The 227211-nt window shown below is 56.7% G+C and carries 226 protein-coding genes, 3 tRNA genes and 5 pseudogenes (2 of these 234 cut by a window edge); 124 read left to right on the plus strand and 110 right to left on the minus strand.

From position 1 onward, the window contains the following. From ACR3EQ_RS11105 to ACR3EQ_RS11115, 3 genes are all read left to right on the plus strand, one after another. Nucleotides 1-1500: the 3' portion of a phosphoenolpyruvate carboxykinase gene (locus ACR3EQ_RS11105; protein WP_480490637.1), read on the plus strand. Its footprint begins 99 nt before the window's first position; the window shows 1500 of its 1599 coding nt (coding positions 100-1599); its start codon lies beyond the left edge, outside the window; its stop codon occupies nucleotides 1498-1500. Between the two features lie 372 nt (nucleotides 1501-1872). After that, nucleotides 1873-2163, plus strand: a complete 291-nt coding sequence (locus tag ACR3EQ_RS11110) for a hypothetical protein (RefSeq protein ID WP_170611898.1) — start codon at nucleotides 1873-1875, stop codon at nucleotides 2161-2163. A gap of 33 nt (nucleotides 2164-2196) precedes the next feature. Beyond that, the gene (locus tag ACR3EQ_RS11115; protein WP_480440602.1) at nucleotides 2197-2739 is read left to right on the plus strand and encodes a hypothetical protein; all 543 of its coding nucleotides are present in this window, start codon (nucleotides 2197-2199) and stop codon (nucleotides 2737-2739) included. Nucleotides 2740-2743: 4 nt separating this feature from the next. Here ACR3EQ_RS11115 and ACR3EQ_RS11120 read toward each other — a convergent pair whose 3' ends face one another. Further along, nucleotides 2744-3508 (minus strand): sulfite exporter TauE/SafE family protein, encoded by a 765-nt coding sequence (locus tag ACR3EQ_RS11120; RefSeq protein WP_170611899.1) that lies wholly within the window; start codon nucleotides 3506-3508, stop codon nucleotides 2744-2746. 144 nt (nucleotides 3509-3652) lie between these two features. Here ACR3EQ_RS11120 and ACR3EQ_RS11125 point away from each other — a divergent pair, with 144 nt between their 5' ends. The 3 genes from ACR3EQ_RS11125 to ACR3EQ_RS11135 all read left to right on the plus strand — a co-directional run bounded on the left by ACR3EQ_RS11125 (nucleotide 3653) and on the right by ACR3EQ_RS11135 (nucleotide 6597). Further along, on the plus strand, nucleotides 3653-5344 hold the full coding sequence (locus ACR3EQ_RS11125) for an acyl-CoA dehydrogenase family protein (protein WP_170611901.1): 1692 nt from the start codon (nucleotides 3653-3655) through the stop codon (nucleotides 5342-5344). A gap of 255 nt (nucleotides 5345-5599) precedes the next feature. Continuing rightward, nucleotides 5600-6154 (plus strand): hypothetical protein, encoded by a 555-nt coding sequence (locus ACR3EQ_RS11130; RefSeq protein WP_480490640.1) that lies wholly within the window; start codon nucleotides 5600-5602, stop codon nucleotides 6152-6154. 50 nt (nucleotides 6155-6204) lie between these two features. Beyond that, on the plus strand, nucleotides 6205-6597 hold the full coding sequence (locus ACR3EQ_RS11135) for an META domain-containing protein (RefSeq protein ID WP_480490642.1): 393 nt from the start codon (nucleotides 6205-6207) through the stop codon (nucleotides 6595-6597). On the opposite strand, the gene recO is transcribed toward ACR3EQ_RS11135, so the two are convergent. Continuing rightward, nucleotides 6581-7306, minus strand: a complete 726-nt coding sequence (gene recO / locus ACR3EQ_RS11140; RefSeq protein ID WP_170681791.1) for a DNA repair protein RecO — start codon at nucleotides 7304-7306, stop codon at nucleotides 6581-6583. The genes ACR3EQ_RS11135 and recO overlap by 17 nt on opposite strands. 126 nt (nucleotides 7307-7432) lie before the next feature. Here recO and ACR3EQ_RS11145 point away from each other — a divergent pair, with 126 nt between their 5' ends. Continuing rightward, nucleotides 7433-7738 carry a hypothetical protein gene (locus ACR3EQ_RS11145; protein ID WP_480490643.1) on the plus strand — a complete coding sequence of 102 codons (306 nt, stop codon included), beginning with the start codon at nucleotides 7433-7435 and terminating at the stop codon, nucleotides 7736-7738. 28 nt (nucleotides 7739-7766) lie between these two features. On the opposite strand, the gene ACR3EQ_RS11150 is transcribed toward ACR3EQ_RS11145, so the two are convergent. From ACR3EQ_RS11150 to era, 3 genes are all read right to left on the minus strand, one after another. Further along, nucleotides 7767-8090: a SemiSWEET transporter gene (locus tag ACR3EQ_RS11150; RefSeq protein WP_170611911.1), complete on the minus strand. Its 324-nt coding sequence runs from the start codon at nucleotides 8088-8090 to the stop codon at nucleotides 7767-7769. A gap of 113 nt (nucleotides 8091-8203) precedes the next feature. Next, on the minus strand, nucleotides 8204-8533 hold the full coding sequence (locus ACR3EQ_RS11155; RefSeq protein ID WP_170611913.1) for a DUF1491 family protein: 330 nt from the start codon (nucleotides 8531-8533) through the stop codon (nucleotides 8204-8206). Next, entirely contained in the window at nucleotides 8530-9438 is a 909-nt protein-coding gene (gene era / locus ACR3EQ_RS11160) for a GTPase Era (RefSeq protein ID WP_170611915.1), read from the minus strand. The genes ACR3EQ_RS11155 and era overlap by 4 nt, the downstream gene beginning before the upstream one ends. A gap of 158 nt (nucleotides 9439-9596) precedes the next feature. Between era and ACR3EQ_RS11165 the strand changes: the two genes are divergently transcribed. After that, nucleotides 9597-10973, plus strand: coding sequence for a multicopper oxidase family protein (locus tag ACR3EQ_RS11165; RefSeq protein WP_480490645.1), 1377 nt, complete (start codon nucleotides 9597-9599; stop codon nucleotides 10971-10973). A 114-nt stretch (nucleotides 10974-11087) separates the two neighbouring features. Here ACR3EQ_RS11165 and rnc read toward each other — a convergent pair whose 3' ends face one another. The 10 genes from rnc to folK form a co-directional block, all read right to left on the minus strand. Further along, nucleotides 11088-11768 carry a ribonuclease III gene (gene rnc, locus ACR3EQ_RS11170; RefSeq protein ID WP_170611919.1) on the minus strand — a complete coding sequence of 227 codons (681 nt, stop codon included), beginning with the start codon at nucleotides 11766-11768 and terminating at the stop codon, nucleotides 11088-11090. Further along, the gene (lepB, locus tag ACR3EQ_RS11175; protein ID WP_170611921.1) at nucleotides 11765-12604 is read right to left on the minus strand and encodes a signal peptidase I; all 840 of its coding nucleotides are present in this window, start codon (nucleotides 12602-12604) and stop codon (nucleotides 11765-11767) included. Before lepB ends, rnc begins: the two co-directional genes overlap by 4 nt. A gap of 57 nt (nucleotides 12605-12661) precedes the next feature. Further along, nucleotides 12662-13081, minus strand: coding sequence for a holo-ACP synthase (gene acpS, locus ACR3EQ_RS11180; RefSeq protein WP_480490647.1), 420 nt, complete (start codon nucleotides 13079-13081; stop codon nucleotides 12662-12664). Nucleotides 13082-13084: 3 nt separating this feature from the next. After that, entirely contained in the window at nucleotides 13085-13549 is a 465-nt protein-coding gene (locus tag ACR3EQ_RS11185; RefSeq protein WP_480490649.1) for an ABZJ_00895 family protein, read from the minus strand. Between the two features lie 105 nt (nucleotides 13550-13654). Continuing rightward, nucleotides 13655-14278 carry a LysE family translocator gene (locus ACR3EQ_RS11190; protein WP_480490651.1) on the minus strand — a complete coding sequence of 208 codons (624 nt, stop codon included), beginning with the start codon at nucleotides 14276-14278 and terminating at the stop codon, nucleotides 13655-13657. Then, nucleotides 14275-15021 carry a pyridoxine 5'-phosphate synthase gene (locus ACR3EQ_RS11195; RefSeq protein ID WP_170611929.1) on the minus strand — a complete coding sequence of 249 codons (747 nt, stop codon included), beginning with the start codon at nucleotides 15019-15021 and terminating at the stop codon, nucleotides 14275-14277. The genes ACR3EQ_RS11190 and ACR3EQ_RS11195 overlap by 4 nt, the downstream gene beginning before the upstream one ends. Further along, a complete protein-coding gene (locus ACR3EQ_RS11200; RefSeq protein WP_170611931.1) occupies nucleotides 15014-15712 on the minus strand; it encodes a DUF2062 domain-containing protein in 699 nt (232 codons plus the stop codon). The genes ACR3EQ_RS11195 and ACR3EQ_RS11200 overlap by 8 nt, the downstream gene beginning before the upstream one ends. A 16-nt stretch (nucleotides 15713-15728) precedes the next feature. Continuing rightward, nucleotides 15729-17861 (minus strand): RelA/SpoT family protein, encoded by a 2133-nt coding sequence (locus ACR3EQ_RS11205; protein ID WP_480490653.1) that lies wholly within the window; start codon nucleotides 17859-17861, stop codon nucleotides 15729-15731. A gap of 26 nt (nucleotides 17862-17887) precedes the next feature. Then, nucleotides 17888-18241 (minus strand): DNA-directed RNA polymerase subunit omega, encoded by a 354-nt coding sequence (gene rpoZ / locus ACR3EQ_RS11210; RefSeq protein ID WP_170611935.1) that lies wholly within the window; start codon nucleotides 18239-18241, stop codon nucleotides 17888-17890. A 94-nt stretch (nucleotides 18242-18335) separates the two neighbouring features. Beyond that, nucleotides 18336-18905, minus strand: coding sequence for a 2-amino-4-hydroxy-6-hydroxymethyldihydropteridine diphosphokinase (gene folK / locus ACR3EQ_RS11215; RefSeq protein ID WP_480490654.1), 570 nt, complete (start codon nucleotides 18903-18905; stop codon nucleotides 18336-18338). Nucleotides 18906-19049: 144 nt separating this feature from the next. Here folK and ACR3EQ_RS11220 point away from each other — a divergent pair, with 144 nt between their 5' ends. The 5 genes from ACR3EQ_RS11220 to ACR3EQ_RS11240 all read left to right on the plus strand — a co-directional run bounded on the left by ACR3EQ_RS11220 (nucleotide 19050) and on the right by ACR3EQ_RS11240 (nucleotide 22494). Beyond that, entirely contained in the window at nucleotides 19050-19625 is a 576-nt protein-coding gene (locus ACR3EQ_RS11220) for a LabA-like NYN domain-containing protein (RefSeq protein WP_170611939.1), read from the plus strand. 191 nt (nucleotides 19626-19816) lie between these two features. Continuing rightward, on the plus strand, nucleotides 19817-20767 hold the full coding sequence (ispH, locus tag ACR3EQ_RS11225) for a 4-hydroxy-3-methylbut-2-enyl diphosphate reductase (RefSeq protein WP_170611941.1): 951 nt from the start codon (nucleotides 19817-19819) through the stop codon (nucleotides 20765-20767). Continuing rightward, nucleotides 20767-21354 (plus strand): class I SAM-dependent methyltransferase, encoded by a 588-nt coding sequence (locus ACR3EQ_RS11230; RefSeq protein ID WP_480490656.1) that lies wholly within the window; start codon nucleotides 20767-20769, stop codon nucleotides 21352-21354. The genes ispH and ACR3EQ_RS11230 overlap by 1 nt, the downstream gene beginning before the upstream one ends. Beyond that, nucleotides 21347-21814, plus strand: a complete 468-nt coding sequence (gene rnhA / locus ACR3EQ_RS11235; protein WP_170611945.1) for a ribonuclease HI — start codon at nucleotides 21347-21349, stop codon at nucleotides 21812-21814. Before ACR3EQ_RS11230 ends, rnhA begins: the two co-directional genes overlap by 8 nt. Before the next feature lie 77 nt (nucleotides 21815-21891). Further along, nucleotides 21892-22494, plus strand: a complete 603-nt coding sequence (locus ACR3EQ_RS11240) for a COG3904 family protein (protein ID WP_480490657.1) — start codon at nucleotides 21892-21894, stop codon at nucleotides 22492-22494. On the opposite strand, the gene speB is transcribed toward ACR3EQ_RS11240, so the two are convergent. The 6 genes from speB to def (ACR3EQ_RS11270) all read right to left on the minus strand — a co-directional run bounded on the left by speB (nucleotide 22491) and on the right by def (ACR3EQ_RS11270) (nucleotide 25822). After that, complete coding sequence (gene speB, locus ACR3EQ_RS11245) at nucleotides 22491-23312, minus strand: agmatinase (RefSeq protein WP_480490659.1); 822 nt, start codon at nucleotides 23310-23312, stop codon at nucleotides 22491-22493. The genes ACR3EQ_RS11240 and speB overlap by 4 nt on opposite strands. Nucleotides 23313-23375: 63 nt before the next feature. Continuing rightward, a complete protein-coding gene (locus ACR3EQ_RS11250) occupies nucleotides 23376-23612 on the minus strand; it encodes a GlsB/YeaQ/YmgE family stress response membrane protein (protein WP_170611951.1) in 237 nt (78 codons plus the stop codon). A gap of 1 nt (nucleotide 23613) precedes the next feature. Beyond that, nucleotides 23614-23850, minus strand: a complete 237-nt coding sequence (locus tag ACR3EQ_RS11255) for a hypothetical protein (RefSeq protein WP_170611953.1) — start codon at nucleotides 23848-23850, stop codon at nucleotides 23614-23616. A 5-nt stretch (nucleotides 23851-23855) separates the two neighbouring features. After that, a complete protein-coding gene (gene fmt, locus ACR3EQ_RS11260) occupies nucleotides 23856-24770 on the minus strand; it encodes a methionyl-tRNA formyltransferase (protein ID WP_480490661.1) in 915 nt (304 codons plus the stop codon). Between the two features lie 42 nt (nucleotides 24771-24812). Then, nucleotides 24813-25307 carry a peptide deformylase gene (gene def, locus ACR3EQ_RS11265; protein ID WP_480490662.1) on the minus strand — a complete coding sequence of 165 codons (495 nt, stop codon included), beginning with the start codon at nucleotides 25305-25307 and terminating at the stop codon, nucleotides 24813-24815. Further along, nucleotides 25304-25822, minus strand: a complete 519-nt coding sequence (gene def, locus ACR3EQ_RS11270) for a peptide deformylase (protein ID WP_480490663.1) — start codon at nucleotides 25820-25822, stop codon at nucleotides 25304-25306. Before def (ACR3EQ_RS11270) ends, def (ACR3EQ_RS11265) begins: the two co-directional genes overlap by 4 nt. Nucleotides 25823-25916: 94 nt before the next feature. Here def (ACR3EQ_RS11270) and ACR3EQ_RS11275 point away from each other — a divergent pair, with 94 nt between their 5' ends. Genes ACR3EQ_RS11275 through ACR3EQ_RS11285 form a run of 3 tightly spaced genes read left to right on the plus strand, consistent with a single transcriptional unit; the run spans nucleotide 25917 to nucleotide 27505 of the window. Continuing rightward, nucleotides 25917-27089, plus strand: a complete 1173-nt coding sequence (locus ACR3EQ_RS11275) for a PatB family C-S lyase (protein WP_170611962.1) — start codon at nucleotides 25917-25919, stop codon at nucleotides 27087-27089. A gap of 3 nt (nucleotides 27090-27092) precedes the next feature. Continuing rightward, complete coding sequence (locus ACR3EQ_RS11280) at nucleotides 27093-27452, plus strand: L,D-transpeptidase family protein (RefSeq protein ID WP_170611963.1); 360 nt, start codon at nucleotides 27093-27095, stop codon at nucleotides 27450-27452. Further along, on the plus strand, nucleotides 27401-27505 hold the full coding sequence (locus tag ACR3EQ_RS11285) for a hypothetical protein (RefSeq protein ID WP_480490665.1): 105 nt from the start codon (nucleotides 27401-27403) through the stop codon (nucleotides 27503-27505). The genes ACR3EQ_RS11280 and ACR3EQ_RS11285 overlap by 52 nt, the downstream gene beginning before the upstream one ends. Here the strand turns inward: ACR3EQ_RS11285 and ACR3EQ_RS11290 are convergent. Then, nucleotides 27502-27855, minus strand: a complete 354-nt coding sequence (locus tag ACR3EQ_RS11290) for a hypothetical protein (protein ID WP_170611966.1) — start codon at nucleotides 27853-27855, stop codon at nucleotides 27502-27504. The two genes, ACR3EQ_RS11285 and ACR3EQ_RS11290, sit on opposite strands and share 4 nt — an antisense overlap. Nucleotides 27856-28065: 210 nt before the next feature. Between ACR3EQ_RS11290 and ACR3EQ_RS11295 the strand changes: the two genes are divergently transcribed. Then, a complete protein-coding gene (locus tag ACR3EQ_RS11295; RefSeq protein ID WP_170611968.1) occupies nucleotides 28066-29055 on the plus strand; it encodes a glutathione S-transferase family protein in 990 nt (329 codons plus the stop codon). Here ACR3EQ_RS11295 and ACR3EQ_RS11300 read toward each other — a convergent pair. Further along, on the minus strand, nucleotides 29037-29399 hold the full coding sequence (locus tag ACR3EQ_RS11300; protein WP_170611970.1) for a response regulator transcription factor: 363 nt from the start codon (nucleotides 29397-29399) through the stop codon (nucleotides 29037-29039). The two genes, ACR3EQ_RS11295 and ACR3EQ_RS11300, sit on opposite strands and share 19 nt — an antisense overlap. Before the next feature lie 183 nt (nucleotides 29400-29582). Here ACR3EQ_RS11300 and ACR3EQ_RS11305 point away from each other — a divergent pair, with 183 nt between their 5' ends. From ACR3EQ_RS11305 to ACR3EQ_RS11320, 4 genes are all read left to right on the plus strand, one after another. Then, on the plus strand, nucleotides 29583-30548 hold the full coding sequence (locus ACR3EQ_RS11305) for a threonine-phosphate decarboxylase (protein WP_480490666.1): 966 nt from the start codon (nucleotides 29583-29585) through the stop codon (nucleotides 30546-30548). Next, a complete protein-coding gene (gene cbiB / locus ACR3EQ_RS11310; RefSeq protein ID WP_480490668.1) occupies nucleotides 30545-31465 on the plus strand; it encodes an adenosylcobinamide-phosphate synthase CbiB in 921 nt (306 codons plus the stop codon). Before ACR3EQ_RS11305 ends, cbiB begins: the two co-directional genes overlap by 4 nt. An 11-nt stretch (nucleotides 31466-31476) precedes the next feature. After that, complete coding sequence (locus tag ACR3EQ_RS11315) at nucleotides 31477-32640, plus strand: lytic murein transglycosylase (RefSeq protein WP_480490670.1); 1164 nt, start codon at nucleotides 31477-31479, stop codon at nucleotides 32638-32640. A 146-nt stretch (nucleotides 32641-32786) separates the two neighbouring features. After that, nucleotides 32787-33470 carry a DUF1194 domain-containing protein gene (locus tag ACR3EQ_RS11320; RefSeq protein WP_170611978.1) on the plus strand — a complete coding sequence of 228 codons (684 nt, stop codon included), beginning with the start codon at nucleotides 32787-32789 and terminating at the stop codon, nucleotides 33468-33470. Nucleotides 33471-33543: 73 nt separating this feature from the next. Here ACR3EQ_RS11320 and ACR3EQ_RS11325 read toward each other — a convergent pair whose 3' ends face one another. From ACR3EQ_RS11325 to ACR3EQ_RS11340, 4 genes are all read right to left on the minus strand, one after another. Beyond that, nucleotides 33544-33894: a hypothetical protein gene (locus ACR3EQ_RS11325; RefSeq protein WP_170611980.1), complete on the minus strand. Its 351-nt coding sequence runs from the start codon at nucleotides 33892-33894 to the stop codon at nucleotides 33544-33546. A gap of 53 nt (nucleotides 33895-33947) precedes the next feature. Beyond that, the gene (locus ACR3EQ_RS11330) at nucleotides 33948-37403 is read right to left on the minus strand and encodes an AAA family ATPase (protein WP_170611982.1); all 3456 of its coding nucleotides are present in this window, start codon (nucleotides 37401-37403) and stop codon (nucleotides 33948-33950) included. 141 nt (nucleotides 37404-37544) lie between these two features. Then, nucleotides 37545-37931, minus strand: a complete 387-nt coding sequence (locus ACR3EQ_RS11335; protein ID WP_480490672.1) for a hypothetical protein — start codon at nucleotides 37929-37931, stop codon at nucleotides 37545-37547. A 42-nt stretch (nucleotides 37932-37973) separates the two neighbouring features. Then, nucleotides 37974-39167 carry an aminotransferase-like domain-containing protein gene (locus ACR3EQ_RS11340; protein ID WP_480490673.1) on the minus strand — a complete coding sequence of 398 codons (1194 nt, stop codon included), beginning with the start codon at nucleotides 39165-39167 and terminating at the stop codon, nucleotides 37974-37976. A 157-nt stretch (nucleotides 39168-39324) separates the two neighbouring features. Here ACR3EQ_RS11340 and ACR3EQ_RS11345 point away from each other — a divergent pair, with 157 nt between their 5' ends. Next, nucleotides 39325-40095: an FCD domain-containing protein gene (locus ACR3EQ_RS11345; RefSeq protein ID WP_170611988.1), complete on the plus strand. Its 771-nt coding sequence runs from the start codon at nucleotides 39325-39327 to the stop codon at nucleotides 40093-40095. A gap of 83 nt (nucleotides 40096-40178) precedes the next feature. Here ACR3EQ_RS11345 and ACR3EQ_RS11350 read toward each other — a convergent pair whose 3' ends face one another. The 6 genes from ACR3EQ_RS11350 to ACR3EQ_RS11375 form a co-directional block, all read right to left on the minus strand. After that, nucleotides 40179-40739 carry a F0F1 ATP synthase subunit B gene (locus ACR3EQ_RS11350; RefSeq protein WP_480490675.1) on the minus strand — a complete coding sequence of 187 codons (561 nt, stop codon included), beginning with the start codon at nucleotides 40737-40739 and terminating at the stop codon, nucleotides 40179-40181. A gap of 5 nt (nucleotides 40740-40744) precedes the next feature. Then, the gene (locus tag ACR3EQ_RS11355; protein WP_170611991.1) at nucleotides 40745-41296 is read right to left on the minus strand and encodes a F0F1 ATP synthase subunit B'; all 552 of its coding nucleotides are present in this window, start codon (nucleotides 41294-41296) and stop codon (nucleotides 40745-40747) included. Nucleotides 41297-41382: 86 nt separating this feature from the next. Next, the gene (locus ACR3EQ_RS11360) at nucleotides 41383-41607 is read right to left on the minus strand and encodes a F0F1 ATP synthase subunit C (protein WP_005981269.1); all 225 of its coding nucleotides are present in this window, start codon (nucleotides 41605-41607) and stop codon (nucleotides 41383-41385) included. Nucleotides 41608-41655: 48 nt separating this feature from the next. Then, the gene (locus ACR3EQ_RS11365; RefSeq protein ID WP_170611993.1) at nucleotides 41656-42414 is read right to left on the minus strand and encodes a F0F1 ATP synthase subunit A; all 759 of its coding nucleotides are present in this window, start codon (nucleotides 42412-42414) and stop codon (nucleotides 41656-41658) included. A gap of 2 nt (nucleotides 42415-42416) precedes the next feature. Beyond that, a complete protein-coding gene (locus ACR3EQ_RS11370; protein WP_170611995.1) occupies nucleotides 42417-42749 on the minus strand; it encodes an AtpZ/AtpI family protein in 333 nt (110 codons plus the stop codon). Between the two features lie 184 nt (nucleotides 42750-42933). Then, a complete protein-coding gene (locus ACR3EQ_RS11375) occupies nucleotides 42934-43845 on the minus strand; it encodes a DMT family transporter (RefSeq protein WP_480490677.1) in 912 nt (303 codons plus the stop codon). Between the two features lie 83 nt (nucleotides 43846-43928). On the opposite strand from ACR3EQ_RS11375, the gene ACR3EQ_RS11380 reads away from it, so the two are divergent. Beyond that, nucleotides 43929-44261 carry an ArsR/SmtB family transcription factor gene (locus ACR3EQ_RS11380; RefSeq protein ID WP_170619201.1) on the plus strand — a complete coding sequence of 111 codons (333 nt, stop codon included), beginning with the start codon at nucleotides 43929-43931 and terminating at the stop codon, nucleotides 44259-44261. Nucleotides 44262-44267: 6 nt separating this feature from the next. On the opposite strand, the gene ACR3EQ_RS11385 is transcribed toward ACR3EQ_RS11380, so the two are convergent. From ACR3EQ_RS11385 to ACR3EQ_RS11395, 3 genes are read right to left on the minus strand one after another with little or no spacing between them, the layout of a single operon-like run. Further along, entirely contained in the window at nucleotides 44268-44681 is a 414-nt protein-coding gene (locus ACR3EQ_RS11385; RefSeq protein ID WP_480490679.1) for a universal stress protein, read from the minus strand. Between the two features lie 60 nt (nucleotides 44682-44741). Then, nucleotides 44742-45680, minus strand: coding sequence for a DMT family transporter (locus ACR3EQ_RS11390; RefSeq protein ID WP_480440581.1), 939 nt, complete (start codon nucleotides 45678-45680; stop codon nucleotides 44742-44744). Next, on the minus strand, nucleotides 45677-46555 hold the full coding sequence (locus ACR3EQ_RS11395; protein WP_170612003.1) for a LysR family transcriptional regulator: 879 nt from the start codon (nucleotides 46553-46555) through the stop codon (nucleotides 45677-45679). The genes ACR3EQ_RS11390 and ACR3EQ_RS11395 overlap by 4 nt, the downstream gene beginning before the upstream one ends. A gap of 119 nt (nucleotides 46556-46674) precedes the next feature. On the opposite strand from ACR3EQ_RS11395, the gene ACR3EQ_RS11400 reads away from it, so the two are divergent. Further along, nucleotides 46675-47256, plus strand: a complete 582-nt coding sequence (locus tag ACR3EQ_RS11400) for an FMN-dependent NADH-azoreductase (RefSeq protein ID WP_170825217.1) — start codon at nucleotides 46675-46677, stop codon at nucleotides 47254-47256. A gap of 160 nt (nucleotides 47257-47416) precedes the next feature. Here the strand turns inward: ACR3EQ_RS11400 and ACR3EQ_RS11405 are convergent, their stop codons facing one another. Then, a complete protein-coding gene (locus ACR3EQ_RS11405) occupies nucleotides 47417-47947 on the minus strand; it encodes a prolyl-tRNA synthetase associated domain-containing protein (protein ID WP_480490681.1) in 531 nt (176 codons plus the stop codon). An 86-nt stretch (nucleotides 47948-48033) separates the two neighbouring features. On the opposite strand from ACR3EQ_RS11405, the gene ACR3EQ_RS11410 reads away from it, so the two are divergent. The 13 genes from ACR3EQ_RS11410 (at nucleotide 48034) to trmD (ending at nucleotide 56064) form a co-directional block, all read left to right on the plus strand. After that, nucleotides 48034-48552 (plus strand): hypothetical protein, encoded by a 519-nt coding sequence (locus ACR3EQ_RS11410; RefSeq protein ID WP_480490683.1) that lies wholly within the window; start codon nucleotides 48034-48036, stop codon nucleotides 48550-48552. Between the two features lie 160 nt (nucleotides 48553-48712). Beyond that, entirely contained in the window at nucleotides 48713-50218 is a 1506-nt protein-coding gene (gene ffh, locus ACR3EQ_RS11415) for a signal recognition particle protein (protein ID WP_480490685.1), read from the plus strand. Then, on the plus strand, nucleotides 50215-50772 hold the full coding sequence (locus ACR3EQ_RS11420) for a GNAT family N-acetyltransferase (RefSeq protein WP_170612013.1): 558 nt from the start codon (nucleotides 50215-50217) through the stop codon (nucleotides 50770-50772). Before ffh ends, ACR3EQ_RS11420 begins: the two co-directional genes overlap by 4 nt. After that, the gene (locus ACR3EQ_RS11425) at nucleotides 50769-51320 is read left to right on the plus strand and encodes a GNAT family N-acetyltransferase (protein WP_170612015.1); all 552 of its coding nucleotides are present in this window, start codon (nucleotides 50769-50771) and stop codon (nucleotides 51318-51320) included. Before ACR3EQ_RS11420 ends, ACR3EQ_RS11425 begins: the two co-directional genes overlap by 4 nt. Next, nucleotides 51317-51853, plus strand: a complete 537-nt coding sequence (locus tag ACR3EQ_RS11430; RefSeq protein WP_170612016.1) for a GNAT family N-acetyltransferase — start codon at nucleotides 51317-51319, stop codon at nucleotides 51851-51853. The genes ACR3EQ_RS11425 and ACR3EQ_RS11430 overlap by 4 nt, the downstream gene beginning before the upstream one ends. Then, the gene (locus ACR3EQ_RS11435; RefSeq protein WP_170612019.1) at nucleotides 51850-52389 is read left to right on the plus strand and encodes a GNAT family N-acetyltransferase; all 540 of its coding nucleotides are present in this window, start codon (nucleotides 51850-51852) and stop codon (nucleotides 52387-52389) included. The genes ACR3EQ_RS11430 and ACR3EQ_RS11435 overlap by 4 nt, the downstream gene beginning before the upstream one ends. Next, complete coding sequence (locus ACR3EQ_RS11440; protein WP_039541590.1) at nucleotides 52386-52682, plus strand: chorismate mutase; 297 nt, start codon at nucleotides 52386-52388, stop codon at nucleotides 52680-52682. The genes ACR3EQ_RS11435 and ACR3EQ_RS11440 overlap by 4 nt, the downstream gene beginning before the upstream one ends. Nucleotides 52683-52748: 66 nt before the next feature. After that, nucleotides 52749-53138 (plus strand): 30S ribosomal protein S16, encoded by a 390-nt coding sequence (rpsP, locus tag ACR3EQ_RS11445; RefSeq protein WP_170612020.1) that lies wholly within the window; start codon nucleotides 52749-52751, stop codon nucleotides 53136-53138. 13 nt (nucleotides 53139-53151) lie between these two features. After that, on the plus strand, nucleotides 53152-53787 hold the full coding sequence (gene bluB, locus ACR3EQ_RS11450) for a 5,6-dimethylbenzimidazole synthase (protein ID WP_480490687.1): 636 nt from the start codon (nucleotides 53152-53154) through the stop codon (nucleotides 53785-53787). A gap of 4 nt (nucleotides 53788-53791) precedes the next feature. Next, complete coding sequence (locus ACR3EQ_RS11455) at nucleotides 53792-53941, plus strand: hypothetical protein (RefSeq protein ID WP_170612024.1); 150 nt, start codon at nucleotides 53792-53794, stop codon at nucleotides 53939-53941. After that, the gene (gene rimM, locus ACR3EQ_RS11460; protein WP_170612026.1) at nucleotides 53934-54437 is read left to right on the plus strand and encodes a ribosome maturation factor RimM; all 504 of its coding nucleotides are present in this window, start codon (nucleotides 53934-53936) and stop codon (nucleotides 54435-54437) included. The genes ACR3EQ_RS11455 and rimM overlap by 8 nt, the downstream gene beginning before the upstream one ends. Continuing rightward, nucleotides 54437-55252 carry a hypothetical protein gene (locus ACR3EQ_RS11465; RefSeq protein WP_170612028.1) on the plus strand — a complete coding sequence of 272 codons (816 nt, stop codon included), beginning with the start codon at nucleotides 54437-54439 and terminating at the stop codon, nucleotides 55250-55252. Before rimM ends, ACR3EQ_RS11465 begins: the two co-directional genes overlap by 1 nt. Continuing rightward, on the plus strand, nucleotides 55249-56064 hold the full coding sequence (gene trmD, locus ACR3EQ_RS11470) for a tRNA (guanosine(37)-N1)-methyltransferase TrmD (RefSeq protein ID WP_170612030.1): 816 nt from the start codon (nucleotides 55249-55251) through the stop codon (nucleotides 56062-56064). The genes ACR3EQ_RS11465 and trmD overlap by 4 nt, the downstream gene beginning before the upstream one ends. 322 nt (nucleotides 56065-56386) lie before the next feature. Here trmD and ACR3EQ_RS11475 read toward each other — a convergent pair whose 3' ends face one another. Continuing rightward, nucleotides 56387-57337, minus strand: a complete 951-nt coding sequence (locus ACR3EQ_RS11475; protein WP_480490690.1) for a GlxA family transcriptional regulator — start codon at nucleotides 57335-57337, stop codon at nucleotides 56387-56389. 172 nt (nucleotides 57338-57509) lie between these two features. Between ACR3EQ_RS11475 and ACR3EQ_RS11480 the strand changes: the two genes are divergently transcribed. Genes ACR3EQ_RS11480 through ACR3EQ_RS11495 form a run of 4 tightly spaced genes read left to right on the plus strand, consistent with a single transcriptional unit; the run spans nucleotide 57510 to nucleotide 61982 of the window. After that, complete coding sequence (locus ACR3EQ_RS11480; protein WP_170612034.1) at nucleotides 57510-58220, plus strand: GntR family transcriptional regulator; 711 nt, start codon at nucleotides 57510-57512, stop codon at nucleotides 58218-58220. 7 nt (nucleotides 58221-58227) lie between these two features. Then, complete coding sequence (locus ACR3EQ_RS11485) at nucleotides 58228-59145, plus strand: dihydrodipicolinate synthase family protein (RefSeq protein WP_170612036.1); 918 nt, start codon at nucleotides 58228-58230, stop codon at nucleotides 59143-59145. Between the two features lie 3 nt (nucleotides 59146-59148). Further along, entirely contained in the window at nucleotides 59149-60645 is a 1497-nt protein-coding gene (locus ACR3EQ_RS11490) for an aldehyde dehydrogenase (RefSeq protein ID WP_170612037.1), read from the plus strand. Beyond that, nucleotides 60642-61982 carry an NAD(P)/FAD-dependent oxidoreductase gene (locus ACR3EQ_RS11495; protein WP_480490692.1) on the plus strand — a complete coding sequence of 447 codons (1341 nt, stop codon included), beginning with the start codon at nucleotides 60642-60644 and terminating at the stop codon, nucleotides 61980-61982. Before ACR3EQ_RS11490 ends, ACR3EQ_RS11495 begins: the two co-directional genes overlap by 4 nt. A gap of 6 nt (nucleotides 61983-61988) precedes the next feature. On the opposite strand, the gene ACR3EQ_RS11500 is transcribed toward ACR3EQ_RS11495, so the two are convergent. From ACR3EQ_RS11500 to ACR3EQ_RS11515, 4 genes are all read right to left on the minus strand, one after another. Then, nucleotides 61989-62726: an SDR family oxidoreductase gene (locus ACR3EQ_RS11500; protein WP_170619202.1), complete on the minus strand. Its 738-nt coding sequence runs from the start codon at nucleotides 62724-62726 to the stop codon at nucleotides 61989-61991. After that, a complete protein-coding gene (locus ACR3EQ_RS11505; protein ID WP_170612043.1) occupies nucleotides 62723-63454 on the minus strand; it encodes an SDR family oxidoreductase in 732 nt (243 codons plus the stop codon). The genes ACR3EQ_RS11500 and ACR3EQ_RS11505 overlap by 4 nt, the downstream gene beginning before the upstream one ends. A 62-nt stretch (nucleotides 63455-63516) precedes the next feature. After that, complete coding sequence (locus ACR3EQ_RS11510; RefSeq protein ID WP_170612045.1) at nucleotides 63517-65064, minus strand: trimethylamine methyltransferase family protein; 1548 nt, start codon at nucleotides 65062-65064, stop codon at nucleotides 63517-63519. A 154-nt stretch (nucleotides 65065-65218) separates the two neighbouring features. Beyond that, nucleotides 65219-67042: a BCCT family transporter gene (locus ACR3EQ_RS11515; protein ID WP_170612047.1), complete on the minus strand. Its 1824-nt coding sequence runs from the start codon at nucleotides 67040-67042 to the stop codon at nucleotides 65219-65221. Nucleotides 67043-67542: 500 nt separating this feature from the next. Here ACR3EQ_RS11515 and ACR3EQ_RS11520 point away from each other — a divergent pair, with 500 nt between their 5' ends. The 6 genes from ACR3EQ_RS11520 to ACR3EQ_RS11545 all read left to right on the plus strand — a co-directional run bounded on the left by ACR3EQ_RS11520 (nucleotide 67543) and on the right by ACR3EQ_RS11545 (nucleotide 72698). Further along, nucleotides 67543-68448: a LysR substrate-binding domain-containing protein gene (locus ACR3EQ_RS11520; RefSeq protein ID WP_170612048.1), complete on the plus strand. Its 906-nt coding sequence runs from the start codon at nucleotides 67543-67545 to the stop codon at nucleotides 68446-68448. Between the two features lie 99 nt (nucleotides 68449-68547). Then, entirely contained in the window at nucleotides 68548-69702 is a 1155-nt protein-coding gene (locus ACR3EQ_RS11525) for an aromatic ring-hydroxylating oxygenase subunit alpha (protein ID WP_480490694.1), read from the plus strand. A gap of 11 nt (nucleotides 69703-69713) precedes the next feature. After that, nucleotides 69714-69974: a hypothetical protein gene (locus ACR3EQ_RS11530; RefSeq protein ID WP_480490696.1), complete on the plus strand. Its 261-nt coding sequence runs from the start codon at nucleotides 69714-69716 to the stop codon at nucleotides 69972-69974. 130 nt (nucleotides 69975-70104) lie between these two features. Beyond that, nucleotides 70105-71568, plus strand: coding sequence for a flavin-containing monooxygenase (locus ACR3EQ_RS11535; RefSeq protein WP_480491767.1), 1464 nt, complete (start codon nucleotides 70105-70107; stop codon nucleotides 71566-71568). Beyond that, a complete protein-coding gene (locus ACR3EQ_RS11540) occupies nucleotides 71569-72549 on the plus strand; it encodes an alpha/beta fold hydrolase (RefSeq protein ID WP_480490698.1) in 981 nt (326 codons plus the stop codon). It abuts the gene before it with no gap. A 72-nt stretch (nucleotides 72550-72621) separates the two neighbouring features. Beyond that, nucleotides 72622-72698: transfer RNA gene (locus tag ACR3EQ_RS11545), tRNA-Met, on the plus strand. Here ACR3EQ_RS11545 and ACR3EQ_RS11550 read toward each other — a convergent pair. The 4 genes from ACR3EQ_RS11550 to ACR3EQ_RS11565 form a co-directional block, all read right to left on the minus strand. Further along, nucleotides 72655-74268, minus strand: coding sequence for a recombinase family protein (locus tag ACR3EQ_RS11550; protein ID WP_480491769.1), 1614 nt, complete (start codon nucleotides 74266-74268; stop codon nucleotides 72655-72657). The two genes, ACR3EQ_RS11545 and ACR3EQ_RS11550, sit on opposite strands and share 44 nt — an antisense overlap. 274 nt (nucleotides 74269-74542) lie before the next feature. Further along, a complete protein-coding gene (locus ACR3EQ_RS11555; RefSeq protein WP_170817240.1) occupies nucleotides 74543-74977 on the minus strand; it encodes a hypothetical protein in 435 nt (144 codons plus the stop codon). Continuing rightward, nucleotides 74970-77123 carry a hypothetical protein gene (locus tag ACR3EQ_RS11560; protein WP_480490699.1) on the minus strand — a complete coding sequence of 718 codons (2154 nt, stop codon included), beginning with the start codon at nucleotides 77121-77123 and terminating at the stop codon, nucleotides 74970-74972. The genes ACR3EQ_RS11555 and ACR3EQ_RS11560 overlap by 8 nt, the downstream gene beginning before the upstream one ends. Before the next feature lie 157 nt (nucleotides 77124-77280). Continuing rightward, nucleotides 77281-78504, minus strand: coding sequence for a MobA/MobL family protein (locus ACR3EQ_RS11565; protein WP_480490701.1), 1224 nt, complete (start codon nucleotides 78502-78504; stop codon nucleotides 77281-77283). A gap of 218 nt (nucleotides 78505-78722) precedes the next feature. Between ACR3EQ_RS11565 and ACR3EQ_RS11570 the strand changes: the two genes are divergently transcribed. Next, nucleotides 78723-78950, plus strand: a complete 228-nt coding sequence (locus tag ACR3EQ_RS11570; RefSeq protein ID WP_170612081.1) for a hypothetical protein — start codon at nucleotides 78723-78725, stop codon at nucleotides 78948-78950. Nucleotides 78951-79053: 103 nt separating this feature from the next. Here ACR3EQ_RS11570 and ACR3EQ_RS11575 read toward each other — a convergent pair whose 3' ends face one another. The 13 genes from ACR3EQ_RS11575 to ACR3EQ_RS11635 form a co-directional block, all read right to left on the minus strand. Beyond that, nucleotides 79054-80835, minus strand: a complete 1782-nt coding sequence (locus ACR3EQ_RS11575) for a thiamine pyrophosphate-binding protein (protein WP_170612083.1) — start codon at nucleotides 80833-80835, stop codon at nucleotides 79054-79056. Next, nucleotides 80835-82244 (minus strand): aldehyde dehydrogenase family protein, encoded by a 1410-nt coding sequence (locus ACR3EQ_RS11580; protein ID WP_170612084.1) that lies wholly within the window; start codon nucleotides 82242-82244, stop codon nucleotides 80835-80837. Before ACR3EQ_RS11580 ends, ACR3EQ_RS11575 begins: the two co-directional genes overlap by 1 nt. Beyond that, nucleotides 82225-83139 carry a sugar phosphate isomerase/epimerase family protein gene (locus ACR3EQ_RS11585; RefSeq protein WP_170460332.1) on the minus strand — a complete coding sequence of 305 codons (915 nt, stop codon included), beginning with the start codon at nucleotides 83137-83139 and terminating at the stop codon, nucleotides 82225-82227. Before ACR3EQ_RS11585 ends, ACR3EQ_RS11580 begins: the two co-directional genes overlap by 20 nt. Nucleotides 83140-83293: 154 nt before the next feature. Then, a complete protein-coding gene (locus ACR3EQ_RS11590; RefSeq protein ID WP_170619226.1) occupies nucleotides 83294-84484 on the minus strand; it encodes a Gfo/Idh/MocA family protein in 1191 nt (396 codons plus the stop codon). Further along, nucleotides 84477-85151 (minus strand): hypothetical protein, encoded by a 675-nt coding sequence (locus tag ACR3EQ_RS11595; RefSeq protein WP_170612089.1) that lies wholly within the window; start codon nucleotides 85149-85151, stop codon nucleotides 84477-84479. The genes ACR3EQ_RS11590 and ACR3EQ_RS11595 overlap by 8 nt, the downstream gene beginning before the upstream one ends. Continuing rightward, nucleotides 85141-86331, minus strand: a complete 1191-nt coding sequence (locus tag ACR3EQ_RS11600) for a Gfo/Idh/MocA family protein (RefSeq protein WP_480490704.1) — start codon at nucleotides 86329-86331, stop codon at nucleotides 85141-85143. Before ACR3EQ_RS11600 ends, ACR3EQ_RS11595 begins: the two co-directional genes overlap by 11 nt. Next, entirely contained in the window at nucleotides 86318-87133 is an 816-nt protein-coding gene (locus ACR3EQ_RS11605) for a citryl-CoA lyase (RefSeq protein ID WP_480490706.1), read from the minus strand. The genes ACR3EQ_RS11600 and ACR3EQ_RS11605 overlap by 14 nt, the downstream gene beginning before the upstream one ends. Then, on the minus strand, nucleotides 87130-88002 hold the full coding sequence (locus ACR3EQ_RS11610; protein ID WP_170602879.1) for a shikimate dehydrogenase: 873 nt from the start codon (nucleotides 88000-88002) through the stop codon (nucleotides 87130-87132). Before ACR3EQ_RS11610 ends, ACR3EQ_RS11605 begins: the two co-directional genes overlap by 4 nt. Before the next feature lies 1 nt (nucleotide 88003). Continuing rightward, nucleotides 88004-89890 (minus strand): bifunctional sugar phosphate isomerase/epimerase/4-hydroxyphenylpyruvate dioxygenase family protein, encoded by a 1887-nt coding sequence (locus ACR3EQ_RS11615; protein ID WP_480490707.1) that lies wholly within the window; start codon nucleotides 89888-89890, stop codon nucleotides 88004-88006. Then, nucleotides 89890-91185 (minus strand): TRAP transporter large permease, encoded by a 1296-nt coding sequence (locus tag ACR3EQ_RS11620; RefSeq protein WP_170612097.1) that lies wholly within the window; start codon nucleotides 91183-91185, stop codon nucleotides 89890-89892. Before ACR3EQ_RS11620 ends, ACR3EQ_RS11615 begins: the two co-directional genes overlap by 1 nt. Continuing rightward, entirely contained in the window at nucleotides 91182-91757 is a 576-nt protein-coding gene (locus ACR3EQ_RS11625; protein WP_170429693.1) for a TRAP transporter small permease, read from the minus strand. The genes ACR3EQ_RS11620 and ACR3EQ_RS11625 overlap by 4 nt, the downstream gene beginning before the upstream one ends. 30 nt (nucleotides 91758-91787) lie before the next feature. Continuing rightward, a complete protein-coding gene (locus ACR3EQ_RS11630) occupies nucleotides 91788-92798 on the minus strand; it encodes a sialic acid TRAP transporter substrate-binding protein SiaP (protein ID WP_170612099.1) in 1011 nt (336 codons plus the stop codon). A 100-nt stretch (nucleotides 92799-92898) separates the two neighbouring features. Then, nucleotides 92899-93981, minus strand: coding sequence for a Gfo/Idh/MocA family protein (locus tag ACR3EQ_RS11635; RefSeq protein WP_170612101.1), 1083 nt, complete (start codon nucleotides 93979-93981; stop codon nucleotides 92899-92901). 208 nt (nucleotides 93982-94189) lie between these two features. Between ACR3EQ_RS11635 and ACR3EQ_RS11640 the strand changes: the two genes are divergently transcribed. The 8 genes and pseudogenes from ACR3EQ_RS11640 to ACR3EQ_RS11675 all read left to right on the plus strand — a co-directional run bounded on the left by ACR3EQ_RS11640 (nucleotide 94190) and on the right by ACR3EQ_RS11675 (nucleotide 104867). After that, a complete protein-coding gene (locus ACR3EQ_RS11640; protein ID WP_170612103.1) occupies nucleotides 94190-94843 on the plus strand; it encodes a GntR family transcriptional regulator in 654 nt (217 codons plus the stop codon). 909 nt (nucleotides 94844-95752) lie between these two features. Then, nucleotides 95753-95920: pseudogene (locus ACR3EQ_RS11645) on the plus strand (DeoR family transcriptional regulator); the annotation flags it as partial. 27 nt (nucleotides 95921-95947) lie between these two features. Further along, on the plus strand, nucleotides 95948-96508 hold the full coding sequence (locus tag ACR3EQ_RS11650; protein ID WP_480491771.1) for a DeoR/GlpR family DNA-binding transcription regulator: 561 nt from the start codon (nucleotides 95948-95950) through the stop codon (nucleotides 96506-96508). 86 nt (nucleotides 96509-96594) lie between these two features. Further along, on the plus strand, nucleotides 96595-99057 hold the full coding sequence (locus tag ACR3EQ_RS11655; RefSeq protein WP_170612107.1) for a GcvT family protein: 2463 nt from the start codon (nucleotides 96595-96597) through the stop codon (nucleotides 99055-99057). A gap of 267 nt (nucleotides 99058-99324) precedes the next feature. Beyond that, nucleotides 99325-100164: a DMT family transporter gene (locus ACR3EQ_RS11660; protein WP_170612109.1), complete on the plus strand. Its 840-nt coding sequence runs from the start codon at nucleotides 99325-99327 to the stop codon at nucleotides 100162-100164. Nucleotides 100165-100563: 399 nt separating this feature from the next. Next, on the plus strand, nucleotides 100564-101583 hold the full coding sequence (locus tag ACR3EQ_RS11665; protein ID WP_170612111.1) for a putative 2-aminoethylphosphonate ABC transporter substrate-binding protein: 1020 nt from the start codon (nucleotides 100564-100566) through the stop codon (nucleotides 101581-101583). 132 nt (nucleotides 101584-101715) lie between these two features. Beyond that, the gene (locus ACR3EQ_RS11670) at nucleotides 101716-102849 is read left to right on the plus strand and encodes a putative 2-aminoethylphosphonate ABC transporter ATP-binding protein (RefSeq protein ID WP_480490710.1); all 1134 of its coding nucleotides are present in this window, start codon (nucleotides 101716-101718) and stop codon (nucleotides 102847-102849) included. After that, on the plus strand, nucleotides 102846-104867 hold the full coding sequence (locus ACR3EQ_RS11675; protein WP_170612112.1) for a putative 2-aminoethylphosphonate ABC transporter permease subunit: 2022 nt from the start codon (nucleotides 102846-102848) through the stop codon (nucleotides 104865-104867). Before ACR3EQ_RS11670 ends, ACR3EQ_RS11675 begins: the two co-directional genes overlap by 4 nt. Nucleotides 104868-104895: 28 nt before the next feature. On the opposite strand, the gene ACR3EQ_RS11680 is transcribed toward ACR3EQ_RS11675, so the two are convergent. Then, nucleotides 104896-105780 (minus strand): LysR substrate-binding domain-containing protein, encoded by an 885-nt coding sequence (locus ACR3EQ_RS11680; RefSeq protein WP_480490712.1) that lies wholly within the window; start codon nucleotides 105778-105780, stop codon nucleotides 104896-104898. Between the two features lie 120 nt (nucleotides 105781-105900). Between ACR3EQ_RS11680 and ACR3EQ_RS11685 the strand changes: the two genes are divergently transcribed. The 5 genes from ACR3EQ_RS11685 to ACR3EQ_RS11705 all read left to right on the plus strand — a co-directional run bounded on the left by ACR3EQ_RS11685 (nucleotide 105901) and on the right by ACR3EQ_RS11705 (nucleotide 113153). Continuing rightward, nucleotides 105901-107088, plus strand: coding sequence for a 2-aminoethylphosphonate--pyruvate transaminase (locus ACR3EQ_RS11685; protein WP_170612116.1), 1188 nt, complete (start codon nucleotides 105901-105903; stop codon nucleotides 107086-107088). Nucleotides 107089-107108: 20 nt separating this feature from the next. Then, nucleotides 107109-108353: a phosphonoacetate hydrolase gene (phnA, locus tag ACR3EQ_RS11690; RefSeq protein WP_170612118.1), complete on the plus strand. Its 1245-nt coding sequence runs from the start codon at nucleotides 107109-107111 to the stop codon at nucleotides 108351-108353. Between the two features lie 3 nt (nucleotides 108354-108356). Then, nucleotides 108357-109820 carry a phosphonoacetaldehyde dehydrogenase gene (phnY, locus tag ACR3EQ_RS11695; protein ID WP_480490714.1) on the plus strand — a complete coding sequence of 488 codons (1464 nt, stop codon included), beginning with the start codon at nucleotides 108357-108359 and terminating at the stop codon, nucleotides 109818-109820. Between the two features lie 106 nt (nucleotides 109821-109926). Further along, the gene (pbfA, locus tag ACR3EQ_RS11700) at nucleotides 109927-111279 is read left to right on the plus strand and encodes a (R)-1-hydroxy-2-aminoethylphosphonate ammonia-lyase (RefSeq protein ID WP_170612120.1); all 1353 of its coding nucleotides are present in this window, start codon (nucleotides 109927-109929) and stop codon (nucleotides 111277-111279) included. Nucleotides 111280-111473: 194 nt separating this feature from the next. Continuing rightward, nucleotides 111474-113153: a Na/Pi cotransporter family protein gene (locus tag ACR3EQ_RS11705; RefSeq protein ID WP_170612122.1), complete on the plus strand. Its 1680-nt coding sequence runs from the start codon at nucleotides 111474-111476 to the stop codon at nucleotides 113151-113153. Nucleotides 113154-113379: 226 nt separating this feature from the next. Here ACR3EQ_RS11705 and ACR3EQ_RS11710 read toward each other — a convergent pair whose 3' ends face one another. Genes ACR3EQ_RS11710 through ACR3EQ_RS11720 form a run of 3 tightly spaced genes read right to left on the minus strand, consistent with a single transcriptional unit; the run spans nucleotide 113380 to nucleotide 119443 of the window. Further along, complete coding sequence (locus ACR3EQ_RS11710) at nucleotides 113380-114705, minus strand: aspartate aminotransferase family protein (RefSeq protein WP_480490715.1); 1326 nt, start codon at nucleotides 114703-114705, stop codon at nucleotides 113380-113382. Beyond that, a complete protein-coding gene (locus tag ACR3EQ_RS11715) occupies nucleotides 114702-117080 on the minus strand; it encodes a GcvT family protein (protein ID WP_480490717.1) in 2379 nt (792 codons plus the stop codon). Before ACR3EQ_RS11715 ends, ACR3EQ_RS11710 begins: the two co-directional genes overlap by 4 nt. After that, nucleotides 117077-119443 carry a GcvT family protein gene (locus tag ACR3EQ_RS11720; protein ID WP_480490718.1) on the minus strand — a complete coding sequence of 789 codons (2367 nt, stop codon included), beginning with the start codon at nucleotides 119441-119443 and terminating at the stop codon, nucleotides 117077-117079. Before ACR3EQ_RS11720 ends, ACR3EQ_RS11715 begins: the two co-directional genes overlap by 4 nt. Nucleotides 119444-119490: 47 nt before the next feature. Between ACR3EQ_RS11720 and ACR3EQ_RS11725 the strand changes: the two genes are divergently transcribed. Continuing rightward, nucleotides 119491-120237 carry a sulfotransferase-like domain-containing protein gene (locus tag ACR3EQ_RS11725; RefSeq protein ID WP_480490720.1) on the plus strand — a complete coding sequence of 249 codons (747 nt, stop codon included), beginning with the start codon at nucleotides 119491-119493 and terminating at the stop codon, nucleotides 120235-120237. Here the strand turns inward: ACR3EQ_RS11725 and ACR3EQ_RS11730 are convergent. Continuing rightward, nucleotides 120228-121757, minus strand: a complete 1530-nt coding sequence (locus tag ACR3EQ_RS11730) for a trimethylamine methyltransferase family protein (RefSeq protein WP_170612132.1) — start codon at nucleotides 121755-121757, stop codon at nucleotides 120228-120230. The genes ACR3EQ_RS11725 and ACR3EQ_RS11730 overlap by 10 nt on opposite strands. 80 nt (nucleotides 121758-121837) lie before the next feature. Here ACR3EQ_RS11730 and ACR3EQ_RS11735 point away from each other — a divergent pair, with 80 nt between their 5' ends. The 3 genes from ACR3EQ_RS11735 to ACR3EQ_RS11745 all read left to right on the plus strand — a co-directional run bounded on the left by ACR3EQ_RS11735 (nucleotide 121838) and on the right by ACR3EQ_RS11745 (nucleotide 125300). Then, nucleotides 121838-122824: a LysR family transcriptional regulator gene (locus ACR3EQ_RS11735; RefSeq protein ID WP_480440550.1), complete on the plus strand. Its 987-nt coding sequence runs from the start codon at nucleotides 121838-121840 to the stop codon at nucleotides 122822-122824. Nucleotides 122825-123162: 338 nt separating this feature from the next. Then, complete coding sequence (locus ACR3EQ_RS11740; RefSeq protein WP_480490723.1) at nucleotides 123163-124836, plus strand: peroxidase family protein; 1674 nt, start codon at nucleotides 123163-123165, stop codon at nucleotides 124834-124836. Between the two features lie 20 nt (nucleotides 124837-124856). Next, complete coding sequence (locus ACR3EQ_RS11745) at nucleotides 124857-125300, plus strand: hypothetical protein (protein ID WP_170612136.1); 444 nt, start codon at nucleotides 124857-124859, stop codon at nucleotides 125298-125300. Here the strand turns inward: ACR3EQ_RS11745 and ACR3EQ_RS11750 are convergent. Then, a complete protein-coding gene (locus ACR3EQ_RS11750) occupies nucleotides 125294-127795 on the minus strand; it encodes an adenylate/guanylate cyclase domain-containing protein (RefSeq protein WP_480490725.1) in 2502 nt (833 codons plus the stop codon). The genes ACR3EQ_RS11745 and ACR3EQ_RS11750 overlap by 7 nt on opposite strands. 38 nt (nucleotides 127796-127833) lie before the next feature. Here ACR3EQ_RS11750 and ACR3EQ_RS11755 point away from each other — a divergent pair, with 38 nt between their 5' ends. From ACR3EQ_RS11755 to ACR3EQ_RS11765, 3 genes are all read left to right on the plus strand, one after another. Further along, complete coding sequence (locus tag ACR3EQ_RS11755) at nucleotides 127834-129021, plus strand: YcaO-like family protein (RefSeq protein WP_170612140.1); 1188 nt, start codon at nucleotides 127834-127836, stop codon at nucleotides 129019-129021. Nucleotides 129022-129216: 195 nt separating this feature from the next. Then, the gene (locus tag ACR3EQ_RS11760; RefSeq protein ID WP_170612142.1) at nucleotides 129217-130140 is read left to right on the plus strand and encodes an SMP-30/gluconolactonase/LRE family protein; all 924 of its coding nucleotides are present in this window, start codon (nucleotides 129217-129219) and stop codon (nucleotides 130138-130140) included. Nucleotides 130141-130292: 152 nt separating this feature from the next. After that, nucleotides 130293-133478, plus strand: a complete 3186-nt coding sequence (locus tag ACR3EQ_RS11765; RefSeq protein ID WP_480490726.1) for an ATP-binding protein — start codon at nucleotides 130293-130295, stop codon at nucleotides 133476-133478. Nucleotides 133479-133484: 6 nt separating this feature from the next. On the opposite strand, the gene ACR3EQ_RS11770 is transcribed toward ACR3EQ_RS11765, so the two are convergent. The 6 genes from ACR3EQ_RS11770 to ACR3EQ_RS11795 all read right to left on the minus strand — a co-directional run bounded on the left by ACR3EQ_RS11770 (nucleotide 133485) and on the right by ACR3EQ_RS11795 (nucleotide 141068). Then, the gene (locus ACR3EQ_RS11770) at nucleotides 133485-134882 is read right to left on the minus strand and encodes a Dyp-type peroxidase (protein WP_480490728.1); all 1398 of its coding nucleotides are present in this window, start codon (nucleotides 134880-134882) and stop codon (nucleotides 133485-133487) included. Continuing rightward, a complete protein-coding gene (locus ACR3EQ_RS11775) occupies nucleotides 134879-135595 on the minus strand; it encodes a hypothetical protein (protein WP_170612148.1) in 717 nt (238 codons plus the stop codon). Before ACR3EQ_RS11775 ends, ACR3EQ_RS11770 begins: the two co-directional genes overlap by 4 nt. Further along, a complete protein-coding gene (locus ACR3EQ_RS11780) occupies nucleotides 135585-136613 on the minus strand; it encodes a catalase (RefSeq protein ID WP_170619234.1) in 1029 nt (342 codons plus the stop codon). The genes ACR3EQ_RS11775 and ACR3EQ_RS11780 overlap by 11 nt, the downstream gene beginning before the upstream one ends. A gap of 138 nt (nucleotides 136614-136751) precedes the next feature. Continuing rightward, nucleotides 136752-137801 carry a patatin-like phospholipase family protein gene (locus ACR3EQ_RS11785; RefSeq protein WP_170612152.1) on the minus strand — a complete coding sequence of 350 codons (1050 nt, stop codon included), beginning with the start codon at nucleotides 137799-137801 and terminating at the stop codon, nucleotides 136752-136754. 162 nt (nucleotides 137802-137963) lie between these two features. Continuing rightward, a complete protein-coding gene (locus tag ACR3EQ_RS11790) occupies nucleotides 137964-140210 on the minus strand; it encodes a CHASE2 domain-containing protein (protein ID WP_480490731.1) in 2247 nt (748 codons plus the stop codon). 42 nt (nucleotides 140211-140252) lie between these two features. Next, a complete protein-coding gene (locus ACR3EQ_RS11795; RefSeq protein WP_480490732.1) occupies nucleotides 140253-141068 on the minus strand; it encodes a FecR family protein in 816 nt (271 codons plus the stop codon). 465 nt (nucleotides 141069-141533) lie between these two features. Here ACR3EQ_RS11795 and ACR3EQ_RS11800 point away from each other — a divergent pair. The 7 genes from ACR3EQ_RS11800 (at nucleotide 141534) to ACR3EQ_RS11830 (ending at nucleotide 145691) form a co-directional block, all read left to right on the plus strand. Next, nucleotides 141534-141623, plus strand: a tRNA-Ser gene (locus ACR3EQ_RS11800). Nucleotides 141624-141770: 147 nt separating this feature from the next. Continuing rightward, on the plus strand, nucleotides 141771-142952 hold the full coding sequence (locus tag ACR3EQ_RS11805) for a tyrosine-type recombinase/integrase (RefSeq protein ID WP_480490734.1): 1182 nt from the start codon (nucleotides 141771-141773) through the stop codon (nucleotides 142950-142952). A gap of 17 nt (nucleotides 142953-142969) precedes the next feature. After that, a complete protein-coding gene (locus ACR3EQ_RS11810; protein WP_480490736.1) occupies nucleotides 142970-143644 on the plus strand; it encodes a hypothetical protein in 675 nt (224 codons plus the stop codon). A 125-nt stretch (nucleotides 143645-143769) separates the two neighbouring features. Continuing rightward, nucleotides 143770-143979 carry a MerR family transcriptional regulator gene (locus tag ACR3EQ_RS11815; RefSeq protein WP_170612157.1) on the plus strand — a complete coding sequence of 70 codons (210 nt, stop codon included), beginning with the start codon at nucleotides 143770-143772 and terminating at the stop codon, nucleotides 143977-143979. A 183-nt stretch (nucleotides 143980-144162) separates the two neighbouring features. Further along, nucleotides 144163-144504 (plus strand): hypothetical protein, encoded by a 342-nt coding sequence (locus ACR3EQ_RS11820; RefSeq protein WP_170612159.1) that lies wholly within the window; start codon nucleotides 144163-144165, stop codon nucleotides 144502-144504. After that, nucleotides 144497-145024: a MarR family transcriptional regulator gene (locus ACR3EQ_RS11825; protein ID WP_480490737.1), complete on the plus strand. Its 528-nt coding sequence runs from the start codon at nucleotides 144497-144499 to the stop codon at nucleotides 145022-145024. Before ACR3EQ_RS11820 ends, ACR3EQ_RS11825 begins: the two co-directional genes overlap by 8 nt. A gap of 31 nt (nucleotides 145025-145055) precedes the next feature. After that, nucleotides 145056-145691 (plus strand): hypothetical protein, encoded by a 636-nt coding sequence (locus ACR3EQ_RS11830; RefSeq protein WP_480490739.1) that lies wholly within the window; start codon nucleotides 145056-145058, stop codon nucleotides 145689-145691. A gap of 433 nt (nucleotides 145692-146124) precedes the next feature. Here the strand turns inward: ACR3EQ_RS11830 and ACR3EQ_RS11835 are convergent, their stop codons facing one another. The 4 genes and pseudogenes from ACR3EQ_RS11835 to ACR3EQ_RS11850 all read right to left on the minus strand — a co-directional run. After that, on the minus strand, nucleotides 146125-146646 hold the full coding sequence (locus tag ACR3EQ_RS11835; RefSeq protein ID WP_480490741.1) for a class I SAM-dependent methyltransferase: 522 nt from the start codon (nucleotides 146644-146646) through the stop codon (nucleotides 146125-146127). Between the two features lie 56 nt (nucleotides 146647-146702). Continuing rightward, nucleotides 146703-146912 carry a class I SAM-dependent methyltransferase gene (locus ACR3EQ_RS11840; RefSeq protein WP_170612167.1) on the minus strand — a complete coding sequence of 70 codons (210 nt, stop codon included), beginning with the start codon at nucleotides 146910-146912 and terminating at the stop codon, nucleotides 146703-146705. 64 nt (nucleotides 146913-146976) lie between these two features. Then, on the minus strand, nucleotides 146977-147528 hold the full coding sequence (locus tag ACR3EQ_RS11845) for a sulfurtransferase (RefSeq protein ID WP_480491773.1): 552 nt from the start codon (nucleotides 147526-147528) through the stop codon (nucleotides 146977-146979). Then, nucleotides 147502-147897 (minus strand): annotated as a pseudogene (locus tag ACR3EQ_RS11850) (sulfurtransferase); the annotation flags it as partial. The pseudogene ACR3EQ_RS11850 and the gene ACR3EQ_RS11845, both read right to left, overlap by 27 nt. Before the next feature lie 266 nt (nucleotides 147898-148163). Here ACR3EQ_RS11850 and ACR3EQ_RS11855 point away from each other — a divergent pair. Continuing rightward, nucleotides 148164-149444 carry a tetratricopeptide repeat protein gene (locus tag ACR3EQ_RS11855; RefSeq protein ID WP_170612171.1) on the plus strand — a complete coding sequence of 427 codons (1281 nt, stop codon included), beginning with the start codon at nucleotides 148164-148166 and terminating at the stop codon, nucleotides 149442-149444. An 87-nt stretch (nucleotides 149445-149531) separates the two neighbouring features. Beyond that, on the plus strand, nucleotides 149532-149729 hold the full coding sequence (locus ACR3EQ_RS11860) for a hypothetical protein (RefSeq protein ID WP_170612172.1): 198 nt from the start codon (nucleotides 149532-149534) through the stop codon (nucleotides 149727-149729). 395 nt (nucleotides 149730-150124) lie between these two features. On the opposite strand, the gene ACR3EQ_RS11865 is transcribed toward ACR3EQ_RS11860, so the two are convergent. Beyond that, on the minus strand, nucleotides 150125-151849 hold the full coding sequence (locus tag ACR3EQ_RS11865) for an adenylate/guanylate cyclase domain-containing protein (protein WP_170612174.1): 1725 nt from the start codon (nucleotides 151847-151849) through the stop codon (nucleotides 150125-150127). 332 nt (nucleotides 151850-152181) lie between these two features. Here ACR3EQ_RS11865 and ACR3EQ_RS11870 point away from each other — a divergent pair, with 332 nt between their 5' ends. Then, complete coding sequence (locus tag ACR3EQ_RS11870; protein ID WP_480490743.1) at nucleotides 152182-152475, plus strand: YybH family protein; 294 nt, start codon at nucleotides 152182-152184, stop codon at nucleotides 152473-152475. A 241-nt stretch (nucleotides 152476-152716) separates the two neighbouring features. On the opposite strand, the gene ACR3EQ_RS11875 is transcribed toward ACR3EQ_RS11870, so the two are convergent. Beyond that, the gene (locus ACR3EQ_RS11875; RefSeq protein WP_170619824.1) at nucleotides 152717-153892 is read right to left on the minus strand and encodes a S41 family peptidase; all 1176 of its coding nucleotides are present in this window, start codon (nucleotides 153890-153892) and stop codon (nucleotides 152717-152719) included. A gap of 388 nt (nucleotides 153893-154280) precedes the next feature. On the opposite strand from ACR3EQ_RS11875, the gene ACR3EQ_RS11880 reads away from it, so the two are divergent. The 6 genes from ACR3EQ_RS11880 to urtE all read left to right on the plus strand — a co-directional run bounded on the left by ACR3EQ_RS11880 (nucleotide 154281) and on the right by urtE (nucleotide 161006). Then, nucleotides 154281-154721 (plus strand): hypothetical protein, encoded by a 441-nt coding sequence (locus ACR3EQ_RS11880; RefSeq protein ID WP_170612196.1) that lies wholly within the window; start codon nucleotides 154281-154283, stop codon nucleotides 154719-154721. A gap of 289 nt (nucleotides 154722-155010) precedes the next feature. Next, nucleotides 155011-156285 carry an urea ABC transporter substrate-binding protein gene (gene urtA, locus ACR3EQ_RS11885; protein WP_170612198.1) on the plus strand — a complete coding sequence of 425 codons (1275 nt, stop codon included), beginning with the start codon at nucleotides 155011-155013 and terminating at the stop codon, nucleotides 156283-156285. Nucleotides 156286-156352: 67 nt separating this feature from the next. Beyond that, nucleotides 156353-158308, plus strand: coding sequence for an urea ABC transporter permease subunit UrtB (urtB, locus tag ACR3EQ_RS11890; RefSeq protein ID WP_480490745.1), 1956 nt, complete (start codon nucleotides 156353-156355; stop codon nucleotides 158306-158308). A gap of 10 nt (nucleotides 158309-158318) precedes the next feature. Next, complete coding sequence (gene urtC / locus ACR3EQ_RS11895; RefSeq protein ID WP_480491775.1) at nucleotides 158319-159572, plus strand: urea ABC transporter permease subunit UrtC; 1254 nt, start codon at nucleotides 158319-158321, stop codon at nucleotides 159570-159572. Then, the gene (urtD, locus tag ACR3EQ_RS11900; RefSeq protein ID WP_170612202.1) at nucleotides 159569-160309 is read left to right on the plus strand and encodes an urea ABC transporter ATP-binding protein UrtD; all 741 of its coding nucleotides are present in this window, start codon (nucleotides 159569-159571) and stop codon (nucleotides 160307-160309) included. The genes urtC and urtD overlap by 4 nt, the downstream gene beginning before the upstream one ends. Continuing rightward, on the plus strand, nucleotides 160299-161006 hold the full coding sequence (urtE, locus tag ACR3EQ_RS11905) for an urea ABC transporter ATP-binding subunit UrtE (protein WP_170612204.1): 708 nt from the start codon (nucleotides 160299-160301) through the stop codon (nucleotides 161004-161006). The genes urtD and urtE overlap by 11 nt, the downstream gene beginning before the upstream one ends. 807 nt (nucleotides 161007-161813) lie before the next feature. On the opposite strand, the gene ACR3EQ_RS11910 is transcribed toward urtE, so the two are convergent. The 5 genes from ACR3EQ_RS11910 to ACR3EQ_RS11930 all read right to left on the minus strand — a co-directional run bounded on the left by ACR3EQ_RS11910 (nucleotide 161814) and on the right by ACR3EQ_RS11930 (nucleotide 166830). Next, nucleotides 161814-162707, minus strand: coding sequence for an NAD(P)-dependent oxidoreductase (locus ACR3EQ_RS11910; protein WP_170612206.1), 894 nt, complete (start codon nucleotides 162705-162707; stop codon nucleotides 161814-161816). A gap of 398 nt (nucleotides 162708-163105) precedes the next feature. Continuing rightward, on the minus strand, nucleotides 163106-163774 hold the full coding sequence (locus ACR3EQ_RS11915) for a hypothetical protein (RefSeq protein WP_170613868.1): 669 nt from the start codon (nucleotides 163772-163774) through the stop codon (nucleotides 163106-163108). Nucleotides 163775-164128: 354 nt separating this feature from the next. After that, nucleotides 164129-165109 (minus strand): CobW family GTP-binding protein, encoded by a 981-nt coding sequence (locus ACR3EQ_RS11920; protein WP_170613867.1) that lies wholly within the window; start codon nucleotides 165107-165109, stop codon nucleotides 164129-164131. A gap of 4 nt (nucleotides 165110-165113) precedes the next feature. After that, nucleotides 165114-166586 (minus strand): guanitoxin biosynthesis MBL fold metallo-hydrolase GntH, encoded by a 1473-nt coding sequence (gene gntH, locus ACR3EQ_RS11925; protein WP_170613866.1) that lies wholly within the window; start codon nucleotides 166584-166586, stop codon nucleotides 165114-165116. A 10-nt stretch (nucleotides 166587-166596) separates the two neighbouring features. Further along, complete coding sequence (locus ACR3EQ_RS11930) at nucleotides 166597-166830, minus strand: hypothetical protein (protein WP_170613865.1); 234 nt, start codon at nucleotides 166828-166830, stop codon at nucleotides 166597-166599. Nucleotides 166831-166929: 99 nt separating this feature from the next. Here ACR3EQ_RS11930 and ACR3EQ_RS11935 point away from each other — a divergent pair, with 99 nt between their 5' ends. Together ACR3EQ_RS11935 and ACR3EQ_RS11940 are read left to right on the plus strand one after the other, a co-directional pair. Then, the gene (locus ACR3EQ_RS11935) at nucleotides 166930-168264 is read left to right on the plus strand and encodes a hypothetical protein (protein WP_170613864.1); all 1335 of its coding nucleotides are present in this window, start codon (nucleotides 166930-166932) and stop codon (nucleotides 168262-168264) included. 302 nt (nucleotides 168265-168566) lie between these two features. Then, the gene (locus ACR3EQ_RS11940; protein WP_170613831.1) at nucleotides 168567-169199 is read left to right on the plus strand and encodes a tyrosine-type recombinase/integrase; all 633 of its coding nucleotides are present in this window, start codon (nucleotides 168567-168569) and stop codon (nucleotides 169197-169199) included. A 507-nt stretch (nucleotides 169200-169706) separates the two neighbouring features. On the opposite strand, the gene ureG is transcribed toward ACR3EQ_RS11940, so the two are convergent. The 9 genes from ureG to ACR3EQ_RS11985 form a co-directional block, all read right to left on the minus strand. Further along, nucleotides 169707-170336, minus strand: coding sequence for an urease accessory protein UreG (gene ureG, locus ACR3EQ_RS11945; protein WP_170613833.1), 630 nt, complete (start codon nucleotides 170334-170336; stop codon nucleotides 169707-169709). Beyond that, the gene (locus ACR3EQ_RS11950) at nucleotides 170333-170986 is read right to left on the minus strand and encodes an urease accessory UreF family protein (RefSeq protein ID WP_170613835.1); all 654 of its coding nucleotides are present in this window, start codon (nucleotides 170984-170986) and stop codon (nucleotides 170333-170335) included. Before ACR3EQ_RS11950 ends, ureG begins: the two co-directional genes overlap by 4 nt. Then, nucleotides 170970-171422 (minus strand): urease accessory protein UreE, encoded by a 453-nt coding sequence (ureE, locus tag ACR3EQ_RS11955; protein WP_170613837.1) that lies wholly within the window; start codon nucleotides 171420-171422, stop codon nucleotides 170970-170972. The genes ACR3EQ_RS11950 and ureE overlap by 17 nt, the downstream gene beginning before the upstream one ends. Before the next feature lie 28 nt (nucleotides 171423-171450). Further along, nucleotides 171451-171675 (minus strand): DUF1127 domain-containing protein, encoded by a 225-nt coding sequence (locus ACR3EQ_RS11960; protein WP_170613839.1) that lies wholly within the window; start codon nucleotides 171673-171675, stop codon nucleotides 171451-171453. A 120-nt stretch (nucleotides 171676-171795) separates the two neighbouring features. After that, entirely contained in the window at nucleotides 171796-173556 is a 1761-nt protein-coding gene (gene ureC, locus ACR3EQ_RS11965) for an urease subunit alpha (protein WP_170613840.1), read from the minus strand. Then, nucleotides 173531-173863: an urease subunit beta gene (locus ACR3EQ_RS11970; protein ID WP_170613842.1), complete on the minus strand. Its 333-nt coding sequence runs from the start codon at nucleotides 173861-173863 to the stop codon at nucleotides 173531-173533. The genes ureC and ACR3EQ_RS11970 overlap by 26 nt, the downstream gene beginning before the upstream one ends. Then, nucleotides 173860-174021: a hypothetical protein gene (locus tag ACR3EQ_RS11975; protein WP_170613844.1), complete on the minus strand. Its 162-nt coding sequence runs from the start codon at nucleotides 174019-174021 to the stop codon at nucleotides 173860-173862. The genes ACR3EQ_RS11970 and ACR3EQ_RS11975 overlap by 4 nt, the downstream gene beginning before the upstream one ends. A 17-nt stretch (nucleotides 174022-174038) precedes the next feature. Next, complete coding sequence (locus ACR3EQ_RS11980; RefSeq protein ID WP_170613846.1) at nucleotides 174039-174341, minus strand: urease subunit gamma; 303 nt, start codon at nucleotides 174339-174341, stop codon at nucleotides 174039-174041. A gap of 1 nt (nucleotide 174342) precedes the next feature. Further along, the gene (locus ACR3EQ_RS11985; RefSeq protein WP_480442320.1) at nucleotides 174343-175080 is read right to left on the minus strand and encodes an urease accessory protein UreD; all 738 of its coding nucleotides are present in this window, start codon (nucleotides 175078-175080) and stop codon (nucleotides 174343-174345) included. 299 nt (nucleotides 175081-175379) lie between these two features. Between ACR3EQ_RS11985 and ACR3EQ_RS11990 the strand changes: the two genes are divergently transcribed. Beyond that, nucleotides 175380-175625 (plus strand): hypothetical protein, encoded by a 246-nt coding sequence (locus ACR3EQ_RS11990; RefSeq protein ID WP_480490749.1) that lies wholly within the window; start codon nucleotides 175380-175382, stop codon nucleotides 175623-175625. Between the two features lie 268 nt (nucleotides 175626-175893). Beyond that, nucleotides 175894-177675 (plus strand): GMC family oxidoreductase N-terminal domain-containing protein, encoded by a 1782-nt coding sequence (locus tag ACR3EQ_RS11995; protein WP_170817370.1) that lies wholly within the window; start codon nucleotides 175894-175896, stop codon nucleotides 177673-177675. A 58-nt stretch (nucleotides 177676-177733) separates the two neighbouring features. Here the strand turns inward: ACR3EQ_RS11995 and ACR3EQ_RS12000 are convergent, their stop codons facing one another. The 5 genes and pseudogenes from ACR3EQ_RS12000 to ACR3EQ_RS12020 form a co-directional block, all read right to left on the minus strand. Continuing rightward, nucleotides 177734-178663 carry a hypothetical protein gene (locus ACR3EQ_RS12000; RefSeq protein WP_170619879.1) on the minus strand — a complete coding sequence of 310 codons (930 nt, stop codon included), beginning with the start codon at nucleotides 178661-178663 and terminating at the stop codon, nucleotides 177734-177736. Between the two features lie 437 nt (nucleotides 178664-179100). Continuing rightward, entirely contained in the window at nucleotides 179101-180726 is a 1626-nt protein-coding gene (locus tag ACR3EQ_RS12005; protein WP_170615129.1) for a tetratricopeptide repeat protein, read from the minus strand. 185 nt (nucleotides 180727-180911) lie between these two features. After that, nucleotides 180912-181124, minus strand: a pseudogene (locus tag ACR3EQ_RS12010) (IS3 family transposase); the annotation flags it as partial. A gap of 195 nt (nucleotides 181125-181319) precedes the next feature. Next, a pseudogene (locus ACR3EQ_RS12015) lies at nucleotides 181320-181676 on the minus strand (IS5 family transposase); the annotation flags it as partial. A gap of 299 nt (nucleotides 181677-181975) precedes the next feature. Further along, nucleotides 181976-182917 (minus strand): pirin family protein, encoded by a 942-nt coding sequence (locus ACR3EQ_RS12020; RefSeq protein WP_170613859.1) that lies wholly within the window; start codon nucleotides 182915-182917, stop codon nucleotides 181976-181978. Between the two features lie 792 nt (nucleotides 182918-183709). Between ACR3EQ_RS12020 and ACR3EQ_RS12025 the strand changes: the two genes are divergently transcribed. The 11 genes from ACR3EQ_RS12025 (at nucleotide 183710) to ACR3EQ_RS12075 (ending at nucleotide 197735) form a co-directional block, all read left to right on the plus strand. Next, a complete protein-coding gene (locus ACR3EQ_RS12025) occupies nucleotides 183710-185128 on the plus strand; it encodes a circularly permuted type 2 ATP-grasp protein (protein ID WP_170613860.1) in 1419 nt (472 codons plus the stop codon). 2 nt (nucleotides 185129-185130) lie between these two features. Next, nucleotides 185131-186072: an alpha-E domain-containing protein gene (locus ACR3EQ_RS12030; RefSeq protein ID WP_480490752.1), complete on the plus strand. Its 942-nt coding sequence runs from the start codon at nucleotides 185131-185133 to the stop codon at nucleotides 186070-186072. Between the two features lie 3 nt (nucleotides 186073-186075). Next, nucleotides 186076-186873 carry a transglutaminase-like domain-containing protein gene (locus ACR3EQ_RS12035; RefSeq protein ID WP_170613862.1) on the plus strand — a complete coding sequence of 266 codons (798 nt, stop codon included), beginning with the start codon at nucleotides 186076-186078 and terminating at the stop codon, nucleotides 186871-186873. Nucleotides 186874-186884: 11 nt separating this feature from the next. Beyond that, nucleotides 186885-187634, plus strand: coding sequence for an Ntn hydrolase family protein (locus ACR3EQ_RS12040; protein ID WP_170613863.1), 750 nt, complete (start codon nucleotides 186885-186887; stop codon nucleotides 187632-187634). A 176-nt stretch (nucleotides 187635-187810) separates the two neighbouring features. Beyond that, a complete protein-coding gene (locus ACR3EQ_RS12045; protein WP_480442433.1) occupies nucleotides 187811-188464 on the plus strand; it encodes a hypothetical protein in 654 nt (217 codons plus the stop codon). 536 nt (nucleotides 188465-189000) lie between these two features. Continuing rightward, nucleotides 189001-190578 (plus strand): ABC transporter substrate-binding protein, encoded by a 1578-nt coding sequence (locus ACR3EQ_RS12050; protein ID WP_480442278.1) that lies wholly within the window; start codon nucleotides 189001-189003, stop codon nucleotides 190576-190578. Between the two features lie 55 nt (nucleotides 190579-190633). Next, a complete protein-coding gene (locus ACR3EQ_RS12055) occupies nucleotides 190634-192187 on the plus strand; it encodes an ABC transporter substrate-binding protein (RefSeq protein ID WP_480490754.1) in 1554 nt (517 codons plus the stop codon). Beyond that, complete coding sequence (locus tag ACR3EQ_RS12060) at nucleotides 192188-193156, plus strand: ABC transporter permease (RefSeq protein WP_170612361.1); 969 nt, start codon at nucleotides 192188-192190, stop codon at nucleotides 193154-193156. Beyond that, nucleotides 193153-194067: an ABC transporter permease gene (locus ACR3EQ_RS12065; protein WP_170612359.1), complete on the plus strand. Its 915-nt coding sequence runs from the start codon at nucleotides 193153-193155 to the stop codon at nucleotides 194065-194067. The genes ACR3EQ_RS12060 and ACR3EQ_RS12065 overlap by 4 nt, the downstream gene beginning before the upstream one ends. Then, a complete protein-coding gene (locus ACR3EQ_RS12070; RefSeq protein WP_170612357.1) occupies nucleotides 194064-195752 on the plus strand; it encodes an ABC transporter ATP-binding protein in 1689 nt (562 codons plus the stop codon). Before ACR3EQ_RS12065 ends, ACR3EQ_RS12070 begins: the two co-directional genes overlap by 4 nt. Before the next feature lie 708 nt (nucleotides 195753-196460). Beyond that, a complete protein-coding gene (locus tag ACR3EQ_RS12075; protein ID WP_170612371.1) occupies nucleotides 196461-197735 on the plus strand; it encodes an adenylate/guanylate cyclase domain-containing protein in 1275 nt (424 codons plus the stop codon). Nucleotides 197736-198356: 621 nt separating this feature from the next. Here the strand turns inward: ACR3EQ_RS12075 and ACR3EQ_RS12080 are convergent. Beyond that, nucleotides 198357-198899, minus strand: coding sequence for an alpha/beta fold hydrolase (locus tag ACR3EQ_RS12080; protein ID WP_170612373.1), 543 nt, complete (start codon nucleotides 198897-198899; stop codon nucleotides 198357-198359). A gap of 749 nt (nucleotides 198900-199648) precedes the next feature. After that, entirely contained in the window at nucleotides 199649-200005 is a 357-nt protein-coding gene (locus ACR3EQ_RS12085; RefSeq protein WP_480490756.1) for an alpha/beta hydrolase, read from the minus strand. 28 nt (nucleotides 200006-200033) lie between these two features. On the opposite strand from ACR3EQ_RS12085, the gene ACR3EQ_RS12090 reads away from it, so the two are divergent. Both ACR3EQ_RS12090 and ACR3EQ_RS12095 read left to right on the plus strand, forming a co-directional pair. Next, nucleotides 200034-200321, plus strand: coding sequence for a transposase (locus tag ACR3EQ_RS12090; protein ID WP_170548140.1), 288 nt, complete (start codon nucleotides 200034-200036; stop codon nucleotides 200319-200321). Nucleotides 200322-200344: 23 nt separating this feature from the next. Further along, complete coding sequence (locus tag ACR3EQ_RS12095) at nucleotides 200345-201175, plus strand: IS3 family transposase (RefSeq protein WP_170612379.1); 831 nt, start codon at nucleotides 200345-200347, stop codon at nucleotides 201173-201175. A 365-nt stretch (nucleotides 201176-201540) separates the two neighbouring features. Here ACR3EQ_RS12095 and ACR3EQ_RS12100 read toward each other — a convergent pair whose 3' ends face one another. Further along, on the minus strand, nucleotides 201541-202026 hold the full coding sequence (locus ACR3EQ_RS12100; protein ID WP_170619826.1) for a GNAT family N-acetyltransferase: 486 nt from the start codon (nucleotides 202024-202026) through the stop codon (nucleotides 201541-201543). Nucleotides 202027-202311: 285 nt separating this feature from the next. Here ACR3EQ_RS12100 and ACR3EQ_RS12105 point away from each other — a divergent pair, with 285 nt between their 5' ends. From ACR3EQ_RS12105 to ACR3EQ_RS12115, 3 genes are all read left to right on the plus strand, one after another. Continuing rightward, a complete protein-coding gene (locus tag ACR3EQ_RS12105; RefSeq protein WP_480490758.1) occupies nucleotides 202312-202932 on the plus strand; it encodes a cysteine hydrolase family protein in 621 nt (206 codons plus the stop codon). Nucleotides 202933-203141: 209 nt separating this feature from the next. Beyond that, nucleotides 203142-203918: a 2-keto-4-pentenoate hydratase gene (locus ACR3EQ_RS12110; RefSeq protein WP_480490760.1), complete on the plus strand. Its 777-nt coding sequence runs from the start codon at nucleotides 203142-203144 to the stop codon at nucleotides 203916-203918. Nucleotides 203919-204143: 225 nt separating this feature from the next. Continuing rightward, nucleotides 204144-204284, plus strand: a complete 141-nt coding sequence (locus ACR3EQ_RS12115; protein ID WP_170619987.1) for an HNH endonuclease — start codon at nucleotides 204144-204146, stop codon at nucleotides 204282-204284. Between the two features lie 186 nt (nucleotides 204285-204470). Here the strand turns inward: ACR3EQ_RS12115 and ACR3EQ_RS12120 are convergent, their stop codons facing one another. The 3 genes from ACR3EQ_RS12120 to ACR3EQ_RS12130 form a co-directional block, all read right to left on the minus strand. Continuing rightward, a complete protein-coding gene (locus ACR3EQ_RS12120) occupies nucleotides 204471-205007 on the minus strand; it encodes a hypothetical protein (RefSeq protein ID WP_170617475.1) in 537 nt (178 codons plus the stop codon). Beyond that, on the minus strand, nucleotides 204991-205761 hold the full coding sequence (locus ACR3EQ_RS12125; protein ID WP_170621300.1) for a hypothetical protein: 771 nt from the start codon (nucleotides 205759-205761) through the stop codon (nucleotides 204991-204993). Before ACR3EQ_RS12125 ends, ACR3EQ_RS12120 begins: the two co-directional genes overlap by 17 nt. 72 nt (nucleotides 205762-205833) lie before the next feature. Next, nucleotides 205834-206349: a DUF805 domain-containing protein gene (locus ACR3EQ_RS12130; protein ID WP_170408624.1), complete on the minus strand. Its 516-nt coding sequence runs from the start codon at nucleotides 206347-206349 to the stop codon at nucleotides 205834-205836. Between the two features lie 565 nt (nucleotides 206350-206914). On the opposite strand from ACR3EQ_RS12130, the gene ACR3EQ_RS12135 reads away from it, so the two are divergent. The 8 genes from ACR3EQ_RS12135 to ACR3EQ_RS12170 all read left to right on the plus strand — a co-directional run bounded on the left by ACR3EQ_RS12135 (nucleotide 206915) and on the right by ACR3EQ_RS12170 (nucleotide 212270). Then, nucleotides 206915-207214, plus strand: a complete 300-nt coding sequence (locus tag ACR3EQ_RS12135) for a hypothetical protein (RefSeq protein ID WP_170756245.1) — start codon at nucleotides 206915-206917, stop codon at nucleotides 207212-207214. 300 nt (nucleotides 207215-207514) lie between these two features. Further along, nucleotides 207515-207877, plus strand: a complete 363-nt coding sequence (locus ACR3EQ_RS12140; protein WP_170470484.1) for a hypothetical protein — start codon at nucleotides 207515-207517, stop codon at nucleotides 207875-207877. A 55-nt stretch (nucleotides 207878-207932) separates the two neighbouring features. Beyond that, a complete protein-coding gene (locus tag ACR3EQ_RS12145) occupies nucleotides 207933-208547 on the plus strand; it encodes a hypothetical protein (RefSeq protein ID WP_170408626.1) in 615 nt (204 codons plus the stop codon). A 52-nt stretch (nucleotides 208548-208599) separates the two neighbouring features. Beyond that, a complete protein-coding gene (locus ACR3EQ_RS12150; protein WP_170418736.1) occupies nucleotides 208600-208905 on the plus strand; it encodes a hypothetical protein in 306 nt (101 codons plus the stop codon). Nucleotides 208906-208947: 42 nt separating this feature from the next. Next, nucleotides 208948-209121, plus strand: coding sequence for a hypothetical protein (locus ACR3EQ_RS12155; protein ID WP_157054209.1), 174 nt, complete (start codon nucleotides 208948-208950; stop codon nucleotides 209119-209121). 120 nt (nucleotides 209122-209241) lie between these two features. Further along, on the plus strand, nucleotides 209242-209886 hold the full coding sequence (locus ACR3EQ_RS12160; protein ID WP_170786509.1) for a protein-tyrosine phosphatase family protein: 645 nt from the start codon (nucleotides 209242-209244) through the stop codon (nucleotides 209884-209886). A gap of 19 nt (nucleotides 209887-209905) precedes the next feature. Beyond that, nucleotides 209906-211339: a hypothetical protein gene (locus ACR3EQ_RS12165; RefSeq protein WP_170520106.1), complete on the plus strand. Its 1434-nt coding sequence runs from the start codon at nucleotides 209906-209908 to the stop codon at nucleotides 211337-211339. Then, nucleotides 211329-212270, plus strand: a complete 942-nt coding sequence (locus tag ACR3EQ_RS12170) for a metallophosphoesterase family protein (RefSeq protein ID WP_480490764.1) — start codon at nucleotides 211329-211331, stop codon at nucleotides 212268-212270. The genes ACR3EQ_RS12165 and ACR3EQ_RS12170 overlap by 11 nt, the downstream gene beginning before the upstream one ends. On the opposite strand, the gene ACR3EQ_RS12175 is transcribed toward ACR3EQ_RS12170, so the two are convergent. Beyond that, nucleotides 212271-213050: a DUF4956 domain-containing protein gene (locus ACR3EQ_RS12175; protein WP_480490766.1), complete on the minus strand. Its 780-nt coding sequence runs from the start codon at nucleotides 213048-213050 to the stop codon at nucleotides 212271-212273. 160 nt (nucleotides 213051-213210) lie between these two features. Here ACR3EQ_RS12175 and ACR3EQ_RS12180 point away from each other — a divergent pair, with 160 nt between their 5' ends. Further along, nucleotides 213211-214143: an SdiA-regulated domain-containing protein gene (locus tag ACR3EQ_RS12180; RefSeq protein ID WP_480490767.1), complete on the plus strand. Its 933-nt coding sequence runs from the start codon at nucleotides 213211-213213 to the stop codon at nucleotides 214141-214143. Nucleotides 214144-214231: 88 nt separating this feature from the next. Here the strand turns inward: ACR3EQ_RS12180 and ACR3EQ_RS12185 are convergent, their stop codons facing one another. Further along, nucleotides 214232-216268 carry an autotransporter family protein gene (locus ACR3EQ_RS12185; RefSeq protein ID WP_480490769.1) on the minus strand — a complete coding sequence of 679 codons (2037 nt, stop codon included), beginning with the start codon at nucleotides 216266-216268 and terminating at the stop codon, nucleotides 214232-214234. 1049 nt (nucleotides 216269-217317) lie between these two features. Beyond that, on the minus strand, nucleotides 217318-217515 hold the full coding sequence (locus ACR3EQ_RS12190) for a DUF3955 domain-containing protein (RefSeq protein WP_170657922.1): 198 nt from the start codon (nucleotides 217513-217515) through the stop codon (nucleotides 217318-217320). Nucleotides 217516-217638: 123 nt separating this feature from the next. Between ACR3EQ_RS12190 and ACR3EQ_RS12195 the strand changes: the two genes are divergently transcribed. Next, nucleotides 217639-218415 (plus strand): 2-keto-4-pentenoate hydratase, encoded by a 777-nt coding sequence (locus tag ACR3EQ_RS12195; protein ID WP_480490771.1) that lies wholly within the window; start codon nucleotides 217639-217641, stop codon nucleotides 218413-218415. Nucleotides 218416-218544: 129 nt separating this feature from the next. Next, nucleotides 218545-219996 (plus strand): DUF2779 domain-containing protein, encoded by a 1452-nt coding sequence (locus tag ACR3EQ_RS12200; RefSeq protein ID WP_480490772.1) that lies wholly within the window; start codon nucleotides 218545-218547, stop codon nucleotides 219994-219996. Nucleotides 219997-220081: 85 nt separating this feature from the next. Here ACR3EQ_RS12200 and ACR3EQ_RS12205 read toward each other — a convergent pair whose 3' ends face one another. After that, complete coding sequence (locus tag ACR3EQ_RS12205) at nucleotides 220082-221056, minus strand: adenylate/guanylate cyclase domain-containing protein (RefSeq protein ID WP_170808406.1); 975 nt, start codon at nucleotides 221054-221056, stop codon at nucleotides 220082-220084. A 22-nt stretch (nucleotides 221057-221078) separates the two neighbouring features. Between ACR3EQ_RS12205 and ACR3EQ_RS12210 the strand changes: the two genes are divergently transcribed. From ACR3EQ_RS12210 to ACR3EQ_RS12250, 9 genes are all read left to right on the plus strand, one after another. Continuing rightward, a complete protein-coding gene (locus ACR3EQ_RS12210) occupies nucleotides 221079-221273 on the plus strand; it encodes a hypothetical protein (RefSeq protein ID WP_170808407.1) in 195 nt (64 codons plus the stop codon). Nucleotides 221274-221521: 248 nt separating this feature from the next. Then, nucleotides 221522-221615, plus strand: a tRNA-OTHER gene (locus ACR3EQ_RS12215). Between the two features lie 19 nt (nucleotides 221616-221634). Continuing rightward, complete coding sequence (locus tag ACR3EQ_RS12220) at nucleotides 221635-221796, plus strand: hypothetical protein (protein WP_480490773.1); 162 nt, start codon at nucleotides 221635-221637, stop codon at nucleotides 221794-221796. Beyond that, nucleotides 221789-222847: a hypothetical protein gene (locus tag ACR3EQ_RS12225; RefSeq protein ID WP_480490774.1), complete on the plus strand. Its 1059-nt coding sequence runs from the start codon at nucleotides 221789-221791 to the stop codon at nucleotides 222845-222847. Before ACR3EQ_RS12220 ends, ACR3EQ_RS12225 begins: the two co-directional genes overlap by 8 nt. Then, nucleotides 222840-223001 (plus strand): hypothetical protein, encoded by a 162-nt coding sequence (locus ACR3EQ_RS12230; protein ID WP_480490775.1) that lies wholly within the window; start codon nucleotides 222840-222842, stop codon nucleotides 222999-223001. The genes ACR3EQ_RS12225 and ACR3EQ_RS12230 overlap by 8 nt, the downstream gene beginning before the upstream one ends. Beyond that, a complete protein-coding gene (locus ACR3EQ_RS12235; protein ID WP_480490776.1) occupies nucleotides 222994-223146 on the plus strand; it encodes a hypothetical protein in 153 nt (50 codons plus the stop codon). The genes ACR3EQ_RS12230 and ACR3EQ_RS12235 overlap by 8 nt, the downstream gene beginning before the upstream one ends. Continuing rightward, the gene (locus tag ACR3EQ_RS12240; protein ID WP_480490777.1) at nucleotides 223146-223460 is read left to right on the plus strand and encodes a hypothetical protein; all 315 of its coding nucleotides are present in this window, start codon (nucleotides 223146-223148) and stop codon (nucleotides 223458-223460) included. The genes ACR3EQ_RS12235 and ACR3EQ_RS12240 overlap by 1 nt, the downstream gene beginning before the upstream one ends. Beyond that, nucleotides 223457-223648 (plus strand): hypothetical protein, encoded by a 192-nt coding sequence (locus tag ACR3EQ_RS12245; RefSeq protein ID WP_480490779.1) that lies wholly within the window; start codon nucleotides 223457-223459, stop codon nucleotides 223646-223648. Before ACR3EQ_RS12240 ends, ACR3EQ_RS12245 begins: the two co-directional genes overlap by 4 nt. A gap of 4 nt (nucleotides 223649-223652) precedes the next feature. Further along, nucleotides 223653-224249: a hypothetical protein gene (locus ACR3EQ_RS12250; protein WP_480490781.1), complete on the plus strand. Its 597-nt coding sequence runs from the start codon at nucleotides 223653-223655 to the stop codon at nucleotides 224247-224249. A gap of 418 nt (nucleotides 224250-224667) precedes the next feature. Here ACR3EQ_RS12250 and ACR3EQ_RS12255 read toward each other — a convergent pair. The 4 genes and pseudogenes from ACR3EQ_RS12255 to ACR3EQ_RS12270 all read right to left on the minus strand — a co-directional run. Further along, nucleotides 224668-225537, minus strand: a pseudogene (locus ACR3EQ_RS12255) (ABC transporter substrate-binding protein); the annotation flags it as partial. 2 nt (nucleotides 225538-225539) lie between these two features. After that, nucleotides 225540-226370, minus strand: a complete 831-nt coding sequence (locus tag ACR3EQ_RS12260; RefSeq protein WP_170612379.1) for an IS3 family transposase — start codon at nucleotides 226368-226370, stop codon at nucleotides 225540-225542. A gap of 23 nt (nucleotides 226371-226393) precedes the next feature. Next, nucleotides 226394-226681 (minus strand): transposase, encoded by a 288-nt coding sequence (locus tag ACR3EQ_RS12265; RefSeq protein WP_170548140.1) that lies wholly within the window; start codon nucleotides 226679-226681, stop codon nucleotides 226394-226396. A 68-nt stretch (nucleotides 226682-226749) separates the two neighbouring features. Beyond that, on the minus strand, nucleotides 226750-227211 hold the 3' portion of the coding sequence (locus ACR3EQ_RS12270) for a hypothetical protein (protein WP_170613978.1). 228 nt of this gene lie beyond the right edge of the window; 462 of the gene's 690 nt are visible here — the last part of the coding sequence; the start codon falls outside the window, past its right edge; the stop codon is at nucleotides 226750-226752.

Genomic DNA, 227211 nt, shown 5'->3' on the forward strand with positions numbered 1-227211 from the left:
GAAGAGGCGCTGAAGCGCGGCGAGGGCACGCTGGGCAATGGCGGCGCGTTTCTGGTTACGACTGGCAAATTCACAGGCCGGTCTCCGAAAGACAAGCATGTTGTCAAAACCGACAGCGTCGCCGACACCATCTGGTGGGAAAACAACGCCGCAATGACCGCCAAGGGCTTTGACGCGCTATATGAAGATATGCTGGCCCATATGAAGGGTCGCGACTATTTCGTGCAGGACCTGGTCGGTGGGGCCGATCCGGCCTATTCGATCAACGTGCGCATGGTCACCGAATTGGCCTGGCACAACCTTTTTATCCGCCACCTGCTGCGACGGCCGGACCGCGCTGACCTGGACGAGTTCACCGCGGATTTCACCGTCATCAACTGCCCCAGTTTCAGCGCGGACCCGAAAAAGCACGGCTGCCGCAGCGAGACCGTGATTGCGCTGAACTTCGACCGCAAGCTGATCCTGATCGGCGGCACAGAATATGCAGGTGAGAACAAAAAGTCTGTCTTTACCCTGCTGAACTACATGCTGCCCGAAAAGGGCGTGATGCCGATGCACTGCTCGGCCAACCATGCTGTGGGCAACCCGGTTGATACCGCCGTGTTCTTCGGCCTGTCCGGCACCGGCAAAACCACCTTGTCCGCCGACCCGTCCCGCGTGCTGATCGGCGATGACGAGCACGGCTGGTCCGACCGCGGCACTTTCAACTTCGAAGGTGGCTGCTATGCCAAGACCATCAACCTGAATGCCGAGGCAGAACCCGAGATTTACGCCACCACCACGAAATTCGGCACGGTGATCGAGAACATGGTCTTCGATCCCGAGACCAAAAAACTGGATTTCGACGACGATTCCCTGACAGCGAACATGCGTTGCGCCTATCCGCTGGAATATATCTCGAACGCATCGAAATCGGCGTTGGGCGGCCATCCAAAGAATATCATCATGCTGACCTGCGACGCATTTGGTGTTCTGCCCCCGATTGCGCGGCTGACACCGGCGCAGGCGATGTATCACTTCCTGTCAGGCTTCACGTCGAAAGTCGCCGGTACCGAGCGTGGCATTACCGAGCCTCAGCCCACATTCTCGACCTGCTTTGGCGCACCTTTCATGCCGCGCCGCCCCGAGGCCTACGGCAACCTGCTGCGGGACAAGATTGCCCAGCACGGCGCGACCTGCTGGCTGGTGAACACCGGCTGGACCGGAGGCGCTTACGGCGTTGGCAGCCGGATGCCCATCAAGGCAACCCGCGCGCTGCTGACTGCGGCGCTGGAAGGGTCGCTGGCGGATGCGGAGTTCCGCAAGGATGCCAGCTTTGGCTTTGACGTTCCGGTCTCGGTTCCCGGTGTGCCCGAAGTCCTGCTGGACCCGCGCCGCACATGGGACGATCAGGCAGCCTTCGACAAACAGGCTGAAAAACTGGTGCAGATGTTTGCCGAAAACTTTGAGCAATATCTGCCCTTTATCGACGAAGACATCAAAGCCGTCGCAATCGGATAAGGCAATTTCAGGGGCCACCGCGCCCCTGATTTCATCCGGACCCGGGTGAAAGGCGCAGCACTGCTCGCCATATAGATGTATTCACCCATATGTGTTGGCAATTGCATTGCCTGATGCGGTAAATTGCGCTACCCACGTTTTCATTTAGGTCAAAAAAGTGCCCGGCACGAAACGCACCGGGCCGCAACTGAAAGAACTTTTGGGCAGCTCTCAAGAACTCACTCACCTTGGAAATTGAGCAGCCTAATCAGGAAACCAGTTTAGTCCCAGAGGGATGAGTGTCAATATGAGACATGCCAAATACAGCACCACACTGCATGTTTCTCATCACCACGGGTGACTGAAACCTGACTAAGGGGAAAACGGAAAATCATGACGGAAATTTCGAAACTCACTGAATTGCGCAAACTCATGCAGAGCATGGAACGAACGCTGGGCCTCGAGAAGCTCTCTCCGGTTGAGCGCGATATCTACTATGCCGCCGAGGAACTGTCCAAATCCGACGAGGAAGTGCGCACTTTCGGTTTGATCGAACACACCCTTGTCAAAAGCGTTTCGCGCCCGACATTCTTCCGCGCGCTGAAATCGCTGGTCAAGAAAGGGTATCTGTCACAAAGCGGCAGCGCCAACCGGGGGCGGTATATCGTTCATGCACCCAGATGAAGCCGCCGCGTTTCGTGACGACGGCTGATTGTCGTGCGAAAATGGGCTACCGAAACCTTCTACGCCTCTTTGGCCTATGTGGTGGTATCGTTCCTCACGTTTGAGGTTTTGATGCCCCTTCAGAACGTGTTTTTTCCTGAATACCCCAGCCGGGCCAGCCTGTTGTTTCTGCCGCATGGCGTACGGGTTCTGGCCGCCTGGCTGTTGGGATGGCGCGCCGTTTTTGCACTGCTGCCGGGTGTTTTCATCGTCTTCGCTTATGTCGGCGGATGGGACGTGTTCCTGCCCAGCCGCCTGATGGCGATGGTCATCGCCGTCGCGACCGCACCTGCGGTGTTTTATCTGTGTAAGGGGCTTGGTTGGGACCTATTTCCCCGGCCCGGCAAACGGCCATGCTGGGCCTGTGTCATGGGTGTGGGGATTGTCACGTCGTTTCTGGTGTCGATCCTGACCAACATGGCCTTTGGCAGCGCCACGGCGGAATACATCGCCTTCTTGATTGGCGATATCTCTGGTTTGTTTTTCCTGATGCTGATCCTCTACTTCTCGTTCCGCTACGCGGACAGCCGGGCCTGATCCTTCAACCCGTCAGCCCCCGGCGAAGCAGATTCAGACCGCCGATCAGCAACACGATCAACGTCACCTTGCGGAACCGAGCCTGATCAATCCGTGCCTGGAGCTTCAGCCCTGCCCACAACCCAATGACCGCCGGTGCGATCAGAAAACCGGAAAATGCGGCCGTTTCCATGCGCAGGATGCCTGATCCCAGATGGGCAAAAACCAGCGCCACCGCACCCAGCCCGTAAACGACGCCCTGAACCCGCATCTGATCTGCCTTCGGCGTGTTGAGGGCCGTCAGGTACATCACGGTCGGCGGCCCCCAGATTCCTGACATACCGCCCACGAAACCGGCAACCGAACCCATCGCCGCCTCAATCCAGGCTGAAGGTTTCGACAATGTCAGCTTTGATCCCAAGACCTGAATCAGCGCAAAGAACGTCACCGGTGCGCCGATCATCAGCAACAACGTTCGCGGCGGAACCAGGCTGACCAGTTGGGCACCCGCCAACAAAAACAGCAGCCCCACGATCAGAAACACACGGAACCGTCGGATGGACGACACCGCTGCGGGGACACCTTCGCGCAACGCCTGAACTCCGTTTGTGACCAAAGTTGGCAGGATCAGCCCGGCCACGGCCCATTCGGGCGGCAGGAAGATGCTCAGCCCCGAAACCAGAACCATGGGCATGGCAAATCCGACCATTCCCTTGATGCAGCCGGCAAGAAAGGCAATCGAAACGGCCAGCGCCAGATCCTGTGTCGAGAGTATTGAAAGCCATGTCATGCCTCGTTGATACCACTCCCAGATTTCTCTGCACTGCAAAACTCATCGGGTAATTTTTGAACTTTTTACCTGCCAATTTCGTATTTTTGTTGCGCTGCACGTGCAGCATGATATGACCAGACGACCCAGAGAAGGACGTGATTCATGGCCCATGACGGACAGGATATGACCCAGATGACGACACCTGCGATTTTGCCCGATCTGCTGACCCTGACCCGAGCTGCCGTTCCGGCGGTCGAGGCGGTTTTTGAACGGGCGCGGGAATCCGTCCGCGATATGGTCAGCGCTGACGGTAAGATTTCTGGGGCACTGATCGAAGCCAACCAGACCGCCGCGCACGGCCTTGCATGGCTGGCTACCTATAATCAATCCCTGCAACAGATGCAGCGTTGGGCCGAAACGCTGGAGGCCGACGGCAAGTTCGGTGAAATCGAACAGCTGCTACACCAGATCGCCTTTGGCGAATACTTGCATCAGGTCGCGGGCGGCATTCCGATGAACCAAGGCGAGGTTGTGCGCCTGCAGGATCTGGGGCTGGGCTGGGACGCGTTGTCCGGGTTCCAGTGTTCCGAAGTTCAAACCCTGATGGCACAGGCCAATTCACAGGCCGCACGCAGCCGTCTGGTCGCGCTGATGCAGGATCAGTCCGGCGCCACCATGTTCGGCGCCTCGGGTCTGGACGAAGAGCTTGAAATGATCCGCGACCAGTTCCGCCGCTATGCGCAGGAAAAGGTCGAACCGAACGCGCATGACTGGCACCTCAAGGATGAACTGATCCCGATCGAGATCATTGAAGAACTGGCGGAAATGGGCGTCTTCGGCCTGACCATTCCCGAAGAATTCGGTGGGTTCGGTCTATCCAAAGCCTCGATGTGTGTGGTGTCCGAGGAACTGTCACGCGGCTATATCGGCGTTGGTTCTCTGGGAACCCGGTCCGAGATCGCGGCTGAACTGATCATTGCGGGCGGCACGGATGAGCAAAAAGCGCAATGGTTGCCCAAGATAGCCAGCGCCGAGATTCTGCCGACTGCCGTGTTCACCGAACCCAACACCGGCTCGGACCTTGGCAGCCTGCGCACCCGTGCGGTCAAGGACGAGAACGGTGATTTCAAGATCACCGGCAACAAAACCTGGATCACGCATGCGGCGCGCACCCATGTGATGACCCTGCTGGCGCGCACCAATCCCGACACCACCGATCACCGCGGATTGTCCATGTTCCTGGCGGAAAAGACGCCCGGTACGGATGAAAACCCCTTCCCCACCCCCGGCATGACCGGCGGTGAGATCGAGGTGCTGGGCTATCGCGGTATGAAAGAATACGAACTTGGTTTTGACGGGTTCAAAGTCAAAGGTGAGAACCTGTTGGGCGGCGAAGAAGGCAAAGGCTTTAAACAGCTGATGGAAACCTTCGAAAGCGCACGCATCCAAACCGCTGCGCGCGCCATTGGTGTCGCCCAAAGCGCGCTGGATATTGCAATGCAATACGCGCAGGACCGCAAACAGTTTGGCAAATCTCTGATCAACTTCCCGCGTGTGTCGGGCAAGCTGGCCATGATGGCGGTCGAGATCATGATCGCGCGGCAGCTGACCTACTTCAGCGCCTGGGAAAAAGACCATGGCCAGCGCTGCGACCTTGAGGCCGGAATGGCCAAGCTGCTGGGCGCGCGTGTCGCATGGGCGGCAGCGGATAACGGGCTGCAAATTCATGGCGGCAACGGCTTTGCGCTGGAATACAAGATCAGCCGCGTGCTGTGTGATGCGCGCATTCTGAACATTTTCGAAGGAGCTGCCGAAATTCAGGCTCAGGTTATCGCGCGACGTCTGCTCGGCTGACCGGTTTTCGGCATCTCTGTTTCCCCAACTGGACCCGGTCTTGCACCGGGTCTTTTCTTGTTTTGTCGGATTTGCACGCGCCTGGACCTTCCGGTCGTTCGTATTTCACATGCGCAAACCCTGGCGAACTCGGTTGCCTACCAGGATGTGCCTCTGAATCGGGGCATGAAAATTTCCCCCTCTGATTCCGCGCGAAACTGGGGTAGAGCATCCCGTGGAACAGACGGAACCACACGGGCAGTTGGTAAACAAAGAATGACCAGAATATTTCTTGCACTTTGGGTGACCCTAACCGCGATCGCCCTGAGCGGCTGCGCGACCACGCAGCCGACAGCGGGCCAAAGCGACATCGACGCGCTGGCGCAAGCGATCGGAGGCCTCGGCCCCGACGTTGACCCGGCCGAGGCGCAAAGGGCCGCCACAATCGCTTACACCTATTCGCAGCGTCTGGCGCGGGAATGGCAGGTCGAGGATCCGGCCATCATCCACAACGCCAAGGTCATCAACGGTTTTCGCGAATATGGGTTGTGCAATGACTGGGCCGAGGCCATGACGAAGCGGCTGCGACAGGAGGATTTCCGCACGCTTGACCTGAACTGGGCCACATCTCCGCCGACGGCGTTCCGGATCATCCACCATTCGGCGTCGATCAGCGCCACTGGGGCGTCGTTGTATGACGGCATTATCCTAGACCCGTGGCGCAACAGCGGCGCCTTGCACTGGGCACCGGTGCGCAAGGATACCAAGTATAACTGGCGGCCCCGAAGCGAGGTGCGCGCTGAATTGCTGAGCGGCGAGATACCTTATTGATCTGGACCACACAGGTTTCGCCAACATGCGCAAAAGGATAAGATACCGTCATGATACGCCTGATCCTGACTCTGCCCCTGCTGGCGTTGCTGCAATGCAACAAGGACGAATCCGTGGCCGCCTATGGCGCGGCGGACCGCACATGGACCTTGCAGGAAATCGACGGGCAGTCATTTGAAGCCAGCGCCCTGCTGCGGTTCCCCGAAGAGGGCAGGATCGAAGGCAACGCACCTTGCAACAGCTACAGCGGCACCTTGAACGCGCCTTATCCGTGGTTCGAGGTCACCGACCTGAACGCAACCCGCGCGGCCTGTGCGGGGCTTGAGGCCGAAGGGTTCTATTTCGCGGCCCTGCTGGCGATGACCCAGTCCGAAGTGTCGGGCGACGTGCTGATCCTGCGCAATGAGGACGGGCACGAGATGGTGTTCAAAGCCGCCGAGTGAGCTGATCCAGAAACCGCGCCCGGGCCGCCGGCAAGGGGTGGTGGCCCAGTGCAGGCGCTACCCGGTGTTCCAGAAAATAGCCCGTTGTTTTCAACCCTTCGACGATCTCGGCATCCGGTGCCTGCCCTTCGCCTCGCAGGCAGGGGGGCAGCGGCAACAACCGGTCGGCCCATTCTCCGGCGCCAGCGGCACTGACGGCCCGGCCCGATTTAGGCGAGACATAGATCAACCCTTCGGTTGCGCCGGTCGCCGCACAGGCCGACAGGTCGAGGCCAAAACCCAGTTCTTCCAGCAGGGCCAGCTCCCAGCGCAGATAGGCCAGTGGCCAGATGTCATCCTGCCCCAGCAGATCCATCAGTTGTTCGGTCTGCTTGTAGATGCCCGGATGCGGTTCCCGCTCGGGCAGGCAGAAGGACAGAAGCGACAACACCGTGTTCAGCCCGGCCAGCGCCAGACGTCCGGAAAAGGCCGCCGCCGCGCGCGATCGCAGGGGTTCGACCTGAAAAGTTCCGATATGTTCTTCAAGCCGCGCCCGCCACAGCACATCCAGCTGCGCGCCGGGCTGCAGGATCGGCGCAATCTTGCGGCTGGCCCCGCCACGTACGACACCGGCATGACGTCCATGGGTCTGGGTAAAGACCTCGATAATCGCCGCCGTTTCGCCGTGGCGGCGAGAGGTCAGAAGTATTCCGTGATCGCGCCAGTCCAAATGGGCCCCGTGCCGTTTGCTGTGCCCATTTGACCTGTGGCGGGTCTGGACCGCAACCATGAAAGCTTGACGTGCAGGCGATATCACTCTCTAATTAACACTAGAGTTAAATAATGATGAGATCCGATGCGCGGAATTACAATCACATATCGCTACGATGGCGACGAGACTGAATGGCTGGAAGCCGTAAACACGTTCATCGCGGCGATCGACGCCGACCCCGAGGCTGTGGGGAAGTTCACCTATCAGGTCGCGGTGGCCGATGATGGTGTGTCCCGGTTTCACTGGGGACGCTGGGACAGTGCCGAGACATTGGCCCATGTGCAATCGCAGCCTTATTTTCAGGCGTTTGCGCCCAAGGTGAAACCGTTTGCCGGTGACACGCTCAGCGCCACCGGGCACGATGTCACGCAGAAAAGCGGCGGGTGGTAAGGCCAGAGTGGTTCCACAGAATGCGGGGTCAGAACGTCACGCCCGCGTGGATCAGGATGCCGATGACCATGAGCAGATTCAGCACCATCGAGATTCCGTTGCCCACGTAAATCGGCAGTTTGCCGACCACCAGCCCGTAGGCGAACCACAGAAACGACAGACCGGCATAGAGCGACCACGAAAGCAGTGACTGACCGGTGGCGTGCTGGGAGTGAGTAAAGTAGAGCTTGATCAATTGCGGAAGGGTGGCGAACGGGCCGAAGACTCCGACGAAAACCATGAAGCCCTCGAACCGCTGCATCCAGTGGCCAAGCTCGGATTTTTCCAGTTTCTCAGCGAGTGTTTCAGCCACGCAAACACCTCATCGTCTTGTGTTGTTTCCCGGATAGGCCAGTCCGTTCTGGCCAGGAGCAGGTTCAAAATAGACGCTTTGATCCGCGCGTCAAAGACCCTTCGAAGCAGGAATCATTCCAACCCCTCTTCCCCCAACAGGTGCCGACCCTGCCGGTCCTCGACCTCGATCACCCAGAGATCGGGGTCAAAGCTGCGTTGGCGCTGGATGGCGGCGTCCACGTCCGGCTCGGGGCCGCCGGACAGTTCGACCCATTTGCGTTCGCCGCTCATCAGATCAAAGCTGCGCTGGAAGGCCGTGGCCTGCCCGTCAAGCGTGTTCAGCTTGATCAGCACCGCGCCTGCCGTGTCGTCGCCATGGGCCACGACGAAGGCAGGAATTTCCTGAAAGCGAAGCCGCGCCAGATAGGCATGGACCCAGAATTCCGCCGTCAGGCGGGTCATGCGTTGCCGTCTTTGAAATCCAGACCCATTTCCGAATAGCGTTCGGATTCCTCAAGCCAGTTGGGCCGGACTTTCACCTGCAGGAACAGGTGGATTTTGCGGTCGAGGAACTCTTCCAACTCTGCCCGCGCGGCCTGGCTGACGGCCTTGATCGTCTCGCCCCGCTTGCCCAGCACGATGCCCTTGTGGCCATCGCGCATGACATAGATGACCTGATCGATTTTGGCGGAACCGTCCTTGCGTTCTTCCCAGTTCTCGGTCTCGACGGTCAGCTGGTACGGCAGTTCCTGATGCAGGCGCAGGGTCAGTTTCTCGCGCGTCATCTCGGCGGCGATCATGCGCAGGGGCAGATCGGCGATCTGATCCTCGGGGTAAAGCCACGGGCCTTCGGGCAATTCCGAGGCCAGCCATTTGCGCAGGTCATCGACGCCATGGCCCTTTTCCGCCGAAATCATGAAGGTTTCGGCAAACGGATAGCGTGCGTTCAGATCTTTTGTCAGGGTCAGAAGTTTCTCGGACGGCACCTTGTCGATCTTGTTGATGGCCAGCGCGACTGCGCGGCCCTGTCCGATCTCCTCGAGACCTTCGAGTATACGCTCGACCCCTTCGGTGATGCCGCGATGGGCCTCCACCATCAGCACGACGACATCGGCATCCGCCGCCCCGCCCCAAGCGGCGGCGACCATGGCGCGGTCCAGGCGGCGGCGGGGCTTGAACAGGCCCGGCGTGTCGACAAAGACCAGTTGCGCGTCGCCTTCCATCGCCACGCCGCGAATTCGGGTACGGGTGGTCTGCACCTTGTGTGTCACGATGGAAACCTTCGCCCCGACCATGCGGTTCAGCAGGGTGGATTTGCCTGCGTTGGGCTCTCCGATCAGGGCGATAAATCCGGCGCGTGTGGTCATGTTCAATGCGATCCTGTTTGCAACTGCGCATCCCTATAGCAGATTGGCCATGCGGGCCAGAGGGATTTGTCGCATTGCCGCCATGCGTCCGGGATGGCACGAATACCGTGCGCTCAGCCGAACCCAGCCAGGCGATCAAATCCGAAAATGAGGCACATATGAAACGCCGTGAGTTTCTTTTGGGCAGCGGGGCTACCGCAGGCGCATTGAGTCTGGGTGGATTGGGACTGGCAGCAGACGGGCAGGAACTGGTCATTCAACCGGCCAGCTTTGCGCTTAAGGATCAGGTGACCACGGGCATGGTCAGCCTGTCACCCGACGCACCGCCGCCGGTTCTGTATGGCACGCAGGGTGAGGTGATGCGCCTGCCGGTGCGCAACACTCTGCCAGATTACACCGCCATGCACTGGCACGGTATGCGGATTGCCAACCAGATGGACGGGGTGCCTTATCTGACCCAGATGCCGATCGGAACGGATGAGGTCTTTACCTATGAATTCACGCCACCGGATGCCGGAACCTATTGGTATCACCCGCATTGCATGACGATGGAGCAGATGGCCCATGGGCTGACCGGGGTGATGGTCATCGCCGAGGCCGAAGACACCGGCTTTGACAGTGAGCAGGTGATCAACCTGCGGGATTTCCGTCTGGGCGAGGATGGGCAGTTTCTGCCTGCCTTTACCGCGCGCGGGGCCGCGCGGGCGGGTACGATCGGAAATATTCAGACGGCGAACTGGCTGACGGGGCCGGCCTATGATCATCCGGCGGGCAGCCTGGTGCGGCTGCGGGTTCTCAATTCGGATACGACCCGCATCTACAAGCTGCATCTGGCCGGGGCCGAGGCGCGGATTATCGCCTGGGACGGTCATCCGGTCGAAATCGCGCTGCCGATGCCCGGCGTGGAAGACCCCTTGCTTGTCGGTCCCGGCCAACGGGTCGATTTTGCCGTTGTGATGCCTGCCGGTGAGGGGCGGACCGTCGATCTGATGGCGAAACTGCCAGGAAGTGCACCGGTTGCCATGGCGCGACTGCGGTCTGTTGGAGCCACGCTTTCGCGGGACTTGCGGGACCTGCGCCCCCTGCCCATCAACCCGGTCGCCAGGCCGGATCTGGCGCGGGCCGAGGTGCACGAATTCGTCTTTGGCTGGACACCCGAGGGTGGCGCTCCCAATAACGGGTTCTGCGGTTCGCTGGGTTACAATTTCTGGTCGGTCAACAGGACTCCATGGCCCGGCGATGCGGCCCAGGGTGTCGGTCCGCTGGCCACATTGGAGATGGGCAAAACCTATGTGCTTCGGCTGCGCAACGAATCGCCTAATCTGCATCCGATCCACCTGCACGGGCTGGCCTTTGTGCCGCTGAAATCGAACCTGCGCCAACTTCCACCCCTGATGACCGACACGATGCTGTTGCTGAAGGACGAAGTGGCCGAGATCGCGCTGGTCGCGGACAATCCCGGCGACTGGGCGTTTCATTGCCATGTAATCGAGCATCAGAAAACCGGGCTGACCGCGTATATCCGGGTGGTCTAAGCGTCGGATCGGCCGCGCCAATCCGACCGGTAGGGGGCCAGCCCCCTCGCCCGGATGTCATCCGGGCTCACCCCCGGGATATTTTCGGCCAGATGAAGACGGATCCCTGTCGGGTTATTTCGCGAGATTTTCCAGCAGCGCCTTGGCTGCCGCCTGTTCCGCCTGCCGCTTTGACCCGGCGGTGGCCTGCGCTTCGGTTCCGTCCTGCAGACGGGCGGCAATGGTGAAGACCGGGGCGTGATCCGGACCGCTGCGCTTGACTTCGACGTAAGCGGGCGGCTTTTGACCGCGGGCCTGCGCCCATTCCTGCAGCGCGGTTTTCGCGTCGCGGGCGTCCGCCTCGACCTTGTGAATACGATCGCCCCAGAGCGCGAGGATGACATCGCGGGCCGCCTCAAACCCCGCATCGCGGTAGACGGCGGCGATCACCGCCTCCATCGCGTCACCCAGCAAGGCCTGTTTGCGGCGCCCGCCGGACAGCATCTCGGACCGGCCCAGTTTCAGGACCGCGCCCAGATCGATTTGGCGGGCCACGTCGGCGCAGGCCTCTTTGCGAACAAGTGCGTTGAATCGCGGGGCCAGTTGGCCTTCGGAGGCATTCTTGTCCGCCTCAAGCAAGGCGGTGGCCATCACCAGGCCCAGGACCCGGTCGCCCAGAAACTCGAGCCGTTGATTGTCGGGCCGTGTCGTCGAGGACACCGATCCGTGGGTCAGCGCGCGCAGCAGCAGTTCGGGGCTTTTGAACTCGTACCCCAAACGCTGCTGGAAGGCTCTTATTTCGGCTGATAGCTTCAATTGACAGCCTTGAAGAAGCGGTCGCCCCGCCAGGTCCAGAAGAACAGCATCGAACGGCCCGCGGACGAGAACATGATCCGGTCGGCGCGGCCGATCAGGTTTTCATAAGGAACATAGCCGACACCGCCTGCGGACTGTGGCACGCGGCTGTCGCTGGAATTGTCGCGGTTGTCGCCCATGAAGAAATATTGGCCTTCGGGCACGGTGTAGATGCCGGTGTTGTCGGACCCCTGATTGCGGATGTTCAGCACCTCGTAGGAAGCACCGTTCGGCAGGGTTTCGATCAGGCGGCTTTTTTCGCAGGCACCACCAATGCCGACAGGGCCGTTTTCGCAGCGCGGGCGCAGACCCTGCGGGCCTTGCGGTTCGGCGATTTCGGTGAACACGCCGTCGGGGGTTTGCTGCACGGGAGTGCCGTTCAGAATGATTACCCCGTCTCGGACCTGAATGCGGTCGCCGGGCAGGCCGATCAACCGTTTGATGAAGTCGCGACCGGTGACCGGATGGCGGAAGACGATGACATCGCCGCGATCGGGCTCGCCGCCCCAGATGCGCGTATTGTCATCCCCCTGCATCCAGCCGCAGATATCCTCGGCATCGATGTTCAGACCGACGCTGGGAATGATCACGCTGGGGCAGGACGCGTAGGAGTAGCCGTAGGCCATCTTGTTCACGAACAGGAAGTCGCCGATCAGCAAGGTGGGCTTCATCGAGCCGGACGGGATCCAGAAGGGCTGAAAGAACAGGGTACGGAAAATGCCCGCGATCAGCAGGGCATAGACGATGGTTTTGATCGTCTCCCAGACGGCGTTACCTGATTTGGCTTCCTCGGCCATACTGCTCTCCGGTCCTTGGCTTATTGGGTTGCTACATGCGGGTCGGCCGGGGGCAAGTCAAGGCTGCGCGAGGCGATCTTGAACGGGGCGCGCCTCGATCACAACAAAGGCCTGCGCCCAAGGGTGGTCGTCCGTCAGGGTGACGTGGATGATGGCCTCATAACCTTCGGGCGTTATTTCCTTCAGCCGTTCAGCGGCCCAGCCGGTGACGTGCATAACGGGCTGGCCGGTGCGCAGATTGGTCACGGCCATGTCCTTCCACGCAATGCCCATGCGCAGACCAGTGCCCAGCGCCTTGGAACACGCCTCTTTCGCGGCCCAGCGTTTGGCGTAGGTTCCGGCGGTGTCGCGGCGGCGCTCGGCCTTGCGCTGTTCGGTGTCGGTGAAAACACGGTTGCGGAACCGGTCGCCGAACCGGTCGAGCGTGCCCTGAATGCGGTCGATATTTGCGAGGTCTGTGCCGATGCCCAGGATCAAACGTTACATTCCCTTTTGAGCGTTCTTTTCCAGTGCTTTAAGTTCTCTTTTTGCCGCCATGGAAAAGAAAATTCGGACCGAAATGAAGACAATAACGATATAGAAAAGCATCACGCCAATGAATACCCCACTACTGCCGCTGGAGAGTACAGAGGTAAAAACGTAGTAAAAGGTTGGCCCGACTAAGATCAGACCGAGAGTAGATGTCACAACGGCTTCTACACAAATGAAAACCAGAGTCGCCAGCACCGCAAATCGCCATGCCTGGCTAGCTGCCAACAATCGCCCGTTCTCGCGGACATACTTTTGCCCCGAGGCCACCGCCGCTCCGAATACCGGTGCGATCGAAACTGCAAATGACGAAATCTCAAAGTTAAAAAACGCTAAAGATAGCAAATCAATGAATACCATAGCTACGCGTAATGCAATCAACCATAGAGCAAAATTCTGGAGACTCGGTTTTTTCATTTTTCTATTTTCTATTTTCTATTTTCTATTTTCTATTTTCCAAGAGGTTACGCGTCAAACGAGAGGCGTTTCAAACGAGAAGCGTTAGAGTGAAATTTTCTCGCATCACGACACCCGCACCGTCAGTATCTTGTAACTCGCCACGCCAAAGAAACCGGCAAAGGCGAAATCGAACCAGCGGCGGGCGCGGCGGTAGGAGCGAACCATGCGCTCGGACGAGAACAGGAAAGCGTAGCCGATGAAGATCAGCAGTGAGCCTGCGTAGAGCATTGCAAAATAACCCAGCAGCATCGCAAGGCTGGCATCGTTCGGGGCGACGATGGCGTAGATCGAGCCCCAGCTGAGGATCGCCTTGGGGTTGGTCAGGTGGATGGCGGCACCTTTGGCGAAGATCGTGCGGAGCGAGCCAGTGACCGGGTTGCCCAGCGCGACCTCATCCGCGGACAAGGCGCAGCGCAGGGCCTTGAGGGCCAGCCAGCCCAGATAAGCCACGCCGATATAACGGATCACCTCGAACACCCAGACATTGGCCAGCATGATCGCCGACAGCCCGAACGCCGCCGCGACGCCCCATGCAGCGGAACCGGCGCAGATTCCCAGTGCAAACACCAGGCCCGCGCGACGGCCTTCGTTCATGGCGGTGCCCGCGATGCCCATCGTCGCCGGACCCGGAGAGCCCCCGGCCATCAGCCAGGCAAACCAGATCGCGACAAAGGCGGGCGTGATCATGCGCGCGCCTCATCCATCAGGCGGCGCATCTCGGCAATCGCTGGTGTTAGGCCCCGGAAAATCGCCTCGCCGATCAGGAAATGGCCGATATTGAGTTCGCGCACCTCGGGGAAAGCGGCAACGGGTTTGACCGATTCATAGGTCAGGCCATGGCCCGCGTGAACTTCGAGCCCCAGCGAATGGGCGTATGTGGACATCTCGCGCAGCGCTTCCAGCTCGCGCGCGGCGTCTTCCATGCGGCCTTCGGCGTGGAAATCGCAATAGGCGCCGGTATGCAGTTCGATCACCTCGGCACCGATACGGTGGGCGGCGTCGATCTGGCGCTTGTCGGCGGCGATGAAGATCGACACGCGGCAGCCGACATCGCGCAGGGGGGCGATGAAATGGGCCAGCTTGTTTTCCTCGCGCGCGACTTCGAGCCCGCCTTCGGTGGTGCGTTCCTCACGCTTTTCCGGAACGATGCACACTGCGTGCGGTTTGTGGCGCAGGGCAATTTTTTGCATCTCGTCGGTCGCGGCCATTTCGAAATTCAGGGGCACGGTCAGAACCTCCATCAGCCCGTCGATATCGGCGTCCGAGATATGGCGGCGATCTTCGCGCAAATGCGCGGTGATGCCGTCCGCGCCCGCCTCTTCCGCGAACCTTGCGGCGCGTAGAGGGTCGGGATAGTCCCCGCCACGGGCGTTGCGCACGGTGGCCACGTGGTCGATATTCACGCCCAGACGCAGATAGTTGTCAGACATCACGCGATTCCTTTTTCTGGTTTTGGCCCGAGCCTAGAGGCTTTGTTTCGGGAACGGCAGTCTTTGCACCGGCCAGCCGTTTGATTTCTTCAAACTTCGCCTTGATCTTCGCCCGGCGGCGCTGCTGGTATTTGCGGATCAGCGGCAGGCTGAGATACCCGCAGATTATCCCGGCCAGAAGGCCCGGGAGGACGCCGCCGATCATGTAGGGATAAAATACCTCGCTATAGAAGATACTCAGTCCGTCCCAGTCTGCGACCCGGTCCGTGAACATCGCGAAGAAATTGTCCTTCAGATCGCCCATGGCATCGGCGAACTTGCCCATCAGACCCCGGGTTTCGCTTTTTTCGAACTCGGTTCCCAGCAGGAAATGCCCGGTTTGCAGGCAGATCACACCGATGGGGACATAAGTAAGAGGATTGCCAAAAAACGTGCCGCTGAGGGAGGCCAGGATATTGCCGTTGATCAGCCGCGCGCCGACCGCCGCGACCAGAAAGTGCAGACCATAGAAAGGGGTGAACGCGGCAAAGACCCCTGCCCCGATACCGCGCGCAATGCGTTCGGGCGTGTCAGGCAGGCGACGGACGCGGTGTTTGACATAGTGAAAGGCACGGGTCCAGCCCCCACGGGGATAGACAAATTCCGAAGCGATCCGGGCAGGCGAGCGTCGGTCTCGGCGCTTGAAAACCACTCGTGATCACCCTCTCTCAACCAGCCGCCACTGCGGTTTTAGTCCGATCCCTGAAACGCTCCACCGCGGCAACGTCGCTTTCCGCTTCGAGCATCAGCATCAGCGAATGCAACTGCTCCAGATCACGCAGTTCGACATTGATCAGCAGGCGGTAAAAATCCGGTTTTCGGTCGACAAATTCCAGGTTCGAGATATTGGCCTTTTTCTCGCCGATCAATGTGCAGATTCGCCCCAGCACACCGGCATCATTGCCGATGGTCAGATCAAGTGTCGCGCCATAAACCGCCTGATGGGTGCCGTGATGCCAGTGCAGATCAACCCAACGCTCGGGCTCATCCTCGAATTCGGACAGGCGGTCGCAGTCGATGGCATGGACCACCACGCCCTTGCCGCGATAGGTGATGCCAACGATGCGTTCACCCGGCAGCGGCTGGCAACAGGGCGCGCGGTCGAATTTCTGCCCCGCCTCAAGCCCGATGACCGCGCGGCGCTGCGGGATGGCATCGCCGTCGTCCTGGGTCAGTTCGGGATAGACGGCGCTGACCACCTCGTGCGCGGTCAGTTCGGCGCTGCCGAGACGGGCCAGCAATTCATGACGATCCTTCAGGCGCAGGTGCTTGGCGGCGGTGTCCAGCGCCTTGTCGGTGGCCTTGCGGCCCACATGTTCGAACCCGGCGCGGGCCAGTTCCTTGCCCAGTTTGATGAACCGCTCGCGGTCAACCTCGCGCAGGGCGCGCCGTATCGAAGTGCGCGCCTTGCCGGTGACGGCAATCTCCAGCCATGTGACCTGCGGCGTCTGGCCATCGGCGGTGATGATGTCCACCGACTGTCCGTTCTTGAGCCGGGTCCACAGCGGCACCCGGATACCATCGACCTTTGCCCCCACGCAGGCATGCCCGATGCGGGTATGAATGGCATAGGCAAAGTCGATCGGTGTCGCCCCGCGCGGCAGTTTCACCACGTCACCCTTGGGGGTGAAGCAGAACACCTGGTCGGAATACATCTCCAACTTGACCGCTTCGAGGAAGTCTTCGTGATCATCCTCGTTGTCGAACTGTTCGGTCAGATTGGCGATCCATTTGGCCGGGTCGACGGCAAACGGGTTTTCCGAGCGCACGCCATCGCGATAGGACCAGTGCGCGGCGACACCGGTTTCGGCAACGTCATGCATCTGGCGGGTGCGAATCTGAACTTCGACCCGTTTGCCGTCACGCCCCGAAACCGTGGTGTGGATCGAGCGGTAGCCGTTCGATTTCGGCTGGCTGATATAATCCTTGAACCGACCGGGCACCGCGCGCCAGCGCTGGTGAATGGCCCCGAGGGTGCGATAGCAATCTTCCTCGCTGGGCGTGATGATGCGGAATCCGTAGATGTCCGAGAGGCGCGAGAAGCCCTGATCCTTTTCCTGCATCTTGCGCCAGATCGAATAGGGTTTCTTGGCGCGGCCAAAGACCTCGGCCTCGATGCCCGCCTTTTCCAGCTCATGCCGCATGTCGCCGGTGATGCGGTGGATCACGTCGCCGGTTTCGCGTTGCAGGGTGATGAAGCGGCGAATGATCGACTGGCGGCCTTCGGGGTTCAGGACGCGGAAGGCGAGGTCTTCGAGTTCCTCGCGCATCCACTGCATCCCCATGCGGCCTGCGAGCGGCGCATAGATATCCATCGTCTCGCGCGCTTTTTGCACCTGCTTTTCCGGGCGCATCGCCTTGATGGTGCGCATGTTGTGCAGTCGGTCAGCCAGCTTGACCAGAATGACCCGCAGGTCCTTGGACATGGCCATGAAAAGCTTGCGGAAGTTTTCCGCCTGCTTGGTTTCGCGGCTGGAGAGTTGCAGGTTGGTCAGCTTGGTGACGCCGTCGACCAGTTTGGCGACCTCATCGCCGAACAGTTCCGAGACCTTGCCATAGCTGGCTTTGGTGTCTTCGATCGTGTCGTGCAGCAGCGCCGTGATGATCGTTGCATCATCCAGACGCTGTTCGGTCAGGATGGCGGCAACGGCAACCGGATGGGAAAAATAGGGCTCGCCGGAATGGCGGAACTGCCCTTCGTGCATCTGCATCCCGAACTCATAGGCGCGGGCGATGCGATCAGCATTTGTCTTTGGGTTGTAGTTGCGGACCAGCGCAATCAGGTCGTCAGCAGAAATCATCCGGTCCGCACCCTCATTCTTTGGGCTTACCCCTGACCCTGTGCCTCCATCAGAGCGCGCAGGAGCTTTTCTTCCGACATGTCGTCATCGGCAGGCTTGTCCGATTCCGCACCCATCAGCAGCGCCATCTGATCTTCTTCCGGCTCATCAACCTCGATCTGGGTCTGGTTGGCTTCGATCAGACGCTCGCGCAGGTCATCCGCGCTTTGGGTTTCGTCCGCAATCTCGCGCAGCGACACGACGGGGTTCTTGTCGTTGTCACGGTCCACGGTGATCGACGCACCGGCAGAAATCTCGCGCGCACGATGGGCGGCGAGCATCACCAGTTCGAACCGGTTCGGTACCTTGTCTACGCAGTCTTCAACCGTCACGCGGGCCATTGAGCGCTCTCCGTTACTGAATCCATGTCAGGAAGGGGATTATCTAAGCGCGAATCCCGGCATTGACAAGCGGGAAATACCGAAAATGCGCGGATCACAGCGGCGTAACCTGCGCAACATCTTCAGGCGGCAGAGCTGCGACCATCTCGGTCACCGTCCGGTCCAGTACGGGATGCTGCCAGTCGGGTACCACGTCCGCCATCGGAACCAGCACGAAAGCCCGGTCCTGAAGGCGTGGGTGCGGCAGAATCAATTGGTCGGGGGCCTGACGGGCCTGGTCCTGCGTCGGCAGGGTGCGCCAGCGGTCATGTTCCGCCCGGTCCGGATGCACCTGGTCGCCGTAACAGACCAGATCCAGATCCAGCGTCCGCATCCCCCAGCGCTGCGCGCGTTCGCGCCCGAACTCATGCTCGACCTCGTGTAGGATCTGAAGCAGGTCTTCCGGTGCCAGATCCGTTTCGATCAAAGCCGCGGCATTGACGTAATCCGGACCCGCACCGGCGGGAAAACAGGGGGTCGCAAAAAAGCGGCTGACAGAGCGAATCACCACACCCCGGTGCGCCAGCGCATCCAGAGATTGACGTAGGGTCATTTCCGGCGCGGCTCCTCTCAGACTGAGATTGGCGCCCAGCGCTACAACCGCGATTAACGAAGAATTAACCATTACACCCCCTATATTCGGCGAATTGCATACTTGCGATACACATTAAAAGCACTAAATTATGGAGTATCGGGGTGCCCATAATTTTTCTCACTCGCTCACTCACGTAACAAGCGGCGCTCTGGATTATACCGGAAGGACCTATTTATGTTTTACAAGGACGAACGGCTGGCGCTGTTCATCGACGGCTCGAATCTTTATGCGGCCGCGAAAGCACTCGGCTTTGATATCGACTACAAGTTGCTGCGTCAGGAATTCATGCGCAGAGGCAAACTGCTTAGAGCTTTTTATTACACGGCGCTACTGGAAAACGACGAATACTCACCCATCCGCCCGCTGGTCGACTGGCTGCACTATAACGGCTTCACCATGGTGACAAAGCCGGCCAAGGAATACACCGACAGCATGGGGCGTCGGAAAGTCAAAGGGAACATGGATATCGAGCTTACTGTCGATGCCATGGAACTGGCACCGCGCGTGGATCATATCGTGCTGTTCTCGGGCGATGGGGATTTCCGCCCGCTGATTGCCAGCCTGCAACGCCAAGGCGTGCGCGTTTCGGTCGTCTCGACCATCCGTAGCCAGCCGCCGATGATCTCGGACGAGCTGCGCCGCCAGGCCGACAACTTTATCGAACTCGAGGACCTGCGCGACGTGATCGGCCGCCCTCCGCGCGAGATGCCCGCTGAGACGCGCAGTGTCGCGGTCGCTGGCGGGCACTGACCCGGCCAACGTTTTCTTGATGGGGAAAAAATATGCGCGGTCAGGATCTGGATCCTCGCCGCGCTTTCTTTAACTAGGAACAGGTGCTGAAACACCATCTTGGTAACACCGATTCATGTCAGATCGATGACGCGGTTCTGTCTGGACCAAGGCCAGGAAAAGAAATACCTGTGCCGTAAGGAGACCGCCCAATGACCAAGCCGCCCCTGACACTCTACCTTGCTGCCCCGCGGGGCTTCTGCGCCGGTGTGGACCGTGCCATCAAGATCGTGGAAATGGCGCTGCAGAAATGGGGCGCGCCTGTCTATGTGCGCCACGAGATCGTGCACAACAAATTCGTGGTCGACGGGCTGCGCGACAAGGGCGCGGTCTTTGTCGAGGAGCTGGACGAATGCCCCGACGACCGACCGGTGATCTTCTCCGCCCATGGTGTGCCAAAATCGGTTCCCGCAACAGCCGCCCAACGCGAGATGATCTATGTCGACGCCACCTGCCCGCTGGTGTCCAAGGTCCATGTCGAGGCACAGCGCCACGCGGATGCCGGGCTGCAGATGATCATGATCGGCCACAAAGGCCATCCCGAGACTGTCGGCACCATGGGGCAACTGCCCGATGGCGAGGTGCTGCTGGTGGAAACCGTCGACGATGTGGCGCAGGTACAGGTGCGCGACCCGGGCAAGCTGGCCTTTGTCACGCAGACCACCCTGTCGGTGGATGACACGCGGGATATCGTAGCGGCCCTTGAGGCGCGGTTCCCCGCCATTGTCGGTCCGCACAAGGAAGACATCTGTTACGCCACCACCAACCGGCAGGAAGCGGTCAAGTCGGTAGCACCGAAATCCGATGCCCTGCTGGTGGTGGGCGCACCGAACTCGTCCAACTCGCGCCGTCTGGTCGAGGTCGCGTCCCGCGCGGGGTGCAATTACGCACAGCTGGTGCAGCGCGCGACCGAGATCGACTGGCGTGCGCTTGAGGGGATTTCCAGCATCGCTATCACCGCCGGAGCCTCGGCCCCCGAAGTGCTGGTCAACGAGGTGATCGACGCCTTCCGCGATCATTACGACGTGACCGTCGAACTGGTCGAGACCGCCGTGGAAAACGTGGAGTTCAAAGTGCCGCGCGTACTGAGGGAACCTGCGTGATGCCGGACCGGAAAACGATCGACGCCTATACCAGCCGGGTATCGGATTATCTGCAGATGCCGCTGCCTGCCGAACAGCTTGAGGCACGACAGGCTTTTGCCGACGCGGTCGGCGCAGGCGGATACGTGCTGGATCTGGGCTCGGGCCCCGGATCGGACAGTGCGTTTCTGATGCGGCAGGGCCTGAAGGTCAGGGCGCTGGATGCCACGCCAGCCTTTGTGGACCATGCCGGCGAGAACGGGGTGGATGCGCATCTGGGTACGTTCGAGGACGTCACCGAAGAGGCCGAATACGACGGCATCTATGCCAGCTTTTCCCTGCTGCACGCCCCACGCGCCGATTTCCCCCGACACCTGAGCGCGATCCACCGGGCGCTGAAACCCGGCGGCCAGTTGTTTCTGGGCATGAAACTGGGTACGGGCGAACATCGCGACGATCTGGATCGGTACTACACCTATTATTCACAACCCGAGATCGAAGCGGCGCTGGCCGATGCCGGTTTCACGCTGGATCGTTGCGTGACCGGGATGGGAAAAGGGCTGGCCGGGTCCTATGACGGGTTCGTTCTGGTTTTCGCCCATGCCTGATCTGTTTGCCTACACCGATGGTGCGTGTTCGGGAAATCCCGGCCCCGGCGGATGGGGTGTTCTTTTGCGCGCGGTGGATGGCGAACGCATTCTGAAAGAGCGTGAACTGAACGGCGGAGAGGCCGAAACCACCAACAACCGGATGGAATTGTTGGCCGCGATCAGTGCGCTGGAAACACTGGAGCGTTCGTCCGCGATTACCATCGTGACCGACAGCGCCTATGTCAAAAACGGCGTCACCGGCTGGATATTCGGCTGGAAGAAAAACGGCTGGAAGACCTCGAACAAGAAACCGGTCAAGAATGTCGATCTGTGGCAGCGGCTGGACGAAGCACAGTCGCACCATGACGTGACCTGGGAATGGGTCAAGGGCCATGCCGGACACCCCGAGAACGAGCGTGCCGATGAACTGGCCCGTGCCGGAATGGCCCCGTTCAAACCCAAGAAGGCGCAGGCCTGAGCCGCAGTGTCGCCCTGACCGGTGGACGGGCCATCTTCGCGCTGATACCTCATGGCCATCACAGTGCGAGTTTCCGGATGAAAACCAGGCCAGTCATTATTTGCACCTGCCTGAGCCTGCTGGCGTCATGCGGCACGTTTTACCAGCCTGTGCAGTTTGTCGCCCGGGATGATCAGATCATCGCAACCGGCACAATCGATGACACCACGCTTGCCGCCTTTGAAAAGGTCGTCGCGCGCAACCCAGACATCCGGACGCTGGTGTTGTTGAATATCGAAGGGTCGGCGGACGATGACGCCAATGTGGTGTTCAGCCGCGCAGTGCATGATGCAGGGTTCGACATCATCGTTCCGTCAAACGGGCTGATTGCGTCTGGCGGAACGGATCTGTTCCTGGCCGGCAAGCGGCGCATTTTGCAGCCGGGCGCCTGCGTCGGCGTTCACAGCTGGAGCGGGGCAGGCATCGTTGCGACCGAAATTCCAACCACCGACCCCGAACACGACCGCTATCTGGACTATTTCCGCGATATCGGCGCGCCCGAGGAGTTCTATTGGTTCACGCTGGCCGCAGCCCCGGCCGAGGGCATGCATTGGATGACCGCGGCCGAGACCGAACTGTTTGGCATGACGACCGGCACCGCCCCGCGGCTTGGATCAGCCGAGGTTTGTGACGACCGCTAACGGCGCAGCAGGCGCGCGCCGATTTCCTTGACAAACTTGGCCGCGACCATGGCCGTCATGCCATAAGGGTCGCGATGCGGGTTCAGTTCCACGATATCCGCACCGACCAGCTGGCCCTGAAACCGGTTAATCAGGTCAATGACCTCGCGCGTGCTGAGTCCACCGGGTTCGTGATGCGAGACACCGGGCGCAAAGGCCGGGTCCAGCGCGTCCAGATCCAGCGACAGGTAGACCGGACCTTCGAAAGAAATCTGCAGGTCGGATCGCCAGTTGCGCATGTCGATGACCTCGACCCCGAACTTTTCGGCCTGCTCTCGCTGATGGGTGTTCATCGTCCGGATGCCAACTTGCACCAGACGGTTGATCCGGCAGCTTTCCATCACGCGGGCAAAGGGGCATCCATGGCCAAGCGGGCCGATATCCTGTTCGTCATACAGATCGGGGTGTGAATCGATATGCAGGACGTTCAGCCCTTCGTACCGTTCGGAATGCGCCTTGATCAGTGGAAAGGCGACCGAATGATCGCCGCCCAGCGACAACAACCGCGCGCCTGTGGCGATGCGCTCGGCTGCCCCTGTTTCGATCCGGTCAATGGGTTCCTGGCCGCGCATCTCGAACACGTCCAGATCGCCCGTGTCCCTGAACCGGTCGGTCGCGCCCAGATCGGTGCCGTCTTCGGCGGTCAGATTGGCGGCACCGGAATGCAACGCCTCGCGGATGCGGCCCGGGGCAAAGGCCGGACCTTGCAGGAATGAGGAATGCAGGTCCAGCGGGACACCCATCAGGGCGACGTCACCCGGTTTCAGATCATGCGGCATTGGACTTCCTTACGTTGCGGATCGGCCGTGATCTGGCCCTTAACGCACCGAAAGGTCAAGACATCAGCGCCGCAGGTAATTCTGCCACAGCCAGATCACCAGAAGCGCGCCCAAAACAGCGCCGACGAAGCCGGAAAGCCAGCCCATCACAGTCACCAGCATCCGCAACACAAAGCCGCCAATCAGAGCGCCAACGATGCCAATCAGCATGGTGGTGGGAATATCGGCCTCGATCCGCATCAATCGCGTGGCGAGGAAACCTGCGGCGGCTCCGATCACGATCAAGGCGACAACCGGCATGTCATTTCCTCCAATGCGTCGGCACGATGATCAGGGCCCCGATGGAGGACAGCATTGCGTCCAGACCGGGCGGGCCAAAGCTGATGCCGAACATGATACGGACGAAATAGAACAGAAAAGCCCCGCCAACGCAGATGATGATCGAGGGCAGATATCCGTTATGCGTAAAGCCCGTCTTTTCAGCCAGATACCCCACAATTCCGGCGATCACGACGGTGCCCATCAGGATCATGAACATTCAGCTTACTCCGCAGACATCCGGGTGCCGGTTGGGATCGGCCAGCCCCGCAGAAAGGTTTCCCTATCCTGCGCGCCTTTGCCCGCCCTTTGCAAGCGCAGCAGTTCGACCGCCCCGTCACCGCAGGCCACGCGCAGGGTTGCATCCAGAACTTCGCCCGGTGCGCCCTGCCCTTCGGCCAGACGCGACCCCAGCAGCTTGATGCGCTCGCCGCTGATATCCGTCCATGCGCCGGGAAACGGTGACAGGCCGCGGATCTGGCGATCAACCTCGACGGCGGGCCGTGCCCAGTCGATGCGCGCCTCGGCCTTGTCAATCTTGGTGGCATAGGTCACGCCATCATCGGGCTGCGGCTCGGGTGTCAGATCAGGCAGTTTGGCAAGCGCTTCGACAATCAGCCCGGCACCCATGTCAGACAGCCGGTCGTGCAATTGGACCGTCGTCTCCTCGGGCCCGATATCAGTTGCCTGACGCAGCAGGACCGGGCCTGTATCCAGTCCGGCCTCCATCTGCATGATGCAGATACCAGTCTGCGCGTCCCCCGACATGATCGCCCGGTGGATCGGGGCGGCGCCGCGCCATCGCGGCAGCAGGCTGGCATGGATGTTCAGACACCCCCGCGCGGGCGCATCCAGAACGGGTTGCGGCAGGAGCAGCCCATAGGCGACAACAACGGCTACATCTGCCTTCAGTGCCGCGAATTTGGCCTGTTCTTCGGTTGATTTCAGCGAAACGGGATGGCGGACGGTCAGGCCCAGCGCCTCGGCGCGGGCATGTACGGGGGTCGGACGGTCTTTTTTTCCACGTCCGGCCGGGCGCGGCGGCTGGCAATAGACGGCGGCGATCTCGTGCCCGGCCTCGACCAGCGCATCCAGCACCGGGACCGAGAAATCAGGGGTTCCCATGAAGATTATGCGCATCGTCGGCTCCGGGGGTTGGGGGGTGCCGGGCTGAAGCCCGGCCTACGTGAGTTTCTTGGCCTTGCGCAGCAGCATGTCGCGTTTGACCTTGCTGAGGCGGTCGAAATACATCCGTCCGTTCAGGTGGTCGATCTGATGCTGAACGCTTGTCGCCTCGATCCCGACAAAGTCGCGGCGGTCGACGACGCCCTGTTCATTGATGTATTTCACCGTCACCGCGCGCGGACGCTTCACGTTGGCCGACACACCGGGCAGGTTCGGGCTGGCCTCATCATGCTCGCGCAGCTCAATGGAACTGTGCAGGATTTCCGGGTTTGCCAGCCGGATCGCCCGGCCCCGCTCGGTCGAGCCATCGACTACGGCCAGCCGCAGCATGACGCCGATCTGAGGCGCAGCGAGGCCAACGCCCGGCATCGCCTCCATCGTGTCGATCATGTCGTTCCAGATGGCGCGAATTTCGTCGGTGATCTCGGTGACGTCATCTGCCTTTGTGCGCAGGCGCTTGTCCGGCCAGGGCAGGCAGGTGCGGACGGTCATGTCCGGGCCCGTTCGCGTTTGAGCTTCTGCATCTTGCGGGTGATCATCTGGCGTTTGAGCGGTTTGAGATAGTCGATGAACAACTTTCCGTTCAGGTGGTCGATCTCATGCTGAACGCAGGTTGCCCACAAACCGTCAAATGTTTCGGTGCGTGCATTGCCGTTCTCGTCCATCCAGGCCACGACCACCACCTTGGGCCGGGTCACTTCGGCATACTGTTCAGGGATCGACAGGCAGCCTTCCTCATAGACATTGTTTTCTTCCGAGGCGGCGATGACTTCCGGGTTGAACATGATCAGCGGGCGCGGCGCTTCGCCCTCTTCCTTGACGCAATCCAGCACGATCAGCCGCTCGAGCACGCCGATCTGCGGCGCGGCAAGGCCAATGCCGGGCGCATCATACATCGTCTCCAGCATGTCGTCGGCCAGCGTGCGCAGCGCGTCCGTCAGGTCGGCCACAGGCGCGCAGACCTTTTTCAGGCGGGGATCGGGATGGATCAGAATATCACGTTTCATGAGGCTGATTTAGGGCAACGCGAGCCCAGCCGCAACGCCCCCCTTGCGCTTGTGTCAATAGTGGCTAGCTTTCGGCGTGACAAATGGAGCAGACATGACTTTCAACGACCCGATCGACCGCCGCGAAACCAACTGTACCAAGTGGGACAAGATGGAACAATTGTACGGAGTTTCACCCCGGGACGGTTTGGCGATGTGGACGGCGGATTCCGATTATGCCACCGCGCCTTGCGTGATCGAAGCGGTGCGCGCGGCGGCCGATCAAGGGACTTTCGGGTATTCCTGGCAGCACCCGCAATACCTTGAGGCCATCGCCTGGTGGATGAAAACCCGGCACAACTGGCAAATCGACACTGACTGGGTGTTGTCCGCGCAAGGCCTGGGTAATGCCATTGCACTGTGTCTGGATGTCTGGAGCGAACCGGGTGATGGCGTGGTCATTTTCCCGCCGGTTTACCACGAGTTTGCCCATAAGGTGAACAAGACCGGGCGGCGCGTCGTGGAATGCCCGTTGGTGCGCGACGGTGATACTTACGCGCTGGATCTGGAAGATGCGCAGTCGCGGCTGGACGGGTCCGAGAAGTTGCTGCTGTGGTGTTCGCCGCAGAACCCGTCGGGCCGGGTCTGGACGCCGGATGAACTGCGGGCTGTAGCTGCCTTTGCCGAACGCAACGGACTGCTTCTGGTTTCAGACGAGGTTCACCACGATCTGGTCTATCCTGGAAACACCTTCGTGCCGATGGATGTCGCCGCCCCCGAGGCGCGGCCCCGGACGGTGACGCTGACGGCGGCGTCCAAGACGTTCAACATCGCGGGTCAACGCACCGGCAACCTGATCATCCCCGACGACAAGCTGCGCGCCACGATGCGGCACCGGCTTTACACGCTGGACTATGATCCATCCGCTCTGGGCGTTGCCATGGTTACCGCCGCCTATTCCCCTGCGGGGGCGGAATGGGTCGATGCGCAGATCGCGCATCTGATCGACAACCGGAAACTGTTCGATGCCGCCATCGCCGAAATTCCCGGACTGTGGTCGATGCCGTTGCAGGCGACCTATCTGGCCTGGGTCGATTTCTCGGGCACCGGGATGGATCACGCCGAATTTGTCCGCCGCCTGCGCGAGGATGCAAAGATCGCGACCTCATCGGGCCCCGGTTTCGGCACGGGCGGCGAGACGTTTGAGCGGTTCAATCTGGCGACCCAGAAATCACGGGTCGAAGACGCCTGCGCCCGGCTGAAACGGGCGTTTGGCGACTTGCAGTAACAGGTGCGCCGGGCCTTTTTGATCGAGAAATCTGCCCGGCGCCTGACCGCTACTCTGAAGGGCGCGGTGGTGATGCAGCCCGATATCGCGCTGGGGTTTGCAGCAGATGGCAATAAGGTACGGGGAGGCGACGGCAATACGCCCGAGGGTATTTTCGCCGTCAATCGCGACAATCCGCAAAGCGCGTTTCACCTGTCCATTGGGATTGATTATCCGCAACCGAAGGGCATCGCCCTGGCGCGGCAGCAGGGGTTGATCCCCGTGGCGATATTTTCATCCACTGGCAACCCATCGGCGTTGTCGGGCCGACCTTGCCCGACGATTGGACAGCAGGCTGCATTGCAATTTCCAATATCGAGATAGCGCAGTTTTTGAGCCTTACGGAACACGGTAGGACGGTGGAAGTCCGCCCCTAGTCCTCATGCCCCAGAAGTGCGATCGGCGCATCGGGGGATCGGTAGAAATCCAGCGGAGCGCTGTCGGCGGCAACGGTGTTGCGCTTGAATTCATAGCGCATTTCGCCCGCTTCCTCTTCATCGGCGATGATCAGGCATTGGTACAGGTGGGTTGCTCCGTCATAGATGTCGACCAGCCCGCGCAAGCGCGGGGTCGTCGCGGCCTCGACCGAGAAACCGTCTTTCCACAATTTGAGGATCTTGAAGTAATTGTCGCCCATCTCCACCCGCAAACGGCTGGCTTTCTTCAATGTGGCGATTCGCGCAGCGTCCAACTCGGCGCGCATTTCCTTTGAAACATACGTACTCATACAAAAATTCCCCTTCGGTGCCCTTTATTGTGAGGGCATGGATGTAAAAATCCAGTGAACCGGGTCACATGGCGCGGCTTGCCAATGATCTGTTGCACGAAAATCCCAGCGCCGGATGTGCACGGGCGCAGACCGGTTGCGCGCTTGGTGACGTAGGAAGGTCCGGCGCGGCATCATATGTTTTGGGGAACTGCAAACGGAGGAGCCGATATGGGCCTGTTGATCGACGGCACGTGGCATGACACCTGGTATGACACCAAATCAACCGGCGGAGCTTTCAAACGCTCGGCCGCGCAGTTTCGCAACTGGCTGACCGCCGATGGCAGCCCCGGCCCGTCGGGCAAGGGCGGGTTTGCGGCGGAAAGCGGGCGCTATCACCTGTATGTCAGTTTTGCCTGCCCCTGGGCGCACCGCACGCTGATCTTTCGGGAACTGAAGGGTCTTCGCGATCATATCTCCGTGTCTGTGGTCAACCCGGACATGCTGGATCAGGGGTGGACATTCGAACCGGACGCGCAAGGTGCCACGGGCGACACGCTTTATGGTCTGACCCATGCGCATCAAATCTACACCAAAGCCGATCCTGCCTATTCGGGTCGTGTGACGGTGCCGATCCTTTGGGACAAGGCGCAGGAGACGATCGTGTCGAACGAAAGCTCGGAAATCATCCGGATGTTTAACAGCGCCTTCAACGGGATCACCGGCAATACCGATGACTATTGGCCCGAGGCGATGCGGGATGAGATCGAAGCGGTCAACGCCCGCATCTATTCCGACTTCAACAACGGTGTCTACAAATCAGGCTTTGCCACCACACAGGAAGCTTACGACGCGGCCGTGCATCCGTTGTTCGACACGCTGGACTGGCTGGAGGAGAGGCTGGCCCGGAACCGCTACCTAATGGGGGACCGCGTGACCGAGGCCGACTGGCGGCTGTTCACCACCCTGATCCGGTTCGATCCAGTCTATCATCTGCATTTCAAGTGCAACAAACGGCGGCTGATCGATTACCCGAACCTCTGGGCCTATACGCGCGAACTGTATCAGTGGCCGGGCGTCGCGCAGACGGTGAACATGAACCACATCGTGCGCCACTATCACTATAGCCACGACAGCATAAACCCGCATCGCATCATTCCCGTGAACCCGGTGCTGGATTATTCAGAACCGCACCGGCGCGATCAGCGACCCGCCGCGTAATGCTCGATCATCGCCGCCAGATCCTCTGGCGGCGTTTCGCTTTGCACATAAGCGCAGGCATTGGGACTGTGGGCAAAGATCGAACCGTCCGAGAAGAACGTTGTGTTGGTGACAAAGATCACCCGCGCCTCGGGGCGGCGATAGCTGGCAAAATCCGCGACCGCCAGCGCGCTGCCGGTTTCCAGAACCAAGTCAAGAACGATGACGTCAAAGGCCGTTCCGTAAAGCGCAAGGATCGCAGCCTCCTGACCGGCGACGAGCGTAACGATCGCGCCTTGTCTTTCCAGATGCCTTTTCCAGACCCGACCAAGGTCGGGGTTACTCTCAACAATCAGAACATTCATTTGCAACAACCTCGGCACTTGATAAGGTGAACGGTGCCGACCCCCGTAATTCGTGATCACGCGATTTCCTTAACAAAGTGTTAATGACGGCCTTGAGGGACCCCGATCACGCGGATTTGCTTGTCAAAATGGCAAAAATCCGCTTGAAGCGGGCTGAATCGGGCGTTTTGGGGCAGAATTCACATGATCGGCGGCGATAACAACCTGAACGCGCGCAGCACCCGGGATCACGGCGGCGGGCTGGACGGGGCCATCCGGTGCTATGGTGGCACGCGCAGCGACTGGATTGATCTGTCGACCGGGATCAACCCTCATCCCTACGATGTTTCCGGGCTGGTGCCATCTGACTGGACGGAATTGCCCGATCACGGCGCGTTCGAGCGTCTGACCCAGGCTGCGCGCCAGTTCTGGTCGGTTCCCGATGAGGCCGCGATTCTGCCCGCGCCCGGCGCGTCGGCCCTGATCGCGCGCATTCCCGCGCTTGCAGCGACGGGGCGGGTCCAGATCACGATGCCCACCTATAATGAACACTCGGCGGCGTTTGCCGCACAGGGCTGGACGGTCACCGGGGACGGCGCGGCCGAGGCTCGGGTGATTGTGCACCCCAACAACCCGGATGGCCGGATCTGGGCCGAACGCGACGCCGATTCTCCGCTGACTGTGATTGACGAGAGCTTTTGCGACGTCACACCCGGCGCCTCACTGATCCGTCTGTCGGACCGTCCCGGCACAATCGTTCTGAAAAGCTTTGGCAAGTTCTGGGGGCTGGCGGGGTTGCGGCTGGGCTTTGCCGTCGGTCCGAAGGACATGATCGCCCGACTGAACGATCTGACCGGGCCATGGGCGGTATCGGGTCCGGCCCTGCGTATCGGAACCCGGGCGCTGCAGGACACCGGCTGGGCCGAGGCCACCCGTGCAAGGTTGAGTGACGAAGCCGCACAGCTGGACAGGCTGGTCACGCACAAGGGCGCAAGGCTGGTCGGGGGAACGACCCTGTTCCGCCTCTACGAGGTGGACAATGCCGCCGCCTGGCAGGACCGTCTGGCCCAGGCCCATATCTGGAGCCGCATCTTTCCCTATTCCGAAACCTACCTGCGTCTTGGTCTGCCGCCCGCCAACGGCTGGGGCAGGCTTGAGGCCGCGCTGTGACTGGCGCGTTCGTGCTGATCTGCGCCATGTCCCTAGACGCTGCGCTGGGTGAACCGGATTGGCTGTGGTCGCGGTTGCGTCACCCTGCAGTGGTAATCGGCAATGCAATCGGCTGGCTGGACAAGCGCCTGAACCATGGGGCCAGACGACGGCTCAAGGGTGTCGGGGTTGTCGCCCTGCTGGTTGTTGCGTCGGTCCTGATTGGCTGGGCGCTCTCGCTTCTGGGATGGATGGCCGAGGTCGTGATCTGCGCCATCCTGCTGGCGCAGAAATCGCTTGTGTCGCATGTAAAGGACGTGGCGGACGGGTTGCGAGCATCCCTGCCCGAAGGGCGCGCGAAGGTCGCGATGATCGTGTCGCGTGATACGCGCGACATGAGCGAGGCGCAGGTTGCACGCTCGGCCATCGAAAGCGCCGCCGAGAACCTGAGCGACGGGGTGATCGCGCCGGCCTTCTGGTTTCTGGTCGCGGGGCTTCCGGGCCTGCTGATCTACAAGACCGTGAACACCGCCGACAGCATGATCGGCTATCGCAACGACAAATATCGGGAATTCGGCTGGGCCGCGGCCCGGTTCGACGATCTGCTGAACCTGATCCCGGCCCGGCTGACCGGTCTGATGATCGTGGCGTTGTCGGGACAATGGAACCGCTGGCCTGAAATTACAGGGGATGCGCGCCAGCATATCTCGCCCAATGCAGGCTGGCCCGAAGCCGCTATGGCGCGGGCGCTGAACGTGGCACTGGCCGGCCCGCGCAGCTACGACGGGCAGGTGCGCGATCTGGCATGGGTCAATGGCGAAGCCCCGCGCGAGATCGGCGCGACAGAGGTTTTCCGCGCATGTGACATGCTTTGGCGGGTTTGGGGGCTTGCACTGGGCCTCGTGTCGGTGTGGGTTGGGCTTAACTTTATTTTCTGACGGGCACACTCATGCGTTTTCTTTCCGGCCTGGTCGCCGCCACCCTGTTTGCCGCCCCTGCCTTTGCCCAATGCGGCGGCGGGTTCAATTCCTTTGTAAAGGGCCTGAAAGACGAAGCCATTGAGCAGGGATTCGACACATCCACCGTGGACGGCTTTTTCAATGGTGTTCAGCAGGATGGCGCAGTGCTGAAAGCCGACCGGGCGCAGGGCGTGTTCCAGAAACCCTTCATCGAGTTTTCCCGTCGCCTGATCTCGCAGAACCGGATCGACCGGGGCAAGGCCATGTCAGGAAAATACGATGCGGTGTTCGACCGGATCGAACGGGAATACGGCGTCTCACGCGGCGTGTTGTTAGCGTTCTGGGCGTTCGAGACCGATTACGGCGCGTTTCAGGGCAATTTCAACACCCGCAACGCGCTAGTGACGCTGGCCCATGACTGCCGCCGCCCCGAACTGTTCCGGCCGCAAATCTTCGTGGCAATCGAGCTGTACCAACAAGGCAATTTCGACCCGGCCCGCACCACCGGGGCATGGGCGGGCGAGATCGGAATGGTGCAGATGCTGCCGCGTGACATTCTGGAAAACGGTGTCGATGGGGACGGCGACGGCAAGGTCTCATTGAAGACATCCGCGCCCGATGCGCTGATGTCGGGGGCAAAGATGCTGTCGCATCTGGGCTGGCAACCGGGTCAGCCGTGGCTGCAGGAAGTCACGGTACCAGCGCAGATGGATTGGTCGCTGTCCGGCCCCGGCAAACCGCGGCCTGTGTCAGAATGGCAGGCGATGGGCGTTCAGGCGCGCGATGGGACGTTGGCGGATTTGCCCGCCTCGCTGATCCTGCCGCAGGGTCACAAGGGCCCGGCCTTTCTGGCCTATCCGAATTTCGACGTTTATTTCGAATGGAACCAGAGCTTTGTCTATGTTCTGACCGCCGCCTATTTCGGAACACGCCTTGAAGGCGCGCAGATCTACAATGCGGGCAATCCGGCGCAGGGCCTGTCCGGTGCGCAAATGAAGCAGTTGCAGGGCAAGCTGCAGGCGCGCGGGCATGACGTGGGCAAGATCGATGGCATTCTGGGCGCTGGGACACGCGCTGCGGTGCAAGCCGAACAGGTCCGGTTGGGGCTGCCTGCGGATGCGTGGCCCACGGCGGAGTTGCTGGGGCGGTTGTGATCAAATCTCTGCTTTGAGCCCAGACCGGAACATATCACAGAAGGATGTTCCGAAGCTTCAAGTGTTCTGGCAACGCCGATTCTGACGAATCCCGGGCGATATGCTATCGTTCTTTCATCAAACACGTTGCAAAGGAGCGCTTCACGATGATCCCTTTGGCACGCATTGCCCTATTGGCGCTGCTGCCGACCTGCCCGGCAACAGCAGAAGAACCAGAATGCTCGACTGCCCTTGCTTTTGCACTCGATGTTTCGGTCAGCGTGGACGATGCCGAACACAAAATGCAGCGTGAAGGCCTCGCTGCCGCACTGTCCGACCCATCAGTACGAAGCGTGATCCTGTCCAGACCTGATGCTGTTGCGCTGATGGCCTACGAATGGAGTGGTTACCACCAGCAAACGATCATCTCTCCTTGGAAATTTATCCACAACGAACAGGATTTGTCCGGGTTCATTGAGCGCTTGTTCGTCCATCAGCGCGGAGCGGCCGAATATCCGACCGCAATAGGCGCTGCGCTTAGTTTCGGAGCGACTAAACTTAGCGAGGTGTCTTGGTGTGACCGGCTTGTTCTCGATGTTTCCGGTGATGGTATCCACAACCACCGCTACCCGCCAGAAAGCGCTTACAGACACTTTCCTTTCGAGCGCGTGACTGTCAACGGGCTAGTGATCGAAGGGGCCGAGACAGAGGTTCAAGCTTACTATGCGAACCATGTAATTTCTGGGCCCGGCGCATTTGTAGAAATCGCGAACGGCTATGCGGACTACGCGCGAGCCATGAAGAGAAAGCTACTACGGGAACTCCAAGATCAGCTGCTTGCAGCGCGATAGCAAATAAAGCGCATGGCAGCTTAGCCCGCCTAGCAGCCAGTGGATGAAATGATCGACGGTGCACGCCTCGCTCTCACTCCGGCCGCACCGGATAGCGGTTCCCCTTCTGATCAATCATGATCAGCCGTTCACCACTGCGGACATACAGATCACAGCGGCTGAAGCCGTTGCGATAGGCGATGCAAACGCTGCCGTCCTCGGCGATGGAATAGGTGCCGAACGCGGATTCGCCGCTGGCGTAGGTGTAGGAATAGGCCCCTCCCACCGAGTATTTCGATTTTCCGTCGTCGTAGAATGTCAGCGTGCGGCCCGCCAATGCGTCCAATTCCTGCGCGCTCAGGGGGACGTCTCCGGGTTTGGTGGGCCATTCTGCAGCCGCAAGCGGGCTGGCTGTCAGCAGGGCAATGATCAGAAAACGGGTCATGCCCCACCCTACCCTGCGCGGGTCTGAATTGGGCATGACATTGCAGTGATGGATCAGGCGACCATCTGCTCGGCCTTCTTGAGGTCGACCGAGACCAGTTGGCTGACGCCCTGCTCCTGCATGGTCACGCCAAACAGCCGGTCCATCCGCGCCATGGTCACGGCGTGGTGGGTGATGATCAGGAAGCGCGTGTCGGTCTGGCGGCACATCTCGTCCAGCAGATCGCAGAAGCGCGTGACGTTGGCGTCATCCAGCGGCGCGTCAACTTCGTCCAGCACACAGATCGGTGCGGGGTTGGCGAGGAAGACGCCGAAGATCAGCGCCGTCGCCGTCAGCGTCTGCTCACCGCCCGACAGCAGGCTGAGGGTCGAGAGTTTCTTGCCCGGCGGCTGGCACATGATCTCAAGCCCCGCGTCCAGCGGATCGTCGCTTTCGACCATGACCAGATTGGCCTCACCGCCGCCAAACAGGTGTTTGAACAGCATGGCGAAGTTCGCGTTCACCTGTTCGAATGCGGTCAGCAGCCGTTCGCGCCCTTCGCGGTTGAGGCTGGCGATGCCGCTGCGCAGGGCCTTGATCGCTTCTTCCAGGTCGGCCTTTTCGCTGTTCAGGGTGTCGAACTCCTCCTGAACCTCCTTGGCATCCTCTTCGGCGCGCAGGTTCACCGCGCCCATCGCGTCGCGCTGACGCTTGTGGCGGTTCACTTCGGCCTCCAGCGCATCTGCGGCGGGCATCTGGTCGGGGTTCGTGTCCAACCGGTTCAGCAGCTGGTTCGGGGTCAGTTGCTGATCCTCGGCAATGCGTTCGGCTGCGGCAACGACGCTTTCTTTCGCCGCATCACAGCGCGCTTCGGCGGCGGCGCGGGATTCGCGGGCTTCCGAGGCATGGCGTTCCGCCTCGCGCTCGGCCAGGACCACCTCGCGCTGCTGGGTCTCGGCCTCAGCCAGTTTGTCGGCGGCCTCGGCCCGGCGGGCCTCCGCCGCTTCGATCAGTTCGTTTAACTCCTCGCGGGCCTCGGCAATCTCGCCGGGGGCGGCCATAGCATCGGACAGTTCCTCTTCCGAGCTTTCCTTGCGTTCAGCCAGTTCTGAGATACGCTTTTCCGCCGTCTCCAGACGGTGCTTCCAACCGCTGAGGTCTTTCGTCACTTCTTGCGAGCGTCGGGTCCGCGCCTCGCCCTCTCGGCGCAATTCGTCATGGGTCGAGCGGTGGGTCAGCATTGTGATCCGCGCCGCCTCGACCGTCTGCTTGATGTCCTCGACCTGCGCCCGGGCACTGTCGAGGTCGCCCAGACCGCTCAATGCGCCTTCGGCCTCGCGCAGCTGGACCCGGGCGGACATGGCGTCCTCTTTATGGCGATCCACTGCAAGGGACAGGGTTTCCAGCTTGCCCTGCGCCAGGTTGCGGTCGGCCTCCGCCCGGCTCAGCAGGCGGGCGGTTTCGGCCATGCGCTGATCGGCGGCACGGCGGGCTTCGCGCGCGCGGCGATCGGCTTCGGTCACGTCCGCCAGTTGCCGAGACAGCGCCTCGTGCGCGGCGCGGGCACCATCGGCCTGCGCTTCGGTACGGGTCAGTTCCTGCTTCAACTCTTCCAGCTTGTTGAGCTGTTCAAGCCGTAGGGCCGCCGCGCTTGGCGCATCCTCGGCCCAGGCCCGGAACCCGTCCCAGCGCCACAAATCGCCCGACCGCGACACCAACCGCTGACCGGGCTTCAGAGAAGCTTGCAGTCGCGCGCCCAGATCGGCATCCACCAACCCGATCTGTGCGATCCGCCGGCTTAAGCGATCCGGCCCCGAGACATGCAGCGCCAGCGGTTCCGCACCGTCGGGCAAGGGCTGATCATTGTCATATCCCGCAACCTGAACCCAGCCGGAAGGACCGTCGCCTTCGACCAGGGGCGCGCGCAGATCGTCGGCCAACGCAGCCCCCAGCGCCTTTTCATAGCCCGGCGCCACACGCAGCAGATCAAGCACCTGCCCGCCTTCGGCCGTATCCCGTTCGACCAGTTTGGCCAGCGCCATGGTTTCCGCGCGAATGGCCCCCAACTCCCCTTCGGCTTCGGACCTTTGCGCGCGGGCTTCCGCTTCGCGGGCCTGCGTGTCGTTGCGCAGCTCGTCAGCGGAGGCCAGAGCTTCCTCGGCGGCTTCGGCGGCTTCGCGGGCTTCTTCCTCACCGTCCTGCGCGGCCTCAAAGGCTTCGCTGGCACGGGTCAGGGCAGCTTTGGCCTCATCCACGGCGGCGCGCGCCTTGTCTTCTTCGACCTCAGAGCGGGACAGGGTCTTGCGGCTGTCCTCGACCAGCCGCTGCGCCGACTGGTGGCGGGCGACGAGGCGGGCCATGTCCTCGGTTTCCTGCGACAGGTGATCTTCGCGGTTCTGCAGCACGGATGCGGCTTCGCGCGCGATTTCGGCAGCCTCGGAGACTTTGTCGTCATGACCTTCGGCCGCTTTGGCCAGCTCACGGGCTTCCCATTCCAGACGCTCGATCATCTCGCCTGCGTCGCGGTTCAGCCCGGCTTCGCGCTCGATATCGTTGCCGAGTTGCTTGATGCGGTTGGTCAGGGTTTCGATGGTTTGGCGTGCGCGGGATTCCTGATCGGAAAGCTGGTCGCGCTGAACCTGCTGGCGCTGCAGGACGGCGGCGGCGATGGCTTCTTCCTCGCGCAGCGGTGGCAGGGTTTCTTCGATCTCGGCGCGTTTGGCGGCAGCCGCGCGGGCTTCGGCCTCGGCGCGCGAGGCTTCGGTGATGCGCTCGCGCAGTTTTTCCTCGGCCTGCTGGCGGGCCATGTCGGCCTCTTTCCAACGACGATACAGCAACATCCCTTCAGCCTGCCGCAGTTGTTCGCCGATCTCGCGATAGCGGGCGGCCTGGCGGGCCTGACGGGCGAGTTGCGCCAGTTGGGTGCCCAATTGTTCCAGCACATCATCGACCCGGGTCAGGTTGGCTTCGGTTCCTTTCAATTTCAGCTCGGCCTCGTGCCGGCGCTGATACAGGCCCGAGATACCCGCCGCCTCTTCAAGAATGCGGCGGCGCGCGCGGGGTTTGGCGTTGATCAGTTCGGCGATGCGGTTTTGGCCGACCAGCGCCGGTGAATGTGCACCGGTCGAGGCATCGGCGAACAGCATCTGCACGTCACGGGCGCGCACGTCCTTGCCGTTGGTCTTGTAGGCGCTGCCCACATCGCGGGTGATGCGGCGGACGATCTCAAGCTGGTCGCTCTCGTTGAACCCGGATGGCGCCAGACGTTCCGAGTTGTCCATGGTCAGGACCACTTCGGCGAAATTGCGGGCGGGGCGCGTGGCAGCGCCGGCAAAAATCACATCCTCCATAGCGCCGCCGCGCATGGATTTCGGGCGGTTTTCCCCCATGACCCAGCGCAGTGCCTCGAGCAGATTGGACTTGCCGCATCCATTCGGACCCACAACACCGGTCAACCCGTCCGCGATGATCAGATCGGTCGGATCAACAAAGCTTTTGAAGCCGGTCAGTTTGAGTTTGCTAAAGCGCAATGGCCGCTGGGTCCCGTGATTCCTATGAGTAGGAAGTCTGCGCAACCGAAGGGGGAGGTGTCAACGGAGATACGCAGTATATGGACCAATGATCCGAGTTATCCACAATATCTTGCCAAATCTCGCAACAATCCGCGCGTTTCAATAAGGGGTGCATTCATACACCGCATAGTCGAATCCCCCATAGCTGATACACTCATAGTTCGGACGCGAGATCGCCGTCAGCAATAGCCGCTCGCCCATTTCCCGGTCGCAGCCCAGAACGCCGACCGTCACTGCGGCATCGCCCAGCACGTCCAGGATCGGGCAGCCCGATACCTGCGCCATGGCCAGCGCCGCGCGATCGCGGATCGGTCCCAGACGCGGGGCGTATTGCGTGTTCACCCGCACCGCTTCGACCAGTTCGTTGCGCACACGCACATCGAACACGCTGCCATTGACGGCAACACGGGTGGCCGGGAGGTTGCGAAAATAGGGCGTGCCAGCCGAACAGGCCGCCAGCAGCAACAGGGCAAGCAAACGGATCATGCCGCAGTCTTGCGGCAATCTGGTTAACGTTTCCTTTCCGGATCAGGCGCGCAGGGCCTCGCCCAACCGGCGTACGCCTTCACGGATGGTCTCTTCGTCCGAGTTCGAGAAGCTGAGGCGGATGGTGTTTGTGCCAGAGCCGTCGGGGAAAAACGCGTGCCCCGGCACAAAGGCAACCTTCACCGTCTCCAATGCCCGCGCCAGCAGGTCGGCGCCGTTGATCTCTTTCGGCAGGGTCAGCCAGATGAACATGCCGCCTTCGGGGCGGGTCCATGCGACACCCTCAGGCATGTGCTCCTTCAGCGCCGCCAGCATCGCATCGCGACGCGCGCCATAGACGCGGCGCAGCAAGGGGATATGCGTGTCGAAACAGGCTTGTGCCACCTGGTGCACCGCCATCTGGTTGATCGTGGCCGAATGCAGATCTGCGGCCTGTTTCATCAGCACCAGCCGTGAAATCACCGGTTTGGCCGCCACCACCCAACCCATGCGCAGGCCCGGCGACAGGGTTTTCGAGAAGCTTCCGCAATAGATGGTGCGGCACGCTTCGATCGACCTTTTGCGGGCCAGTTCCAGCGCCAGAACGGGCGGGATCGGATCGCCGTCATAGCGCAGGGCCTGATAGGCGCCGTCCTCGATTATCGCGCAGTCCAGATCCTCGGCCAGATCCAGCAGGGTTTCGCGCCCACGCAGGTCGACCGTTTCGCCGGTGGGGTTGGCAAAATCCGGGGACAGGTAGGCAAACTTGACCGCGCCCTGACCTGCTGCCGCTGCATATTCGTCGGCCCCGCGGTTGCCATTGATGCTGAGTTTGTCAAAACGCGGCTCGTAGGCATTGAAAGCCGCCAGCGCGCCCAGATAGGTGGGCCACCCGACGAGGGCCGTATCCCCGGGCGACAGGAACAGCTTACCCAGATAATCCAGCGCCTGCTGCGACCCCGAGGTGATCAGGATGTTGTCGATGCCGCATTCGACCCCGATCGCACGCATATGATCCCCCAGCCACTGGCGCAGCGGCACGTAACCTTCGCTGACCGAATACTGCAGGGCCTGCGCCCTTTGTTCGGGGGACAACGCGGCCTGAAAGGCTTGTGCAAAGGCGTCCGCCGGGAACAGCGCCGGGTCCGGTATGCCGCCTGCAAAGGAAATGATGTCCGGCTGATCCAGCAGTTTCAGCAATTCGCGGATCTCGGATGCCTTCATCCGGGATGCGCGGGTGGCATAAAGCTTGTCCATGGCAATCGACCTCCTCAGCCTGTTACGGCGGCACGCTATTCACGTTTGCATTAAAGTCAATATTGCTGACCTATTATTTCAATCATCGTGATGGCGCATTCTTGCACATGGGCCGAATACGTGGTCATGTTAGTTGACCAATTTCACGTGATGACCGATGCCCTTTCACAAAGTTCAAAGCGAAAAGCTGTCTCTGGCCGTGGTCCGGCAGATCGAATTGCTGATATTGCGCGGGATTCTGCGCCCCGGAGAGCGCCTGCCGGCGGAAAGGGAACTGGCCGACCGGATGGGTGTCTCGCGCCCGTCTTTGCGTGACGCGATATCGGAATTGCAGGATCAGGGGTTGCTGACGGCCAAAGCGGGATCTGGCATTTATGTTGCCGATGTTCTGGGCTCGGCCTTCTCGCCGGGTCTGATCCGTCTGTTCGGCAGCCATGACGAGGCCGTGTTCGACTATCTGTCGTTTCGGCGGGATATGGAGGGGCTGGCGGCCGAGCGCGCGGCCCGGCTGGGATCAGAAAGCGATCTGAAGGTGGTGCAGGCGATCATCGACAAGATGGAAGCCGCCCATGCCCGCAACGCCGCCGAGGAAGAGGCAAATCTGGACGCGCAGTTCCACATGGCGATCATCGAAGCCAGCCACAACGTGGTCATGCTGCACATGATGCGGTCGATGTACGATCTGCTGCGTCAGGGCGTCTTCTACAACCGACAGGTGATGTTCCAGCAACGCACCAACCGAGAGGCCATTCTGGAACAGCACCGCGCCATCAATACCGCCCTGCAGGACCGCGATCCGCAGGGGGCGCGGCAGGCGGTCGAGCAGCATCTGAGCTTTGTTGAACAATGTCTGGCGGATCAGCAGAAAGCGCTGCGGAACGAGGCGATTGCCCAACAGCGACTGGAGCATGAAACCGGCAAGCCCTGACGGCTTAACTCGGGACTGTACGGAAACAAAAAAACCCGAAGGCCAGCGGCTTTCGGGTTTTCCTTGATCACGATGTGATACGGTTAGTGAAGCTTTTCACCAACGTCGGCAATGGATGCGTCGATCAGCTTGTTGGCCTGCGTCGCAGTCATCTGCTTGGCCAGAACGGCGTTCGCGGCGGAAACCGCAATCGTAATGGCCTGATCACGGACTTCCTTTACGGCCGAAGCTTCGGCCGATGCGATCTGATCCTGTGCGGCCGCCAGACGACGGGCAATGGATTTCTCCAGATCGACCTTGGCCTGTTCCACCGCCAGTGCCGCATCGTCTTTCGCCGCCGCCACAATCGCGTCTGCCTGAGTCTGCACCTCGCGCTGCTTGCGCTCGTACGAGGCCAGCAGGCTGCGGGCTTCTTCGTGCAGGGCGCGGGCTTCGTCGAGTTCCGACTTGATGCCTTCGGCCCGTTTGTCCAGGGCACCGCCGATCAGGCCGGGAACCTTGAAGTAGAACAGGACCGCAATGAAGACGATAAAGCCCAGAAGGACGACAAAGTCGGTATTGCCAAGCGAGAAGAACGGGCCGCTCGCGGCCAGAGCCGGGCTGGCGGCACCGAGGGTCAGGATAAGAGCAAGAGTGTTGCGCATGTCACTTATCCTTTCATCTGTGCGTCAACTGCACCGTCGATGGCTTTGGCATCCGCCTCGCCGCCCAGTGCGGTAACCAGTTCAGCTGCCGTATCCTTGGCAACCACTTGAATGCTTTCCAGCGCACCGGCACGGATGTCGGCAATTGCCTTTTCCGATTCAGCCGCCTTTGCAGCGATTTCCGCGTCCGCCTTGGCAATCGCGTCATCCAGATCGGCCTGGATTTCCGCGCGTGCTTCGGCAGCGATACGCTGCGCTTCGGCACGGGCATCGGCCAGTGCCTTGTTATAGGCCTCTTCAGCCTCGACCGCTTTGGCCTTCAGATCTTCGGCCGCAGCCAGGTCATTTGTAATGGTCCCCTGGCGTTCAGCCAGGATTGCCGCGATGCGCGGCAAGGCCACGCGGGACAGGACCAGAAAGATGACGACCAGCGTAATGACCAGCCAGAAAATCTGGTTGGGGAACCAATCGAAGCAGAGCTGCGGCATCCCGATGGCTGAGCCATAGGAGTCGACGCACGAGCCAACTACTTCTTCGCTAATGGGTTCAGTCGCCATGATGTCCTCCGTCGGAACGTTGTCTTTACAACAGGTGGGCCGCTATGGCTTGGACCCACCTGCGCGTAAGGATCAGGTTCCGCAGATTAGACGGCGAACATCAGCAGCAGCGAGACCAGGAATGCGAAGATCCCCAGGGCTTCTGCGAATGCGATACCGATGAACAGGGTTGCGGTCTGCGATGCAGCCGCCGAAGGGTTGCGCAGGGCGCCGGCCAGGAAGTTGCCTGCAACATTGCCCACCCCGATTGCGGCTGCGCCGGAACCGATTGCTGCCAGGCCTGCGCCGATGTGTGCGAGATCGCCTTCCATGATGTATCTCCTTACGAATTGGAAGTTTCGATGTTGGGGTATCGGACCTTAGTGGGAAGGATGCAGTGCATCTTTCAGATAAACACAGGTCAGAATGGTGAATACGTAGGCCTGGATGAAGGCCACCAGGACCTCGAGGCCGTACATTGCGGTGATCGCCAGAACGGACACGGGCGAGATCACGGCAACCGCGGCAAAGCCCGCGAACACCTTGATAACCGCGTGGCCTGCCATGACGTTACCGGCAAGACGAATGGAGTGGCTGACGGGGCGCACGAAGTACGAAATCAGCTCGATGATCGCCAGAATGGGGCGCAGTGCCAGTGGCGCGCTCGAGACCCAGAACAGGCCCAGGAACCCGGCACCGTTCTTGACGAAACCCAGAATGGTCACGGTCAGGAACACGGCCAGCGCCAGCGGGATGGTGACCGCGAAGTGTGACGTGGTTGTAAACGAGGTCGGGATCAGGCCCAGGAAGTTCGCGGAGACGATGAACATGAACAAGGTCATGACATAGGGGAAGAACTTGACGCCTTCCTTGCCGCAGATGTCTTCCAGCATCTTGTAGATGAAGCCGTAGGTCAGCTCGGCGATCGACTGCATCCGGCTGGGCACAATCGCGCGTTTCGATGTAGGCAGAACCAGCAGAGCCGCAACAGCAAGCACCGCGAAGAACAGCCACAGGGTCACGTTGGTGACTGTGAACATGCCCACCGCACCGTCGCCGAACAACGGCTTGACGATGAACTGGTCCATCGGGTGGAATACCAGGCTGCTGCCTTCTGCTGCGGTGGTCTCAGTCGCCACGTTCAGTCCCTCTCGTCCTTCTCGGCAGCCGTCGCCGCCGCTTGTTTCTCTTGAGCCTCTTTCGCGCTGCGGAGCATAACCTTCACGCCCGCGACAAGGCCCAGCAATGTGAACAGCACCAGAAAGATCGGGATCGTCCCGAGCAGGCTGTCCAGCCCGTATCCGATGCCAAATCCGATCCCCAGACCGGATACCATTTCGATGACCATCCTCCAGGCAAGCTCGCCCCCGGATATGTCAGCATCTGCGCGGGCCTTTGGCTGTTTGGCCTTTTTCGCCGCATCGATCTTGGCCTCCAGCTGCGCCATACGCTGCTTTTGGTCGTCATCGGTCACGGGCGTTTTCCTCGCACAGTCTTGGGCATGGTGCTAAGGCGCACGGGGCGCAGAGTCAACGATCTTGAAGGGTCAGCATTTTGCCAATCAAGCTGCTGTTATTATTAATAATATTTTCAAATTAGAATCCCGCATGATCGTCGCGAATTGCTCAATCCCGGGCAAAATGCCGGATTCCGCATATTCAACCTGTTGGTTGATCTTTGTCCTGCACCCCGGACCGCCAGCGCCGAACAATACGCCCGTCGATCAGCAACAGGCCCAGCAGGATCGCCACCATGCCCATCAGATGCTCAGGGAGCAGCACCTCTCCCAGCACCCATGTTCCCAGCACCAGCGCCGAGACCGGTGCAACCAGTGTCACGGTCGACATGTTGGTAGGCCCGACCTTGGGCAACAGCCAGTAGAAGGTAATAAAGGCGGCCGAGGTCAGAACAAATCCGATCATCATCAGCGACAGCCATGTCTCGGTCCGCGTCACATGTGACAGCCCTTCCTGCCACAGCGCAAGCGGTGTGATGGCCAGCGTCGCACCTGTCAGGGCCAGCGCAACCAGCACCACGGGTTGCATGTCGCGGAAAGCCCGCGCGAGATTGAAGGAGAACGCATAACAGATCGGGGCGCAAACGGTCAGCAGGATGGCCCAGAACTCGGACGTCGCCCCGGCGCGCAGTACAGGCAATGACAGCAGCACAATGCCAGAAAAGCCGCAGACGACCCCGAGAGATTTCAGCCATGTCGCGCGTTCACCACCCGGCCAGTAATGCGAGACGATGACCGCAAAGGCAGGTGTCGTCGCGTTGACGATCCCGGCAACGCCTGAGGCGATATGCTGTTGCGCCAGTGCGTAAAACGCGAATGGTCCGGCATAGCTGAGCGCACCAAAGCCCAACAGCCCAAGCGCCCTCCTTGCGGTCAGATGCACCGGCAGGCGGGCGCCCGCGACGTAAACCCAGCACCCCAGCGCACCGAAGGCGACCCGGCCCATCGACACCGAAAGCGGCCCCAGTTCCCGCAGCAATATGGCGTTGAACATGAAGGACATGCCCCAGCCGATGCCAAGGATGCTGATCACCAGCCAGTATCTGAGTGCCATTGCATTCCCCCGTCCGGTCGCTGGGGCACAGTGACGGTTTGGCGGAAATTGTCAAACCGGATGCGGCGTATTAGGAAAGACAAATGTCCGACCAACTCGACACCGTATTTGCTGCCCTCGCCGACCCGACCAGGCGCGCCATTCTGGCGATGCTGCTGGAGGATGATATGGCGGTCACAGACGTGGCTGAGCCGTTCGAGATGTCGCTGGCCGCGATCTCGAAGCATCTGGTCATCCTGACCAGGGCCGGGCTGATCTCGCAGGAAAAACGGGGCCGCGTGAAATGGTGCAAGCTGGAACCCGATGCGCTGCGGGCGGCATCCGTCTGGATGCAGGGCTTCGGGCAGTTCGAACCGGTCAACCTGGATGCGTTCGAACGATTTCTGGAGATTGAACTGCCCACGCCCGAGGACTAAACCAGCTTACCGGACGACAAACACCGACACGCTGGCATGTTTTGCCAGATAGCCGGCGTGGCTTGAAAAGATATAGTCCATGATCCGGGGGGCATGGGTACCCACCACAATCAGGTCCGCGCCGATCTCGTCGGCTGCACGGGTCAGATCACCGTCAAGTTCAGCGCCGACATCAACGGAATGAATATTGCGGAACGCCACTTCGGCACCGCTTTTCTCGGCCAGTTCACTGGCGAAATCCTGCAGGTCCTGATTGATGGCCGCCTCGAACTGACCGGGTTCGCCCGGTTGGGTTCCGGTCACGCTGACGATGGTGATCCTGGCCCCTTGCCACTGGGCGACCTGCGCGGCGACGTCAGCCGCCTTGCGGACCTCGGGCGGCAGATGCAGATCGACGGGGAACATGATGTGGTTGTACATGATGATTTCCTCCTTGCCCAAAAGCATGGAGAAATTCGAATATATGTACCTTGATCTACCTCAAGGGCCGGTTTTGCCCGGATTTGCGTCCGTGTCCGTCGCAGGCACCGCGCCAGCGGGTTCTTCCGGCCTCAGCAACATCAAAAGCGCAACACATGTCATAACCACGCCCACAAGGATCAGTGCCACCGGGGCGCCGTTGCCCAGCGCGATCTCCCACAGGATGACCCAGCTGGGTGTCAGATAAGTATAGGCCATTACCTTGGCCGAGGGCAGATGCAGCGTGGCAAACTGCACCAGCACAAAACTGGCGGCAGTGGCAAAAAGCGAGACATAGAGCAACCCGATCCACACAATGGCAGGCAGGTTTGCCCAGTCGGTCGCCCGTATGTCGGACCAGCCGTAGACCGTCAGGATCAGGCAACCCGCAACAAGGGTGCCAAAGGTGAAGACCACGGCGGGTTCACCCCTGTTGAGGCGGCGTATCATCGGGGTGTAAACCGCATGTGCGACGCAGCCCCAGAAATAGATGATCTCTCCGCCGCCGATCTCGAAGGCCCGGAACGCCTGCCAGTCAGCCCGGAAAATCACCCAAAGCGCCCCGACGGCCCCAACCGCCAGGGCCAGCGCCATGCGGGGCGTGGTGATCTGGCGCAACAGAAACCAGCCCGCGATCGCGGACAATACCGGTGTCAGGGTGAACACCGCAGCAGCACTGACCGGCGGTGCGGTTTTCAGGCCGTAAAACATCAGCACGAAATAGGTGGCGAACAGCCCGCCCAGCACGAAATACCGCCAGGGTGCCCGCGCGGCGCTGCGTGGCAGGCCGGTTGTCGCCATCGCCACGGCACCGATCACCAGTGCCGCAATAGCGAACCTGGCCGCCGTGATCGCCGAAGGCGCAATCTGGTTGGCTATGAGTGAGCCCAGCGAGAAACTGCCGGCCACCAGCATGGAAAACACAAGCATCGCCAGATGGCCGCGGGCCTGAAACGTCACGGCTGCCAGCCTTTGGCCTGCTCCTTGAGGAAGGACAAAAACGCCTGCACCTTCGTTGTGCGATGCAGGTCGACATGCGTGACCAGCCACAGCTTGCCCGACCATTCGGGCAGCGGTTCCATAACTTCGACCAGTTCCGAATCGCGCGAAGCTTCCCACCGGGCCATAAAGCCGATACCGGCACCGGACAGAACCGCCTCGCGCATGCAGAAGTTGTTGGTGCAGCGAAAGGTGATCGCTTGCGCCGGAGCTGTCGCGCGCAACCATTTCGAAAACGGAGCACGGCTGTTTTCATCGTCGGTGCTGACAAAAAAGTGGTCAGCGAAATCCTCGATACCTGCCGGTTTGCCATGCCGCTCTACGTAAGAGTTGCTGGCATAAAGCCCCACCTCCTGTGTTATGAAGGGCTGCACCACATTGTCCGGCTGATCCGGGGCGGCGCCGGCACGAATGGCCACATGCGCTTCGCCATATTCCAGCCGAAACAGCCGGTCGCCGGTGAGGTAACGCACGATCAGGCCCGGATGGGCAGTCTGAAACTCGGTCAAGGCGGGAACGACCAGCGGCGCCAGCGAGGCCAGCGACGTTACCACCAGCTCTCCCGATACGTCGTCGCCACGCCCCTTCATCCGCCCGACCAGCTGATTGAACTGATCTTCGGTCGCCTGTGCGACGCGCAGAAGATCCTCGCCCGCATCCGTTGCCGTATAGCCGCGCGCGTGACGCTGGAACAGTTTTACCCCCAGCCGTGCCTCGATCGCGTCGATGTGACGGATGACGGTCGCGTGATGCACACCCAAAACTTCTGCCGCGCCACTGACGGTGCCCATGCGCGCCACCTGATAGGCGGTTCTGACTTCGTCCCAATTGTCCACTGCATCAAATCCACTGTGCAAATTCCAACAATGACTGTTGGCTTATCAGAGTTTTGTTCACCCACGCAACGCTCATATTGGCGGCAGACGCGAATTCCACATCAATAGGACACCCTGACATGACCAAGACCATCCTGCATATCGACGCCTCGGCCCGCCGCGAAGGATCCGCCACCCGCGACCTGTCAAACCGGATCGTCAACCACCTGAAGGCCGGCCGCATCATCCGCCGCGACCTGGCCTCGCCGCTGCCGCTGCTGACCGAAGACTGGATCAATGCCAACTTCACCCCCGCCGATCAGCGTGACGCGGTCCAGCGTGACCAACTGGCCCTGTCGGACGAACTGGTGAACGAACTTCAGCAGTCCGACATCATCGTGATTGGCCTGCCGATCTACAACTTTTCGGTTCCGGCCGCTTTCAAAGCCTGGATCGATCTGGTTGCCAGAGCCGGGCTTACTTTCTCGTACTCCGAAAACGGTCCAAAAGGCCTGCTGGACGGTAAGCGCGCCATTCTGGCCATTGCTTCGGGCGGTACTGCCGTCGGCTCCGAGATCGACTTTGCCACCGACTATGCCAAGCATGTGCTGGGCTTTGTCGGCATCCATGACGTCGATGTCGTTGCTGCCGACCAACTGGCTCTGGACGCCGAAACATCGCTTAGCAACGCCCACAAGGCGGTTCAGGAACTGGCAGCCTGACCGGCCGTCGCCCGCCGCAAACGAGACGTCCGGCCTTCGTCCAAAAAGCGTAGGCCGGACATTTTTTGATGGGCAGAAACCGCGAGCCCGCCGCAAGAAGCCCTTAGCTTTTTCTGTTCCCTAGTTCCTTTGCCGGAAGCCCGCACCGTCGGGCCTGCGCTCAGGGCAGCCAGGTGACCTGGCAGCCGATCCTGTCGAAGAACGCCATCAGGTCGGCGCGCGCCATTGCCACAGTCCGGTCGTTCACCAGCGGGTGCAGGTAGATCACATCGGCCTGCCGCGCGGCGCCATCCATGAAAAACCGAACGTTGTTCTGAACGCCATTGATCATCGCCAGCGGGCTGACCGCGCCGGGGCGGATGCCAAGGCTCTGCATCAGGCGATCCGCCGAGCCAAAGGACAGGTTCCCGATACCAAGCTCGGCGCCCAGCGCCTTGAGATCAATCTCGCGGTTTTGCTCCAGCGTCACCAGATAGTTCCGCTTTTTCTTGTCGCGCAGATAGAGGTTTTTGAGCCGCAGTGCATTTTCCCCCGGCATCATGAACTGGTCCTCGACCGCCTGAGACTCCTCGACCGTGCGCAGTGGCACGTGGGTATGCAGGCGATAGGACAGCCCCCAATCATCCAACTGCGCCAGCAACGCGTCAGAGCTGAGCGGTAGCGTGTCCTGATAGGCGGATGATGCGTCCATGGGAACCTCCTGTTTGGCGCTCATCGCGCAACACGAGGGCAAATTCAAGCCACGACAGTGCCAGAATTCGGTGTTAGCGTGCCGCCATGAAGGTGACGCGCAATACCCCGGACCAATTGATCCTGTCCAACACGCCCTGGTTTATTGGTGTTATGCTGGTCTTCTTCATCCTCGCCTTTATCGGTGCCGGCCTGTTCATGGTCAGCGAAGGCGGCGAGGGCATTTTGTTCGGCCTGTTCTTTGCCCTGTTCGGTGGCGGGATGGGGATCGGCGCATTCTGTGTCTTTGTGCGCCGCGTTCAGGTTATATTGGACCGCAATAGCAATAGCATCTTGATCCGTCGCCAATCGATCTTTGGGTATGACGCAGTAGAACATGAGTTGTCGAACCTGTCCCATGCTGAGGTGGAAACGACCACCTCGACCCGCGACACGACCACGTCCAAGATGCATCGCCCCGTTCTGATCCTTGAAAAAGGAATGAGCGCTGGACGCCACCCGATTGTCGAAGCCTATGTCAGCGGGCGCGGATCACACCGAATGGTTGACGCCGTCAACGATTGGTTGCCGACCCGCAAGGTTGACTCTGCCAGCCAATCGGCCTAAATCGCCACAAACATCCGGAAGCGTCTGATCTTCCGGTCCCTTGAGTCGTTCAGGGATCGCCCCCCACCAGCGTGTTACGCCCGTGGGGGCAATTGTGCATTTAACCGGTGCTTCCTACTTTGGAGGTGCCACCAGATAAACGGCATAGGAGGCCGAAGGCATGTTTGAAAATCTATCCGAACGCCTTTCCGGCGTCTTTGACCGGCTGACCAAACAGGGTGCCCTGTCCGAAGAAGACGTCAAGACCGCCCTGCGTGAGGTCCGAGTTGCGCTGCTTGAGGCCGACGTCTCGCTGCCGGTGGCGCGTGAATTCGTCAAGAAGGTTCAGGAGCAGGCGACCGGTCAGGCTGTTACCAAGTCGATCACCCCCGGTCAGCAGGTCGTCAAGATCGTGCATGACGCACTGGTCGATACCCTGCGTGGCGAAGAAGACCCCGGCAAGCTGAAGATCGACAACCCACCTGCCCCGATCCTGATGGTCGGTCTGCAGGGCTCGGGTAAAACGACCACCACCGGTAAGCTCGCCAAACGCCTGAAAGAGAAAGAGGGCAAGAAGGTCTTGATGGCCTCGCTCGACGTCTATCGCCCGGCGGCGATGGATCAGCTTGCGGTTCTGGGCACTCAGGTCGGCGTCGATACCCTGCCGATCGTTCCCGGTCAGAAGCCGGTCGACATCGCCAAGCGCGCCAAACAGCAGGCAACGCTGGGCGGCTATGACGTCTACATGCTCGACACCGCTGGCCGTCTGCACATCGACGAAGTGCTGATGGACGAGGTCGAGCAGGTGCGTAACGTGGTCGACCCGCGCGAAACCCTGCTGGTGGTCGATGGCCTGACCGGTCAGGTCGCCGTTGAAGTCGCCGAGGAATTCGACGCGAAGGTCGGCATTTCGGGCGTGGTCCTGACCCGGATGGACGGCGACGGCCGCGGCGGTGCGGCGCTGTCGATGCGCGCAGTCACCGGCAAGCCGATCCGTTTCGTCGGTCTGGGCGAGAAGATGGACGCGCTCGAAACCTTCGAGCCGGACCGGATCGCCGGTCGTATTCTGGGCATGGGCGACATCGTGGCTCTGGTCGAAAAGGCCCAGGAAACGATGGAGATGGAACAGACCGAGCGCATGATGAAGCGCATGGTCAAAGGTCAGTTCAACATGAACGACTTGAAAATGCAGCTGGAACAGATGATCCAGATGGGCGGCATGCAGGGCATGATGGGCATGATGCCGGGCATGGGCAAAATGGCCAAGCAGATGGATCAGGCCGGTCTGGACGACAAGATCCTGCGCCAGCAGATAGCCATGATCCAATCCATGACCAAACGCGAACGCGCCAACCCGCAATTGCTGCAGGCCAGCCGCAAAAAGCGCATCGCCGCCGGTTCGGGGATGGAGGTCAGCGACCTCAACAAACTGCTCAAGATGCACCGGCAGATGTCGGACATGATGAAAAAGATGGGCAAGATGGGCAAAGGCAAGATGCTGAAACAAGCCATGAAGGGCATGTTCGGCAAAGGTGGCCCCTCGCCCGAAGAAATGGCCGCTGGCATGGACCCCAAGGCGCTGGAACAGGCCGCCAAGGCAATGGGCGGCAAGATGCCCGGAATGCCAGGCATGGGCAGCGGCATGGCTCTGCCCCCGGGCCTGAGCGGGTTCGGAAAGAAAAAGTGACGCCAGCACGCTGCACCCAGCCCCCGTCCGGAAAGGCGGCGATGGCAGCAGCGCAGTATCGCGCGGCTCTGCCGGTTCTTGAGACCCGGCGGCTGGTTCTGCGTGCTCCTACCTTGAATGATCTGCCGGTATGGACAGCGATCTGCAAGGAAAGCTTTGGCGATACCGACCAGGAAGCCTGGACCGAGTTCTCGTACTATGCATCCGGTTGGATTTTGCATGGTCATGGCCTGTTCACGGCCGCATTGAGAGATCAGGAAGTGGCCATTGGCTTTGTCGTTCTGGGTCTCGAATGGGACGATCAGGAACCCGAGCTTGGCTATCTGTTTTCAGCCGATCATCGCATGCAGTGCTATGCGACCGAAGCTTGTGCCGCGGTTCGCGATTTCGGCTTTGATCTTCTCGGATCGGGTTGCTTCGTTAGCTATGTGTCGGCATCCAACACCAGATCAAATGCACTTGCCAAACGGCTGGGCGCTGTGCGGGACGTGAATGCAGAGCACGCGATTGGCGCGGATCAGCATGTCTGGCGTTATGGCGAGGTGCAGGCATGACACTTGCGTTGGCCATACCCACCCTTGAGACTGAGCGCCTGATTATGCGTGCGCCGTCGGAAGCGGATCTTGACGCCGATACAGCGTTTTTCGCCAGCGATGCCGCGCGATATGTCGGCGGTCCGCTGCGCCGGGATGAGACATGGCGTCTGGTCGCCTCGCTTCTGGGCCATTGGGCGTTGCGCGGCTACGGTTACTGGAGTGTCGATGAAAAGGACACCGGCACCTATGTCGGGCGGATCGGTCTTTGGTTTCCGGAAGGCTGGCCCGAGCCCGAGGTCGGCTGGACACTGATGAACCACGCCACCGGCAAGGGCTATGCGACCGAAACCGCGCTGACCGCTCGGGCATATGCCTATGACGTGCTGGGGTGGGAAACGGCGATTTCGCTGATCGATCTGGATAATCACGCCAGCAAGGCGGTGGCCCAACGTCTGGGGGCGCAGTTCGAATATTACTATGACCACCCCAAATTCGGCAAAACCGAAATCTGGCGGCACCCTGCCCCGGCTGATCTGGTGAATGGCGGGATGGAGGCCTACGCATGATTGACCTCTGCATTCCTACCCTGAAAACCGAACGCCTGATCCTGCGCGGACCCGAGGCGCGGGATTTCGACAATGTCGCGGATTTCTTTGCCGACAAGGACCGCAGCTGGGATTTTGGCGGACCGCTGGACCGAAATCAGGCGTGGCGCTGGTTTGCCAGCATGATCGGCCATTGGGTTCTGCACGGCTATGGCTTCTGGACCGTTGAAACGCATGACGGTCAGCCCGTGGGCTTTGTCGGGCTGTGGTCGCCGGAAGGCTGGCCCGAGCCGGAACTGGGCTGGGTCATGTTCGCCGGAAGCGAAGGCAAGGGATTTGCCCGTGAGGCCGCTGAAGAGGCGCGCCTTTATGCCTATGAGGTTCTGGGGTTCGAAACGCTGAGCTCGAACATCTTTCCGGGCAACGAACGCTCGATCGCGCTGGCCGAGCGGCTGGGCGCGCAGTACGAGCGCAGTTTCGAAAACGTCTCGCACGGCACCGAACTGGTGTACCGCCATCCCGGCCCCGACCAGATTTCGGAGGGGCTCGCATGACGACATTCACCATCCCTTCGATTGAAACCGAGCGCCTGATCCTGCGCGCGCCCGAATTGGGTGATCTGCCCACAATGACCGCATTCTTTGCGACCGAACGCAGTCATATGGTTGGCGGACCCAAGGATGAATTCGCCTGCTGGAGTTCACTGGCAAACCGGCTGGGGCACTGGGCACTGAGAGGCTATGGCCTGTGGCATCTGACCGAAAAGGCCAGTGGCGCCTTCGTGGGATGGGCCGGTATGATCGATGTCCCCGGCTGGGCCGAACCCGAACTGGGTTGGACCCTGATGGCCGAGGCCGAAGGCAAAGGTCTGGGTTATGAGGCTGCGAACGCGGCCCGTGCCTATGCGGCGCGGCACCAGGGCCTGAACGGCGTCATTTCGTACATTGCCCACGCGAACGACCGCTCGCGCGCCCTGGCCGGGCGGCTTGGGGCCACCTACGAGCGCGACGGTGAATTGCTGGGCAAAAAGGCCCAGATCTGGCGCCACCCGCAGATTGACCCAATGACCTCCGAAAGGACCGGCCAATGACCAACCCCGTGACACAGGCTGCTGCGTTGCTGAAGGATCACCGCGAGAGCATCGACCGGCTGGACGCGATCCTTGTCTATACGCTGGGCGAGCGGTTCAAGCACACGCAGGCCGTTGGCAAGCTCAAGGCCGCACACGACCTTCCCCCGTCCGATCCCTCGCGCGAGGCTGCGCAGATCGCACGGTTAGAAGACCTGGCGAAAGAGGCCGATCTGGACCCCGATTTCGCCAAGGCTTTCCTGAACTTCATCATTCAGGAAGTCATCCGACACCATAAGAAACACCAGAACTAAACCGGGATTGTCCCGGCTTTCACAAGACACGCCTTTGGCGTGATGCCATTCAAAGGAGATACCACCATGGCAATGAAAATTCGTCTCGCCCGCGGCGGCTCGAAAAAGCGTCCTTTCTACCGCATCGTGGCTGCTGACAGCCGCATGCCCCGCGACGGCCGTTTCATCGAGAAACTGGGCACCTACAACCCGCTGCTGCCGAAAGACAGCGAAGAGCGCGTGAAAATGGACATGGAGCGCATTCAGTACTGGCTGGACCAGGGTGCTCAGCCCACCGACCGTATCGCACGCATGCTGGAAGCAGCCGGCGCACGTGACAAGGCCGAGCGCAACAACCCCAATAAGGGTACCCCGGGCAAGAAAGCCCAGGAGCGCGCGGAAGAGAAAGCTGCAAAGGCTGCTGAAGCTGCCGAAGCCGCTGCCGCACCGACTGAAGAAGCTGCTGCTGAAGAATAAGCAAGGCGGGCGCGTGCAGGATCAGACCTTCAGTGATGATTTCCGCACGCAGTTCGATCTGCTGATGCGGCTCCGGCGCGATGAGCGCCGGTTCCGCACCGATGCCGTGGACGAGGCAGTGCTGTCGCGCTGCCTCGACACGTTTCGACTGGCCCCATCGGTGGGGCTGAGCGAACCCTGGCGCGTGATCCGCGTCAAAAGCGAAAAAGCCCGCACTGCGGCGCTTGAGAATTTCCAGACCGCGAATGCCGAGGCCCTTGCCGGGTATTCCGGTGAGAAGGCGCGGCTTTACAGCAGCCTCAAGTTGTCGGGCATGCGCGAAGCCCCTGTGCAGCTGGCTGTCTTCTGCGACGATGCCACGGACAAGGGTCTGGGGCTGGGCGCTGGCACGATGCCCGAGATGCGCCGCTATTCCGTGGTCACCGCGATCACCCTGTTCTGGCTGTCCTTGCGGGCCGAGGGGCTGGGGTTGGGATGGGTGTCCATTCTGAATCCCGACCGGTTGACGCAGGACATGAAAGTGCCGGACAGCTGGCGCCTGATCGGGTATTTCTGCATCGGCTGGCCCGAGGCGTTGTCAGACACGCCGGAACTGGAGCGTGCCGGTTGGGAAAATCGTCAGGACAGTCTGACCGTCGAGGTGCGATAGACTTATGTTTGGGCTGATGCGGCTTCCCATCCTGCTGATGATCGCTTTTATTGTCGGCGTGTTTTTCGAACGCAGCAATCAGCGCGACGCCTGTGCCACGCGCGGAGACTGGCAGGACGGAGTTTGTGTGACGGTGGAAGGGTCCAATGACTGATCTGATCTGTGTAGGCAGTATCGCCGGGTCTTACGGCGTGCGGGGCGAAGTGCGGTTGAAAAGCTACTGCGCGATCCCCGAAGACATCGAATCATATTCCCCGCTGACCGACGAAAGCGGCGCGGAGCGGTATCCGCTTGTGCTGACCCGGACGATCAAGAACGGCTTTGCCGCGCGGCTGGGTGGAATTGAAACAAAGGAGCAGGCCGATGCGATCAAGGGTCTGCGCCTGTTTGCGCGGCGCGACCAGTTGCCCTCGCTGCCGGATGACGAGTTTTATCATACGGACCTGATCGGGCTTGAGGTCTATGACACCGGCGGCACGCTTCTGGGCCGGGTGAAATCGGTGCAGAACCATGGCGCGGCAGACCTACTGGAACTGCAGGGGCCGGGGATGAACACCACGGTTCTGCTGCCCTTCACTCTTGAGGTCGTTCCCACGGTCGATCTGGATCAGGGTCGTATCATCGCCGACCCGCCGGAGGGTCTGCTGTAATGCGGCGGATAATGCTGCATCTGGGCCTGCACAAAACAGGCACCACTGCGGCACAGTCCTTCCTGTATGAAAACCGCGAGTTGATCTGGCCCCATTTCGCGCTGGTGCTGCCTTACAAGACCCGCAAGACAGGGCTGTCCGGTGCGGCCACCCGTCACTCGGTCTATGGGACAGTGGGAACGCTGGCCGAGTTTGGCGGCCAGATGCGCGAGTTTTTGGATACTTTGGAATTCGGAACCAAACGCGGGCTGATCCTGAGCGAAGAGAACTTCAGCGGCCTGCGCCCTAGTCGCAACCTGAGCCAGGGCTACGCTGCGGCCCCGGATCTGGCCGCGTGTATCGTCGACTCGATCCGACAGCGGCTGGTCGGAGAGGATCTGGACATAACGCTCTATCTGTCGCTGCGCCAGCGCGGCGCGTGGCTGCGCAGCCTGTGGGCGCATGATTTGCAACGCACGCGGATGGTGCAGGATTTCGAAACCTTCCGTGCCAACCTTGATCAACTGCCTTCGCTTGAGGACACGGTGAACAGCATTCGGGACAAGCTGCCAGCGGTCACCGTGCAGTCGGAATGGCTAGAAGACATGCTACAGCGCCGTTTTGGCCCCGGTGCGCCATTTGCAGAGTTCCTCATGTTGTCACGAGACAAAACCGCCCGGATTGTACCGCCGAACAAGGTCAATCCCAGCCTGCCGGAAGACACATTGATCGAGCTTCTGGCGTTGAACCGGTCACGACTGGACGAGGCCGCGCTGACCCGTCAGAAAGCTGCGATCATCGAATCTGTGCAGGACGAGATCTACGGGACCCCATGACTGACAAGCCCAACAAATCCCATGGCCGCAAGGCGATCCGGCCCACGCTGAAACCACGCGAATTGATAACGCCGACACCCGATCTGCATGGCGTGTGGAAAGCCAGGATCATCACGCTGTTCCCGTCGGCCTTCCCCGGCGTGTTGGGCGAAAGCCTGACCGGCAAAGCCCTGCAAGAGGGGTTGTGGCAGTTGGAAACGATCGATCTGCGCCGGTTTGGGGTCGGCAAGCACCGCAATGTCGATGACACGCCGGCCGGCGGCGGGGCCGGAATGGTCCTGCGCCCGGATGTTCTGGGCGAGGCGATTGAACACGCGATGGCGGGCGTTCAGGGCAACTGGCCCCTGATCTACCTCAGCCCGCGCGGCCGGCCGATGAACCAGGCCATGATGCAATCGCTGGCGCGATGTGAGGGCATGACCTTGCTGTGTGGCCGCTTCGAAGGTGTCGATGAACGGGTGCTGGAGCATTACGGCGTTCAGGAGGTTTCGCTTGGTGATTTCGTCATGACCGGGGGCGAGATTGCAGCACAGGCCCTGATTGACGCGACTGTCCGGCTGATCCCCGGCGTGCTGGGCAATCAGGCTTCGACCGAGGATGAGAGTTTTTCGTCGGGGCTGCTGGAACATCCGCAATATACCCGCCCCGCCGAATGGAAGGGGCGGCCGATCCCCGACGTTCTGATGTCCGGACACCATGGCCGAATCGCTGAATGGCGTCACAGCATGGCCGAGAAGCTGACTCGGGACAGGCGTCCGGATATCTGGGAGAGCTACAGCAAATCCAAGAGCGGCGATTCTGAAGCGGAGTGACCCGTCTCGCCCAACTGCGTGCGCGAAACGAAGGCCATTTATTCAATTTCTGACTGCATTTCTTAAGAGGATGCCACAGTTCGAAGAAATACGACAAAAAATTACATAGAACTGACACGATCTGGCAATAGTTGCGCCCCTTTCCTGAGACAAAAACAATCAATCCTGCCTGCCATTTGACCAGTACAGTTTTAACGAGGGGGTAACTGGGCAGGGTCAGGGGGTGAGCGCCTGACCGGTCTGATTGTCATCTGGTCATGAGGCCCCCCCCGCCCAATTATCCTCTCCATTCCGTCCGAGGCGCAGCGGCCGTTGTTTGTAATCAGTTGATTTTTGTCTTTTGCATATGCGGGGTTACGCCAAAACTGGATCTGTACACGCGCGAAAAATGCCCGGGGCTTTCGAACCCGCAGGCCAGCGCAACCTCGGTGACCGAGGCCTCGGTCTGAAGCAGCAGATTCTGGGCCCGTTCCAGGCGCAGCTCCATGTAGTACTTCTTGGGGGACGTGTTCAGGTATTTCCCGAACAACCGCTCCAACTGGCGTGCGGAAATCCCGATTTCTCCGGCGATTTGCGAGGGCGAAACCGGTGCATCGATACTGTCGCGCATGATCCGTATTGCCCTGGCCAGATGGGCGTTTCGCATCCCGTTGCGGGACTGGAGCGAAACGCGCTGTCTTGCGGTGGCATTACGCACCGCGTTGTAGACCATCTGATCGGCAACGGCGACTGACAGTTCCCGGCCATGTTCCTTTTCGATCAGGTGCAGCATCAGGTCCGCAGTGGCGGTGCCACCCGATGCCGTGATGTGCTTTTCGTCAGCCGTAAACACGCTGCGCACCAGATTTACCTCGGGAAAGGCTTCCATGAACGCGTCGTGGTATTCCCAGTGAATGGCGGCCTGCATTCCGTCCAGGAAACCGGCCTCGGCCAGCACCCAGGCGCCTGAACACAGCGCGCCGATCCGCGTTCCCCGGGCACGCTCGCGACGCAATGCAGCCAACAACGGGCGCGTGACGTGTTTGCGCATGTGAATACCGGACAAGACGAACAACTGATCAGCCTTGGGCAGTTTATCCAGCCCGGAATGGACCAGCGTCACCGACCCGTTTGAACATACCGCCTGTTCGCCATGTTCCGAGGCAAAGGACCACTCGTACAGGTCTTTACCGCTTTCCAGATTGGCGATTCTCAGCGGCTCGACGGCACATGAAAACGCCAGATGCGAAAATTCCTCAACCAATATGAAGGTGATGTGCTGCGTCTGCTGCATGTCGGTTTCCGTTTGCTGGGCGTCGGCCTGCGACCCCGTGGCGAAGTTTAGGTGATGCTGCACTATTTTTTACTGTATACAAGTTGTATTTTTATCGAATACAAATCGGCCAGCTACTCGGCGCCCACGCGATTCGCAAGGGTATGCATCGGGGCTTGGCAAAGGATTTGGGATGAAAGAAGACGGCAAATCACGCAAGGCAGACCTGAGGGAGCACCTGAAGGTGTCCATTCTGACCCTGCGCCTGCGTCCAGGTGCCGATCTTGACGAGGCGCATCTGTCGGATGCCTTTGGCCTGTCCCGGACCCCGCTGCGCGAGGTGTTCAGGCAATTGGCGGGCGAAGGGTATTTGGATCTGCGCACCAACCGCAGCGCGCGCGTGTCCGAGATGTCCTATACCACCCTGCGCGACTTCTTTCTGGCCGCGCCGATGGTCTATGGGGCAATTCTGCGTCTGGCGGCCCTGAACGCAACGCCCCGGCAGATCGATGACCTAAAGGTGGCGCAGCAAAAGTTCAAAGAGGCATTGCGGACCGGGTCGCCCGAGGATCGTGCCTTGGCCAACAACCGCTTTCACGAAGTGACCGGCGAGATGTCGGCGAATGTCTATCTGCTGCCGTCGTTCAACCGGCTGCTGATCGATCACGCCCGCATCGGTATGACCTTTTATCGCCCCCAAAGCGTTGAAATGACCGAAAACCTGTCCGAGGCGAGCCGCCAGCATGACGCTATCATCGCCGCCATCGAAGCGCGCGATGAAGTGGCTGCTTCGCAGCTGGCGACCGATCACTGGAACCTGTCGCGCGATCAGATCGAACTTTTTGTGATGCCTGAGGCGCTGAATGTCCCGATGGGTGCCCCGCCCCTGTCGAAACCTGCATGAGGACGGAATGAACCCGATTTTCAGATTTGAGGGGATCTACACCCCTGTCGTAACCCCCTACCACGCAGATGGCCAGGTCAACTGGGACGCCCTGTCCGACGTGATCGAATACCTGATCGGACATGGTGTGCACGGGTTGATCTCGGGCGGCTCGACCGGCGAGAACTATGCGCAGACCGTTGACGAGCGTCTTGAGCTGGCAAAATTCACGCATGAGCAGTTAAAAAGCCGGTTGCCGCTTGTGGTCGGCACCGGTGCGATGCTGACACCGGATTCAATCGCGTTGGCCGCGGGCGCGCGCGAGATTGGCGCAGATGCCATCCTGCTGGCCAGCCCGCCCTATTCGGTACCGACCGACCGCGAAAACGCGCTGAACGCACTGGCCATCGACAAGGCAGCAGACCTGCCGGTGATGCTGTACAACTATCCGCATCGCACCGGCACGATGATGGGCGAAGAGTTCCTCGACCGCGTCGGCCGCAGCCGAAATATCTGCGGCATCAAGGAAAGCTCGGGCGATATCAACCGGGTCCACCTGCTGGCGCGGGACTATCCGCATATCCAGCTGGGATGCGGCATGGACGATCAGGCGCTCGAGTTCTTTGCCTGGGGTGCACCGTTCTGGGTCTGTGGTGGGTCGAATTTCCTGCCTGCCGAGCATGTTGCGCTCTACAACGCCTGTGTGATCGAAGGCAACTTTGCCAAGGGCCGCCGGATCATGTCCGCGATGATGCCGCTGATGCGGGTGCTGGAACAGGGCGGCAAGTTTATCCAGACCATCAAGCATGGCGTGACCATGAACGGGATCGACGCGGGCGCGATGCGGCCTCCGCTGAAGGGGCTCAACAAGGACGACAAGCGCGCGCTGGAACAGGTGACGCGTGTTCTCAGACAAAAAATCGCAGACATTGTGGCGGAGGGTTAAGGCATGGGATTGCTCACTAGGGACGAATACAAATCCATTGCTGCCAATCTGGAGCTGCCGACCGGCGCGTTCATAGATGGCGCATTCCGCCCGGCGATGTCCGGCAAGACGTTTGAGACCGCAAACCCGGCCACCGGCGAAAAGCTGACCGATATCGCGGCCTGCGGAACCGCGGACGTGGATTTTGCCGTCGAAAAGGCGCGCGAGGCGTTTGACGATGGGCGCTGGTCGAAACTGCACCCGTCCCAGCGCAAGGACGTGCTGATCCGGCTTTGCAAGCTGATGACGCGCAACGCCCACGAACTGGCGGTGATGGAGAGCATCGACAGCGGCAAGACCATCTATGACTGCGAAACCGTGGACGTGCCTGAAACCATCCACTGCCTGAAATGGCATGCCGAGGCGATCGACAAGATTTACGATCAGGTCAGCCCTGCCAGCGACGATCACATTGCCATGGTCGTGCGTGAGCCGATCGGTGTTGTGGGCTTGGTGCTGCCGTGGAACTTCCCGCTGCTGATGTTGGCGTGGAAGATCGGGCCTGCTTTGGCGGCGGGCTGTTCGGTCGTGGTGAAACCAGCGGTAGAAACCACGCTGACCGCGCTGCGCCTGGCTGAACTGGCGATGGAGGCCGGACTGCCACGCGGTGTTCTGAACATCGTTCCGGGTGGCGGCGCCGACGTGGGCGAGCCCATCGGGCGGCATATGGATATCGACATGGTGTCCTTCACCGGCTCCACCGCCACCGGCAAGCGGTTCCTGACTTATTCGGCCGAAAGCAACGCCAAGGAAGTGGTGCTGGAGATGGGCGGCAAAAACCCCGCTATCGTGATGGAGGATGCCGAAAACCTCGACCGCGTGGCGGCGCACGTGGTCAATGGCGCGTTTTGGAATATGGGTGAGAACTGCTCGGCCTCGTCACGTCTGATCGTGCACAAGGATGTAAAGGCCGAGCTGCTGGAGCGCATCGCCCATCACGCCAAACAATGGAACATCGGCGACCCGCTGGACCCGGAAACCCGCATGGGTGCGCTGGTCAGCGAAGGCCATTACAACAAGGTTTGCAGCTATCTGGATCAGGCCGATAGCGTCGTGATTGGCGGCAAGGCGGACAAGGGTTTTGTCGAAGCCACGGTCGTCGAAGTCCCCGGCAACGACGCCACCCTGGCACGGGAAGAAATCTTTGGCCCGGTTCTGTCGGTAATCGAAGTGTCGGGCTTTGATGAGGCCATCAAGATCGCCAACGACACCGATTATGGTTTGTGCGCCTCGATCTTCACGGCCAATGCCAAACGCGCCATTCGTGGCGCGCGGGCAATCCGGGCGGGAACAGTCACGGTGAACAGCTTTGGCGAAGGCGACATAACCACACCATTCGGGGGATACAAGCAGTCGGGCTTTGGTGGCCGCGACAACTCGGTCCACGCACACGACCAGTACACCCAGTTAAAAACAATCTGGATCGATCTGGCCGACGATGCGGACGAGGCAGTGGATTGAGCCGGTACGAAGCAAAACGGCTGCCGCGCCAAACCGGCGCGGCGGGGTGGAATGCCATTCTGCCCGCTCAGACACCGCTTCCTGAGCTGCAACAGGACCTGAGCGCTGACATCACCATCGTTGGCGGCGGGTTTGCGGGCCTCAGCACGGCGCGACGCCTGCACCAGCTTGATCCTTCCCTGAAGATTGCCGTGCTTGAGGCCGGGCGGTTCGCGGAAGGGTCAGCCGGGCGGAATTCGGGCTTCATGATCGATTTGCCGCATGATCTGGCCTCGGACAATTACGCGGGCGACGGGCTTGAGGCCGACAGGGCCACCATCGCGCTGAACCGAAAGGCAATCGCTTTTGCGCAGCAGGTGGCCGAGGACTGTGTCCTGTCCGACGAGGTGTTCGATCCCTGCGGCAAATTCAACGCCGCTGCCACCCCGTCAGGCGATCTGCACAACCGCGAATATGCCGCGCATCTGGAACGGCTGGGCGAACCCTGCACCCTTTACGATCAGCAACAGATGCAGGAACTCACGGGCAGTCCACATTACACCTCGGGCCTGTTTGCGCCGGGGACTGTCATGATCCAGCCCGCAGCCTATATCCGGGCATTGTCAGCACATCTGGCCGGGCAGGTTGATGTGTTCGAAAACTCGCCGGTTACAGGCTTTGAAAAACAGGGAAACGGCTGGGTTGTCACGACCCCAAAAGCCCGGGTGACGACCGGACGGATTGTGTTGGCCAACAACGGGCATGTCGAAAGCTTTGGGTTCTACCAACGTCGGTTGATGCATATTTGCCTTTACGCGTCACTGTCAGCGCCTCTGACCGACGCTCAGATCAAAACGCTGGGTGGGCAATCGCGCTGGTCGGTGACACCGGCGGATCCGATGGGAACATCCGTGCGGCGCATCTCGGGCAGTTATGGCGACCGGATCCTGATCCGGACCTGTTCAAGCTTTCATCCTTCGATCGAGACGACAAACATGCGCCTGCGCAATGCGGGCTGGGTGCATGACCGTAAGTTCCGCGAGAGATTTCCGCATTTGCCGGACGTAAAAATGGAACACCGCTGGGCCGGAATGCTGTGCCTCAGCCGCAATGGCGCGGCCGCTTTTGGCGAACTGGACGACGGGGTTTATTCCGCCTGTTGCCAAAACGGGCTGGGCATTGCCCGCGGGGCATTGCAGGGAATGGGCATTGCCGAGCTGATCCTGCAGGGCGGGTCGGACATTGCCAGTCATTTTCTGGCCCAACCGGAGCTTCCGCGCCTGCCGCCCGAACCCTTCGCCTCGCTGGGCGCCAACACCTACCTGATGTGGAAGGAATGGCGGTCAGGCAAGGAATGATCTGCCCTATCCCGGCAGGCTGAGCTTTGCCATGCGTCCGCCGTCGATGGTATAGACCTGTCCGGTGACAAAAGCCGCGTCATCTGATGCCAGAAATGCGACAAGGGCCGCAACCTCTTCCGGTGCTCCGGTTCTGGACACGGGGTGGATGCGCCCGATATTCCGGCGAAATGCTTCGGGATCCGGCATCGAGGCGATGAAATCCTCGTTCAGGTCCGTGTCGATCCAACCCGGCGCGACTGCGTTGCACCGGATGCCCTCGGGCCCGTGATCGACCGCGACCGCGCGGGTCAGCCCGTGCAGTCCGGCCTTGGACGCCCCATAGGCCGCATGTCCGGGGTTGCTGCCCAGACCTTCGATCGAGCCGGTGTTGACGATGTTGCCGTGCGTTTTTCGCAGGTGCGACAAGGCGGCCTTGATCATGAGAAACGGTGCCGTCAGGTTGACCGTCAGGGTCCGCTGCCAGTCGTCCAGGCTCATGTCCTCGACCGAGGCTTCCTGCATCATCCCTGCATTGTTGACCAAAACATCAAGGCGCCCGGCCTTCGCAATCAGTTCATCGATCACCTGCGCCGGGCTGTCAGGTCTGGTGAAATCCGCAGCGATGCCTTCAAATTCTGTGTCCGCCCCACGCTGGGCCGTGAAGACGCGCGCGCCTTCTTGCTGCAGCCTGACCGCGATGGCACGGCCGATACCGCTGCGGCCGCCTGTGACGAGGGCAACCTTGCCTTGGAATCGGTTCATGTGACTGGCTTACCTCCGTTGACCTCAACCAATGTGCCGCAGACATAACGCGCCGCGTCCGAGACAAGAAACAGGACGACATCTGCGATGTCATCAGGCTCGGCAATCCGTCCCAGGGGGACAGTTGCACCCAATTCGGCCACGGCAGTATCCGGATCGAACCCGCGTTTTGCAAAACCGGACCTCAGCATGGGCGTGTTCACTTCATTCGGGCACACCGCGTTGATGCGAATGCCCTGATGCGCGTGGTCCATTCCCATGCACTGCGTCAGCGAGGCGATGGCCGCCTTGGTCATACAATAAACCGCATGGTTTGGCCCCGGCCGCAAGCCCCAGCACGATGCCGTATTGACGATTGCCCCGCCCCCCGATTGGGCCAGGATCGGAATCGCGGCCCGACAGATTCTGAACGGTGCTTCGACATTGACACCCAGGGACAGTGACCAGTCATCATCCGTGGTTTCGGTGACGGTGCCCCGCGTTATCACGCCCGCATTGTTGATCACGATGTCCAGCGCGCCCAGAAGGTCCGCGGCCGCTTGGGGAAGCGCGTCGCTGTACGAAGCGTCCCTGAGATCACCGGGCAGGTGGGCTTCGGCCTCGATCCCGTCAACTGATCTGTCCGCCACGGCAACATGCGCGCCGGCCTGCCGCAATTGGCGGACAATTGCTGCGCCGATCCCTCCGGCAGCTCCAGTAACCAGCGCCTTTCTTCCATTCATTTCCATTTCAATTTCCCGATCAAAAAAAGACCCGCCAATTTCAGGCGGGCCAGTGGGGGGAGAGATCATCAATACGTCTGGTTCAGTTCGTCCGCTGCCGGTATTTCCCGTTCGCGGCGCGCGATGTAGTCCAGCAGTTCCTCGTTCTTGGCCAGATCCAGCGTGGGCTCCTGATATTCGGCCAGCAGCTTGCGGGCGTGGTTCAGAGCGCGTTCGGTGATCTCAACCTCGCCCTCAGCCGTCCATTGCTCGATCGAATTGTTGTCAAACATTTCGGGCATGAAGAACGCGGTCTGGAAATTGTCCTGTGTGTGCGGATGACCCAGATAGTGACCGCCCGGCCCCACATCCGGCACCGCAGCCAGAGCCTGATCGAAATCGTGCCATTTCGGACCTTCGGCCATGCGATAGGCCATGGCGCATTGTTCAGCATCCACGATGAACTTGGCGACCGAACAGTGCATCCCGGCCTCGTTCCAGCCCGCCGAATGCCAGATGTAATTGGCCCCCGCATGAATAACAGCCTGCAGGGTCGTGGCAGATTCGTAACCGGCCTGCGCATCGAAGGTCTTGGCCCCGCCAAGCGTGTTTGAAGTACGCCACGGCACGTCGTAGTACCGCGCCATCTGACCAATCATGAAATTCATCAGACTGATTTCGGGCGTGCCCGCCATCGGTGCGCCGGATTTCATCGACACGGTTGACAGGTAGTGGCCGTAAATCGCGGGCGCGCCCTTGCGGATCACCTGTGTGTAGGCCAGCGCGCTCAGCGCCTCGGCGTTCAGCTGCGCGACGGTCGCGGGTACGCTGGCGGGCGTGTTGGCACCGCCCAACACGAAGGGCGAGCACAGTACCGGCTGCTTGCGGCGGCAGAAGGCACGCATCGCGCCCAGCATGGTTTCGTCCCAGACCAGTGGCGAGTTGCCGTTGCAGTTGCCGGTGGTGACGGGGTGATCCTCAAGGAACTCTTCCCCGAACAGGATTGCGCACATGTCCATCACGTCCTCGGCGTTTTTGGGGCTGGTGGTCATGCCCATGAACGTCTTGTCCGAATATTTCATCGAAGAATAGGTGATGCGCAGGTGGCGCTGACTGATCGGGTGATCGTAGGGTTCCACGATATGATGGGCCGACGAATGCAGCGCGGGCATCATGTGGCTCAGCTTGTGGAACATGGCCAGATCGTCCAGCGTCGGATTGCGGCGCACGTCGTCGAGATCACGCAGGAACGGCGCGCCGGTCATCGGCACGAAGATCGAGTGCCGGCCACCCAGCCGCACGTTCTTTTGCGGGTTGCGGGCGTGATAGGTGAAATCCGAAGGGATTGTGGCAATCAGTTCACGCACCAATCCGCGATCCAGATAGACCAGCTCTCCCTCGACCCTGGCACCGGCCTTTTTCCAGTCTTCCAGCGCAATGGGGTCGCGGAACTGCACTCCGACATTTTCCAGAATGTCCATCGAGGCGTTGTCGATGCGCTCAACCTGGGCGCCGTCCATCACCTCGCATAGCGGGATGCCCCGGGTCAGTCCGGGCAACATCTCAAAGTTTGGCGCGGTTCGCTTGGCGCGGCGGGCCGAGCGTCCGCCCGAGCGCGTTGCGGTACGAATGTTCATGGGGCAATCCTCCAATCTTGTTAGACAGAATGGGGGATTCGCAGGTCGCGCACCTCACTGATTCCGAAATCTGTTTGCAGGAACCGACACCGTTTCAAAACCAAAAGCGCCGCCCCTGTCGGGGCGGCGCCTGATCTTGTCTGTCGCTATCCGATTATTCGGCGGCTTGGGTAGAGACACCGTGCTTTTCACGCTGTCCGTCGCGGAACAACGCCTTGCCCAGCGCGATGCACATCAGGCCCATCACCATGGTAAAGGGCAGTGCACCGATAATCATCGCATTGCGCAGCGCATCCATTGGGTTGTTTTCACCCGCAGCGAGGACCAGTGCGCCGATCACGGCCGTCAGGATCACACCCCAGATGATGCGGTGCTTGATACCGGTTTCCTGGCTGCCGCCGGACATGATGGTGTTCATTACCAGAATGCCCGAGTCCGCAGAGGTCACCAGGAAGGTCATGATCAGGATCACGCACATGACGTTCAGCATGGACAACAGCCCGCCGTCGATCATGTAGGACAGTGTCACGAACAGTTTGTTGGTGTTCGAGGCCCCGATGATTGCGCCTTCCGCCGCGCCTGCCAGTTCCAGATCGATCGCGGTGCCGCCCAGTACGGTCATCCATGCAAAGCAGACCAGTGCCGGTGCGAAGACGCAACCCAGGATGAACTCGCGCACGCTGCGACCCTTGGAGATGCGCGCCAGGAACAGGCCCACGAAGGGCGAGAACGCGATCCACCAGGCCCAGTAGAATGTGGTCCAGCCTGCCTGCCAGCCGAACTGACGGCCCTGCTCGCCTGCTGCATAAGCCGCGGTCAGGGTGGCTTCGTCCAATTCGGCGGCTGCACCTTCCAGACCGCCCTTGAAGCCGTCAAAGCTGCCCCAGGCATTGGTTGCGCCGCCCATCAGGTCAGCCGCATGCGCCTGCGCCTCGGCGGGCAGAGCTGCTGCAAAAGCTTCGGCCGAAAGCGGGCCATAGGCATTAAAGCTGAGCGACAGGAAGTGCAGAATGTAGTCCACCATCGCCGAGCCGTAGGTGGTCATGGCGAAGACAAACGAGCCGAAGACGATGAACGTGCCCAGAAGGATGATCGACAGCACAAGGTTCAGGTTCGACAGGTACTTGACGCCCCGGCCAACACCGGAAACCGCCGAAATGATCGACAGGCCCATGATGACGACCAGCCCCGAAATCAGACCGACCTTGCTGGGGGTCGGAACCTCGCCGCCCATATCCATGATCCACTGCATGCCGGTAATGGCATAAAGACCGTCGATGAACTGGCTGACGCCGTAGCCGATGGTGACCGAGACACCCAGAATAGTCGCCACAACACCCAGAACGTCCACGGTGTGGCCCAGAAACCCGTTCATCAGGCGGCCAAACAGAGGCGTCAGCGCCGAGCGGATCGTCAGGGGCATGTTGCGCGTATAGGCGTAATACGCCAGCGACAGCCCGGTTACCACGTAGATCGCCCAGGCGTGGAAGCCGTAGTGCAGGTATGTGAAGCGATATGCGGATTGCAGCGCCTCAGGCGAGTTGCCCTCGACCGAGCCCGAGACCACCACGGGGTTCGAGCCCCATAGACCCAGAGGTTCGGCGGTGGCAAACACCATCAGGCCAACACCCAGACCCGCGCCGAACATCATCGAGAACCACGAGAAATTCGAGAATTCGGGCTTCTCACCCGGTGTACCCATGATCCGCCGGCCGGTGGATGGCAGGATCGCAACGATGGCAAGGAAGAAGAAGAACAGCCCGACGATGATAACGTAGAAGCTGTTGAATACTTCAAGCAGCCTGCCGTTCCAGCTGCCGAGCGTGCTGTTCGCATTGGCCGGGAACACCAGCGCCCAAAGTACGAGCGCGACCATGATCCCTTTGCTGATCAGGGCGATCGGGACGCTGTAGTTCTCGTAGAAACCGGCATCCGCCGTTTCTATCTCGAGATCCGTGAACGGTTCGGGTACTGACATATTCTCTCCTCCATGGCGATGTCATTATTTTGGGGGTCTGCGTGGTTGCGTATGCACCTTCGCGCCGACGTCCTGCTGTAGCTGACGACCGGGCATGCGGCCGGGGTACACATGAAACCCTTTCAACCCCGGGAAGTGCCAACGCGCGCTCCCATACGCACAGATTTCAGCGCAACCTGGTCCGAAAACACGTGCTGCGCCCTGGCCTTCCAGTTTTTTTTCACACGGGTGACGCCCAGAATTGGCACGGAACCCGAAACTGTCTGCGGACCTGTTCAACGGCGTTTTTTGCAGCCTATTGTACTCGACCCTCATTGGTTCGTCTGCATACAAGGTCGATTTCGGTCGTATTCGGCGTTTACCGACACTATCCGACCCATTGCCGACCCCAGCCGCCATTTGTGACTGACAGATGCATCTATTATTTAGCAAAATCAGTTCTACAACCGAGAAAATTCTATTATTCACTTGAATGATCCTAAACCGAGTACTGATTACGCATGTCCAGACGCCATTATAAACTGCCGCCTTTGACCACCCTTTCTGCCTTCGAGGCAGCAGCACGGCATCTGAGCTTCAAGAACGCCGCCGAGGAATTGTCGGTCACACCCGGTGCAGTCAGCCATCAGATCAAGGCGCTGGAAGGCGATCTGGATACAGCGCTTTTTCAACGCAAGCATCGCGGTGTGGACCTGACCGAGGACGGAAGGGCATTGTACGAGGCATTGTCCACGTCCTTCGGGCGTATCTCAAAGACGCTGGCGACGATCCGCGACCGCACGTCGGGCGGCAAGGTGACCGTCGGATCGACAACGGCCGTCGCCGCATTGTGGCTGTCACCCTCCATCATCCGGTTCTGGCGGGAAACGCCTGAAGTCAATGTCGATCAGATCTCGCAGGATCGTCCTTTCAGGAACCGGCCCGAGATTGATTTCTTCATCCGATACGGCAAGGACAATGACCGTACGCTGTCGCATACCCCGCTGTACCGAGATCAGCTGATCGCGGTCGGCAGCCCGGACATGGCCGAAAGACTTGCGGGTGCGGATTTGGAACAATTGGCCGCCCAGCGGCTTATTCATCTGGATTCAGAGGATCAGACCTGGACGACATGGCCGGACTGGTTTCAAATTCTGGGTTATTCAGGAAACATCCCGGTGGAAACACGCGTCAACAGCTACTCGGTGGCCTTGCAGCTTGCGCGCAAGGGCGCAGGACTGGCACTTGGATGGCAACGCCTGATCAGGCCTATGTTGCAATCGGGGAAACTGGTTCCGATCGGCCCGCATCGCCTGACGGCCCCCAACCAGTTCTACCTGGTCGGCCGACCGGAAGAGGAACTGACCGAGAATGCTCGCGCGCTCAAGAACTGGATCATTCAGGAGGTGCGTCAGAATTCGGATTAGATCAGGTCAAGCTGTGATGAGGATTTCTGATATTGAAGCGGGGGCGGCGGTTCCGTCAAAACGATTGAAATGCATCCAGCCAAGAGTCAGGAGAGCCCGATGAACAAGCATAGTGTTCTGTCATCCGTTCTGAACGATGTGAATATCGCAAACGGCCTGCCGAACGAACATTATATCGACCCGTTGGTTTTTGCCGAAGAAAAACAGTCGGTCCTGTTTTCGAATTGGTCTGGTATCGGGTTTGGCAAGGACGTCCCCGAGGAAGGAGACGCCAAACCAGTGGACTTTCTGGGTATGCCCCTGTTGATCGTGCGCGACCGCGACGGCGAGATCGGCGTGTTTCAGAACACCTGCCGGCATCGCGGAATGATCCTGGTGGATACGCCCAGAAAAATCGGCGGTGCCATCCGCTGTCCCTATCACAGCTGGTGCTACAGCCTGAAAGGCAAGCTGCACGCGACGCCTCATGTGGGGGGGCCGGGACAGAACAAGCATGAAGACATCGACAAGGACGATCTGGGGCTGGTACGGATTCGGTCTTACGTCTGGCGTGACGTGATCTTCGTCAATGTCAGCGGCAACGCTCCCGATTTCGAAGAGGTTCACGGACCGCTGATGGAACGCTGGGGCGAATTTGAACAGCCTATCTTTCACGGCGGCGAGACATCGTCCTTCAAGCTTGAGATCAAGTCCAACTGGAAGCTCGCAGTCGAGAACTATTGCGAAAGCTATCATTTGCCGTGGGTGCATCCCGGACTCAACAGCTATTCCCGCCTGGAAGATCACTATAATATCGAAGCGCGCAACCACTACTCGGGCCAGGGAACGCTGGTTTACCGTCAACTGACAGATCAGGACGGTGCCACGCTGCAGGATTTTGCCGGCCTGAGCGACAAGTGGGATGAGGGCGCGGAATATGTCGCGCTGTATCCCAACGTGCTGTTGGGCGTCCAGCGCGACCACAGCTTTGCCATCGTTCTCGAGCCTGTCGATCAGGAGAACACGGTGGAACATATCGAGCTGTATTACGCCAAAAGCGAAGCCGAAACGCCCGAGCATGACGGGTTGCGCGCCTCGAACGCGCAGCTCTGGAAAACCGTTTTCGAAGAGGATGTTTTCGTCGTGGAAGGTATGCAGAAAGGTCGGCACGGCGTTCTGTTTGACGGCGGGCGGTTTTCGCCGGCGATGGACGGACCGACCCATTGCTTCCACCACTGGGTGGCCACGCAGATCGAAAACGGCCGGACAGTCTGAGGAACGGCCGGGTGAAGGATCGGACAGATCAAGATCAACGGGCTACGCTGGATCGGCTGCTGCTGGATGCACATTCCCGAGGCGACCACGTAGACCTTGTCCGCTATTACACACAGGCCGCGAATGAGCGTGAAGCCGTTCGCGACCTGGACGCGGCCTGCTTCTATCTGACCCATGCCTTTGTCTTTGCGCTGGAAGCCGGCGCGCCCGAAGCCGATGTTCTGAACTACCGGCTGTTTGAACACGGGCGCACGGAACGGTTGGAGTTTTAAGCCAACCGTCAACGGTAACGTACCCTGCCGTTACACTGCCCTAACGTCGCCCTGTTCACACGCGCGATAAAACTTCTATCCTGCCCGGGGCTTCAATCGGATCGTCACGGGAGGGGAAACGTTGGAAAACGTGACTGACATGCTGATCGTCGGCGCCGGGTTTTCCGGGCTGACCATGGCGCTGGAGGCGCGAAAGCGCGGCGTTGCCAACATCGCCATCCTTGAAAAAGCAGGCGATATCGGCGGGACCTGGCGCGAGAATACTTATCCCGGCGTTGCCTGTGATATCCCCTCGCATCTCTATTCAATGGCCACCCACCCGAACCCGGACTGGAGCCGGGCTTATGCGGGCGGTGCCGAAATTCAGTCCTATCTGCAGAAGATCGCCCGCGCCGAGGGCCTATACGATCTGTGCCATTTTCACCAAAGCCTGAAATCTGCCAGATGGGACGGCACAAACTGGCAAATCGAAACACATGAAGGCCAGCACTGGACCGCAAGCTTTCTGATCTCGGCAATTGGTGCGCTGCATGTGCCGAACATTCCGGATGTCCCCGGCGCCGAGAGCTTTCCCGGCCCTTGCTTTCATTCCGCCGAATGGGATCACGACGTCCCATTGGCCGGCAAACGCGTAGCGGTCGTGGGCACTGGCGCATCCGCGGTTCAGTTCGTGCCCGAGATCGCCAAATCCGCGGCGGACGTCACCGTTTTCCAGCGCAGCCCGCCTTATGTCCTGCCGCGCCCTGACGGCCCAATTGCACCATGGGTACGTCGCCTCTACCGTCACGTCCCCCTTCTGCCACGCCTGCGGCGCAAGCTGATCTACATGATTTTTGAGTACCGCCACAAAGTATTTCGCGGCGAGGCGCGCATGGTGAATTTCGCAATGAAAATGTGGCGTAAATCACTGACTGGCGCGATCCCGGATCCTACCAAGCAGAAGATGCTGACGCCCGGTTATCGGATCGGGTGCAAACGTATCCTGAGCTCGAACGACTGGTACCCGGCACTGGCCCGCGACAACGTCCATCTTGTTGCGCAAGGGGTGGCATCCATTGAGTCCGACCAGATCATCGCAACAGATGGCAGCACGGTTCAGGCTGACGTTCTGATCTGGGGAACCGGCTTTCACGTCACGGATGTGGTGCAACGACTGGACATCTCGGGCGTCAACGAAATTACACTGCACAAAGCTTGGGGCGACGGAATGCAGGCCAATCTGGGCACTGCGATCGCCGGTTTCCCAAACTTCTTCATATTGCTGGGGCCGCATACCGGGCTGGGGCACAACTCGGTTGTTCTGATGATTGAAGCCCAGGTGAAACACATTGGCCGCGTTCTGGCGCAGATGAAGAAAAAAGGGCTGAAGGCCATCATGCCGGATGCCGCGAAACAGGATGAGTTCACACGCGAGATGCGCGAACGGCACACCGACAGCGTCTGGCAGACTGGCGGTTGCACGTCGTGGTATCAGGATGCGCAAGGGCGCAACACCACGCTGTGGCCCGGCACCGTGGCGGAGTACGAAAAGAGGATGGCGCAGGCGGGTTTGGAACAATACCGGCCAGTGCCCACGCCGAATGGAGAATTGTAGATGACGACAATCCTGATTCTGCTGGGCGCACTGGGCCTCTTTCTGCTGGCCATGAACCTTTGGACGCGGCGGCTGACCAAAAAGGGTTTCGAAAGGGTGCCTCAACCGGGTCAGTTGGTCGCGGTTAATGGCGGCAGCATCCACTATGTCGAGCGTGGAGATCCCGCCAACCAGACCATCGTGATGATCCACGGTCTGTCGGGGCAGCTACAGCATTACACCTATGCGCTGATGGACGAATTGGCGGACGATTTCCACGTCATTGCCATTGATCGCCCTGGCTGCGGGTATTCCACCCGGGACGACCCGTCGTTGAGCACCCTTCCGGAGCAGGCCCGGATGATACAGGAGTTTCTGGACCAAAAATCGGTCACCGACGTCATTCTGGTCGGGCATTCTCTGGGCGGAGCGGTGTCGCTGGCGATGGCCCTTGAATATCCGGACCGGATTGCGGGGCTCGCGTTGCTGGCCCCGCTGACACAGCAAATGCCCGCGCCGCCACAGGTTTTCAAACCGCTGGAAATCCGGACTGCCTGGTTGCGCAACCTGATCGGAAATACGATCGCCGTGCCGCTGGCGGCAAAGACAGCGCCCCATGTTCTGAGCGCCGTTTTTGAGCCCGAGCCCGCCCCGGCGGATTTCCTGGACCGGGCGGGCGGCGCCCTGGGGCTGCGCCCATCGGCCTTCATCACAGCCTCGCAGGACGTGGTCGGAGTGGATGCCAGCATCGGGGACCAATGCCGCCGCTACCCGGAACTGCAAGTGCCGGGCGGTATTCTTTACGGCGCTCAGGACGCCATCCTCTCAGCCGCGCAGCACGGCCCTCCGATGACAGAATTCGGCCTGACCTACGAGGAAACTGGCAAGCACGGCCATATGATCCTCATCACCATCCCGGAAATTTGCGCATCGTTCATCCGAAAGATTGCCGATAATTGCCGCTCATCCCGATTGGATTCGGCAGGTCAGACCAAAGAGTGAAAGATTCCGCCACGGACCGCCATTTCCCTCTTGACCCTGCCGGACCCCTCCCTTAAATCGCCTGTCACTCGTGGCGGAGTAGCTCAGTTGGTTAGAGCAGCGGAATCATAATCCGCGTGTCGGGGGTTCAAGTCCCTCCTCCGCTACCACCAAACCCCCCACCTTTTTGGAACGGTTTGAAACCAAGGCGCTAAGGCGGCCCTTCACCTCGACCGGCACGCCGTCTTCCTCGGTCGGAGACACAACGATCTCCGAAATCAAGCCGCGCACCGCATCACGTGCTTTTGGATTCGAATTGCCGTCGTGCGCCTGCATAGAAGAGATCATTTCATCCAGGGCCGTGACATACTTGGAAGCTGTTGCTGGATTGAACTCGAACGACTGCTCCTTCTCGTCAAAGCTGGCCAACACATCCATGGCAACCGAAGCGCGTTCTTTGGCCTCAGTCAACTTTGCCTCTCCTTCGACTCCTTCAAGAATACCCATCTCGAAAAGTTCGATACGACGCGATAGCAGCTTGTTGGCTTCTGCTACCGTGCGTTCAAGTTTCTTCCTGTCTGGTTTGCCGGCTGCGTTGAGTTCGCGACGTTCTTCATTGTAGGCACGGATGAATTCATTGATGTAGGTTGGCATCGACAGCTCTTTTCTTAGTTCGGCCAGCAGGGCGCTTTCGATCTTGTCGAGGCGAACCTTCCCATTATTGTTGCATGAGCCACTCTCTTTAGATGCAGAGCAACGGATCCGGATAGCACTGCCGTTTCGGTCATGAATAGACATGCCACCACCGCAGCAACCGCGCCTAAGCAGGCCCGAGAATGGACGCAAGGGTTTGCGAGTCGACTTTCCGGAGCGCTTATTTTCGGACTGCTTGGCCAACCGTTTCTGAACCGCATCCCACAGTTCCTCATCGATTAAACGTAGATGCGGAACCTCTGCATACTTCCAGTCTTCGGCCGGCTTTTCGCGGCTGACTCTTTTTCCTGTTGTCGGATCGCGCACCATCTTGACGCGATCCCAGACGAGGATGCCCGCGTAGAGTGAGTTGCGGAGGATTCCATAAGCGCGCTTCTTATTGCCGTTCAGCGTGGAAGCGTTCCACTTTGGCCCACGTGGCGGCAACTCACCCTGAGCGTTGAGATCATGAGCAATATCTCGCGGGGAGGCTCCTTTAGAGTAGGCCAAAAAAATTCGGCGTATAACTTTCGCTTCGTGTGCTTCGATCTGAAGCTCACCGGGTTTCCCCGATATGGGTGAGTAGCCATAAGCCTTGCCGCCGGCACTCAAACCCTTGGCAATGTTGCCTGACATTCCGCGATGAACTTTTTCACGGAGGTCCTTAAGGAACATCGTACCATAAAGGCCGCGGAAACCGATTTGAAGCTCGGACTGAACCCCTTCACTGGCAGAGATGATATCGACGCCTGCGAAGCTAAGCTGCTTTTGCACATACTGAAGATCTCCGATATCTCGGCTAATTCGGTCGACGCATTCGACAACCAATGCATCAATTTCGCCAGCTCTCGCTGCTTCGAGAAGATTGGCAAGGCCAACTCGCCCGACCAGGGTCGCGGATGACATGGCCTTGTCTTCAAAAACTTGGACTAATCGGTATTTCTCGCGTCTCAGGTAGCTTCGGCAAAGCTCCACCTGATCTTCAATGAAGCGCTCCGATTGGAGCGTGGTCGAATAGCGGGCGTAGATCGCAGCGCGGCGTTGCATTCTCTCGAGTTCCTCGCGTCTTGTTGTGCTGCCGCCCGGGCCAATTCCCGGACGAGCTCAAGCAAACCAACATCTGGCGTCGGGTTTTGCTTTGCTGCTGGGGACTTGGTGATCTCTTCACAAATCGAAAAATCGGTTTGGATCGTTTTTTGAACTGTCATAGTGCTCGCTTTATGTTTCAACGAGCGTGAGATCGGTCTCTTTTAGAAAATTTAGAAACGCAGTTTAATCCGAACGGTTCGGAGAGCGAGAAACGCTCTCCGAAAGCTGCAGGCTAAGTCTGCGCTTCAGCGATCACTCGGCGTGTTATTCGGTCGGCCCGGCGCAGATTCTGGATGAGTTGAAGACGCCTGCGAAGCGTTACCAGAGGTTCAACCGTACGGTTCAATTCGGCTGCCCGATTTGTCAGCCGCTTGTTGATCCAGGCACCGTCAGGGCAATGCTCGTCTGCAATCACCTCGCTCACCCATCCGCCTTCTATCTCAATCAGAACAGGCTGGAGCAGAGATTCGAGGTCGTCGAGATCGCGATCACCGAACATTTCGCCCGCACGGAGGCGCGAGCCAAAACGATAGGCTATGCGCGCGCCTCTGGGTTCCAGATTGTCGATCAGCATGTCGAGTGCCTTCGACGCCGAGGGCACCATGTTCAGCGCTTCGAGGATCGCCGCTTCGATCGGCAATAACTGCTGCGCGATGCTATCATACATAGCGCACCTCCCGCGTATCCGGCCGTCCCTTGCGACGCGTTTCAACCGTGACGGCGGGTATCTTACGACCCGAGCCTCTGCATCCGAACCTGCGGGAGCGCCGGATATCGCGTTCTGCATGTAGTCGTGCGCGAACGCGATGAAGTCGATCCAGCGCTGCGTCAGCGAGTTCACCTAATACGGGCGTCCCCGCGGAGTTTCTGTCGAAGCCGCTGTTGTTGACGGAGACGGAGACGCGTCGAGCGGCATTGAAGCGTGTCGGCGCCCGCAATGATGCCTGTTCGCGCTCCTCTTCCGACCGCACATCGACGCAATAGGCCTGTTTGCGTGGACACGGGTTCGTCGTGCCGTAGGCCAGAACCGCAAAGCGCTCACCCGCCATTTCCTCGACATCAATTACCAGCGATGGGCGAACCTTGGGGTCATCCTCTCCCATCGTTTCATGGGGAAAGCGAAACGCGACGACATCGCCAACTTTCAAACGGGATTTCCAGTTCTCGGAGGGCAGCGCGATTTCAGTTTGAAGTGTCATGGGACATCCTTCATCGAAGTTGCAAAGAGCCGCGTCTTCCGCCGTGTCTGGGCTGGTTCCCACTTTCGGCTGCGCGACATCCGGACTGCGCAGTCGAAGGTGGGCGACCTGCCTTTTCCGCTGTTTCGGTTCTCGTCCGTGCGCTGTCGTATGGTCTGTTGCAGTTTTCCGATCTGTCACCAGCGTAGTCGAAGTGTTTCCAATGGCTCGGTCGACGGGTCCTTCCGACCGCTGTGCCTCTGTTGGAGGGCCACAGAATTCTCTGTGTCCAGAATGGTTCCCCTGTAGTGGACATGGACCTGTCCGATCCGGAGCAACGGGCAGTTCTGGGAGTGTTCCTGCCTTCTTGCGCGCGTAATACTGAGACCGACCCAGGCCGTAGTTCGTCCAAGGCTTGTTTCTCGACGCGCTGTTTTCCATCAGGTACTGATCTCGCGAGGCACTCCCTCGCACGGCACGTCGCGCTCGTTCCCGTTCAACTTTTCTATGGTGGCGCTCTTCCGCTGGCATCACCTGACGCATGCTCAACTGACGCGCCATATCCGCTGATACGTCGAGACGCTCCGCAACAGTCGAGCCGCGGTAACAATATCTCTCGCTCTCGCGTGCATTGTCGCAAGCTTGCAGCTTTGACTTCGCAAGAGCCTGCTTGATGATTGCGTTCGTTTCGTTCTGGCATAGCCCGGGCGTTGCTATGTCTGCCGCTTGTTGAATGTGACCTTCGATGCCTTTGGTGTCTGACTGATGGGTCAGGCAGGTGGCATAGAAGTGCAGCCAGGTGTTTCGGTGCCCCACCGGGATCACCCCACCATGGTAAATCCGGTAAGCCTCGAGATCTTTGCGTATCTGTTCAAATCGCTCAGCTTGGGTCAATCCCCGCGGCATTGTCTGACTACCCGGCTCCCGATCCTGACGCTGCTTGCGGCGCTCCGTAAGCTCGGAACGGGTGGGCCGCCCGACGGCGGCAAAAATCTGATCAGCAAGGACATCAAAATCTTGGCGTTTGTAATTCCCTCCCGATACCCGTACGACCCGTCCAGACTTCTCGTTTCGAGTGCCGGGAATGCGAAAGACGCGAGCTGGGTCGGTGCAAGAACGGTCCGAGCCAAAGTGAACAAGTAGATCCACCATTGCCCTGATTGCCGCCTGCCAGCGGGACAATGCAGCAAGTGGCATGGAATGGATCAGCCAGATTGCGGCCAGTCCTCGTCCCGTCCGCAAATAGAATGATGGCTCAGAGACACCGCGCATCAGAAGATGACCCGCGACTGCTGCCTGAACGTCTTCTTCACCCTCAGCGCGCCAGATGGGATCATTGTGAAAGTCCAAATCGACATAGAGTGCATTCAGACTGACCAAGCTTGAATTACTACGCGTGTCCTTGAACCGGTTCAGCGAGATGAACGATGTCCGATCCAGCAGCGCATGAAGACACGCTACAATTCCATCCGGAGAGCGTGTGAATTGTTGGCTTGCCTCCTCGGAATTCTTGATCAGAACGGCAGGTCTACCGACCGCACCCAGGGGATGGAGGAGTCGAACGTATTCCTCTGGCGAAACGGTGTGGATGTCATCTGAATGCGGGGCAAATTCGCGCGGATTGGTGTGCTTCATCCGTGGGAATTGGCTCCACGGTTGTAGGTATAGAAAAATCCAAGCAAAGAAAGGCAAGGCCCGGGTGACGCCCCATGCTCGTCAACCGATCAACGGCACGAATCCAAATAATGTAGATCGCATCCAGTGTTGTGCCCTGCAAAAACTGGCTTCGGTGTCATCGCGTACGCTGACGCGGCTTGCGTGTTCTTACACGCGGTATGTTGGAAACCCGATCATTCTGCTGGAGCTGAGGTAGGTGATACGCCTCAAGGTCGACATCAGAGGAGAATTCCTCATCGAGGGTATCTAATGGATCGGCTTCTATGCCTTCTGTCGCCCATCGCACCGCTTTCTGGTATGCTGTTTCAGTTCTGAGACATTCAATTTGCGGCGAAGCTTCCAGCGCTGCTTTCGCTTCGCGCTCGGATCGCGCCTCCAGCATTCGACGTTTCTCATTGCTGGCCGTTTTCTTGCGGGCAGCCTCTCTCTCCCGCGCGATACGATCCGCTTCGAGGTCATCTCTCTGACGCTCCAGGGCGCGCAGCTGCAACCAAGAGTGCCAGAGTGTTGAATTGAGTTCTTGGACAGCCTGGCGCCGTACTCCGGCAACTGTGTCGTCGCTTCCGCTTTCTTGCATTCTGCGGCGCGACCTGGCGGATCTGCGTGGCCCGATATGATCTTGTCTTGCCAGGCCTTGCGGTGCATCGCCTGTCTTGGCCATCTCGGCATACGAACGAAGATCAACCCGCGCGTGGGAGCCAATCTTGCGCAGGGCCGCGTTGGTCCGCTTTTCCCATTCTCCGCGGACACGCTTGATTTCTCCGGGGCCGGAGGTTCTGTCGTCAAGAACGCGCGTTTTCTCACCAAAATCGCCCGTGATCCTATCAACCTTCCGCGTCGTCATCAGGATGTGGGCGTGGAAATTCAGGTTGGTCTTCGATGGATTGAAGAGCCTCTGCTCGTAGTCTTCTCGCGTCAGTTCGAGTTTGCCCGCACTGTGCCGTTTCTCTTCCTCAGGGCACAGGAAACGCGGCGCGTGAATGTCGGCTTGAACGGCAACGCCGTATTCATCGCGAAGCCAGAGGCAAAAGCCGCGGACAAGCCCAACCTGCTCGAGAAGCGGTAGCTCGCGTGGCAAGGATGGGCGCAGTTCGCGGATGACTCTTGCATTCCTTCGGCGCTCAGAACGCTCGGCTGCGTTCCAGAGCTCCTCGGCGTTTCCTGTCCAGTTGATCAATTCATGCGACAGGAGGCCACCCTTTCTGCCCGGCGAAAACCGTCGTCCAACCCGCGCATCCCGGAAGGTGGTGCGCGCGGTGTAAGCGGCGGATTTGACGGCGGAGCGACCGTCGGCACGAGAATGCAGGATGACTTCGAGTCTGCTGGCGGGGTGTATCATGTAAAGGACATCGGGCCCCAACCCGATCTCCGCACAAAAAAGCCCGCGGCAGGCGCGCAGACAAACTCCAAGTTTGCGTAACTGCGCGCATTGCCCAGCGGGCATGCGGACGGCCGCTCACACGGCGGCCTGGCGGAGCCACATTTTCGTGCCCGGGTGGCGAAGCCGGGATCCGGGCCGCATTTCCTGTTCGACCACCTCAATCAATGGAGAACGAAATGGCGGACCTGGATCAACAAATCGAACATGCGCGCGCGAGACTCAGGGACCTTCAGGCCAGGGCGGGCAAACAACGACGACGTAATGAAACGCGCAAGAAGATTATCTATGGCGCTGCTGTTTTGAAGCTTCTCGAGGAAATTGAGAGAGACAAAGCTGATCGGTTGCTCAAGCTTCTGCACGAACGTATCTCACGCGACTCAGATCGAGAGCTGTTAGGGCTGTAAACCCAGTTAGATCTTCTTGCGGCACCGAAGGCTCTCAGAAGGGTTGGCTGACTTGGGCCTATTGAAAGTAAAAGACTGGCGCGGCTTACCGCGCTCAGTATCGTCAGGTCGCGACGTGAGAAACATCCTTGTCCGGCGAATAAATGTCCAGGATGTTCCAATGACCGGTCGTTGGTGTCGGGTTGTTGATCATTGGCACATCCAGCACGGTTGGCTTGCCACTGGCGATTGCCGCTTCCAATGCGGGCAACAGTTCGTCGGCAGCGCTGAGTCTGTGCCCTTCCGCGCCGTAGGCTCGCGCTATGTCGGCATAGCCCGGTCCGTTTGCGGGTGCGGCGGCTGATCCGGGGAACGTGGTTCCATAGGTCAATCCGTAATGCGCCTTTTGAAGGCCCGCGATAGTGCCGAAGGCGTTGTTGTTCATAACCAGCCAGATGATGCCCAGATCAAGCTCGACCGCGGTTGCCAGCATCGACGGATTCTGACCGAACCCCCCATCGCCAACAAGACTTATCACCACACGGTCAGGGGTTGCCAGTTTTGCGCCGATCGCTCCCGGAGGGCCAAAGCCCATCGTCGCGAACCCGCCCGGAGTCAGGATCGAACCGGGTGTCAGGATATCGAACTGTTGCCCAACACCGTTCTTATTCCAGCCAACGTCCGTGGTGATGATGGCATCCTCAGGCAGTGCCTTGCGGGTATCCGCCAGAATACGCTCGGGCATCATCGGAAAGGCCGATGAGGTCGCCATTTCCTCGTTGCGCGCTTTGAAGTCCGTCCGGAAGCCAGCTATCTTCTGCTCCAGCGCGGGGCGCTTGAAGCCGTCCGGATACATCTCGCGGGCGACCCGGTTGAGGACGCGCAATGCGGCCTTGGCGTCAGCAACGGCTCCGATCTCAGTGGGATAGTTCCGACCGATCTCCTGCGGCTCAATGTCGATATGAATGACCTTCGATCCGGGAATGTTGAACGTGTAGCCAGGGTACCAACTTGAACAATCAGCCTCTTTGAACCGAGTGCCCACGGCAAAGATGTAGTCCGCATTCAAGCAGGACTGGTTGACCAACTCGGTGCCCCAAAACCCGGTCATTCCCAGCACAAGCGGGTGGTCGTCTCGCAACGCGCCTTTACCCATCAGGGAATGCGCGACTGGAAGGCCCATATGTTCAACAAATTCTCGCAACTCCTCGCTGGCCTGTGCCAGAAGAATACCGCCTCCGACATAAGCGACTGGGCTTTCGGCTTTAGCCAACGCTTCGACAATCTCGCCCGCTGTCTCGTCGTCAATTGACGGTTTCTTGAGAGCGCGCGTGTTGTCGCGAATACGGTCGAAACTGCCCGAGGGGATCACCTCTGAAAAGATGTCCATGGGAACATTGACCAGTACCGGCCCGGGCTGGCCGCTTTCAGCCAGATGGAACGCCTTTTCAAGAATCTCGGCCATTAAATCTGCACGGTCGACCCGCCAGGCGCGTTTTACGAAGGGTCGATAGATCTCCCACTGGGCGGCGTCGGCATGGAGGTTCACTTCCTGATGTGGATGTTTGCCGTAGTAGTGCGTAGGAATATCGCCCGCGATCACGACCATCGGGATACAGTCCAGTGCGGCGTTGGCGACCCCGGTGGCGCAATTGGTCAGACCCGGGGAGAGATGGGACAACACCACCGAGGCCTTGCCCGTCACGCGGGCATAAGCGTCCGCCGCGTGGCTGGCTATTTGTTCGTGCCGTACGGTGACGAAATCGATGGGGCTTTCCGCCAGCGCGGCCAGAACCGCTATATTCGTGTGACCGCATAGACCGAACACATGTTTGACCTCACGACGCTCAAGGAAATCGACGATGTGCTCAGCAACGGTTTTGCCTTCCAATTTAGCTCCGTCCATCACGCGACCTCCTGTCCGTAGAACTCACCGAACAAGTCCGGCTCCGAGGGGCGATCCTCGGGGATGGGACGGCTGACCCAGGTGTAGTTCATCATGTGTTTCATGGTGACGTTTTCATTGGTGATGTTGCCGCCCCAGATGCCGCAGCCCAAGCTGCTGGTCATAGGCATGCCGTTGGTCCAGGCACCTGCGTTGGCCTTCGATTGTGGCTGTCGCACCATCATGCGGCTAACCGGGGCCAAGCGCGCTAACCGATCGATGTGATCGTCGTTGTGGCTGTAGATGCCGCAGGAGTGACCTTTGCCCCCGGTGTTGTAGATCTGGCTGACCGTTTCCAGCGCGTCATCGAACGTGTCGAAGTGATAAAGCGCCATCAGAGTGGTCAGTTTTTCCTTGGAGAACTTGTGCTGCGGGCCGATTTGCCCCTGATTTTCAACCATCAGAAACTTGCGATCTTCGGGGATGCTAAAACCGGCGACCTTGGCCGTTTGCTGCGGCGGACAAGCGATGGTCGGAAACGTACGGTTGCCCTTTTCGTCCCACATGGCCGCTTCGAGCAAGGCCTTCTCTTCATCCGAACACAGGTAGCCGCCCTCGGCTTGAAGTGCCTTGACCATATCATCGTAAACTGAGCGCTGGATGATGATGTTGCCATCGGCTGAGCAACCGGACCCAAAATCAGAGGTCTTTGAAATACGCGTATTCTGCGCGGCGATGTCCAGATCGGCGGTTTCATCGATGACGATGGACGAATTGCCCGCGCCGACGCCATAGGCCGGGCGCCCAGAACTGTACGCCGCTTTGACCATGGGTTTGCCACCCGTCGCCAAAGTCAGGTCGCAGATCTCCATCAGATGTTGCGTCAATGGGATCGACGGTTTGCGAATGGATTGGAACAAGTCCTCGGGGGCACCGGCAGCACGACAAGCTGCTCGCATAACCTCGACCATTTCGAAGGTGGTATGGGCGGTTCGCGGGTGCGGGCTGAAGATGACCGCATTCCGGGCGTTTGCGGCGGACACGCCGGTCACCGGTGGCGTCATCGCCGGGTTGGTCATCGGGATCAGGGAGGCGATCACACCGGCAGGTTTGGCATATTTCACGAGCCCCTTTTCTTCGTCGACTTCGACGATCCCCGTCGAGGGCGTACGCAAGACGTCTCGCAGCACCATGTGAATCTTGAAACGCTTCGCAGGGCGCCCTGCGCGATCTCCGATGCCGCTCTCGTCCACGCCTTGTTGAGCCAAACGCGTGAAGGTTTTCTCATTACCCGCATACCACGCAATGGCCTGAGAAAGGCGGTCCAACCTGTCCTGATCCCAATCCTCGATCTCGGCCATGGCAGCGCGAGCGCGTGCCAGCATATCGGCGGCCATGTTGCGGTCGTTTTCAGTGAGCTCTTTGCCCATGATGATCCTCTTGGTGTTTTAGAATTGCAGCATCGGGCACACGACGCTGTGACCGCGCCTCGCCAAATGTTCGCTTGGCGTGGCTGAGACAGCGACGCGCGTGTTCTTCATATCCCAACTCGGCAACGCGGCTTTGGTTGGGCAGTTCGATGGAATAGTCGACGGGCGGCATCCGTTCGATGATGCCGGTGAAGTCAATCCAGCCTTCGCCGGGATAGAGCCGCGCATCGCGCGCCAGCTGGATCATGCCCTCGCGCGTATCGGCGATGCCGGGCAGGCAATCAGAGATATGCAGGAAGTGAAACAGGTCCGAGGGGACGTGTAGCAACTCTCCCAGATCAACGCGACTGAGGTGCAGATAAAGCGTATCGACCAGAATACCGCCATTCGGTTGATCAGAGGCGCGGACAATATCCAGGGCCTCATCCAGAGTGCGCAAGCGAGAGAAGCTTGGGAACTCCAGGTCCACTGTTAGCCCGTAGGGCGCCGCCAGTTCGCAGGTTTCAGAATAGACGTCGATCAGGAAGTCACGATCATCGCGGGTATTGGTCCACGCGCTCATGATCATGCGTTTAGCGCCCAATTCCCCACCGATCTCAAGAGAAGGTTCAAAACTGCGCGGATCGACGTCTTCCGTGATGCGCGCAAGTTCGACATCGAGGACTTTCAAGCCAGTGGTAGAGAGAGCAGTTTTGGTGGCCTGCACCTGTGCCCTGTCGATTGGGGATTGAGTGAATTCACCGGGCACATGCATCGGAATGAATCGGGGGCTGACGGCATCGTAACCGGCCCGCGCGGCGATATAGACCAACTCGGGCGGCGTACAGCCAATCAGCGTCAAATGCGCCAAGGAATAGAGAGAGGGGCTTGCGCCAGCCTCTTCAGGTTTCACCATGAATGACAGCTCCACGTGTCTGCGAATCTAAAATTCATCACACGTAGTAAAAAATATCTGATATTTTTAAAAATATCAACTTCTAATAGTTAGCCGGAAATGAAAGCGCCCAGGCAACGGCCTGGGTGTGTTTTTCAATCGTGTTGGCAGAGCCTTAGAGAGTGACCCAGTCCCCTCCAGACTGGTGAGAGCGCACGGAGGCATCAATGAATCGGACACCGTCTGCGCCTTGATTGACACTGGGATAGGTCAGCCAATCGGCCGGAATCGCGACGCCATCCCGGCGCGCGGCTACGGCCATGGCAAATTCCGTATAGAGGTTGGCCCAGGCTTCGATAATCCCTTCGGGGAAGCCGCGCGCGGTACGGATCAGACGTTCTGCGCCGGGGCCGATGCCATGCCCGTGACCTCGGCTTATGATATTATCCGGTTCACCAAACCGATTGAACTTCAGCTGCTCCGAATTCTCTAAATCCCACTCGAGGCCGCCTTCGCTCCCAAATATCCGCAACCTCAACCCACCCCGATTTCCCGGGGCAAGGCGTGTTGCCATCAAGGTTCCCGGAATTTCATTTTGGTAGCGGGTGAACATGAATACCGTGTCTTCCAAAGGCTTTGGCGCGCCGCAAACATGGAACTCGGCCCTCAGGTCGGTCAAGGGCAGACCCGAGACAAAGCTGGCGAGATGCGCGGCATGGGTGCCGATATCGCCGACACAGCTGGTTGGACCAGAAATCTTTGGGTCCAGCCGCCATTTGACGTGGGGCGCATCAGCAACATCATCAGGCGTCATCCAGTCTTGCATGAACTCGACGTGGATTTGGTTGATTTTACCGATGCCGCCTTCCGCCACGATTTGTTTGGCCTGACGGATTACTGGAAAACACGACATCGCATAGCCGACAGCAAAGATGTGTCCCGTGCGCGCGGTAATCTCCTCAAGCCCCTCGGCCTCGTCGACTTCGTTGGTCAGCGGCTTGTCGCACAGCACGTCAATACCCGCCTCCAGAAACGCTTTGGCCGCTTCGAAATGAACGTGGTTCGGGGTAGTGATCATTACGGCATCCACGCCATCCAGGCGCGCCGCCTCGGCCTTTGCCATCTCGGCGAATGACGCATAGCACCGGTCGGCCGGCAGAAACCACTCGACCCCACGCGCCTTGCTGCGCGCAGCGTCAGAACTGAGCGCGCCAGCGACGACCTCCCACAGGTCGGTCATCCGCGCAGCCGTTGCTTGCGTGACGGAGATCCGTCCTCCGCCAACAACACCCAGCCGCAAACGGCGAGACAACCGAGGGAAAGGGCGGTCGAAGTTCAGGTCTTGGGGTAAAAGTCTCTCAGCCATTCTGAATCTCCATTTCCGAGACCCGTACGCCTTTCGGCAGCATTTCCACCGCCATGAAAATGCTGGGGGTAATCGTCTCGTATTGATGCCAAGGATAGTTGCCTTCGGCGTCATACATCGGTTTGTGCGTCGTGCCAGGGGCCATGAATTCTTCGAGGTAAAGGGTTTCAACATCCCGCTCACGGCATTGCTGCATTTTGCCAAAGCCTACGATTTGCGTATGCACTTCGCGAAACCCCGGTACCGGGCAGAACGGATGATCCTTGTGCAATCCGACATTCAATGGGACCGAACCTGAATGGTACATGGTCAGTCCAACGTTACCCACGAAGACCTTTGGCGACATGTAGTGGCTGACACCGCGCAGACGCTCCTCTTGGCGAACGTCAAATGCAGATGGCCATGTATCTTTCACCCATGCGAACAACTCGTTCTCATCGGCATGGGCGTCGAACCCGTGGACAATTACTGCGCGTTCCACACCTTTGAGTGAGCTATCTTGCACGATAACAGAGGAAAGCGGTGCAATGGTCTGATCCTCGACAGAGAGATTTCGCCCCCCAAGGTTAAGGACGATGGCGCGACCCTCGATAGAAATTCTGTCTTCACTGGTGATGTGCTGGACGCGAAAGAATGGCTGGGCAAAGTCGAGTGTCTCAATCGGCATGAACCAACTCCTTCCTCTCATTCAATAGGAAATCGACCGGCAGAGGCTCCGGAACCGCGCAACGGCTTTCTATCGTCTGATAGGCGCCAAATTTCGGTGCCCGTTCGATCGCGTCCATGATCTCGAAAGCGTGGTAGGCGAGCGCTCCACTTGCACGGGGTTGGCGTCCATCTTGCGCCGCCAGGGCCAGATCCAAAAGGCCGAGACCACGGCTGTCCTCATTGAACCCATGTTTGTTGTCGACCACCTGCCAGCCTTCGCGACCGGTTGGGCGCGGCTGATGAGACCAGCGCGAGGTCTCCCGCGTTTTCAGCCAGACATCCCCTTGAAAGATATTGGCACCATGAACCGGGTCAGGGTCTGGGATGCTGATGGTGCCGTTTTCACCGTAGATCTCGAACCGCGGAGTTTCGCTGTCCCAGACGTCGAAGCTCATGGTCATCGACCCTATAGCGCCGGAAGAGAACTGCAGCAGGCTTAGAGAGTGCGTGTCGACCTCGACATCTATCCATTCGCCGCTGCGAGGGCCGTTTTCGATCATCCGCTGGTCAAATGTCCGCCGCGCCATTCCGGCGACACGGTCAATTGGTCCAAGACAGCAGATCATGGCGGTCAGGTAGTATGGCCCAAGGTCCAGCAAGGGCCCGCCACCGGCCTGGTAGTAGAAATCCGGGTTGGGATGGTGGCGTTCTGTCCCGTGGGTACCAACATGGGCAAAAACCCCTGTCGGTTTGCCAATGGCACCCTCGTCGATCAAGCGCCGAACGGTTTGCCAACGACCGCCCAGAAACGTGTCGGGGGCGCAACCGACCAGTAGCCCCTTTTCAGAGGCCATGTGCAGAATCGCCTTGCCATCCGTTCGGTTCATGACCAGTGGCTTTTCGGAATAAACGTGCTTGCCCGCCTCCAACGCACGCAAGCTGATTTCGGCATGCGCCGCCGGAATTGTCAGATTCAGAACGCAGTCAATCGTCGGATCGTCAATCACTTCATCTGGCGTGCAGGCCTTGGCGATGCCGTATTGATCCGCTTTGGCTCGGCTTTCCAAAGGGTCGAGGCTTGCACAAGCCACGACCTTGACGTTTGAGAATTTGGATAGTGTTTTTAGATAGATATCGCTGATACGACCACAGCCGATAAGGCCGACCCGGAAGGATTTCGATGTCTCACGTGTCATCATTCCTGTCTTCGTAGAGGGGTAAGTAATTCGGGGGCATCGGCCCTTTGTTGCGGCCACCCTGGTTCATCTGTTCCCAAGCGTGGGCGAGTATTCCGACCGAGCGGGACAGGCAGAACAGCCCTCGCGACAAGGGCGCAGGAAAGCCAAGTTCGCAGAAGATCACAGCTGTCGCGCCGTCAATATTCATGGCAATTGGCCGACCGCCGCGTTGACGACCGAGTTCGGCTTGAACCTCTTCTCCGATATCGGCAAACCGGCCAGAAACTGTGCCTTCTGCCGCCGCATCTCGAACAAGTTGCATCAATCGGGGTGCGCGTGGATCGACAGGTTTGTGAAACCTGTGACCAAAGCCCGATACGATTTTGCCGTAGGTCTCGCGCCAATTGCCCAAGCCATCCCGAACAGCGTCATTCAGCGAAGCTCCCGCTTCCATGCGGATTGCGATATCATAGTACAGCTCTGCACACTGCTCTCCTGCCCCGCCGTGCACGTCGCCCAGCATGTTCACCGCAGTCGCCATCGCATTATTGAGACCTACCCCGCAGGTGGCAGCCATACGCGCAGCCGCGATCGAGGGGGCCTGCGGACCGTGATCCACGCCTGCGACCAAAGCAGCCTCGAACAGGCGCGCCTGTGCGTCGCTCGGCAGATCGCCCCGCACCATCAGCCAGATCATCTGCGGGAAAGATACGTTCCCGATCAAGTCCTCTATGGCGTTGCCACGAAAAGCGATCTGACCGGGCTTCATGTCGATGATGGAGGTACGCCACCATTGGCGGATAGCTTGCTCGTCGTTTGTCATACCGTTGCACCTCTAAACTCGCGCATGCGCTGCTGACGAAGTGAATCGAAAACGCTTTGAAGACGACTGATTGAGGCGGTGCAGCCGGTGAAGATTTCAAAAGACGCTGCAGCCTGATGAACTGCCATTCCAGCACCATTCATCACTTTTAACCCAGTTGTGCGGGCGCTTCTCAGAAGGTGTGTCTCGAGCGGGAAATATACTATATCTGCCACCCAAGCATCCGGCCGCAACAATGATGGATCAATCACCGACCCGGGGTACTTATCCATCCCGAGCGGTGTTGCATTGACCACTCCGTCCACAAATTTGACCCGTTCCAACGAAATCGAGGGGGAACCCTGAAGCTTTGCACAAGGGCGCAAGACCTTTAGTCGACTGACCAGCGCCTGCGCTCGGTGGAAGTCAGGATCGATGATCTCCAGGTTTCGAACACCTGAATCAAGCAAAGCCAAAGAGACTGCACTGCCCGCGCCTCCAGCACCAAACATGAGAACCGTTTCAGTCTTCGATGATCCCAAAAAATCTCCGAAGGCACTGTGGAAACCTATGTAGTCGGTGTTGTGGCCAACCATTCGGTCGTCACAAAAAACCACCGCGTTTACAGCTTGAAGCTCCTCAGCGGTTTTGGAAAGCTCATCGAGATGATCAATGACTGATGCTTTGTAGGGGTGTGTCACGTTGACCGCCGCACAGCCTAATTCAACTGAATAATGCAATAAATCAGCGACCGACATTCCACGAAATGGCTCTTTTGCCGTGTCGATCCTACCGTAGCTCAGATCGATACCCTGCGCCCGGCCCTCCGCCTCGTGCATCTCAGGCGTCATGGAGCCAGAAATCCCTTGTCCGATTAGTGCGGCCTTCATATTAGGTTGTTCCTTCCGCCACGTGGTGTCGCGTTTGCGCCGCTAATCGAAACGCAGCGTTACGCGCGCCATAGCCGGCGTAACCAGTTCGGCGCTCAACAATTTCAAAGAAAAAGCCGTTAAAGATGGGGCGACTGTAGATCTGAAAATACTCGGCACCCGCCGCCTGGTCGTAGAGTATGTTATCCCTGCGCATTTGGGCGATCAGGTCTTCACTTAACCCGAATGTCGCTTGCAGATCAGCGTAGTAGTTTTCTGGGATGGACAGACTGGGAAAGCCGGACTTCCGCAATTGGGCCGAGGTTTCAAATATGTCGTCCGACTGGAACGCGATGTGCTGAACACCGGCGCCAAAACCGCCTTCAAGGAATGAAGCCGCCAGTGTTCGACGCCCAACTGCTCCATTCAGGTTTAATCGCACTTCGCCCTCGGGGCTTTCGATGGCTTGGCTTTGCACAACACCCGACGGGTCGGCAACGTTCACGATCGGGGATTTTGCCATCTCAAAAGTCGAAATGTGATAGAGCAGCCAGCTTTGCATCTCATCGTTACGCATCGTCTGTGCCAGATGGTCGATGCGGCGCAGACCGGCGGGCTGGATCGCTTTGGTCTTGGCGACTGGCTCGAACTCGATGTCCCAAACCCGATGCAGATCGGATTTCTCATCTATGAAATGGACAACATTGCCACCGACACCTCGGATGGCCGGGATGTCCAGTTCCCCGGTCCCTACCGGCTGTGAGAAATTCGGCGCGCCCAACGCGGTCGCTCGCTGAACCGTCTGATCCGCATCTTTGACACGCAACCCCATATCACAAACGGAGGGGCCGTGACCCAGAAACGCCGAATGGGCAAATCCTTCCTTTTCGGTATTCACGACGATGTTTATCGCGCCCTGCCGCCATAGCTCGACGGACTTGCTTACGTGTTTTCGCTCCATTCGAAAACACATTGCTGACAGCATATCTGCCAGCTGCGCACCGCTTGTTTCGTCGGCTGTGAATTCGACGAATTCGAAGCCTGACGCATAGACGCGTTCCGGCAGGTCCGGGATGCCGAAATCGGTTCCCGGCTCGGTCCGGGATACCTCATCCAGGAGGTTCACCAGCGACCTGTAGCTGTCTCGGGCCAGTGTTCGGCCACCGGGTTGAGGAGCTGCTTCGTTGACACGTGCAACCGACCAAGGCCCTTTGTATCTGGCGCGGGCAAGCACGCGCACAAAGCCCGCAAGGTTCAGCGACCCAAGCCCCGGCAGAAGCCCAAAGTGCCGCTTGAGCCGACGTATATCCATCTCAAGCCGGGGTGCATCGGACAGTTGCACATGGAACAGCCGATCGCCGGGAATGTCCCGAAGGCGGGCTGGTTTGGACCCGTCGGCAAGCGAGAAGAAGGAATTCAAGGCCAACCCAAAATGAGGGCTGTCAATTGCTTCGACGACGCGTAACGCCTGCTCATCCGAGTGAATAAGATCCGACCATGGCAAGCCCATATAGGCCAGACGCATCCCCATTTCTTTAGCGATTTGGGCCGCCTCGCCAAGATCTGCGATTACCTGTTCTTCGGTCGCGGCGACATCGACCTCGAAGGCAGATCCGATAAGCAGCAATTCCGTTCCCAACTCGCTCATCAGGTCGAGTTTGCGCTTCAGTCGATCAAAGGCGCGCTCACGTCCGGCATCGGGCTGGCCTTCAAGGTTATGGAAGGGTTGTAGCAGGCAAATCTTCAGGCCGAAGTCCGATGCAATTTCGCGGACTTGCGATGGCGATCCGTCAAAAGCGGTCAAATCCGGTTCGTGTAATTCGACACCCCCGAATCCCGCGTCAGCGATAGCACTCAGCTTTTCAGCCAGATCACCGGGGATCGACGTTGTCGAAACCGAGAGGCACATTATCCCTGATATCCAAACATACGCGGCAACCACAGGACCAGATCCGGCATCAGCATCATGATCACCAAGGCGAAGATGAGAACCGCGAGGAAGGCCCAGATTTCCGAGATGATTTCGCGCAGCGGAATGTCCGTCACAGCGTTGATCACAAAGAGTAGAATGCCATAGGGAGGCGTGATCAGACCGATCATCGAGTTCACGACGACCAGAACTCCGAAATGCACAAGATCAATCCCGAGCGCTTCGCAGGTCGGAATGAAAAGGGGAACAATCACCAGGATTATCGTTGTTGCGTCTAAAACGCATCCCAGCGCGAGGATCAGCAGGTTTACGAGGATCAGGAACACAATCGGGCTGACATCAGAACCCTCCAGCAGCGCCGAGATAGACTGCGGTATTTGCTCCTGAATAACGATGAAGTTCAGAATGAACGCGCCCCCAATAACCACCCCGACGGCTGCGGAAGAGCGCGCGCTGTCGACGAAGACCTGATAAAGGCCACGGAAGGTCAGCGCGCGGTAGAACAACGCTGCCAGAAGCAGGGCGTAGAATGCAGCGACTGCGGCGGCTTCGGTCGGAGTGGTGACGCCGCCATATATGCCGTACAGCAGGATTGCGGGCATTAGCAGTGCCGGGAACGCGTTGGCGGTTTTAGCCGGCAACTCGCGCAGCGGAACAGGTTCTTCCAATGCAAAGTTCCGCTTTCCGGCCAGATAGTAGTTCATCGCCATAAGAACGACGCCCATGATCAGGCCCGGAAGAATACCGGCCAAGAACAGCGACCCGATGGAGGCTTTTGACACCAGCGCGTACAAAACCATCGGGATCGAGGGCGGAATGATCGGACCGATTGTGGCCGACGCCGCCGTAATTGCGGCTGCGTAGCCTCGGCTGTAGCGGCCATCCTTGGTCATCATCTCAATGATGATCTTGCCGATCCCGGCAGCATCCGCGACGGCCGAACCGGACATGCCGGAGAAAATCAACGACGCAACCACGTTGACGTGCCCGAGGCCGCCCTTGAAACGACCGACAGCTGCAACGCAGAAGTTCAGCAGACGGTCCGTGATCGAACCGGCGTTCATGATATTCGCGGCGACAATGAACAAAGGCACGGCAAGCAGGATCGTGCTTTTGTAGAAGCCTTGCAGGATCTTCTCACCTGCGAGGGCGACGTCCAGTCCGGCCATGCCCAAGTACACTAATGAGGCCAAGAGGATGGAATAGCCGATAGGTGTCCCGATGCCTGCCAGAAGAAAGAGAGCGAGCAGGCAGGAAAGAAGTTCAAAGCTCATTTCTTAACTTCCTCGTCCTCTTCGACGTCGACACGGGGATGGTCGTCAACCACGTTGTACCCAACGACCAGTTCCAACTCTGTCTTTGGCGGGCCATTGCGCATGACGTCGAAGAATAGCCACGCGTAGCGCGCTGCGACGACCAGCATGAATACCGCGTAAATCGAGAATACTGTGCGCAGCGGTATCTTCTCACCGGAGAACGGGTTGCGGACAGTCGATGTCTTGCGGATTTTCATCCAGTCGATGTAGTCCCACGTCGGAAGGAAGCTGTAGAGCATTCCGACCACGATCGCTGCGGCCGCCAGCATCGCAAAGACCTGCCGCACGCGCATCGGCACGGAAAGGTAGATGATGTCGAACTTCACGTGATCCCGTTCGCGCACGATGAAGGCGCAGCTAAAAAAGATCACCCAGACCCACAGAATGCCGATGAGTTCAAGCGTCCATCCGGCGGGGGTAAAGAAGTAGCGCAAGAGTATTTGCAATAGAAAGATCAAGAAGATTGCCGCCAGCATCCCGCCGGCAATCGCTTCGGTCAGTCGGGAGAACCCCTTCATAAAGGCTTTCATTATGGTTCTCCCTCCCTTGTCTTGCCGGGCTCAGTTACCCAGAGCGTTGATCTGATCCAGAACGCCTTCGGGCCATGAGCCTGCGAACTCGCTTTCCAGATACATAGACTGTACCTGATCGCGGAACGCAGCGAGATCGGGTTCATAGATCTCCATCCCCTGCTCTTTCAGGAAACTGACAAGATCCTCTTCTTTCTGAAGCTGCTTCTGACGGCCTGATTCAGCTGCTGCGTCCGCAGCTTCCTGAACCTTGGCTTGCTGTTCCGGTGTCAGCCCGTCCCAAACCTCTTTGCCGATAGCGATATAGTTCAAGTCGACCAAGTGCGATGTCAGGATGATCTGATTGGTCACTTCGTAGAATTTGGCATCAACCACGGTTGGCAATGGGTTGTCCTGACCGTCAACGGCACCGGTCGACAGAGCTGTGTAAACCTCTGAGAACGCCATTGGTGTCGGGGCAGCACCCAGCGCTTTGCCAAGGAACTGCCACGCATCTGTGCCCGGCATCCGCAGGTTCACACCCTCCAGATCAGCCGGGGTGCTGACAGTCAGTTCCTCCTTGGGTTGGCGCAGGTTCACCTGACGACGGCCCAGATACATGACCGACAGCAGTTTGACGCCCAGTTCTTCTTCGGCCTTTTGCTTAAAGGCATCCATCAAGGGATCGTTGAAGACAGCCACCTGATGCGCGGCGTCCTGGTGGACATAGCCTGCTGTAAAGATCGAAAACTCGGGGAAGAACTGTGCCAGTTCCTGCGCCGAGGTGATCGACATTTCCAGGTTGCCCCGGCTGATGGCGTCCAACTCGGTGCCTTGGGCGAAGATTGTGCCGTTATAGCTGGGCTCATACGTCGCAAATTCAGCGACCATGGGTGCGAAAACCTCGGCCATAGCGACCGAGCGCTGGTCGGTCTCCGATCCTGATGTTGCGAGCCGCAGTTGCACTTTGTCTTCCGCCAGCGCACCACTTGTTGCGCTAAACAGAACACCGGTTGCGACCAAGGCTGATACAGCAGCCCGGCGAGTAAGTTTGGTAATCACTTTGCTCCTCCCTGAGACATCATGATGCTTCTTTTTTGCGATTCAGAGTTTTGACCTATTTTGGACATTTTGCAAGATTTTTTACAAAATATCTGATATTTTATATTGCTGTCATATCTACCATTGGTGTTTTTTGTGAGTTTTTGATCCTGACCGTCTCACCTGTTCTGCAGGAATTCTGAATAGCTTCAATAACTTGAAGCGTTCTGAAACCCTCCCATCCAGACACAATCGGTTCTGCTTCGTGTCGAGCTACTTCAACAAAGTGCCTAAGCTGATTGACCAGAGGGTCAGACGCACCCTTTTTCAGCGCGGTTGATGAGATTGGCGTCCACCAGTCCCTTTGCTCACCCTGGTAACTCCACAATCGAAGATCGGGAACGGACAACGAACCATGAGAGCCACCTATCATGTAGCTACTCTCAGTGGTCGACGGATAGATTGGATATTCCTGAGACGTCATCTCCCAGCTCCATGGAGCAACGATGCTGTCGGACACACTTATGGTCCCGATCGCCCCGCTTTCAAACGTCAACAGCGCGCCGGCGACATCTTCGTTGTCGTAACCCCGCTGCGATGAAGCCGACTGAGCCTGAACGGTCACGACTTCTCCGGCCAGGTACCGCAGCAGATCCACATCGTGGACAAGATTGACCGAGATGGGCCCTGCACCGGGTTTCTTTCTCCAGGGCGCAGCATCAAAATACTCGTCTGGCTTATAGAACCAGCAATTCGCATGGACAGCGCGCACATCTCCAATCTTCCCATCGACAATGGCTTCCTTAGCCGACCGGATCAGAGGATTGTGTCGACGATGATGTCCCACCATCAGTGGCACATTGGCCTTCTCCGCTGCTTGAACAAGCTCAAGCGCAGCAGTGGCTTCCACGGCGATCGGTTTTTCGACGAGAACGGGACAACCATGTCGAATACACGTGAGGCCTTGTTCAACATGAAGCGTGGTCGGGGTCGCAAGAACAGCTCCGTCCGGCGTCTGATTTGCAAACATTTCTTTAAGGGTCTCGTAACATGCGACCCCGTGCTCAACGGCGTAAGCACGACCTTCATCGCTGGGGTCGACCACCGCGACGAGATCAACATGGCGCAACGCTCGGATAGCGTCTGCGTGGCGTCGTCCAACAAGACCAATGCCGACAATGGCAATGCGAAAGTTCTTAGACACTTTGTTTCCTTCCGGAGGGTCCGGAAAATCCCGAAACCGATGATTGCGATCAGGCTGCTATGCCCAACTTGGCCACGACCGTATTGGGGTTTTCGCGATTCCGCAATAATGTATGATATTTTTATTTTTACCATACATCAGTTTGGATTGCTGATGTCTCTGAAAAATGCTAATTGAAAGAGGAAACTGATAATATCGGGTGAAACGCATGGCGAAACAGCCGTCTACGATAGGTGCAAGTACCTATCAGCGCATCAAGCGGGACATCATCTTCGGGGAGTTGCAGCCCGGCTCCAAACTGAAGCTGGACGCCTTGAAGGAACGCTACTCGGCAAGCCTTTCGACACTTCGTGAAACGCTGAACAGGCTCGCCAGCGACGGATTTGTCGAAGCTCCTGAGCAACGGGGGTTCCTGGTTACACCGGTCTCCCGTGAAGACCTGATCGAGATATCAGAGCTGCGTGTCCTGTTGGAATGCCACGCGTTGGAGTTATCCATCGAGAATGGTGACACGGATTGGGAGGGGAACCTCGTCGCCGCGCATCATAAGCTTCATTTGATGGAGCAACGGCTTCTCAAAGGAGATGACTCTGAGAAAGAAACCTGGAAGAGGTACGACTCGGAGTTTCATCAAGCAATGATAGCAGCCTGCAACTCCAAGAATCTTCTATCCCTTCACTCAATCATCTATGACAAATATCTTCGTTACCAGATGCTCGTACTGACCTATCGAGGTGAGGTAGCAGCCAAAGAACACAAACACATGTTCGATGCCGCATTGGCCAGAGACGCGAATATGGCCAAGAAGTTGTTGGAAGATCACATCCGAAATGGCCTCGCCCACACGTTGGAGGCTATGTAGGCCATTCCGCCGTGCCGCAATTGCGGCGGCCTCCAACTCGGAGCAACGCGGTGAAGTCCAATATCTTTTGATCGAATTCGCCAGTCAGGGTACCGCTACGACAATTGACCTTTCAGCTTACCCCTCGAAGGTCGCGGCACCCGTATTTTACAGAGTGTTAAAGTGTGGGGTTTGTGTCCAAGACGGACCTCCGCTACCATTAAAATCAATCACTTGCATCAAGGTTGAGCCAGCCCGTCGCTCCGGACCATGATTCCAGGGGGCAAATTGCGTCACAAAACTACGCCGGAATCGGTCAACTCGGGCGCACGGCCGTGCCGCGCGCGCCACCTAGAAATCAAGCTTCTGACACCCGCGCGGTATCCGATCTGAACGACCAAAACTCACTGCTGAGCGAAAACACGCCGCGCTTGTAGCAGCATTCCGCCACGTCAACCACGGCTCTCTTTTTGAAACTCATGAGATGCTTTAAGTCGAGCGGGGCATTTGGGCAGGGCAGAAAAATGAAACTCAGCGCATTAGAAGTTTTTTGTATTGTACTCGCAAGCGTCGTGGCCGGCGCTGGATTTGTTGGAGCAGCGAGCGCATTGATTTCGGGTATTTGAAACACCTGAACAGCACGCTTTCCCTGAATTGAGGAAAGTCAGACCGCCCAATTGCGCACGAAACGTATTGGCGGGGACCGTCCGCTCTTGCGGCCGCGCGGCTGGCTGGGCACTGCTGTGACAGCGAAAGAAAGTTTGGCTTATCGCGACACGTTTCGATGAACAGCAGAGAGCTATCCGGGATCCACGAACGCCGCGCCCCGAAGCCCTTTAACAAATCGCGCAGTCGCTTTTGCAACTCCCGGCTGGATTTTTTTGCGAAATTTGGCATTCTGTAGCCCCATGCGATCATTGAGGGTCTCTCGTGTTGCCATCCGAACGTCATGCAATCATTCTCGAAGAAGTTTCGCGCCAGCCTGCGGTTTCTATTCGTTCTCTGACTGAACGGCTTGGCGTATCACGGGAAACCGTGCGCAAGGATATCGAGCAGTTGGCCCAGGAAAACAAGCTCAACCAGGTGCGTGGCGGGGCAACCAGAGTGCACAGGCATGAACCTCCTATGACTGACCGCACCCAAACCAACCGTGCGGGCAAGGAGCGTATTGGTGCCTATGTCGCCAGCGCGATCCCGGACGGGGCCAGCGTGATCATTGACAATGGGTCGACGACGCTTGCCGCAGCTCAGGCTTTAGCGGCCACCCGCCGTGAATTAACGATATACACAAATGACTTAACAATTGCCTCGGTTCTGACACCTGCAGCGGCGGAGATCACATTGCTGGGCGGACGGCTGGATTTTTCCGAGAATGCAACAATGAGTCTGGATACGCTGGAACACCTTTCCAGATATAACGCGGAATACGCGCTGGTCGGGGTTGGCGGGATCAGCGCGCGGGCCTTGCTCACCTATTTCTCGCTGGAAGGCGCCAACTTGCGCCACATGATGATGGAACGGGCACAGCACCCTTTCCTTTTGGCGGACAGCAGCAAGTTCGGGGTGGTTGGGCAGATCGCCATGAAAGCTTTGCCCTTTGACGTGACCCTTGTTGTTGACGGTGAACTGCCCAAGGACATTTCCGAAGCGCTGGAAACCCACCCAATGGATATTGTGCGGGTATAACGCAAATAAAAGAAAATATTTGCCAAGTTTTGCAAAACATCGATAAGGTGAGTGCTGACCCGATTCCTTCTGCACGGAGCAAGGCAATGGCCAGCACCCAACTTCCGCACAGCGCGCAAACTGTCATTGTGGGAGGTGGTATTGTTGGCTGCTCGGCCGCGTATCACCTGACGAAGATGGGGCATCGTGATGTGGTGCTGTTGGAACAGGGACAGCTGAGCTGCGGCACCACCTGGCACGCGGCGGGTCTGGTCGGTCAGTTGCGCAGCCAGCCTGCCATGACCAATTTGATCCGCTATTCGACCGAACTGTATTCTCAGCTTGAGGCCGAGACCGGGCTGGCCACAGGCTGGATGGAGTGCGGTTCCGTTACCGTGGCACGCACGGAGGACCGCATGACAATGCTGCTGCGTACGGCGGCCGCAGCCCGCGCGCAGGGGGTCGAGGTACAGGTCATCACCCCGCAGGAGGCGCAGGATAAATGGCCTGTGATGCAGGTGGACGACGTCAAGGGTGGGCTGTGGATGCCCGGCGACGGCAAGGCCAACCCGACCGATCTGACACAGTCGCTGGCCAAGGGCGCGCGCGTGGGCGGCGCCAAAGTCATAGAAGGCATCAAGGTGACCGATATTCTGACCAGAGACGGAGCAGTCAGTGGTGTCGTGACCGACCATGGTACCATCGAAGCCGAGATTGTGGTGAACTGCGGCGGTCAGTGGGCGCGCCAACTGGGCAAAATGTGCGGCGTCAACGTACCGCTGCATTCGGCCGAGCATATGTACATCGTGACCGAACAGATCGAAGGCGTGAAGCCTGGCCTGCCGGTGCTGCGCGACCCTGACGGCTATATCTATTTCAAAGAGGAAACCGGCGGTCTGGTGATGGGCGGGTTCGAACCCGAAGCCAAGCCATGGGCAATGGACGGCATCCCCGACAAGTTCTACTTCCAGCTTCTGCCCGATGACTGGGACCAGTTTGAGATTCTGCTAGAAAATGCGCTGATCCGGGTTCCACAGATGGCCGACGCCGGTGTGCGCAAATTCTACAACGGGCCTGAAAGCTTCACCCCCGACAACAACTACCTTCTGGGCGAGGCACCCGAACTGAAGAACTTCTTTGTGGGGGCCGGGTTCAACTCGATGGGAATTGCCAGCGCCGGTGGGGCGGGGCGTGCTTTGGCTGAATGGATTGTCGAGGGGGCTCCGACTTCGGACTTGTTTGCTGTCGATATCCGGCGGTTCGCAAACTTCAACAACAACCCGACGTGGCTGCACGATCGGGTCAAGGAAACGCTGGGGCTTCACTATGCCATGCCCTGGCCCAATCGCGAACTGGACACCGCGCGCCCGTTCCGCCGCTCGGCCCTTTACGACCGCTTGGCGGCAAAAAATGCTGTATTCGGATCAAAGATGGGCTGGGAGCGGGTGAATTTCTTTGCGTCGGAAGGCGAAGCACCCCAGATTCAATACAGTTTTGGCCGCCAGAACTGGCATGACGCAGTTGCGGCCGAGCACAAGAACACCCGCGAGGGCGTGTCGATCTTCGATCAAAGCTCGTTCGCGAAGCTGTTGGTTCAGGGCCGGGATGCCTGTGCACAGTTGAACCGCATTTGCGCGGCAAATGTCGACGTCCCAATCGGAGGCACGGTCTACACCGGTCTGCTGAACGAACGCGGCGGGTACGAATCCGACCTGACAGTGCTGCGCCTGAAAGAGCAGGAGTTCCTTCTGATCACCGGCTCGGCCCAGGCGGTGCATGATGCGGACTGGATTCGCAAGAATTTCGACGCGGATGCCCACGTGTTCCTGACCGATGTCACGGCCGCCTGGTCGGTTATGGCGGTCATGGGGCCGAAAGCCCGCGCGGTTCTGAAGAAACTGACCAAAGCCGACCTGTCCAACGCGGCCTTCCCGTTTGCCACCCATCAGGAAATCGATTTGGGCTATGCCACGGTTCTGGCCAACCGCATGACCTATGTGGGTGAACTGGGCTGGGAACTGCTGGTGCCGGTCGAATTCACCGTTGGCGTATACGAGGACCTGACGCTCGCCGGGGCCGAGTTTGGCGTCCGCGATGCGGGATACTACGCGCTGGAAGGGTTGCGCTTGGAAAAGGGTTTCCGCGCCTGGAGCCGAGAGTTGACGCCCGATATCACACCGTTGCAGGCAGGGTTGAGTTTTGCGGTCGATTTCGAAAAGCCCGGCGGCTTTATCGGAAAAGACGCGCTGCTGGCGGCAAAAGAGGACCCCGATCACCTGAAAACACGCATCGTGCAACTGTTGCTGGATGATGCCTCGGCACAACTGTGGGGTGGTGAGGCCGTGTTGTATGACGGGGTCGAAATCGGCGAGGTCCGCTCGGCCGCTTATGGCCATACGCTGTGCGCGTCCGTTGCACTTTGCCAGCTGGACGCGCCCCGCCCGGTAACGGCCGATTTTATTCGCGACGGGACCTTTGAAATCGACCTTGCCGGAACCCGGTTGTCGGCAACAGCCTATATGCAAGCCCCGTACGATACCAAAAGCGAGCGGCCGAAGGTGGACGGCTAATCTTGGATGACAACCTGCTGAAATGGACCTGGATGAAACACCGTTCGGTTATCGGGCCCGAAGCGAACCAAACCTCCAAATTCGGTTTTCTGCGTTGCGATAGTTTGCCATTGGACCAGCTTGTCCTTGACGAACAGACTTCCGGTTCGGTTCTGTCGGTCGCGTGCCACGCGCTTGCGCTGGCAAACCAAACGCGCGCGCGTATCAGCGCATTGAGGTCGCAGTTCTGATGCACGCCAACAAACCAAACCATTTCATCGGCTCGCAATGACGACCTCGGCGCTTCTTATCGTTTTGACCGCTGCCTTTTTGCATGCGCTCTGGAATGCGGTTGTCAAAGGGGCGCCCGACAAAGCAATCGTTTTGGGGCTGGTATCACTTGGCCACGCAATCCCCGCGCTGTTTGCGTTGCCGTTTTTCGGGTTACCGGTTTGGGCGGCTTTTCCCTTTATCGTTGGCTCGACCCTGATCCACTGGGGGTATTACTGGTTTCTGAACACCGCATATAAACATGGCGACCTGTCGATGGTTTACCCCATCTCTCGCGGGATCACACCTGTTCTGGTCGCGATGGGCGCAATTTTGTTTGCCGGAGAGCTTCTTTCGATGGTCGCATGGGTCGGCATACTCTGCATCTCGGCAGGTATCGGGTGCCTGTCCCTTGCCGGGTTAGGCAGACAAACGAACTGGATCGCCATAGCGGCAGCGCTTGGTACGGGCCTGATGATTGCGTCCTATTCGATTGTGGATGGTATCGGCATTCGGCTGTCCGAGAACGCATTGGGTTACATCGCGGCCTTGTTCGTCGCTGAAATATTTGTTGCCGGTTTTATCTTCACGACCCGATGGCAGCGCCTTGTGGCACTGCCCAGTCGCTTTGTCTGGGCAGGCCTGGCGGGCGGCGTCATTTCCGGCCTGGCCTACGGGCTGGTGCTGTATGCCAAGACGATTGCGCCTTTGGGTGTGGTGTCAGCACTCAGAGAAAGTTCCGTGATCTTTGCGTCGATTATTGGCGTCATGTGGTTTGGCGAAGGGCCCAAATCCAACAGGCTTCTTGCGGCGACAATCGTGGCGCTTGGCATCTTGGTTTTGGCAATGGCGAGATAACGAAATCTAAGGGCAGATTTCGGACGCAGAACCTGGAAACACGCATGAAAGAAGTACTGATCTTCATCATAGATCCGGCTGGATGTCGGACCGCCGCAGGAACAATGCCGATCCCGCCTGTGTTCAGGCTCTGGCCCGCGCCGGGGGCGACAATACTGGACGGCACCAAAAGTATGCAAAATAAGCGGCTTCAAACGGTTAGGCCCTGCCGCTCCGTTGCCGGAATTGATCGCAACCGTCGGCAATCCACAGCTGCTTTTCCATAGGGTGCACTTATGATGTTGAAGATATAATCGATTTTTCTTGAAGTTTTTATCTGTCAAACTGTTGATACAAATCTGAATAGAACGCCGCGCAAGAATGGCGAACCCGTCAAGAAATCACCAACAGAGGATAACAATGAAACACACGACATCATTTCTTGCCGCTCTGGCCGTCAGCGCAATGACCGCGACGGTTGCGGCATCGGAAACAGAATTGACAGTGTACACCGCCGTCGAGGCGGAAGATCTGGCCCGCTATGCCGAGACGTTCAACCAAAGCAATCCTGACATCAAGATCAACTGGGTTCGCGACTCGACCGGGATCATCACCGCCAAACTGCTGGCAGAGCGGGACAACCCCCAGGCAGACGTCGTATGGGGGCTGGCGGCTACGTCGCTGCTACTTCTCAAATCGGAAGGCATGCTGGAACCCTACGCGCCCGCCGGCGTCGAGAACCTGGATCCCAAGTTTGTCGATGGCGACAATCCACCCGCATGGGTTGGCATGGATGCCTGGGTTGCATCCGTATGCTACAACACGGTCGAGGCCGAAAAGGCCGGGCTGAAGCCACCCACCTCGTGGAAAGACCTCACTGACCCGATGTACAAGGATCAGGTTATCATGCCGAACCCGAACTCGTCAGGCACCGGGTTCCTTGACGTTTCAAGCTGGCTGCAAATGTTCGGTGAAGAAGGCGGCTGGGAGTATATGGACGCGCTGCACGAAAATATTGCGCGCTATACGCATTCAGGGTCCAAACCCTGCAAGCTGGCGGCAGCGGGCGAAATCCCGATCGGTATCTCGTTTGCCTTCCGCGGTGCCAAGTCCAAGGCGGATGGCGCACCGCTTGAGATTATCGTCCCGTCCGAAGGCGTAGGCTGGGACATGGAAGCCACCGCAATTGTCGCCGGAACGGCAAATCTGGAAGCCGCTCAGAAACTGGTTGATTTCACAGTCACCAAGGAAGCCAACGAAATGTACAACACCGGCTATGCGGTTGTGGCCTACCCCGGCATCGCAAAACCGGTTGAGCACTTCCCAGAGGGTCTTCTGGATGCCATGATTGACAATGATTTTGAGTTTGCCGCGAATAACCGTGCGGCAATCCTGAAGGAATGGCAGTCTCGCTATGACGGAAAGTCGGAAGCGAAATAAACACGATAGCAGGAGAGGTGCTTTTGCCTCTCCTGCGCGCCCTTCTCCTTATCCCAAAAACATGACCTGCGCACCTGGCAATGCCCAGCCCGGATCAGCCATGCCCGAGGTGCAGATGTGAGGACTTCTCCCGTGCTTCAGAAAACACCTCCCGGTGAACTGTATCTCAGCATCCAGAACTTGTGGAAGGCGTTCGGCAGCTTTCTCGCTCTCAAGGATATTTCGCTGGAAATCAACGATGGCGAATTCGTTTGTTTTCTGGGCCCGTCGGGTTGCGGGAAAACGACCCTGCTCCGCGCTATCGCCGGTCTGGATTTGCAGACCAAGGGGACGGTGATGCAGGACGGCAAGGACGTGTCCAACCTGCCCCCGTCCGAGCGTGATTTCGGGATCGTGTTTCAGTCCTATGCGCTATTTCCGAACCTCACGATTGAAAAGAACATTGCATTTGGTCTGGAAAATTCAGGCCACAGCAAATCTGAAATCGCTGTCCGCGTGAATGAGTTGCTTAATCTCGTCGGCCTGCCGGATCAGGGCAAAAAATATCCGGCACAGTTGTCGGGTGGGCAGCAGCAAAGGATTGCCCTGGCCCGTGCCATCGCAACCAAGCCCGGCCTGCTGCTTCTGGACGAACCCCTTTCGGCGCTTGATGCAAAAGTACGCGTCCATTTGCGTCATGAAATCAAAGAGTTGCAACGCAAGCTGGGCGTGACCACTGTGATGGTGACGCATGACCAGGAAGAGGCGCTGGCCATGGCGGACCGGATCGTGGTCATGAACCATGGGGTGATTGAACAGGTGGGATCGCCCACCGAGATATACCGCCATCCAAGGAACTTGTTTGTCGCCGATTTCATTGGCGAGATGAACCAGCTGTCGGCAGTTGCCGGTGACCCTCAGACGATAGAACTGGGCGGGTCCGTGCTGAAATGCACGCGGCATTCGCATCAGAAAGGAAGCCGCGTCATAGCTGCTGTCCGACCCGATGATGTCATTCCACATGGAGAAGGTGCGCGGTCTCCCGGTGCGCCGGATACAATTACCACCCCGGAAAACGCCTTCGAAGTACTGATCACCGAGATGGAGTTCCTCGGTTCGTTCTGGCGGTGCCGCCTGAGCAATGAGCGGTTCGGCAAATCCGAGCTGATCGCGGATTTCTCGATCAATGCCGTGCGCCGCCTTGAGCTGGAAGAAGGGCGGACGATGATGATCGAGCTTCCCGAAGACCGCCTGATGGCCTTTGACGTACCGGAGACCGGGGCATGAGTACCGCTTCCACCAACAGCAACACTTTGCCCCCCGGCCCAATCATCAAACCCAAGCTCAGCCGCGACGACATCCTGATGCGCGGAAGCATGATGGTTATCGTGCTGTATCTGATCGTGACGCTGGCGCTGCCGCTTTACACGATGCTCTCAAAGTCGTTTTCCACCTATCGGGTGGAACTGTCCCAATACGAGTTTCAGGTCAGCGATGACGCAGGGAGTTTTGATGGAACGATCCTGTCGGGCGATGCGCTGAACCGCGAAACCGGAGCATTTGCCGACACCGATCTTGTGACGGGTTCGGACGGGCGCTTGCCTGTTACGGGTTTCTTCCCAGATTTCAGTTTCCGCAGTCCGGTGATGTATCAGATCCGGAACACGACGGATACCGGTCGGTTCCTGGTGGGATCGACTTTGCAGGAAGGAACCGATTGGGTCGAGCTGGATTCCAATACCTTTCGGCGGGTTCAACTCCGGCCCGTCCAGTCCAGGGGATTGGATAACTTTGTAAACTACTTCTCCACGCCCGCGCTGTTCAATTCGATCAAGAATTCGCTTTGGATTTCGGTTGTCAGCACGATCATCACCGTGACGCTGGCCTTCTGGTTTGCCTACGCGCTCAACCGCAGCTGCATGCGGTTCAAAGGTGTCTTTCGCCTGATCGCAATGGCGCCAATTCTCGTTCCCTCGCTGTTGCCGGGTATCGCCTTGGTATACCTGTTCGGCAATCAGGGCATGATCAAAGAACTGCTGTTCGGCGCCAGCATCTATGGTCCGATCGGCATTGTGATAGGCTCGGTTTTCTTCACCTTTCCGCATGCCTTCCTGATCATCTCAACGGCGCTGGCGATTTCGGATGCGCGGCTGTACGAAGCTGCGGCAAGCCTGCGGTCAACCCCATGGCGCACGTTCTGGACGGTGACCGTTCCGGGCGCCAGGTACGGCCTGATCTCTGCCGCCTTTGTTGTGTTCAATCTGGTAATCACCGATTTCGGCCTGCCCAAAGTCATTGGCGGGCAGTTCAACGTGCTTGCGGTGGACATCTACAAGCAGGTGATCGGCCAGCAGAACTTTGAGATGGGCGCGGTTGTGTCCGTGGTTCTGGTGATCCCGGCGATCCTGGCTTTTGCGATCGACCGCATGGTCCAGTCCAAACAGGTGGCGCTGCTGTCGGCCCGGTCGGTGCCGTATCAGCCAACCCCGAACCCGAAAGCTGATCGCCTGTTTCTGGCCTATTGCAGCGCGGTCGGCCTGTTCATCGTTGGCCTTCTGGCAGTGTGCCAGTTCGCTGCCCTGATCAAGTTCTGGCCCTATGATCTGAGCCTGAGCCTGAGGAACTATCAGTTCGACAAGATGGATGGCGGCGGCTGGGGGTCTTATTTCAATTCGATCCGGCTGGCCCTGCTGACTGCAATTATCGGCACGGCGGTTGTGTTCTTCGGGGCCTACCTGGTTGAGAAATCACAAGGGTTCCGCACCGGCAGATCGATCTTTCAGATGTTCGCGATGTTGCCGATGGCCATTCCGGGCATGGTACTGGGGCTGTCCTACATCTTTTTCTTCAACAACCCGTCAAACCCGCTGAACGGCATCTACGGCACAATGGCGATTTTGGTGATCTGTACGGTGACGCACTTCTACACCGTATCGCACCTGACGGCGGTGACGGCCCTGAAACAAATGGACCGCGAGTTCGAGTCCGTGTCAGCGTCGCTCAAGCAACCGACGATGAAGCTGTTTGCACGGGTGACGGTTCCGGTCTGCCTGCCAGCGGTTCTGGACATATCCATCTATCTGTTTGTCAACGCGATGACGACCGTGTCGGCTGTGGTGTTTCTGTACTCACCCAAGACCACGCTCGCCTCAATCGCTGTCCTGAATATGGATGATGCCGGAGACATCGCACCGGCGGCGGCAATGGGGATGATGATCTTCTATACAAATGCCGCGGCCCGGATCATTCATCAGATAGCGTCCAAAGGCATTCTGAAACGCACTCAAGCCTGGCGAAGTCGCTAGCGGCCATTTTGACACCCTGCCCCGCCAATCAGCTATTGGCGGGGTTTTCTTTCAAAGTCCGCTGCACGAACTCCATGAAAGCGCGGATAATCTTCACCTCGCGGCGTTGCGAAAGCGCAATGATGCTCTCGCCCATTTGCAGATTGATCCCCTGCAACTTGATCTGCCGCAGCCGGTCATCATGCCCGTATTCCGCCTGCGAAACAAAACCGATGCCGGCGCCGGAGGCCACAAGTTCCCGAATTGCTTCACGCCCTTCGGCAACGATCGCCGGTTTAAGCATGATCCCGTGCTTTTTGGCCTCATCTTCCAGTTTCTGGCGCGTTTTTGACCCGGTCTCGCGAAAGATAAGCGGCAGCTTTGACAACTCTTCCAGTGACAGGGTCGGTTTGGACGCCAAAAGCAAACCCTGGGCCGCAAAGGCGACGATCTCGGTGGATCCAAGGCTCAGAATTTCCATGTCCTTGCCCGGCGACAGGCTGCCGACAACGCCGATCTCCGCATTATAGGACCGGAGTTCCTCCAGGATTTCCTCGGTATTGCCCGAGCGCACGGTGATTGTGACGTTCGGATTCTTCTTCTGAAAGGCCCCCAAAAAGGCTGTCAGGTGGTGCGCTGAGTCGGCGATGATGCGCAACTCTCCATCAACCACGGCCTTGGTCTCGGAAAGGTAGTCCTCGATCTGATCTTCGATCTCGAAGTATTGCTTGGTGTATCTGTAAAGCTGCTCTCCTTCATGGGTCAGGGTCACACGTTTCCGTTCGCGCTGGAACAACAACAAATCGTGATCCTGTTCCAGCTTTCGCACCTGCTCGGAAATGGCCGGCTGTGTCAGATACAAGGCTTCTGCTGCACGTGAAAAACCACCGTGTTTAGCCACAAAATGAAAGGCTTTGAGCTGACTGTGCCGCATCGCGTATCCCCGTTTCCCATTACATAGGCTGAGCTTATAATTAGATCGATAATTGCAATTTCACATATAGCAACCGTTGCTGCAATTGTGTTCTTGAAAACGCTTTTCTGGAGCATGGATATGACGCCTTCCAACGCAAAAATCGAACCTCCTCGCCTCGGTGAACCATATCTTCTGACACCCGGTCCTTTGACAACGTCCTATGCTGTAAAAGAAGCCATGTTGAAGGATTGGGGCAGTTGGGATGACGACTTTCGTGCCATGACGCGCGAAGTGCGGTCCAGCCTTCTGGCGTTGCTTGGCGAAGGGGCTGACGACTACGATTGCGTCCCCATGCAGGGTAGCGGTTCGTTCTCGGTCGAGGCGATGCTTGCGTCGTTTATTCCACCCAATGGCAAGGCACTTGTTCTTGCGAATGGCGCCTACGGGCAACGATCTGCGCAGACCCTGGAATATCTGGGGCGCGACCATGTCGTTCTGGACAAGGGGGATTACCTGCCGCCAAGGGGCGAGGAAGTTGCCCGCATTCTTGCCGAGGACCCCGACATCACCCATGTGGTCGCTATTCACTGCGAAACCAGCTCGGGAATTCTGAATCCGGTCGAGGAGATATCCGAAGTCACCTATGCCGCCGGGCGCAAACTTCTGATCGACTCGATGTCGGCGTTTGGCGCGGTGGAACTCAAACCCACCGAAATCCGCTACGAGGCGATGGTGTCTTCGGCCAACAAATGTATCGAAGGCGTGCCCGGTTTCGGCTTCATAGTCGCCCGTAAATCCGAGCTTGAAGCCGCGAAGGGCAACAGCCACTCGTTGTCTCTGGATGTGCACGCACAGTGGGCGCACATGAACAAGACCGGCCAGTGGCGGTTCACACCGCCAACACATGTGGTGGCCGCCTTTATCGAGGCACTCAGGGCACACGCCGCCGAAGGGGGCGTACCCGGCCGTGGCGGGCGTTACACCCGTAATCGCGATGTCATGGTCGCCGGAATGCGAGAGCTGGGCTTTGAAACGTTGCTGGACAATCGCTGGCTCAGCCCAATTATCGTCACCTTTTTCTGTCCCGCGGACGAAAACTTCGTGTTTGATCAGTTCTATAACCTGATGAAATCCAAGGGCTTCATCATCTACCCGGGCAAACTGACGGTGGTCGACAGCTTCCGCGTCGGATGCATCGGCCAAATGGACGAACACGTCATGCGAATGGTCGTGACCGCCGCAAAGGAATCATTGGAGGAGATGGGCGTGACCAACGCGGCACCTCCCCTCCGGGCACTGCAAGAACGCGCCAAACTGGCTGCCTAACTATCAAGGAACATGACAAGATGACCATCCAAACCCCCGTTGTAGCAAACGAGCGCGTCTATCCGACGCCCAAGGTCCCCGCAATTGCCATCTGCCTGGATGGGTGCGAGCCTGAATATCTGGAGGTTGCGATTGCCAAGGGACTGATGCCCAACCTCAAGCGGATGCGCGAAGAAGGCACTGACCGGCTGGCCCATTCCGTGATCCCGTCCTTCACCAACCCCAATAACCTGTCGATCGCCACTGGACGCCCGCCCATCGTGCATGGCATCTGTGGCAACTACCTGATTGACCCGGACAGCGGCGAAGAAGTCATGATGAATGACGTGCGTTTCCTGCGTGCACCGACCATCTTCTCGCAATTCTACGATGCCGGGTTCCGCGTCGCCATGGTAACCGCCAAGGACAAGCTGCGCGCGCTTCTTGGTGCGGGGCTGAAGTTCGACGAAGGCCGTGCAGTCGCCTTTTCCTCGGAACGTTCGGGCGAGACGACCATGGCTGAGCACGGCATCGACAATGCCAGCAAATGGTTGGGCATGGACGTCCCCGAGGTTTACTCGGCCGAACTGTCCGAGTTTGTCTTTGCTGCCGGCGTCAAGCTGTTGAAAGAGTTCAAGCCCGACGTGATGTATCTGTCGACCACTGACTATATTCAGCACAAGTTTGCACCCGAACAGCAAGGCGCGCTGGATTTCTACGCGATGTTCGATCGCTATCTGGGCGAACTGGACGCGTTGGGTGCCGCCATCGTGGTGACCGCCGACCACGGCATGAAGCCAAAGCACTTGCCTGATGGCTCGCCCGCCGTTGTCTATGCGCAGGATCTGATGGACGAGTGGCTGGGCAAGGACGCCGCGCGGGTCATCCTGCCGATTACCGATCCTTATGTCGTGCATCACGGCGCATTGGGGTCTTTCGCGACCGCCTATCTGCCGGAAGGCGCGGATCAGGATGAAATCATAGCAAAACTCAAAGCGACCGAGGGTATAACCCACGTGCTGACCAAGGCCGAAGCCATCGAGCAGTTCGAATTGCCGGGCGACCGGATTGGCGACATCGTGATGGTCTCGGGCGAGAACATCTGCATTGGCACGTCCGAGCACCGTCACGATCTGGCGGCCCTGAAGGAACCCCTGCGCAGCCATGGCGGTTTGACCGAGCAAGAAGTTCCGTTCATCGTGAACCGCGTCATCGACCTGCCCAACCAACCGGTTTTGCGTAATTTCGACGCCTTCTTTTACGCAACCACAGCAGCGGCACAGTAAGTCATGAAAGATCAGACCATGTCGAACATCGAAATACGAAACGAAGGAATGCGGATCGGCGGTGAAATTGTCTTCACCGAAGAAACCGTTCCGGTGCACTACCCCTATACCAACGAAGTTGTGGGGTACGTTCCGGCCGGAACCGCCGAACATGCGCGCAAGGCTTTCGAGATTGCGGCAAACTACAAACCAAAGCTCACCCGGTATGAACGCAGCCAGATCCTGCAGCGCGCGGGTGAGCTGATCGGAGAAAAGCGCGAATATCTGGCCAAGTGGCTGACGCTTGAACTGGGCATCTGCCACCAGCACGCGATCTACGAAACCAAGCGCGCGCAGGATGTCTATCAGTTCGCCGCCGCCGAGGCACTGAAGGATGATGGCGAGATTTTCTCGTGCGATCTGACCCATAACGGCAAGGCCCGCAAAATCTTCACCATGCGCGAGCCGGTAAAGGCGATCAGCGCGATCACACCGTTCAACCACCCGCTTAACATGGTCAGCCACAAGATCGCGCCGTCGATTGCCACCAACAACTGCATGGTCTGCAAACCGACGGAATTGACCCCGCTGACCGCATTGACCCTGGCGGATATTCTGTACGAGGCGGGCTTGCCACCCGAGATGTTCCAGGTTGTCACCGGTTGGCCCGCTGACATCGGCGACGAGATGATCACCAACGAGCATATCGACATCATCACCTTCACCGGCGGCGTGCCTGTGGGCAAGATGATTGCCGAAAAGGGCGTCTACAAACGTCAGGCACTGGAACTTGGCGGCAATGATCCTCTGATCGTCCTCAACGACCTCAGCGATGCTGATCTGGACAAGGCTGCCACGATTGCGGTTGCAGGTGCCACCGGCAATTCCGGCCAGCGCTGTACGGCAGTCAAACGGATCCTCGTGCAGGAAAGCGTGGCCGACAGGTTTGTGCCGCTGGTTCTGGAGAAGGCCAAAAAGATCAAATTCGGCGATCCGCAGGATCCTGAAACCGAACTGGGCTGCGTGATCCACGACAAGGCGGCGGAAGTCTTTGAAAACCGCGTTTATCAGGCCGAGAAAGAAGGCGCGGAAATCCTCTATCATCCGGGCCGTCAGGGCGCGCTGCTGCCCCCGATTGTGGTCGACAAGGTGCCGCATGACAGTGAACTGGTGATGGAGGAAACCTTTGGCCCGATCGTCCCCATTGTGCGTGTGCCCGACAACGATGAAGAGGTGATGGCCATCTCGAACTCGACCGAGTTCGGCCTGTCCTCAGGCGTATGCACCAACGATCTGAACCGCGCCATAGCCTATATAAACGGGCTGAACGTGGGCACATGCAACATCTGGGAACAGCCGGGTTACCGGATCGAAATGTCGCCCTTCGGCGGAATCAAGGACAGCGGAAACGGCGTGAAGGAAGGCGTTATCGAAGCGATGAAGTTCTTTAGCAACGTGAAGACTTATTCGCTGCCCTGGCCTGGCTGACGTCCCTGCCCCTTCTGCAAACAGGAGGGGTCCAGGAAATTTCTCCCCGGAACTGGCGGACCCTTCGGGGCCCGCCCCTTTTCCAAAACGACAGTGAGAAACGGATATGCCACAGATTGTCCATACAGAAGGGGAATCGAATACCTCGGAAGCCCGCAAAGCCTGGCTGAAGAAGTCCATCGGGCCCAAATCATCGCCGCTGCTGAAACGCGACTCGGATGTGTTCCTGCATCAATCCCTGTCCAGCCCCTGCGTCAGCACGATTGCCAAGGCCGAAGGTATCTGGATCGAGGATCTCGACGGCCGCCGCTACATGGATTTCCATGGCAATTCGGTACATCACATTGGCTATGGCCATCCCCGTCTGGTCCAGGCGATCAAGGATCAGCTGGACGACCTGCCCTTTGCCCCACGCCGTTTCACCAATGAACCGGCGGTGGAACTGGCCGAAAAGCTGGTGGCCATCACCCCGGGCGATCTGGGCAAGGTACTGTTCACCACCGGCGGTTCGGACGCCAATGAAGTCGCGCTCAAGATCGCCCGCGCCGCGACGGGCCGTTTCAAGACTCTGAGCTTCTGGGACGCCTTCCACGGAGCGGGCTTTGGCGCGGCAAGCGTTGGTGGCGAGGCCACTTTCCGCAGCCACATCGCCGGGCCGCTTTTGCCGGGAACCGAGCATGTAGCACCCTTTCACCCCACCCGATGCCCCTATGGGCACACAACGCTTGAAGCCAGCGCGGAAGCCTGCGCCAACATGATCGACTATGTGCTGGAACGCGAAGGCGACATCTGCGCCGTCGTGGCCGAGGCGATGCGTGCCGTGCCCATCGTGCCGCCGCCAGGTTTCTGGAAGCGGGTGCGCGAAATTTGCGACCGGCACGGCGCATTGCTGATCCTGGATGAAATTCCGACCGGGCTGGGCAAGACCGGGCAGATGTTCTCGTTCCAGCATGATGAAATCATCCCCGACATTGTCACCATCGGCAAATCGCTGGGCGGGGGTATCCTGCCAATCGCCGCCTGCATCGCCCGGAAAAATCTGGATGTTTGCGGGGACTTTGCCATTGGGCATTACACGCACGAAAAGAACCCCGTAACCTCTCGGGCCGCTTTGACGACACTTCAAATCATAGAAGACGAGGGCTTGGTCCAGCGCGCGGCTGAGTTGGGCGAATACGCGATGGGGCGCCTGGTCGACGCCCTTCAGAATGTTCCCATCGTCGGTGACATCCGAGGTCGCGGCCTTATGTTCGGTATCGAGATTGTCGAGGATCGTGCCAGCAAGACGCCCGGAAATGCGCGCGCGGAACAGATCTACTATGCCTGTCTCGAAGCGGGGTTGAGCTATAAGATCAGCCAGGGTTGCGTTCTGACCCTGTCGCCGCCGCTGACGATTTCGCAAACTGAACTGGATCGTGCCATCGACATCGTTGTTGCCGCAATCACAGAGGCAAACTGAGCCGACTGGCCATGGCGGCGGGCAAGATCGCCAATTGGTTCGGTAACGGGCGCACTTGGCGCAACCCAATAAGATGCTGCAAAATAGACCGGATTTCCCGTCCTTGTTTGCCGTCGCCCAAGGCTCAAAAGCCATCTGCAGCGGATCGCACACAAACTGCGGTGCAAATACCTGTTTTGAAGCCGGAGTGAAGCATGGCAATTGTCACCTTCCTGATCAGTTTGGCCGGGGCAACCATGCTTCTGCTTTACGCAGTACGCATGGTGCGCACTGGAATCGAACGCAGCTACGGCGCGTCGTTCCAGCGGGTGATGACGCGCCAGCGCAGCTACCTGCATGCCTCGGTGGTTGGGCTGATGATGGCGGTCGTGTTGCAAAGCTCGGCCGCCGTGGCTTTGCTGACGTCCGGGTTTGCCGCCAGTGGGATGCTGAGCTTTCCAGCCGGTCTGGCGATTGTACTGGGTGGCGATCTGGGCTCGGCGTTGATCATTCAGATCCTGTCCTTTCGGTTGGACTGGCTTGTGCCGCTGTTACTGGCAACTGGCGGCTATCTGTTCGTCAAGACCGAAGCCAAGAAAGCACGGCAGCTTGGGCGCATTCTGATGGGCGTGGCATTTATCCTGATCTCGCTGAGGTTCCTGCGCGAGGCGATGGACCCCATCCGGGACAGTGCATTTCTGCCCGCCGTCGCCGATTATCTGGCGCGCGATTACATCACGGCCTTCCTTGTCGGGGGGGCCCTGGCTTTTGTCATGCACTCGTCGGTCGCGGCCATCCTTATGTGCGTGACGCTTGTACAGATCGGCGCAATCCCTTTTGCCGCCGGTATGTCATTGGTTCTTGGCGCGAATTTTGGCTCGGCCTTCATTCCGGTCTGGCTGACCCGGGGAATGCCTGTGACGGCACGACGCATCCCCTACGCAAACCTGGCGCTGCGGGGCAGTTGGGCTTTGGTGACCCTGTTTGTGGCGAACCTGGCCCTGCGAACCGGGCTCTTGGGAGAACCGCAGGGGGGACAGATGCTCGTCAATGTGCATCTTGCATTCAACCTGTCACTGCTGGTTCTGGCGCTTCCGTTTTGCGGGCGCTTGCAGGCACTGTTCGAAACGCTTTTGCCAGACCCCCAAAAAGAACAGAAGCCGCAACCCGCAAGGCCGGTCAGTGCGTTGGACATCAGATGCGTTTCGAGCCCAAACCAAGCGCTGCCGAGCCTGAAGCGGGAACTTCTGCGGATGAGCGATCTTCTCGAGACCATGTTCCGCCCGGTGCTGGAACTGTACCGACACGGTGATAAGGAACAGATCCGGTCTGTTCAGGCGATTGACGAGGAAGTGAACCAGTGCCTCTCGGGTATTCGAACCTTTGTTGCAGCGATACCGGCTGAATTATACGAAAAACAGGATGCCAAAACCGCGCGCGATCTGATGGAGTTCGCTATTCGGCTTGAAACGGCCGGGGATGTTGTTGCCAAACGCCTGACTGTTTTGGCGGGCGAAATGCGCGCCAAGGGTTCAAGTTTCTCGCAAGAGGGCTGGTCGGAACTCGTCCACATGCACGAGAGCATTCTGTCGAATATGAAACTGGCTTCGAATGTGCTTATTTCAGACGATCTGGAAAGCGCGCGGCTGCTGAGCCTTGAAAAAACCGAAATAAAACGGGTGGAACGTGACAGCCGCAAGCGGCACCTGCGCCGATTGCAACATGGGACAACGGAAAGCTTCGAGACCAGCGATATGCATCTGGAGACTTTGCGTGCGTTTCGAGAGTTCAACAGTCACATCGCCTCTGTCGCCTACCCGGTCCTGTACCGCTATGGGCAATTGTTGGAGACGCGATTGATCAAGGAAATTGCCGACGAGCCAAGCGGTCCGTGAGATCGTCTCAACTCGTTTGCCTTTTTGATAGCGGTGTTCGCAAAGTCTGACGGTGGCCTTGCGCTGGTTCCGACCCCGGATACAGATGCGCACCCTTGTCGGTCAGAGCTTGCCTGAACCAATCAACATCCTAGGCTCGAACTCCACCTAGCCAATCGACATTGGCGGGTCCCTCAAAAGGGCCCTTGTCGCGCCACCGCTTTCAGCAGTTTCACAGGGCTATCCTTTATCCATGGGCAGTACCTTCAGCCATTTCGAGCGCCTGGTCGAGGCTGTTTGCCACCTGGTCCACATCTTCCAAGGACAAACAAAGTGGCGGCACCATCCGTAGGCATTGCTGGAAAGGACCGGACTTTGACAGGATGATCCCCTGCGCGCGGCAGGCTTCGAAGACCTCTGCTGTCATCTCCTTGTCAGGCGCTTTGCTGTCCCGGTCTTTCACGAATTCCAGCGCCAGCATAAGTCCCTTGCCGCGAACATCACCGATGGCCTTGTACTTGTCTTTCAAGTCATTAAGCCTTTCCAACAGCGCCGCGCCCACAATACGGGCGTTTTCCTGAAGCCCTTCGTCTCGCATAACGGCCAGAACGGCACGGGCTGCAGCGGCCGAGGTCGGGTTGGCGCCGTAGGTGTGGAACATGAACCTTTCGGCCATTGGCGCCGCAACTTGTTTTTTGGCCACAACCGCTCCGATCGGAAAGCCGTTTCCAAGGCCCTTGGCCATGACAATGATGTCGGGGACAACGCCGTCTGCCTCGAACCCCCAGAAGTTTTCGCCGGTGCGGCCAAAGCCTGACTGAACTTCATCGGCAATGTAAAGCCCCCCTGCCGCGCGCACGCGATCTGCTGCGCCGGACATATAGCCCGGCGGCATTTCGATGATGCCGCCATAGCCCTGCACGCTTTCCACAAAGATGCCCGCCACCTGACCGGATGTCGCTGTGGCGATGGTGCGGTCGATCTCTTCCAGATACGGCTGGGTACCTGGCCCGAAGATGCCGCGATACTGGTTGGGTTCGGGAACGAAGGCGACGTTGCCGGGCATGCCCGGGTGGCGCCACCCGGCAATACCTGTGATCGACTGCGCTGCGGCAGTGGGCCCATGATAAGCAGTGCGCAACGCCAGCAGGTCCAGATTGCCGGTATAGGTACGCGCCATGGTCATCGCCAGATCAATCGCCTCGGACCCGGAGTTGGTCAGATGCACCACCCAGTCATGGCCCTTGGGCATGGTCGCGGCCAGTTCCTCGGCCAGATGTGCGGGTGTCGGGTGGTAGAACATTGTCGTGCAGTGGGTCAGTTCCTGCGCCTGCGCGCTTGCTGCTGCCACCACGCGTGGGTGCGAGTGCCCGACCGAGATACAGACATTCATCCCCAACAAGTCCGTATATTTCCGCCCGTCCGTGTCCCACAGGTATTGGCCCTGGCCTTTTTTGAACACAATGGGCTCGCGGAAGGGCGTGAACCGCGTCAGCGAAGCGGCATAGTACCGGTCCCGTCGCGCGGCGGCATTCGAGAAGTCCCAGTCGGTGTGAAGGGGGTGGTCAGTCATTTGGAACCTCCGGTTTTCAGTCGATGGTTATTGGGGTCAAAGGGGGCTTCCGGCAGGATGGTCGCGGCACGGTGCTGACCCAGGATCGAGATGGTCAGCCCCTCGCGCGCGGTCGGGTCACGCAGGTAGGCCAAGGCAAGAACCTTGCCGGTGCGATGACCATAGGCCCCCGAGGTGGCGATCCCTACCGGCACCCCGTCCTTCCATATCGTGTGCGCGTAGAACGGATCGACCTGACCGGCTTCGACATCCAGCAGCACCATGTCCCACGCGTCGTCGCGGGCCAGCTTGGTGCGCAGGTCGTTGCGGACAAAAGGGGTCAGCCCAGCCTCAAGAGGGCTGCGCTCGGTCGTCAGGTCACTGCCCCAGCCACGATAACCCTTTTCGAGACGCATGGAATTTGCGGCATAGGCCCCGTAGAAGCCAAGGCCAAGAGGTTTCGCAGTTTCCTCAAGCAATACGAAGAGCCTTGCCGCGTGCTTATTGGCGACATGCAACTCCCAACCGCATTCGCCCAGATAGGACACACGCAGGGCGCGCAGGGGGATGCCCGCCACGTGGGTCTCGCGCGCGGTCAGCCAGGGCATATCGACCAATTCGGGTAGAGCGTCAGTAGACTTGGGTCCCATGACACCGATGACCGCCAGATCCTCGGAGACGTTTCGAACCATGACGTCAAAACCTTCGGCGACATGTGTCAGCAGATCAAAATCGATCTGCTCGGCCGCCGCGGCACTGGTAAGGTAGGCATGGTCTTCGGTCAGGCGCGTGATGGTGAACTCCGACAATACACCATCTGTCGGCGTCAACGCGTGGGTCAGGCCAATGCGGCCCGGCGCGGGTGCGCGGTTTGCGCCCAGCGCCTCCAGAAACCGGACAACATCCGGGCCGGTGACGTCGAATTTCGAGAAAACCGACAAATCTGCCATCGCAACGCGGTTATGCGCGGCGTCGACCTCTCGCGCCACATGTTCGAACCAATTGGCGCGGCGGAAGGTTTCATCGGCCACAGCCCCGGGCATGTCCGAAAACCAGTTCGGTCGCTCCCAACCATGGGCCGCCCCCATTACCGCGCCGCGCTGAACCATCAGGTCGTGCAGCGGAGACAGGCGCAAGCCGCGCCCGGCGGGGCGTTCCTCGTGAGGGTAGTGCACACCGAATTGCAGACCGAAACATTCGATGGCCTTGGCCACGCGATAGTCACGATCCGCCCAGACGCCAAAGCGTCGGCTGTCCACTGCCAGCGCATCCATTGGGGGCGCGCCATGGGTCATCCAGTGGGCGAGGAACCAGCCTGCGCCGCCGCCCTCCATCACGCCCATGGACGAGCCGGTAAGCAGCCAGGCATTCTCCAAGCCATGCGCAGGCCCGATCAGGGGGTTGGCGTCCGGTGTGAATGTAATGGGGCCGTTGATCACCGATTTCACGCCACCCGTTTCCAGCGCCGGAATACGGTCCATCGCGGCCATGATGATGTGTTCGACACTGTCCAGATCCGGCGGCATCAGGTCCGCGCCGAAATCCGGCGGTATACCGTCGACTGACCAAACCTTGGCGTCCTTTTCATACGGCCCAAGGATCAACCCGTCGCGTTCCTGTCTGACGTACCAGCTTTCCTCGGGGTCTCGAATGATCGGCAACTCGGGCAAGCCCTCCTTTATCCGGGACGACACGGCGTCGACCGTGTCTGTCACCAGATATTGGTGCAGCACAGGAACCGAGGGGATGTTGAGCCCCATCATGCGGCCAACCTCCCAGCCCCAAGTGCCTGCGGCGTTGACCACGTGGACAGTCTCGATCGTCTCTTTCTCGGTTTCGATCCACCAATGATCCTGCTGGTGCTTAACCGCGATGACCGCGCAATTGCGCAGGATCCGGGCACCGCCACGCCGGGCGACCTCGGCCATCGCGTGGGTTGCAAGCGTTGGGTCCACGTGGCCGTCATCGGGTTCGTAAATTCCACCGATCAACCCATCCAGTTTTGCCAGGGGGAACAGTTCGGCGATCCGTTCCGGTGTCAGCACCTCCAGCGGGTAGCCGGTGAACTCGGACAGGCCGGCCACGTGGCGGAACTCGTCCATCCGGTCGGGGTTGCGCGTGATCCGCATCGCACCCGAGCGATGAAACCCACAATCGCGCCCGGTTTCCTGCGGTAAAATATCCCGGTAAAGCCGGACAGAAGTTGCACGCAGTTCCTGAATCGTGGGATTGTGCGCGAAATGGGTGCAGAGCCCGGCCGCATGCCAGGTCGACCCATGGGTCAGGTCGTTCTTCTCGACCAGAAAAACGTCGGACCAACCCGCCTTGACCAGATGATACATCAGCGAGACGCCCATGGCCCCACCGCCGATGATCGTTACCTGCGCCTTGATCATGCGCGCATCCTTTCGCCTGAGGGATCAAAGGGCGGGCGGCGCAGGGGCTGCGCGGGATAGTCCTGCCCGGCGACCCGAATTGTGAAAATTCGGCCGCATGTCTCGTCCAATGTCTCGCCCAGCCGGACCGATACCATGGCAAAACACAGGTTCAGCCCCGTTCGTAGCCCGCGTCCACCCGAAGTTGTCAACCCGACATAGGTGCCGTCCTCGAACACCGGTTCGTCATGCAGCAACAGGGCCGCGCCCTGAACCTGCAGCAGGACAAGACGTCGATGCAGCCCCTGGTGTTTTTGCTGTTCCAACACCGCTTTACCCACAAACTCTTTGGACCAATAGATGGTGAACCCCAGACCGGCTTCAAGCGGAGTGATCTCGGGGCCAAGCTCATGCCCCCAATGTTTGAAACCCTTTTCCAATCGGCATGCATCCACGGCGTAATGACCCAATGGGGTTGCATCTGCGTTTCGCAACGCATCGAACAGCTTGGGGGCATACGCATTGGACACTGTCAGTTCCCAGCCCAGCTCTCCGACAAAACTGACGCGGGTCGCACGGCATGAAGTGCCCGCCAATTCGGCGGTGGCGGCGTGGCCAAAGGGTATCTCGGGAAGGTCTCCCAGGCTTTGCAGAACAGACCGGCTGCCTGCCCCCATCACACCGATGGTGCAGAGCGCCTCGGTCAAGTCCTGAACCATGACGTCGCCCTTCAGGTGGCGGCGCAGAAACGTCAGGTCGCGTCTGCGTGTGGCCGCGCCCGAGGTCAGGTGAAACGCATCCCCGCGCAGCCGCGTGATGGTCACGTCCATCTCGATGCCGCCGCGCGCATTGAGTATCTGGGTGTAGACAGCCCGACCGAAAGGCACGTCCATCTGCGCGGTGGTGAGGCGATTCAGCGCCACCAGAGCCTCCGGGCCGGTGATTTCCAGTTTGGTAAACGGGCTCAACTCGATCAGGGCGGTGCCATGACCCATGACAGCCGCTTCCGCCTCGGCCAGAGGCCACCACCCCTGATCGGCTATGAAATAATCCTGTGCCGGGCCGTAATACAGCCCGCGTTCCCAACCTGCTGTAAGCCCGAAATGTGCCCCGGCCCCAGCCCAGCGGTCGTGCAAGGGGGTGGTCCGCAAGCCCCGCCCAGCTTGGGGCTGCTTATACGGCCAGTGCAAGGCAAAGAGATCCGCGACAGCCTCTTCAATGCGTTGTGCCATGTGCCCGGCAGTCGCCGTAGCGGGGTCGACCCGGGCCACATCGACCTCCCACATATCCATGGAGGGGTGGCCGTCGATCACCCAATCCGCCAGTGCCCGTCCAATTCCTGCCGAAGACATCACCCCGACCGAATTCATGCCAGCGGCCACAAACAGGCCATCAACCGAGGTCTCACCTACAAGTGGCCGGGTGTCCGCCGTAAAGCTTTCGGGGCCATTCATGAAATGCTGGATGCCCACGGTTTCAAGGCTGGGGCACAGCTCCAACGCGGCCTCCATGAAGGGGGTGAACTGGTCCCAATCTTCGGTCATCTCAAGAAAAGGGCGGTCGCCTTCGGGGCCATAGGCGTCCCAGCATTTGGCGTTGGGTTCAAAGCCGCCGATCACCAGTTTGCCCGCGTCGCCCTTAATGTAGATGCCCCGGTCCAGATCCCTGATCACCGGAAATGGGTTTGGCAGGCCGGCCATGGGTTCAGTGACCACATACATGTGTTCGACCGCCTGTAACGGCAGCGCCACGCCCACGCTGGCCGCCAACTCGCGTGACCAGGCACCGGTGGCGATGACCACCTGATCTGCGTCCAGTTCGGTTCCATCGGTCAGGGTTACGCCAATGATTCGAGTGCCCGACTTGCGGAGGGCCTGAACACCGGTGTGCTCATGGATCTTTACACCACTGTCGCGCGCACCTTTGGCATAAGCCATGCACAAATCGACCGGGTTCACATTGGCATCTTCAGGCACAAACAGGGCGCCGACGTGACTGCTCAGATCAAGCTGCGTCAGGGGTACGTCCGAGGCCGAGACCATGCGCGGGCTCAATCCCAGCGTCTGACCCAGATCCGCAATCCGGTGCAACTCGTCCAGACGAGCGGGATCGCGTGCCAGCCAGTAACCTGAGGTCTGGCGGTAGCCGGTCGACATTCCGGTTTCGGCCTCAAGAGCTGGAAAAACCTCGAGTGCGGCCATCGCCAACCGCGTCATGTTTGGAGTTGCCCGCAAGGGACCAACGATCCCGGCCGCGTGCCACGACGTGCCCGAGGTCAGTTGGTTTCGCTCCAAGACGGTGACATCTTCAGCACCGCGCTTGGCCAGATGGTAGGCCAGGCTGAGACCAATCGCGCCGCCCCCGATGATCAGGATACGGGTCATGCTGCCCTCCATTGACGCGACAAAGGCACCGAACTTAGGGTCGGCGCATGACGATACATGCGTTGTGGTGCCATCCCCGCTCGGTTTCGACCGCTTTTGAACGTGTCATGCGCGAGCGCGGTGATCTGACCGTTCTGCACGAGCCGTTCATGTACCATCACTATCTGACCACCAAAGACCGGCTGTTTCCGGGTTTCACGCCCGAACCCGGGCACCCTGCGACATACGACGATATTCGGGCCATGATCCGCGCAAAGGCCGCAACCAACCCCTTGTTCTTCAAGGATATGGCTTACTATGTCACCGAAGCCTTGCCGCTGGATCCCGAATTTACTCATCAGATGAGCCACGCATTTTTGCTGCGCGACCCGGCCGAAGCGGCGCTGTCTTATGCTAAACGGGATCCCGAATTCACCCGATTGGAACTGGGACATGAAGCCCAGTACCGACTGTACACCGCGCTGAAAGAGCTGGGACATGACCCTTTGGTCATCACCGCTGATCAACTGCGCCGCGATCCGCAAGCGACGCTGCGCCGATATTGGGCGCATGTCGGGCTGCCCTATCTCGCGCATGCGTTTTCCTGGGACAGCAGTGTACCGGATGGCTGGCAATCGGTGCAAAGCTGGCATAGCGAAGTACTGCAAAGCGGCGCGATCCAGGCGCCCGTGGTCACGGACGTGCGGGCGGAACTGGATGCGCTTGGCGAGCCATATGCCGACCACGTGGCGCATCACCTGCCGTACTACACTCAGATGCGTGAAATCGCCGAAACCCAAGCTCATCAGAAATAGTCCCGATCGGGTTTCTCGGCCTTTCGCCGTGCGATATAGTCCTGCAATTCCGTGTCAATGTCTGGATCCAGACCAGGATCTTCATATGCGTCAAGCTGCTCTTTCCAAATTGCATTGGCGCGGGTTGCGGCATCCTTCTCTCCCGCCGCGTGCCATTGTTCGAACGAATTGTCATCCGGGGTCCAGGGCCGGAACAGAGCGGACATGAAATTGGCCTGCGTGTGTTCGGACCCGAGGAAATGCCGACCAGGGCCTGTCGCCGCGATCGCCTCCATCGCCTGGGCATTCTCGCTCATGTCAATGCCTTCGAAGAAACGCCCGATCTTGCCGCACAGATCGTGATCCAGGATCGTTTTTTCGAACGAGGTCACCAACCCGCCCTCCAGCCAACCGGTGGCGTGGTTGATCAGGTTCGCGCCCGCGAACATCGACATCATCAGACCCCAGGTAGCCTCTTGCTGGCTCTGGGCGTCCGGGACTTTTGATGCGCTGAGCGTACCAACCGTGTGCAAGGGTACATTCAGCCTGCGGGCAAGCTGTCCGGCCGCCAATACCATCAACCCGGCCTCGGGTGTGCCAAAGGTGGGTGCGCCGGACTTCATCGACATGGTCGAGGCGAAACTGCCCATCATGCAGGGTGCCCCAGGGTTTACCAATTGGGTCAAAGTCATTGCAGCCATGGTTTCAGCCAACACCTGAGCCAACGTCCCTGCCACAGTGGACGGCGACATGGCCCCGGTCAGAACCCAAGGCGTGCAGGCAACCGGCTGCCCGGCGCGAGCATAGGTCTTCAATGCACCCGACATATGGCTGTCCATCACAAGGGGCGCGTTGGTGTTTGACACGCAATAGAGGACGGCGTTTTCGGCCACAAAATCCTCACCGAAAACGATCCGCGCCATGTCGATCGCGTGGCCTGCCCGCTCGGCCCCGATAAAGGCCCCCATGAAGGCCCGATCAGAATAGCGAATGTGGCCATATAGCATATCGAGGTGGCGTTTGTTGGCTGGCAGGTCCACCGGCTCGCACACCACACCACCCGAGTGGTGAAGCCACGGCAGGCTATGATGCAGCTTGATCAGATCGATGAAATCCTGATGCGATGCATAGCGACGACCGCGATCCAGATCGTGCACAAAAGGCGGCCCCCAAGCCGGACAAAGCACACTGGCTTCTCCGCCAAGCTGAACGCTGTTGGCCGGATTGCGGGCATGTTGCGTGAACTGCGCGGGCGCGGTTGCAGTGATCATTTTTCGACAAAAGCCGGGTGCGAACCGCACGTGCGTTCCGTTTACGTCACAGCCTGCATCTGCAAAGATCTTCAGAATCTCCGGGTCATCCTGAAACTCCATCCCGGTTTCGGCTAGGATGGTGTCCGCATTGGCCTCGATCTGCTCCAGCCCCGTCTCGCTGAGCACATTGAAGGTCGAGAGCTTTCGCAGAATAAACGGCGCACGCATCTCGGCAGAGGTGCGAATTTCCGCCGCCCTGCGACGGCGGGATGGGCGCGAACGTGTCATGGCAAAACTGTTGACCCGGCGCTTGACGGAAACCAAGAAAATCCCAACAGTATAATCATCATTTATACTAAGGATGAGCTATGCTGGATCGTCGCAAACTGTCGCCAAGCCTGATGCGCTCACTCGAAATCTTCGTCGCCGTTGCGGAAACAGGTCAAATGCGGGCGGGCGCGAAGCTGCTCAATCTCTCGCAGCCGGCGGCATCCCAGCACATCACCGCGTTGGAAAAGGCCTTTGGCACCCTGCTTCTGGATCGCAGTACACGTCCGGCCCGGCTGACCTACGCGGGCGTGCGCCTGCACAGCAAAGCGCAGAAGATTCTGGATGCGTTTTCCGACATGGAAACCGAATTGCGCCACGTCGGCCAGAAATCCCTGACCCTCCTTCGGGTCGGCATTCAGGCCTCTATCGCCACGACCCTGACGCCTTCATTGATTGACCTGGCCCAACGTGTGTTCAACGTCGAAGATATCACCTTGCATGCCGGGCAAAGCGGAAACCACGAGCATTTGCTGAGGACCAAGCAAGCGGATCTGGCAATCACCTCAAATCCTTTTCTGGACATGGATGGCCTTGAGCGGCACCACGTTCTGACCGAAAGATACCTTCTGGTTCTGCCCGAAACATATGATGGCCCGACAGATAGCCTTGAGGCGATCCAGACGCGGCTGCCCTTGGTTCGGTTCGGAGATACAACAAACGCCGGCCGCCAAATTGCACAACACCTGCGCCGTTTGCGTTTTGAACCCGACAAGGTCATTCAGGCGGACCGTTCAAGCATGGTTACGTCCTGTGTTTCTGCCGGACAGGGGTTCAGCCTTTTGACACCAACGTTGCTGATTGATGGATTGGTGGAGAACATGAGCTTGCGATTGAAAGAGCTTCCGGTCTCCGGCCTCTCGCGCACCCTGACAGTTGTCGCCAGAAAAGAAGAGCTTCAGAGTTTTCCAAAAGCGCTTGCTGAGATGTCCAAACAGAAGCTGACACAGCAAATTGCCAAGCATATGGGAGATGTCGGAACAACAAACGTGGAATATGACTTGGCCGAAAACTTGGTAAATAACTGAACGAGGCCGGGCTTCCGTCGGCGAACTATTGACGGCTCCAGACGATTTCAGCGGACATTCTGGGCAGCGATCTTGTGCAGGAAGACAGAAAGCTTCTTGTTTGAGCACTTATCTTAAGCGCGGTCATAGCGGTTCACTTCGAGGACGGGCACGCCCAAGATGGTATGGAGGAGATCGGACCACGAAAACTTCAGACCGCCTTTCCTTGGGTAAAATGCGCGTTGAAACGAACCGAACGCGATACCCCAAACAAATGACCAATAATGGGAATCTAGAATCTCCTTTGTAAAAGCCGCTATATGTGCAAGCATAATGCCGTAGGTTAATTGGATTGTACCATGGTTGAAACACACGGCGGTGGGTTTCATTATGTGCCCGATCAAAAACAACCGCCGCAAAAAATAGAAAACACGTCCTGGCGTTTCTTCGAAAGTCTCGAGGATAGACGCAACAAGCTTGCCCTTGAGCTTGATGATTCCGGACGAGCCACGCCCAGATTAACGACGGTCGACAAACTTCAAAAATTCCTGGAACGACACAAAAGCGGCAATGCAGTCCCACTCGGCGGACAGAGCGTCGACGATACATTTAGCCAAGCTGGATTGGAAAAGATAAAATACTACAGCCAGCTAATACCAGATAGTACAAGCGCAACAACGAGACCGGATGAGGATACGCTCAAGGCATTGGCCAATGCTATGTTGGATGAAAGTGACCCAATCTCCAAAATACCTGCCGCCTACACCTACTTTGGTCAGTTGTTGGCTCACGATCTGACACACATGAGGAAGGAAAAAAACCAAAAAACAGAGGGATTTTGGGTAAATGCAAGCAATCATGCACTAACTTTCGATTCACTGTTTGGTACGCTTCCCGCGCAAGAGCAGAGTTCATCTGAATGGAAATGTGAGGCGGGAGCATGTTTGGGGCAACACAAAGACATTCCGGAACAAGTTGAACCTTCATTTGACCTGCCCCGAGATATTCACAACGGTCAACCTAGGTGTGTTGACCCCCGTGCTGACAGCAATCTCGCATTGGCCCAAATGCATGTGCTGCTGGTTCGATTTCATCAAAAACTCGCCAGGTCATTGCACCTGAATGAACAGGAAGCAATCCTGTCAACCAAGCACCATATTCAAGCCGTCGTACTAACTGACTACTTGCCACGAATTATACCTGACAACATTTACGAATCGATCATGACTAAAGGGCGTCGCGTTGTCGCCAAAAACGGCGTCAAAAACTTCCACATACCGCTGGAATTCGCAATGGCTGTGTTTCGATTTGGGCATAGCATGGTTCGCGGTGTTTATGACCCGTGGGGTTTGTCTTGGCCAATAAATGCCAGCATCCAATATCCCGAAGAAGCGGCCTCTTTAAGCACGCTCTTTCATTACACGCACCTAGGTGAACTTAAATCTGGCCACCTGGATTGGGCTTGGGGGCAATTGTGGTATCACTTTGCCGGCTTGGAGTTGAAGGGCAAGGAAGACAAAGTAATCTCTGCTGCTCCGATCTCTACGAGAATTAACCGAGAGCTTTACAGATTAAATAGGGAAAACTTTCCAGACTTGGATGTCGACACGGAGCATTTCAGCCTTCCATTACAAACACTTATGCGGGGCGTGTCTTTTGGCCTTCCTAGCGGCCAAGAACTTGCCGAGCTTGTTTGCGCGGGTAACACATTCGATATCGGAAGCTTCCTAAAAGAAAACCCTAGATATTCGAGTATTCCAAATTTCGGCGTTCTTCAAAATAATACACCTTTGTGGTTCTACACTTTGGCAGAAGCAGAAGCTATTGGGAACGGAAAACTGGGACCTATCGCAGCAAGAATTGTGATGGAAACCATACACGCGGCACTTGAATGCGATCCGGATGGAATTTTAGGCGTTTCTGAAAATAATGTCAGCAGCTTAGATTTCAAATCTCTAATTAGAAAAAAGGTGGAATCAAATCCACACTTTACACTGCCAGATATTGTCAAGTTCACCTATTCACTAAATTAGAGAAAAATGAGGAGGAATAAATGACTCACGTGATTGTAAAAAAAGGCGGAGACACAAAACTCGGTATGGTGGACGCCGGAGAGCATATCAATCATTGGATGATTACTCACGGTGCCGGAGGAGCAAACGGCTACAAAGACTTCTTCGACGACCTTTGGACAAATGTCGAAGGATCCGATGGGCGTCAGTTTTTTGTCAAAGACTCGGGCGACAAATTACTCAGTAAAGTAGGTAATAAATATGAATACCCCGGTGGAGAACTAAAACCGAAGCCCGAAAAAGATTTTGGCAATGGGAACACAAAACAGATGACTGTTCCTATTCCTGAAAAGAATCCTGATTTAGTGAACTCATATGTTGGGACTATTGCTAATCATGTTGCCCAGCTTTCGGGGGCTGGCGCAGCCACTGATGAAGCCAAACAATATCTTCTGGCAGCAATTTTCCTGAACCGCTGTCAATAAGCCGCCAATCGTGCCGCCTGAATTGCATCGCCAAGCTTTTGCTGGTCGGATAGCTCTTTGATCGGGAAGGCCTGGGTGAACCACGTGGCGACCCGTTCTGGCGTCGCCTCATCTTGTGCCGTCCAATGTTCCGAAACCTTTTGCCAAAAGGCCTGGAATGCACGTCCAGCTCTATCCATGTCACCCCTTCTGGCATGGACAGCAGCCAGCCAGCCTTGTGTGTCCGGGATACTGTCGCCCCCCAACTCGGCGGCCCGCAGGGCGTCTTCCAGTCTGTCGAGGAAGAAATACGTTGAGGCGTGGTAGGCCCAACACCAGGACGGCAATAATTCGGACAAGGCTTCGCATTGTGTCAGGGTCGATTTGGCTTTGTCATAGTCGCCGAACCAGGCGAAGCCCATGGCACAACTGGCCAACGTGGCTGGACTTGAGGGGTTGAGTTTGGCAGCCAGTTCCAGGTGCATCGATGCCCGTGTAAAAGCGCCGTTCATTGCGGCCGTCCAGGCGACCGTTCGCTGAACCCTGGCATCGAGCGGGTCGATGGCAACGGCACGTGCGGCAAAACTGTCCGCCTCTTCTATTTCACTTTGATCGCGTACCCGGCCGGGCCAGATCACATGCTGAATGTTCGAAATCGAGGCAATACGATACAAAGACGGTGCGTGGTCAGGGTGGTTTCTTAATATTTCACGAAAAATCGCATCTGCGTTTTCCGCCCCGGTTGCGGTCCACTCCATCAGCGCACGATCGGCGCGCAACCACATGTCCGTGACGTCTTTGCCTCCGGCGGACGTACCGAGTGTCGAAGAAATTCGGTCGAGTGAAATGTAACTTCTTACTTTGGCAGCAATTGATCGGAGAACTTCGTGCTGTACATCGTGCCAGTTCTCTGAGGACAAGCAAAACTCCTCGGACCATATCACCCTGCTGTTTTCGGCCTCTTTCAGGATAAGAGCCATCATGGGCTGGTCTCCGGACATGTGGCGCCGTCCCTCGACATCGTAAATCATGTTTCCCGACGCTCTCGTTGAGTCCGATAAACTTGCCGACCCATCCAAAACCGACCAGTCGCGGAAACGGGAGAGGTTGGCAATTAGCTCGTCTCGAAATGAAGAGACTTCCCAAGCAGTTGAATCCACGCATTCGTCTTGGAATGTGTGTACGACTATCTTAAGTCCGATATTTGACGGAATGTCGCTTGTGCGTGGCTGTTCCGGTGCCGGTGCTTTCCCTCGTATCGCCTGTATCAACTGCCGAATGCGCTTACCCGGCGAGATCCCGTAATGCTCGAACAGGAACTTTTTGAGCCTTTTGAATTCCTCGAGCGCTCCACCCCGGTCTTCGTGTTCCAGTCGGCATTCGATCTTCGCAAGTGACGCGCTTTCGTGCCCAGGCTCCTGTAACAGGATGATCTGGGCAACTTGCTCTCGCTGCTCGTTTCCGGGATCGGTGCGCTCAAGAAAACGCTCCATTTCACTCAGCAGCAACCATTTCCAGCGCTCGCGTGTAATCCTGAGCCAGCTGTCGAGGAGTGGGGTAATATCGTCCAGACCTGCAAGGATTTCCTGCGGCCAGTTGGCCTCCAGGATCAATCTTTCCGGAACCTTGTTTTGCCTTAGATCGCCAAGCATTCCCCCAAGGTCCGTGCGATCCAGTTCCACATCAAGATGGATCAACGCGCTATCGGGAAAAACCTGAACATCAAGACCAGTTTCGCTTTCCGCCAGCTCAGTGAGCGCGGCACTGACGACTTCCTTACCGCCAAACAGCGTTTCGATGCGTTCGATCGTCTCGTAGCCGCCCGAATTCAACGCAAGATATGCCAGAATACCGCGCGCCCTGGTCCCTAGCGGTTTCGATGTCGCGGCGGGGTCGGCACCGTCCGTTCCGATGAGATTGAGGCCGGTGAACCGGTGCAAATCAGTCAAACGATTGCGTTGCAACGGGTCCAGAACACGATACGCCGGGACGCGGGCTGTGATGTTCTTGAGCTTCGGAACGCCAATGGATTCAAACTGAAGGCTGCTCTTGTCCGATAGTGTGGAAAAAACGTCCTTCGATATTATGCATTCGCCGGGTTCTGCGATACTTTGAAGACGGGACGCAATATTGACGGTCTGCCCGAAGACGTCCCCATTTTTGAACCTTACTTCCCCAATATGAATTCCGACACGGAACAAGAACGGTTCAGCTTCCTCAACCTGCTGTTTGTCAACTATCCGGTGAAGTTCCAGCCCAAAATCAACAGCACATTCCACGTCTGAGAAGTACAGCAACGCGCCATCGCCCATTGTCTTGACCAACTCACCGCGAAATCGGCGCGCTATAATACGGATCGCATCGAAGCAGTTTGACATGAAGTCCAGTGTCTTGGCTTCGTTTTCAGCGACGCGACGGCTGTAGGACACCATGTCCAGGAAAAGTATGGACACATCCGCAGAGGCGCTGTTCGACGAGGTCAAAACAACAGGCGTTATGCGTTCAATCTGTTCCATTATGGCAGAAACACTACGGATTCTTTACAATTAGCCTCATGAGTATAGATGAACTTTCAAAGTATTTCGATGAAGTTCGCGTTTCGCCGGATGGCTGGCCGGCCTATTGCAATCTGGTCCACCCCAACGAAACATCACTGAACGCTTTTCCGCTTTGGCCTGAATCCGCGTTACTGGGTGCCGGGCGCGTGGGCTCTGGCAGGGGATTGACGCACGGACTTTCGATAGAAAGCGGGGTCGGGTCGGCAATCGAACTGGCAAGCGCATGCCGGTGGCCTGATCTGGTAACTGCGCATGCCAGGGAAGATCAGCTTTCCGACGAGGTTTGGAATCCCCGCATGCTTTGCGGGTTTTCTGAAACTCAGTTGTCGCGCCCTGACAAATTCAACGCGAACTATTCCGGTGTCGATGAAATCCTTGATGCCCAATCCGAGGAAATTGATTGGATACAGGGCGTGGGATTGCAAGGCCAACCAATCTGGCTTCCGGCAGACTCGGTTTTCATCAATGACGAGTCCACACAGGTGTTTTCCAGAACAGACACAAACGGTTGTGCGGCAGGACAAACCGACGACCAAGCAAGAAGTGCTGCCTTGTTCGAATTGATAGAACGCGATGCGACCGGGCGATGGTGGTACGGTTGCCGGTCGCGGCCCACAATAGAAGCGCGCCTGCTGGGAAGTGAAGTTGAAGCATTTATCGAGCGCTGTAAAAGCCACGACATGGTTCCGACGCTTGTGAACATAACCACAGACTTGGAAGTTCCCAGCGTGGCCGCGACGGGTGTCAGCGCCCGGGGGCATATCGCATTTGGTTTTGCTTCGGCACCAACGTATCGACATGCTGCGCTCAGCGCGCTGTGCGAGATGGCGCAAATGTTTCTGGTGATAAAGAACGGCGCACAGGAAGCGCACAGACGACCGGGATTGGCGCGCTGGTTATCCGAGGTTTCTATCGACACGCCCCCTATATCATCTGCATCGCCGGCCCCGTCGCCCTTGCCTAACGAACCACGAAGCATTGGAAACAGGCTGTCTGCCGCGGGGATCCGCGTTGCGTTTGTCGACCTGACCAGGCCGGAATTCAACCTGCCTGTCTGGCGAGCCATTTCGCCCGACTTGTGCCACTGGAAACCCCGCTTTGGAATTCCGCGCCTGATGCAAGCCGACGCATTGGACCTCTCCCCGATCGCCAAGACCCCGAACAAGGTCGTCCTGCGGTTGTGAGCGGTACAGGCCTGTCTTGCGAGAATGTCCTACCCATCTGGCACGGCTACCTTACGTCACGGACCCGTCAGGAAGGACCATCCTTGTGTACGGTTTGTCTTGACGTGCTGGGCTCGTAGATTGAAAAGTAACGATATTTCATCGTCATACAATTTATGACAGTCGACAGAACTGGCGCGAACAGGGGGTTTGAGAATGTCATTGAAACTGGAAGAAGTATGCAGCGGACTGGGGTTTCCGGAAGGTCCCGTGGCAATGAACGACGGATCGGTTCTGTTCGTCGACATCAAGGAACAGACGTTGGTTCGACTGGGCACGGATGGCAAAGTTGCCAAGGTTGCCGAAATTCCAGGCGGACCAAACGGCGTTGCGATCGGACCTGATGGGGCCGCATATGTCTGCAACAACGGAGGCGTATACAGTTTCGTTCCATTTGGTCCTGACCAGATCACGGTTCCCGCTCCCATTCGTCCGCACTATCAGGGCGGGTCGGTTCACCGCGTTGATCTGGAAACCGGTGCCGTCACGCAATTGTTCGATTCCTACGAAGGAAAGCGGCTGATCGCCCCGGACGACATCGTCTTTGATGATTCTGGCGGCTTCTGGTTCACCGATACCGGGATCGAGGATGAAGAGTCGACGCGTTATGGCGGACTGTACTATGCCTCAATCGACGGAAAAACCCTGATCAAAGCGGCGACAATCCCAATGCCAAACGGGGTCGGACTGTCGCCAGACGGCAAGACGGTCTATGTCTCGGACACCGTATTCGGCAGGCTTTGGGCGATGGAAATCACTGGACCGGGGCAAGTCAAAGCGGGACCGATTCCCGGCATGCCCGGCAATGTCGTGCAAACCTTGCCCGGATATCAGTGGCTGGACAGTCTGAGGGTGGAAGAAGACGGGCGCGTTTGCGTCGGCACGATTTTCAATGGTGGCATTACGGTGTTCAACCTTGACGGGACAACCGAGCATGTCCCGGTGCCGGATCTGTTTACAACCAACATGTGCTTTGGGGGGTCGGATATGCGTGATCTGTGGATCACGGCGTCCAGCACCGGCAAGATCTACAAAACCAGATGGCCGCGCCCAGGGCTGAAACTGGCCTTCACTGCCTGAAGGTTTCGCACGAAATCTGACCTACGCGTGCCGAGCACAACCCACGGTGGCATTTCCCGTGACATTTTGGCTGCCAGCCACGCTTGCCTTAACGGCAAGGTGATGCCTAATGCTGGCGAGAGATGCCAAGGTGTTGTAAACATTCTGTCAAAATGGGGGATGTCAGCAACATAAGAACGCGTCGACCGGTTGATCTGGGGGAACGGCGCCAGGTCTGCGTACTGTTCGCGGACATGGTCGGCTATACCCAAATCGTTGCTGAACTGGGCGAAGAAAAAGCGCTGGAGTTTGTTCGGCTGGTTTACGACATGCTGGTGAAAGGCGTCGAAGAGCATGGCGGCACAGCGCGCGAATTCGCGGGCGACAGCATCATGGCCCTGTTCGGAATCCCTGACGCGCTGGAAGATCCAGCGCTGCGGGCCTGTCGGGCGGCCAAAACGATCCATGCCTCGTTTTATGCCGAGGCTGACAGTATCGAGGCCCGGTTCGGCGTTCGCCCCCACATGCGCGTTGGTATCAGTTCCGGCAACGTCCTGATGGCGGCCGTTCAGGGCGACGATGGCCCAACGACCGCGGTGGGCAGTACGGTAAATCTGGCGGCACGGTTGGAAAACCTCGCCCCGCCCGGCGGCACCTTGCTGTGCGATACAACGCGGGGGCTGGTCGAATGGGTGACAGAGCTCAGCTTTTTCGGCGAACAAGAGGTCAAGGGGTTCTCGGCTCCGCAAAAGCTCTGGGAACTGCAGGGCATTCACGATGATGCCACCCGGTTCGACGCCTCAATGGCCAAGGGTCTCAGTAGCTATGTCGGTCGCACCAACGAGTTGAATGTGATGTCAGCGGCGCTGGCGCGGACGGAAGGCAGGCTTCAGGCGATCGATCTGGTTGCCGAGCCGGGGCTTGGCAAAACCCGCCTTGTGTTCGAGTTCCTGCAACGGATCGGCAGCGAGGGTGCGACGGTTCTGACGGGATACTGCTTTGCCGACGGCCAACATGTTCCGTTTCTGCCAATTCTGGAAATTGTCCGAAAGGCTTTCCTGATCAGCGACGGCGATGATCCCGTCAAAGTCGCCAACAAGTTGGAAGCGGGTCTCAGGATCTGGGATCAGTATAGCGATGAACACCTGGGACTTCTTCTGAACCTGTTGGGCCTCACGCCGCCTGCCGGATCGCTGGATGGACTGGACGGCGTTCTGATCGGATTGCGCACGCGAGAACTGCTTCCATTGTTGTTGAAGGCACGCTGCGAAAAAGAGCAGGTGATCCTTCTGATCGAAGACACCCATTGGATGGACAGCGCGACCGAGGATCTTCTGCGTGCTCTGATCCTTCGGGACGACCTGAAGAATCTACTGCTCATCCAGACACGCAGGCCGGAATACACGCCGCCATGGCTGGACGAAGTGTCCGTTACGACGGTTGCCCTGAAACCTCTGGATACCGAAGATTTCGCTCAACTGGCGCGACACCGGCTAGGTGTCGATGTTCTGCCGGACGGCTTTGCCGCGCAACTGGTGGAACGGGCCGGAGGAAACCCGTTGTTTGGCGAAGAGATCCTGGGCTTTCTGCTGGATCAGGGTTCGTTGCGTGTCGAGGGGCGCAAAGCCAGTTTTGATGCCGACATCAGCAAAAGCGGGTTGCCCGTCACAATGCGCAGCCTGTTGACCGCCAGAATGGAGCGGGTGTTGGCTGAGGACCGACCGGTATTGCAGGCCGCAGCCGTCATTGGACGGCGGTTTGATCCGGGGCTGTTGTCGCAACTCGTCGAGAACTCGGAAGAAACGGGGGCGGCACTGAAGCGTTTGCAGGCACAGGATGTACTGTATCGCGAACCCAACTCGTCGGATTACATCTTCAAACATGTGATGTTGCGGGATTCGGTTTACCAGAGCCTTGTCTCTTCGCGCCGGTCTGAACTGCATCTTGCGATTGCCGATAATCTGGCGTTACGAAACGCGAACAGGTTGCAGGAGGCGGCGGACACGCTGGCCTTTCACTACGGGCAGACCGATCGGACAGATCAGGCCTTCCGCTACAACGTGATGGCGGGTGACAAGAGCCTTGGCGTTTATTCACTGGACGAAGCCAACCGGTATTTCGATTCCGCGCTGGAGCTGTATCAGCGCGACCCCGATATAGCCTCGAAAGAGCATTTTGCCCGCTTTCTGTCCAGTTTCGCGCTTTGTTCGAACATCTCCTTGCGGGTCAAGACGATTATCGAACTGGCCGGGACAGTGCGGCCCATTCTTGCGCAGGTTGGTGACAACCCTCATCACGCGCTGTTCCTGCACCACTATGTGTCCTGCCTGGTGTGCAACGGCAAATACCGCGAAGCGCATTGGGTTCAGCAGGAACTGACCGCCATGGCGAAACGACTGGGAGACCCGGCCTCGCAGGCGTATGCCATGGTGAACGAGCTTTCGGTTTCCATTTATTTTGCCCCCATCGAAAACACGGAATTCGACGCCCGCTCGCACGAGGTGGAGGAGATTCTCAGCAAGATCGATGACGCGTATATCCAGAACTTCTTTCTGGCAACGATGGGCTGGAACGAACTGACCCGGGGCCGTGTTGCGCGTGCGCATGCGGCATCGGACCGGATGATTGCGATCGGGACATCCAAGAATGACCCACGTTCGCTGGGTTACGGAACCGCGATGAAGGCGCTGATTGCGATGGTCACGGACGACCACGAACTGGCGCTTCGAATGGCCGAAGAGGCGCGCAAGGCTTCACAGGTGGAATTTGAACTCGCCATTGCCGAGGCGGCCCGGGTCGCAGCCATGGTGCCGCTGCAAAAGCCCGGGGCTATCGAGATTGTTCAGAAACACATAGACAACTGCGCCGAAAAGGGATGGACCCTGTTCACGATGGGCCCGGCGACGATGCTGGGTGTGGCCTACGCGCTGAACGGCCAGGTGGCTGCCGGGCTGCAACAGGTCGAGAATGCGATCCGGAAGCGCACGGATGAAGGAACGCAGGTGTCTGCCGACTGGGCCCGGCTGTTCTTATGCGAATTGTATCTGGCCATACTCACCGGCGAAGGCGAAAGCTCGCTTGGCGTGTTCTTGAAGAACTTCCGCTCAGTTGTCTGGGTCATGATTTTTGGCGAGAAGAAGCTGATCCAAATGATCGCCGAAATTCGCAAAAACCCGCAGTTTGACGACAAGGGCCACTACATCGCCCGTTGCGACATGATCATGGGGCTTCTGTACAAGGCCCGGAAAAAGCGTCAACTGGCCTTCGAACACCTGACCAAAGCCCGCGTCATTGTTGAAACGGCCGGGCAGACGCCAATGCTGGCCCGAATAGACGCGGCGTTGGCGGATCTTGGTTAAGACGGTTCAGGTGTTCAACTCGGACAGGTACTTGATCGCCGCGAGGCTTGGCAGGAACGTGTAGGCACCGCCCCGTGCAAAAATCAGGCGCGGAAAACCGCGCAGGCGGATCGTGTCACCATCCGGCAGGGTCATATCGAACCAACTGGTTTCGGGCGTATTCGCACCCAGCAGCGGATCGTTTGCGCCGGTAATGTTCGGGTCCTGCAGACCGAGATTGATCCAGTCGCACATGACGGCCTCGAATTGCGCGCCAATATTGGCACCAATGAAGCTGCCCAACAGACCGCGTTCCGCGGTATCGGGATTTTGGGGATCAAAGTCCGGGCCATAAGACATGCCGCGTCGGACCAGTCGCCGCGTGTAGTTCGCAATGCGCTGAACGATCGGCCCGCCCCGCGGGTTGCCGCGCCGCAAATGCGATCCGGCCGGGCAGCGTGAGCCGTGCGAATAGTCGAAATTGGTTAGCGAGACTTCTTCCTCGGGAAATTGGGCGTTTGGCGACAATTCGTATGGGGTCCCGTTGCGCCAGCGCCCGCACATCTGCGCCGCGACCACTTCGCGAAGGGCGCCATGCATATCCGGGTCTTTGACGATGAGATGCAGTTTCTTCGGGTCCGCCAAAAGGTCCCTTTTGGGATGGCTCATCAGTTCCGTAGCGGCCTTGTCCAGATAGGCCTCGAATCCGGCGGCGTCCTGTTGCAGCACCCGGAAGGCATTGAAAGACCCGTTGAATCCCAGCTCGTGCGGGGACGGAACGCGGAACAGCACGCCTTCTTGTTTGGTGGGATATCCCAGCAGCGCCGTGCCGAGCGGGTCCATGGGTTCATCCACACCCACCTGATCTGGATCGGTGACATGCCTGAAGCGCGGCTGCGAGATGCCGTCGACATACCCGAAGAACACTTTCCCTTCGGGCAGATTCCGCCCATTGCGCACACCGAGAATGGTGAAGGCCTTGGCAACTTGCGCCTCGACCTGATCAAGATGGTCTTCGGTGTCGGAATGAACCGATGCAATCAGGTGTACCCGCTCGGGCTTGTCAAACGGAGCAGGCCAGTTTTCGGGCGCGCTTTTGCCGAAGTCCCCAATCTTGATCGCCCGTTTGGTCATCCCTTGAACGAATTCCGTCGGGAAGGTCTTAAGATGCTCAGCCGGCGTGCCCAGAGCGCGCAGCCCTTCGAAGGTAATTCCGATGTTGAAGCAGAACGGCGGTCTGACGGTCCAGGTGACATCGCGGGTAATCGCCGGAACGTCGCCGTGGCTGTCATCCACTGCTGCTGCCAGAAACTGCCGGGCCGCTGCGCGGTCGCTGACCTCAAGAACCAGATGACGTACAAGATTGCGGCGATATCCACGCAGGATATTGCCCTGAATGTCTGCGAGGTTGAATCTTGTTTTCACCAGCCCTGTCCAAACTTCTGGCGCACCTGCGCGGCGGAAACTCCGGGATAGGCGCGATAGCCTCCTCCCAACGAAAGATTGCGGTTCGCGTGCAATTGCAGAACGAACTCACGCGGCAACGTCGCCAGTTTGTGCGGCGGCTGGTTCGGCGGCAGCCCTTTTGCGGCGTCCTGCAGCCCGAACAGATCAGTCGGGAAATCGGCGGCCTGGAACAGGTCATGTTCCTGCACCCAGTCGATGAACTCCTCGACGTTGTGTTCCGTCGGGATCAGGTGTTCGGCACCGTCCACCAGCGAAATAACATCGTTGAAAACACTGCCGATGGTGGTGATGAAATCGCGGATGTAGTTGCTGAAATCACCGTCATAGACCGAGATCATGCAAATCTTGTCTTCGATCAGCAGGAAACGCGCGAAATGAACGGTTCCGACATTGTCCAGCCCGGCAAAGATCTCGTCCACATTCTGTGCAATCGCCAGCGTCGCATGCGCACGTCCGGCCGGCGAAGGGTCCTTGAGTGGCATGATCAGGTTCATCATGCGCTGGACGTTTTCACTGGGCTGTGGCGAAGGTCTGGGCCCGCCCGGAAGCTTAGGCTTGGGTTCTTTCCAGATCCAGAACGGCACCACGACATAGCGCGACAGGAACTGGAACCATCCCCGCTCGGGCAGGCTGTTGACGTAGCGATTGAACCAGCTGTCCTTACGTGTCATCGGATGGCCTCTTGGGGAATGGGCAGGGGGTTGCGTCCCGCAGCTGGCTGGAGAATTCGTAGGATTCGATGCGGATCTTGAGAACCGGATCCTCTGAAACCTCGATCCCGGGCGTCAATAGGCCCGGATTGAAGCTGAGCTTTTCCGCATTCTCGATCTGATCCTCGGGCACCGCGTCCAGCGTCAGTGTGCCCATCATGATGCGTTTGCGGTGCGGCGGCCATGGCCGGGCCGAATTTTCGAAATCGTCGCCCACCTCACCAATGGCCATCATCAGTGAAAACCGTGCGGGTTCGACGGCCAGCCGGTCTTTCAGCTCCTGCCGCAAATAGTCATCGTCCGGGGTTTCCGCGGGATCGGTTTTGAGAACACCGGCGATCGGTTGCCATGAAAAACGGACCCAGCGCTTCACGTCATCCTCGCCGGTGACAATAAATGTATGAACCGCATGATAAGCCGCGCGAACATAGCTGACGGGCGCGCCGATGGCTGCCGCCTGCAGAACGCCCAATTGTGCCTCGGCATTCTCGTCCGCGAACTTGATGGCACCGTCATCCGGGCTGATGGTTTCGTTCGGGTAGGGATCCCGTTTTGGCAGGATCAATTGCAGCAGGTTGATGATCTTCCGCCACGGCGACTCGCCATAGTACATTTTGGGTTTCGCCGCCTCGGCGAAATCCAGAAAGTTCTCGGGCGTCGACGAAAAGAACTCGGGCAGCGTCATGGCGATCAAGTCGGTGTCGGTGCCATCCGAAAGGTGAAACCGGACAGCCATACCGCGCACGTCGGACCAGCCGTCATGTACGGCGGCACATCCCGAGCCGTTCGAGAACCGAACGATGACATCCGTCTTGTCGGAACGGAAATGGTCGGCGGCGCAGAAGTTCCGGGCAATCGGAGAGGGCTTGAAGAAACCTGTCGCGCTGATGCCTATTGTATGAACCGGTCGCAGCTTGGGATCGCCATCCGGTCGATGCAATACATGAACCAGCTGCTCGGCAATGCCGGGAGCGCTCATATTTTCCCCCCTGAGCGTTAATTAATCACTAATACCTATGTGTTAACCTTAACGGCTGCGGCCCCAAAGGCAATAAAAACGTCGCATGTACACGCGCTTGGGTCGCGGTTCCCCGACATCAGGAACGTGATGCAATCCTTACCAGCGGCGCGCCATCTCGACGGCCTTGGCCCAATCCCTGCCTTGTTTGCTGGCCTCGAATGCCTGGTCCATCAGGGTGTAAGACGACGGTTTGTGCGTCGCCAACCCGACCATTTTCGGCAGAGGCGGGTTTATGCGGACCAGACGGTCTTTCAAAACCAGGTGGGCCATCCAGTACAGGTTCTCGGCCGATGTTGTCAGCAGCAATTCGATCAAGGCACCCTTGGGCGCGTTGGAAGTGACACCAAACCACTTGAGCAGACCCCAGTCGTCGGGATCCCGGATCATCTGTTCCGAGATGTCGGTGGGCTGTTGCCCGGTGCCGATCGACAGGGCCTCGATCTGGTCTAGCCCCGGCGCCCGGCCCGCAGCGATGGCAACGTTAATTCCGTTCATCACCGGGTTGTTGGCAAAAGCGCCGCCATCGGCAAAGTAGCCGTAATCAACCCCCTCTGCCCTGATCAGGTGCGGCGGAAAATAGGATGGCGCTGCGGAACTGGCCATGGCCACGTCCAGCAGTTTGACCGCACTCATGTCCAGCCAGGCGTCGCGCTCGACGTCATGGTTTGTGATGGTGAACGGCGCCCAGCCTACCTTGTCACTGCGATGGAGGCACACAGTGTTGACCGCCAGAACCAGATCACGTGACAGCGAAGATATGGTCCGGTCGCCGACAAGCGACAGCCCGATTTCCGCCAGACCCGAGGCATTGTACTGCGCTGCCGTAATGCCTGGCCCGCCGCCCAGCTTGAATTTCTGCAGAACCCTGTCCGCCACCTTGTCCAGCAGACTGCGTTCGTTTTCGCGAAAAATCGTGGCGGCGTCGTCCCGGTAGTGTGCGGCCAGCTTTTCGATCAGCGTGGCCATATCCTTGCCCTGGGTCCGGCCGTCGGCCAATGCCACCGCGATCAGTCCACCGGTCGATGTGCCCGCAAAACCGTCCGCCTTGTCCAGAAGCTGAGTTTCCTCGTGCAGACTCTGCAGAATACGGCACGTCAGATATCCACGAATTCCGCCACCGTCGCAGGAAACCAGTTTGAATGGCATCCGATTTACCCCGTTACTGTCTTCAGAGAAGGGTTGCGGACCGGGTCGAAGTATCACCCCTCCGCGAGCCTGTCTGACTGCTTCGTTTTCGTTCTTTCCCATATCATCAGAAAATTGTCACCGGGGTACAAGCACCTGGCAGACAATGGGCGCGTCTGGTAATCAGGCGCGGTCTTTGTGCGAGAACAGGATCTTGTCGGTAGGGAAATCAAGCCGGAAGTCTGCTGCACGCCTTGGAAGCGCGCGGTAGAAACTCAGCAATCCTGGCTCAACGGGTTTCGCGAGCGTCGCGCATTTATCGCACATTTCCATGATCCTGAGATGCGGCTGCCGGTTGCGAATGGCTTCCAGCAGGTTCGAATGCTCTGCGCTGAGTTTCTGAAACTGTTCGCTTTCTAGCAGCTCCTGATCGCCTACCAGCGCAAATACGGGTTCCGGTTGGGATTTGCCTTTCAGATCGACAAACCCGGCCCGCAGAGTGGCAAGGGTCGTTTCAGTCGCTTCCTGTACCGAGTTCGAGACCAGAATATCATAGTCGACATTGCGGCAACTCTGTTCGATGCGCGCCGCAACGTTCACCACATCGCCAATGACGGTGTAATTGAACCGGCTGCGCGACCCGATATTGCCGACACAAGCCCAACCCGTCGCACATCCGGTTGCCAGGGCAAGCGGAGGACGATCTTTCATGATGTCAGATCTGTTGAATTCAGCCAGTGCTTTGCGCATGTTCAATGTCGCCAACGCGGCGCGATGCGGGTGATCCTTGACCGGCAGGGGCGCATTCCAGAATGCCATGACGGCGTCACCGATGAATTTGTCGATCGTCCCACGCTCGAGAAGGATCTGGTCCCCGATTTCAGAGAACAGCTCATTCAGAAGGGCGACAAGGTCGGTGGCGGTCACCCCTTCGGACAGCGGCGTGAACCCGCGGATATCCGAAAACATAACGGTTATTTCCTGAATTTCACCGCCCAGATGCAACTGATGGCCGGTTGCTTCCATCTCATCCAGAATTTCGGGCGCGACGTAGTGCGAGAACACCTTTCGAATGGCGCGTTTTTCGCGTTCTGTCGAAATGAACATGTAGCCCGCCAACAACCCGAAATTGGCCATTCCGCCAATCATCGGGAACGTCACATCAAAAAGGATCTGCTGGTTCTGGAAGACCAGCCAGCCAACCGCCATCACAACCGCTGCCGCAATGCCGCCGGCAACAAATGACGCAACGGCTCCAAAGCTCGACATGACTGCCGTGACCACCAGCCCAAGAATGACAAAGGCGATCAATTCCAGCGCCGCGATGACATCTGACCGGTTCAACATATCGCCTGTCAGGATCTGTTCCAGAATCTGCGCATGAATGGATACCCCGGGCACCGATTCCCCAAGGGACGTCTGGTGAATGTCGAACAGGCCAGCTGCCGAGGTGCCGACAAGAATGATGCGTCCTTCGATTTTTTCCTGCAGATCCGGATCGTCGGCCGAACGCATGACGCGGTCTGCCGACAGATAAAGGTCTGGATTGTCGCGCCGGTATTTCACCCAGATCTCACCGTGTTCCGTTGTAGGCACCGCGTAGCCCCCAACATCGATGCCCAGCATTATTCCGGGTTCGTCCTGAGACCCCTCTGCCAGAATGATGGGTTCATCCAGTGCAATCCGCAGCGCCTCGATTCCCAGCCCCGGCATCACTCCATCAGGTCCGCGCCAAAGTGCCGGAACGCGCCGGACCACCCCGGTTCCGCCCAATGGCGAGACATTGACCCCTCCGATGCCAGCCGCGGCGCGATCCAGCGGCTCGGCGGGGGGCGCCCAGTGTGGAACCGAGATCAAACCGGTCGTCGGCGAGTCGCCAATTTCGACAATGCCCGTTTTGGGTGGCACCTCGCGGTCGCCACCTGTCAGGCGCGCCGCGACGCCCAGCACGACTGGCCAATGGGCCATTTCGAACCCGAACAAGACATCGTTATCCAGTGCTTTTGCACCTGGTTCGATATCAACCAACCCTTCAAGCGCCGGGTCATTGAGAAGACGGGAAGGCGAAAACCGATCCGGCTCGACAAAAAGCATGTCGAAGGCGATGACCGCCGCGCCATATTCACCCAGGTTTTCCACCATTTGCGCCAATAACGTGCGTGGCCAGGGCCATTGCCCCCAATTGGCCAGGGAAGTTTCATCGATATCGACCACGCGCACCGGCAAGTCGGGATTGTATTCGCGTGGAGACAGTCTTTGCAGGATGTCGAAGTAGATCAGACGGGACATCTGAACCGGATAGGGGTCCATCGAACGAACCAAGCAACCGAACAGGATCAAAACAATTCCGAATAGACGGAATGCCCATTTTCGGCTGTTTTTATCCCTTGTTCTTGCTGTCACCTCTGCCTCCGGGCGCAAGGGGGTCACGTTGTTCCGACAATACAGTCCGAGTCGTTTTCCCGGGAGACCCTATTCGACTTCAGGATCACGCTCGGGTTCTGGTTCAGGCTCAGGATCGTACTCAGGTTCAGGATCGTACTCGGGTTCAGGCTCCGGCTCGGGTTCAGGCTCCGGGTCACGGTCCGGTTGGGATGGCGGATCCGGGCGGTTGTCTGGCGGGGTGGGATCTGACACAGCACGCGCCTCATTGGTACTCGTTTCACCGGGCGGCGCAGGGCGGGGTTCAGACCGACCGGGTGATGCAAAGAAGCGAACCGGCCTGGCGTTTTCGGAACAGCCGCCAAATTCGACCTGAAGCGGCGGAAGCAGCCCTTCCTGCGACCGCGCGAACGGGAAACCGCTTTCCAGCGCCTTCCTGTATTGCTCGCGATCCACCGGCCGTCCGACGCCGCCACCCTTACTGTTCGCAAAAAGGCTGCATTGTCTCCCGGTGGATCGGCACGACCCGCTTAGGCTGCACATTCGAACAGTGCCTTCCAGAACCAGCATCGCGCTTTGGTCGCCGGAGGCAATCCAGAGATCGAAAGTCGTTCCGCGCACCGCCATGGTCGCTGATGGCGTCGAAATGGAGTAAGCCCGCTTTCTGCTTTTTCCGGAAATGAACCGGAAGCTGCCACCCAGTGCCTGTACCGCAAAGGACTTGGCCTTGCGGTTGTTCCGCAGCATTTTGACATCAATGACCATACGCGCATTTGGGCCGATGGCTATTTTCGTGTCATCGACAAACACAAGCTGAACCACGCCTGATCCGTCAGTCGCGATCGCATCACCCGAGTCGACCTCCATCCCCGTCCGCAACGCTTGTGTTTCTCCGGCACGCGTCACCTGAGCGCCTTGCTTGGCACTAACGACTTTTCCGATATTTGCGACGACCTGCGACGGCAGAATCACAATAAGGCAAACTGCCAAACACACTTTTAACCAAGCCAATCCAAGCCCCTTTCCCCCAAAGGTTCCTGCCGGGTACACACCACCCCAAGCCCGATTGATGCCTCACAACAAACAGAATAAATCTGCAGACTAAATACAGGCAAATATGCAGTAATGCTTATGTTTTTGGCAAGTTTAATATCACCGCCCCAAAAAACGACTGTGGTCAGGTGACGGCCGCCTCGTGTTGAACCGTCGTTTTTGTCCGGCACTCCCTGCCAAGAAAACAGCTGTTATTCGACGAAGACTGTCACATGTACGGCCCCCCGGAATTCCGATTTGCAGCCGTTTGCAGAATTTTGCCATTTAGCAGGAAAATCGCCTTGTATCTTGGTGACAGGCACGGATATACCCGTCGGCGGAGACGTGGCCGAGTGGTCGAAGGCGCTCCCCTGCTAAGGGAGTAGGCCCGGAAGGGTCTCGAGGGTTCGAATCCCTTCGTCTCCGCCATCAACCAATTTCAGTGAATTCGCATGAACTGTATAACATGCCGTATTCCTAGGAATTATCGGCACTTACTGCCTCATAGTATCATCTTGAGTTTTACTAAATTGTTCTTAGCATATTTCGTCGAGTGGTATTTTTTGTGGTATTTTCATGGCTGCGCTCAGCGGGAAGCTGACAAAGAATCTGGTAGAGAATCTAGGTCCGGGTCGGCATGGCGACGGTTCTGGTCTGTATCTTGTTGTTGATCCATCGGGTGCACGACGCTGGATCGTGCGCGTAACGGTCAAAGGGCAGAAAAACCGCAAGGGCGCACCGCTGAGAACGGATTTTGGTTTGGGTGGCGCAGATGTTGTCACTTTGAACCAGGCTCGAGAAAGAGCCCTCGAATATCGTCGGATGGCGAAAGCCGGGTTGAACCCGCGTTTCAATGCCCAGCGAGAAATCCCGACCTTTGAAGAACTCAGCCGCCAAGTTCACATTGACCGCCTACCGACATGGAAGAATGCTAAGCATGGGCAGCAATGGCTCAACACTTTGCGCGACTATGCGTTCCCCAAGATCGGACGCATGCCGGTGGACAGCGTCGATCAACCCGAAGTGCTGATGTGCTTATCGCCCATCTGGACCGAGAAACACGAAACCGCAAAGCGGCTGTCGCAGCGGATCAAGACGGTGCTCGACGTGGCAAAGTCCAAGGGCTTCCGCTCGGGCGAGAATCCGGTGACCGCGATCCGCGAAGGCAAGGTGCTGCCCACCATCAAAGCCAAGGTCCAACACCATGACGCGATGCCGTGGCAGGAGGTGCCTGCGTTCTATGCCGAGTTGCAGACCCGTTCAGCCATGACCGCTAAAGCCCTGCAGTTCACCATTCTGACTGCCTGCCGGACCTCAGAGGTGCTGGAGATGAAGTGGCCCGAGGTCGATGCCGATGCGCGCCTGTGGACCATCCCGGCGGAGCGCATGAAGGGCGGGCAGGTCCATCGTGTCCCTCTCACCAACGAAATGCTGGCCATTCTGGAGCCGCTGCGCGCGCTTGTCTCTGACTATGTGTTCGAGGGGCAAAAGCGGCACCAGCCCTTGTCGAACATGTCCATGCTGATGCTGCTGCGCCGGATGCGGCAGGATGGCGTCACCGTGCATGGCTTCCGCAGTTCGTTTCGGGATTGGGCGGCGGAGGCTGCAAACGCACCGCGCGAACTGGCAGAGGCGGCACTGGCCCATCAGGTTGGGTCTGATGTGGAGCGGGCTTATGCGCGCTCGGATTTGTTGGAGCGGCGGCGAGAGCTGGCGCAATCATGGTGTGCTTTTGTGGCCCAGAAAGAACTCTCTTGATTCAATAAAGAATAACTATGGATAAAGAAGAAGTGTCCAATCCCATAACGAGATTGAAAGACCGCATTGAAGTCGCAAAGAAAATGGCGTCGAACGGTCTTTCGCGCGAAATCGCAATGTATGTTCTCGAAGACACCGAGTGCCTTAGGCTTGGAGAATTGCACCTTTTTGACGGCCAAGAAGTACTTGCAAGTCATCGGAGCGAAATGGTGCTTCAAGCGTACGAAGGTGAAGGATTCTTTGTCGAAATCGCTCTTGGAAGAGTTCCGGGACTACTACCTAATGAGGTATTTGGTTCGCCGCAGGAATACTTAGAGGATATTTTGCGACGCTCTTTGTATAAAACAGAGCTCTTTGACGGTGTTTTGTTGACCTGCTCGCAATTGCTTCGACGGGGAGACAGGCCACTCGGCCCAGCTTTGGGGGGATGGTTAGCCGCTTATTTAAATGACGAGTTCCATAGACCTACGGTTAAGGGTCCGAACCCAAACAAAAACTTATTCAGAAACGATACAATAGGTCTCGCAGTGGGATGCTTAGAAGAAGTTGGGTTTTCCCCGACCCGAAATCAAGTCAGCGAAAAAACATCAGCATGTGACTACGTTTCCGAAGCATTAAGTGAAGTGGGGAGTATTGCTCTTTCCTATGACGCAGTGGCGAAGATTTACTTTGCCAACATCAAGTCCGACTGATCTTTAGAGTCTGTTTTGGTTTAACACAAAGTGTCTGAAAAGTTAGTTCGCTTTGTTTCATACGACATAGCACGCTTCGCAAAGTAATTGAGAGCCATCGCAACTGATCCAGAAGGATTTCAACGATGGCAAACGTCTTCAATGACAACCCGGTCTATTTCCCAGAAGACCCAGAAATGCAATTGCTGGGAAACCGCGAAAAGCTGGCTCAATGGCGTCACCGCATGTGTGGTCCGGCGTTTATCCGCATCGGTCGGCGGATCGCCTATCATGGCGCCGATCTGAACGCCTGGCTGGCGGCCCGGCGCACCGATCCCAACAACGAGGCTGCATAATGAAAAACCCCAACTCCAAGCGCGGAGATGGGGCTTTTCCAGTGACATCAACTGCCACCCTAGCAAGTCCAGTTGATGCCACAGGATGCCCCGCGCCGACAAGACAAAACGAGCGCCGGTACTATTGGTCGCCGCAAAGCAACTCGGTCGAACGGGTGATCGTACGGAAAGGACGGATCGAGCATGGCTGATATATCCTTTTCCAGATCGCGCGATCAAAGCTATGAAAGCGGGTTGGAAGACAGCCCCCTTTCCCAGACCGATCATCGGGAAACCGCCGAGACCTACCGAGACGAGCTGTTTCGCCATGGTATCTACCGCGTCGCTGTCTGCCGGGATGGTATCCAATGGCTGTTTCAGCGTCAGAGACCGCAATTTCCGGCCGGGGGAGCGGCCTGGGATACGCTCGGGTATTGTGTGTCCAAATCCGGCCTGACCCGGCTCGTCCGGGCGCATATCGGCTGCGACATACCAGAACTGGATGCTTTGCCCGAGCACTTCCAGCGGAGGTGTGGGGATGAGTAGGCGGAGATCTCCCAAGGGCAAACGGTCGGATGAGGGACAATACGTTCCTCTGCCCTATGCCATGATCAAGTCCCCAGCGTGGCGAGCGTTGTCGGGACCTGCAGTGAAGCTCTGGTTGGAGCTTCACACCCGCTTCAACGGCGGCAACAACGGCAAGGTGTTTCTGTCGATGAACGAGGCGGCAGAGATACTGGGATTGGGCAAGGCCACTGTTCAGCGCGCTTTTGAGGATCTGCAGGACAAAGGCTTCCTTGTGCTCGAGCGGGAAGGTGATTGGTACCATCGCCGGGCTCACGAGTGGCGGTTGACGACTAAGGCGACGCAGACCCGGTATTGCAAGAAAGCATCCACCAATGACTGGCGGCTCTGGCAGCCCAAAAAAATAAAACGCGGTTCCGAGACGGACCCGTCAGCATCCTCTGTGGTTCCGTTTGAGAACCCAAAGACCTCCCATGGTTCCAAATCAGAACCCGTCAGACCGGTTTCTATCCGGTCCTTCGGTTCTGAATCGGAACACTAATACTAACCACTCCCTGCTACGCGAGGCGGACATGAGCAAGACACAGAAAGACAATGACAACGATCTGCTGACAAAGAACTCCGAGCTTACCGAAGCAGAAACCAATGCGATTGGGGATTTGAAGGAACGGAAGAAGTCACGCGTTCGGGCCCCGGACATCAAGTTGGATTTTGATGAAGAGACGCGGAGACTTACGGTTGGGCACAAGGGAGAAGATCCAAAAGCGGCTTGTGCTTTGGCGATGCATGAGCTCGGCACCGTTGATTATCGGTTCTTCGAAGGCGTGATGGATCAAGTTGCAATTCTCGGACAACAGGACAGCTCAGTTTCTGAGACCGCGTCGAACTTCGTGATGTCCGTTGTTGCCGGGGTCAAGCCGCAAGACGAGATCGAAGCAATGCTTGCGATCCAAATGGGTGCAATTCATCAGGCCACGATGATGATGGCGCGCCGCCTGAACCACGTCAAAACTCTCCCGCAGCAAGATTCAGCGGAACGGGCGCTTAACAAACTTGCGCGGACCTTCACCAGTCAGGTTGAAACCCTGAAACGGTATCGATCCAAGGCAGATCAAACAGTCCGCGTCGAGCGCGTCGAGGTCAAAGAAGGCGGTCAGGCTATCGTAGGCAATGTCCAAAACGGGGGGCGGTCGGATGACAAAAAGTGACGACAACCTCATGGACCCCACCAAACGACTCAATGATGCGCCCAGATGTATCGCCACGGCGAAATCCACCGGCCACCGATGCCGCGCACCTGCCGTTCAAGGCCGGAGTGTTTGTCGTATGCATGGTGCCAGAGGTGGGCATGCTGCTGGGCCGGGTCATCCGTCGTGGAAGCATGGGGAACGGTCGAGAGAAACCGAGCAAATGCGCAAGACGATCAATGAACTTATCCGCGCTGACAGGGAACTGCAGAAATTGATCGACTGACCAGGCACTGCCTCTCAAGCAAGATAAAGCAGTCGTTTGAGCGAAGTGCTTGGATGGCTGCTCCGAGCCCACTTTGACCTATGCTGCGCGATGCCCAAATTTCAGTAAAGCGCAGGAAGCCGACTTTGCAAAGTTCGGCGCGCGGCCCAATCCTTCAGTTTGCTGGAATCAAGGCTTGAGTCGTGGGTGCGCTTCTTGCGGCACGTGCAATACGCCTTCTTTGTCATATCTAGACAAAGCGTCTGCAACCTCTTCCACGACCTTGTTGGTTACGTCAGCACCTGCATCCCTAAGATCGGTTTCGATTGGCAGAGCCATGATTTTTGCACGAAGATCAATAAATCTTCGCTCAAGTACTAATGGCTCATGAGGAGCTATCTTGAAGCCTGCATCGACCAACAAGTTCGAAATGAGGTCCCCATCTCGAAACGAAAAAGGCGCTCTGGCCTCTACTGCGGCATCTGTTCCAACATGCCGTTCGAGAGCTTTTGCAAGCGCTCCATTGAAGGGCTGCACTGCGCGCCAACATGTCAAAAACAGCTGACCGTCATAGCGCAAGATCCTATGAACTTCCTGCAAAGCGGCGGATTTGTCGGGGAAGAACTGAAGTCCCTGTTGTATGAAGGCATAGTCAAACGTAGCATTTCCGAAAGGTAACTCGGTTACATCTGCTGCATACCACTCGAGCACATGACAACAATCCGGCTGATTGGACTACGCGACCTCAATCATGGTTTCGTTCAGATCTAAGCCAACAACCCGGCTTCGCCGGTCAGTTTCCTTGCAATCTCTCGCGTCAAAGCCCCGGTGCCGCATGCAATGTCGATGACAAAAGTGCCGCTTCGAAGGCGAACCTTCTGCATGGTTGCTTCAGCCAATGGGCCGAACATCGCAGGCACACTATGGTTGTTGTACCGCTGCGCAGCTTCTTTGGTCAGCCGGAATTTGTCCGTCATCAAAAATATCCTTCTAGCAACGCGTCAATAATTGGACCACCCAAAGTGATCCAAAATCGTAGTCTCACGAGGTTTCAACCGGAAGGCTTTCATCGGCGCTCCACTCAGCCCATGAACCATCATACAGGCGGGACTTTTCGAACCCCATTTGGCGCAGCGCAAGGAGCCCACAAGAAGCAGCGATGCCACGGCCACAATAGGCGATGACCTCATCGTCAGTTTGAATTCCCTTGTCCTGGTAGTGCTTGAGGAGCTTGGAATGATCCGCCAACTTGAATGAACCACGTTCCTTTAGTTTAGCTGCACGATCGCCGATGGGTATGTGTGACAAATCCGGATCGATGTTCGATATCGCCGGTATGTTGACTGCACTGGGGATATGTCCCGAGCGTCCTCCCCATGTGTGAACTCCGTCGCCTCGGAAGAGGTCGTTTGGTAGAAAGTCCACAATTCTGACTTCGGGCTTACCTATCGCATCCAAGACATCAACTTTGCGGGCAATCCAATTCCTCTGCGCTGTTGGTTCAAAGTCGCCAAGCTCAACGGTTAGATCGCCAGTTTCAGTGGGTCGACCTTCGAGTTTCCATTGCTGCAAGCCGCCGTCCAAGACCTGCACGTTTTTATGGCCATAGTGCGAAAGTGCCCACCAAAGACGCGCAGAAGCCAACGGAAGCCCGGAGTCATCGTAGACCACGACATGACTGTCGTTGGAAACACCCAACTCGCGCATCTATTTCCCAAAATCCTCTGGCCCGAGCATCATATCGGGAGTGTCCTGAGTGCTGTCTGCAAGCTCTGTCGACATGCCAACATACACTGCGCCAGGAATGTGCTCGGCTTGGAACTCGCTCCTATCGTCATAGGCCACTCCCTTGCCGTTTTCCTCCCTAAACTTCCAGCGAACATCAATGATGCGTAGTTTCGGGTCAGTCAGGTTATCTGCCAACCAAGCCGTATCAATGAGCGGGCGAGTTGGGGTTGTCATACCTACGTTCTCCTCTAACCGGACGCGGGTCGAGCCGTATGGAATAATCCCCAAAATTGCTTTCGGAGTCCAATTTTGGAAAATCGAGATTTGATGAAGCAACTTTGGTTTGAACGGTATTTCAATGATTTCGTGAGACTTCTGAAAGAAACGGATGCTGAAGTCATGGCGCCTCGTAACGTCGATTTCCTTTGACTCGTATATGGCTAGGCATGCTCATAAAGCTCACTGACGGACAGGATTGGTACAGATAGTGGAAGGTTTGGATGCTTGAAGATCGGTATGGAAGCCCGCTAACGACCACATCACAAACTGCGCGAGACGCCTACGTTGAAGGCATCGACCGTTTTCTGGGTGCTTTTGATGATGTTGAAGAAGCCTACCGTTCTGCAATGCGGGCAGATGATAGTTTTGCTATGCCTTATGTTGGCCTTGCACGCTACCTTGTTACTGTCGGGCGTGGACAAGATGCAAAGCGTGAAATAGTCGTCGCAAAGGAACTGTCGCATGGCGTCAGCCCGCGCGAAGCCGCCCAGATCGACATTATCAGCGATCTCATTGACGGACGTGCACCGCAGGCCTACAGACGCGTCCGAGATCACGTCGCAGACCATCCGCGAGATATTTTGCTGGCACAGACATGTACCAGCGTATTTGGCTTAATAGGGTTTTCAGGTCAGGCGGGGCGTGAAGCAGAACAGCTTGCGTACACTACCATGTTGAAGCCACACTATGGCGACGACTGGTGGTTTCTCTGCCAGCATGCGTTTGCCCAGATGGAGACTGGACAGATCGGCCCCGCCGCGGAAAACATCGAGCGCGCGCTTGAGTTGAAACCAGACAGCGCACACAGTGCACATGTCAGGGCCCATCTCTACTATGAGAACGGGGAGACGGACGCTGGCTACGCTTATCTGCGCGAGTTCTGGCAAGACTATCCCTTTACAGCGTATCTGCACTGCCATCTTAGTTGGCACGTCGCTCTGTGGGCGCTTGAGAGCGGCGATGTGGCGGGTATGTGGAAGCTGTTCGATGATTATGTTTCCCCCGACCGACCTCCTGCGCCACCACTGAACGTTCTGACTGATAGTGTGGCCATTGTTCACCGCGCCTTTTTGGCTGGCGAGCAAATTCCTCAGGAGCGCTGGCAGCAACTCAGTGATTATGCTGTTCGGTTCTTTCCTTCACCTGGCCTCGCTTTCGCGGATGTTCACTCGGCTCTTGCGCATGCGATGGCGGGACAAAGAGAGCGTCTGGAAACAACTATTGAAGGCGCAAAGGGACCCGCAGGCCCCACCGTTGCTTCTGTCGCAGGCGCCTTCCGCGCGCTGGCGGATGGAAACGCGGACGAAGCGATTGGGAAATTTGTAAGTGTCATGTCTGAGCACGAACGCCTTGGCGGCAGCCGGGCGCAACGCGACATCATTGAGTTTTCATTGGCGCATGCGCTCGCAATTTCGGGACAATCGAATGAAGCTCGACGCATTCTCAACATGCATCGACCGCATACCTCTCACGATCATGCAGTCGCCACGCTAGCAGGGTAAACAGTCGCGCTGACGAAAGACCTATCGACTAGGTCGATCCGCTAGCCACAGCAGACCCAAAACCTCAAAATGTACAAGGAGAACAACATGTCCAAGGACGTGAACGACAACCTATTGGTTGAAGACTGGTGGGGTGAGCCTGCCAATTTTTGCAGAGAGTCTGGAGCCACCATGGCGAAGGATTTGTCTTTCTTTCCACCAAAGGGCCCGGAGGATGGAAAGTTCGATCAAATCCGTTCAATGACCACTGCGCGGGACAAAGCCGTAGTTCAACTAAGCTTCTGAGAACCTTAAAAGCATTCGTCTTAAAGAATGAAGTCCAAGGGCTGGATTCGACCAATACCGTCCTCTCTTGAACCGTAATTCCTTCCATGCAGATGGTCGCTAGGTGTGAGCTCTCAACTCGATTTTTCAGCCACCTGCTCGTATTTTTCTTGTCCATCCAACCAAGATCTCTGAGCGTGACCTGATATGACACGAAGCGACCTGTGACCAAGTCATACGCTGTGTCGCCTCGCCAACTTCTTTAGAAAATTTCAATGCTGCCCGCTTGCTTCGAGATTTGTTGAAGACAACCGTTTCGTGGACCGTCCCGGCATTATCTCATTGAGTATACAACCAAAAAACAAAGGCTACCAACAATAGACATCCGGATTCGTAAAACGGCTTTAGCATCTTTTTTACTCGGGCAATCCAGCGCGCCGAAGGCCTTCAAGCCAATGCTCCCAGTCTTCTCTATCTTTAACCGGTACCATCTTGCGTACACGCTCAATTGTCAGCCCCGGCATCGTTTCAAGCAATCGCTTTATAGAAAGCTGTGCCTCTTCCCGGCGCCCCAACATACCCAATGCGGCTGCTTCTTGTCGCATGAGAGACGCGTAGCCTGGGTGCTCTTTCAAGCCTTCGATCGCGTTTTCCAGGCAGAGACCGTACTGTCGCGTGACATAGGCACCGATCCCTAGCCCTCCGCGCCAAAACGCTTTCAATGGGTCACGGGGGCTGAGAGCCATCGCATGTCTGGCCGATAGCTCTGCTTTGTCGAACTCGCCCGAAACTCCATACAAGGCCGCAATGTTACCATAGCCAATGGCTAAGTTTGGGTTCAGGTTTATGGCACGTAACAAGTAGATCAGAGACTCATCGAACTTACGCGCAAAGCACAGAGCCATGCCCAATACAGCGTGAGCGTTGGCATTTTGATCATCCAGTTGCACTGCAAGGCCGGCCTCAACTTCTCCCGCCTGAATTGCATCCTTGGTATCTGTGCGCCACAAGTGAAGCATGCCCATGATGTGACTGAGAGCAAGAGCCGCATGTGTTTCGCTATCATCCGGGTTACTTTCCAGAGATCGCTTTAACAGGTCATGGGCGATCTGGTTATTTTCCTTTGTGAATTTTCCAAGGTGCCATCTGGCTTGAAGCACCTTGTCCCAAGCACTGAGGCTATCTGCCCGTTTCGAACGTGCGCGTCGGGTTTCAGCACCGATCGTTTCGGGTGCGACGGCCGAAACAATGGATTGGGTCATTTCGTCCTGAACAGCAAAGACATCCGTCAATTCCCGATCGTATTTTGCGGCCCAAATGTGAGCGCCACTCTCTCCGTCGATCAATTGCGCAGTCACTCTCACTCGATCGCCTGCTTTCCGCACACTTCCTTCCACCAGGTATCTTACGCCCAGATCCTGGCACACCTGATCAACGCGAATGGCCTGCCCCTTGTAGGTAAAGCTCGTATTACGAGCGATGACAAAGAAATCGCGGAAATGCGACAACGCAGTGATGATATCTTCTGCGATTCCGTCGGAAAAATATTCCTGCTCTGGATCGGAAGACATGTTGTCAAATGCCAATACGGCGATTGAAGCTTTTCCAGCGTTCAAATTCGGCGGCGCCGTATTTGATGTAGTGATATCGCCGGGAGCCCAGTGAAAAACCCGGACAGGCGTTTCTATGTTTTTGAGTTTTTGTTCTCCGTCATCTCGAAATGCGTTGATCTTACCCCTTAGGCTGTCATGAACGATTCCGGAAATGCATACACCACCTGGTTCAGCTAAAGGTTCCAGTCTCGCCGCGATGTTAACCCCGTCACCATAGATGTCTTCACCAGTTGTAATCACGTCGCCCAAGTTGACACCAATCCTAAGCTGGATCTGGTTTTCAGTCTGAGCTTTGGAGTTATTTTGGATGGCGATCGCGCATGCGACCGCATCCAAAACGCTCGCAAATTCCACCAATGCACCGTCGCCCATAAGCTTAACAATTCTGCCGTTGTGCTCGGCAATCTGCGGATCGAAGCAATTGCGCCGAAAAGCTATCAGCTGTTCCAGCGTGCCTTGTTCGTCACGTGACATAAGCGTGGAAAATCCAACAACATCAGCGGCTAGAATGGCAGCAAGTCGACGCAAGCTAGAACACCTTTTCTAATCGGCAGTTAACGATGAAATTTATCACTCATTCCATCAGACTATTGGGCGCTTGGCTATCCCAGGGTCCACTATTTTTCGGATCCTTTAGGAGCGGTCACTATCTTCAGGGCACGCGAGCGACCACTTTGTCACCATAGTGGCCTCACAGCTGATGGCCGCTGAGTTTTTACGAATGACCGTTATGCAGCTCGTACGGAAAGGCCACTGGTATAGCAACCTCACCCTCATTGTGCTGTATTGGCGAGACGGAAGAAGTCTAATATCATTCGCTTATGTTACGCAGAAAAGGAACCTCCATGGGTATGAGGCAAATGCTCGAAGACTTTGATGAGGCATACAACCAAGCCTTCAATCGAGGTGACCCCGCCGGCTGCGCCGCATTTTTCACAGAAGACGTTATGCTTTTGGCACCGGGAGAACCGATGCTGCGTGGCCGAGAGGCGTTCATCAAATCTTATCAATCTCGCATGAAACAAAATACCGGCGGAACGCATACTAATGAACTAATCGACTTTGGTGTCGATGGCGATGTGGCGTATCAGGTGGGGTCTTTTGCGATTTTGGATTCCGACCCTCCAGAGAAGGGAAAGTTTGTCATGTTCTGAAGCGTCAAACGGACGGGAATTGGAAAGTCTACATTTCTATCTTCAATAGCGATCAGCCCTAATGTAGCCGAGCAACCCTTAATGTTCACTTGGTACTAACGGTTAACCTTGTCCAGTTTGCGCGATGGCAGCCTGAAGGCGGCCATTCACTTGATGTGCGGCATCTGACGCATTGGGTTCGAAGCAGACATTGACTGCGCGGTGAATGAGCGACTGCCTTGCGGACGAAGCGGCCGTTCGTCTAATCGCTCATGGTTTTAAGAACTCGTTGATAGAACGAGCCAGGTGTATCCTTACCACTAGGTCTTTCGACCCACACCCGATCCAAGTTCAGTGCTCCTACAGGTACGATTTGCCGCGCGATCTCAGGCGGTGTGGTTTCGTCAGACGTTCCATTCTTCCAGTCGTGAAAAGCTGATGAGTATCGAACGACCGCTCCGCTAGTCGGCAAATCGAGCAACCTGCCCTCGGCAAAGAACACCAACCCGTCGCCCATTTCTTCCCCGATGAGTTTCAGCCTGTTTCCCAAACGATGTTTTAGGATGGCCACAAACACGATCGCTGCGGAAAACGTGAATTTGTCGACAAGCACGACAACCTGCTTACTTGCGCTTTGCGAGATGGCGTCGATCAAGGGCATGGTTAAAAGAAAATCACCGCCGGTGTTTCCGCGAACGTCAATCAAGAGTGTTTTGTTCGAGCCGGCGCGCACGCGTTCCACTGCCGCTGAGATAGCTTTGGGCAGCGCATTTTCGCTCGGATCAAAGAAACTTGGCAACGCTATTGATAGCCCAAGATCTTGCCAGTCCTTAATCTCCACAAAGGTCTCGGGTTCCCAGGCCGGATCAGCCTTGCCGTGCTCGTTTCTCGGGTAGAGCGTCGATGCAGGAACAGTATTACCATTTGCTACCTTCAGATTGGTTATCTGCCCATTTTCGTCCTTCACGCGATACTCGGCCGAACCGTCGTTTGACGAAAAACCTAAACGTGTCAAAGCGTACGGCCAAGCCAGAAGAATTGGTCCGATGACCCGTTTCCTTTGGCACGTTCCCGCCAGAAATTTCTGCGCAGTGGCTTCGATTTGGCTCACAGCCGCACCGTTGACTGCTATCACCTCTCCTTGCGGTGCAGTTACCCCTGGTGCCGCCCCAATGACTTGCACCGAACGCCCCACGGTCACGAACCTCAGCGGTAGCACCGAGATTGCATCATTCGGAATCAACCGTGTGTGCCCATTGTCGGGAAGTGCCAATAGACGCATCGCGGACAACAAAAAGGCTTCAATGGAGCCCTCCAAAGCGTATCGTCGGCAGTCATTAACGCTGTTGTCTATGACGGCCTTCTCGACCCGCCGAAAGCTGGGATCGGTTGGCAGGGCGGTTTCCAGAATTTGCTTCAGGTCTTCCGTCAGCGACATGGTTCACAGTGGGCATAGCCGCTTGTCAATGTCCAGATTGGGCTCAGAGCAGCCGTTCGCTGCATCTGATGCCAACGGCCGCTCAGCGGACAAAGCCGTTGTTTGCTACACTGCAGCACGTTTGGTTTGAGTGAACGACTGCTTGAGCGGCCTCAATCTTGGTCTTGGGTAGCGGATCGAGAGTTTCAAGCGGGTCTCAGTTCAGACATTGAAACTTCCAACTAATGCGACGCTTTAGCTATTTGAAGCCGATAGTGAGCGTCAGTTCGGCCTCTTCAGAAGTTTGGTGCGAGCTTGGCCTTATATTGCGGAACCGGTGTGATAAATCAAATCTGAGCTCGAAAAAGGCGGGGTATTTTATTTCAAGTAAGCCCTAAACTGAACACAGTTGATTTCAGAGTGCTGCCTTGACGGGCGCACTTCCATTGACGATGGTAATTTTATGAGCACTTTGAGAACATTTTTGCTTTCAAATCTGTGCATCCTGGCGTCTTCTGGATTGCTCTATGCAGAAAGTGGGATCGTAAAGTCCTTTGCAGGTTGTGCAGGGCGCTTCTCGGCTGAAATGGAACATGCGTGGCTTTTGAACGATGCCAAAGCTCAGGACTATGAACTGCGGCGCGGCGGGTTTGTGTCTCTGCTGGAAGCGACGACCACAGCAGAAAATGCCGAATTTGTCCTAAGCCACAGGGTGAATTCCAAACACGCGCATGCACGTCTGCTGCAAACCGCGACCTTTGGTTCAGACGAAACGAAGGCAAATGTGGCGCGCCGTACCGCCAAGCAGTATTTGGATCAGTGTAACTTGTTGATCCTTGGCGGTGTATAAGAGCCGCTTCGCTGCGCTGCCGCATTATTAAGCGGGGCATGCTGCGCTGCCGCAAGATTAGGCAATACCCTCAATCTGTCCAGGAACTCGGGTCATGAGACTCTGAGTGCTGCGGAGAACTGTCCTAGCACTATGGAGTGCCGCAAGACGGCTTGGAACATGTGCGAAGGTGCCCAGCCCAGGAAACCTGAAGACGCCCTCGCACACCGCAATTATGCGTGGGGGGGGTATATGGGACGTTTCGGCGCCCCGAACAACCCTGCTGCGCGTCGCATAAAAGGAAATGCTGATGCACACCAAACTTCTCACCACAACCGCCGCAGTCCTGTTGGCCAGTTCATTGCCTGCACTGGCCGATTGCCCGATCAAGGTTGGCGTCCTTCATTCGTTGTCCGGCACCATGGCCATTTCGGAAACCACGCTGAAAGACACGATGGAAATGCTGGTCGAACAGCAAAACGAAGCCGGTGGTCTTCTGGGGTGCGAGCTTGAAGCTGTCGTTGTAGATCCGGCCTCGGACTGGCCGCTTTTTGCCGAAAAGGCGCGTGAGTTGCTGACAGTGCACGAAGTTGACGTGATCTTTGGCAACTGGACATCGGTTTCCCGCAAATCCGTCCTGCCGGTGATCGAAGAACTGAACGGCCTGCTGTTCTATCCGGTTCAGTACGAGGGCGAAGAGAGCTCGAAAAACGTATTCTACACAGGCGCTGCGCCGAACCAGCAGGCGATCCCAGCCACGGATTACTTCCTGGATGAGCTGGGAGTTGAGAAATTTGCGCTGCTGGGAACCGACTACGTCTATCCGCGGACCACGAACAATATCCTTGAAAGCTACCTGAAGCAGAAGGGCATCGCGGAAGAGGACATTTTCGTCAACTACACGCCGTTCGGACATTCGGACTGGTCCAAGATCGTGGCCGACGTGGTCGCGCTTGGTGCGGATGGCAAGAAAGTCGGCGTGATTTCGACCATCAATGGCGACGCGAACGTTGGCTTCTATAAAGAACTTGCCGCCGCGGGCATCTCGGCTGATGACATTCCGGTTGTCGCCTTCTCGGTCGGTGAGGAAGAGTTAGCCGGTCTGGATACCACCAACCTCGTCGGTCACCTGGCGGCCTGGAACTATTTCCAGTCGGCCGAAAGCGATGCGAACGAAGCATGGGTCGAAGCTTGGAAAGCCCGAATGGGTGAGGACCGTGTGACCAATGACCCGATGGAGGCCCACTATATCGGCTTCAACATGTGGGTGAACGCGGCGACGGCTGCCGACACCACCGATGTGGACGCTGTTCGGACCGCCATGTACGGTCAGGAATTCCCGAACCTGACAGGCGGCACCGCTGTGATGCTGCCCAACCACCATCTGGCCAAGCCGGTCCTGATCGGTGAAATCCAGGAAGACGGTCAGTTCGACATCATCAGCCAGACCGAAGAAGTTCCGGGCGATGCCTGGACCGACTATCTGCCTGAGTCCGCTGTTCTCGTGTCGGATTGGAAAGAGCTGGGTTGCGGGATGTACAACACCGAAACCGAGAGCTGCGTACAGATCAAGTCCAACTACTAAGGTCTTAACCTGAATTCCTCGGGGCGCGCGAGTTGTGCCCCGAGGCTCAATACAAAGGTCTTCCTAAATGACGCTTCCGTTCAGGCGGGCAGTGCTTGCCCTGCTGGTCCTTGTGGCCCCTACCCTTTTGCAAGCGCAATCCGCAGACGCCCCGGTGCAGCAGATATTGCAGTCCCACGCGGAGGTGATTCAGAAATCCTCTCGCAAGACGATTGGCCCTGCGATCGACGCGCTGGCGCAAAGTGGGCTGCCGGAAGCGCAGACCGTTCTGGAGCGTTGGCAGGCCAAGGACATGTGGTTCAACAAAGAAATCGGTCTTTTTGTCTTTGCCTCAAAGGCTGACGGTGGGTTGCAGATCTTCGATGTATCTGACGGGGCCGAGATCGGGGTTGTCGAGAAAAAGAAATACAAACAACTCAAGCCCAATTCTGGCATTCGCGGGTTGATCGCGTCTGCTCTGGTGCAGTTTCAGCTGAACGACCCCAATCCAAGGACACGCGTCGCTGCTTTGACAGCGATTGAGCGAGACGCCGAAGCGTCGCACCTGTCTGCCCTGCGGGGTTCCATCGAGGCTGAACAAGACGCAGACCTCAAGGCGCGCAAAGACCGGTTGGAACGCTTGCTCACCATTCGCTTTGATGAGGATGAGGCCGCGAGGCTTGCTGCAATCGACAGCTTTGCCGGCGATCTGGGTGTTGATGTCAGGGCAACGCTCAATCCTTTGGTTTCATCCGAAATCAAGGCCGCAGATGAAATCCCGGACGGTGCGGTTGGCATTGAGGTCGGATCAGACGAGTTGACGCAGGACCAAGCCTATAACCTTCTTGTCGCAAACGGGTTGGCCCCGGAACCGGTGGATGCCGCAGCGGTAAAGCAAACCCTGATCGCCAACATAAACGGCGATACCGTTGCGGGTGTGCAAGTGGCGAGCCTTGACGAGGACGCCGCCCGAGAGGCCGCGTATCAGGTGTTGGCCCAGCAAGGTTTGGCGGCCCCTCTGGTGACACAGGAAGATATTGCCGAAGCCGTTCAAAAGCATAAGTTTTTCAAGGTGTACGTGTCGGCCCCCCTTCCCATCGCCCTTGCTGCGCAGGCGGCTTTGGACAACATCGAAACGCAGGTTGCATTGAACCAGACAGCGGATCTGGTGTTGGACGCGCTGTCTCTGGCCTCGATCTATTTCCTCGCTGCAATCGGTCTTGCGATCACCTTCGGGGTCATGGGCGTGATTAATATGGCGCATGGTGAATTCATTATGATGGGCGCCTACACCGGCTATGTGGTGCAGTTGTTCATTCCTGACCTGACGCTTTCGATCCTTGTGGCTATTCCATGCGCGTTTCTCGTGACCTTCGGGGCCGGAGTTCTGCTGGAGCGGCTCGTCATTCGGTGGTTGTACCACCGCCCGCTAGAGACGTTGCTGGCAACCTTCGGTGTTTCCATTGCCTTGCAGCAACTGGCCAAAAATATATTTGGCACGCAGGCGCGTCCTCTTACTGCGCCGGCATGGTTGGATGGGTCGATGGTTCTGAACGACATCGTGTCGATCAGCTACATTCGCATTGCGATCTTCGTTCTGGCGCTGCTGTTTCTGGCGCTGTTCCTTATTGTCATGAACCGAACCCGGCTGGGGCTTGAGGTGCGGGCTGTGACCCAGAACCCGCGCATGGCGTCCTCGATGGGCATCAACCCGGACCGGATCAACATGCTGACGTTCGGTCTGGGTTCGGGCATTGCTGGCATCGCCGGCGTGGCCATCGGGCTTTACGCCAAAGTCACGTCCGAGATGGGCTCTGACTACATTGTACAGAGCTTTATGACGGTGGTCGTCGGCGGCGTTGGCAACATCTGGGGCACGTTGCTGGGCGCGACGATGGTCGGAACGCTGCAAAAGGGGATTGAGTGGTTCAACCCCTCCAATACGCTGGCTGCGCAGACCTACATGATCCTTTTCATCATCCTGTTCATTCAATTCCGACCGCGCGGCATCATCGCGCTCAAAGGTCGGGCGGCGGAAGCGTGATATGGTTGACATGACTTCTACAGCCGAGCCGATACGCAAGCCGCTGGTGCTGCGTTATCCCTCTGTCGCGATCTTTCTGATCATCCTGTCCCTGTTTACGGCGATCATCACCGTTTTGGGCGAAGGGTTTGGCATCGGGCTGATTTCCACCAGCTTTATAAAAGCCTTGGGCAAGACGCTGTGCCTGTGTCTTGCTGCGCTGGCAATGGATCTGGTGTGGGGATACACAGGTATCCTGTCGCTGGGGCACATGGCGTTCTTTGGCATTGGCGGCTATGCCATCGGCATGTGGCTGATGTACGCCCGTACCGAGATAATCGTGGTCGACAGCCTCGCGGCCTCTGCCTTGCCGCCGACGGTTCAGGAAATCTCGGATGGCATTGCCACTCAGATTTTCGGCGTTGTCGGCGCATCCGAGTTCCCCCCAATCTGGGCTTTCGCACATTCCCTACCGCTGCAACTGGCTGCCGTCGTGTTGGTGCCCGGTCTGCTGGCCCTTATCTTTGGGTGGCTGGCGTTTCGCAGTCGGGTGACCGGGGTTTACCTGTCTATCCTGACGCAGGCGATGACGCTGGCGCTGTCCCTGTACCTATTCCAGAACGACAGCGGGTTGCGCGGGAACAATGGTTTGTCCGGGCTGCAGAACCTGCCGGGACTGGACTCGGTGCCGCAATCAACAGTTTCGATCCTGTTCTTCTGGGCGTCCGCCTTGGCGCTTGGCCTTGGCTACCTTGTCTGCGCATCGGTGGTGTCCGGCAAATTTGGATCGGTCATTCGCGCCATCCGAGACGACGAAAGCCGCGTTCGGTTCCTTGGATACTCGGTCGAGGCCTACAAGCTTTTCATCTTTACCTTCACCGCCGTGATTTGTGGTATCGCGGGCGCTTTGTACTATCCACAGGCGGGCATCATTAACCCGGCCGAGATTGCGCCCATTGCGTCAATTTATCTGGCCGTTTGGGTGGCAATCGGCGGGCGCGGACGGCTGTACGGAGCGGTGATCGGTGCGGCCTTTGTCTCGTTGCTGTCGACATGGTTCACGGGCGGGCAAGCCCCTGATATCTCGCTTAGGTTCTACACGATCCAATGGGTCGACTGGTGGACCATCCTGCTTGGGTTCTCATTTGTTGCGGTCACGCTGTTCGCGCCGCGCGGCATAGGGGGACTGATCGACAAGCTTACAGAGCGCCGCGCGCCGGATCGACATGGGGCCGACCTAGGACCAGACCTTGGATCGCTGCGCGAAAAGGAGGCGAATGAATGAGCACGCTTCTCGAAGTCTCTGGCGTTTCCGTGTCCTTTGACGGCTTCAAGGCGATCAACAACCTGACATTCCAAATCGGCCCGGCCGAAATGCGCGCCGTCATCGGCCCGAACGGGGCGGGCAAGACGACGTTCATGGACATCATCACGGGCAAGACCAAGCCGGATGATGGTCATGTTCTTTGGGGTGAAAAATCGGTTTCACTACTTTCGATGAGCGAAAGTCAGATCGCGCAGGCCGGAGTGGGGCGAAAGTTCCAGCGACCGACTGTGTTCGAAGACCAAAGCGTCCGAGAAAACCTGATGCTTGCTTTGAAAAACAAACGCGGGCCGTTGGCTGTACTGCGGTTCCGGGCGCGTCAGGAAGATCATGAGAGAGTCGCAACGCTGGCCGAGGAAATCGGACTGCAGAGCGCCTTGGACCGCAAGGCAAGTGAACTTAGCCACGGGCAAAAGCAATGGCTCGAGATCGGGATGCTGCTGGCTCAGGACCCGCAATTGCTGCTGGTCGATGAGCCTGCGGCGGGGATGACCCCGGCAGAGCGCAAGCATACGACCGACATTCTTGTCGAAGCGGCCAAAACCCGGGCCGTCGTCGTTGTCGAACACGATATGGAGTTTGTCCGTCGCTTGAACTGCAAAGTCACCGTGCTGCACGATGGATCGGTTCTGGCCGAAGGATCGTTGGACCATGTCACCCGGAACGAAAAAGTAATCGAGGTTTATCTTGGCCGCTGACCTTCTGAACATCTCCGATCTGACCCTGCACTATGGCGGCAGCCTGATCTTGCACGCCGTCGACATTACCGCGCGTCAGGGTCAGGTGACCTGCGTGATGGGGACAAATGGCGTTGGAAAAACAAGTCTTTTGAAAGCGATATCCGGCACGCATCCCCGCAGCGGTGGCGACTATGTGCTGAACGGCAAAAAAATCGGCAATGTCACTTCCTTTGAGCTTGCCAGAAAAGGAGTGGCTTACGTTCCGCAAGGGCGCGAGATCTTTCCGTTTTTAACGGTTCGCGAAAACCTCGAAATCGGCTTCGCCTGCCTGCCCCGCAGCGATCACGCGATCCCCAGCTATATCTTCGAGCTTTTTCCGGTCTTAAAAGAGTTCCTTTCTCGGCGCGGGGGCGACTTATCTGGTGGTCAACAGCAACAGCTTGCAATTGCGCGCGCGTTGATCACGAAGCCAAAGATACTGCTTTTGGACGAACCGACCGAAGGTATTCAACCAAACATTATCAAACAGATCGGGGAAGTCGTCGGCCTGCTACGCGATCAAGGGGAAATGGCTATAGTCTTGGTCGAGCAGTTTTTTGAGTTTGCTTATTCGTTAGGCGATGAATTCTTGGTTCTCGAGCGAGGCACCCCTCATCTACGCGGCTCCAAATGCCAAATTGGCAAAGAACAACTAAGGTCCGCGGTGTCTGTTTAACGGCACTGTAGTGGTTCCCTTCTGCTCTGCCATACCTGACGCACCGCATTTAACACTTCGGACTTATGCATATACCTTCTCGTAGCTCACTTAGCTGCATAGAATGCCGATTACTTGCAGTTTTTTGTATTCCGATGTTCGTGGATCAGGGGCATTTTGGGCTCAACTTGGTCATCTGACCATTTTTCTCAGATGACAGCTTATGAGAGGAAAGAAGACACATAAGGCTGTGGCAGTGCGGGTTAGGGCCTGCCTCTGCCGTCCCAATACTCTTTATCAGGCTCTTGATATCCAGCTCCTTCATGGCAGCACACCCTCACGACAATGATTATGAAGAGTGCCATCAGGATTGCTCTGGCACTTGGGGTTTGGAGCAAGTATTTCATTATTCTTTTTTATTGTTGAGTGAGTGACTTGGCAAAGAAGTCCCGCGCCTTTTCATTCAGCGCCAGTTGAGCTCAACTAACCGGCAGCAGGCCGCATTGTGAAGCGGTTCGGAGGAGGTCAATTGATTGGTTTTTGCTCTGAGCGCCAACAGTTCGTGAGCATCCGTGAAATGAGTTATCCGGATTTCAACGTAACACACGACAACCACTCTGTAAATTTAACGACGTCAGAGGTAGTAGCGCGGTTTTACGAAGGATTTGATGTTAAGAAGGAAATGACGCAGGATGAAACTTTCTATTCAAACGCCAAGGAAAAAAATTCTCAGTTCTAATCCTCATCATGATTGGCGGTATTACCTGAAATCCTTGTGCCCGTATCTTAAAGAGTTCGCATTTAACTGCTTGTGCAATGCGACCAGAATTACGCCTTGGATACGCCGTTTCTCGCAGCTACGAAATCCACAAGGTGAGGAACGTAGTCGTTCGGCCCGTCACCTCCAGCGGCGAGCGCCATTGCAAAACTGTTTTTTGCGGCGTTTCCGATTGGATTGGACAGCCCCACTTCATCTGCCATGGCTTCGAGGTAACGCAAATCTTTCAGAGCATTGGATAAAGTGAATTTGTGGGAGTCTCGATTGCCTTCAACGGCGTACCCCATGAAGGTTTGATAAAACCCGCAATCCATCCTGCTGCCACGAATGACCGAGTCGAATTCCTTGGTGGATATTCCGACTTTTTCGGACAGTGCCAACGCTTCCGAATAGAGCGCCGCGTATCCCAGTGAAAGAAAGTTATTCAGAAGCTTCATTTTATGCCCTGCAGCACATGGGCCGATGTGAACGATGGTCTTTGCCCAAGCTGCGATAACAGGCTTCAACCGCTCAAAAACAACTGGGTCTGCGCCGACCATGGTCGCCAGCTCTCCGTTCTGTGCCTGCACGGGTGTCCCGCCCAACGGCGCGTCCGCCATATGGTGACCGGCCTGCGCTAACTTATTCGCGAGTGCCAAAGTGGAATTCGGGTCTGACGTGGAGCAGTCTACAATGACGCTACCGGCCTGCATGGACGGCATCATGGCTGCCACGATTGCCTCGACCTGAGGAGAACCGGGCGCACAAACATGGATAACTGATGACACTGCTGCAAGCTCCGCGAGGTTTTCCGCCTCCGTCGCACCCTGAGCGACCAACTCATCGACAGGTCCGCGGTTTCGATGAGCAATCACATTAACTGTGAAACCGGCCATTAGCAGATTTGAGGCCATACCTTGACCCATCAAGCCAACACCAACAAATCCGATCGTTTCTTTGCTCATGGGGGTCTCCCTTTACCATTTACGGAGAGTCAGTGTGGACTAGTACAGAATGAAAAAGCAATGGCGGCTTAACTTTGCTTCGTGAACCAAGGCGCAGGACGCAGCGAATGAACGTTTCTAGTCCTTTTCGACAGATGCTGCGCTTGAACCAAATGTCTGTATTGGGCTCAGTGCGGTCGCTCAGAAAAATTCAGTGAACGACCGGTGTGCGGGACTTTGCAGACATCCGCAGTATTGCTCCAAAAGGACCGCAGTCAGCCCAAAGCGGACCTTCAACACCGAGTTTGCAATGTCCGAGAGGCGAACAAGTCCGTTCATTCTCATTTACCGCTGCAATACCCGCAACCGGCCCGGCATCTTAGGCTAAGAGTTCAGTCGAACAAGCTTAAAGCAGTTTCTTAATTGGGTTTTGAGACAATTACGCCGGTTTCTGGGTTCAGATCATCATTCGGATCCGTCAAAATGCCAGCTGGAAAGGAAACCGAGATGGGTAGATCCTTTGTATCAAGGCAGAGCATGTGGTTATTGTCCCCGTCACCCAGATCGGCAAGCGCGGCGGGCGTAACTGTGCGTTGAGATCCATCTTCGGCCTCTACGATGATCCTGTACAGATCGCGTTCCGCATCGCCAGGTTCCTTGCCGTTCGCCAGCGTAACGCCACCCGCCCAAGTTACCCGAATGGCCCGTACGTTGTTGTCACTTGGACAAAGGCTTCCTCTGGTTCGGCGTGGCCCCAAGTTTCCGACCAAAGTCCAATCCTCAACAACTTCGGCCAAGATCAATGACGGCCCGTCTTCCAGCGGAGTCACGGCTACCGTGGCACCGCGAAAATCAAGTGTTCCATCGATGGAATGAAGGTGTCCAATAACCTCGACTGCAACCGGTGGATCCACGGAAACGGTCCCAAAATCCCCGATCAGAAGCACAGTGCGCAATTCACCGGGATCGGTAGCAGGCAACACTGACGCGCAGTGCATTGTTCCGATCTGGCCTGATTTTGTTACGACTCTGAAGTCACCTGCCTGCAAAGTTTCCAGATCTACCTCGGTTGAAAAAATAACAGGCATCCCGTCTTTGCCCCTGGAACCTCTGCAAATGAGATTTGCTACGCGGGGCAACGCCTCGAGCCCGTGGAAAGCGGAAAGCAACTCGGCATCTTGTCCTTCAGCTGAACTCGGCAATCCGAGATTTGGGGTTGTATCTTCAAGTTCTCGACTTGAAACGTCCTGCGCGCACAAAGCCGTCCCCGACAAGACAAATGCAGTGGCAGGTGCGAGCAATCTGATCGCTTGGCTCCATTTCCTAAGCTGCTTCAGCAATTAGGTTTTTCTCCATATTTGGTCCGCGGTGCTGCGGGCTTTCGAGCTTTTATGTGCTGGAACTTAAGAAAAACAGGCAAACAAGTTTTGTCTAACTTGCCGCTATGCGGTCGCCAACAACGCATCGGAAAGCTCGTATTCCGAAAGTGCCCCAGGTGCACCTATTGCAACAAGCCTTGTTTCAGGTTTTCGGTGGCCCCATGCGCCATCCCTTGCGATGTCCATGCGCTTTCCGACTACCTGTACAAGAATGCGATGATCCGGATCCTCTTCGCTAAAAACAAATCCCTTGAGGCGATAAACGTCGCCCGGAAGCTTTCGAATTGCACTCCGAAGAGAAGACAAGCTTATCGGGCGTTCAGCTTTCATCATAGTTGTTGAGAAGCTGCCCGAGTGATCAGAGTGGTGGCAACCACAATCCGGTCCATGTTCGTGATGATCGGGTATTTCTGTTTCTAGCTGTTCGGCGGCAAAGCGACCAACGGAAAGAAGTATGTCCAGTGGGACGCCTCCGTTGACGGCTTCGACCAGACGATATCGACGGAAGCGAGACCCAAGCCAATCGTGCACCCTTTGAACAGCTGCCCTGTCGACGAGGTCGACCTTGTTCAAAATAACCATGTCCGAGAACGCGATTTGACGGAGCTTCAGTTCCATTTGTTCCGGCGCAGAAAATAGCTGTTCCGCATCGACCAGACACATGAGGCTGTCCAAGCGGATCATGTCCCGAAACTTCTGATCGGTAAATGTCATTGCAATTGATGACGGGTCCGACACTCCGCTTGCTTCAAGGACGATGTATTCCGGTTTCTCAGGTCGGGCGAGAACGGCCTCTACCGTTTCGATCAGGTCATCTCGGATCGAGCAGCAAACACAGCCATTTGCCAAACTCATCACATCATCTTCGAGACCGACGACCAAGTCGGCGTCCACGTTGATGGATCCAAAGTCATTTACCAGAACCGCGACTCGCAACCCGTGATTGCCTGTCAGGATGCGGTTCAGAAGTGTTGTCTTACCGGCTCCGAGAAAGCCGGTAAGGATCGTCACAGGGATTGCGGATGTCGAACCGAATTCGATCATGTCATCACTCCGCCTTCTTCTTGCGGTTCGGGATGACGTCATCGACCTTGATGACAAAATCACTGGGCCACTCTGGATCCGGGGCTCGGAATACGTCAGCTGGATAGTATTCCTTGGGGTCGATCTCCATATCGCGGTACTTCTGGTCCTGCTGTTCGGCACGTGACGACCGCGGTGCTGGCGGTTTGATTTCATCCGGCAACGTGATCTTGCCTTCTGCTTCCATCTTGCCCAGTTCGCGGAATGGTGCGACCGAACCAGATTTTCCGGGAAGTGTCGCCTTCCGATACCAAATTGCATCATTTGTGACGTTGACGACGGCGACATCCAAACCCCAAGCGAACAGCCCATCATAGTGGGCTCGGATTCCCGCCAGCATCTCGGCATCGATATCCTCGTCTTGCGTGTAGTGGGTCACCATTGCGAGACGCGGGCGCGCCTCAGCCATCATCTTTCCAACCGCGTAGTGAGATGTATGGTGCGTATCGATTGTGTAATTGAACAGCTCTTGCGGCAGACCGTATTTGTAGGTCATCAATTGCCCGATATCCTGGCCGGACATTTCGGTCACAAACACATCGACGCCTTTTCCGTATTCAAGGCTCAGTTCATCAGGGCGGCCATCGCCGGTCCAAACAAAACTCAGGCCATTCCAATCCAGCCTATACCCGACGGCACCGTCCTTGGCATGGCTGCGCGGCCACGAGCGCACCGTGACACCGTCCTCGTCATAAACGATGCCGCCTTCCTGACGGAAATCGAATTCGTTAACTTCGATCTCGTAGCCGTCCCCAATCGGGAACACATCGAAGGCCTCAAGATGCCATTTGAGCATCTGCTGCATGCCTTTCACCATTCCGGCTGTACCAAGCTCTGGTGTCCGACCAGAAGGGCCGTGAATGCGCAGCGGCGTGTATCCACCAGACCAAGCCCGGAACGGGTAGATGTAAGGGATGTCTGCATAGTGATCGACATGCAGGTGTGTGATGAAGATGTCGTTGATCAACTGCCCCGGAACCTGCATCCCGATAATGTTGCGGACGCAGCCCGAGCCGAAGTCGAAGAAGAACCTCTTTCCATTACCAAGCTCGACCATGATGCACGTTCCAGCCTGATCTTCGCGGGGCGGAAATGGCGTCGAACCACAGAACGATATCCGCATTTCGTCAGGCCCGAGATCCTCGGACAACGGGAAATAATTCGCGTTCGAGCCTGTCATGTATTTGGTAGGACGGAAGTACTCCGGCAGAGTGATGCCCCCGGCGGGCCTGCCGCCGTACGGGTTCTTTAGGCTTTCGCCTAGTGGTCCATCACCGGGGTGCGCATGTGCGGTTCCCGTACCGTAGCTAACGGCACCTGTTGCGACCGCACCTGCCGCCAGTCCCTGCATAACGTGTCGCCGGGAAGGGTTTTCGATATCGTCAGACTTCTGGATCTGTTCGTTCTCAAGTTCTTTGCCGTTGTCTTCTTTTGTCATGGCTATGCCCTTAGTTGGAAATGCTGCGAGGATTGCGCTTCACCATCCGGCGAAGCTCGTTCACGAGTTCAGATCTGATGTGGGCCCATTCCGCGCGCTCTGAGGCTGTGATCGATGTGTCATCCAACAGCGCCGTAACTTTCTTTAGGTCTTCGATTACCTCGCTGAGTAACGCGTCAGTTTCGATACGCCCGGAAAGCGCACCGGAAAGCTCTGCAAGCTCATCACTCAGTTCCCAAGTCACTGGATAATTCCCGGTTCCCACTATCTATTCTGACATCAAGATGAGTGCGGTTGACGAAATGCGCCAAGTGAGTCACCGTGAGTTGGGGGTGAGTTTGCTTTGAACCAAGCTAATGAATTGCCGATAGATCAAGATGTTGCACCGCCATCGCCGGAGCTTGTCCGACAGGCACTTCAGAGCGTTGTTTCCAGCGTCGTGTTCCGGGCTTCGCCTCGACTCCAGCAATTTCTTACTTACGTGGTCGAAGAGACTCTCGCGGGTCGTGGCGCCCAGATTCGCGGCAAAGCAATCGCGGTCGAAGTCTACGGCCGGAGCATTGATGGCACCGGTGGTCGGAATCTCGTTCGCGTCGAAGCCCGACGGCTGCGTCGACTGCTACATGAGTTTTACGATGATCAATGGGACGGTGAGGGAGTTCGAATTTTTGTTGATTCCGGCGGATACAAGCCACGGTTTTCGCAAGCAAGGACGACAAGAGGCGACAACTCAAGGGTTCAGGACAGCGATCTGCTTGGCGGGCATCGACGTCTACGGCAACTGCTGCCAATTGGGCTGGGTTGCCTAGTGTTGATTGCGGTGGCTGACTTTTGGTTCACTCGGGATAACAAGGTGGTTTTGCCCACAGCTCAATCTATCGAACAGGCTGAGCGAACTGCTCTTGGTGAGCAATCTTTGACAAGGCTTCAGGCGGCTAATCTTGCGGATCAAGCCCGAGGGATGTTTTTTCCTGTTTTTGATATCAAGCGCCAGCAAATAGCACTGGGAATGTTTCAGCATGCCGCAGAGCTCGACCCCGCACTCTCCGACGGTTATGCCGGATCGGCGCAGGTTCTGGCGACTTTGGCCATGCTGTCCCCTAATAAGGCGCAAAGAGACGATCTCTTCAACCAAGCTTCCGAAATGTCGGGAAGAGCAATTGATCTATCTCCCACTGATGCATGGGCAAACGGTGCAAATGGTTGGGTATTGGCCACCCAAAACAAACCAGTCGAAGCTATGAAATACGCAAGAATGTCGGTCGAGCTTGCGCCGAATGATGGTCATATTTTGGATCTTGTCGGTATCACCGCCATCATGGCCAACGCCCCGGATCTTGCGGCCGAGGCTAGCGATCCAGAAAGACTAAGGTCAGGATCGGGTCGCTTTGGCGCACGAAATATTTGGGGTGTATCGCAACTGATGCTCGGGAATTACGAAAAGGTTGTCGAAGCTTTTAAAGGAGCGCCCGCTGCCGGTGCGCCTGTAAGTGCTCCTTCTCTCCTATTCCAAGCCGTTGCGCACGATCAGTTGGGACATACCGAAGAAGCTCAACGACTAGTCACTGAAATGCGTAAAACGTGGCCGGAGTTTCCATCTGAGTTTCTCACCGGCAGGATTTTCCACAATGATGACGCAACACGGCAAGCGATACTGGATACTCTGATCAGATACTGATGAAACGCATCGCATCGTTGCCGATGCAAAATTTTCTAGTTTCAGTCGCAGCGCTTTGCAGCGTTGGAAGCCATCGCAGAATGCAAGAGTTGGCAGATCCAGACACAAAGTCTGCTTACTACGTATTTCTGTAGTTCGGGCAACGCGCGGCATCGGCCAAAGTGGGCTCCCTGCGGTCACACGCTGCGCTGCTCACGAACGTTGGATATGCTGATGAAACCTGCCATTTGGCTCCTTGATAGATTCAGTTGGTCGACACGGTGTCGGTGCATGGAGAGGGAAGGAAGGATGGAGGACAATTGATGTCCATTTTTCAACTTCCTGCCATCACACCGAAACGCCCGCCGTGGAATAAAGGTCGCCTTATAGGCCAAAAACGCCCGCTTCTCGCGAAGCAGGTCTGGGCCATCCGCGTCCGGCTTGAACTCTCAGACAATCTCAGGGACTTGGCACTCTTCAATCTTGCGATCGATAGCAAGCTGCGAGGCTGCGATCTGGTTCGCTTGAACGTAGCCGATCTTGTTGCTGGTGATCGTGTCCGCGAACGCGTGACAGTTGTCCTGAGCAAAACAAAGCGGCCAGCCCAATTCGAGGTTTCGGAAAACACCCGCCAGTCTATCTGGACCTGGGTATGTCGCCCGGAGATGCTTGGACGCAATTTCCTTTTCCCAAGCCGCTTCCACGAAAGGCCGCATATATCGACGCGACAGTACGCGCGTTTGGTCCGCGATTGGGTGTCGGCGATTGGTTTGGAGCCAAGCGATTACGGCACGCATTCACTAAGACGCACCCAAGCGGCACTGATCTACCGGAAAGCAGGCAGTCTACGCGCGGTGCAGCTCTTGCTTGGCCACACCAAGATCGACAGCACAGTTCGATATCTTGGCGTTGAACTGGAAGACGCGCTGAGTATCGCAGAAAAGATCGACGTGTGAAGATTGGGCGGGCGGCAAGAGTCGCCCGCTTTTCGTGACTGGCAATTGTCGCATCAGTGCTGACCTTCCACTGGACTTCCGAGCCGAGACGAGCGCCACCGTCGTTGATTGAGTTGAATTTCTCGCCCGGATCGCCGGGGCTCAGGTCAGTAGCTGGGTTGTCATCATTGCCATGTGAATGCTTGCGGGAAGTAAGCAGTCACTCTAGAATATTTCGGCGAACGTCCTCTTCGAGAGCGAAAAGCGGGCGTCGCAATTTCGCGCCGTGCGTGCCCCTCAGCGGAGAAATATCGGAGGGTGAAACTCGCAGAGCGCGCAAAAAACCGGCCTCGAAAAATGGCTTGGTTGTGTGTAGTTGTATGGCTGAGCTTATTGCTCTTCCTGTACAGACAACAGCTAGGTGAAGAAAAAAGATAACGTCCAGACGAACGAGGAAATGAAAGACTGTACTTTCGGCCTCTCCAATCGACTTCAGGTGCCGACAATTTGGCATTTTCGTTCTGGGTGCTAATTCGCTTCTGAAATTGTTAACCCACCCCGCTTCACCAAGAGGTCAACAATTGCGGCAACCCCTTTTTTGTGACGAAGGGACGAAAACAAAAAAGGCCGTCCTTTGCGCATTCTGGCTGCGTCTCTTTCCATGACCTCCAGTGAAGCGCCAACATGCGGCGCCAGATCCGTTTTGTTTATGACCAGGATGTCGGATTTTGTTATGGCCGGTCCGCCCTTTCGTGGGATTTCCTCACCAGCGGCGACGTCAATCACATAGATTGTGAGGTCCGCGAGCTCCGGGCTGAAAGTAGCCGACAGGTTGTCGCCGCCGCTTTCGATAAGAACAATATCAAGATCGGGATGGCGTTCCTGCATTTCAGCGACCGCTGCTAGGTTGATCGATGCATCCTCGCGGATCGCTGTATGTGGGCAACCGCCCGTTTCGACGCCGATAATTCTATCTTGGGGAAGAATTTGCATACGCATCAATGCTTCAGCGTCCTCCTGAGTATAAATGTCATTGGTGATGACACTCACCGAACAGACGTCGCGCAGAGCTTCAGATAAGGCAGCAGTCAAAGTTGTCTTTCCGGCTCCAACCGGACCACCGATGCCAACGCGAAGAGGGCCGTTCATATTGTTCATGTACGGAATATCCTTGAATACTGTGTTTCGTGTTTCATCGACGCTATGTCCGTCAGGAACGCAGTCGAACTCAGTTCTTCTAAGCCTGCCATTTGCGCTTTTTCGGCGATGTGAGCGCATAGCGGTGTCAAATTACGTATCAGTCTCTGAGAATCGGTTTGGCCCAGCGGCACTAGGCGCGTTGCGCAGGCGACCAAGTTGCTTGCAAATGCTTGTAAATACATCTTTGTCGCCAGTAACATGGGGAGGCCCTGCAGACGTGCGGCGTGGCCTACTGAAACTGGGTAAGCATATTGTTGGATATCTAGTTCCCAGACGTCTCCTGTGACCGTTCCGAATGCTTGTCCCAGCAATTCGGTTTCCATTTTTCTTTCAAATGACGCGCAGATGGCCCGCGCTTTGGCATCGACACTGATAAGTTCATCTTTATCCTGAGCGTTGTATGCGGACACTACGAACAGAGCGTCATTCCATCCAGATCCATGTTCCAGCGCATGTGAAACCCAGGCTTGGGTATCTTGTGAACTGGAGACAGCTCCCTCGTCAATTGCAGTTTCCAGCCCATGAGAATAGGCAAAGCCCCCTACGGGATATGCCGGAGACAACCACTGGGTTAGCGTAAGGATATCAGCGTCAGTGGGCGTGGCCATGAGTCCTGCCGTGGCCATAGGCCCCACCTTCGGGGGTGAACGGTTCGTGAACCTCCCGAACCGAGGCTCCGATTTTCAGAAGCATGTCTCGGATCACATGATCGACCTGAATCAGAAGCCGATCCTTTTCGATTTGGCAGGGCGTGTGGCGATTGCCGATATGCCAAGCAATGCGCGTCAGGTCCGGGGCTTTAACCTCCAGCAACGCTTCGGGTGCAGCCTGTATTTCCACTTCGCGACCGTCATCCAGAACCAAAGCGCCACCGTGGTTCAACGAAGTCGTTTGTGCCAGATCGATGAGAATCTGTTCGCCACTTTCGCAGGTCAAAACCTTGCGCCGCAAAAAGCGGTCGTCATAGGTTAATGACAGACAGTCTGCTGGATCGCTATGCGTGTGATCCGAATACTTACGTGCAATACAGAGCAGGGCGGTCATACCGTCGCCTCCTCTGCAGGGGGAATGGTCAGAGCCAGATTGAGTCCGAAAATACCCGATGCACGATCCGTTCGCGCGCCAGGCCGCGCTTTTTCAACTCTTCGTCGCTCAGTGATTGCAGGAATTCGACTTGCCGGACGCGTGATTGAGCTTCGGCCACGCTGATCAGGGCCGAGTAGATTGACGATCCGATGGATGCGATCAAATTTGGCAGCGAAAAGCGTGCGTGTGTTTGTGCTGTTGAGTGTGCCATTTGGACCCTCGTAAATGTTGGTCCTCCCATTGGATTTAATATTTGTCATAGTGGCCTCATTTAGAAGAGCGTGTTTGGTCATTTCAGCCTTGCGCGGGCCGCAACTCAGCACATTTTTGATCAGAACAAAAAGTATCGTTGCGCCATTGGCAGGACTTCGGCGGGTTGGCAGGTCAGCAACTCGCCATCCGCCCGGACTTCGTAGGTTTCCGGATCAACTTCGACTTGCGGCGTCGCGTTGTTCAGCAGAAGATCCTGCTTGCCGATCTCACGCGTGTTTTGGACGGCGACGGTCTGTTTTGCCAATCCCAGTGCATCACCGATCCCGTCCGCATAGGCGGCTTGCGAGACAAATGTGATCGCCGAGTTTTCTACCGACCGACCATATGCGCCAAACATGGGGCGGCTATAGACAGGCTGCGGAGTGGGGATAGACGCGTTGGGATCGCCCATCTGCGCACACGCAATCGTGCCGCCCAGCAGAACCATCTCGGGCTTCACTCCGAAAAAGGCAGGGTTCCATAGGACTAAGTCGGCGCGCTTGCCTTCTTCGATGCTACCAATCTCATGGCTGAGGCCGTGGGCAATGGCTGGGTTGATGGTGTATTTCGCGATGTAGCGGCGGACGCGAAAGTTGTCGTTCTCACCGGTTTCTTCGGGTAGACGACCGCGCTGTTTCTTCATCTTATCGGCGGTTTGCCAAGTGCGGATCAATACCTCTCCGACCCGACCCATGGCCTGGCTGTCAGACGCGATGATCGAGAACGCGCCCATGTCGTGCAGGATATCTTCGGCTGCGATGGTCTCGCGCCGGATGCGGCTTTCGGCAAAGGCCACGTCCTCGGGGATGGACTTGTCGAGGTGATGACAGACCATCAGCATGTCCAGATGCTCTTCGACCGTATTCACTGTGAAGGGTCGCGTCGGGTTGGTCGAGGACGGCAGCACGTGGTTCTCGCCGCAGATCTTGATGATGTCCGGGGCGTGTCCACCGCCTGCGCCTTCAGTGTGGAAGGCGTGAATCGTACGACCTTTTATGGCCGCCAAGGTGTTTTCCACAAAGCCTGATTCATTCAGCGTGTCAGTGTGGATCATCACCTGCACGTCCATTGCATCGGCTGTCGACAGGCAGCAGTCGATGGCGGCGGGGGTTGTTCCCCAGTCTTCGTGCAGTTTCAGGGCACACGCTCCGGCTTTGACCTGTTCCTCCAGTCCAGCGGGTAGAGAGGCATTGCCCTTACCTGCAAAGGCTAGATTCATTGGAAACGCATCAGCGGCCTGCAACATCCGCCCGATATGCCAAGGTCCAGGGGTGCATGTGGTCGCCAGCGTACCATGCGCAGGCCCTGTGCCGCCGCCCAGCATTGTGGTCAGGCCGGAATGCAGCGCGTCCTCGATTTGTTGCGGGCAAATAAAGTGGATATGGCTGTCGAACCCGCCCGCCGTCAGGATGCGACCCTCTCCTGCAATTGCCTCAGTACCAGGGCCTATGATGATGTCCACGCCAGGTTGCGTATCGGGGTTGCCGGCTTTCCCAATCTTGGCGATACGCCCGCCCGTCAACCCAACGTCCGCTTTGTAGATACCGGAATAATCGACGATCAGTGCGTTGGTGATCACCGTATCCACGGCCCCTTCAGCGCGGGTGGCCTGAGATTGCCCCATCCCGTCGCGAATGACTTTGCCACCACCGAACTTGACCTCTTCCCCATAGACATCTTCGCGGTGCCCGGTTTCGCTGAAACGCGCAGCCGTTGCGCGCTCAACGATCAGGTCCTTCTCAACCTCGATGATCAGTTCGGTATCTGCCAATCGTACTTTGTCACCGACCGTGGGGCCGAACATTGACGCATAGTCACTTCGGCTGATCTTGCCCGGCATCTTTCAGAGCCCCCATGATATGCATATTGAAACCGTAGATGTGCCGGCGCCCGTCAACTGGCACCAGTATGACTTCGCGAGTCTGGCCCGGCTCAAATCTCACAGCCGTGCCTGCCGGGATGTCCAACCGCATCCCCAAGGCCGCGTAGCGATCAAAATCCAAGGCAGAGTTGGCTTCGGCAAAATGGTAATGGCTGCCGACCTGCACCGGTCGATCACCGGTATTGGCGACAACAACAAGACGACTGCTGCGTCCTGCGTTGAGTGTCAGTGAACCCTCGGCAGGTATGATCTCACCCGGGATCATTTAGGCAGATTCAATATGACCGTGATGGCGATGACCGCGATCAATGCCAGCCCAGCTGCGAGCAGGGCGAAATCACTGCCATGGGCATGAATATGGGTATCCGTATGGGCCAAAGCAGGACCAGCCAAAATAAAAGCGGGAAACAACATTCGGTTCATTTGGAACTCCTTGGAAATTAGCGGATTGGGTTGTGAACAGTGACAAGCTTAGTGCCGTCTGGGAAAGTAGCTTCGACCTGCACCTCGTGGATCATCTCGGGCACGCCTTGCATGCATTGGTCGCGGGTGATCACTTCGGCGCCGGCTTGCATCATATCGGCGACTGAACAGCCATCGCGTGCGCCTTCGACCACGGCGTCGGTAATCAGGGCAATGGCCTCGGGGTGGTTCAACTTGACACCGCGGGCCAGCCGTTTGCGGGCGACCTCAGCAGCCATGGCAACCAGTAGTTTGTCTTTTTCACGAGGGGTCAGGTTCATCTCAGAGAATCCAGCAACGGGGTAATGTGTCTTTGTTCAGCCTGCGCAGAACCGGGACCAGAGTGCGGCGAAGGGCCAAGCTGTTGTGGGCTAGAACACGGATAGCCAGCAGGTCATTTTGGAGTAGTGTTGCACCTGCGTCGTCGGGCAGCATTCCGCGAATAGAATCCAAATGACCTTCGGCAGCCTCCGATGCAAAGACGATCAGTGCCATCGCCCCTGCGCCGTTTGCAATATGCGGCTTGGATAGGTGAGAGTGCCAATTACCGGAGAACCGCATCGCATCCAGGAACACCAGCTTTCCTTCGTGTCGTATCTCGATCCGATCGCTTAAGCGGATATCGGTCAACGTCTCGCCCATGGCGGCGCGCCCAAAGACCAGCGGCTCTACCATCAAAACCTCGGCACCCGGTTGCTTGTCGATCTTCAGGCGTCGTTCCAAAGCACTGCCGTTGAACAAAATGCTCTCTTGCGGCAACCAATTCAGGCGGGCTCCTGCTTCAACTGTCAGGTGATTGATAACCTGGGCACGTTCTTCAGGTTGGGCCTTGTAGGCACGCTCGCAGGCTTGTGTCGTCAGTGTCAGCGCGGTGCCTTCTGCTGCCTTGCCTGATAACCGGAATGAATCGCCGCCTGTCACACCACCTGCAGTGTTCAGAAGAACCGCATCAAGATCAGGCGTCGGTGTTCTGGGAAACAGACATTTCAAAGACCCGGACTGGCGAAACTTGTCTAGCACGGTCCTTTGGCCCAATTGCTTGGTGCTCAAGTAGACGGTGCCTGCAGCACGGGGCGGCAGCGCATTGTACGTCGGCAATATGGCAGCAGCTTGGGTAATCGGGCACCTTTAAAGCGTCGTTTTGGTGCCACTTGTTTCTCTATTGTAGGGTCGGAACGCTAATCTGCAGCGTCTCAAACTGCCTATTTCCATATCGTGTGGCTAAATATTAGACAGAGACGTCAGTCCTAGATGAAAAAACAGGCACACCTTGCCGACTTTCTAATTTGGGTCAAAGGTAAGTTGCCAAACTTGCTGCGATGCAGAACCGGCGCAGGAGCGACCTTCCTGGCGGTAAGCAGCAACAGCTGGCCATCGCGCGAGCGCTGATCACGAGGCTGCGACTGCTGCTGAATGAGCCAACCGAAGGCATTCAGCCGAAGTTAGTCCAGCAGATTGGCGAAGTGATCTGGCACCCTAGAACGACGAGTGGAACAGAAATTATCGTAGTCGAGCAGTATTTCGACTTCAAGTATGACCTTGCTAAAAAGATTGTCGTGTTGTGACGTGGAGAAGTCATGGTCAAAGGCATACGATGCTCCTTGGCTGGCAGTTTTCAAACAGGAGCTGCATTCCTTGCCACGCGGAGGCAACGACGTTCAAGTCGACAGCTTTGCCCATTTTCTGAACTGGTCCAAGGGACAGGGACTCTACCGGGCTCTGGGTCGAGATCACCAGATCAACATCGAACTCCGGGAGCGCAATCGCGAGAGGTTCAAATGACGGTAGAGTCCCGGAGTAAAGCTTGAAGACGCATCGAACTGTGTTTCAAAGGTGGTCACCTATATCGATCCCGCGAGCGGTCCAAATGACTGCTCGCAACCGCTAACCAGTCTTTTGACTATTGCCCCGAATGACCGCTCTGAGCCCAAAGCGGACATACCCAACCTCCGCAAAATGTATTGCTTGATAAAGGGCAGACTGTCCGCCACTCTTTCCAGATTGGTAGTTTGGGGTTTTGTCATGACGGATAGTTTTGACGTTATTATCGTTGGCGCCGGAAGTGCTGGATGCGTCCTCGCCGCTCGTTTGACCGAAGATGTGAAGCGTTCCGTTTTGTTATTAGAGGCCGGTGGATCGAACGACGACCCCCGGGTTTCCACACCCGCAAAATTTGGCGCTCTCACTAATACACGTTTCGATTGGGCCTTTCGGACAACTCCGCAGGGCGAACTTTCGGGACGCCAGATCGCCTATCCGCGCGGTCGATGTATCGGCGGCACTGGTTCGATAAACTACATGATATACCTGCGCGGGCATCCGGCAGACTACAACACGTGGTCCCAAATGGGCGCAACGGGCTGGGGATGGGACGGTGTGCTGCCCTATTTCAAGAAGGCTGAGAATTGGGAAGTCGATGGAGATCCGTCGATCCATGGGGACGGCGGCCCGCTGACTGTGACTAAGCCAGGCGAGCGGTCGCCCTTAACCGAGACATTTATAGAAGCCTGCCAGCAGGCCGGGATTCCATTTAATGGCGATCTGAATGGCATGGAACTGGACGGCTGTGGTTATTTCCCCGCGACCTTGCAAGAGAACAGGCGGGGCAGCACCGCGCAGACATACCTCTCCGCGGCGATGGGGCGTCCCAACTTGACCGTTGTGACCGGTGCGACGGTTATGTCGTTGCAATTTAAGGGCAGTTCTGTGACCGGTGTGAATTATCTTGCCAAGGGAGAACTGAACCATGCAACTGCACAGGAAACGGTCTTGGCGGCGGGGGCCGTAGGCTCACCTCAGATATTGCAACTTTCAGGAGTTGGCCCTGCAGACCTTTTGAACGATGTCGGAGTCCGGGTAAAGCATGACCTGCCCGGCGTGGGTGAAAATCTGCAGGATCACTTCCATTACCGCGCCCGTTGGGAAATCGATCAGCCTTTGACCTTCTATGGCCGAAGCGCAGAGCAAGCGGCAGAGGTTGAGCGCCTCTACTCGGAGGAGTCGCGCGGTCCCCTGACAACGAACCACTTTGAGTCTGGTGCGTTTCTGAGATCCGGGCCCCATGTCGATATTCCCGACATAGAACTGCTTATGATCCCATATTTCATAAGCTTGGGAGCCCCGGAGTATCGCCCACCGGATCGCCACGGTTTCACAATCTCTGGTTTTCCGACCCGTCCTTGGAGTCGAGGGCGTGTGACTATTGCATCAAACGACCCATTGGATCGGCCCATTATCGATCCTGGATATCTAAGCGACCCGGCGGATGTCGATCTGATGCGCTCGATCATCAAGGAAGCGCGGAAGATTGTATCACAGGAAGCCTTTTCGAAGCTTAATCCGGTTGAGATATCTCCGGGGGCGGACGCCCAGAGCGACGAAGAACTTCTTGCGGACATTCGTGAGATTTCGTCGACGTCCTTTCATCCCGTTGGCAGTTGCAGGATGGGGCAAAGCGATGATTGCGTCGTAGCTCCTGACTTGAAAGTGCACGGGCTTGAAGGGTTGAGCGTTGCCGATGCGTCTGTGATGCCGCAAATGAACACCGGACACCCCAACGCGCCGGTGATTATGATTGCTGAAAAAGCTGCCGACATGATCGCTGGGCGCGTTTGAGTGAAATAATTGCTAAGCATCAGACAACCGATTTTTTGTGACAGGATCAGGCCCCGACCTAGAACCGCAGACCGAAGCCTATCGAAAAACCGGAAAATCCTTCGGCAACTACACCGTTTAACATTACACGTCCCGCTTGAACGGCTGGCAGACCGGTCAGGCGAGTATCAATCTCAAGTCCTACGCCAGCTGTGGCCAGCCAATCGGTGCCAAGAACGGTTGCACTGTCGCCGTGATACAGCACAACACCAGCATCCAGAACGAGTTGTGTTGGGAGTTCGAAGAGATTGACGTTTTCCAGCGGATAGCGATGACGTGAGAACAGGGTTGTTTGGTTTGAACTCGCACTTGCGTTCCCAGCCTCAGGCTCGTTGATCGGGTTAAAATCCAAGAATGTTTGACGGATACGATATTCCCCCTGCCACGATCCAAATTGCGCCTCTCGGAAGATACCAAGCGAAGCACCAACCCCGAATGCGTTTAAGTCTCCGTCGATCAAATCGTTGGAGCTAGATGCCGAACGCAGCAATGGAAAGCCGCCAAGAAAAGCATCCGCAGTCACTTGGCCAAGTGAAAGATGTCCGACCGGACGAACTTTCCACTCGTTTACCAATGGAAATTCCCAACCGATGCCGACCGTTGCTGCCACGCTTGACCAAGTTACATCCAACTCAGTGCCGGGGGCGATCTCTGGAAAGAAGAGTACCGGGTTATATTTTTGATAGGCAACAAGACCCTCTACATACAGCCCGTTTTCAAGTGGCTTGTAACCTCCTCGCAGTTGCGTCGAGCGTAGACTCTTGGCACCTCCGGAAGCATCAAGAAAAGAAAACGAGGATAGAGTCTCGTTTGGGGTGGCGGCGATACTCAAGACGGACAAAGCCGCTCGCGCTGCAGCCTCAGAGGCATCAGGGTCCACGCTTTGAGCATTGGATGGACTAGTTGAACTTGCAGTTGAAAACACCGCGAAAGCAAGAAATCGTCTCAATGTACAGGCTCATTTGTCGGATAAAATGGAAGACTTAGCGATGTCCCTTAAGCTTAGCATTGCCGGGATAAGAATGCCCCGCCTTTTGCCATATTTGTTTTGCTGTTAGGCAATTTGGTCTCGATTGTGAGGGTCTCGCCCCCAACTGCTTCCTTAACCGCCTAAGAGGGGACCTAAATTGGGGAATACCAGTCAGCAATGTGAATTGAACCCGTCGCCGCAATGTCCGCTCCGCATTGATAACCCGTATCCAACAAAAAGTGGCAGGTGACAGCTTCGAGCCCAAAGCGACCCTGAAAAATGACGCAACTCGTCGCCCGCGGTGAATGTAGATAGCGAGCTTTAGGTTGGGTCGTGGTAGAATATCGAAAGGCGAGAACGTCTTACATATCTGCCATTCGATTATTAGCCTACGCTCTAGTAACCCATCTAAGCCTCTATGCTTGGATCGGTTCACCTGGCAACCCTATAGCCTCTCTGATGGGGTCAGGCAGATGAAGATTTTGTGCGAGGATATCCGCTTTTTCTGACAGCGCTTCCGCACGTTCTGCAGCAGTTTCTGCTTTGGGGTGCATTCCGGACTTCCTGAGTATCCACGCCTTCACTAACCAAAAGTGTCTGCAGTAGGGGCGCATTTCAGTAGCGTCTGAAATTGCTTCGATCGCGAGTTGCTTATCACCTGCCATCATGTGGGCAATCGAAAGGGGATAAAGCCGGTACGGAAGAAACGGATCCTCGGTGGAACGACTCACGGCCTTCGCTAAACTTTTCCGAGCAGCTTCCCAGTTGCCGGCAATAACTTCGGTGTAACCGCTCGCCTCCATACCCAAAACGTAGCTGGGATTCAGTCTGAAAATCCTATCAATGTCCTTCCGGGCGCCATGCAGATCACCCGCGAGGCGCGCGCGCACCTGCGCCCGCGTATACCAGCAGTAGTCAGAGCGAGGCGCAGCCTGAACGGCCTTGTTCGATGACTCTATGATCCGCATTCGCAAATCAGGATCAGCCTCGCGATAGCATGCTTCTAAGGGGTACAATTTGGCTTCACACCACATTGCAAGCCCGGACCCGTTCTCGGGATCAAGTCGAAGCGCTCGCTCCAGCAATTTACCCGCATGCCTATAGTCCTCGACGGTGGCACGGTAAAACAGCATTGCCGCTCGGGATCTCAACTCACTTGGGCTCAATTGATCGTCTGGAATGTCATTAAGACGGTCACCGTCAAACGCATTGATCTGCAGACGTAAATCGTCTGACAGCTGTTCTGCAGCCCGGTCGCTTAGTTCAAACAAATCCTTTGAATCTCCGTTTAGGAAGCGCGACCAGGTTACCTGTCCATCTCCCAACCGAGTAAGGCTGGACGATATCCTTGCTTCAGTCTCCCGGCAGCGCAACCTGCACCTCAGGCTGTAGGTTGCTTTGGTCTCGGATGTTGAATCTGTTGCAATTACACGCACACCTGTGCGGCGCGAAAGACTGTGAACCAACTGCTCCTGCAGGTCAGCGCAAACCTCAAGAGTCTCTCTCGTTTCGGGAGCACTTGTGACCGGCTCGACCGCAATGGAAGGCAATTCGGTTAGTTCAATTTCACGCTGCGTGGCGGGCCGCCATTGAAACCCATTCACCGGATTAGCAAGATTCTTCAAATCGAACGTGCCCGCATCGCTGAAACCCGCCGAGAACTTATCGTCCAACTGCCGCTTAAGGTCTTCGGAGATCATCACACCACCGGGTGGCGCTTCGGTTTGCAGGCGGGCGGTGATATTTATACCGGCGCCATAAATGTCGGCCTCGTCTTGAACGATCTCACCGAGATGCGCTGCCATCCTCAGCCTGATTTTCTTATGGTCGACCAATCCCAATTGCACAAATTGAGCGGTTTCGATTGCCGCTGATACTGAAGGAAAGGCAATAATCCATCCATCGCCCATACGCTTCAGTATTTCGCCGCCTCTTTGTACGGCCTCTGGTTCCAGTAGTTTATCCCGAAGTTCGTGGACCAGCTCGATTGCGAGCGACTGATCCGCCTCCATTGCGGACGTATAGCCGACCAGGTCGGCCATCAAGATTACGGCCAGGCGAGCTTTCATAAAGCAAGGTTAAGACAACGCTCAGGTATTGTCATCTTTTGAAGCGGGCGAAGCGGCTTCTGGGCATCACCAAAGCAATGCAATGAATGGCGGCTTCGTCCGCAAAGCAGCCTTTCAACTGACTCAAGTTAAGGTCTGCTTTGTCGTCTTGCCCCGTTTCAGTGGACGGTTTGAAAGGACACGGTTGACCGATCTTCGAAATCAGCTGGACTTACGTTGCCAAGATATCCATGGCGACGCTTTCGATTGTAGAACACTTCAATATACTCGAACAGGTCGGCACGTGCTTCATCTCTGGTGCGGTAACGTACGCGGTTTTCACGTTCGCGTTTGAGAGCGCCGAAGAAGCTTTCGAGGACGGCGTTGTCAAGAGCTTTAGTCTCAGATCGAAAAACCTTTTTCGGTCCTTGGCCGTTAGATCCGGGAACAGCTCCCTCTCACTGACTTGGCAGGCGACAAACAGACGTGTTTGCCTTTCAGTGAAATCTAAATCATTGATTTTGAGACAATTGAGTTATCTCGGTCATAGCAAAGTTGCCATTGACGAAACAAAGAACTTCCTTAGCGTAGTCGCTGACCTGACCGGCGGTGACGAACAGGTTGAGCGGTCGGCCTTGGCTGTCGCAGATGGCGTGCAGCTTGGTGTTCATGCCGCCTTTGGTGCGACCAATCAGGCGTCCACGCCCCCCCTCTTTCACGCCCAAGCTGGTCGCGGTTCTGTGCGCCTTGAGGTAAGTCGCGCCAATCATCACGGTCGTCTTTTCGCCGTGCTCAGCAGCAAGACTCACCATCATCCAGGCGAAGACGCCTTTGTCGCTCCATCGCTTCCAGCGGTTGTATAGCGTCTTGTGCGGGCCGTAGGCGGAGGGGGCGTCGCGCCACCGCAACCCATTGCGATTGATGAAGATAATGCCGATCAACACGTGCCATCTGCGCATCCGTCAGCCAGAAATGATCAGGCACATTCACAGCTCGGTTTTCGAACCGTGAACCACGCCGTTCCGAGGAAATCAATGGGTCCTGACCATAACATGACATTTGTCTTGCTATAAGAATTTTAAGCAAGAAATGCGTCCCAATTGGTACCGACGGCGTTTTGTATTTGATCTATCATTTTGGGTGCTCACAAGATGATGCTCTTGGTTGAAAGACCTCAACGCCCTTCAAATTCCCTTTGAGCTTCCGATAGAAACGATCAGAGTTCTTTTGCTTGATGGATTAACTACTTTTTTGGCAACGTGATGAACTCTTGGTCATCACCAGGCGGCAAGTGGAACCGTTGGTTGCTATCCCACGCCTCGGCCCTCCAAGCCTCCTTTGCTTCTTCGATACGCTCCTTGGAGGAAGCCACGAAGTTCCACCAGATATGACGGGGCCCCTCAAGAGTCTCACCGCCCAGCAACATCACTCGTGCGCCTCTTTCACCAGCTTTCATCGAAATGGGATCACCAGGGCGGAAAACCATCATCTGACTTGCCTCGAAGGTATCCCCGGCGACCGTAACCGAACCCTCGACGACGTACACGCCGCGATCCTCGTGATCATCAGGTAGTGGAATGCTGGCACCCGGTTGCAATATCGCATCGGCGTAAAACATCTCTGAGGCCGTCTCAACGGGCGCTCGTTCTCCGTATGCATTTCCAAGTATCAGGCGTACCTCTTTGCCTTCGCCTTCCATGAACGGCAGAGCATCTGCGGGTGCATGTTGGAACATTGGATCACGGTCTTCATGATCCTTTGGGAGGGCAACCCAAGTCTGAATACCGAAGAACGGCATTGGGTCTACTTGGGTTTCGTCGTCGGTTCTTTCTGAGTGCGTGATGCCATGTCCTGCGACCATCCAGTTGACTGCGCCCGGTTCGATCCAAGAGTCCGTCCCAAGGCTATCCCGGTGGTGCATACGACCACGATAGAGGTAGCTTATTGTAGCTAAGCCGATATGAGGGTGAGGGCGTACGTCCATGCCTTTTGTCGGCAAGAACTCCGCGGGTCCCATTTGATCGAAAAAGATAAAGCTTCCAACCATTTGGCGCTTTGGAGCGGGCAGGGCGCGGCGTACCTCGAAACCTCCCAGATCGCGGGCACGTGGGATGATGATGGTATCTATGGCATCCACGGCGTCACCTGCGGGGCAATGGGGATCTAGCGCAGGGTTCCAAGACATGGCGGTGTTTTCTCCTTTGGCTCTGCCGATAATATGGCGCATGGGAGTTTGAAGTGAACCCCAAGGGGCGCTCAGGGTTCGTGCGGGGTTACACACCTTTTCACTTAAACCAAACGATTTGCATTTAGGGGTAAAAATCTGAGCGGGATATGAATACGTGATCCTTCTCACTATCCCCCGTTACCCTCTTGGATCACTCGGGAAAAACCTGCAAGGTACCCACGGGATACTCGGGAAGGCCGTGCGTCGCCTTGGCAACCGCTGATCTGAGGGCATTTGATTGGCCCTAAATAACCTTCCGAATAAAACTCTTAGTGTATCGTCGACCTGTTCAGGCGACAGTAGAGTCTCGGAGTAAAGCTTGAAGACGCATCGATCTGTACTGCAAAGGTGGTGACCTTTATTTTTCCCGGGAGAGGTCCAAATGACTGTTCGCATCCGCAAACCAGTCTTTTGACTAGAGCTGTCGGATGACTGCGTCGATCCCCTTCTCCCGGACGCTGCGTGGTGCACGAATGTCTGCTCTAGAGGTGGTGCATAGGTAGCCGTATTGCACCCAGTTAGATCAAAAATCCCACTGGAATCCTGCCTCTTGGTCCGTCACGTCCCAAATCTTCTGACAACGGACACATTGAATGTGACTTCAACTGGAAACACAAAAAACGCCATATTGTTAAGATCATCACACTATCCATATCCAGTTAGCCTGAAAATTAGACGCTCCTTCCAAAGGCAGCTTCCAACCAAGCCTGAATGACTTGAAAAATCTGATCTATGCGTAAAACTTAAAGCATGAGTGAGTATTTTGATGAAATGTTCAACGGCGATGGATCACTCAGAGGTCCATACCAAGAGATCGGCCGCTGGTTCAATGCTGAAGACGTATCGCGACTGAGGGCGAAACAGCGCGAAGCCGAAGAAGTCTTTAGGCTAACGGGCATCACTTTTAACGTTTATGGAAAAGCCGAGGCTGAGGAACGCCTAATCCCATTTGATATCGTACCGCGTGTAATTTCAGCACGAGAATGGCAGCGGCTGGAACGCGGTATTGAACAACGGGTTCGGGCAATCAACGCATTTCTCCACGATATCTATCACCGCCAAGAAATCGTGCGTGCCGGACGCGTGCCCGCTGTGATGATTGCCGGGAACGAAGCGTTCCTGCCGCAGATGCTTGGCGTCTCGCCCCCTGGTCAGGTCTATACACACATTGTTGGAGTCGATCTGGTGCGAACCGGACCGGACGAGTTTTTCGTTCTGGAGGACAACGCCCGTACGCCATCCGGGGTTAGCTATATGCTGGAGAACCGGGAAACGATGCTAAAGATGTTCCCCGAGCTCTTCAGCGCGACTAATGTTCGGAATGTTTCGGATTACCCTCGCAATCTGAGACGATCTCTTGCTGCCTGCGCGCCGGCTTGCGCCGACGGGGAACCAAGCGTCGCGGTATTGACCCCGGGCATCTATAATTCAGCCTATTACGAACATGCGTTTCTTGCTGATCAGATGGCTGTGGAATTGGTCGAAGGCCACGACCTACGCGTTGTCGATGGGCGCGTCTGCATGCGCACCACCAGGGGCTATAAGCCCATCGACGTACTTTACCGCCGGGTAGATGACGAATTTCTGGACCCCCTGAATTTCAACCCCGATAGCGCCTTGGGCGTTCCGGGCATCCTGGACGTTTACCGCGCAGGAGGCATCACGATCGCCAACGCGCCAGGGACCGGTATTGCCGACGATAAGGCGATCTATTCCTACATGCCTGAAATCGTTGAATTCTACACGGGTGAGAAGCCCTTGCTGCAAAACGTCCCGACCTGGCGCTGCAGTGATCCCGTCTCTCTCTCCTACGTGCTGGACAACTTGTCCGATCTTGTCGTGAAAGAAGTACACGGGTCTGGCGGCTACGGAATGTTGATCGGACCGACCGCCAGCAAGAAAGAGATTTCGGTGTTCCGCGACAAGCTCAAATCGCGGCCCGGGAACTACATTGCTCAGCCGACTCTTTCGCTTTCGACGGTTCCGATCTTTGCTCGCTCGGGACTTGCGCCCAGACATGTTGACCTAAGGCCGTTCGTCTTGGTATCGCCCGAAGGGATCAAGATCACACCCGGCGGTTTGACCCGTGTGGCGCTTAAGAAGGGATCTCTCGTCGTGAACTCAAGCCAAGGTGGCGGGACCAAAGACACCTGGGTTCTGGAGGACTGACCATGCTGGGAAAAACTGCTGGCGGGTTGTTCTGGATGTCCCGGTATCTTGAGCGAGCGGAAAATACGGCGAGGCTGCTTGAAACAGGTCAGAGAATGGCGTTGACCCGTACAAAGAATTCTGCCGAGGAATGGGGTTCGGTTCTGAAAACGGCCGGGGTTCTGGATGGATACCACGCCAAATACGATGAGATTTCAAAAGACAATGCGGTCGATTGGGTGCTACGCGACGCTGATAACCCATCCTCGATCAAGTCGGTCATCAAGCAAGCCCGAGACAACGCGCGCCTTGTTCGGACCGCGCTGACCCACGATGTTTGGAGTGCGGTGAACTCCACCTGGATGCAGATCGATGAGGCGATGAAGCGGCGCGTGAATGAGAGGGATTTGCCAGCGACGTTGGAACTCATTCGCCAACAGGCGGCTCTGGTCCGTGGTGCCACATTGGGGACTATGCTGCGCAACGACATTTTCGATTTCACCCGCATCGGGACGTTTGTCGAAAGGGCCGACAATACCGGGCGCATTTTGGACGTGAAGTACTACGTTCTTCTGCCCACAGCCTTCTCGGTCGGCTCGTCGCTAGACAACATCCAATGGGAAAGCATCCTACGTTCTGTCGGCGCTGGTGGTGGGTATCGAATGACCCATGGTGAGAAAACCCGGCCGTCTGATATTGCCCAATTTTTGATCCTGGATCAGCGAATGCCGCGCAGCCTTCACTTTTGCTGCAGAAAAATTCAAGAGAACCTGTCTTACCTACAGAAAGACTACGGCTTTGCCGGGCCTTCGTGCGAGGCATCAAATGCTCTCTACGAGAAATACCTGGATCAGAAAATTTCCGATATCTTTGAATTCGGTCTGCATGAGTACATTCAGGATTTTCTGACCGATCTCGGCAACTTAAGCCGTCAGATCGAGATTGATTATAGGTTCTACGAGTAGCCAATGAAACTGCACATTCGGCACGAGACACGATACGATTTCGACGCGCCGGTTCCTTTCGGACTGCAACAGCTGCGAAAAACACCAAAGTCATTTCGAAATCAGAGCATTGTAAGTTGGAGTACCCAGATCACCGGCGGGCGCAAAGAGCTTACATTTGAAGACTATCACCGCAACACGGTGGAATTGATCAGTTTCGAAGCAAACACTCAAAGCATCTCGTTGATCTCCGAAGGCGTTGTTGAAGTGAAAGACACGCACGGTGTTCTGGGGCGTCACGAAGGGTCGACGCCCTTGTGGCTGTTCAAAAGAAGCACTCCGCAGACATCGCCAGGGAAAGGAGTTGCAGAGCTGATAATCGCGTTGCCCAACAGCGATCCCCTGAAGCAGATGCATGCTCTGTCCGAAAAAATTCGAGCTCAGGTCTCGTACGAAATTGGAAGTTCGCACCCGGGCTGGAGCGCAGAAGATGCCCTCAAGGCCGAGCGCGGTGTGTGTCAGGACCACGCGCACATCTTCATTACCTGCGCGCGACAGCTCGGAGTGCCAGCACGCTACGTTTCGGGCTACTTGATGATGAACGAAACAGAGCTGCAGGACGCGACCCATGCCTGGGCCGAAGTGCATTTGGACGGGCTTGGCTGGGTGGGGTTTGACGTTTCAAATGGGATTTCACCCGACGATCGATACGTACGCGTCGCAACCGGGCTGGACTATGCCCAAGCCGCACCGGTAATAGGGAATAGAATTGGGACAGCGGGCGAGCAATTGACAGTGCAGTTGCAAGTCGCACAGCAGTAACGGAGAATTTGATGACCTATGCTGTGGGCATGCGGCTGAATCGCGGGCTGGTGTTCATGTCTGATACGCGCACGAATGCAGGCGTGGACAATGTTTCGATCTTCAACAAGATGTTCAACTGGACAGTCGAAGGGGACCGGTCGATCACTATCCTAACGGCCGGAAACTTGGCCACTACGCAGGCCACGATAAGCCTTCTGGAAGAACGAACAAAAGCGCCGGCAGATCGTTCACCATCGATCTTAGAAGTACCGACAATGTTTCAAGTTGCGCAACTGGTCGCGTCTACGCTGAACGACGTCATCGAAGAGCATGCCCGGTCTGGTCAGCAAGCTGACAGCGCTTTTCACGCGACACTCATTGTTGGAGGCCAGATCAAGGGCGGCCCGTCTCGTCTGTTTTTGATCTACCCTGAAGGAAATTTTATCGAGGCCGGCGACGACACCCCGTTCTTTCAGATCGGTGAGACAAAGTATGGTCGCCCTATTCTTGTGCGAGCCTATGATCCGGTAATGAGTTTTCCGGAAACCGTAAAACTCTTGCTGGTCAGTTTTGACTCCACGATTAAGGCCAATCTGTCTGTCGGGGCTCCGCTTGACCTGCTTCTCTACGATGAAGACAGCCTTGATGGCGGTACGCGGTCAAGATTCGAATCCGACGACCAGTACTTTCGCATTGTTTCCGATGGATGGGGTGACGCGTTGAAATCGGCCTTGGCCAAACTTCCAGAATACAGATCCGGGCGAAAATCAAACGAGTGAGCGACCGCTTTGTCCGCTTAGCGGTCGCTCGCTGCAACTTGCTTGAACGTCTGCAATGCGGACAAAGCAGCCGTTTATTCCGTTATGGTATGTTGGAATTCCACCCTCTTGATGCCCATCAACGCCAGTTGAGAAAAGGCTTGATAAGCACAGCTTGAGACAAGGGTGGAGAGGCGATGTTACTCAATAGCAACATTTGGCCACTGACGTTTTTTGCACTGTTTCTGCTTTGCACGGGGTTGTCCGGGGGCTCTTACGCCGAGACAGGGCAGATAAAATACAAATCTGACCACTGGGAATTTGTACTACCGCCATCTATCAAACCAGTGAGCTTCTTGAAGAGCGGATTTGCGGCCAAAGAAGAGCTTGGCAGTCCGTATCATTCTATTCTGTTCCAAGTGCTGCAAGATGGCTCGCTACCGTATGATCACCCCACGCATGATGATCAGCAAAGAAAAGTATTCCTTCGCCAAATCCTTCCATACGTCGTTGCGGAGCGCAGTTCAGAAACCGCAGAGGAGCGGAACGACCGGGTTGTGAGTTCCAGCACCTCATCGCTTCCCAGCGGTTTCGTTCCAGCCGGTGAGATTTGCGGTGGGTTCCAATGGAAGTCTACAGACAAGGGAGTGCCCGGTCACATCGGCAAAACCTTTACCATGGAAGGTTACACTTTGATTTGTTTGGGATCGCGAACAAAATCGAAAACGGCAGAGTATGTCGAAATAGTGTTTAGTGAGCGCTACTGCCGTGAACTTGGTCATTCTCCGACAAAAGACTTTCAAAGAACCGCGCGCAGGATCCTGACGCAAGTGCGATATTTGCGAGACTGACACGACAAAACCGGTCGCCAAAACTGGTTCAAACGTCCGTTCCGGGGCTCGGTGCGGTCATTCGCTCTACATGGCGTGAACTGCCGCTTTGCGGGACTAATCTGCCGTTGGTGTGTTCTGCTCGAACCACCGCTTTGTGCACTTTGCAAACGCGGCGAAAACACCTCGGGAGGATTGCAAATCTGGCAGCGAGACTAGGGCAGTGTGGCAATCGCTTCTAAAACCGAACACTTATCAAGCCTCTGAGAAGCGCAATTCCCGTCAGCGCTATCTGGGTTTTCTTATCGGTACGGGAAGCTTGATTTTTGCGGTTTGTTTTCGTCTCGCCTAAGTAATAGACACTTGATGCGATGTTTTCTGGGAGAGTGGCTGTCCTCCTAAAGTCCCGGGTCGCTTACGTTTAGAAATTCAGCACCGAGTTGAACGATTGACATGCATTTGCGGTTGGTATGCTATCCACAACCATAACGTTCGCAGAAATTTGCGACACAGTATCGTGAATTCAATGCGGTTAAACGACTGCAATATGGGAGAAAATGATGAAAAAACCAATACTCGTACTGGCGCTGTTGATGACGACGACGTCTTTGGCCACTGCCGAAACCCTGCGTTGGGCGCGCTCGGGCGATGCGCTGACGCTTGATCCGCATTCGCAGAACGAAGGGCCCACCCATACCGTGCGCCACCAGATGTACGAACCTCTGATCATCCGCGACACATCTGGCGCGTTCGAGCCCGCATTGTCCACCGACTGGAACCCCAGCGAAAGCGATCCGAATGTCTGGGTGTTCAACCTGCGTCAGGGGGTGAAGTTCCATGACGGTGCCGATCTTACCGCAGAAGACGTGGTGTTCAGCATCAATCGCGCGAAACAGCCGAACTCGGACATGAAAGAACTGATCAACTCGATTGTCGAGGTGCGCGCGGTCGATGACCATACGGTCGAGATCGTGACCGACGGTCCGAACCCGATCCTGCCTGCAAACCTGACCGACCTGTTCATCATGGACAAAGGCTGGACCGAAGCGAACAACACGGTCGATGTTCAGGATTTTGAAGGCGGCGAGATCACCTTCGCGACTACTAACGTGAACGGCACTGGTCCTTACAAGCTGGTCAGCCGCGAACCCGACGTAAAGACCGTCATGCATCGAAACGAGGATTATTGGGGCCGCGATCAGTTCCCAATGGCAATCAGCGAGATTATCTACACGCCCATCCAGAATAACGCGACGCGCGTCGCGGCTATGCTGTCCGGCGAGGTGAATTTCCTTCAGGACATGCCGGTTCAGGACTTGGAACGGGTAAACGCTGCGGATGGCCTTGTAGTCAAACAGGCGCCGCAGAACCGGGTGATCTTTTTCGGGATGAACCAGGGCGCAAATGATATCGAAGCCGACAACGTCGATGGCAAGAACCCCCTTGCAGATGTGCGCGTACGTCAGGCGATGTCCAAGGCGATCAACCGCGATGCCATCAAGCAGGTGGTCATGCGCGGTCAGTCGCAACCCGCCGGGATGATTGCACCGCCCTTCGTGAACGGCTGGACGGCTGATATGGACGCCGAAAGCAGTACTGATGTTGAAGCAGCAAAAGCGCTTCTGGCTGAAGCGGGCTATCCTGATGGCTTCTCAATCCGTCTTGACTGCCCCAATGATCGATACATCAACGACGAAGGTATCTGCCAGGCGGCCGTCGGGATGCTTGGTCAAATTGGCATTACCGTGAATCTGGATGCCAAACCCAAGGCGCAACATTTCCCGCTGATCACCGATGGAAAGACCGACTTCTACATGCTGGGCTGGGGCGTTCCGACATACGACTCGGAATACATCTTCAACTTCCTGGTTCATGGCCGTGAAAGTGACATCGGTACCTGGAACGGCACTGGCTTTAATGATGATGAGCTTGACGCCAAGATCAAATCGCTTGCCTCAAACACAGACCTTGTTGCCCGCGACCAGGACATAGCCGACATTTGGCGTGTAGTGCAGGATGAGCAGCTGTACATCCCGATCCACCATCAGGTGCTGAACTGGGGCATGGCTGAAAATCTGGCCATCGAGGTCGATCCCGAGGATCAACCCATGGTGAAGCACTTCGGTCTGAACTAAGCTGAGCGGCGGGCCTCGGGATGCGGGGCTCGCCGCCACATATGTGGGAGCTATTATGAGACGTCTGACCACTGCCGCGCTAATGTGTGCGCTTGCGTTACCCGTATCAGCCGAAGAGTTCACGTTTGCGGTCACGACCGACCCGCAAACGCTGGACCCGCATGCAGTCAATTCCGCCCCCGTTTTGGGGTTTCTGAATAACGTCTACGAAGGGCTCGTCCGTCGGGGCAAAGATATGTCCATCGAACCGGCGCTGGCGACCAGCTGGGAGACCATTGGTGACGGCGCAGGCTGGCGGTTCAATCTGCGGGAAGGCGTGACGTTTCATGATGGGTCTGAGTTCAACGCAGATGATGTGATATTCTCGTACCAGCGTGCCTCGGATGAAAATTCGGATACCCGTAGCTGGTTCGCTCCGGTCAGCGAGGTGGTGAAGGTCGACGACTACACCGTTGATGTCATGACGACCGCGCCCAATCCGATCTTTCCAGACAGCATCGCCAACTGGATGATCCTTGATAGCGGGTGGGCCGAGGTGAATGACGCCACATTGCCTGACAAAGAGGCTGGCAACCACGCGACACTGAACGCCAACGGCACCGGCGCATTCCGTGTCACTGCGCGAGAGCCGGGTTTGCGCACCGTTCTGGAACCATTTGACGGTTGGTGGGGTGAGGCAGAGCATAACCTGACCCGCGCTGAACTGGTGCCCATCCAGAATCCTGCAACAGCGCTGGCGGCGTTACTGTCGGGTGATGTGGACTTTATCAATCCTGTCCCAATTCAGGACGTCGCCCGGTTGCAAGGGAACCCGGACGTAAAGGTCATTCAGGGTATCGAAGCGCGCGTTATCATGCTGGGCTTTGATCAGCAGGAGGGCGCAAGCGAAGCAGGGCAAGGCAGTTCTGATCTGTTCCGTGACCCGCGCGTTCGTGAGGCCGTAGCCAAGGCCGTCAACGTGCCGGCCATCTTGCAAACCATCATGCGCGGCAACGCCGAGGTGGCGAGCCAACTTGTCAGCCCAGCAATGCGAGGGTTCTCGGTTGCAAACGCGGACCCGTATGCCTTCGACCCCGAAGGCGCGAAGGCGCTACTGGTTGAGGCCGGTGCTGAAGGCGCTGAAGTTAGCTTCAAATGTTCCAACAATCGCTACCTGAATGACGAGTCCGTCTGCCAGGCGATCACAGCCATGCTGACGCAGGTTGGATTGAAAGTAACACTCGATGCAATGCCCGTTCAGAACTACTGGCCGGAACTGCGGGCTGACAATTTCGACATGTATCTGCTGGGATGGTCGCCCGGGACTTTCGACGCCGAACATCCGGTGCGTTTTCTCGCCTCGACCCCCAATGAGGAAAAGAAACTGGGCTCTTGGAACTTTGGCGGTTACTCCAACGCCCGCGTGGATGAATTACTGCCAATGATCCAGTCCGAAATTGACGAAACCAAGCGTCAGGCGATGCTGGATAAGGTCGCAAGTATCTTGCAGGACGAAGTGGCCTATGTGCCCCTCTACGTCCAACCGCTGGTTTGGGGCGCGCGCAGCAATATCGAGTTGACGCAACGGCCTGATAACTTCTTCCTTCTGCGCTGGGTCACGGTCAACTAAATGCTGTCATACATTATCAGGCGTGTGGCCCAGTCGGCGCTGGTCCTTTTTGTTGTAGGCCTTGTTGCCTTTTCCATGTTCCGCTTTGTCGGCGACCCGATCGACAACATGCTGGGGCAGGAACGGACGATGGAAGATGTGGAGCGTCTGCGCAGCCAGTTGGGCCTCGATCAGCCGTTTCCGGTGCAATATGTGAAGTTTCTGAAAGAGGCCGTACAGGGCAATTTTGGCGTCAGCTTCCGTCAGGGCCGCCCGGTCGCCGAGATTTTGTCTGAACGCGCACCAGCAACGCTGGAACTGGCGATCGTCTCGGCTGTGTTCGCGATTGTCCTTGGCATCGCCCTGGGCGTTTTCACCGCCATCAGGCGGGATGGCTTTGCGGCGAATTTCATCATGTCGGCCTCACTGATTGGGGTGTCCTTGCCCACTTTCCTGATCGGCATCCTGCTCATTTATATCTTCTCGGTCGAACTTGGCTGGCTTCCCAGTTTCGGACGCGGAGAGGTCGTGGATCTGGGATGGTGGAGCACCGGTTTGCTGACCGCAAGCGGGCTTAAGGCATTGATTTTGCCTGCAATAACACTCGGTCTATACCAAATGACTCTGATCATGCGTTTGGTGCGGTCTGAAATGTTGGAAGTTCTCCGGCAGGACTATATCCGCTTTGCCCGCGCCCGTGGCCTGAGCGATCGGACCATAAACTTTCGCCACGCACTGAAAAACACGATGGTCCCGGTGATCACCATCATCGGCCTGCAATTGGGGGCCATTATCGCCTTTGCCATCATCACCGAGACGGTGTTCCAGTGGCCAGGCCTTGGCCTTCTGTTTATCAACGCAATCCAGTTCGTGGATATTCCTGTCATGGCGGCTTACCTGATGATGATCTCAGTCATCTTTGTTACCATCAACCTAGCGGTCGACATTCTCTACGCATTCATCGACCCGCGCCTGAGGGTCAGCGCATGAGTCGTGTAAGACGCATTCTGGACAGCGACCAGTTCTACGCCTTTCGCCGGTCGCCTGTGGCCATGGTATCGGCCGCGGTCGCGTTGGTTCTGATCCTCGCAACGATCCTGGCACCGCTGATTGCGCCGACGAACCCGTTTGACCCGTCCAGCCTGAACCTAATGAATGGCTTCACCCCACCGATGGAGCCGAATGCCTTTACCGGTGAAAGCTTCCTTATGGGCACCGACGATCAGGGGCGGGATGTGTTCTCGACCATCCTGTACGGGATGCGGATTTCGCTGTTTGTCGGGGTGGCCGCGGTTCTGTTTGCCATGGTTCTGGGGATCATTCTGGGCTTGCTGTCCGGCTATTTCGGCGGCTGGACCGAAACGATCATCATGCGCACGGCCGATGTGCAGCTGACTTTCCCGTCGATCCTTCTGGCCATGTTGATCTTTGGTATCGCAAAGGGCGTCACACCCGTTGAGTATCGCGACCAGATGGCGATCTGGGTGCTGATCCTTGCCATCGGCCTGTCTGACTGGGTGCAGTTCGCCCGTGTCGTCAGGGGCGCGACTTTGGTTGAGAAGAACAAGGATTATGTCGCCGCCGCGCGCATTATCGGGCAAAGCCCACTGACGATCATGCTGCGCCACATCCTGCCCAATGTGCTGTCACCGGTATTGGTGATCGCAACAATCTCACTGGCTCTGGCGATCATTGCCGAGGCGACGCTCAGCTTTCTGGGCGTTGGTGCGCCGCCTACGCAACCCTCGCTGGGTACCTTGATCCGCATCGGACAGGGTTTCCTGTTCTCGGGCGAGTGGTGGATCCTGTTCTTCCCGGCCTGCACTCTGCTGGCGCTGGCGTTGAGCGTGAACCTGCTGGGCGACTGGTTGCGCGATGTTCTGAACCCGAGGCTGAAATGACTGATCCCGTTCTTTCTATCCGCAACCTGACGGTGGAAATCCCGACCCGCCACGGCGTTTTCAAGCCGGTGGAGCACGTGACCTATGATCTGCATCCTGGCGAAATTCGGGGGGTCGTTGGCGAAAGCGGCGCTGGTAAATCCATGACCGGCAATGCTGTGATCGGCCTGCTGGACCCTCCGGCCCATGTGTCCGAGGGCGAGGTCTGGCTAAACGGTCGCAGGATCGACGAACTGGATGCAGAGGACAAGCGCAGAATCCGGGGCAAGGAGATCGGAATGATCTTTCAGGACCCGCTGACCTCGCTCAATCCGCTATTCACAGTGGGTCAGCAACTGGTGGAGACGATCCAACTGCACCTGGGCCTGTCTGCAACAGCGGCCAAAAAGCGTGCCATTGCACTGCTGGACCGCGTCTCCATCCCCGACCCGGCGGATCGGTTCAATCAGTATCCGCACCAGTTTTCCGGCGGGATGCGCCAGCGGGTTGTGATCGCCTTGGCCTTGTGCTCCGAACCCAGCGTCCTGATCGCGGACGAACCCACAACGGCCTTGGACGTGTCCGTTCAGGCGCAAGTACTGGACCTGATCAAGGAACTGGCGAAGGAGCGTCAGGTTGGAGTAATCCTCGTGACGCACGACATGGGTGTTATCGCCGACACCACTGATACGGTCACCGTCATGTATTCCGGCCAAGTGGTCGAAAGCGGCACGACCGATCAGATCCTTGGCGCGCCCACGCATGATTACACCAAATCCCTGATTGCCGCCGTGCCACGACCTCACACCAAGGTAGAACGCTTTCCGGTGGTCAGCTATGGCGAGCGGGCAAGAACCTTCAAGATTGATGATCTGGCGGCGCATTGGGACAAAACCGAGTTGTCAGAATCCGGTAAGCTGCTTGAAGTCGAGAACATCACGAAAACGTTCCTGCAAAAGGGCGGCCTGCTGCCATCGCAGCGGCGTTACTTCACCGCCGTCGATCAGGTCAGTTTCGACATTCGCGATGGTGAGGTATTTGGTCTTGTTGGCGAAAGTGGCTCTGGCAAGTCCACCGTCGCGCGGATGATCGGCACGCTGTATCCAGTGGACGGTGGCCGCGTGATCTTTGACGGTCAGGATGTGACGGCCATGGGAGCAGACGCCCTGCAGGCCTATCGCCGCCAAATTCAAATGATCTTTCAGGATCCTTTCTCCAGCCTCAATCCACGAATGAGGGTCGGGGACCTCGTGGCCGAGCCAATCCATCACCACAAAATCCTGCCCAAGTCCGCTATCGAACCGCGGGTGCGCGAATTGCTTGACTGGGTTGGGTTGGCCAAGGACGCGTGGCGTAAGTATCCACATGAATTTTCCGGCGGGCAGCGGCAACGCATTTGTATTGCCCGCGCCCTTGCAACTCAGCCCCGTTTTCTGATCTGTGATGAGCCGACCAGCGCCCTGGATGTGTCCATTCAGGCGCAAATCCTGAACATTCTCAAAGACCTGCAAGACTACCTCGGCTTGACTATGCTCTTTATCAGCCATGATCTCCCGGTCGTACGTCAGATGTGTGACCGAGTGGGCGTGATGCGTCATGGGAAGCTGCTTGAAGTTCAGAAGACGGACTCTTTGTTCGTATCTCCAGAGCATCCGTATACACGGGAACTTTTGGATTTGATGCCCCGGCTAAAGCAATTGGCGTAATTTTACCGACTTGGTCTTGCATCGGTTTTTTCAGAAGAAGTTGTTTGAAAGGTGCATGCGCAAACAATCAACGGTAGTTTAAACTCAAACACCGACTTGATATGGCTCCATCGCAAAGCATCTGGTCGATCCTGTAGGCCTAAGATTTTCTCAGGTTCAGATTTAAAACTTGGAGTGTTGGCTAAATCGACGGATTCCGCGTGAGTTGACCTTCAGGAATAATGTTCGCTACGTCAATTCCGCCCGGTTTGGCCACTTCTCAAGCAAGGGCTTTCGCATTCAACCTGCCGAACCCAAACTTAGTAACCCTTGATCGCACTTTCATAGAGAATGACCGCTATATTGGCTGCGAATGCAGCACATAGGTCAAGTACTGCAAAGCAGCTAAGGACTGCACTAATGTCAGCTCTCAGAGCAGTCGTTCGCTGCGCAGAGCATCAGTGACCGCTCTGCGGACAAAGCGGCCATTAGTTGCACCGCTGCACAGGCCCTAGGAAAGAGTAATTTAGAGTTGAATAGTCACGTTTCTCAATCGACTGTCGCGCCTGGCACTTTTTCTTAGCTCGAAAAATTGACGGGCTTTGGCCAATATCGCGAGCGAACGCGCGTGAGAATTTGCAAACCCATCGCTAGAGAGCTGAGCGTTCGAAGACAAACCGAATGACACGAGCTTTCGGCTGTAACAAGATGATGGTGGAGGTGTAAGTTATGGCGGATGTTTTCGACCGCATTGCAGATTGGCTGCAAAAGCTGGCCTTTTTTGATGCTGACCTTGGTGGACTAGTCGAGCAGTTAAGTAACAGGCTGATCGATGGTGGCGTGCCGGTCACGCGTGTTTCCTTGGGTCGCCTGATGATGCACCCTGTAATTGGATTGCTCGATGCAACTTGGGATGCATCAAACCATCGTATTGAATGGACTGTTCTTCCACGCAGCTCAGTAACGGCTGATCTCTTCGACAAAGCACCCTTCGGAGAGAATTCGAAATTGGCCAATGAGATTGCGAAACAGCACTTTAATAAGGAAGTATGGGACTTGGCGGACGGACTTGCGAACGGCACAATCAAGTTTCCTTTCATGCGAGCAAATCTGACTGATCAAGCGACCCGTGACAAATTTCCGCTATTCCGAAAACTCGCTGAAGCAGGCGTCACCGACTATGTCGTATGCAGTGCACCATTCGGCAATCGTACTGTTGTCTTTGACGGAGAGTTGGAGTGGGCTTTGGGCGCGTCTGTGTCTTTTGCTACAAAGCGTCGCTCTGGCTTCACAGACCGTGAGGTAGATGGTCTGTCGCGGCTGTCTTTACCTTTGCTTGGTGCAGCGCGTGTATTGTCGGAGCAGTTCTTGGCAGCTGAGTTGATGGAGGTCTATCTAGGCAAGTTGTCCGGTCGATCCGTACTGAACGGTCAAATAGCCCGGGGAGATGTCAGCATAATTGACTGTGCTCTCTTGTTCAGCGATATGCGCGGCTCAACGGCGTTGAGCCAGCGCTTGTCATCGGAAAAATATGTCGCGACGGTTAACCAATTCTTCGATTGTGTCGGTGGGGCGGTACACGATCACGGCGGAGAGGTTCTTAAATTCGTTGGCGATGGGTTGCTTGCGATCTTTCCTTTTGATGGTCAACGAAGACTACCCGAAGACATGTGCGAAGCAGCCCTGTCCGCGGCGCGTGAAGCGTTCCAAAGGAATGAAGAACTTGATCCATCAGACCGTGCTGAATTTGGGGTTGGTTTGCACACTGGGGCGGCTGTCTACGGAAATGTTGGCACTGAAAAGCGCTTGGATTTTACGGTAACCGGCCCATCAGTCGCTATAGCCAGCAGGTTAGAGGGCCTGACGCGAAAACTTGAGGCGCGGCTTTTAGCAACGGGCGATTTTGTGAACTTGGTATCTGAAGAGCCGCAAAAATTGGGGCGGCATTCTCTGCGGGGTTTTGAGGAAGACTTAGAGGTCTTTTCTTACGAAATCATCACATAACGCTCAATTCCATTAGGCTTTTGGCAATCATTCGTTGAGGCGCGGCTATGCGTCAGCGAACCCCTGCAAAGTCGGTCCAACACAAACCAGCGACCTTGCGCTTCTAGGATTCGATGCCTTGGTGGATGAAACCATACAGGTCTCCACGGCTAAAGGTGCGGGCGAAGGCGTAAGCTTCGGAAGCGAGACTCGCCTGATGTGCCAATAGACGACTGCACGACTTGGAAATCAGGTTTTCATCTGGGCTCGAGGCGTAAAACGCCGACCCGCCTTTGCAATGCATAGCCAAGCCAATATCGCTTGCGGTAGCTCGAGTGCCGATCTTGGCAGCCAACTGCTCATCAGCTTCAGTTTTTTTGGCGGTTCGCTCTTCGGATTGTGCGTTCGATTAATTCCGTCACCTGGCAGGGCGTTTCAATGGAAGACGAGTGGCCCGCTCTGCGAAACACCACCAGTTCAGAACTCTTGATTTCTCGATGGATGCGCTCGGACCTTTCGGGAACCGTCGCCACATCTTCGTCCCCGACGCCAATCCCGACGGGAACTTTAATGTTAGCGAGGAGGTCAATGCAGCCCGCCCGTTCGATCACGCCTTTGACTGCACGTGTAATGCCGATCCGATCATTTCCCGAAATAGCCTTGGACCATCTGGTTTTTTTCCTCAGCGCGTTCAGTGTCCTCGAGAAACGTGCGGCCAAACACAATTGGCATCACCCGTCCAATGACAGCCCATAGTCCAATCCATCGTGCCACAAAGTTCAGCATTCTGTAGCGCGGAGCGTTTTGGGAATCTTCAGGATCGGCGCTTCTTTCAAGCAGGGTCAGTGTTTTGACCAGGCTTGGCTCCCGCGCGGCCAATCTCATCCCGACAAATCCGCCCATGCTTAGTCCAACAAAATGGCACGGCTTTGCATCCAGATGCTTGATCAGTGCAGCTGCGTCCGAAGTGAGTGTGTCAATGTCATAACCGGCATCCGTAACGCCACTCCTGCCTTGCCCTCGATGATCGAATGTAATGCACCGATAGCGATCTCGTAGTTGAGAAACCTGCGCTTCAAACATCGCTCCACTGAACAAAAGGCCATGAGAAAAGACGACCGTCTCTCCTTTGCCACCCGTATCATCGTAGTGGATCTGTGCACCGTTTAGGCTAACCGTCGGCATTGAATTCTCTTTGCTTAGGAATGACGAAAATAACAGAAATCTGGCGAAAGTTCACTAGAGCGTTCCAAATTTGGTTCGCAAAGCCTTTTCCCAAGCCCTATCCAATGGACTGTTTGCAGCCCGAAGCGGCCATTCACAAATGGACTTTGAATATCCCGAGAAGTAGACAAAGCTGTCGATTTCTTTTGAGGCCCACCGGTTGTCTTTCTGAACTTGAAGCCGAGCGCGCGCCTTAAAATTTCTCTATAAGTTGGGGGATGGCCCACTCACAAACCACCCCCCAGCCGAACTGGACTGCAAAGGTCCAGGACGGTTGACTAAAATCGTTCAATTGCGGTTTCTACTTGGCCGCAAAACTTATCAATATCGCGCTTTAGCATATCACTTTCTCGCGTCTCATCTCTGACGCCAGATAGTTCTTCCATAACAGCCCACAAATCTTTTTCTGGAGCTGCCTCCGCGATGCGCACCAAAGCTCGAATAAGGGCGGCCGTTACGAGGCCATTGCCCCGGGCAGCGCGTCGCAGAGCTGGCATCGAGTCTCGAAGCAGACCTCTGCGCGGTGCTTGGTCTACGATGCGCGGATAATCTCCGCCGGACGCATACCCGCCAGCCGCACCTCCAGCCAGCGAATGTAGCCATTGAGGTTCTTCGAGACCAGTCCACAGAAAGGCTTGATGAAACTTTTGTAGCGGGCATGGAGCGAGTTCACGTTTTGGATGTGCTAGCAGCCTGGGGCATTGGCTTTATTACTGTGTGATCAGCAAATCTCCTCCCCTTTGGGCAAAAAGAACGCCTCGGGTGAAAAGTCCAAGTTCGGCCGCAGTTCCGAATACATTCACGCCCTGTTCGTTGAGAGCGTTGATATAGGAAAGAAAAAGCTCGGACTCAGCTGCTTTGCTGTGCGCAAGAGATCGACCGTCCTGAACTCCGGATAGGTCCACGATTGACACCTCGACGTCGCCCAATTCGATAGAGGAACGCACGGAACCGACTCTTTTTTCCCGACCTCGCAAGCGAGCAGAAAGAGATAGCGCTTGGTCATCGTCTGACACAATGACGAAAATAGGTAGTCCAGCTGTCTTAGCCCCGTAAAACTGTGCCACTATTTTGGTGTCACGGAAGGGATGATGGATGGCTCGGAAGCGGTATTCGGATGAAGATGCGTTGAAGCTTTTGCGCGAGATCGACGTGCATTTGCATGATGGTTTGGATGTTGTGAGCGCTTGTCGGAAGGCGGGGATTTCAGACAAGACGTATTACTACTGGCGCAAGAAGTTTGGCGGCATGGGGCGGCCGCAGTTGTCAGAGATGCGAGCGCTTCAGAAAGAGAATGAGCGGCTTAAGAAGATCGTGGCTGATCTTCAGCTCGACAAGCTGATCCTGAAGGAGAGCCTGGATCATTTAAAGCCCAAGGCCTGACGGTTGATGGGTTGCGTCAGGCCGTGATCCACACCCGCCAAAAGCTGGATACATCGGAACGTCGAACCTGCGCAGTGTTGGGTGTGGCGCGGTCCAGTCATCGCTATCGGTCCAAGGCTACTAGTGATGATGCGCTGCGCCTGGCGATGATCCGGCTGGCCAAGCAATACGGACGATATGGTTATCGGAAAGTGACAGCGCTTTTGCGGATAGAGGGCTGGCAGGTCAATCACAAGAAGATCGAACGATTATGGGGCGAAGAAGGCTTGCAGCTGCCACATCGGCATAAGAAACGAAGGCGGCTCTATCACAAGGGCAGCTCTGTCATCCGGCTCAGGCCCACGCATCCCAACCATGTCTGGGCGATTGATTTTGTCCATGACAAGCTGAGCAGTGGGCGGAGCTACAAGATGCTGACTGTGCTTGATGAGTACACCCGTGAGGCGCTCTGCGTGGCAGTGCGACCCAGAATGAATGCAGCTGACGTTCTGGACGTTCTGCACCGGCTGCTGATGAAACACGGTAAGCCCGAGTTTATTCGTTCAGACAACGGCCCGGAGTTCATCGCTGCACCGCTTCAGGAGTGGCTCCGACGGGTCGGTATCCAACCGATCCAGATCTACCCAGGGTCACCGTGGGAAAATGGCTACAACGAACGCTTCAACGGAACACTCCGTCGCGAAGTCCTCAACGCCGAATGGTTCCACACAACCAAACAAGCTCAGGTCGCCATCAATGTCTGGCTCAGACAATACAACCAGATCCGGCCACATCATGCTCTGAACATGCGCCCACCTGTGCCTGAAACCTTATTAGAGAAACCTCAATTTAGTGGTGCCGAACGAGGGGGCTAGACAACTTCTGCGCCCACGGGTCGAAGATGCGCAATGATGTTATCTAGACCTAATGTAGGTGCGCGCATAACGCTGCATTCCTAACACTGATTTTATTCAGAAAATCTGGGGGGCTTCGCCCATAATTTTGCGCAGCATTTGCGCATAAGTTTGCACGGTTCACTATATACGTTCAAAATTCGATTGTCGTAGCGTAATACGATCAACTTTAACGCATCAAAACTCAATCAAAAGTGCATTCTGACTGGTATAATTCAACCCAAACCGAACAACACAACTCAATCGCGAGGTCGCGGCAAATCCCTTTCAATGTAGCGCGGCTTGGTCGGCCTTGAATGTCCACTCACCGTGGCTCAACCAACGGTTCATATTTCCATAGACATTTCGTGCCAAGTCATTCCTCCATGATCAGAGGTTGATGGACGAAGATAGTTGTACCCAAATCTCTGATAAAGCGGGACGTGATGCTCTTTGCACATAAGGTAGATCGCGGATTTGCCCATTTTTCTCATGCGGCCGACGAATTCAGTCATCAATGCCCGCGATAGGCCTTTTCCTTGATGCGCCGGATCCACGACGACAGACATAATAACGACATTTGGCGCGCCGGGGTCATGCCCTACAAGTTCTTTGAATTCCTCGTCAGACATTTCAACGTTGTACGCACATCCGCAATTCACAAAGCCAACAATCTCGCCTTCGATTTCAAGAATGAGGAAACCATCGGGATAGACCTCGATTCTCTTTGCTATCTTTTCGAGGGTAGCCGCTTCGTCGCCTTCATAGGCATCAGTCTCGATCTCAAAGCATCGAATTGCATCATAGGTTTGGGCATTTCGAAATCTGTTCATGCATTTACACTATGAACGATGGGTCAAGTTGTATAGCCGCCGTCGGTCTTGCTCGCACCATTGCTCAATCTGCGCGCGGCGCAGACTCTCTCTGCGCTCACATCTAGCGGCAGCTTTGCGGGCAATGTTGCCCCAGGCGCACACATGCTTTTCATTCCACAACAACGCAGCACACCCTTGACCGTAATCACTTGCACATTTAGTCAAGTTTGATCTGCCCGCTGGGACGACCCGGCCAAGCAAGGGCGTTTTTTTCAGGACGACCTGGCAAATTAGAGGTCGAACATGGCAACTAAAACCAAACAAGCCAGGAAACTGATCGAGGGTAGACCTGCCCTAATCGTAATCGACATTCAAAAGAGCACGTTTATTGATGACAGCGAAGTACGCTCCATCGACAACATGCCGGGCTACAAAGAGCGCATGATTGCTGCGCGCGATTTGGTTGACGCTGCGCATGACAACAATGTGCCCGTCATCTTCGTTCAGGAAGTCCATCGTCCCGATCAGATCGACTTCGGCAGGGAACTGGATGGTGACGAAGACATACACTGTCTCGAAGGTGATCCACGGACGGAAGTTGCAAAAGATGAGATGGGATATCGCAAAGGTGACTACATCGTACTGAAGCGACGGTATTCTGCATTTTTTGGAACCGATTTCGAAATCCTGCTGCGCGGTTTAAAAGTAGACACACTTTTATTGTGCGGCGGTTTGACGGATGTTTGTGTGCACTACACATTCGTCGATGGCCAGCAATCAGACTACTTCTGCCGCGTTGTAGAGGACTGCGTTGGAGGGTCATCTGTCCAAGCCCATGAAGCTGCTCTCAAAGCTATGGAGTATCTACAAACCGGCGCTGTTCAGAGCCGAGAAGCAGTGATCAACGCGATCACCTCGCTCTAAATTGCAATCGAACTGTTAGTAGCAGTTGGGGCGCACAATTATTTAGGGTGCACAAACGGGTGGAGATTTTTGTTGCTTGATCGCCTTGGACTTGCCCACTTGAAGCAGAAGATACCGACACTTTCAGTGCAAGCCTTTGAGTGTGCGACGATGGCCCTTCAAAACCTCGCTTGCATCGCAATCCAGCCGTCGGCGCGTATAATGCGAATATGACAAGAGATATTGAATCTAACGCTCAGATAATTGCTGATGCCCTGACCTCTGCCCGGCAGATATCTAAACTGTCTTCAGAGGCAGAACAGCTATCGCTGGATGACGCATATTCGATTGCTAGTCGTGTCCGCGAGATTCTGGGCAAAGAAAGAGTCGGCCGAAAAGTCGGCTTCACGAACCGCACGATTTGGCCTGTTTACGGTGTGGATCAACCCATTTGGGGAGAGGTCCACGCAGATGGGCGGTTTTCGACTGATCAGCCGGTAAACTTGGCAAGTTATTCAGAACCGAGAATCGAGCCAGAAATCGTACTGGGCCTTAAACATGCACCAACAGCTGAAATGAACAATGAGCAGTTGGCAGGTTGCGTGGAATGGGTGGCCCCGGGATTTGAAATTGTTCAATCGATTTATCCCAACTGGAAATTCTCGGTCGAAGACTCAATCGCAGCACAAGGATTGCACGGCTGCCTTGTTCTTGGCGACAAAATCGCGGCTACGCATGATGTCTTGACCGGCTTAGCCGAAGTGCCACTAGCATTGTTCAAGGGCACCGAGGCTATCGAGTCCGGCAAAGGTGAAAACGCGCTTGGAGGCCCAATTGAAGTCCTGGCTCATCTTGTGTCTCTACTCTCACAAGCCGACCAGCTTCAGGCAGGCGAGCTGGTTACAACCGGTACTTTGACAGACGCATGGCCAGTGTCTCCGGGTGAAGAATGGTCAGCTGGTTTTGGTGGCGTGATGGACACCGAGCTATCAGTACAATTTACATGAGGCCTTGGTAGAGTGGTGACGCCGACTGCACCAAAGAAAAGTTACTCTCAATAGCTGACCATGATGGTCTTCCACTGGTTTCATCAAATCTGGGACGCAATTTAACCAGGTCCGGTTTAGGCTCGGTGTCGTCGTTCGCTCAGTCGCGGCGAATGTCCGGAAAGCGGACATGCATCGCGACTGAGCGAATGACCGCGTGGAGCCCATACCTGTGTAGTTTGCCCGATTTCGGACATTTCTGACACTGAACTCCTTAGAGCCTCACACATTAAGCCGTGGAAAGACTGCGAAACTGATGCTGAGCGGTTGGACGTCCACAACGGAATTTTGCTGTCAGCATTATGGGACGCAGCATTCGACACCTAATGTAGGTGCGCTCATAACGCTGCATTCCTATCATTGATTTTATTCAGAAAATCTAAGTGTCTTCGCCCATAATTTTGCACAGCAATTGCGCATAAGTTTGCACGATTTGCCCATAAGTTTGCGCGCCACAGAGAACCCATCGAACAAACCAGCTCCTATGGCTTATCTGCAATTCTCAAATGCAACTTATTCCCAATCGCCAGCAGACGAGCGCCACGTATTAGCGTCCGCATCCCAAACACTGGCGGTGACGCAAGGCGTTGGGTTTATTCCGTCGCAATTGGATCCATGAATATCCGCAACAACAACGCGTTGACGCCCAAAATCAACAACCGTCCAGCCCTGGTTGAGCAAGGATTGAACCTCCTCTTCAATCAAGAAGTGCGACATGCATCCGCCAGTTCCGCAGTAAAGAGATGCGGCGCTCGAACACGCAAAACCAGACTCATTCAAAACCCAGTCGCGTTGTAGATCTCCGTCGAGATCGACCCTTTCAACCGCGCCCCAATCTAAGTCAAACTGACCGTTGTTGAACTCCGCGCATGCCTGCGCCGCCAGATCAACCTTTGCTCGCAAACCGGTTGGAAGTTGCGAAACGTCAGCCGCGACAGCTGGTGAGTTCCATACTAGACCAGAGACCAGCACAAACCTGGAAACTGGACCTTTCAATTGACGCACTACTTGGGAAGGTGTTTGGAAGGCAGCATCAATTGCACTGATCATATCTGTAGTCCCCGTATTCCAGCCAGTTTACCGAGCCTTCGCTAAAAATCAGAAACTCGGACCTGTCTTCCCCAAGTAGGGCTACGACAAATCCGGCCGGCGGCTCAGAGTTTCCGAAGTAACTGTAGGCCGTCATTGCTCTGATTGAATCACCGTTGACTGTTACTCGCGCGTCCCAGTCTCCCTCAGGGTTGTCCAAAATCACGGGTTCGATCACGCGTTTTATCGCTCCGCCACCACAATAGACGATGCCTTCGGGGGGTTCGTAGGAGGCCCCCTGGCTAGGACCTGAATCGCAGGCGGAACGAAGGGACCGAATTGCCGCGCTGGAGCCTTTTAAGTCAAAGATTCCGTAGCTGACATCTTGATCAATCATCGACAGGTTAACCGATGCATTGGCCGCAAGCTGGTCCAGTACAAAACCATAGTCCTCTTGACTATTGAAACTGACCTCGACAGGAAAATTGTCGACGATCTGCAAAGCCGCGTTTTCTGCGCCAACTTGAAATGCCCCAACTTCGGTGGTGCCGTTCTTCAAAAATCGAATGGAAAGCCCCTGCTTCTCCACAATGTCCTGGCTGTCCTCATATCCAGCCGGTGCAAAGCGGATACGGTTACACTGAAGTTCCAGCGTCATGTTTCCAGATTGAATAAATGCATTGGGATTGGGCCCGGAACTAAACGACCACTCCGCTGATGCTGTAGTCGCCATAACCACCATCAGCGTCCCAGTGGAAATCGTTTTGAAACTCATTTTCTCTCTCCATGGTGTTGCGGTTCGGACTTTCATTCAGCAGGAATCCGGCCCGTTACCTGGGCAACCAGGTCAGGAAACAGGTGCGCCGTATTCGTTTGCGCCTTCTTGGGAAGGTCGCGTCAGCCACCAGATCATCAGGATGGACAGAACCAATTGAAGAATTGAGACAACAACAATACCGGTTACGCCCAGGACGGCCGCAGGTCCTCTCAATGCATCGGGGTTTTCGGTCCCTTGCTCCAATACCGAGAAGAACGCCACCCCACCCAGCATAACAAAAAGAGTTACAATGCTGAGCGCCATCGGCAGCAGCAAATACCAGCCAGGTCGTCCTGTATCATGCAGCCTTCTCCAACCAGCGGCCAGCATAGGTATGAGAACGGCCAGTTGGAAAACAGAGGACAGAACCCGTGATCCCTGCCCTGTTTCGGGGTTGGTCCCGAATAAGATGGTGTCCAGCACAGCTAAAGCAGCACTCACGAGAACCACGAACAAGACGAACCACCAGTATTCTGAGCGTAAAGCCCGACCGGAGAACTGGAAGTATTTCGAGAAACACGTTTTTACGGCTTCACCAAATCCCATATTTCACTCCATTCTTTCTTTGCGGCCTCAAATCGCTTCGCCGTTCAGGGGAACACACTCGCCCCTAAGGATGCTCCCTCTTACCTTTTTGTTTGAGCGCAGAGGCCTATCGTACGAGAGCGTAGAGAAATTTACGCGCGGAAAAAATATTGATTTATTAGAAATTAGATTCAAACATGCGAATTCGACACAACTTTATTTTACCTCCGTTATTGTCGTTGCTGCTCGCTGTGCCGAGCCCTTCCGACTGCTGGAGTGAGTGCTGGCGGTCGGAAGGCACTTTACAATGATTGAGCGCTGGGAGGACGCGATGCTCAGACTAAACGTACTCGCCCTCTGTCCAGAGTTTGCTCTAGCATTTGCTAGTGACGTCATTCGGCCTTCACACGTTATTGTCGGCCCCGATAGTCAACGAAATATCTTCCCGCCGACCAAGCCCCCCGCGGCAAGTTTTGGGAATGGTAGTCACAGGATCAAGGTATGTTCAATTGGCTGCACAGACGCGGGAGCTTCAAACAAGCGCATCCAATTTCACTAATTTCAAGGGAACCAGAGGGAGAAGAAAATGTCTAACAAGATGGTGATGATTGCAGGCGCGACATGTTTCGCACTGCTTGCGGCCTGCGACGATACGAGTACATCAAGCGCGTCCGCCGAGCTCACGCCGGCTCAGCAGGCGTGTTTGCGAGATGTAGCCAGCACAACGAACAATTCACAAGTCGTGGTGCTCTCATCCGCGTTTAGCGAGGCGGGAACACAGGTCACAGTCGGCGTTGGCGAGGATCGTGCTCCTTGGAATTGCATTGCTTACAGTGATGGCGCGACAGCTGGTATCGAGTTCCTGGGCGACGAAGGCGCATTGTGACCTGTCTGCTGCGTAGCTGAAAACGGCTGCGCAGCACTGGCTTGATCAGCTGAGGCTCGACTTGGTTTGTAGAACCACCATCATCGTATTCGCGGTCATGTACCTATTGGCGTTGGTTGCATTCTTGACGGGCACATTTGGCTGGTTGGGACAGGAACGAGACCCTTTGTCCGGAGTGTTCCTGCTGCCGTTGGGACTACCTTGGATACTTGTGGCGGACTTATTTTCGGATTCCGCCAAGCCGTGGTTCGCGGCGATTGCTCCGGCGCTCAACCTGTTAGCGCTGGTTTTGATTTGCAGATGGGCACGCAGATTGCGCCAGTAGTGGTGGCTGAACTCTTTCTCACCAAAAGGGAGGAAAACATGGGAAAAGTAATCTTGGGAATTGTGATCGGGCTCGTCCTCGGCGTGGTTGGGGCGATGACCTTGGGTGGCGGGGCCGCGGTGGGTGTCGGCGTTGCGACAGGCTTGTCCGCCGGTGTCTGCACCACATTGAAAGGAGCACAAGCTGAGAACCTTATCACCGCCGAGCAAGCGGATCAGATCCTCAACCGCGTAAATTCCGAAATGGCGTCACTGCAAGGAATTGAAACGACGGACGAGATCGTCGGCAGCGCGCAGGCATGCGATGAATTTCTGTCAAAGTTACGAGACGCGAAGTGAGGTTCCGCTTTGTACGGAACAAAACTCTAAGGATCAGCCAGCAAGGGACCATCTGATGAAATTCGCTGTACTCAAATTCCTCGCACCGATGTTCGCAATCGCAGGCACGGCTTCTTTTGCAATGTCTGAAGCAGACGACGCGTGTATCGATCATTTGCGACAGGTTGGAGGACCAGACGGTCAATCAGGTACGATTGAAAGCTCAGAGTTCTCAGAAGCGGGCACGCTCGTCATGCTACGAGACGCAGGCGGAACACTTTGGCGCTGCATCGCGTACAAGGATGGTAGCATCGGCGAGATGTCGGTTGTCGAAGCGATGGATGATGGCGGTGGAGCCATGGCAGGCGCCGCCGGGTCTACTGGTAGCCAACGTGTCAAATTCGATGCTGGTTCCACCGGCGCCGAACTCGTTGGTGAACTCGCGCCCGGAGCGTCACAGCAATATGTTCTCGGGGCAAAAAACGAACAGTTTCTTTACGTCCGCGTTGCTCCGCGAAATGGCTCCTTAGACTACGTTATTCGTAACCCCGATGGTTCTGAACTGTTGGGATTAATGTCGGCGGACAAGGAGTATCGAGGGCAGCTTTGGCAATCTGGTGATCATGTTGTGGAGGTTATCAATCGCAGCAACTCTTCCGTCGGCTACAACGTAATTTTCGGAATTGAATAGGTGATCGACCAGAAGCCCTTGAACACGTTCCCAAAACAGCCAGGAAAAACACATGAGAACCAATGTCCTAATGGTGATCGGCGCGGTATGTATTTCTGCACTTGCAGCATGCGAAGAGAGTGGCGGATCGGTGGATGCAAGTGCACCAACTGTGGGCAGCTCTAGCGATCTTTCGCCATTTGAAGGGGCAAGAGCGGGCCAAGCTGAAATGGGCATCCAAAGTCTCGGATTTGAACTCATCCGAAGCGAAGGGCTGACCTCGTACTGGTTTAACAAGGATACAGGTGCATGTGCTCAGATCACGACGTCTGAGGGAAGGTACTCAGATGTAGCTATGCTGCCATCAGGTGACTGCTGACAAATTTCCATCAATCCCAAATCCAAGAGAAGGAGCCCAAACTTGCAATTCGACCTGGCACACGCGGCGGTCATCGTTGTCGCCTTAATCATCACTAACCTGGCATTGAAATCGGCTGGCGTGATCAACGAAGAAAACAAGCACCAATGGAACTGGAAAGTTGTTCTAGCCTACTTCGTAGTCGTCGTTATCATCAATCTCGTGTGGCCCATCTAAAGTTTCACAGCGGAAAGCTATTTGCCCACTTGATATGGTTGTCATGAACTAGCCTTTCCGAGAGACTATCAGGTCGCAAGAGTTTGAGCATTAAAGGTTCAAGAATAGAAAGGATTTGGCATGCGGTTTTTGGCGTCCCTCATATTCATTGGTGTTCTCGCAACCGCTGCGAATTCTGACGTGACCAGTCGAAATGGCGGTCCAAGCAAAAGTCAAATGCTTTCAAAGGGTGGTGACGGAGGCATTGATGGTGTCGCTTTCTTTCGCCCAGTCTTAAGCGGAGTGTTGTATCGATCCGGTTTCAAGGGCGGCGACAAGGATCGAACTGGCCTAAGTGAAGGTCAACGCGAAACTCTGTGCGGCGAAGGGTTTTCAACCGGGTTTTATGCCGACTTCGGCAAAAACACTGAATACGGTCGCACCAGCTGCGGAAACGGATCCTTTGACTATCAGAGCGCCAGATCCTCTCGACCCGATGCTGTCATGGCGTCCATACACGAGGTGATTAAAAACCCTGGAAAGGGCCCTGTTCTGGTGCACTGCATGTGGGGCGTTCATTCCTCAGGTGCATTGTCGGCGATGGCGCTCGTTCAGTTTTGCGGTTGGACAGAAGAAAGGGCCAAGGAATATTGGAATGATGCCCGAAACGGAGCCCCTTGTTCAGGCGGGTGCGACCAGTGGATTGACTCAAAATTTTCCAACTTCAGTGTCGACCCAAAATTGAAGATCTCCAACGAGCAACAGGCAGCGATTTGCCCCAAATGATATTGGGAGGACTATCCAAATGAAGTTCAATCTTCTGGGGTCACTTGCTTTAATTGCACCCACTGTCTTGTGGGCGAACGACGATGTTCTCGGTGAAGCCACGACATTTGATAGTCCCAACGGCGTTACTGAACGCTGTATTCGGATCGAAAAAGTTCCAACGGGCGAGTATAAGAAAAGCGATCTTGAGGAAGAAACGGCCTATTGCGAGATCGATTTCTATGCCTCCGAAATTGCTATTTGCCCAAAAACCTGGAGCACCAGCCCAGGAATGGCAGTCTACGATATTTCGGAAGGACCTTACGTGGGGAACCGTTCTGAATTCGAGAGAAACGCTTGCAAAGAGGGGAAGGCGGCAAAAGATCTGGCTAAGGACAGGGTGGCTAAATTCAAGTCCACCATGAACCAAAAAGGCACCAGTGGAACCTTTTCCACGTCTTCACTGCTTTACTATCATTTCTCCAGATATTTCGACGCGACTGTAAAAGTTCCAGTCGCCGTTTGGCGTAGCATGGACGCCCAGGCGCATTTTTCCGAGGTCGCCGAGCCTGGCCTTGCGATTTCTGGTGGCTCTCATGGCGGGCGCATGAACCACGAAGGCTGGCGGGTCTTCGCAGCTGCGGATGCTGACCCGAACTCATACCAGCCAACCGACGATCTGTTCACCGCAGATCGAACGCAAATATTCGGTGTGCTGCTTGATAGCCCTGGGCATCGATACGGCTCGGAAATCAACGGCACCCGTAAATCTGGTTGGGGAAAAGGTCAGAACCGCGATTTTCAGGAAACTCCTGCTTTCTTGGCTTTGCGTTCTTCAAAACCCTTGCCAGAGGCCATTGTAGTGGGCGTCGGAGAAGGTCGAAGAGACCGGATGATCAACAAGGATCTCGGTCCCGATGTCAGCGACCAACAGATGGCATTTTGGATGCAAGAACTTACCGAGATTGTACTCCTCGATTTCATCTTTAGCCAGCAGGACCGCGTAGGAAACATAGACTTCACACCCTATTGGTATTGGGTCGAAGACGGAAAGCTGAAGCATAAGAAAGCCAAGCACCATGAGCCAAACGATGGAGACGTTCCCGCCGACGCGTTATTGATCCGTCGCAGCAATCTAAACGACAACGATGCTGGCGGGCGTGTCGAGTATGCCAACTTCGCGAAATCCACTCAAATGCTGGAGAAAATGCGGCACTTCTCTCCAAGCGTGTATCGGCGCTTGGTCGCTTTGAATAGTGATCTTCAATCTCAAGGTCCCGTCTACGGCTGGCTATCGCAAAGCCTTGGGTTGTCAGACAGGCAGATTGCACAAGTTGTAAAAAACACCGAGCTGGCAACGTCCATTCTCCAGGACAATTGCTCAAATGGCGATTTGATGTTCGACTTGGATCCTGTCGCATTCTTTTTGAGAAACAACACCGAGGTAGAGACAGTGGATTGTAATGACCCGTAGGCTTTCTACGCTTTTCGCGGCGTTCATTTGGACCACTCTGATCGCCTGCAAAGCGGCGGCATTGGATGTTATCGTCATATCGGATCTGAACGGCAGCTATGGTTCGGTGAAATACGATGCCCGCGTCGACAAGGCGATTAAGCGGATAGTCGAGATTGATCCAGATCTGGTGATTTCGACGGGCGATATGGTCGCGGGACAGCGCATTCCCAACTTGTCAGACAAACAGGTCAGAGAGATGTGGAAGGCGTTTCACGAGGCCGTATCAGATCCTTTAGAGGCTGCCGGCATTCCATTTGCGGTCACACCAGGAAACCATGATGCCTCCGCCTACCGAGGGTTCGAGCGTGAAAGAAAAATATACGCAGAGGAATGGACTCCGAGAAAACCAAGCGTCGACTTCCTGGTTTCGGATGACTACCCGTTCTTCTACGCATTTGAGATGCAGGGCATTACGTTTGCGTCTCTGGATGCAACGACCCTGGGCCCGCTATCCGGTGATCAGCAGGACCGGCTACAGGAACTGGGTGCAGACGGGGACCCGATTGTCACTTTCAGTCACCTCCCACTTTGGCCCTTCGCGATCCAGCGCGAGCGCGAAATCATCGGTGATCCGACACTTGAAAAAATCTATTTGGAAAGCGGTGTCGTTCTGCATCTGTCAGGCCACCATCATGCCTTCTATCCCGGTTGGAAAGACGGTGTGGCTTATGTCTCTCAAGCTTGTTTGGGAGGTGGTCCGCGGCGGCTTATTGGCGATAGCGCCAGATCACCTCACAGCTTCACTCATGTTACGTTCCAGCCGAACGGAGAGTTTGGGATAGCAGCATATCGAGGACCCGATTTCGAAAGGTCGGTAAACTTCAAGTCGCTTCCGAAAGAGATCAGATCCCCGAACGCGGTGTTGAAACGTTTGGACCTTGTTAAATGACTAGAGGTTGAGTTTCAGCTCAACTTTATCAGGGACCAGATCGTTTATCATCTCTTCTATCCGGGCTTCTGAAAGCCCTCCCGAGGTGATGAAAAGCAATGAGACGCGAGACTTTCCGGGGACGTGGTGTTTTCTGACCAGCTTCCAGCCAGCGTCTGCGGCCATAGCTTCAATGGCCCCGCTGACGTTCAATGAGTGTTCTTCGTCTGATGCTTTGAGCGAAATTTCCACACCCTTGTTTCGTCCACCGAGCCAAATGAAACACCAACATACAACCGCCACCAGTGTGGCCATCAGCGGCAAGCCCAAACCGACCGCAAGACCAAGAACAGTCACGATTATCATTTCGACAGTGTCCACCGGATCATCGAGATTGGAGCGGAACCTGAGCAACGCTCCGATTCCAAATATGACAAAACCGATCATTGACCCGTGCTGAACCACCAGAAAACCAACCGCCATGCCGATAAGCGCATACAGGAAGAAAAGCCTTGGCATAACTATGTCGCGGACGCTTCTACGGGCTTTACGTCTCACCGGATGATAGACGATCAAGCCAGCCAGAATGATCGTGACGATCACATCGAGAGTAAAGAAATACAGTTCCTGTTTGCCACGAAACTGCGTCCACCGGCGTTCGATAACGATTTCTGACCCCGAAGCCCCGGCCAGCATCGTCGCAGGGTCGACTTGTGACACCGCAGCACCTGGCAACAGCAGCATCAACAACACGGTCACAAGTGTGAGGGTCGTATTCAACTTGTCTTCCTTCCTGCTCAAGCCAAAGGCTTACGCTTAACAAAAGCACATCGTGCCCTATTCAATTCAATCGCAACAGGCGGGATCAGGTAAAGAGATTACAGTGCATTCTTCGGACATCGTATCCGGACTGTGATACGAACGCTGATACAGGGATGTGGTCCAAGCGCGAGAGAATCCAATGACAGAAAACAGAGTGTTTTCGTCAAAAGCTGAAATTTCACGGTGTTTCTGCAAACTTAGACGACTCGCTTTTACGGCCAGCTTGTTTGCGGCAGCCTTCTTGCCTTGGACCGATTTTGCCTACGCCGAAAGTGCTGGTTTGGTTCTGGTCGATAAATTCAAGGTGGCAGACAAATCAGAGGGATTTTCAGAGCCTTCCGGTTTGGCAATGTCTAACGCTGAAGGCTTCTTGTGGTCTGTAAGTGATGCCGAACCTAAACTGCACCTACTCGGAGTCGACGGGGTATTAGGAAACTCTTTCAAGTTGCCAGCATTGGCAGGATCAGATTTGGAGGGTGTTGCACCTCGAAAGGATGGGTCTGTTTTGGTGCTTCAAGAAACTGACCGATCAATCCTAGTCGTTCACCCAACCGACCCCATTCAACTGACGACAATACCTCTCGCATCTCTTAAAGGTTACCCGACCGCCGCTGCATTACTCGTCGGCAACCCTTTGAACAAGGGACCCGAAGGCATCGCCGTTGACCCGGAATCTGGGCGGGTGTTCGTTGGCATTGAGGGACAACCAAGGTTGTTAATGGTGTTATCGCCAGAGCTGGACGAAATTATTGAGATCATTCCTTTAGCCCGCGATGCAGGTTTTATCTCCGAGCGTGTAGATGATGATGAACTGGATTTGAGTGGCCTGGCCTGGTCCCGGTCCTCGCGTTCTCTTTGGATTGTGAGTGACAAAAGCCGTCAGATCTTCGTCTACAATCCAAAATCCAAGTCAGTAAAGTCTATCAGTTTGACGTTCACAGAAGATGGCGAACAAAAGGAAGTTAAACATCCCGAAGGAATCGCTCTCGATGAGACCAAAGGGCTTCTCTACATCCTGACAGACGACGCCAAGAAATCACGGCTTTACGTTTTTAATATCCCCAAATTTTGATCGTTAGAGAATGAAGTTCACATCGCCACAATAGCTGACGCAAGTTGTTGCAGCTAGCTTACCATTCCTCGTCGTTGGTCCACCCTAATCAGAACCGAACACTTAAATTCGCACCTAGGCCATGTTCTTGGCCATTGGAGCGAACAGAATAGCCATATCCTGCCGTTAGTCTGGCCAGATCAGAGATCTGATACCCTAGCCCCAGACCAAGTACGAAGCCATTTGCACCTCGGTTTTGTCCGACTTGTGTGAACGTGCCAAATATCGGGCTCGTCACAGTGATTTCGTGCTCACTATCCTTGTTGGCAAAGAAGTCATACTCGTAACGAGCAAAGGCGATTGGGGTTAGCAATCCATTCTCTGTCAAGAAGTCGCGTTGGTAATCAACTCCAATGGAAGCAACCAGAGACTCTGCGTTCGCTTTCTCAATCGAGTAGTTGAAATCACCACCGCCCGTCTCTGTGCCTGAACCTTGTTGAATACGCCCGTAGTTCAATCCAAAAACCGTAGAAACCCTTGCACCGCTGTCCAGGTTAAACAGCTTCCGTGCCTGGATACCGGCATGGATGCCCTCTTGGTCCAAATCAGACTTTGCCTCGCCTCCCGTAAAGGCATCAACAGAAGGGTTATTTCGCTTGGCGTCGGTTTCACCGAACATGTAACCGACCAGCCCGGAGAACTCCCAAGTTCCGGTTGTTGTGCGCCCATAGACGCCCACATGATAGCTGTCGGTCGAAAAGTCCTGATCGACTTGATCGTGTTCATCCATGGAGGATGTCCCAAAACCTGCGTACACGCCGACCACACCTCTATCGGTGCTTGCGACATCCGCTCCGACCAAAATCGTGCCCAGCGAATAGTCGAATGTCCCAAGGCCATTGCTTCCATCAACGTCCCCGCTTACATAGGTCGTGTCGATCCACCAGCGCCGATCAGAGCAGTCTATTGCGCCGCTCGGGCTCTGGGCCGAGTCGATGTCGCCTTCTGCAACGGGTTGATCCGCATTGCTGAAGCCAACCGCTTGATACTTGCGGCAGTCAGCATGGCTCAGCACAGTGTTTGTTATCAGGTCAAGTTGCTCAAGCCCAACGGTCAAATTGGAGGAATAGGGCTCTGCGTGCACACGATTAAATCCAGACAAACCTGAATTGGTAAGCGTGTTAACGGTATTACCCAAGGTTGAGCCATTGGTCAGATTAGTTCCAGGTGACGTGTTTGTGGTGTTAGCCACCGCACCAGCAAGGTTGCTTGCATTGGGAGATCCAACAACTGATGGATGTTGTGGTAAACTCGAGACGGGGAGGGTCGAAAACGCTATGTCGATTCTACCGTCCGCGGTTGGCGTGTTTGAGATACTCAGACTGGATAGGGCGGGCAGAGATCCTCCGGCAACAAGAGTTGGGGAGTTTCCATCGAAACGCGAGGCTTGAAAAACCGTGTAGTCGTTGCCAGCAGCATAGTCCTGCGTAGTCAGGCCGGGACGAGCGGCTTCGACTTGTATAGTGGCGCGGTTAATCCCTATAACGGGCCCGCTGGATGACACCAAATCGGCTTTCTGACCGGCCGTCGGATCGACTTCACTTAAGATCCTTGACCCAGTTTCAAAGGCGATACCGCCACTATTGTTAAGCGTACCAATTGAAAAGCCCGGCGAAAGCACCCCTCCGTTCTTAACTGTGAAGTTGAATGCGTTCACGGTTCCCGTTCCGGCCAGCGTGCCAAAATTCTCAAAGTTTACGGTGTTCAAACTGCTTGCTGCATCGAGCCGAACGGTCGTGCCTGCCGCTATCGCCATGTCACTGGTTGAAGAAATCGAACTGTTCGTCAGTGTGAAATCAGAAGCCTCAGCAACCCGCGTCTGAATATAGTAGGCCCCAAAAACCACTTCAGTAGCACCCATAACAGTAAGGTTGTCGTACGTTAACGGTCGGTCTGACTGGAAGTAGACTTCAGTGGGGTCGATATTCGCGCCGTTGAAGGGAGCGAACGTCATTGATCTGCCGGAACCAATCGAAGTTCCAATGAGGTTCACTCTGAGCTTCCCGTTGATGTTTGTTGCCAACGCTTCCCGGGATACAAAGTCTCCGCTACCCGCCGCGACATCAACATTCAGAAGAGTTAACACAGAAGCATTGCTTGGGACGGTATTTTGGCCCGGAACATACAACTCAATTTCACCTGAGGACGTAATTGAGGAATTTCCAATTGTAAGTCCTGTAATGGGTCCGTTTGGGATCGGGAGACACGTGCGTTCCGTCGTTGAGATTGTTTGATTAACGCGAGTGCTTTCAGATCCAGAAGCATACTCTATTCGAGGAGACCCCAATTCTACGCAGGCCTGTGAGCTTTGGGCTTGTACTTTGGTTGGCGACATCAAATAAGCCAAAATTACGAATGAGATATTCGCCAGAGTGATGAGCTGAGCAATTCGACTTAGTGGGAACGGCCTATTGTTTGTCACCAACTTTCTCCTCTCGCGGTACAAGCGAAGCTACCTCAACTTAGGACTGGAAAAACAAAGTTTATCTTTTTGGATTTTTTGTTGTGGCATATGAGCAAACTCACAACACGGGAAGGTCTGCCCAATGCAGACCTGCTCGTGCAATTACTGCGAGGCAAGACAAGCCGGGTTTTGCATTCCGACCATACCCACCTTTGCGTAGAAGCAGTCGCAAAAGGTCAAGCCTTGAAACGATTTTCCCGAGCTTGACGGGCGCTGAACAGCGCCATTGAGTATAGGCATGGATCATTGGATTTCGGAGTCGATAGCTAAGATCAATGCAGATGCTCACCGCTCTGCCGATACGCACCTTTTCAAGCTAGTAGGCCAAAACTTCTGGACCGAGATTGATCTGATCGAGGGCGCGTTCCTTATTCAGAAACTCGACGAAACCAATTTGAAGTTTGAGTTTTAGAGTTTGCCAATTTTCGACAATATCTGAAAGCTGGTTGACTGACACCAAGAGAATGAAACAATAAACTGAGCAATGACACGGAGTACGAAGATACTGTTGGCGCTCACCGTATTGACGGTGGGGTTATGCATGTTCCTAGCGGGACGTGCGGTCGAACGTTACCAATATTAGGAGGCCTGCCTAGACTTGGGCGGAGGTCGCCATCCTAGAGATTACCCGATTTGCGTTTTGGAACAGCGTTCTAACTGACGGACGCGTCTCAGTCACGCCGCGATTGGAACAAAGAAGCTACGAGCACAACGATGCCAATTGCTGCGAGAATGAAAGTCAGCGGCAAAAAGAAGCTTTCTTGCAGAACGCCGTTTGGGTCGACACCGCCATAAAACAGATGCTCTGAAAGCCCACTTAGTGCTGCAAGGAAAAGGATGACGATACCAAAAAGGCGAAGTTTGGTCATGTCAGGTCTCCTAGGGAATGGACCAATAGTTAGCATCGTTTTTCATACCTGTGCATTGAGGAACCTAATTCTTCAATACCTTGATTGCATCGCAATCCAGCCGTCGGCGCGTATAATGCGAATATGACAAGAGATATTGAAGCTAACGCTAAAACAATCGCTGATGCCCTGACCTCTGCTCAGCAGATAACTAAACTGTCTTCAGATGCAGTACCGCTGACTCTGGATGACGCTTATTCGATTGCAAGTCGCGTCCGAGAGCTACAGGGCAAAAAGAGAGTTGGCCGGAAGGTCGGCTTCACGAACCGCGCGATTTGGCCTGTTTACGATGTAGATCAACCCATTTGGGGAGAGGTCCACGCAGATGGGCTGTTTTCGACTGATCAGCCGGTAAACTTGGCAAGGTATTCAGAACCGAGAATCGAGCCAGAAATCGTACTAGGTCTTGGCTATACGCCGACGGCTGAAATGAACAATGAGCAATTGGCAGGTTGCGTAGAGTGGGTTGCTCCAGGATTTGAAATTGTTCAATCGATTTATCCCAACTGGAAATTCTCGGTCGAAGACTCAATCGCAGCACAAGGATTGCACGGCTGCCTTGTTCTTGGCGACAAAATCGCGGCGACGCATGATGTCTTGACCGGCTTGGCCGAAGTGCCTCTAGCATTGTTCAAGGGCACCGAGGCTATCGAGTCCGGCAAGGGTGAAAACGCGCTCGGTGGCCCAATTGAAGTCCTGGCTCATCTTGTTTCTCTGCTCTCAGACGCCGACCGGCTTCAAGGAGGCGAGCTAGTCACAACTGGTACTTTGACAGACGCATGGCCAGTGTTTCCGGGCGAACAATGGTCAGCGGGCTTTGGTGGTGTCATGGACACCGAGCTGTCGGTGCGATTTACATGAGGCTGTAATAGAGTTGTGACGCCTACTTCACCAAAGAAAAGTTACCCTCAATAGCTGGGCGCGATAGTCTTCCACTGATTTCATCAATTCTGGAATGCAAATTATACGATGCTATCCAAATCAGATTACATGATGTTTCTCAGGCACCCCGCCTGGCTATGGATCAAGAAACACGCCAGGCATCTGCTGCCGCCGATTGACCCTTCATTGCAAGCACGTTTTGACGAGGGGCACGCGTTTGAGCCATATGCTGAGGAGCTATTTGGTGATCTCGTTCGCCTCGGTTTTTCAGATTTTTCAGAATACCAGGCTCTGCCCGCGCGTACTTTGGAGGCTTGGAGAGATGGTGCAAACGCAGTGGCGCAGGGACGCTATGAAGATGGAACCATAACTTGCATCTCCGACATCGTGAGCCGCAGTGACGATGGGTACGTTCTGACAGAGATCAAGAGCGGGACATCTGCAAAGCCCGAACACACTTTTGATCTCGCATTCCAGCGTGTCGTACTTGAGGCAGCGGGGTTCCCCATTGCGCGCTGCGAAGTGGCACATGTGAACCGTGATTACGTCAGAAACGGCGAAATCAATCCGCAAGAGCTTGTCAGCATCACTGACATCACGGATGCGGTGACTGAGCAGCTCGAAAAAACACGCACGCGTATCGATCAGGCATTGAGCGTCGTTGCCAGCGGTACGATGCCTGATCCGTCCCCCGAACGTGCGCGCCTTAAATCCTATGGTGAATGGCTGGAGATCCGCGAAAAACTCGACCCACCTCTCGCGCATGACAGTATCCACCGCCTTCCGTTCATGAATGCGGAAAAAGCCTCGGAACTCATCGCAAATGGGATCACAAAGATTGACGAGATCAGTGATCCATCTGTGTTAGGCAAGTCGACACAGCGCTACTTGAGAGCTCTGGCGAACGGTGAACGCACAATCGATCATCAGGAGTTAAGCAGGTTTCTGAGCGAGATTGTCTATCCGGTTCACTACTTTGACTACGAGACATCTCAGAGTTTGCTGCCACCCTGGGACGGAACGCGTCCCTATCAGCAAGTGGCTTTCCAGTATTCCTTGCATATCCAGCATGAGCCTGGCGGAGAAATTGAGCACAGGGAGTATCTCCACCGAGACGCCAGTAACCCAATGCCAGCCTTGCTGAAAAGGCTTCGTGAGGACATAGGAAACGTTGGCTCTGTAGTGGTTTGGTATGCTCCGTTCGAGAAATCGCGCAATACGGAAATGGCGGAAACTTATCCAGAGCATGCAGAGTTCCTGGAAGGCCTAAACGCCCGCGTTGTAGATCTTATGAAGCCGTTTGCAGATGAAGTGATCAACGATCCCGCGTTCAAGGGAAGCGCCTCTATCAAGGCCGTTCTTCCAGCGTTTTTGCCAGAACTTTCATACGATGATCTGGACATCAAAGAGGGGGCGAGCGCGTCTCGCCTTTGGAAGGACGTAACACTGACCGAACCGGATGATCCAGCGCGCGAGAAGGTCTATTCTGGTCTTGTGGCGTATTGCACGCGCGACACCTGGGCGATGGTCGAAATTCATCGGGAATTGCTGGCGATGTGAGGTGTGCCGCGAACCTCAAAACAACTGGCGGTGCTGCTACCCTACGAGACTAGGCGATTTGCCGGAGTTACGGCGCCCCCAAGACTTAATCTTGCCAATCCAGCCGATACAAAACGTGGTGACCGCGTAGACCTTTCAGGAGTCTGGGTTCTATTTCAGAAAAAGAGAAATCGGTTCGTCCTCCGACCATGGCGCGAGTCGCATCTGAAACGAGTATCTCGCCCGCCGCACCAACGGTCGTTATGCGTGACGCTTTATTGACCACCGTACCGAAAAAATCTCCACGAGATTGCACGACATCACCAGTATGAATCCCAATCCGGACACCGAAAGATGGCTCCTCGGAAGCCGATGCAATGGCCCCCTGAATCTTGATAGCGGCCGTTAGTGCTTCTTTCGCGGACGGAAAGACGGACAACGTTCCGTCTCCAAGGGATTTCACGAACTGGCCATGATACTTTTCAATGATCGCCGCCAAGACTTGGAAGTGGTTTTCGATCAGCACCGACCAACGCTGATCGCCCAACGCCTCCGCCAACGTTGTGCTGCCCTCCACATCAGTGAAAAGTACCGAAGCCAAACCTTCAGTTTGGATCAGTTCGGGTCCATCTTCGCGCGCAGCATCAACCAGTTTTTGGATGGCCAGCTGTTCTTTACCCACGAGTTCAATATTTGGAGTGGGCACTGAAGCGTGGCGATTGATGATCTTCCAAGCCGCACCCTCCAAGACAAAAATCAGAACGGTGCGGTAGAAGACGGGCTCATCAAAGCCGACAAACTGAATCTTATGGACAAAGGATGACCATCCGGTTTCTGCGTTTTCAAAGGCCTCAGCTTCAACTTCTTCGAAAACGACGGGAGCCGGGATCTCCGCAAAAAAGCCGCTAACCCCATCGCGAACTGCTTGCCCGCTCCAAAACTCACCTTCGCCTGTCCCAACGAACCTTAGTTCATCTGATTTCGAGAGATAGTTCCGTAATTCGTCAGTATTCTTCTTGGTTCTGAGTATTTCATACCAACGCCTTGAAACTGCCAGCAATTCAGGTGAGGAACGTATCATCACAAATGTCTCGAGACGCTAAATGGAACGAGATTTACAAGGCCTTGCAACCGGTATCTCCATTTTTCGAAAGATGCAGATCAATGCTGCCGCTGAGGTTTGGTCAGATCAAGACTTTTGTATTTCTCCAGAACAGAGCGCACCAAACGCAGATCAAAAGACGCGCGGCGGTTCAGAGCGAGTTATCGACGGAACTTCTGAGTTCGAATCCGGATGACAGGGCATCGAATCGCTTCGCTGTCTGAGAGCTACTCGACGCTGTACTGAACCGTAAAATAGGATGCTTCATTCTTTTTGGCACACGCTAAGCTAGAAGGTTCCCAGAACTACGCGGTGAATTTCTAGGTGCAGCACGCTCTGTCTTGACATGGTTATGCGAACTGGTTCAGCTTGCGGACATGACGTTCACACGCATCCACTGCCATCGAATATCGGCCTGAGGTCGATAACCCACGCAAAATCCGTGGGAGGCAGCATTGGTATGCGGGCGAGGCTTATATCCTTGTAATTGCTCCAGATTAGAGTGCACGAGTCGGTTCGATTCCGACGCCTCCTACCATTCTCAGGAGGAATCCGACATGGCGGACGACGTGAAGAACACAATTGACTTCAACGATATCAAGCAATCGGTCGAGGAGTGCCTCGGACGCACACCCGAAGGCTGGTCCGGCTTGCCAGATCTCGAGAGGGGTCTTCCATATCAACAAGACCAAGTTCTGGAGAATGTGACTGATGGATGATGCCGAAAAGAGCTGGAAGGAATTCCGGGGAAAGGTCCGAGGTGTGATCGAGGACCATGGAGCGCCAGATGATCTCCGCTCATTTGACGCCTGGTACGCCGAAGAGATGCGTTTGGTGATGGCGCACAACTACCCAGCTCCGCACGTCTCTGACGTCACATGGTCGACCGAGGGTTTGCATGTCGAGTGTAGTGACCTCGAAGTGGTCGACCGTATGATGACTGCTATGGCGGAGGTTTCACACGATCTCAAAGAGGCGCGGGCCCGGAGGTCAGTGATGAGCAGTGTTGTCGACTGGAATGATATTCATGGAAGCGTCTTCAAGCAGCTTGGTAAGTATCGTGCCGGGTGGGCGGAGCAGCTTACGCTTGCACTTGAGAAAGTGAAAAGGTTGATCGACGAGCAGCCCGACCTGTTTGGTGGTGAATACCCGTCCATCGTTCAGATCAAACAGAAATGGGGAGGCTTGCGCGTCTATGAGGGCCAGGGCTGCAACCAGGCTACGAGTGAAGAGATTCAATGGCGTGTCGATCAGATTGAGCAAACCTGTGAAGGTTGTTCTAATTCTGCACAACGCCAGAGCATCCTTGGGTTTGTGACGACGCTTTGCAGCTGGTGCTACAATGATGCTCTGCGGCGGCGATTTGAGGGCGCCGAAGAATCCTGGCCCGACAGCCTGAGGCTGGACATTGTGGAAAACTATCCAGACCTCGTTTCTCCGGATTGCGCATCTCTTGTTCCTGCTGTCGGAAAGGGCTGGCTCGTCATGATTTCGCAAGCACTCCACAAGCTTTCCTTCAGTCAGGATTTCAGGGCACTGGACCCTGGAACTATTCAGATCTCGGATATTAAGAAAGGCCAGGATGGCCAGATTTCCATCGGTTTCAGTCGATACAACGATCTCATTCAGGAGTACGCTGACTGGATGGAATTTCGATGCGGTGTGACGTGTGAAGAGTGTGGCCACGTTGGTGACATCGTTCGGACAGCCGACAGGTCTCAAGTGCTCTGTTCTCACTGTTACTGTACTCGGGAGAAGTCTGATGGGTGATGACGACGTTGAGCTGGATGAACAAACCTTGCGTTTGCTTAGGCTTCGGGAGGCTGAAATTGCGGCCGGTCGAGCAAAACTTACCAAGCCGATTACCTCGGATGAGATCCGGTCGCGAAAGGTGCCTGATCCGAAGGGTAAGCCAGATGAGTGACGAGACTTCAAAAGAGGAAATCCCAATTTTCGTAATCTGCGAGACTTTGGTGAACGGCCAACTTCGAGCGATTGAAGGAAAAGAAATCACTGTAAAACCAAACAAGATCTTAGTCTTGACGATCAGTGTCGAGGATGTTGAGTGATGACAGATGATTTTTCAGAAGAAGAGATCTTCGGGCGCCCGTTACAGGATGTTCCTCTGGATGCCTTGATCGCAGAGTTGCAAGCTCGTCGCAGAGAGGGTCCGGAGGTCTGGCTTGCATTGCGCAAAATGATTCTCGAGCAAATCGCCGATTTTGCACAGCGTCCGGCCGATGCGCCCAAATGGCGGGATGAATGGGTCAAAGAGAACACCTGGGATCTAGTGACTGAAGACCATGATGTCGAGATCACTGATGGTAGCGGCAACGTGTTCGACGACCTCGGGATCGAAGACCCAAGGAAGAAGAATTGGTGATGGGGGCCGAGCATTTCAGCTTGATCTTATCCGCCGTGATCATTGTCGCTTTGACGATCTACGTCAGACACATCGTCCACACTGCTGGAAAAGATCGCGAAGTCGATCCAGAGCGAGTGAAGAAGATCATGCGAGATCTGGACTACAGCCACCTGGACCGGGTGATGAACCTGCGAAGGAAGGGCTAGCGGGATGTTGAAGGTGGTTGTTTACGTCGGTGATCAAGAAGTCGCTCGAGCTGTAGCTGAGAACGATTCAGAGCTCTCGGACGTGTCTGATTACAATATTCGAATGAGCGAACGGGCCGCTGAACAGCTGGGCATTCAGGAAAAAGGCCTTGGCGGCCGGATTAAAGGCCACCCTCGAAATCAGACGGTCTGGAGGCTCGTCCGCAAGATCGCAGACCTTTGGCTTGCGGGGACCGGCGCGGGCGAAGAAAGCGTTGAGGCAGAACTGCTGCCGATGATCCGCAAGTCAATCCGCGAACTAGATGAGAGGGTCGAAAAGGAAACGAACCAAAGCGAAGATTGGAATGCTGTGATCAAGCAGATTTCTGATGACGAGCCGTATTCCCTAGGCTTCTACGCTGACAAATTTGAGTCGTGGACAGCGGACGAGATTGAAGCTCTTCGATGTGATGTGGTTGAGACAGCCACAGAGGAAGAACTAATGGCCGAGGTCGAACGCCGGCGAAGAGCTGGTCTACTGCCCAAGGAGGCCTCGAATGATGGCTTCTCAGATATGGTTGATGATCTCTGGGGCAAACTCGATACAGACCCAGACCGCTAGTACAGCGTACCTGCCGCCCTTAACCAATATTTGACATAAGAAGTCTATGGCGACTGTCGTCGTAGTAGTGCGTGCTTCTTCTAAGCGCCTCTCCTGCTAGGAACCAAAGCGCCACGGATAAGCATTTCCCCAGCACTGCTCTGCGGAACTATGTACCACCAGTCTCTACTATGAGCATGGTTGACCGCAACCAGCCCAAAGCGGACATTCAAAGTCAAGCTTTGCAACCTCCAAGAGTGCACAAGACGCCAATTTGGCTACGGTTGCGCTAAAGACCAATAGTACGTCACAGCGATTCCACGACCTTTTCGAAATTTGATGGTTGGCCATCATTCGATGGCCGACTTCCCCAACTGGCACAGAGCAAGTTCTCTTGCTAAAGCCGGTTCGCCTGTGTTTGCCAAAGTCCGGAAACTCTTCATCTAAACCCGATGGTCGCAAAAGAACTATCCCGCACTTCAACTTCCCTAAATGAACCGGCGCTTTCCCCCGTTCCAATAAGTTCGACCGCTGAGCCACCAACGTAGTCGATCTCTTTTCCAGCGGCGAGTAGCTCCAGCCCTTTTGCCAACTGTCCAGGAAAAATCTTCTCGCCTGGAGCATTCGCAACTTCCCAAATCTTGGGGCCGTAACTTTGCGAGTTTGTGGATCCCGCAGCTTGCATCGCAAGAATCATGATCGCAATCGCATCGTAGACTTCTGCTACGTAGGGAAGGGTTCCATCGACCTCATCGCCCATCCATTCGGCAAGCAGAGACAAGCCTTGGCTCTGATTACCACTAACTTGACCGAAAGAACCTTGAAGACTTGGGCCAACACTGCTCAGAAGGCTGTCGCCAATCATCGTACTTGGCAGACCGAAAACTTCGAAAGCTCCCAAATCAAGAGACGTTCGAATGATCCCGAGCCCGCCCTGATCAATGTAACCGACGACCACCAGCACGTCACCGCCCGCTGCGGCCAAAGTCGCAATATCAGCGGAATAGTCCACTTTGCCGTCCTCGTGTGCTGCTGTGATGGTAACCTGACCACCTGCTGCTCCGAAGGAAGATTTGATCGCTTCAGATAATCCCTTGCCAAAGTCGTTATTTGTGTACGTAAGGGCAATCGAGCGAATTCCTCGGTCCAGCAGTATGTCCGCCATTACCTCGCCTTCACGCACGTCTGACGCCACTGTTCTGAAAAACAATCCCTTGTCATCTATCGCACTTAGACTTGGCGAACTCGCCCCAGGTGACACCATCACTATTCCGTTTGGAATAGCGACATTTGTTAGAATGGCCGCAGTGTCTAGCCCCCTCGTTCGGCACCACTAAATTGAGGTTTCTCTAATAAGGTTTCAGGCACAGGTGGGCGCATGTTCAGAGCATGATGTGGCCGGATCTGGTTGTATTGTCTGAGCCAGACATTGATGGCGACCTGAGCTTGTTTGGTTGTGTGGAACCATTCGGCGTTGAGGACTTCGCGACGGAGTGTTCCGTTGAAGCGTTCGTTGTAGCCATTTTCCCACGGTGACCCTGGGTAGATCTGGATCGGTTGGATACCGACCCGTCGGAGCCACTCCTGAAGCGGTGCAGCGATGAACTCCGGGCCGTTGTCTGAACGAATAAACTCGGGCTTACCGTGTTTCATCAGCAGCCGGTGCAGAACGTCCAGAACGTCAGCTGCATTCATTCTGGGTCGCACTGCCACGCAGAGCGCCTCACGGGTGTACTCATCAAGCACAGTCAGCATCTTGTAGCTCCGCCCACTGCTCAGCTTGTCATGGACAAAATCAATCGCCCAGACATGGTTGGGATGCGTGGGCCTGAGCCGGATGACAGAGCTGCCCTTGTGATAGAGCCGCCTTCGTTTCTTATGCCGATGTGGCAGCTGCAAGCCTTCTTCGCCCCATAATCGTTCGATCTTCTTGTGATTGACCTGCCAGCCCTCTATCCGCAAAAGCGCTGTCACTTTCCGATAACCATATCGTCCGTATTGCTTGGCCAGCCGGATCATCGCCAGGCGCAGCGCATCATCACTAGTAGCCTTGGACCGATAGCGATGACTGGACCGCGCCACACCCAACACTGCGCAGGTTCGACGTTCCGATGTATCCAGCTTTTGGCGGGTGTGGATCACGGCCTGACGCAACCCATCAACCGTCAGGCCTTGGGCTTTAAATGATCCAGGCTCTCCTTCAGGATCAGCTTGTCGAGCTGAAGATCAGCCACGATCTTCTTAAGCCGCTCATTCTCTTTCTGAAGCGCTCGCATCTCTGACAACTGCGGCCGCCCCATGCCGCCAAACTTCTTGCGCCAGTAGTAATACGTCTTGTCTGAAATCCCCGCCTTCCGACAAGCGCTCACAACATCCAAACCATCATGCAAATGCACGTCGATCTCGCGCAAAAGCTTCAACGCATCTTCATCCGAATACCGCTTCCGAGCCATCCATCATCCCTTCCGTGACACCAAAATAGTGGCACAGTTTTACGGGGCTAAGACAGCTGGAACGTACGTCATAGAACCGAGCGAACAGCGTCGCGCAGTTCCTGATGCATAATCCAAGTTGCTGGCTCATCGTCACTTTCGATGTGAGAAAATGCCAGGACCTGAGCGGCGCCATCATTCTGTACCGATCCGGCTTCGGGTAGGTCCAGTTCCAGATATTCTGCGATCAATAGTCCGATTTTCTTGAAAACCTTGATGGAGGCCTCGCGTGATTTGTAACCGGCTGCCTGAGACAAGTGACCAATGGTCAGACCTTCCCTACCTGCGATAGTAAGTGCTTTGAGCATTGTGACCTGCGCAGGGGTGAGCCTGATCTGGCGCAATGCCTCTGCATATTCTCTTGCACTGGGAACGAGCGTGCCGGAGTTTCCTTCCAAACGTCGTTGACCGCTACGTTTCCTGTCTCGTTCTTCGAGAATTTCTTTTAAGGCTTCAATGGCCAATGCTGGTGTTTCGCCAACTGCATCGGC

This window comes from Ruegeria sp. AN11 (genome assembly GCF_056536005.1).

Coding starts and splice junctions, on each gene's coding strand:
- ACR3EQ_RS11110 (WP_170611898.1), top strand. CDS start 1,873: ATGACGGAAATTTCGAAACTCACTGAATTGCGCAAACTCATGCAGAGC.
- ACR3EQ_RS11120 (WP_170611899.1), bottom strand. CDS start 3,508: ATGACATGGCTTTCAATACTCTCGACACAGGATCTGGCGCTGGCCGTT.
- ACR3EQ_RS11125 (WP_170611901.1), top strand. CDS start 3,653: ATGGCCCATGACGGACAGGATATGACCCAGATGACGACACCTGCGATT.
- ACR3EQ_RS11130 (WP_480490640.1), top strand. CDS start 5,600: ATGACCAGAATATTTCTTGCACTTTGGGTGACCCTAACCGCGATCGCC.
- ACR3EQ_RS11135 (WP_480490642.1), top strand. CDS start 6,205: ATGATACGCCTGATCCTGACTCTGCCCCTGCTGGCGTTGCTGCAATGC.
- ACR3EQ_RS11145 (WP_480490643.1), top strand. CDS start 7,433: ATGCGCGGAATTACAATCACATATCGCTACGATGGCGACGAGACTGAA.
- ACR3EQ_RS11155 (WP_170611913.1), bottom strand. CDS start 8,533: ATGACCCGCCTGACGGCGGAATTCTGGGTCCATGCCTATCTGGCGCGG.
- era (WP_170611915.1), bottom strand. CDS start 9,438: ATGACCACACGCGCCGGATTTATCGCCCTGATCGGAGAGCCCAACGCA.
- ACR3EQ_RS11165 (WP_480490645.1), top strand. CDS start 9,597: ATGAAACGCCGTGAGTTTCTTTTGGGCAGCGGGGCTACCGCAGGCGCA.
- lepB (WP_170611921.1), bottom strand. CDS start 12,604: ATGGCCGAGGAAGCCAAATCAGGTAACGCCGTCTGGGAGACGATCAAA.
- ACR3EQ_RS11185 (WP_480490649.1), bottom strand. CDS start 13,549: ATGAAAAAACCGAGTCTCCAGAATTTTGCTCTATGGTTGATTGCATTA.
- ACR3EQ_RS11190 (WP_480490651.1), bottom strand. CDS start 14,278: ATGATCACGCCCGCCTTTGTCGCGATCTGGTTTGCCTGGCTGATGGCC.
- ACR3EQ_RS11195 (WP_170611929.1), bottom strand. CDS start 15,021: ATGTCTGACAACTATCTGCGTCTGGGCGTGAATATCGACCACGTGGCC.
- ACR3EQ_RS11205 (WP_480490653.1), bottom strand. CDS start 17,861: ATGATTTCTGCTGACGACCTGATTGCGCTGGTCCGCAACTACAACCCA.
- rpoZ (WP_170611935.1), bottom strand. CDS start 18,241: ATGGCCCGCGTGACGGTTGAAGACTGCGTAGACAAGGTACCGAACCGG.
- folK (WP_480490654.1), bottom strand. CDS start 18,905: ATGGTTAATTCTTCGTTAATCGCGGTTGTAGCGCTGGGCGCCAATCTC.
- ACR3EQ_RS11220 (WP_170611939.1), top strand. CDS start 19,050: ATGTTTTACAAGGACGAACGGCTGGCGCTGTTCATCGACGGCTCGAAT.
- ispH (WP_170611941.1), top strand. CDS start 19,817: ATGACCAAGCCGCCCCTGACACTCTACCTTGCTGCCCCGCGGGGCTTC.
- ACR3EQ_RS11230 (WP_480490656.1), top strand. CDS start 20,767: ATGCCGGACCGGAAAACGATCGACGCCTATACCAGCCGGGTATCGGAT.
- rnhA (WP_170611945.1), top strand. CDS start 21,347: ATGCCTGATCTGTTTGCCTACACCGATGGTGCGTGTTCGGGAAATCCC.
- ACR3EQ_RS11240 (WP_480490657.1), top strand. CDS start 21,892: ATGAAAACCAGGCCAGTCATTATTTGCACCTGCCTGAGCCTGCTGGCG.
- speB (WP_480490659.1), bottom strand. CDS start 23,312: ATGCCGCATGATCTGAAACCGGGTGACGTCGCCCTGATGGGTGTCCCG.
- ACR3EQ_RS11250 (WP_170611951.1), bottom strand. CDS start 23,612: ATGCCGGTTGTCGCCTTGATCGTGATCGGAGCCGCCGCAGGTTTCCTC.
- ACR3EQ_RS11255 (WP_170611953.1), bottom strand. CDS start 23,850: ATGTTCATGATCCTGATGGGCACCGTCGTGATCGCCGGAATTGTGGGG.
- fmt (WP_480490661.1), bottom strand. CDS start 24,770: ATGCGCATAATCTTCATGGGAACCCCTGATTTCTCGGTCCCGGTGCTG.
- def (WP_480490662.1), bottom strand. CDS start 25,307: ATGACCGTCCGCACCTGCCTGCCCTGGCCGGACAAGCGCCTGCGCACA.
- def (WP_480490663.1), bottom strand. CDS start 25,822: ATGAAACGTGATATTCTGATCCATCCCGATCCCCGCCTGAAAAAGGTC.
- ACR3EQ_RS11275 (WP_170611962.1), top strand. CDS start 25,917: ATGACTTTCAACGACCCGATCGACCGCCGCGAAACCAACTGTACCAAG.
- ACR3EQ_RS11290 (WP_170611966.1), bottom strand. CDS start 27,855: ATGAGTACGTATGTTTCAAAGGAAATGCGCGCCGAGTTGGACGCTGCG.
- ACR3EQ_RS11295 (WP_170611968.1), top strand. CDS start 28,066: ATGGGCCTGTTGATCGACGGCACGTGGCATGACACCTGGTATGACACC.
- ACR3EQ_RS11300 (WP_170611970.1), bottom strand. CDS start 29,399: ATGAATGTTCTGATTGTTGAGAGTAACCCCGACCTTGGTCGGGTCTGG.
- ACR3EQ_RS11305 (WP_480490666.1), top strand. CDS start 29,583: ATGATCGGCGGCGATAACAACCTGAACGCGCGCAGCACCCGGGATCAC.
- ACR3EQ_RS11315 (WP_480490670.1), top strand. CDS start 31,477: ATGCGTTTTCTTTCCGGCCTGGTCGCCGCCACCCTGTTTGCCGCCCCT.
- ACR3EQ_RS11320 (WP_170611978.1), top strand. CDS start 32,787: ATGATCCCTTTGGCACGCATTGCCCTATTGGCGCTGCTGCCGACCTGC.
- ACR3EQ_RS11325 (WP_170611980.1), bottom strand. CDS start 33,894: ATGACCCGTTTTCTGATCATTGCCCTGCTGACAGCCAGCCCGCTTGCG.
- ACR3EQ_RS11335 (WP_480490672.1), bottom strand. CDS start 37,931: ATGATCCGTTTGCTTGCCCTGTTGCTGCTGGCGGCCTGTTCGGCTGGC.
- ACR3EQ_RS11340 (WP_480490673.1), bottom strand. CDS start 39,167: ATGGACAAGCTTTATGCCACCCGCGCATCCCGGATGAAGGCATCCGAG.
- ACR3EQ_RS11345 (WP_170611988.1), top strand. CDS start 39,325: ATGCCCTTTCACAAAGTTCAAAGCGAAAAGCTGTCTCTGGCCGTGGTC.
- ACR3EQ_RS11350 (WP_480490675.1), bottom strand. CDS start 40,739: ATGCGCAACACTCTTGCTCTTATCCTGACCCTCGGTGCCGCCAGCCCG.
- ACR3EQ_RS11355 (WP_170611991.1), bottom strand. CDS start 41,296: ATGGCGACTGAACCCATTAGCGAAGAAGTAGTTGGCTCGTGCGTCGAC.
- ACR3EQ_RS11360 (WP_005981269.1), bottom strand. CDS start 41,607: ATGGAAGGCGATCTCGCACACATCGGCGCAGGCCTGGCAGCAATCGGT.
- ACR3EQ_RS11375 (WP_480490677.1), bottom strand. CDS start 43,845: ATGGCACTCAGATACTGGCTGGTGATCAGCATCCTTGGCATCGGCTGG.
- ACR3EQ_RS11380 (WP_170619201.1), top strand. CDS start 43,929: ATGTCCGACCAACTCGACACCGTATTTGCTGCCCTCGCCGACCCGACC.
- ACR3EQ_RS11385 (WP_480490679.1), bottom strand. CDS start 44,681: ATGTACAACCACATCATGTTCCCCGTCGATCTGCATCTGCCGCCCGAG.
- ACR3EQ_RS11400 (WP_170825217.1), top strand. CDS start 46,675: ATGACCAAGACCATCCTGCATATCGACGCCTCGGCCCGCCGCGAAGGA.
- ACR3EQ_RS11405 (WP_480490681.1), bottom strand. CDS start 47,947: ATGGACGCATCATCCGCCTATCAGGACACGCTACCGCTCAGCTCTGAC.
- ACR3EQ_RS11410 (WP_480490683.1), top strand. CDS start 48,034: ATGAAGGTGACGCGCAATACCCCGGACCAATTGATCCTGTCCAACACG.
- ffh (WP_480490685.1), top strand. CDS start 48,713: ATGTTTGAAAATCTATCCGAACGCCTTTCCGGCGTCTTTGACCGGCTG.
- ACR3EQ_RS11425 (WP_170612015.1), top strand. CDS start 50,769: ATGACACTTGCGTTGGCCATACCCACCCTTGAGACTGAGCGCCTGATT.
- ACR3EQ_RS11430 (WP_170612016.1), top strand. CDS start 51,317: ATGATTGACCTCTGCATTCCTACCCTGAAAACCGAACGCCTGATCCTG.
- ACR3EQ_RS11435 (WP_170612019.1), top strand. CDS start 51,850: ATGACGACATTCACCATCCCTTCGATTGAAACCGAGCGCCTGATCCTG.
- ACR3EQ_RS11440 (WP_039541590.1), top strand. CDS start 52,386: ATGACCAACCCCGTGACACAGGCTGCTGCGTTGCTGAAGGATCACCGC.
- rpsP (WP_170612020.1), top strand. CDS start 52,749: ATGGCAATGAAAATTCGTCTCGCCCGCGGCGGCTCGAAAAAGCGTCCT.
- ACR3EQ_RS11455 (WP_170612024.1), top strand. CDS start 53,792: ATGTTTGGGCTGATGCGGCTTCCCATCCTGCTGATGATCGCTTTTATT.
- rimM (WP_170612026.1), top strand. CDS start 53,934: ATGACTGATCTGATCTGTGTAGGCAGTATCGCCGGGTCTTACGGCGTG.
- ACR3EQ_RS11465 (WP_170612028.1), top strand. CDS start 54,437: ATGCGGCGGATAATGCTGCATCTGGGCCTGCACAAAACAGGCACCACT.
- trmD (WP_170612030.1), top strand. CDS start 55,249: ATGACTGACAAGCCCAACAAATCCCATGGCCGCAAGGCGATCCGGCCC.
- ACR3EQ_RS11475 (WP_480490690.1), bottom strand. CDS start 57,337: ATGCAGCAGACGCAGCACATCACCTTCATATTGGTTGAGGAATTTTCG.
- ACR3EQ_RS11480 (WP_170612034.1), top strand. CDS start 57,510: ATGAAAGAAGACGGCAAATCACGCAAGGCAGACCTGAGGGAGCACCTG.
- ACR3EQ_RS11485 (WP_170612036.1), top strand. CDS start 58,228: ATGAACCCGATTTTCAGATTTGAGGGGATCTACACCCCTGTCGTAACC.
- ACR3EQ_RS11490 (WP_170612037.1), top strand. CDS start 59,149: ATGGGATTGCTCACTAGGGACGAATACAAATCCATTGCTGCCAATCTG.
- ACR3EQ_RS11500 (WP_170619202.1), bottom strand. CDS start 62,726: ATGAACCGATTCCAAGGCAAGGTTGCCCTCGTCACAGGCGGCCGCAGC.
- ACR3EQ_RS11505 (WP_170612043.1), bottom strand. CDS start 63,454: ATGGAAATGAATGGAAGAAAGGCGCTGGTTACTGGAGCTGCCGGAGGG.
- ACR3EQ_RS11510 (WP_170612045.1), bottom strand. CDS start 65,064: ATGAACATTCGTACCGCAACGCGCTCGGGCGGACGCTCGGCCCGCCGC.
- ACR3EQ_RS11515 (WP_170612047.1), bottom strand. CDS start 67,042: ATGTCAGTACCCGAACCGTTCACGGATCTCGAGATAGAAACGGCGGAT.
- ACR3EQ_RS11520 (WP_170612048.1), top strand. CDS start 67,543: ATGTCCAGACGCCATTATAAACTGCCGCCTTTGACCACCCTTTCTGCC.
- ACR3EQ_RS11525 (WP_480490694.1), top strand. CDS start 68,548: ATGAACAAGCATAGTGTTCTGTCATCCGTTCTGAACGATGTGAATATC.
- ACR3EQ_RS11540 (WP_480490698.1), top strand. CDS start 71,569: ATGACGACAATCCTGATTCTGCTGGGCGCACTGGGCCTCTTTCTGCTG.
- ACR3EQ_RS11550 (WP_480491769.1), bottom strand. CDS start 74,268: ATGCAACGCCGCGCTGCGATCTACGCCCGCTATTCGACCACGCTCCAA.
- ACR3EQ_RS11555 (WP_170817240.1), bottom strand. CDS start 74,977: ATGTATGATAGCATCGCGCAGCAGTTATTGCCGATCGAAGCGGCGATC.
- ACR3EQ_RS11560 (WP_480490699.1), bottom strand. CDS start 77,123: ATGAAGCACACCAATCCGCGCGAATTTGCCCCGCATTCAGATGACATC.
- ACR3EQ_RS11565 (WP_480490701.1), bottom strand. CDS start 78,504: ATGATACACCCCGCCAGCAGACTCGAAGTCATCCTGCATTCTCGTGCC.
- ACR3EQ_RS11570 (WP_170612081.1), top strand. CDS start 78,723: ATGGCGGACCTGGATCAACAAATCGAACATGCGCGCGCGAGACTCAGG.
- ACR3EQ_RS11575 (WP_170612083.1), bottom strand. CDS start 80,835: ATGGACGGAGCTAAATTGGAAGGCAAAACCGTTGCTGAGCACATCGTC.
- ACR3EQ_RS11580 (WP_170612084.1), bottom strand. CDS start 82,244: ATGGGCAAAGAGCTCACTGAAAACGACCGCAACATGGCCGCCGATATG.
- ACR3EQ_RS11585 (WP_170460332.1), bottom strand. CDS start 83,139: ATGGTGAAACCTGAAGAGGCTGGCGCAAGCCCCTCTCTCTATTCCTTG.
- ACR3EQ_RS11590 (WP_170619226.1), bottom strand. CDS start 84,484: ATGGCTGAGAGACTTTTACCCCAAGACCTGAACTTCGACCGCCCTTTC.
- ACR3EQ_RS11595 (WP_170612089.1), bottom strand. CDS start 85,151: ATGCCGATTGAGACACTCGACTTTGCCCAGCCATTCTTTCGCGTCCAG.
- ACR3EQ_RS11600 (WP_480490704.1), bottom strand. CDS start 86,331: ATGATGACACGTGAGACATCGAAATCCTTCCGGGTCGGCCTTATCGGC.
- ACR3EQ_RS11605 (WP_480490706.1), bottom strand. CDS start 87,133: ATGACAAACGACGAGCAAGCTATCCGCCAATGGTGGCGTACCTCCATC.
- ACR3EQ_RS11610 (WP_170602879.1), bottom strand. CDS start 88,002: ATGAAGGCCGCACTAATCGGACAAGGGATTTCTGGCTCCATGACGCCT.
- ACR3EQ_RS11615 (WP_480490707.1), bottom strand. CDS start 89,890: ATGTGCCTCTCGGTTTCGACAACGTCGATCCCCGGTGATCTGGCTGAA.
- ACR3EQ_RS11620 (WP_170612097.1), bottom strand. CDS start 91,185: ATGAGCTTTGAACTTCTTTCCTGCCTGCTCGCTCTCTTTCTTCTGGCA.
- ACR3EQ_RS11625 (WP_170429693.1), bottom strand. CDS start 91,757: ATGAAAGCCTTTATGAAGGGGTTCTCCCGACTGACCGAAGCGATTGCC.
- ACR3EQ_RS11640 (WP_170612103.1), top strand. CDS start 94,190: ATGGCGAAACAGCCGTCTACGATAGGTGCAAGTACCTATCAGCGCATC.
- ACR3EQ_RS11650 (WP_480491771.1), top strand. CDS start 95,948: ATGACTGACCGCACCCAAACCAACCGTGCGGGCAAGGAGCGTATTGGT.
- ACR3EQ_RS11655 (WP_170612107.1), top strand. CDS start 96,595: ATGGCCAGCACCCAACTTCCGCACAGCGCGCAAACTGTCATTGTGGGA.
- ACR3EQ_RS11660 (WP_170612109.1), top strand. CDS start 99,325: ATGACGACCTCGGCGCTTCTTATCGTTTTGACCGCTGCCTTTTTGCAT.
- ACR3EQ_RS11665 (WP_170612111.1), top strand. CDS start 100,564: ATGAAACACACGACATCATTTCTTGCCGCTCTGGCCGTCAGCGCAATG.
- ACR3EQ_RS11675 (WP_170612112.1), top strand. CDS start 102,846: ATGAGTACCGCTTCCACCAACAGCAACACTTTGCCCCCCGGCCCAATC.
- ACR3EQ_RS11680 (WP_480490712.1), bottom strand. CDS start 105,780: ATGCGGCACAGTCAGCTCAAAGCCTTTCATTTTGTGGCTAAACACGGT.
- ACR3EQ_RS11685 (WP_170612116.1), top strand. CDS start 105,901: ATGACGCCTTCCAACGCAAAAATCGAACCTCCTCGCCTCGGTGAACCA.
- phnA (WP_170612118.1), top strand. CDS start 107,109: ATGACCATCCAAACCCCCGTTGTAGCAAACGAGCGCGTCTATCCGACG.
- phnY (WP_480490714.1), top strand. CDS start 108,357: ATGAAAGATCAGACCATGTCGAACATCGAAATACGAAACGAAGGAATG.
- pbfA (WP_170612120.1), top strand. CDS start 109,927: ATGCCACAGATTGTCCATACAGAAGGGGAATCGAATACCTCGGAAGCC.
- ACR3EQ_RS11705 (WP_170612122.1), top strand. CDS start 111,474: ATGGCAATTGTCACCTTCCTGATCAGTTTGGCCGGGGCAACCATGCTT.
- ACR3EQ_RS11710 (WP_480490715.1), bottom strand. CDS start 114,705: ATGACTGACCACCCCCTTCACACCGACTGGGACTTCTCGAATGCCGCC.
- ACR3EQ_RS11715 (WP_480490717.1), bottom strand. CDS start 117,080: ATGATCAAGGCGCAGGTAACGATCATCGGCGGTGGGGCCATGGGCGTC.
- ACR3EQ_RS11720 (WP_480490718.1), bottom strand. CDS start 119,443: ATGACCCGTATCCTGATCATCGGGGGCGGCGCGATTGGTCTCAGCCTG.
- ACR3EQ_RS11725 (WP_480490720.1), top strand. CDS start 119,491: ATGACGATACATGCGTTGTGGTGCCATCCCCGCTCGGTTTCGACCGCT.
- ACR3EQ_RS11730 (WP_170612132.1), bottom strand. CDS start 121,757: ATGACACGTTCGCGCCCATCCCGCCGTCGCAGGGCGGCGGAAATTCGC.
- ACR3EQ_RS11735 (WP_480440550.1), top strand. CDS start 121,838: ATGCTGGATCGTCGCAAACTGTCGCCAAGCCTGATGCGCTCACTCGAA.
- ACR3EQ_RS11740 (WP_480490723.1), top strand. CDS start 123,163: ATGGTTGAAACACACGGCGGTGGGTTTCATTATGTGCCCGATCAAAAA.
- ACR3EQ_RS11745 (WP_170612136.1), top strand. CDS start 124,857: ATGACTCACGTGATTGTAAAAAAAGGCGGAGACACAAAACTCGGTATG.
- ACR3EQ_RS11750 (WP_480490725.1), bottom strand. CDS start 127,795: ATGGAACAGATTGAACGCATAACGCCTGTTGTTTTGACCTCGTCGAAC.
- ACR3EQ_RS11755 (WP_170612140.1), top strand. CDS start 127,834: ATGAGTATAGATGAACTTTCAAAGTATTTCGATGAAGTTCGCGTTTCG.
- ACR3EQ_RS11760 (WP_170612142.1), top strand. CDS start 129,217: ATGTCATTGAAACTGGAAGAAGTATGCAGCGGACTGGGGTTTCCGGAA.
- ACR3EQ_RS11765 (WP_480490726.1), top strand. CDS start 130,293: ATGGGGGATGTCAGCAACATAAGAACGCGTCGACCGGTTGATCTGGGG.
- ACR3EQ_RS11775 (WP_170612148.1), bottom strand. CDS start 135,595: ATGACACGTAAGGACAGCTGGTTCAATCGCTACGTCAACAGCCTGCCC.
- ACR3EQ_RS11780 (WP_170619234.1), bottom strand. CDS start 136,613: ATGAGCGCTCCCGGCATTGCCGAGCAGCTGGTTCATGTATTGCATCGA.
- ACR3EQ_RS11785 (WP_170612152.1), bottom strand. CDS start 137,801: ATGCCATTCAAACTGGTTTCCTGCGACGGTGGCGGAATTCGTGGATAT.
- ACR3EQ_RS11805 (WP_480490734.1), top strand. CDS start 141,771: ATGGCTGCGCTCAGCGGGAAGCTGACAAAGAATCTGGTAGAGAATCTA.
- ACR3EQ_RS11810 (WP_480490736.1), top strand. CDS start 142,970: ATGGATAAAGAAGAAGTGTCCAATCCCATAACGAGATTGAAAGACCGC.
- ACR3EQ_RS11815 (WP_170612157.1), top strand. CDS start 143,770: ATGGCAAACGTCTTCAATGACAACCCGGTCTATTTCCCAGAAGACCCA.
- ACR3EQ_RS11820 (WP_170612159.1), top strand. CDS start 144,163: ATGGCTGATATATCCTTTTCCAGATCGCGCGATCAAAGCTATGAAAGC.
- ACR3EQ_RS11825 (WP_480490737.1), top strand. CDS start 144,497: ATGAGTAGGCGGAGATCTCCCAAGGGCAAACGGTCGGATGAGGGACAA.
- ACR3EQ_RS11830 (WP_480490739.1), top strand. CDS start 145,056: ATGAGCAAGACACAGAAAGACAATGACAACGATCTGCTGACAAAGAAC.
- ACR3EQ_RS11840 (WP_170612167.1), bottom strand. CDS start 146,912: ATGACGGACAAATTCCGGCTGACCAAAGAAGCTGCGCAGCGGTACAAC.
- ACR3EQ_RS11855 (WP_170612171.1), top strand. CDS start 148,164: ATGCTTGAAGATCGGTATGGAAGCCCGCTAACGACCACATCACAAACT.
- ACR3EQ_RS11860 (WP_170612172.1), top strand. CDS start 149,532: ATGTCCAAGGACGTGAACGACAACCTATTGGTTGAAGACTGGTGGGGT.
- ACR3EQ_RS11870 (WP_480490743.1), top strand. CDS start 152,182: ATGCTCGAAGACTTTGATGAGGCATACAACCAAGCCTTCAATCGAGGT.
- ACR3EQ_RS11875 (WP_170619824.1), bottom strand. CDS start 153,892: ATGTCGCTGACGGAAGACCTGAAGCAAATTCTGGAAACCGCCCTGCCA.
- urtA (WP_170612198.1), top strand. CDS start 155,011: ATGCACACCAAACTTCTCACCACAACCGCCGCAGTCCTGTTGGCCAGT.
- urtB (WP_480490745.1), top strand. CDS start 156,353: ATGACGCTTCCGTTCAGGCGGGCAGTGCTTGCCCTGCTGGTCCTTGTG.
- urtC (WP_480491775.1), top strand. CDS start 158,319: ATGACTTCTACAGCCGAGCCGATACGCAAGCCGCTGGTGCTGCGTTAT.
- urtD (WP_170612202.1), top strand. CDS start 159,569: ATGAGCACGCTTCTCGAAGTCTCTGGCGTTTCCGTGTCCTTTGACGGC.
- ACR3EQ_RS11910 (WP_170612206.1), bottom strand. CDS start 162,707: ATGAGCAAAGAAACGATCGGATTTGTTGGTGTTGGCTTGATGGGTCAA.
- ACR3EQ_RS11915 (WP_170613868.1), bottom strand. CDS start 163,774: ATGCCTGTTATTTTTTCAACCGAGGTAGATCTGGAAACTTTGCAGGCA.
- ACR3EQ_RS11920 (WP_170613867.1), bottom strand. CDS start 165,109: ATGATCGAATTCGGTTCGACATCCGCAATCCCTGTGACGATCCTTACC.
- gntH (WP_170613866.1), bottom strand. CDS start 166,586: ATGACAAAAGAAGACAACGGCAAAGAACTTGAGAACGAACAGATCCAG.
- ACR3EQ_RS11940 (WP_170613831.1), top strand. CDS start 168,567: ATGTCCATTTTTCAACTTCCTGCCATCACACCGAAACGCCCGCCGTGG.
- ureG (WP_170613833.1), bottom strand. CDS start 170,336: ATGAACAATATGAACGGCCCTCTTCGCGTTGGCATCGGTGGTCCGGTT.
- ACR3EQ_RS11950 (WP_170613835.1), bottom strand. CDS start 170,986: ATGGCCACGCCCACTGACGCTGATATCCTTACGCTAACCCAGTGGTTG.
- ureE (WP_170613837.1), bottom strand. CDS start 171,422: ATGACCGCCCTGCTCTGTATTGCACGTAAGTATTCGGATCACACGCAT.
- ACR3EQ_RS11960 (WP_170613839.1), bottom strand. CDS start 171,675: ATGGCACACTCAACAGCACAAACACACGCACGCTTTTCGCTGCCAAAT.
- ureC (WP_170613840.1), bottom strand. CDS start 173,556: ATGCCGGGCAAGATCAGCCGAAGTGACTATGCGTCAATGTTCGGCCCC.
- ACR3EQ_RS11970 (WP_170613842.1), bottom strand. CDS start 173,863: ATGATCCCGGGTGAGATCATACCTGCCGAGGGTTCACTGACACTCAAC.
- ACR3EQ_RS11975 (WP_170613844.1), bottom strand. CDS start 174,021: ATGAACCGAATGTTGTTTCCCGCTTTTATTTTGGCTGGTCCTGCTTTG.
- ACR3EQ_RS11980 (WP_170613846.1), bottom strand. CDS start 174,341: ATGAACCTGACCCCTCGTGAAAAAGACAAACTACTGGTTGCCATGGCT.
- ACR3EQ_RS11990 (WP_480490749.1), top strand. CDS start 175,380: ATGCAGAACCGGCGCAGGAGCGACCTTCCTGGCGGTAAGCAGCAACAG.
- ACR3EQ_RS12005 (WP_170615129.1), bottom strand. CDS start 180,726: ATGGCCGACCTGGTCGGCTATACGTCCGCAATGGAGGCGGATCAGTCG.
- ACR3EQ_RS12020 (WP_170613859.1), bottom strand. CDS start 182,917: ATGTCTTGGAACCCTGCGCTAGATCCCCATTGCCCCGCAGGTGACGCC.
- ACR3EQ_RS12025 (WP_170613860.1), top strand. CDS start 183,710: ATGAGTGAGTATTTTGATGAAATGTTCAACGGCGATGGATCACTCAGA.
- ACR3EQ_RS12030 (WP_480490752.1), top strand. CDS start 185,131: ATGCTGGGAAAAACTGCTGGCGGGTTGTTCTGGATGTCCCGGTATCTT.
- ACR3EQ_RS12035 (WP_170613862.1), top strand. CDS start 186,076: ATGAAACTGCACATTCGGCACGAGACACGATACGATTTCGACGCGCCG.
- ACR3EQ_RS12040 (WP_170613863.1), top strand. CDS start 186,885: ATGACCTATGCTGTGGGCATGCGGCTGAATCGCGGGCTGGTGTTCATG.
- ACR3EQ_RS12045 (WP_480442433.1), top strand. CDS start 187,811: ATGTTACTCAATAGCAACATTTGGCCACTGACGTTTTTTGCACTGTTT.
- ACR3EQ_RS12050 (WP_480442278.1), top strand. CDS start 189,001: ATGATGAAAAAACCAATACTCGTACTGGCGCTGTTGATGACGACGACG.
- ACR3EQ_RS12055 (WP_480490754.1), top strand. CDS start 190,634: ATGAGACGTCTGACCACTGCCGCGCTAATGTGTGCGCTTGCGTTACCC.
- ACR3EQ_RS12060 (WP_170612361.1), top strand. CDS start 192,188: ATGCTGTCATACATTATCAGGCGTGTGGCCCAGTCGGCGCTGGTCCTT.
- ACR3EQ_RS12065 (WP_170612359.1), top strand. CDS start 193,153: ATGAGTCGTGTAAGACGCATTCTGGACAGCGACCAGTTCTACGCCTTT.
- ACR3EQ_RS12070 (WP_170612357.1), top strand. CDS start 194,064: ATGACTGATCCCGTTCTTTCTATCCGCAACCTGACGGTGGAAATCCCG.
- ACR3EQ_RS12075 (WP_170612371.1), top strand. CDS start 196,461: ATGGCGGATGTTTTCGACCGCATTGCAGATTGGCTGCAAAAGCTGGCC.
- ACR3EQ_RS12080 (WP_170612373.1), bottom strand. CDS start 198,899: ATGCCGACGGTTAGCCTAAACGGTGCACAGATCCACTACGATGATACG.
- ACR3EQ_RS12090 (WP_170548140.1), top strand. CDS start 200,034: ATGGCTCGGAAGCGGTATTCGGATGAAGATGCGTTGAAGCTTTTGCGC.
- ACR3EQ_RS12100 (WP_170619826.1), bottom strand. CDS start 202,026: ATGAACAGATTTCGAAATGCCCAAACCTATGATGCAATTCGATGCTTT.
- ACR3EQ_RS12105 (WP_480490758.1), top strand. CDS start 202,312: ATGGCAACTAAAACCAAACAAGCCAGGAAACTGATCGAGGGTAGACCT.
- ACR3EQ_RS12110 (WP_480490760.1), top strand. CDS start 203,142: ATGACAAGAGATATTGAATCTAACGCTCAGATAATTGCTGATGCCCTG.
- ACR3EQ_RS12120 (WP_170617475.1), bottom strand. CDS start 205,007: ATGATCAGTGCAATTGATGCTGCCTTCCAAACACCTTCCCAAGTAGTG.
- ACR3EQ_RS12125 (WP_170621300.1), bottom strand. CDS start 205,761: ATGAGTTTCAAAACGATTTCCACTGGGACGCTGATGGTGGTTATGGCG.
- ACR3EQ_RS12130 (WP_170408624.1), bottom strand. CDS start 206,349: ATGGGATTTGGTGAAGCCGTAAAAACGTGTTTCTCGAAATACTTCCAG.
- ACR3EQ_RS12135 (WP_170756245.1), top strand. CDS start 206,915: ATGTCTAACAAGATGGTGATGATTGCAGGCGCGACATGTTTCGCACTG.
- ACR3EQ_RS12140 (WP_170470484.1), top strand. CDS start 207,515: ATGGGCACGCAGATTGCGCCAGTAGTGGTGGCTGAACTCTTTCTCACC.
- ACR3EQ_RS12145 (WP_170408626.1), top strand. CDS start 207,933: ATGAAATTCGCTGTACTCAAATTCCTCGCACCGATGTTCGCAATCGCA.
- ACR3EQ_RS12150 (WP_170418736.1), top strand. CDS start 208,600: ATGAGAACCAATGTCCTAATGGTGATCGGCGCGGTATGTATTTCTGCA.
- ACR3EQ_RS12160 (WP_170786509.1), top strand. CDS start 209,242: ATGCGGTTTTTGGCGTCCCTCATATTCATTGGTGTTCTCGCAACCGCT.
- ACR3EQ_RS12165 (WP_170520106.1), top strand. CDS start 209,906: ATGAAGTTCAATCTTCTGGGGTCACTTGCTTTAATTGCACCCACTGTC.
- ACR3EQ_RS12170 (WP_480490764.1), top strand. CDS start 211,329: ATGACCCGTAGGCTTTCTACGCTTTTCGCGGCGTTCATTTGGACCACT.
- ACR3EQ_RS12180 (WP_480490767.1), top strand. CDS start 213,211: ATGACAGAAAACAGAGTGTTTTCGTCAAAAGCTGAAATTTCACGGTGT.
- ACR3EQ_RS12190 (WP_170657922.1), bottom strand. CDS start 217,515: ATGACCAAACTTCGCCTTTTTGGTATCGTCATCCTTTTCCTTGCAGCA.
- ACR3EQ_RS12195 (WP_480490771.1), top strand. CDS start 217,639: ATGACAAGAGATATTGAAGCTAACGCTAAAACAATCGCTGATGCCCTG.
- ACR3EQ_RS12200 (WP_480490772.1), top strand. CDS start 218,545: ATGATGTTTCTCAGGCACCCCGCCTGGCTATGGATCAAGAAACACGCC.
- ACR3EQ_RS12205 (WP_170808406.1), bottom strand. CDS start 221,056: ATGATACGTTCCTCACCTGAATTGCTGGCAGTTTCAAGGCGTTGGTAT.
- ACR3EQ_RS12210 (WP_170808407.1), top strand. CDS start 221,079: ATGGAACGAGATTTACAAGGCCTTGCAACCGGTATCTCCATTTTTCGA.
- ACR3EQ_RS12220 (WP_480490773.1), top strand. CDS start 221,635: ATGGCGGACGACGTGAAGAACACAATTGACTTCAACGATATCAAGCAA.
- ACR3EQ_RS12225 (WP_480490774.1), top strand. CDS start 221,789: ATGGATGATGCCGAAAAGAGCTGGAAGGAATTCCGGGGAAAGGTCCGA.
- ACR3EQ_RS12230 (WP_480490775.1), top strand. CDS start 222,840: ATGGGTGATGACGACGTTGAGCTGGATGAACAAACCTTGCGTTTGCTT.
- ACR3EQ_RS12235 (WP_480490776.1), top strand. CDS start 222,994: ATGAGTGACGAGACTTCAAAAGAGGAAATCCCAATTTTCGTAATCTGC.
- ACR3EQ_RS12240 (WP_480490777.1), top strand. CDS start 223,146: ATGACAGATGATTTTTCAGAAGAAGAGATCTTCGGGCGCCCGTTACAG.
- ACR3EQ_RS12250 (WP_480490781.1), top strand. CDS start 223,653: ATGTTGAAGGTGGTTGTTTACGTCGGTGATCAAGAAGTCGCTCGAGCT.
- ACR3EQ_RS12265 (WP_170548140.1), bottom strand. CDS start 226,681: ATGGCTCGGAAGCGGTATTCGGATGAAGATGCGTTGAAGCTTTTGCGC.